The following is a 190,120-nucleotide window of genomic DNA, read 5'->3' as shown; positions in this document are numbered from 1 at the left end:
CGTCACCAGGTTCGGCAGCGAGTCGATCTCGATGATGGCGACGATGCGCAGGTTGCGGTACTTCGAGTCCGACATGATCGAGGCGATCGGGTCGATGTACTCGGTCTTGTACCGGTTCAGGCCGTTCTGCGCGACCTTCAGCTCACCGTTCGACGCGAGCGCCGAACAGTCGCGGTTGGGCAGGTTGTAGATCACGACCTGGATCGTCAACGGCGCGGAGCCGTTGGCCGCGTCCTGCTGGACGGCCAGGTCCAGGTGGTCACGCAGACCCTTGCTGTTGTTGCCGGCCGAACCGCTGGTGATCGCCGCGATCCGGTCCAGCCAGATGGCGGTCGAGGTGTTGGCCACGGCCGCGCCGCCCGGCTCGGAGGCCGCGCTGGCCGACCAGTCGGGGTTCACATAACCGGTCGCGCCCGCATAGGGGTTGTCCACTCGGGGGCCGGGGGGCGACGGCGACGGGCTCGGCGAAGGTGACGGCGAGGGCGACGGGGAGGGAGAAGGCGAGGGCGAGGGCGAGGGGCTGGGTGAAGGCGACGGCGACGGCGACGGCGAGGGGCTGGGCGACGGTGAGGGCGAGGGAGACGGGGTCACGCCGCCGCAGGTCACGCCGTTCACGGTGAAGGACGTCGGCTTGGGGTTGCTGCCGCTCCACGTGCCGTTGAAGCCGAGGCTCAGGGTCGCGCCGCTCGGCACGCTCCCGTTCCACGGCATGCTCGACGCGGTGACGTTCGAGCCGCTCTGCGTCCAGTTGGCCGACCAGCCCTGGCTCACACGCTGGCCCGAGTTCGGGAACGTGAAACCGAGGTTCCAGCTCGAGAGGGCGTCGCCGGTGTTGCGAACCGTCAGGTTCGCGGTGAAGCCGCCCTGGCCGGGGCTCGTGGTCCAGTCGTTGGTGGTGTACGTCACGTCACACGTGACCGCGGCCTGCGCGGACGTGGCCGTGACGACGGCCATGGTGGATCCGAGCGCGGCCACCGCGACCGCGGCGAGGCCGCGGCGCAGTCGGGAGCGCGCGGCTCCGGATCGGGGGGTGGATCTCATTGCGGGGGTCCTCCTGCGATGATTCACTGCGCGCTGGGAGCGCTCCCACGGACCTTAGGTGCGCGGTCCCGTGGCGTACAGGAAGACCGTCGGCCCCCAGCCTCCCGCTTTCGTGCCCCGAAACACCAGCACCACCGGCGACCAGCGCACACGCCGCCCCGTCACCGGCCGAAAACGTGGTTTGTTACCTGAAAGTTTCAGCTGTATCGCCATGTTTGCCCGATTTGCCAGGGCAGCGCCGCCCGGCCCGCGTCCCCATGAATTGCCGCAAACCCGTGGCCTGAGCATAAGTGGGGCTCCACTGGCGAGTAGCATCCGCAGGACACGTACACCGCCCGAAGGGGAATCGTCATGACCGTCAAAGTGACCGTCACCGGCGCGGCCGGCCAGATCGGTTACGCCCTGCTCTTCCGCATCGCCTCGGGGCACCTGCTCGGGCCGGACGTGCCCGTCCAGCTGAGCCTGCTGGAGATCACTCCGGCGCTGAAGGCCGCCGAGGGCACCGCGATGGAGCTCGACGACTGCGCCTTCCCGCTGCTCAAGGGCATCGACATCACCGACGACCCGAACTACGCGTTCAACGGGACCAACGTCGCGCTGCTCGTCGGCGCGCGGCCCCGCACGGCGGGCATGGAGCGCGGCGACCTGCTGTCGGCCAACGGCGGCATCTTCGGCCCGCAGGGCCAGGCGATCAACGACCACGCCGCCGACGACGTGCGCGTCCTGGTCGTGGGCAACCCCGCCAACACCAACGCGCTGATCGCGCAGCGGCACGCGCCCGACGTCCCGGCCGACCGGTTCACCGCCATGACCCGGCTCGACCACAACCGGGCCCTGTCGCAGCTGTCGTCGAAGCTGGGCGTCCCGGTCACCGACATCAAGAAGATGACGATCTGGGGCAACCACTCGGCGACGCAGTATCCCGACCTCTACCACGCCGAGGTCGGCGGCAAGATCGCCGCCGAGCTGGTCGACCAGGACTGGCTGAAGGACACCTTCATCCCCACCGTCGCCAAGCGCGGTGCGGCGATCATCGAGGCCCGGGGCGCGTCCAGCGCCGCGTCGGCCGCCAACGCCGCGATCGACCACGTCCACTCGTGGGTGAACGGCACCCCCGAGGGCGACTGGACCTCCGCCGCGATCGTCTCCGACGGCTCCTACGGCGTGCCCGAGGGCATCATCTCCTCCTTCCCCGTCGTCTCGCGCAACGGCCAGTGGGAGATCGTCCAGGGCCTGGACATCGACGACTTCTCCCGCGGCAAGATCGACGCCTCGGTCAAGGAGCTCCAGGAGGAGCGCGACGCGGTCACGGAGCTCGGCCTGATCTGACGCCATATGGGCAGGTAGCCGGGCATGGATGAATTCGACGTGATCGTGCTCGGCATGGGCCCGGGTGGCGAGGACGCCGCCGGCCGGCTGGTCGAGGCCGGGCTGAGCGTGGCCGGGGTCGAGGCCGACCTGGTCGGCGGCGAATGTCCTTACTGGGGCTGCGTACCGTCGAAGATGATGATCCGGGCCGCCCACGTGCTGGGCGAGGCCCGGCGCGTGCCCGGCCTGGCCGGCGACGCGACCGTCTCCCCCGACTGGACGCCGGTCGCCCGCCGCGTCCGCGCCGAGGCCGCCGACGACTGGAACGACCAGGCCGCCGCCGACCGCTTCGAGAAGAAGGGCGGTCATCTCGTCCGCGGCCACGGCGTCGTCACCGGCCCCCGCGAGGTGACCGTGGGCGACCGCGTGCTGCGCGCCCGGCGCGGCCTGCTGATCTCCACCGGCACCCGCCCGGCGATCCCCGACATCGACGGCCTCGCCGGCACCCCCTACTGGACCAACCACGAGGCCGTCGCGACGGAACACGTGCCCGCCTCGATGATCGTGCTCGGCGGCGGCGCGATCGGCCTGGAGCTGGCCCAGGTCTTCGCCCGCTTCGGCACCGAGATCACCCTCCTGGAGGCCGCCCCCACCCTGCTGCCCGGCGAGGAGCCCGAGGCCGGGAAACTGATCGCGAAGGTCTTCCGCGACGAGGGCATCAGGGTGCTGACCGGGGCGTCCGCGTCGCGGGTGCGCCACGACGGCCGCTTCGCCGTGACGGTCGGCGACGAGGTGATCGAGGCCGACAACCTCCTGGTGGTGGCCGGCCGGTCGACCGACCTGACGGGCCTGTCGGTCGTCGGCGTCGACGAGAACGCCAAGTACATCCCCACCGACCCCCACATGCGGGTCACCGACGGCGTCTGGGCGGCCGGCGACGTGACCGGCCACGGAGGCTTCACCCACGTGGCCAACTACCAGGGCCGCATCGCCGCCCTCGACATCCTGGGCGAGGAGGTGGCGGGGGCCGACTACCGCGCCGTCCCCCGCGTGACCTACACCGACCCGGAGGTCGGCGCGGTCGGCCTGACCGAGAAGCAGGCCCGCGACCAGGGTCTGGCCGTGACGATCGGCATCACGACGGCGGGCGCCCGCGACTGGATCCACGGGACGAAGGACATCCTGATCAAACTGGTCGCCTCGGACGACGTCCTGGTCGGCGCGACGGCGGTCGGCCCGACGGGCGGCGAGGTGATGGGCGCCCTCGCGGTGGCGGTGCACGCCCGGGTGCCGATCATGACCCTGCGCTCGATGATGTACGCCTACCCGACCTTCCACCGGGGCATCGAGGACGCGCTGAAGAACCTGCTGGGACAAGATCGCCCGTAACCTGACGGGGTGGACTTCAGCGGCACCCCCCGTCCGGCCCCGCGATGGCACCACGCCGAGAGCGAGCTCGACGACTTCGTGATCGTGAGCTTCCGGGTGCCCGCCGACCGGCTGGCCGCCCTGCTGCCGCCGGGCTTCGCGCCCGTGCGCTTCCACTGGGCGGCCGGGGGTTCGGGGGCGCTGGTGTCGGCGGTGGGCTTCCGCGACCGCGACTTCCGCTTCCGGTTCTGTCCCCGCGTCGCGATCGCCTGCGGCCAGATCAACTACCGCGCCTACGTCACCCGCGACGGCGAGCCCGGGGTGTGGTTCTTCCGGACCGCTCTCGACCATCCGCTCGTCGCGGTGCCGAGGCGTCTGTGGGGCATGCCGTGGCGGCGTACCCGGATCAGGATCACCGGCGACTGGGGGCCGGAGCCCCGCTGGGAGCTCGACGCCGACGACGCGGAGTGCCGGGCGGCGGGCGTGGCGCCGTACCCGCCGGATGGGCTGGGAGACGACTGGTTGCCGCTGCTCACCCACCCCACCACGGGCTGGTTCCAGGGGCGGCGGGCGGTCGGGACCTACAGCGTGTGGCACCCCGTCATGGAGCCGGTGTTCCTGGCGGCGACGCACGCCAGGTTCCGGGTGTTCGAGGAACTGGGGCTGGTCGAACCGGGGCAGGAGCCGCATTCGGTCCTCGGACAGGCCTCGATCCACTTCGACGTGCACGTGCCACCTAGGGTGTCGGCATGACCGAGACGACCATCCTCCCCTTCGACGACCTCGACGTGCGGTTGCGGGTGCTGGTCGACGGATACGCCGACCAGCACCTTCTCGGCGACCTGACCGACCGGGTCGTCATGTGCTGCCAGACCCGCGGCACGAACCTGTCGGCAGGGGTGCTCACCCCGGCCCTGATCGTGATCGTGCTGGTCCGGCCCGACGGGGAGTCGGTCCGGCTGGGCGCCCGGCTGGCCGGGGCCGACCTGCGCGCGGCGGACGGCGGCGTCTGGGTGCACGCGCAGTGGTTCGGGGCCGACGCCAGTTCCTACCTGCTGCCGCTCCAAGAGGGCAGCGTCTTCCTCGACGCCCTGCGCACCCGGATCATGGCCGCCCGCCACGCCTGACCGCTACGGGGCGGTCTCCGGGTCGGAGAGGCGGAACCAGCGGCAGCTGTAGTCGTCCACCTCCACCAGAGCCCGCCCGTCCGTGATCTCCACCTGGTCGTCGGAGAACAGGTCGGCCAGCACCTTCCCCTCGGCGTCGAGGTCCAGGGTCACCTTCGCCGGCCGCCCGGCGAAGTTGTGCAGGGTCACGATGCCCTCGTTCCTGATCACGAGGACGGCGTCGTCTCCCCCGTCCATGACCTCGTAGGAGCCCCAGGCCAGTTCGGGGGCCTCGCGGTACTGCTCGACCAGACGGCCGATCCACGAGAGCAGCGACTCGGGGTCGCGCCGCTGGGCGCTGGCGCTGATCTCATCGGGGCCGTAGTCGCCGCCGGGCATCGGGATCGCCGGTTCGACCGTGCTGAAGCCGCCGTGGCGGCCGGACGTCCACTGCATCGGGGTGCGGACCGACTGGCGGCCCTCGATGGCGAGGTTCTCGCCCATGCCGATCTCCTCGCCGTAGAAGAGCACGGGGGTGCCGGGCAGGGCGAACAGGAGGCTGTAGACCATCCTGATCCGGCGCTGGTCGCCTTCCAGCATGGTCGGCAGCCGCCGACGGATGCCGCGGTCGTAGATCCGCATGTCCTCCTCTGGCGCGAAGGCGGCGAAGACCTCCTCGCGTTCGGCGTCGGTCAGCTTGTCGAGGGTCAGTTCGTCGTGGTTGCGGACGAATGAGGCCCACTGGCTGTCCTTCGGGGGCGCGGGGCGCTCGCGCAGGGCCTCGGCGAGGGGACGGGCGTCCTCGCGGGCCAGCGACAGGTACATGCGCTGCATGCCGATGAAGTCGAAGCACATGGTGATCTCGTTGCCGAGCGGGGTGTCGCCGAAATAGGCCATCAGGTCCTTGTACGGCAGATTGACCTCCCCCAGCAGCATCGCCGTCCCGTCGCGGCGGTTCATGAACGCGCGCAGGTCGGCGAAGAACTCGTGGGGGTCGGGCAGCGCGTCGTCCTGTTCGAGCACCCGTTCGACCAGGAACGGGACCGCGTCGACGCGGAAGCCCGACAGGCCCAGCTCCATCCAGAATCCCAGGATGCGGGCGATCTCGTCCCGGACCTCGGGATTGGAGGTGTTGAGGTCGGGCTGGAACTTGTAGAAGCGGTGGAAGTAGTACTGCTCGCTCTGGTCGTCCCACTGCCAGAGGCTGTTCTCCTGGTCGGGGAACACCACGCCCTCGGGGTCGTCGGGCTCGGGCTCGTCCGACCAGATGTACCAGTCGCGGTGCTTGGCGTCCCGGGAGGAGCGGGCGTCCTTGAACCAGGGGTGCTGGTCGGAGGTGTGGTTCACGACGAGGTCGGCGATCACCCGGATGCCCCGGTCGCGGGCCACCCGCATGAACTCCACGAAGTCGCCCAGGGTGCCGAGGCGGGGGTCGACGCTGTAGAAGTCGACGATGTCGTAGCCGTCGTCGCGGTCGGGGGTCGGGAAGAACGGCATGAGCCAGATGCAGGTCACGCCGATCCGGTCGAGGTGGTCGAGATGCTGGATCGCGCCCCGGAAGTCGCCGATCCCGTCGCCGTTCCCGTCGGCGAAGGTCTCGATGTCCAGGCAGTAGACGATGGCGTTCTTCCACCACAGTTCAGAGGTCTGGGTCAGCCGCATGGGCAGCGCCCCTACCCATTTCCGGAACGAGAAAGCCGACCGTTGCACGAGGCAATCGGTCGGCTTCTGGTTGGTGCTGGATGGAACTTAGATCGGCGTCACGTTCTCGGCCTGCGGACCCTTCTGGCCCTGCACGGTCTGGAAGCTGACGCGCTGGTTCTCGTCCAGGCTGCGGTAGCCACCGCTGTTGATCGCCGAGTAGTGCACGAACACGTCAGGGGTGCCGTCGTCAGGGGCGATGAAACCGAAGCCCTTTTCGGCGTTGAACCACTTGACGGTGCCTTCAGACAACTGCTTCTCCTTATGCGGAGCCTCACCGTCTCGTCAGGTCAACGAGACGGGCTGCTTAGCGGACCAGCCCTGCATCCGCCTACGTCGGAAAAGCAGTACGCCCGCTACCGGCCGTTTGGCCGGAGGCGTTCTTTACAAAACACCACTGCAACACGTCAAGCCTAGCGCACCCCGAGCGCGGGGGCAGCCATGTACCACCTCGCGTGGCCATCGCCTCTGGTCAGCGAGTCGAGACGGCGTGGAAGTTCTTGCCGGGAGAACGGATCGCCGAGGGCGTTGCGGATGTGGATGCCCACGGCGTACATGTCCCTGATCTCCATCAGGGTCGTGTAGCCGGGCCAATCTCGCAGGTCAGAGCCGTAGGCGTGGGCGAAGGCGTCGACGTCGCCGGCCGAGAGGCCGAATCGGCGCTGCCCGTGGTAGGTGTGCACCAGGTCCCACTCACGGGGGCCCACGGCCACGCCGTCCCAATCGCAAAGAATCGCATTGCCGTCGCGGCAGCGGAGCAGGTTGTCGATCCAGGCGTCGCCGTGGAGCAGGACGGGCGGGCCCGAGTCGAGGGTGGGCCATCGATCGGTCAGTTCTTCGATGCGGTCGCCGAGCCAGCGGCGCTGGTAGGGGGTGAGCACCTCGGCCCGGTGCTCGACCGCGTGCCGGACCTCGGCCAGCGGGTCGGTGAGCCGCCGGAGCGGGATGGACGTCGGCACCGGCTCGCGGTGGAGATCACGCAGCACGTGGCCGAGCTCGGTGGTGGTCGGGGAGCCGTTGGAGCGGACGTACCGCCAGAAGGTGACCGCCCGGCCCCCGTGGACGATGGGCTGGTGCGGGATCTCGTCGACCGGGCGGACCGTCGGGAAGCCCCGGTCGGCCAGCCAGCGGGCCACCGCCAGCACGGCCGGGAGCCGGGTGAGGGCGTCGGGGGCGGTGGCGATCCGGACCACCATGTCGCCCCGGAGCTTGAAGACGGCGTTGCTGCGCAGCCGCATCAGCCGCGCCCCGCCGGCGTCGACGCCGATGCGGTCGCAGACCGCGCGCAGGACGGTGAACGCCTCGTCGGCGAGCGGACGGGCGGGCGTGGTGCGGGCGAGGTGCGTGATCGTCACGTGTGAGGCGCTCATATGGCCAGCCGGAGGGACGACTCCGACAGGACCTGGTTCAGGTTGCGGACGGCGGGGAGCCGCGGATCGGCCTCGTTCAGCAGCGCCTTCGCCCGGGTGATGACGATCGAGGTGCGGTGCTCGGCCGGGACCTGGCTGAGCGCCTGGGCGGCGAGGCGGCAGGCCTCCTCGTAGTCGCCGTGGCGGGCCAGGTGGGTGGCCTGGTCGAGCAGGATCAGCGCCGGGTCGATCGTCTGGAACCCCGAGTCCATCTCCAGGTTCTGGAGCTGGGAGTCGTCGCCGAGCTCGATCAGGGTGCCGGTGCGGTAGAAGCTCATGCGCTTCTCGGTGAAGACGAAGGCGAGGTCGTCCTGGCTCATGCCGCGCATGCGAGCGAAGATCTGCTCGGCCTCGGCGAGCGCGATGCGGGCAGCCTTGCGGTCGCCCATCCGGGCCAGGGCCCGCGCCTCGGCCGCCGCCGCGAGGGCCGCCGGGGAACTGGGGGCCGAACCGGCCAGCATGCGGGCCTCGCGGGCCAGCCGGACGGTCTCGGTCAGGTCGCCGTAGTAGTAGGGGAGCATCGTCTGGTTGGCCCTGACCAGGGCGCGTAAGCGCAGGTCGCCGACGTCGTCGGCGGAGGTGCGGGCGGTGCCGTACCAGGCGTGGGCCTGGCGGGTGTCGCCGAGCTTCATCAGGGCGTCGGCCGACAGCAGGGCCAGCATCGTGGTGGCCGTCAGCAGGCGGCGCTGCACGCCGGCGGGCTGGCGGGCGCCGGTCAGTTTGCGTACGTCGGCGAGTTCGAGCATCACCCGGCACAACATGGGCGTGGGCGGGGTGGTCATGTATTCGCGGCGGTAACGCAGCACCTGCTCGTCGAGCCGGTCGAGCTGGTCTTCGGTGACGGTCGTGGTTGCCAGGGACCGGTCCAAATCGTGCCGGGTGCCTTCGACCTCGGCGAAGAACCTGCCGTTGGGGGTGCCCATCAGCATCGCCTGGTGGAACAGCGCCCGCCGGTCGGTGTCGTCGTCGGCCAGGTCTTCGACGTGGACGGCGTCTTCGGAGGACCCGTTGGCCACGACCACGACCTTCTGGCTCACGCCGGGGTCGTCGCAGTAGTCGGCGGCGAGGCCGAGGCGTACGGCGTTGGCCTTGTAGAGCCTTGCCAGCAGGTCGATCGTCTGGGGGCGGGGTCGCGCCCGGTTGTTCTCCCACGCGTTGAGCAGGTCGATGCTGGCCCTGGGCAGGCCGAGCGACTGCTGTTCACAGAGGTATTCGAGTTCTTCGATCGCCTGGCGCGCGGACCATCCCCGGCCGAGCCGGTGGGCCTTCAGCATGCTGACCCCGCAGCAGCCGTGGATCGCCTGGACCGTCTGCCACATCGACCACTGTCGTGCCTCGGCCTGCTCGCGCCAGCGACGAGCACATGCCGGAGAGTGCTCTCCTCGGGCCATCCCGCCTGCCCTTCCGCTGCTGACATCCCGCTGGTCCCAGTTTGCCCCGGACCCGCCGTGATCGGCTATTACGGATATTTCCCACAGGTTAACCGGCGCGCACCCAACTGCCAGCGTCGTTATGGGTTCGCGACCCGGGACCCGTGGCTGTTCCACTGAATACCAGCGAGTTCCCTGGTTATTGCACGTATTCGGGTAGTACGCCCGATTGCCGGGCAGTCATCCCAGGTTCACCCTTTCCGGAGAAAGGTCGCAACGTCCCCCGGGAGACCACCATGGCGATTAAGGCAGATCGCAGCGAGGCGATGGACCACCTCGAACGGCTCGCCGCCCAACTTGAGGCGCACTCGTTCCAGGTTCGCCTGTCGGCGCCGGCCGGCCTCTACCCCCGGCTGCGCGTGGTGAACCCGATGGCCCCCGCCATGGCCGAGGACGTGCTGGCGTCCAACGCCAACGACGGAGAGTGGTGGTACTGGCTCTCCTGGGCCGGCCGCATCGGCCACGCCTCCGACGTCGTGACCGCCGCCGAGCGCATCGCCTCGGTTCTGCACGTGATCCGCCGATAATTTCGGACACCCCTCAGCCGGTACGGCCCACGCCCCCGGCGGCCGACTGTCAGGCGGCACCCGCGCCCCTTTCTCGTCAAAGAGGGGGGCGCGGCCCACGAGCCGAACCGACCAGCTGTCGCCGGCCGCCCACGCCCACCCACCGGGGCGCGGGCCGTACCCCCACCCGACCGATTTGTCCATAGCCGATCCCTTAGCCATGACGCGTGGTTCATTACTGTGTCAACCCGTTTGACCTGTCTCACAATGCGGCATTCATGATGTGCGCGCCACGTCTGCCCGTTTCTATCGACAGGACGCGGATTACTGGCTTACCCTCGGCTAGGTGGGACTTCGCCTATACGATACTTTCAGCCGGTCGGTCCGCGATTTCTCCCCCCGAATTCCGGGAATCGCGTCGATTTATCTCTGTGGTCCCACCGTCGTCGTCCCGCCCCATGTCGGGCAAATACGCTCGCAAGTGAACTTCGATATTCTGCACCGCTGGTTATCATATTCCGAATATCGCGTTCTCTTCTGCCGCAACGTCACCGACATCGAGGACAAAATCATCAGCCGCTCGCTTTCCGAGGGCGTGCACTGGTGGCGGATCACCGACCCGGTCTACCGGTCCTTCGAGAGCACCTACGAGGCGCTCGGCTGCCTCCCGCCCAGCGTGGAGCCCCGGGCGACCGGCCACATCCCCGAGATGCTGGAGCTCATCGAGCAACTGCTCGACTCCGGGCACGCGTACACCGCCGACGGCGACGTCTATTTCTCGGTCTCCTCGTTTCCGAGCTACGGCGAACTCTCCGGGCAGCGCCCGGGCCAGATGCGCGGCGGCGAGGAACCCGGCCACGGCAAACGCGACCCCCGCGATTTCGCGTTGTGGAAAAGGGGCCGCCCGGGTGAACCCGTCTGGCACGCGCCGTGGGGTGACGGCCGGCCCGGATGGCATCTGGAATGTTCGGCGATGGCGCGCAAATATCTGGGCGCCGAATTCGACATCCACGGCGGCGGGGCCAATCTCATTTTCCCGCACCACGAGAACGAGATAGCCCAGTCACGGGCCGCCGGCGACGGTTTCGCGCGATTCTGGATTCACAACGGCCCGGTCACCCACCGGGGCGAGAAGATTCGCAAGGCGGCGAAGAACCCGCTGGCGGTGCACACGTTGCTGCGGCGCATCAGGCCGGTGGAACTGCGCTTCTATCTGGCCGCCGCCCACTATCGGTCGCCGATGGAATTCTCGGTGGGCGCGGTGGAGGAGAGCGCGGTGGCCTACCGGCGCATCGAACGTTTCGTTCACCGCGTGGCCGTCGAGGCGGCCGGCGAGCTTCCGCCGCAGTTCAGAGAGGCGATGGACCACGACCTGAACCTCCCGCAGGCCGTTTCGCTCATTCACGCGGCCGTCAACGAGGGGAACGCGGCCCTCGATTCCGGCGACGTTCACAAGGCGGCGCGGAAATGCGCCGACGTGCGGGCGATGCTCGACGTACTGGGCCTCGATCCGATGAGCGAACACTGGGCCAACGAAACACGGTTGCGGGAAGTCGCCGGGGCCGTGCTCGGAGTGGTGCGAAATCTCGCCGAGGCCAGCGCGGAACGCGGCGAGTTCGAACGGGCCCGGATCATGCACCGGCAGATCGACACCGCTCTCAAGATTCGCCAGCGGGTTACGCTCTGAGGCGTGCCCGCACCAAAGAAGATCCTCATCGACTGCGACCCCGGGATCGACGACGCACTGGCCATCGCCCTCGCCCACGGCTCCCCCGCGCTCGACCTCGTCGGGATCACCACGGTCGGCGGCAACGTCTCCCTCGACCTGACGACGCTCAACGCGCGCAAGCTGCGCGAGTTCCTGGGCTTCCCCGAGGTCCCCGTGGTCGCCGGCTGCGCCGGGGCGCTGGTCGCCAGCCGGATCGACGCCTCGGAGGTGCACGGCTTCGGCGGCCTGGGCGGCGCGGTGCTGCCCGAACCCCGGCTGCCGGTCGCCGAGGGGCACGCGGTCGACTTCATCGTCGAGACCCTCGCCGCCGCTCCGGGTGAGATCTCCCTGGTCGCCGTCGGCCCCCTCACCAACATCGCCCTGGCGGTACGCCGGGAGCCCCGGATCATGGAGTGGGCACGCGACTTCACGATCTTGGGCGGGTCGTACACGCGCGGCAACCGCACCCCCGCGGCCGAGTTCAACATCGCGGCCGACCCCGAGGCGGCGGCGATCGTCTTCGGGGTGGGCTGGACGGTCAACCAGATCGGCCTCGACGTCAGCCTGACGGCCCTGGCCAAGGGGCCGATCCTCGACCGGATGCGCGGCCTGGGCCGGCTCGGCGGCGAGTTGCTGATCCCCAGCCTGGAGTTCTACGGCATGACGACCGCCCACGACGGCCCGGCGGTCCACGACGCCCTGGCGGTCGCCTTCGTCGCCGACCCGAGCCTGTTCGAGTTCACCCCGGCCGTGGTCGACGTCGAGACGGCGGGCCGGTTCACGTCGGGGATGACGGTGATCGACTTCAACCTGCGCGGCCGGTCGCCGAACGCGAACGTGGCCCGGTCGATCGACGTGGCCCGGTTCTGGGACCTCACGCTGGAGAGCTTCGCCCTGGTCGCCGACCGGCTTCGGTAGCCAGGTACTCCGTCAGGATCAGGTGCGGGAACCGGTACCCCTTGCCGTCACGGCGCAGGAGGCCGATCTCGGCCGCCTGGATCACGAAGCGCCGATAGCGGAGGGGCAGCAGCCCCGAGATCACCAGAAGTGCCCAGCCCCCGACACCGCGGACCGGGAAGATCACAAGCATCGTCAAGCCTGCGCCCGTCAAGATTCCCAGGAACAGCGCCACGAAGGTCAACGGTGATCCGTCGTCACCGGGACCCCACAGAATTCCGAGAGCGATCCCGGGTACCCCCCCGCCATCGCGGTGAGCGGCACCCGTCTGTCGTCCTTGTCGACCTTGTCCGGATCCATCGCCAGAGCGGGCGAGTAGATCATCGCCACCAGGAACGTGACGCAGAACGCGAGCCCCATGCCGACGAAGAAAGGCGTGGTCCTGTTCTCATCGACCTGCCAGACGAGGGTCGCCATCCCCGCGCACACGCCGACGCCGATCAGATCCACCCATGATCTCCGCCGCAGGATCTCGATGAGGGCCACGAGGCAGAACGCCAGGAAGAGCAGACTCGTCGCCCTGACCGGCCACGAGACACCGGCCTGGGTCGCGAGAGTGCCGAGCCGGGCCATGCCGGTGACGACAGCGGCTCCGACGAGCCCAAGAACAGCGCCGCAGAGCCAGCCGCGGAGCCGGAAAGAACCAGCCGAGATCTCGGATTCTCGTGGTGCCAGGAAGAGGCGCACCGAGACCACCGTGCCCAGGGACGTGAGCGCTCCGATCAGGCCGCCGGCGGTCCCATCGCTCACGATCAGGGTCGCCATCAGCGCCACCGACCACATGGCCGTCGCGACGAACGCACCTGTCTCGGCGACGGCCGATCTCTGTCCGGGGGGCAGCGCCCACCACCACAGGAACGGCCGGAGACCCGGCAGAGAACCGGGCAGCGTGCGTGAGTTCAGCGCCAGCGTCACGCGGGCGAGCTGCGAGATCCACCCGAGCATCTGGTCCTTCCCGTAGTGCTGACGACGCGCTCGCTTCAGATGGAACATCTGCTCCACATACGCGGCCAGCAGGTCGTTCCTGCTCCAGCCGCCGACGCCCGGATCGGCGCTGATCACAGCTCCCGCGAGAACGTGCAGCCAGAGCGGCGCGCTGATGAGTTCGAGCATCTCCGGGTCCCGCTCTACCGCCTCATGCGCGGATCGGAGCTCAGGTCCGCCCGAGGCCAGGTACGCCAGCACCCGTTCGCCGGTCAGCGGCCGGATGACCACTGCGCCGTACAACCGGAACCGCGCGGGCAGCGCGTCGTACTCTTCGGCGCGGCTGCCGATGACCATGGAAAGCTGCGGATACCGGTCATAAAGCGCGTTGACCTCCGTCAGGCAGCGGGCGCGAAAGTCCGGTCCGACTTCGTCGAAACCGTCGAGCAGCAGCGTGGCCGTGCCGTCGTCGAGCCACCTATCGGCGATGTTGGCGCCGATGTCGTAGCGCTTCTCGATCTGGCGCAGCAGCCATTCACGCAGATCTTCCGGTGGCCGGGTGCGCAGCAGGGTACGACGCCGCCTGCCCCACTCGCCGAGTTCGACGACCAGTGGCAGCGGCCCGTCCGCCCGGTCGAGAAGAGCTTTCGCGAGTTCGAGGATCATGGTGCTCTTGCCCGCGCCCGGCGCGCCGAGAAGGAGCATCGAACCGTCGAGCCGGTCGTAGACGTCCAAAGGCGTGGCATTCTCGGTCACCCGCAAGGGTGCGCCGGGACCCACACGATCTGCGGGCGGCGGGGGAAGGACCGCGTCGGGGACGATGCCAAGATCGAGCTTCACCCGGACGGCCCGACTCGGCTCCTGGTCGAGACGCTGGTCCAGGTGATGCCGCACGTGTGCGGAGGCGTGGTCGCGGAAACCGGGTCGGACGAGGCGTGCGATCTTGCCTTCCGGGCTCTTCTCCAGTTGCTGGAGAACCGTGAACGTGATCGCGATCACCCCCAGCACCAGGGTGAGCGGCCAGGTCAATCCTCGATGAGGCTCCAGCCAGGACGGCGCGGCGCCGCCGGTCACGATGTTCGTCATGAGCGGCAGGAGCACCGAGCTGACGGCAGCGGCCACGACCACCAGGGCGATCCGCAGGATCTTCAGCACACTCCTCTATCGCTACGCGGATTTAACACGTCACGGTATGCACCGAATCGCCTATCGGATATTTTGTCGACAATCGACGAAGGGCCTCCAGAGTGGATCTGCAGATTGCGGCGTTGAAGGCGGCGTACAAGACCGGGCTCCACCCCCGTGAGGTCGTCGCCGAGGTCTATCGCAGGATCAAGGCCAGGGGCGACGACAGCGTGTGGATCAGTCTCCGGCCGGAGGAGGAGACCCTCGCCGACCTGCCCGACGACCCCGATCTGCCCCTCTACGGCATCCCCTTCTCCGTCAAGGACAACATTGACGTCGCCGGCCTGCCCACGACCGTCGCCTGTCCCGGCTTCGCCTACTCGCCCGGCCGGTCGGCGCCGCTCGTCGACCGGCTCGTCGGCGCGGGTGCGATCCTGATCGGGAAGAACAACCTCGACCAGTTCGCCACGGGGCTTTCCGGCTCCCGGAGCCCCTACGGCTCGGTGGAGTCGCCGCTGGTCGCGGGGCTGATCTCGGGGGGTTCGTCGTCGGGGTCGGCGGTGGCGGTGAGCGCGGGGCTGGTCAGTTTCTCGATCGGGACCGACACGGCGGGCTCGGGGCGGGTTCCGGCCGTCATGACCGGGACCGTGGGGCTCAAGCCGTCGAAGGGGCTGGTCAGCACGCTCGGCGTGGTGCCGGCGTGCGCGTCGCTCGACTGCCCGAGCGTGTTCTCGCTGAACGTCGGCGACGCCCGGACCGTCCTGGAGATCATCCAGGGGTACGAGCCGGACGACCCCTGGTCGCGTGAGCTCACCCCCGCCACGAAGCCGATCAGGAGGATCGGCGTCATTCCGGGCGAGGCCCATTGGGCCGAGGTGCTCACCCGGCTCGGCGACCTCGGCTACGAGCTCGTCGAGATCGACCTCGAACCGTTCCTCGAAGCCGGGCGGCTGCTCTACGAGGGGCCGTGGGTGGCCGAGCGCTGGAGTGTGCTCGGGCCGTTCGTCGAGAGCCACCCCGAGTCTCTCCATCCGGTCACCGCGGCGGTGCTGAAAAGCGGGAGCGACGTCACCGGGGCCGACACGTTCCGGGGCCTCCACCGGCTCAGGGAGCTGACGGCGCGGACCCGCCGGACCTGGGCGGAGGTCGACGCCATCGCGGTGCCGACCGTGCCGCGCACGTTCACGCTCGCCGAGATGGCGGAAGATCCCATCGCCCGCAACTCCGTGCTGGGCACCTACACGACCTTCGCCAACCTCCTCGATCTGGCCGGGATCGCCGTCCCGGCCGGCTTCACGTCCGCGGGCCGACCGCACGGCGTCACCCTGCTCGCCCCCGCAGGCGCCGACGGTCCGCTCGCGGACGCCGCCGAACGTTTCCACACGGGCCGCGCGGGAGCGACCCCGTACCGGATCAGGAAGGACGAGCCGCTGCTGGCGGTGGTGGGGGCGCACCGGACCGGGCACGCGCTGCATCCGGAACTGCTGGCGCTCGGGGCCTGTCCGGCCGGGATCGCCCACACGGCCGCGGCCTACCGGCTCTACGACCTCGGCGACCGGCCGGGGCTGGTCAGGACCGCCGATGGGGCGTCCATCGAGGTGGAACTGCACCACCTCAAAACGGAGAAGCTGGGCGAGTTGCTCACGAAGATCCCGGCGCCGCTCGGGCTCGGGTCGGTCGAGCTCGACGACGGGACCGTCGTCATCGGGTTCCTGTGCGAGTCCCATGCGGCCGAAGGCGCCCGGGACATCACGGGTTACGGCTCGTGGCCGGCGTACGTGAACGCGCGGCCGTAACATCCGGCGGCATCGCGCGAAACATCGGTTTCCTACGCTCCGGACATGGCGGACATATTCGACTCATATGCCCTGGCCGACGCATGGGACGAGATGTTCGAGCGGCCGGGCACGCCCCGGCCGCCGTATCAGGGGCTGTTCGCGGCCCTGCAACCCCTCGGGGCCGACGAGCTCCGGTTCCGGGCCGACCAGCTGGCCCGGGTGTTCACCGACCGGGGGGTGACGTTCGACTACGCGGGCGAGGAGCGCCCCTTCCCCCTCGACCTGATCCCGCGGGTCATCGACGCCGCCGAGTGGGACCTGATCTCCCGCGCGGTCCGGCAGCGGGTGCGCACGCTGGAGGCCTTCCTCGCCGACGTGTACGGCGGCCGCCAGATCTTCCACGACGGGGTCGTCCCGTGGGGGCTGCTGCACAGCTCCCCCCACTTCCACCGGATGGCCGACGGGATCAGGCCCGCCAACGGGGTGCGCGTGCACATCGCGGGGGTCGACATCATCCGCGACGAGGTCGGCGCCTTCCGGGTGCTGGAGGACAACGTCCGCACCCCGAGCGGCGTGAGCTACGTCCTGGAGAACCGGCTGGCGATGATGCGCACGCTCCCGGCGCTGTTCACCGAGCAGCGGGTGCGGGCCGTGGACGAGTACCCGGCCCGGCTCCTGGCCGCCCTCCGGCGGGCCGCCCCGGCGGCGATCAACGACCCGACGGTCGTCGTGCTCACGCCCGGGGTCTACAACGCCGCCTACTTCGAGCACGCCCTGCTCGCCCGGCTGATGGGCGTGGAGCTGGTCGAGGGCCGTGACCTGGTCTGCGAGAACAACCGCGTCTACATGGTCACCACGCACGGCAAGCGGCCGGTGCACGTGATCTACCGGCGGGTCGACGACGACTACCTCGACCCGCTGCACTTCCGGCCCGACTCGACCCTCGGCTGCCCGGGGCTGCTGAACGCCGCCCGCGCCGGCACGGTCGCCATCGCCAACGCGGTCGGCAACGGGGTGGCCGACGACAAGCTGCTCTACACGTACGTGCCGGACCTGATGAAGTACTACCTCGGTGAGACGCCGTTGATCTCCAACGTGGAGACCTACCGGCTGGAGGACGCCGACACCCTCGAATGGGTGCTCGGCAACCTGGGCGACCTGGTGCTCAAGCCCGTCGACGGAGCCGGGGGCAAGGGCATCGTCATCGGCCCCCGGGCCGCCGAGGAGACGCTGGGGACGCTGAAAGAGAACGTACAGAAAGATCCGCGGGGGTGGATCGCCCAGCGGCCGGTGGCCCTGTCGACCTCCCCGGCGCTGATCGGCGACCTGCCCCGGCCCCGGCACATCGACCTGCGGCCGTTCGCGGTCAACGACGGCGACGACGTCTGGCTGCTGCCGGGCGGGCTCACCCGGGTCGCGCTGCCGGAGGGCGAACTCGTCGTCAACTCCAGCCAGGGCGGCGGCTCCAAGGACACCTGGGTGCTCTCGGAGCCGGGCCCGCGCATCCCGCACGTCGTCACCGGCGGCCACCTGCCGCCCGCCCATTGGCAACCGAGCCGCAACGCGGCCTGGGACGGGGAGACCGACCAGTGAGAGAACTCCTGAGCCGCATCGCCGAGACCCTCTACTGGATCGGCCGGTACGTCGAACGCTCCGACGACATCGCCCGCCTGCTCGACGTCTCCCTGCACCGCACCCTCGGCGACGACGAGGACTGGTCGACCGTGCTGGCCATCCTCGGCCACGAGGGCGGCGACAACCCGACGACCGAGACGATGATCCAGCGCCTGGCCTACGACTCGGCCACGCCCAGCTCGATCGCCGGGTGCGTCAGGGCGGCCCGCGAGAACGCGCGCGGGGTGCGGGAGATCATCTCCAGCGAGGTCTGGGAGTGCCTCAACGTCACCTGGAACGAGTTGCCGATCCGCCAGATCGGGGCCGAACGGCTCGGCCCGCACGGCTATCTCCGGTACGTCCGCGAGCGCGCCGCCCTGTTCTCGGGTCTGACCGACGCGACCATGAGCCGCGACGACGGCTGGTTGTTCATCGTGCTCGGCCGCAGCCTGGAGCGGGTCGACATGACCGCCCGCCTGCTGGCGGTGCACGGCGAGGTGCTGCCCAGCGAGTTCGCGCCGCCCTCGGAGTCGATCGGGTGGAAGGCGCTGCTGGAGGCGTGCGGGGCCGACGAGTCGTTCACCCGCACCCACCGGGGGGACGCGAAGCGGGTGCTGGAGTTCCTGCTGCTCGACCGGCTCTTCCCCCGCTCGGTCATGCACGCCCTCACCACGGCCGAGCAGTGCCTGGCCGAACTCAGCCCCAACCAGGGCAGGGCGGGCATGAGCGACCCGGCGCGGGCGGCCGTCGGGCGGGTCAGGATGGCGCTCGAGTACGCCGACACGGCGGGCCTCGAAGAGCAGCTGCCCGAGCTGCTGATCGCCCTCCAGGCGGCCTGCGTGATCGCCTCGGAGGGGTTGACGGAACGGTTCTTCCAGCACGCCTCGACGCTGCGCTGGGAGCTGGGCGTGCAGGCGCTGGGAGGTGCGGTGTGGAAACCGGCTGGCGTGTGAGGATCCGCCACTCGACGTTCGTGGAGTACGAGGGCGAGGCGGCGTCGTCGTACAACGAGGTCCGGATGACCCCGGTCGACGACCACCGGCAGGCGACGCTCGACTGGAGCCTGGTCGTCCGGCCGACCACGCCGGTCTGGACCTACCGCGACTACTGGGGCACCCACGTCAGCGTCTTCGACGTGACGGGCGGCCACCGCACGCTCGCGATCGAGGCGGAGGCGCGGGTCGACACCTCACCGGTCCGGCCGCTGGCCAGGCCGCTGAGCTGGGATCTGCTGCGGAACGTGGCGGGGCCGGTCGCCGAGCTGCTGCGCCCGACCGAGCGGACCACGATCACCTGCGGCGAGGTCGGCCTGGCCCAAGTCCACGGCCGCGACCCGCACGAGGCCGCCGAGGCCATCGCCTGGGCGGTGCACGAACGGGTCGAGTACGTGCCCGGCGCGACCGGGGTGCTCACCAGCGCGCAGGAGGCCTGGGACCAGGGCAAAGGCGTCTGCCAGGACATGGCGCACCTGACGGTGGCGCTGATGCGGGCGGCCGGGCTGCCGGCCCGGTACGTCTCCGGCTACATCCATCCGGCGGCCGACGCGGTCGTCGGCGAGCCGGTCGCGGGGCAGTCGCACGCGTGGGTGGAGTACTGGTCGGGCGAGTGGAACGCGCTCGACCCGACAAATCGCTCAAAAGTAGGCGAAACACATGTAGTGGTAGCGCGCGGGAGAGACTACGCTGACGTACCCCCTTTGAAAGGTATTTACCAAGGACCACCTGCGGGAAGACAAGAAGTAAAGGTCGAAGTGACCCGGTTGGCGTGATCATTACGTATTACTGGGAAGGCTGAGACCAATACGAGAGAGGAGAGCCTCTTGTGAAAAGGGTCCAGATCGTCCAGCGCCCCCGTCCGCCCCGGCAGCCGCTGCCCATCGACCTACGCACTCCGTCGGGGCGGGTCCTCCCTTTTTGACCCGGCCCTTGTCTCACCGCCGGCCCGACGAAGCGTCGGCGGCCCGTTCATAACACCGCTCGAAGCCCTCCAGGACCACCGGCCACGAGCATCTGACCGGCGACGTCGACCGATTGTGCTCGGCGATCGCCCCTCGTAGCGCAGGGTCCCCCGCGAGCCGGGCCACCGCACCGGCCAGCTCGTCGAAGGTGCGCCCCAGCAGGCCCTCCTTGCCCGGGCTCACGAAATCGGCCACACCGCTCTGCGACCGTGCCACCACCGGCACCCCCGCCGCGCGCGCCTCCAGCGCGGCCAGACCGAACGACTCCCGGGGCGCCGGGGCGACGAAGACGTCGGCCTCCGCCAGCAGCCCCCTGATCTGGTCCCGGGTGTACCTTCCCGGCATCTCGACCCAGTCGATCCGCTTTGATTTCAGATGGCGCTCCATCTGGCCCCGTGCGGGCCCGTCGCCCACGATCGTGGCCCGCAGGGTGACTCCCCTGCGCGTTCTGGCCTTGGCGGCCTCCAGGAGCTTCAGGAGGCGTACGGGCTGCTTGCGCGGCGCCAGCCGCCCCACGGCCACCACGTGGACCTCGTCGGTGGGCACCCGGGCCGGCCCCTCGGGCCGCCAGCCCGACAGGTCGAGCCCGTTCGACACGACGTGGACGGGGGTCTGCGGCCCCGCCACCCGCCGGATGTGCCGGGCGGCCGCCTCGGAGACGGCCGTGCCGACGATCCCCCACTCGCTCCAGTTCGCGGCGTTCAGCACGCGGTAGAGGTTGGCGGTCACCGGATCCCACATGCTGTGCACGGTCACGACCGTGGGCAGCCCCACCCGGTGGGCGGCCAGCACCCCCATCCACGCGAACGGCGACACCGCGCCCGTGTGGACGTGGACGACGTCGGGCTCGCGCTGCGTCATGATCCGGATCAGATGGCCGGTGCCGCGCGGGTGGACCGGCAGGTCGAACGGCATGCGCGCGGTGGTCCGGTGGACGCCCGGCAGCGGCTCCCCCGGCGTGGCGGTGACCACCTCGACGTCGTGCCCGGCGTCGCGCTGGCTCCTGATCAGGTCGGCGACCTGCACCTCGATGCCGCCCAGCCGGGGCAGGTAGCAGTCGCTCACGTGAAGGATGCGCACCCGATCAGCCTGACAGAGGTCCGGACCCGGCTCAAACGCGCGATCGGAGGGTGGGATCATGTGTCGGGTGAAGACAGCGGTGTTCTTTCACGCCCATCCCGACGACGAGGCGCTGCTGACGGCCGGGACCATGGCGATGCTCGCGGCCGAGGGCCACCGCGTGGTCCTGGTGGTGGCCACGGCGGGCGAGCACGGCCTGGCCGAACTCCCCCACGGCGACGAACTCGGCGAAACCCGCATGAACGAGCTCTACGACTCGGCCGCCCGGCTCGGCTGCGCCCGCGTGGTGCGCCTGGGCTACGCCGACTCGGGCCTGGAGGCCGGCGGCGGCGCCGAAGACCGTCCGGCCGACGCCTTCATGGACGCCGACATCGAAGAGGCCGCCACCCGCCTGGCCGCGATCCTCGACGAGGAGAAGGCCGAACTCCTGACCATCTACGACCCCTCGGGCGGCTACGGCCACCCCGACCACGTGCAGGTCTACCGGGTCGGCACCCGCGCGGCGAAACTGGCCGCGATCCCGCCGATCCTCCTGGAGGCCACGGTCAACCGCGACCCCCTGCTGAAGGGCGTGCGGCTGGCCGCGAGGTTCTACCCCCAGCTCGACATCCGCTCCTTCGAGACGGCCTACTCGGCCTCGGCCGACATCACCCACCGGGTGAACGTCCGGAAGTGGACGTCGGTGAAACGCCAGTCGATGGCCGCCCACGCCACCCAGGCCAGCGGCGGCGACGGCGACCGCACTCTGGCCGCCCTGCTGAAGATCCCGGCCCCGGTTTACCGCTACGTCTTCGGCACCGAGTGGTACGTCCGCCGCGACCTGCCCCCCGGCACCAAGATGACCCATCCCTTCGACGACTGATCTCGTACCAGAGGATGAGCGAAGCGGTCACAGTGCCCGGCAGACTGGGCGCATGAACAGGTGGGTGCGGGTCGCCATGTCGGTCGCGTCGCTGGCGCTGGCCGCGGGGCTGATCGTCTACCTGCCCTCGATCATCGGGTCGCTCACCGGGGCGACGATGTCGTGGGGCCAGATCGGCGACCTGTTCGCCGCCGTCTCCTGGCAGATGGCCGCGCTGATGACCGTCGTGTGGCTGGCCAGCCTGCTCGCCTACACCTTCGTGCTCACCGGGTCGCTGCCCGGGCTCGGGCACACCCAGGCCCTCACCCTGAACGCCGCCGGGAGCGCGGTCAGCAACCTGCTGCCCTTCGGCGGGGCCGCCGGGGTCGCGCTGACCATGGCGATGACCAAGGGCTGGGGCTTCCCCGTCGGGGCCATCGTCGCCTCGACGCTGGTCAGCGGCGTGTGGAACATGATCTTCCGGTTCCTGCTGCCCGCCGTGGGGATCCTGGCCCTGCTGCTGTCGGGGACCGCCCTGTCCCCCACGGTCACCAAGGCCGGGTGGGCCGCGTCGGCCTCGCTGCTGGCGCTCGTCGTGATCGTCGGGGCGGCGCTGTTCTGGGACCGGGGGGCCCACGTCATCGGGCGCGGCGCCGACCGTCTCGTGGCGCTGTCGCCGAAGAAGATCCGGCCGGCCGAGCGGTGGGCCTCCGGCGCGATCCACAAGCTGCGCGACGACATGGCCGGGGTGGTCAGGTCGGGCTGGCTGAAGATGTCGTTCGGCATGGTGTTCTTCCTCGGCTTCCAGTGGCTGATCCTGGCGCTCTGCATGGCCGGGACCGGCTCGTGGGTCGGCACCGCCCAGTCGATCGCGGTGTTCGCGCTGTCGCGGGTGCTGACGAGCGCGCTGGCCACGCCCAGCGGCGCGGGGTTCATGGAGGCCGGCACCGCGCTCGCGCTGATCGGGTTCGGCGCGGGCGAGGCGCAGGCGACCGCCGCGGCGATTCTGTTCGGTTTCTGGACGTACACGATCGAGATTCCGTGGGGCGGGCTCGCCCTCGGAGGCTGGGCGATTCTTCGCAAACGCGACGGGAGACGGGAATCCGAACCGGTCACCCGCGAGAAAGCATCATGATCTTGCGCGACAATTGACCTCACTCTCCCCGAAGTGAGGATGACCGGTGAACGTCTTGTGTACCGTTTGGCGGCGCGCATAGCGTGGCGGCTGACATGAGCACGGTGGTCTTCCGGGTCCTTGGTCCGGTCGAAGCGTACGACGGCGAGAACGAGCTCGATCTCGGCGGCCTCCGCCAGCGGGCCGTCCTGGCCCGGCTTCTGGTCGCCCGGGGCCAGGTCGTACCCGTCGACACCCTCCTCTTCGACCTGTGGTCCGACGACGCCGCCAAGGGCGCGCAGTCGGGCCTCCAGGTGTACATCTCGCGGCTGCGGCGCGTGCTGGAGCCCAACCGTCCCCGGGGCGGGCCCAACCGGCTGCTGGTCACCGTCGCCTCCGGCTACGCCCTGCGGGCCGCGCCCGAGCAGATCGACGCGCTCCGGTTCGAGGCGACCGTGCGGGCCGCCGGCGAGCGGCTCGACGACAATCCGCAGACGGCCAGGGCGCGGCTCGAATCGGCCCTCGGGTTGTGGCAGGGCACTCCCTACAGCGACTTCCAGGACCAGCCCTGGGCCGAGGCCGAGGTGACCCGCCTGAGCGAGCTGCGGCTCGTGGCGCGCGAGCGTCACGCCGACGCGGGGCTGCGCCTCGGGCTCCACGCCGAGACCGTGCCCGACCTCGAGGCGCTCACCACCGAACACCCGCTGCGCGAAGAGGGCTGGCGGCTGCTGGCGCTCGGCCTCTACCGCTGCGGGCGGCAGGGCGACGCGCTGGCCGCGCTGCGCCGGGCCCGCACCATCCTCGACGACGAACTCGGCATCGACCCCGGCCCGGCCCTGCGCAAGCTGGAGAGCGACATCCTGTCGCAGGCCCCGGGGCTCGACCTGACCCCGCTGCCGCGCCGGGCCGAGACCACCCCGACCTGGCCGCCGCGCCCGCTCGAAGTGAGCCCGCTGCCGCCGCTGGAGCCCGAGCCGTTCGTCGGCCGCGAGCCCGAGCTGACCACCCTGCTGGCCGCCGCGCCCCACGCCAAGTCGGGCCGCCTCGCCATCGCGATGGTCACCGGCGACCCGGGGTCGGGCAAGACCACGCTGCTGCGGCAGCTCTCCGGCCGTCTCGAAGGGCAGGGCTGGGTCATCGCCGGGGGCGGCTGCCCCGACAGCGCGGCCACCCCGCCCGGCTGGGCCTGGGTCGAGGTGCTGCGGGCGCTGATCGCCCGGCGCGGCGCCGGGGAGTACGGCGCGCTGCTCGCTCCCCTGCTCGACGACCACGCGCCGGTCCCCAACGACGACGACGCCTCCGGCGGCTTCCGCCTCCACCGGGCGGTCGGCGGTTTCCTGTCGGGCGTGGCCCGCGAGGCGCCGCTGCTGATCACCCTCGAAGACCTCCACTGGGCCGACGACCAGACCCTCGCGCTGCTGCGCGCGCTGCCGAGCCTGCTGGCCGCCAGCCGGGTGCTGCTCGTGGTGACCTGCCGCGAGGGCGAGCTCAGCGACCCGCAGCAAGACGTGCTGGCCGCGCTGGCCCGCTTGGGCCCGGTCAGGGTCGAGCTCGACGGGCTGGCCCCGGCGCAGGCGGCCGAGCTCGTGCGGGCGACCTTCGTGCGCGGCGAGATCGACCACGACGTGGTCGCCGCGATCGTCGAGCGCACCGGCGGCAACCCGTTCTACGTGAAGGAGACGGTCCGCCTCTTCGAGGCGGAGGCCGACATCTCCCAGGTGCCGTCGGGTGTACGCGACGTGCTCCGCCGCCGCATCGCGCGGCTGCCCGAGAAGGCCCAGCAGATCCTGCTGCAGGCCGCCGTGATCGGCCGCGACGTCGACGTCGACGTCCTGGTCGACATCTCCGGCGAGGAGGACTCGGTCGTCGACGCGGTCGAGGCCGCGCTGCTGGCCGGGCTGGTCACCGAGCCCGGCGCGGGGCGGCTGCGCTTCGACCACGAGATGGTGCGCGACACCCTCTACTCCGACGCCTCCCGGCTGCGCCGCTCCCGCCTCCACGCGGCGGTCGCCTCGGTCATCGAGTCGCGCACCCCGGGCGACGTCGCGGCCCTGGCCCACCACTACGACCTGGCCGGCACCGCCGACACGGCCGCCAAGGCGGTGCGTTACGCGGGCCTGGCCGGCGAGCAGGCCGAACGCCGCTACGCCTACCGCGAGGCCGCCTCGCAGTGGGAACGCGCGATCAACGCCTACGACCGTGCGGGCGGGCGTCCAGGTAAGGACCGGCTCGAACTCCAGGTCCGCACGATCCACGCGCTGGCCCTCGCGGGCGACATGACCGCCGCGCGCGCCCACCGGCGCGACGCGATGGACGTCGCGCTCCCGCTGGGCGACCTCGAACTGACCGCCCGGGTGGCGGCCGCCCTGGCCGTGCCCCACAAGGGCATCGCCCGCGACTTCACCCGCACGGCGTGGGAGATCGTCGACGTCACCGAGAAGGCGCTGCTGGAGCTGCCGCCCAGCGAACACTCGCTGCGCGCCAGCCTGCTGGCCACCCTGGCCCTGGAGCTCGAAGGCTCGGCCACCCCGCGCGGCGAGCAGGCGTCACTGGAGGCCGAGGAGCTGGCCCGGGCCAGCGGCGACCCCAACCTGCTGGCGATGGCGCTCAGCGGCCGCCTGCGGCAGTCCTACACGCTGGCCCAGGTCGACGAGCGCGAAGACATCGGCCGCGAGTTGCTCCGGGTCGGCGCCGAGTCGGGCCAGATCTCCGTGCAGACCCTCGCCCACCTGGTGCTGCTCGAATGCGCGGCGGCCCGCGGCGACTTCGCCGAGGCCGACCGCCAGCTGGCCCGCGCCGACCGGCTCGGCCAGCAGTACGGCCTGGCCGCCCCCGCGGCGGTCGGCGCCTGGTACGCCGGCCAGCGCCTCATGATCGCGGGCGACTACGCGGGCGCCGAGACGGCCTACCGCAACGCGGCCCGCCTGACCGCCCGCGCGGGCATGCTCGAAGGCCGCCAGGACCTGCCGCTGATCGCGACGTTCTGCCTCCACCTGGTGCAGGGCAAGGCCGACGAGATGGCCGACGCCCTGGGCGAGGCCCACACGCGCGGCGCGAAGTGGACCCTCGACGCCTACGCGGTCGCCCTGGCCGAGGCCGGGCACCTGCGCGACGCCCGCGCGGTGGCCGTGACCAGAGAACCGGTCCGCGGCGACTTCCTCTACGAACTCGCGATGACCTGGCGCGCCCTGGCGGGCCTGCGCCTCGACGACGCCGACCGCATGAACGAGGCCTACACCGCCCTGCGCCCCTTCCACGACCGCATCGCGGGCGCGGGCACGGGTGTGGTGGCGTTGTGGCCGGTCGCCCGCACGCTGGGTGACCTGGCCGTGAAACTCGGCCACCCGGACGCCCGCGCCCACTACGAGAAGGCCCTGGCGGTGGCGCGCCGGGTCGGCGTGCAGCGCTGGGTCGACGACGCGGAGATCGCCCTCGACCGCGCATAGTCAGTCGTGTTCGGCCGGCGGCAGGTACGGGAACCCGTCCCTCGGCTTCGGGGTGACCGATTCGCGGCCGATGCCCAGGGTCACCGGGGTGTTGGCCGCGAAGGAGAACATCACGTCCGGGGCGTTGTCGGTCAGGGCGCGGCCGTTCCAGCCGGCGAAGGTGAAGGCGGCCTCGGTGCCGATCCGGTACGGCAGCAGGTTCGGTAGAATGCGCTCCACGACCGTTCGCGCGTAGGCGTCCGGGTCGGCGGCGGTGCCGTAGGCGCGGACGACGCCGGCCACCTTCGAGCGGATCACGTCACCGTGGACACGGACGTCGTCGGCGGGGGCGTTGGTGTTGAGGCGGTCGCCGAGGTCCTCGTCGTACTGGGTGAACAGCGGGTGGATCATCGGCAGGCCGCAGCGGTTGATCGGGCGCCAGCCGCCGCCGTCGGTGGCGAGGTAGGTCTGGGCCCAGACGCCGATGCGGCCGTCGGGGCCGGCGACGGCGCGCAGCTCGTCGTCGGGCAGTTCCAGGACGATCGAGTAGACCGTGTGGCCGGCGAAGAGGTTGCCCGCCTTGTCGGGGTTCCAGCCGGTCAGGTCGACGGTCGTGCCGTGCTGGAAGGCCTGGCCGACGGCGTGCAGGACGTCGGGCTCGATCCAGAACGAGTCGCCGGCCTGGCCGATCCAGACGCGGCCGCCGCAGTCGAGTTCGGTCGTCTCGCCCAGGCGGCCCTCGGCGATGAGCTTGTCCTCGCCGGGGGTCACGTGGTGGAGGCGGAAGGTCTGGCCGCCCTCGGCGTCGCGCTCGCCGAAGGTGAAGCGGAAGGTCACGTCCTCGACGGCGTCGCCATCGCCGTCGATCTTGAGCTCGTAGCGGCCCTCCGGGTGGAGTCCCTTCGGGGCGTCGGGGCCGGCGAAGGAGTGGCTGTGGTCGGCCGCGATGACGGTGCCGCGTTCGCCGCGGAAGACGTAGAGGTCGCAGACGTCCAGGCGCGGGTCCTGGCGGGCGAGGGGCGAGTCGAGGTGGTGGGACATGGGTGTGCTCCCCGGTATCGGAGGGGTGCTGACCTGTCCCACCCTGCCTCTCGCCGGGAAGATCCCGGTCGATGAATCAGCAGTTGACCTGGAACTTCTCGCTGATGAGCTGGTTGTCCGCCACGTCCAGGACCGCCCGGTAGAGGCCCGGGTTGCCGGGGACGCGCACGCGCCAGTCGACGGTGCGGCCGGCGCCGTCGAAGCCGCCCGAGCCCGACAGGTAGTCCTGCCACGCCTCGGCCGAGGGGCTGTAGCGCTGGAGGGTCCACGTGTAGGAGACGGCGCCCGATTCGGCGAGGCCGCGGACGCGGTAGGCGCAGTCGGGGAGTTCGTCCACGGCCAGCACGCCCGGCATCGGGGCGGCGAGCACCTTCTCGGCGGGCACGGACTGGGCCGACGACAGGGCCACGGAGCGGGCCGGCTGGTCGGTGACGGCGGTTCCGGTCAGGTAGGCGGCGGCGACCGCGAGGGTGGCGACGAGGAGCCGCAGCGCGGTTCCGCCGCCGCTCGCGACGACCGGGGCGAGGCTGCGGGATTTCATACCCTTTTTGTAGAACGCCGTGGTTGAGCGGTGGTTGCCGTCCGCTTGCAGGGGCGTGTGGTGCCTGGCGCGGTCCACGATGCGTCGCTTAAGGTAAGGCTGTCCTAATTCCGGGAAGAGGCGGCACACGGTGGAGTTCGGTGACCCCCTGTTCGGGCTGCCCTACTGGCTCGTCGGCGCGATCCTCACGGTCGCGCTCTTCGGGGCCTTCCAGGTCTACTACTGGGTGGGGCACAAGGTCGGCGACGCCGTCTACGAGTCGCGGCTCGGGCGCAAGATCGGGCAAGAACGCATCATCAAGGTCGAGAACGTCGTCCGCAAGTGGGGGGCGCTCGCCGTCTACGGGTGTTTCTTCGTGCCGGGCCTGCGGCACACGCTGCCCTGGGTGGCCGGGGTGCTGCGCGTCAACTACCGCTGGTATCTGGTCGCCAGCGCGCTGGGCTGCCTGACCTGGGCGCCGCTGGTGTGGTTCGGGCTCTACTCGGTCATCTGGGCCTGGCTCGGGCTCGCCGCCGACTCGCCGGTCGTCGCGGGCGTGCTCGCCGTCGTGGTGCTGGTCGCGGTGGTCGTGTACGTCCGGCGGCGCCGCCGCAGCCGCGACACCACGGCGGCGTCTCAACCGGGCTAGAGCTCCGAGTCGTCGAGGACCGCCTCCGGCGCGGTGCGGCGGACCGACTCGATACCGTTCACGCAGGCCGCGCGGCTGGTGAACGCCTCACTGACCGCGATGGTCTGCCCGTTGCCCATGACGAGCCGGAACCGGTAGGCCCCCGCCGCGTCTCTGCTGATGACGAATCTGCTCGCCATGTGTTCCCCCCGAATGCCGTCCGGCCGATGCGGGCCTACCCGTGCGATCATGCGGGCATGCGTGCCGCCGTTCTTCTCAGTGCCGCCCTCACCTGGGCAATCTTCCTGTCGACGCCCGCCCACGCCGACCCTCGGGTGACCGCCAAGGAGGTCTACGTCGTGGATCTCACGTCGGGAACGGTCCCGTACGCCAAACACGAGGGCCGCCGGGTGCCGGTCGCCAGCCTGACGAAGGTGATGACGGCCTACGTCGTGCGCGATCGGGCCGAGCTCGACGACCTGGTGACGATCACCGCCGCCGACGTGAACCACGCCCGGGCCGGCGGCGCCACCCACGCCGGGTTGCGGGCCGGGGAGCGGCTGACCGTCCGACAGCTCCTCTACGCGCTGCTGCTGCCCTCGGCCGCCGACGCCTCGAACGCGCTGGCCCGCGTCTACGGGCCCGGCAAACGGCGGTTCGTCGGCCGGATGAACGCCGCCGCCCGCGACCTCGGCCTGCACGACACCCGGTTCGTGAACGCCGACGGGCTGCCGGCGCCGGGGCAGTACTCGACCGCCCGCGACCAGCTGGAGCTGACCCGGGTGGTGCTGAAGGACCGGGTGCTGGCCCAGATCGCGCGCACCCGGGTCGCCCGGGCCGGCGGGCACACCTGGACCAACACCAACAAACTGCTGGGCACCACGCCCGGCGTCATCGGGCTGAAGACGGGGTTCACCCGGGCGGCGGGCTACTGCCTGGCGTTCGCGGCGCGGCGCGACGGACGCACCTATCTGGGGGTGATCCTGGGCGACACGGGCGACCTGCGGCGGTTCACGACGGCGCGGAACCTGCTGAGCTGGGCCGAACGAGTGAGTGACAGGCGATAGCGGCGGCCGCCACCACGTTGAGGGAGTCGACGCCGTTCTTCAGGGCGGCAGGGCTCATCGGGATGCGGACCCGCTGGGTCGCCTGGCCGAGCCAGCGCGACGACAGGCCGTCGCCCTCGGAGCCGAGCAGCAGCGCCGCCTTCTCGCCCAGCCCGACCTCGTCGATCGGCACGGCCGAGGCGTCGGGGGTGAGGGCGAGGGTGTCGTAGCCGTCGAGGGCGGCCAGGCCGCCGTGCCAGTCGTCCATGCGGGCCCACGGGATGGCGAAGACGGCGCCCATCGAGACCTTGATCGCGCGGCGGTAGAGGGGGTCGGCGCAGCGTGGCGACAGGACCACGGCGTCGACGCCGAGCGCCGCCGCCGACCGGAAGATCGCGCCGACGTTGGCGTGGTCGACAAGGTCTTCGAGGACGATGATCCGGCTCGACCGGCGGGCCAGCGCGGCGACCGTCGGCAGGGGCAGGCGTTCGAAGGAGGCCAGCGCGCCCCGGTGGACCGGGAAGCCGGTCACCTGCTCCATGAGGGCGTCGCTCACGACGTACACGACCTGGTTCTCGAGCACGTCGGCCAGGTGGGTGAGCCATTTCGGGGTGGTCAGGAAGGCCCGCGCGGGGTGGCCGGTCTGCAGGGCGCGGCGGATGACCTTCTCGCCTTCGGCCAGGAACAGGCCATGCTCGGCTTCGAGGCTCTTGCGCAGCTCCACGTCACGCAGGTGGGTGAAGTCGGTCAAGCGCGGGTCAGCCGGGTCGTGGAGCTGGATGACCATCACGCAAGCCTACCCTTGCCACCCCTTGGCAACGGCAAACCGGTGTGACGGTCCGTGGCCGATAAAGTACTCAGCGCTGTATCCGGCGGTGCGAGGGTGAACGGGGGTCAAGGTGCCTGACCAGCGGACGCTCACGCGCCCGGCCGTTTCGGCCGAGAGCTGGCTGAGGGACGCCCGCCGCGCGCGCCTGCTGTCGGTGGCGACCCTCGGCTGGCTCGGCGCCGAAAGCCTGGTCGGCGTTTACGCCGGCTGGACCGCCGACTCGGTCGCGCTGCTCGGCTGGGGCCTCGCGGCCCTGGTCGAGGCGCTGGCCAGTCTCATCGTGTTGTGGCGCTTCACCGGCGCCCGCCTGGTGTCACCGATGGCCGAGTTCCGCGCGACCCGCGCGGTCGCGGTGAGCTTCTGGCTGCTGGCGCCCTATCTCGTGCTGCACGTGCTCCACGACCTGGAGCACGGTCACCGGGCCGCGCCGACCGTGCTCGGCGTCCTGGTCACCACGATCAGCCTGGTCAGCATGCCGGTCCTCGGGTGGGCCAAACGGCGTGTCGGGGCCCGTCTGGCCTCGGCCGCGACGACCGGGGAGGGCACCCAGAACGTGCTCTGCGGGCTGACGGCCGCCGGGGTGCTCGCCGGGTTCGCGGCGGGCTCGATCGGGTGGTGGTGGGCCGATCCGCTGGTGGCGCTCTCGCTCGCGGCGATCGCCGTCTTCGAGGGCGGCAGGGCCTGGCGCGGGCACGTCTGCGACCACTGAAGCGAGAGCACGGCGACGTCCATGCCGGCGTCGCGCAGGGCGTCGATCACCTCTGAGGCGCCGCCCGGGACCGTCCAGACCCGGCCGTGGCGGCCCGCCAGATGGACCGCGCGCAGCCCCGGGAGGGCCCGCATCGCCTCTCTGGCCGAGGGCGGCAGGCCGGGGCGGTTGAACTCCAGCAGGAGGAGATCTCCGTCACGCATCCCAGCCCCCGGGTGCCGATTTCCACTGATTTCACGAACACGATACATCGCGAGATCGTGGAGTCAAGATGTATCGCGATGCCCATCATCGCAGTAAAAGGACCGTTTTGCCGGTCTAATGGTTGCCACTATGGTTCCGTAAGCATTACGGAGAATCTCCCTTTTGCCTGGCGGGGAGAGCAACGACTGACGAAGAGGCCATCGTGGGACGTCACCGCACTGACGAGATCGAGGGCGGCTACCCCGCGTACGAGCAGCCCCCCTCCCGCCGGAAATCGGCAGGGCCGGGCAAGGTGCTCGTCCCGCTGGCGGGGGCCGTGGCCCTCGCGGTACTGCTGGGCGTGGCCGCGTACGTCGTGGTGAACAAGGACTCCGCCGGGTGCTCCGGCGAGAAGGTGTCCTTGTTCGTCGCCGTCGCCAAGGACATCGAACCGGCCGTGAGCGAGATCGCCGGGCGGTTCGTGAAGGCCGAGAAGACCGTCGACGGCAGCTGCGTCGACGTGGCCGTGAAGGGGGCCGACTCCGACGGGGTCGCCGCCGCGCTGGCCGGGACCGGCGGCGCGAGCTCCGCGCCCGACCTGTGGATCCCCGACTCCTCGCTCTGGTTGTCGCAGATGCCGGCCAAGTCGGCGCCCAAGGTGAGCGCCAGCCTGGCCACCTCGCCGATCGTGCTGGCCGCGCCGAAGGCCGCCGCCGCCAAGCTGGCCGAGTCGCTGGAGCCCAGCTGGACCGGCATGATGACGGCCGCCAACGCCGCCAACCCCGACGGCCTCGCGAGCAAGGTGCGCGTGGTCGTGCTCGACCCCGCCAAGAACGCCGCCGGGCTCGGCGCGCTGCTGGCCGGGGCCGGCATCCTGCGGCAGAGCGGCGACGAGGGCTCCGAGGAACTGCTGGTCGGCGTGCTGCGGCAGTTGTCGGAGTCGAAGGTGACCTCGCCCGACAACCTGTTCGCGACCCTGTCGAAGGCCGCCACCCGGGTGCCGATCGGGGTGACCTCCGAGCAGTCGGTGTACGCGTTCAACAAGGAGAACAAGAACGCGGCCGTGGCGCTCTATCCGGCCGAGGGCACCGTCAACCTCGACTACCCGATCATCACCACGGCGAAGGACCCGGAGAGCGCGCAGGCCGCCAAGCTGTTCACCGCCGAGCTGGAGTCGGCCGCCTCCCGCAAGATCATCCAGGGCTACGGCTTCCGCACCCCCGAGGGCCAGGGCAGCGTGCTGACCCCCGAGGCCGGGATGCGGGCCGAGGCCCCGACGGCGCTGCCGATCCCCGACGCCAAGACCGTCGTCACGCTCGCGCAGTCGTGGAAGCGCGTCGGCCTGGGCACCAAGTTGCTGTCGCTCCTGGACGTCTCGGGCACGATGGCGCTGCCCGCCGACTCCTCCGGCATCACCCGCATGCAGGCCATCTCCCAGGTCAGCACCGAGGGCCTGAAGCTCTTCCCGGACAAGACCGAGATCGGGACCTGGATCTTCTCCGACAACCTCAACGGCGACAAGGTCGACTGGAAGGAGACGGTCCCGGTCGGGCCGCTCGCCCAGCAGATCGACGGGGTGACCCGCCGCGAGGTGATCGCCCGGCAGATGACCCAGATCAAGGCGATCCCCACGGGCAACACCGGCCTCAACGACTCGCTCTGGGCGGCGTACCAGAAGATGAGCGACGAGTACGAGGCCGACAAGATCAACACGATCCTGCTGTTCACCGACGGCGTCGGCAACGACGACCCGAGCGGCGGCATCACCAACGCGGGCATCCTGAAGCGCCTCAAGGCCAAGTTCGACGCGACCAAGCCGGTCTCGATCCTGGTCATCTCGTTCAACACCGAGGGTGACGCCAACCGGACCCAGATGGAGAACATCGCCAAGGCCACCGGCGGCCAGGCGTACTTCCCCGAGACGGTGCTGGAGATCCGCAACATCTTCCTGCAGGGCATCGCGCGCCGCCTGTGCGCGCCCAACTGCCCCAGCGCCAAATAATCTTCACCCGAGTCACAGGAGTCGCTGTCTTCCCAGGTCATGCCACTTGAGCATGGCCTGGAAGACAGTAAACGCGGCGCCGGAAAGGGGCGTCCTTCTCGTGTGGGGACCGGAGGGTCCCGTTCTCGGGGAGGAATTCCGTTGCCCGGATGGCCGACCGTCGGCCGAGCCGACGACACCCGTCTGCTCGACGCGTTGAAGCGCGATGACGCGCACGCACCAGCCAGCCTGTACGACGCGTACGCCGACCGGCTGAACGACTACGCCTACAGCCGCCTGCGCGACCTCGACCTGGCCGCGAGCGCCGTCCACGACGCCCTCGTGCTCGCGGTCGCCTCGGTCGGCCGGCTGGCCGAGACGCAGCGGCTGCGCGCCTGGCTCTACGCCCTGGTGCGCTTCCAGTGCGCCTCGCGCACGCCCGGCACGGCGACGACGCCGATCGACCTGGCCGACAGCCCCGACCCCGAGATGACCATGCTGGTCCACGAGGCGCTGGGCGAGCTCAGCGGGCCCGAGCGCGAGGTGCTGGAGCTCTCCCTGCGCCACGACCTCACCCCGGCCGAGGCGGGCGCCGTGCTGGGGCTGACCTCCCGCCAGGCGGCGACGCGGCTGGAGCGGGCCCGCGACCACCTGGAGAACTCGGCCGCCGCGGTGGTGCTGGCGCGGACCGGCCGGGCCCACTGCCCCGACCTGTCGGCGATGGTCGACTCCTGGGACGGCCCGCTGAGCACGCTGCTGCGTCAGCGGCTGAGCCGCCACATCGCGGGCTGCGAGGTCTGCGTCGAGGGCCGCGAGCGGCACGTCTCGGCCCCGAAGCTGCTGGAGATGGTGCCGGTGGCGTTCCCGCCGCTGTCGCTGCGACGCCGGGTCGTGGACACCTGCGCCCACCCGGAACGAGACGAAACGAAGATCCTCATCGTGCGGGACGGGGATCACTTCGACCGGAACGGATTCCCCGTGCCGGTCGGGCGGCGGCCCCGAGTGAAGCGGGGCCGCCGGGCGGGGGGCGCGTCACGGCGGGCGGCGGGGAAGAAGAAGTCCCGGCGCGCGACGCCCGTCGTGGCCGCTCTCGGCGTGGCCCTGGTGGCGGGGGGCGGGGTGTTCTGGCTCAACGGGGCCGGCGCCGGCGCGCCCACCCGCGTCGAGGCCATGCCGCAGCCGCAGCCCACCGACGACGCCGTCCAGGCCCCCCAGTACGAGGTCACCGAGGAGGACACCGCGCCGCCGCCTCCCGTGGAGGAGGAGAGCCCGACGCCGGTGGAGGCCGAGGAGACCTCGTCCACGCAGGCTCCCGGGCCGGTCCCGACGGCGGCGGGGCAGCCGCCGGCGCGGCCGAAGCCGAGCCGCAAGCCGGTGACCACCCCCAGGCCCACCAAGCGCCCGGCGGCTGCCCGGGCCGCCCTGTCGATGACCTGCCCGGGTGACGTCGGCGAGTCGTCCGGCGGGGTGCTCTACCTCACCGCCAGGAACGCTCCAATCGCCTGGAGCGCCCGCGCGGGCGACAACGTCTCAATCGCCCCGGCGCGCGGCGTGCTGAAGAAGGGCGCGAGCGGGCGCATGACGATCTCGATCATCGATCCGAAGTCGGCGGGCAGCACCACGATCGCGATCACCTCGCCCGGCGGCAGCCCGTCGTGCCGGATCAGCTGGCGCGGCGACGGCTACTCCCCGCCCGGCGGCGGGGTGCCCGACCCGACCAGCCCGCCCCGGCCGACCCCGACGCCCCCCAAGACCGACGAGCCGACCTCGGCGCCCAGCGAGACCCCGGCGACCCAGGTGTCGGAGGGGCCCCAGCAACCTCAGGCATAACACGAGCGGTTGCCGAGTCGTTACCGATAGAGTCCTGGTCCTTTGTGAACCGGGCGCTGCGGAAGAGCGTCGCCATTGACGCGCGTGCCCCCGGTTGATCCTATGAAGTGCCTCCACCAGCCGGGAGAGTGACATGGGGACCAGTAAGACCGTCCTGATCGGTGTGGTCGGCGCGTCGTGCGTGGCGGGAGCCGTGCTCGCGCTGGCCGACGTGCAGACGCCCGCCAGGCTGATCTTGACGCCCGCGTTCCTCCTTCTGGCGCCCGGCGTGGCCATCGCCGGGTTGTTGCGTGATCGTGACCCCCTATCGGCACTAACCGTGGGACTGGCCGCCAGTCTGGCTGTCAACGTTCTTCTCGCCGAGGCGATGCTCCTCTTCGACGCATGGTCACCGCGTGCCGGCGTGGCCACCGTCGCGGTCGTGAGCGCGTTTCTGGTGATCCTGCGCCAGCTTCACCGCCCCCGCACTCGCGTCACCCCCGCCCGAAACCCGGGATGACGACCCCACACCACCCTCTGCCCCACGACCGGGACGAGCCCCTGCCCCATCTCGTCCAGTCGCGCCGGTCCGCTGGCAGTCTCCGCTCATGACAGACCGCCCGGAAGGACATTTCCGTCACCATGAGTCCCGAGATCACCGGCCTGCGGCCGCTCCCGCACGTCGACCGATACACCCCCCTCGGCCCCCACCTCGCGGTCTCGCCGACCGTGAGCGTCGTCGTGCCGGCGATGAACGAGGCCGAGAACCTTCCCCACGTGTTCGCCACCCTGCCGACCTGGGTGCACGAGGTCGTCCTGGTCGACGGCCATTCGACCGACGACACCGTCGAGGTGGCCCGGCGGCTGCGGCCGGGCCTGCGGATCGTCCACCAGACCGGCCGGGGCAAGGGCGACGCCCTGGCCGCCGGGTTCGCGGCCTGCACGGGCGACATCATCGTGATGATCGACGCCGATGGCTCGACCGACGGCCGCGAGATCATCCACTTCGTCAGCGCCCTGGTCAGCGGCGCCGACTTCGCCAAGGGCTCGCGGTACGTCCCCGGCGGCGGCAGCGACGACCTGACGGTCACCCGGCGGGCCGGCAACAGCGTGCTGCGCACCATCGTCAACACGCTCTACCGCACCCGCTACACCGATCTGTGTTACGGCTACAACGCCTTCTGGGCCCGCCACCTGCCCGCGCTCGACCTCGACTGCGAGGGCTTCGAGGTCGAGACGCTGATGAACATCCGGGCGGCCAGGGCGGGATTGCGGGTGCACGAGGTGCCCAGCCACGAACGCTGCCGCATCCACGGGGAGTCGAACCTGCGGGCGATCCGCGACGGGTTGCGGGTGCTGCGCACGATCGTGCGGGAGTGGCGGCGCCGCCGGGTGGTCCCCGCGCCGCTGCCGCAGCCGGCCACGGCCGACCAGGGCGCGGCATGAACACCTCCGTCGTGATCTGCGCGTACACCGAGGACCGCTGGGACGACATCGCCGCCGCGGTCGCCTCGGTGCGGGCCCAGACGGTGCCGGCGCGGGAACTGCTGCTGGTCGTCGACCACAACCCCGACCTGCACCTGCGGCTCAAGCGGGCCTACCCTGACGCGACCGTGCTGGAGAACGTGCACGACAAGGGCCTGTCGGGCGGCAAGAACACCGGCGCCGAGGCGGCCACCGGGAGCTACGTCGCGTTCCTCGACGACGACGCGGTGGCCGACCCGGGCTGGATCGAGGGCCTGGAGTCGGCCATGGCGCAGCCCGGAGTCGTCGGCGCGGGCGGGGCCACCCGCCCGCTGTGGGCCACCCGGCGGCCCCGCTGGTTCCCGGTGGAGTTCGACTGGACGGTCGGCTGCACCTACAAGGGCATGCCGGAGACCCGGGCGCCGATCCGCAACGTGATGGGCGGCAACGCGATCTTCCGGCGCGAGGTGATCGGGGCGGTCGGCGGGTTCTCCTCCGGAATCGGCCGTAGCGTCGCAGAGGGAAAGAGCCGGCCGCTGGGCTGCGAGGAGACCGAGTTCTGCATCCGGCTCACCCAGCGGCTGCCCGGCTCGGTGCTGCTGTTCGAGCCGTCGGCGGGCATCGGCCACCGGGTGCCGGCGGCGCGCGAGACCTTCCGCTACTTCCGCTCGCGCTGCTACGCCGAGGGGTTGTCCAAGGCCCTGGTCACCCGGAGCGTGGGCAGCGGCGACGGGCTGGCGAGCGAGCGGTCGTACACCTTCACGACCCTGCCGCTCGGCGCGCTGAGGGGGCTGGTCACCCTCCGCTGGGGGACCAGCGCCGCCATCGTCGTCGGGCTGGCCTGGACGACCTGGGGTTACCTGGTCGGGAAGGCACGACGATGAACCGGGTGCCGATCCTGATGTACCACTCGGTCACCGACCGGCCCAACGCCGAGACCCGGCCGCTCGCGGTGCGGCCGGGCGACTTCGCCGAGCAGCTGGCCTACCTGGCCGCCAACGGGTTCACGCCGATGACGTTCGCGAGCCTGATCGCGGCCGTGAACGGCACCGGCGCGACCCTCCCGGCCCGGCCGGTGGTGCTCACCTTCGACGACGGCTACGCCGACTTCCACACCGAGGCGATGCCGATCCTCGACCGGTTCGGCTTCCCGGCCACCCTGTTCCTGACCACGGGCTGGGTGGCCGACGCGGGCGGCGACGCGGCCGGCCGGCCGCTCGACCACATGGTCAGCTGGTCGCAGGCCCGCGAGGCGGCCGCGCAGGGGCACGAGATCGCCGGGCACAGCCACAGCCACCCGCAGCTCGACCAGTTGCCCGACGCCGAACTCCGGCAGGAGCTGCGGCGCGGCAAGGCGGTCCTGGAAGACAGACTCGGACTCCCGGTGACGACGATGGCCTATCCCTACGGCTACTCCAGCGCGCGGGTCCGGCGTGAGGCGCGGCGGGCCGGGTTCTGGGCGGCGTGCGCGGTCGCCAACGATGTGGCCGAGCTGCCCGCCCCCGACATGCTGGCCGTTCCCCGCCTGACGGTGAGCCGGACCACCGGGCCGGGCCGGTTCGCACGGGCCGTGGAGGGCCGGGCGCTCCCGCTGGTCTATCTCCGGGAGCGCGCGCTGACCCGGGGCTACGCCGTCGTCCGCCGGGGCAGGTACGGAATCGCGCGTTTCGCCCGAAGAGCATAAGGGGAGAAAACAGGGCGACCGAGGACATGAGGGGGCACAGTGGCCCAGGCATGGCTACCCGTCGCCAGTCGCATTCCCGCTCCCCAGGACGCCGGCCCCATGATCGGGGGCGCGCCCAGGGTGGTCTGGTTCATTTGGCCTACGGACCCACAAGGGATCTCGGCCAAATCCGTGGCCCAGCGGCTCGTCCAGCTCAACCGCCCCGCCCACCTGGTGTGGAACCCGGTGACGGGGCAGATCATCCAGCAGTTGCCGCCGACCCGCGCGGCCTGCGGCCTCACCGGAGACCTCAACCGGCAGGGCCGGGTGTGCGTCCAGATCAGGGTCTTGGGGTCGGTGCACGAACCGTTCACCGACAGCAAGCTCGACGGTCTCGACGAGATCCTCGCCTGGCTCGACTCGTGGGAGGTTCCCCGGCGGTGGCCGGCCGGTCCGCCCCTACCCGTGCCCCATTCGCTGGTGCAGGACGGCAACCGCCGTCTCTGGGCCCGTGGGGGGCATTTCGGGCACTCACAGGTTCCGGGTTCCGCCGAGGGGGATCCGGGGGCCATCGACGTCGCCCGCATCATCGGAGACAGCGCGCCTCACTTAGAGGTGCCCCGTCCCCGGGAGGAGCTACGGCTCCTGGAGAGCGTGGTCTAGCAGGGTCCTGACGATCCCGCAGCCCCGGCGGACGTCGTGGAGCGCGGCGGAGCCGTAGCCGACGACCAGGCCGTGGACGCGGGGCGGGCCGTGGTGGTGGCGAATGGTCGTGTCGACCAGGACCCCCCGCTCACGGGCTCCGGCGACCACTTCCGGCACGACGTGTTCCGGAAGTTCCGCCAGGACGTGCAGACCGGCCGTGTCGCCCTTGGTCCACGGGCCGAGGGCGGCCACCACGGCCTCCCGCCTCCGGGCGTACTCCAATCGCATGCGTCTCAGGTGCCGGTCGAGGTCACCGCGGTCGAGCAGCACCGCGACCGCCCGCTGGACCGGCCCCGACGTGCGGTCGGCGAGTTCCTTCCGCGTTCGCGCGACACGGTCGAGCAGCGGCCGTCCGGCGACCAGCCAGCCGACGCCGACGTCGGGGCTGAGCGACTTCGACAACGTGCCGAGCAGCACGACGTGCTCGGGGCCGAGGCCGTAGAGCGCGGGCAGCGGGGCGACGTCGTAGCGGAACTCGGCGTCGTAGTCGTCTTCGACGACGAGCGCGCCGGTGGCGCGGGCCCAGGCGAGCAGGCGTTCGCGCCGCGGGATCGGCAGGCGGCCGCCGGTCGGGAACTGGTGGGCCGGGGTGGTGTAGATCATCCGCAGGCCGGCGGGCAGGTCGTCGACGATCAGGCCGTCGCCGTCGACCGGGCAGGGCACGATCTCGGCGCCCCGCGAGGCGAAGATGCGCCGGGCCGACCGGTAACCCGGCTCCTCGACGCCGACCCGGTCGCCCGGCTTCAGCAGGGTGGCGGCCAGCAGGTCGAGGCCGTTGCCGGTGCCGCGTGTGATCAGCACGTTCCCCGGCCCGGCGGGCACCGCACGCGCCCGGCGCAGGTGGTCGGCCAGCGCCTCGCGCAACATCGGGTCGCCGTAGAGGTCGGGCCAGGCGCTCATCGGCAGGTCTCCGGCGGCCCGCCAGGCCCGCCGCCAGGCGGCGGTGTCGTAGGCGCTCACCCAGGGGCGGCCCGGCCGCAGGTCGATCAGGCCGGGGTCGGGCGCGTGAAACGAGGGCGCGACGCCGGCGTCGGGCGCGGGTTCGGCCGGACGGTCGCCGTGGACGTCGGCCACGTAGGTGCCCGAGCCGTGCCGCCCGTCGAGCCAGCCCTCGGCGTAGAGCTGCTGGTACGCCTCGGTGACCACGGTCCGGCTGACGCCGAGGAGACCGGCGAGGCTCCGGCTGGAGGGCAACCGCTCCCCCGCCCGCAGCGCGCCGTCGCGCATGGCCGCGCGCAGCTGGTCGCCCACCTGGACGACCAGGGGCGTCGCGTCGGACCGGTCGACGGCCACCGGAAGATCGACCTGCTGCTCCCGCAAAGTGGTCTCCCTCAACACCGCGAAAGTGGACGTGTTCCTCCAGGCCACTCGGCTCCTACGGTACCGGTATGACCGAGCTGTCCAGCACCCCTCGTACCGTCCTCGGCCGCTCCAAGGCCCGGGGCCGCACCGACCGCGCCGAGCTGCACGCCGTCCTCGACGCCGGCCTGATCTGCCACCTGGGTGTGATCGCCGACGGCTCCCCCATGGTCATCCCGACCGGGTACGGCCGCATCGGCGACACCCTCTACGTCCACGGCTCGACCGGCGCCCGGTCGCTGCGCACCGCGCCGGGCGAGACGATCTGCGTCACCGTCACCCACCTCGACGGCATCGTGCTGGCCCGGTCGGTCTTCCACCACTCGGTCAACTACCGCTCGGCGATGATCTACGGCGTGCCGCGCCTGGTCACCGACGAGGAGGAGCGCATGGCCGGGCTGGCCGCCATCACCGAGCAGCTCGCCCCCGGCCAGTGGGACTACGCGCGCCTGCCCAACCGCAAGGAGATGGCCGCCACCGCCGTGCTGGCGCTGTCGCTGGAGGAGGCGTCGGTCAAGATGCGCGCGGCCGGCCCGAGCGACGACGACGAGGACTACGACCTGCCCGTCTGGGCGGGCGTGCTGCCCGTCGTGACGACGTGGGGCGTGCCGGAGACCGACCCGAAGATGACCCGGGACGTTCCGGTTCCCGCCCATATCTCCGGAAGATGACCTTTGACAACCCTGTCGCCCGATCGGGCGTCTACTTAACGCAGCACGAGGCGACCGGCGCCCATGTGGCCATCGAGTACCCGCAAGGGACTCGCATGGGCGGCCGGGTCGCCTTTTTTCATGTCTGCAGATGTGATCACGGTCACCTGATCACGACCACGGATGCCCTCCGGGCATGAATCGGCGCTCCGCGCAGTATGGGTTCAGGAATGGCCGATGTCACACTATGCCCTGGTCAACCGGCTGGACGGGGCCCGCGACCGCGACTCGGCGTCCCCGCACTACCCACCTGTACCACTAAAGTCACGTTTGACACTGAGTCACTACAATCTCATGACTTTTCCCATCACGAGGTAGACCCGCCGTTAGGCTCTGTGGTCGTCATGGTGGGGGCCCGGGCACATAAGGAGACCGCATGTACGGCCAGACCGGCGCCTGGCGGGTTCCCGGCTATACGGAGCTACGCGAGCTCGGCACCGGCGCAGCCGGACAGGTCGTGCTGGCCAGGCACGATGCCGATGGAACGCTAGTCGCGATCAAATACCTCTCCCAGGAACTCCGAGCCGACCTCAACTTCATCGCCCGGTTCCGGCACGAGGCCCGTCTCCTCGCGCTGATGGACCGCAACCCGCACGCCGCCCGCTTCTACGAGTACGTCGAGCAGCCCCACGGCGCCGCGATCGTCATGGAGCTCGTCGACGGCGTCTCGCTGCGCGCGATGATCCGCTCCGAAGGCCCGACGGGACCCGAGGCCGCCCTGGCGGTGCTCAAGGGCTCCCTCATCGGCCTGGCCATCGCCCACGACATGGGCGTGGTGCACCGCGACTTCAAGCCCGAGAACGTCATGGTCGACGGCGACGGCCACAGCAAGCTCGTCGACTTCGGCATCGCCGCCCGCGCGGGCGAGGGCATGCCGGCGTCGGGCACGCCGTCGTACATGGCCCCCGAGCAGTGGGCGGGCGCCCCGGCCGGTCCGACGACCGACGTCTACGCCGCCACCGTGGTGTTCTTCGAGTGCCTCACCGGCCAGCGCCCGTTCCAGGCCGGCAACCTGGCCGCGCTGGCCCACCAGCACCAGGCCGCCCCGGTCCCGCTCGACCAGATCCAGCCGCAGCTGCGCGGCCTCATCGAGCGCGGCATGTCCAAGCACCCGCAGGAGCGCCCCGCCTCGGCCCACGCCTTCCTCCAGGACCTGGAGTCGGTGGCGATCGAGACGTACGGCCCGCAGTGGGAGGAGCGCGGACGCCGCCGCCTGGCGGCGCTGGCCGGCCTGCTGGCCGCCTTCTTCCCGCTCGCCGCGGCCGTGCCCCAGGCCAACACCCAGCTCGCCGACACCCAGCTCGCCGCGGGCGGCGAGGACTTCGGCGACGAGGAGCGCAAGGGCGGCTTCTTCAGCAAGGCGTTCGTGAAGATCGGCCTGACCGTGGTCGGCATGGCGGTGATCGCGGGCGGCACGGCCGTGCTGGTCGGCTCGATCAGCGGCGCGACCCTGTCGGCCGGCACCACCAGCCTCACCCCGAGCCCGGTCAACACCTCGACGACCCCCGACCCGCTGGTCGAGGAGGTCGACGACGGCCTGATCGAAGAGGTCCCGGTCACCGAGACCCCCGAGGTCACCGAGTCGCCCGACGCCGGGGCGACCCAGCCCCCGGTCACCCAGCCGACGTCGAACCCGCAGCCCAAGCCGACGCAGCAGCCGAAGCCGAAGCCGACGAAGAAGCCCACCAAGAAGCCGACCCCCAAGCCGACCAAGAAGCCGGGCGGCGGCGGTGGCGGCCTCGAGGAGCCGGGCGACCCGACGGCCACCAGCGAGCCGGGCGACGAGACCCCCACGCCCAGCCCGAGTCCGACGCCTACGACTCCGACGACCAGCAGCTCGCCCAGTGGTGAGCCGTCGGCGACCAGCAGCCCCGACCCGCAGCCGTCTACGTCGACTTCCACCACCTCCTCCACAGGTGGCTCCACAAGCGGTTCCCCCGGCGGTGGCGGTCCCGGCTCGCCCGAGTCTGAAGAGTCGCCCACCCGGAACACCGAGAAGCCGACCGTCGAGCCGACGACCGGGGAGACGGCCGCCGCCGGATTCTTCGCCCTCGGCCTGATGACGACCGGCCTCGTGCCCGCCACACTTGCCGTGAAGCGATCCATGGCGGGAAGGCACCGGCGGAGGCGTAAGTAGTCATGCATGACGGGGGCACTGTCGCGGGCCACCGGCTGACCGGCAGGACGCGGGTCAGCGAGGTCGGCACCTGGCACGACGCGGAAGGCCCCGGCGGCGAGCCGTCGGGGCTGCTCCGGTTCAACGATCACCTGCTGGCCGCCCCGGGCGCGCGTGAGCGCCTGGTGGCGGCCATTTCCGCTGATCGGCGGCTGGCCCAGTCGGGGCAGTACGGCCTGCTGCCGGTCGCCGACCTGGTGGCCGCCCACGGCGAGGTCTGGCTGATCGTCGGCCGCCGCGCCGTGCCGACCGTGGCCGACCTGCTCACCGGCGGGAGCCAGCTCGGCTGGCGGCCCGACGCAGGCAGCGCCGCCACGATCCTGATCGAGACCGCCCAGACCCTGCTGGGCCTGCACGCCGCGGGCCTGGCCCACGGCGCGGTCCACCCCGGCACGGTCGTCATCGGCGAAGACGGCTCGGCCCTGCTGGCCGAACGCGGCCTGCTGGAGGCGCTGCGCACCGAGCCCGCCTCGCCGGAACGTGACATCGCCGCCTGGCAGGGCCTGGCCCGCACCCTGTCGGCCAGCTGGGCCACCGGCCAGCAGGCGCAGCTGCTCGACCACGCCGCCTCGGTGGCCGCCTCCCAAGGGCTGGCCACCGCCCGCGACGTCCTGACGAACGGCCGTGACCTGCTCCCGGCCGGGTTCTCCACCCGTGAGTCGCTGGTGCGCACCCTGCACGCCTGGTCGGCGCTGCCGCCGGTGGCCGCCGCGCTGCCGCCCGCACGGCTGCCGGAGACCGGCGAGCTGCGCACCCTGCTCGACCCGGCCCGCCACGCGGGGGGCCACCCGGGCGGCCCGCCTCCGGCGGAGTCGGGCGGCATGCGGTTCGGCCCGGGGGTGCCCGCCGACACCTCGGCCGCCCAGATCTGGCGGCAGGGCGCCACCCAGCACGCCGACCCCACGGCCCAGAACCGCCGCAGGGCCAAGCCCAAGCGCCGGGGCGCCTGGCTCAGCTCGCTGATCGTCTGCCTGCTGATCGCCGGGTTCATCCTCTACCTGCGCATGTCCCCGCCCGCCGAGATGGCGGTGTCGAAGGTCAGCGTGTCCGCGCCGAAGAAGACCCAGGGGTGCGACGCCAAGACCAAGATCATGGCGGTGGTCACCACGAACGGCGAGAGCGGAACGTTCAAGTACGAGTGGGAGCAGAGCGACGGCCGGGTGACCGCCGGGACCCAGCGGGTCGAGTCGGGTACGACTTCGGTAGATCTTCCGCTGATCTGGCAGGTGAGCGGTCCGGGCCGATTCAAGGGCACCGCAACGCTCCGCGTGCTCGACCACACCCCCGAGGGCAAGCCCATAGCCGCGAAGGCGAGCTTCTCGTACAAATGCTGACTTCACTAGGCTGCACGGCATGACGACGACCCCCGCCGGCTGGTACCCGGACCCCTACGGCTCGCCGCAGCTGCGATGGTGGGACGGTTCGCAGTGGACCGACGCCACCCATCCTCTGGAAGGCCGGAACGCCCCGGAGCCCGCCGGACCGGCGACCCTGGCGACCACCCCCGCCACCCCCGCCGCGCCGGCCGCTGCCACCGCCCAGTTCGCCGCACCGCCGGCCCCGCCGCAGTGGACCCCGCCGTCGCAGGCGTGGGGCGCCACGAGCCAGCTGCCGATGCCCCAGTTCGGCGCGCCGCCGAAGCCGCCCTCGCCGCTGCCGTGGGTGCTCGGCGGCGTCGGCATCGTGCTCGTCATCGCGCTGGTCGTGGCCGGCGCCTTCGTGTTCCTGAACCAGGGCTCCAGCGAGCCCGCGATCGCCCGGCCCCCGGCCACCGAGCCGGCGCCGCCGCCCCAGACCGAGCAGGCGCCGCCGCAGGAGCAGGTGCCGCCCCCCGACCAGCAGCAGCCGCAGCAGCAGCCACCGCAGCCGTCGATCACGTCGTTCCCGCAGCCGGAGGACGGCCGCATCCACGACTCGGTGTCGGGCCTGAGCTACAAGTTCCTCGGCCGCCCCTGGAAGGTCTCCGACCCGAAGACCATGAACGCCCCCAACGACCCCACCTACCCGCTGTTCACCAGCGGCTACGGCGCCGTCTCCCAGCCGGGGTACAACGGCCGGGAGGGCGCCGACTGGATGGGCACGGTCGCGGCGGCCCAGCTGCCCCAGATGCTCCCCTACCGGGGCGTCGAAGACCTCGAAGTGGTCACCACGACGCTGCTGTCGGCGTACGAGCCGGCCTTCTACTCGATCCCGCACGAGCGGGAGATCATCCGCAACGAGGCGATCAAGGTCGGCGACCGCGACGCCTGGATCATCGAGTACAAGATGGACTTCAGCGCCGAGTCGAAGGCCAACGACTACAAGTTCAAGACCGAATCGGGCGCGTTCGTGCTGGTCGACATGGGCGAAGGCGAGCGGCCCTCGTTCTTCTACGTGTCGATCCCCGACAACCTGAAGTCCGAGCAGGTCGGTGATGTCCTGGACTCGCTCCAAACGCACTGAGCCGGAGCACTACGCTAAGGACATGAACGACCTGCTGGTCTGGATCGACTGCGAAATGACCGGGCTCGACCTCGGGCGCGACGCACTGGTGGAGGTCGCCTGCGTCGTCACCGACGGTGAGCTGAACCAGTTGGACCACGGGGTCGATGTCGTCATCAAGCCCCCGCCGGAGGCGCTGGAGCAGATGTCGGAGATCGTGCGCACCATGCACACGGCCTCCGGCCTGCTCGATGCCCTGGCGGGCGGCGTGACCCTCGCCGAGGCCGAGGCCATCGTCCTGGAATACATCCGGGGCCACCTCCCGGAGCCCAAGAAGGCCCCGCTGTGCGGCAACTCGATCGCCACCGACCGCTCGTTCCTGGCCCGGGACATGCCCGTCGTCGACAGCCACCTCCACTACCGGATGATCGACGTCTCCTCGATCAAGGAGCTGGCCCGCCGCTGGTATCCGCGCGTCTACTTCGCCTCACCCGAGAAGCAGGGCGGCCACCGCGCCCTCGCCGACATCACGGAGAGCATCCGGGAACTGCGCTACTACCGGGCGACCGTGTTCGTGCCGCAACCCGGCCCAGACTCGGCGACGGCACGCGACACGGCGGAGGCCGTTAGTAGTTCGTAGTTGTCTCGCGATACCGCTACACTCGTGCTTGTACGCGAGACCGGGTGAGCGGGATCGCGCACATGGTGGGTATAGCTCAGTTGGCAGAGCGCCAGGTTGTGGTCCTGGATGTCGTGGGTTCAAGTCCCATTACTCACCCAGCGTAAGGGCCGGTCCTTCGGGACCGGCCCTTCATCGTTCCAACAGCCTTTCAGTTACGCTCCGCCTCGCCGGCCATCCGACCGACTCGGGCCGATTCCGGCCCGGCCTCCGATCCCGCGAACCGCTGTCACACTTGGCGGATGGCGATCTTCCCCGTGCGGGTGGCCGTTCGTGTCGTCGCACTCGACGGTGACGGGCGGGTGCTGCTGCTCCGCTACGAGGAGAACGGCGGGTTCTGGGCGACCCCGGGCGGCGCGCTCGACGGCGCGGAGGATCACCTCGCCGCGCTGCGCCGGGAGATGCGGGAGGAGCTCGGGGTCGACGGCGCGGGTCTCCATGTCGATGGGCCGGTGGCCGAGCGGGCCAAGGAGTTCGAGTTCGAGGGCGCGATGATCCGGCAGGTCGAGCGTTACTACCTGGCCCGGCTCTCGGCCGGCGACGTCGACACCGCGCGGGCGACCCAGCCTGACACCATTCAGGAGTATCGGTGGTGGACGGTCGGCGAGCTGGCGGCGACGCGGGAGACCGTCTACCCCGCCGACCTCGGTGATCTCCTCGCACAGATCGCCGCCACCGGGGTGCCGGCCCGGCCGGTTGTTCTCCGGTGATGCAGTCCGGGTGCGATTTGCCCACGAAGCAACCCCCACAGGGCTTTCACGCGAGTTAAACTCGCTCACAACCGCTACGCCGGACGCGGGGGCCCTCGGCGACTTAACTCTCTGCCAAATGGATCTCTGCCACGGAGGCCAGATGCGAGTCGACGACCCCACCGGAACGGCCCTCAGCAAGCGCGAGACCGAGGTCATGGATCTGATCGCCAACGGTCACTCCAACAACCAGATCGCCCAGCGGCTGTTCCTCAGCGAGAAGACGGTCAAGAACCACGTCAACCGGATCTACGCCAAGCTCGGCGTCGCCTCCCGGGGGACGGCCATCGACCTGTGGTCAGGACGCGAGCCCTCGCCGTAGCCGGGACAGCCCCACTTCGATCTCCTCCGGGGTGACGTTCAGGGGTGGGCGGAGCCGTACAGTGCCCTCGGAGGCGGGCAGGACCAGCAGTGACTCACGCTCGCGCAACCGGGTGACGACCGCGTCGCGGTCGGGCACGTCGAAGGCGGCGAGCAACCCGCGGCCCCGCGCGTCGCGGAGCAGGCCCTCGGCCTCCAGGTCGCGGAGGGCGCCGAGCAGTTTGTCGCCCAGCACGCCGGCGTGCTCGATCAGGCCGTCGCGTTCGATGATCCGCAGGATGCGGGTCGCGCGCACGATGTCGGTCAGGCCGCCGCCCCAGGTCGAGTTGATGCGGCCGCTGACGCGGAACACGTTGTCGGGCACCTGGTCGACCCTGCGCCCGGCCATCACCCCGCCGACCTGCATCTTCTTCGCGAACGCCACGACGTCGGGCCGCAGCCCCAGGCCCCGGTACGCCCACGCCGAGCCCGTCACGCCCACGCCGGTCTGGACCTCGTCGAGCACGAACAGGGCCTCGTGCCGGTGGCACAGGTCCTGCATGGCGCGCAGGAACTCGGGGCGCAGGTGGTTGTCGCCCGCCTCGCACTGGATGGGTTCGGCGATGAAGCAGGCGATGTCGTGGGGGTACTTGCGGAACGCCTCCTCGGCCTGGCCGAGCGCGTGCTCCTCGGCCGCCTCGACGTCGCCGAGGTGGACGGCGGGGGTGTCGATGCGGGGCCAGCCGAACTTGGGGAACCGGTCGGTCTTGACCGGTTCGGTGTTGGTGAGCGAGAGCGTGTAGCCGCCCCGGCCGTGGAAGGCGCGGCTCAGGTGGAGGACCTGGGTGCCCAGGCCGGGATGGCGGCCGTTGGCCTCGTTCCAGCGGCTCTTCCAGTCGAAGGCGACCTTCAGGGCGTTCTCGACGGCCGCCGAGCCGCCCTCCACGAGGAACAGGTGGGGCAGTTCGGGGTCGCCGAGGACGCGGGTGAAGGTCTCGGTGAACTCGGCCAGTTCCTCGGTGTAGAGGTCGGAGTTGGCCGGTTTGTTGGCGGCCAGCCGCCCGAGGCGGGCGAGGAAGGCCGGGTCGTCGTCGAAGGGGTTGAACCCCAGGGGCGAGGACGCGAACGAGGTGAAGAAGTCGAGGTGTCTCCGGCCGTCGCGGGCGTCGACGAGCCAGGAACCCGAGCTGCGCGCCAGATCGAGGACGACCGGCAGGCCGTCGACGAGCAGGTGCCGGGAGAGCCGCTCGTGAACCGTCATGATGAAGATATTCCCGGCCTATAGCGCTATACGCGGAAAATCTTCACGCAGGCATGTTCCGCACCCGAAACGCCAGGTAGAACAGCGAGAGCCCGAGGATGATCGCCAGCGTCCCGATCAGCCAGGCCAGCGAGAGCGCGCCGGCGGCCGGCCAGATGACCAGGACCACCCCGAAGACCACCGACAGGACTCCGGCCAGCATCAGGCCCCAGTCGCCGTCGATCCGCCTGCGGGCGTTCACCGCGGCGATGATCTCCAGCAGGCCGGTGACCACGAACCAGGCGCCGATGAACCAGAGCAGCACGATCGCGGTGATCGCGGGCCAGGTGGCCACGATGATGCCGACGATCACCCCGACGACGCCGGAGAAGATCATCCAGCCTCGGGAGCCCTTGTTGACCTCACGGAAGGCGCCCGCGATGGTGAACAGGCCGTTGACGATGGCGTAGGCGGCGAAGACGTAGACGAGGGCGAGCAGGGTGATGCCCGGCCACGCCAGGGCGATGACTCCGAAGATCACCGCCAGCAGGCCCCGGACCGCCAGCACCCACCAGGTGTCCCTGCTGACCGGGCGGAGGCCCGCGTTCAGGTCGGCGTTCAGATCATGCATGTGACCTCACCTCCATCAGGAGGTATGTGTCCAGAAATATCCCGCTTTCAGCCCATATGTGGGCCAAGGATCAGAGGGCGTTCAGGAACCGGGCCGCGACCGGGATCGCCACGTCGCGGCCGGTGCCGCCGTTCTTGACGAACACCGCGAACGCCAGGTCGTCGTGGAAGCCGACGAACCAGGCGTGGTCGTCCTGGCCGGCCTCCTCGGCGGTGCCGGTCTTGCCGCTCACCCCGGCGGGCAGGCCGGTGTTCTCGGCGGTGCCCTCCGACACCACCGACGACATCATCGTGCGCAGCCCTTCGGCCACCCCGGGGGCCAGCGGCGCCTCGGCCGGCTGGCCGGGCGCGTCGGCGAGCAGCCTCGGCGCCCGCCAGACCCCGCTCTGCACCGCCGCCGCCACGCTCGCCATGCACAACGGCGTGGCCACCACGGTGCCCTGGCCGAACGACGCCTCGGCCAGCGCGTCGTGGTTGTGCGGCTCGGTCAGCGACCCGCAGGAGCCGCCCGCGCCGGTCGACAGGGTCGTGCCGAACCCGAAGGCCGCCGCCTGGGCGGTCAGCGTCGCGGCCGGCACCCGTTCGACCGCCAGCTGGGCGAAGGTGGTGTTGCACGACTCGGCGAACGCCTGCCGGAACGAGAGCGTGCCGAAGTCGTGGGCCTGGAAGTTGTTGATCACCCGCCCGAACGGGATCTGGTAGGTGGCCGGGCAGCTCACCTGCTGGTCGGGGGTGACCCCGGCGGCCAGCAGCGCCGCCGCGGTGACGATCTTGAAGGTCGAGCCGGGCGGGAAGGCCGAGGAGAAGGCGCCCTTGCCGCCGAGCCGGTCGGCCACCGCGAGCACCTCGCCGGTCGAGGGCCGGATCGCCACGATCGCGGCCGGCTTCTGCACCGGGTCGAGGGCGCGGGCGGCGGCCATCTGGACGTACTTGTCGATCGTGGTGGCGAAGGCCGGGCCCTCGGTGACCGGCTGGTCGTGGCGGTAGACCTCCTCGACCTCGCCGTCGAAGGGCTTGTCGATCACCACGCGCCAGCCGCCGGTCGAGGGGTTGGGCGGGGCGTGCGCGGCCAGGTCGCCGACGTAGGAGTCGGCGTAGCTGCCCGGCGGCAGGGCCTCGCCCTCGCGGGTGGCCAGGCGGTAGGGGGCACCGGGCAGCTCGCGGCGTTCGATGGTGTCGCCGTGTTCGAGGTCGGGGTGGAGGGCGCCGGGCGTCCAGTCGACCTTCCATTCGCGCTTGACGACGATGAGGCGGACCGTCGAGGTCAGCTTCATCGGGGGGCCGTCGGTCATCGTCCACTCCCCCGTGAACGACAGGTCGGCGGTGACGTCGTCGATCTCGTCCACCGAAAGGGGGGTGAAGATCCGGCTCACCGGCCGCAGGGCGGTGTCGGCGGCCTGGTGGAGCGTGGTGAAATCCTCCGGGGGGTCGTGGACGAGCGCCCGCATCGCCGCCAGGTCGCCCTTCTCCCACTCCTTCAGGTAGGCGGTCCCGGCGTCCCAGGGGGTGTTGCGGTTGGGGTTCTCCGGCTCGACGAGCTCGTCGGGCACGCTCTCAGGAGTCGCGGTGGTCACCGGGTCGGGGGGCGGCACGCTCCGGCCGCTCACGATGAGCCCGGCCACCCCGGCGACGAACATGGTGACGACCGCCGCGACGAGAACGAGCAGGGGCCGCCTGCGCATTAGGTTCTCCTGGGAGGTCGGAGTGCACTCCTGGATATACCACGCGAAGACGACAGGCAGAGAGATTGTGATGGCGAAGTCCACGAACCCGGTACCGGGCCGCTACCTCGTCGTGTTCGGGGAGGTCGAGCTGCTGCGCGACCTCGACAACCCGGCCGGGTGGATGCTGCTGATGGACGGGGTCCCCCAGTCGTACGTCGACCTCGCCGACCCGACCCACCTCGACTTCGAATACGTCCAGCTCATGGGCATCGCGGTCGACTGCCTGCCGGAGGGGCCGCTCGACGTGACCCACGTGGGCGGGGGCGGGTTCACGCTGCCCCGCTACGTCGCGGCGACGCGTCCGGGCTCCCGGCAGATCGTCATCGAACCCGACCACGCGCTCGTGCAGCTCGTCAGAGACCAGCTCGCGCTGAAGGCGGTGCCCCGGCTCAAGGTGCGCACGACCGGCGGCAGGGAGGGCGTCACCACCCTCGACGACGCCTCGGCCGACCTCGTCATCCTCGACGCCTTCTCGGGCGCGATCATGCCGATCGAGCTGGCCACCGCCGAGTACATGGGCGACCTGGCCCGCGTGTTGCGGCCGCACGGCACGCTGCTGGTCAACGTGGCCGACGGCAAGGGGCTGCGGTTCGCCCGGCGGCTGCTGTCGACCGTGCGCGGGGTGTTCCGGCACGTGACCCTGCTGGCCGAACCGGGCGTGCTGCGCGGCCGCCGGTTCGGCAACCTGATCGTGGTCGCCTCCAACCGCGACCTGCCGCTCGACCGGCTCGTGCGGGCGGCCGCGGGCGGGCTCACGCAGGCGCGCTGCGTGGCGGGCGAGGATCTGGTGAAGTTCGTGGCGGGCGCCAAGCCCATCCACGACGGAGACCCGGTGGCGGCGCCGGTGCCGCCACCCGCGGTCTTCGGCTGACGATCCCGCTCAGGCCCCGTGGGAGCGGGCGATCTCGTCGATGCGCTCGGCCAGCCGGTAGTCGAGGTCGGTCAGGCCGCCCGCGTCATGGGTGGTGAGCGCGAAATGGAGCTTGCGCCAGCGGATGTCGATGTCGGGATGGTGGTTCATCTTCTCGGCCTCCTCGGCCACCCGGTCGACGATCAGGATCGCGGTCGGGAAGTCGGGGGCCTCGATGGAGCGCCGGAGCGTCTCGCCGTCTTTGGTCCATGCCATGGACTCACCGTCTCACAGACGCGGCCAGCTTCCCCCGGGCGTCGGCGCGGCCTTGGCGCGGGCGCGCCGGGCCATCGACATGATGCCGCGCACCATGTGGGTGGCGTGGGTCTGCTGCCGGGTGGCGATCGACTTGGCCAGGATCGGCTCCAGGTCGGCCATCAGGCGCGGCAGCTGGGTGACGCTCCAGTCGTGCCAGCGGGAGAACTGGGTGCCGCCGCTGTCGCCGTCCTCCTGCCGGTAGGCGACCATGACCGGGCAGTGGTCGTTGGCGTAGGCCAGCCACGACTCGATGGCCGAGTTGAACCGTTCCACCCGCGAGTGGGCGGCGTAGAACCAGCCGTCGTCGCCCAGGTAGTCGTCGTCGCCCGGCTTGGCCGGGTAGGCGCGGGCCAGCGCGCCGTGCAGGAACAGGCCCGAGGCGACCATGAGCTGGCGGCCGTCGGCCCAGTCGATGGTGTCCTGGAGCGGTCCAGGGCAGCTGGACTCGATCGCCGAACGCTGATAGCTCGAGGGTTCGCGCTCGAACCGCACGTGGACCTCGGCCCACATGTAGTACTTCGCCTCTCCCGCCCCGAAGAAGGGGAAGGGAAACTCGTTCATCACACAAACTCCCGGAGGGGGGCGTCGGATGGCGGATTACCACCGTGTCATCCGGTCAATCTCCTAGCATCCGTAGGATTGCGGGGTTTTACTGTCTTTCGTGTTCGTGGGACGTGAAGCGGAGTCAACCGCGCTGGCCAAGGCCCTGGAGACGGGCGGTCTGGCCGAGGTGACCGGGGAGCCCGGCATCGGCAAGACCCATCTGCTGACCGAGTTCGCCCGCGAGGCGGGCGGCCGCGGGGTCAAGGTGCTCCGGGGGGTGGCCACCGAGTTCGAGCGCGACCTCCCCCACCGCGTCTTCGAGGACGCCCTCGGCCCGCTGGGCGGCGGCGACCGGCTGGCGCTGGCCCGGACCGTCCGGGAGCACCTCGCCGAGCTCGGCCGGGTGGCGCTGGTGCTCGACGACCTCCACTGGGCCGACCCGGCCTCCTGCGAGCTGCTGGCCTCCCTGATCCGGCGGCCGGCCGAGGAACTGCTCGTCGTCTGCGCCTACCGCGACCGGCAGGCCGGTCACCGGTTGCCCGGCGCGCTGGCCGAGGCCGGGCCGGCCGCGGTCCCGCACGTCCGGGTCAGGCTCGGGCCGCTGTCGCTGGGCGAGGCGCGCGAGCTGGTCGGCGACCGGCCGGAGCTGCGCGACCTCCACGACGAGAGCGGCGGCAACCCGCTCTACCTGAAGGGCCTGGCGGGCGGGGCCGCCGGGTCGACGCTGACCGGGCTGCTGGCCGGGGAGCTCGCCCGGCTGTCGGACATGGAGTTACGGGCCGCCCAGGCCGGGGCGGTGCTCGGCGACGCCTTCACCCCCGACGACGTGGCGATGCTCGGGCCGGTCCCGGCCGTGCTCGGCGAGCTCGCCGCCCGCGACCTCATCCGCGACACCGGCGACGGCCGGTTCCGGTTCCGCCACCCCCTCCTCCGGCAGCTGGTGTACGAGGGCGCCGACCCCGCCTGGCGCATGCTGGCCCACCGGCTGGCGGCCCGGGAGCTGTCGGCGCTCGGGGCGCCGGTCAGGGAGGTGGCCCACCACGTGGCGCGCACCGCCAGCAGGCACGAGCCCGGCGACCTGCCGACGCTGATGGCCGCGGCCCGCGAGGCCGTCAACATCGCGCCCGCCGCCGCGGTCGAGTGGCTCAAGGCGGCGCAACCGCTGGTCGGCGACCTGACCGACCCCGTCTCCGTCGAGCTGCACGTGCTGCTGGCGCAGGCGCTCATCTACGACGGCCGCCTCGAAGAGGCCCGCGCGGCCCTCCACGAACTGCTCCCCCACCTGCCGGTCGGCCACCGCAGCGAACTCGTCGCCGCCTGCGCCGTGGTCGAACGCCTGCTCGGCCGGTACGCCGAAGCCGCCTCCCTGCTCACCAACGAGGCCGCCAAGGGCGGCAGGGGCGCCTGGTTGCACCGCGAGCTGGCCACCCTGCGGCTGCACCTGGGCGACGTGCCCGCCGCGCTGACCGACATCGCGGCGTCCGTCGAGGCCGCCGAGAACCCCGAGGAGGAGGCGGCCGGCCGTTCGCTGCTGGCCTTCGCCGCCGCCTACGAGGGCGACCCCGGCCCGGCGGCGGCGGCCGTCGACACCGCCGCACACGCCGCCGACGCGCTGAGCGACGCCGCCGCCACCCGCGAGCTGACCGCGCTGACCCGGCTGGTGTGGGCCGAGTCGTTCGTCGAACGGCAGGCCGACGCCGAACGCCACGCCCGCCGCGCGCTGACGCTGGCCCGGTCGTTGTCGCGCAGCGGCCTGCTGGCCGACGTGCTCATGGCGCTCACCCAGCTCTGCGGCCGGACCGGCCGCCTGGAGGAGGCGATCAGGTTCGGCGAGGAGGCCGAGGACGTCGCCTGCCAGTCGGGCAGCCCGATCCTGCTGGCGCTGGTGCGGTCGATCCTGGCCGAGTCGGTGGCCTACACCGACGTGCAGCGGGCGGTCAGCCTGGCGACGTGGGCGGCCGACTCGGTGGCCGGGGTCGACGGCTGGTGGTCGGCCAGCACGGTGTGCCTGTCGGCGCAGGTGCTGCTCTCGGCCGGGGAGCCCGACCGGGCCCGCTGGATGTTGCTCGGCATCGGCGGCGGCGTCGGCATGCCGCAGTGCCAGCCGGGCTACCGGCCGATGTGGCTGGAGACCCTCACCCAGGCGCTGCTCGGCTGCGACGAGGTGGCCTGGGCCAGCGCCGCCGCCAATGCGGCGCTGGCCGCCGCCGGGGCGCTCGCGCTCCCGGCCCAGCACGCGTTCGCCTCGCGCGCGCTGGCGTGTGTGCGGGCCGCCGAGGGCGACCTCGCGGGGGCGGCGGAGTTCGCGGCGCGGTCGGCCGAGCTGTTCGGCGCCGCCGGGTTCCGGCCCCACGTCGCCCGTACGCTGATCATGACCGCCCCCTTCCGCGACGACGGCCACAAGGAGCTGGCGACGGCGAAGGCCATCGCGGCCGAGGTCGGGGCGAGTGTGCTGGCCGAGGAGGCCGAACGCGAGCAGCGCCGCCTGGCCGCACGCGGCCCCCGGAAGGGCGACCTGCTGACCAAGCGGGAGCGGCAGATCGCCGAGCTGGCCAAGACCGGCCTGACCAGCAAGGAGATCGCCGCCCGCCTGATGCTGAGCAGTCGTACGGTCGACGACCACCTCGCGCACGTCTACCGCAAGCTCGGGGTCTCCTCGCGTACGGCGCTGGCGAACGTGCTCGGCTCGTGAGCCTGCTTCCTAGGCAGATTCCATGACGCGAGATGCCGCCGGCCTTCGGCCGGCCGCATCTCGCTACTTGCCCACCCCAGCCGTCAACCCGGTCTGGATCTGACGCTGGAAGATCACGTAGACGATCAGGATCGGGATGATCGCCATCGACAACGCGGCGAACAGGCCGGCCCAGTCGGCCTCGTAGCCGGCGCTGGTCGAGATGTTCGCGATGCCCTGGGTGATCAGCCACTTGTCCTGCTTGTCGCCCGGGAGCAGCGCGATCGGCAGCAGGTACTGGTTCCACTGGCCGATCACGTTGAAGATCGTGATGCTGATCAGGCCGGGTTTGGCCATCGGCAACATGATCTGGAAGAAGGTGCGGGCGTGGCCGCAGCCGTCCATCATCGCGGCCTCGGCGACCGTCGTCGGCAGCGTCTTGAAGAACGCCGTCAGGAAGAACACCGTGAACGGCATCGAGTAGGCGACGTAGACCAGCACGACCCCGGTGTGGGTGCCCAGCAGGCCGACGTTGTCGACGACCTTGTAGAGGGCCGACAGCGCGAGGAAGGGCGGGATCGACAGACCGGCCACGAACAGGGTGTAGATGAGACGGTTGCCGCGGAAGTCGTACCGCGAGAGCACGTAGGCCGCCATCGAGCCGAGCAGCATCGTGAAGAACGTGGAGAAGGCCACCACGATGACGGTGTTGACCAGGTATTCGCCGATGCGCGAGGTCTCCCACGCCCGGCCCCACGCGCCCCAGCCCCACTGCTGCGGCAGTGCCAGCGGGCTGTCGCCGAAGATCTCGGTGTTGGTCTTGAACGAGTTGAGGAACGTGTAGAGGATCGGGGTCACCGTCAGGATCGTCCAGAGCACGAGCATGACGTGGGAGACGCCGCCGAGCAGCCCGGCCGACTGCTTCCCGGCCTTCGGCCGCTCCGCGCGGCGCACCTGCGGGACGGCGGGCGCGGTCTCGGTCTTCATCAGTACTCGATCCTCTCGCGCCGGGTGACCCGCAGGGTGAGGGCCGCGAACGTGAGCACCAGGAAGACCAGCGCGACGCCCATCGCGGACGCGTAGCCGAACCGGTAGTAGGTGAAGGTCTGCCGGAAGATCTCCAGCGGCAGCACGGTCGTGGCGTTGTCGGGCCCGCCTCGGTCGATCGAGAGCACCTGGACGAGCGCGAAGGCGTCGAACGCCGCGATGCCCAGGTAGACCCAGCCGACCTGGACGGTGTTCCACACCAGCGGCAGCGTGACCTTGAAGAACAGCGTGAACCGGTTGGCGCCGTCGAGGGCGGCCGCCTCGAAGATCTCCTTGGGCACCCCGGCCATGCCGGCGCTGAACAGCACGACGTAGAAGCCGACGCCCTGCCAGACCATCACTCCGATGATCGTCCAGAGCGCGAGGTCGGGCTTGATCAGCCAGCCGACGGGGTCGATCCCGAACCAGCCCAGGACGCTGTTGAGGATGCCCGACTTCTGCGGGTTGAGCACCGCCTGGAACAACACGCCGACGATGACGACGGCGAGGACCTGCGGGAAGAAGAAGACGACCTTGTAGAAGGACGACCCCCACACGCCGCTCAGCTGCCCGTTCTTCTGCCCGCCCCCGAGGTTGAGCAGGAACGAGAAGAACAGCGCGATCGCGATCGTGACCAGCGGCATGACCAGCAGGATCAACCCGTGGTGCCGGACCGCGGCCCAGAAGACGTCGTCCTCGAACAGCCGGGTGAAGTTATCGAGCCCGACGTACTGGAAGTCCGGGGAGATTCCGCGCGAGTTCGTCAACGCGAGCTGCAGGGCCTGCAGGTTGGGACTCACGAAGAAGATGATGTAGATCGCCAGCGGCGCGGCCAGGAAGGAGGCGATGAAGCCCCACTTCCTGACCGCGCCCGGCGTCAGCCGGCCACGCCGCATGGGTCACACGTTCCGGGTCTGCTTGATGATCGAGGAGTCGGCCTTGGTCTTGTCGGCCGCCTCCTGCATCTTGGTGGCGAACTCCTCGGCGCTGATGCGGCCGAACATCAGGGCGTTGGTCTGCTTGCGCAGCTCGGTCTCGAGCTCCTTGTACCAGCCCTCGAAGGAGGAGAAGGTGACCACGTTGGTGCCGGCGGCGGTCTGCGCGGCGGCGACCGAGGTCAGGCCGGGCGACAGGGTCAGGCCCTCGGTGGCGCCGATGACGACGGTCAGCGACTTGGTCTTCTCGGTGAAGTCGCGGGCGCCCTGCTTCGAGAGCATCTGGCGCAGGTACTCCAGACCGCCGGCGGCGTTCTTGGCCTTCGAGGGCACGATGAAGCCCTCGGCGGCGGCGGCGCGGATCGCCTCGTAGGGCATCGCGTCGGCGGTGGTGACCGAGGGGGTCGGGACCATGCCGTACTCGAAGCCCTCGGGGGTGTCCTTGGCCTGCTCGGCCTCCAGCCAGGAGCCCGACGGGTAGAACGCGATCTTGCCCTGGTTCTGCTGGGTCTGGACCTCGGTGTGGATGAGGCCCTCGTACGCCGGGTCCATGAACTTGCCGATCTCGGCCCACGCGGCGGCGGCCTGCTTGACGGCGTCGTTGTTCCAGGCGTTGTCGGCCAGGTTGTCGATGTCGAGGAGGATCTTGTTGCCGCCGATCTTCGCGGCCGAGATCAGGATCATCCAGTAGGCGTAGTAGGACGCGTTCTTGCCGGCGTAGCCGAACGGCACGATGTTCTTGGCCTTGGCGGCCTCGGCGAAGGTCTTGAACTCGTCGAAGGTCTTCGGCGGGGTCCAGCCCTCCTTCTCGAAGAGCTTGGCGTCGTACCAGAGGCCGTAGGCGGTGTAGACGTAGTTCAGCGTGTACGGCTTGGCGGGGTCGCCGCCCAGGCCCGACTCGATCGTGCCGGGCACGATGACGTCCTTGACCTTCTTGCTCGGGTCGTCGACGCTCGGGGCCTCGAACAGCGGGGTGAGGTCGAGCAGCTGACCGGCGTTGATCAGGGCGCCGCCGTCGAGGTTGTCGGTGCCGGAGTTGTTGACCACGTCGGGCACGTCGCCGCCGGCGAAGCGCGGGGTGAGGGTCTGACCGATGGTCTGGATGCCCTGGTGCTTGATCGTCGCGCCCGGGAACGCCTTCTTGTAGAGGGGCTCGTGCGACTGGGTGGCGTACTCGTCGCTGTAGCCGCCCTTGAAGATGACGACTTCGAGCGGGGCGTCGGCCTTGACGTTGAAGGGGTTGTTCGCCGAGGCGCTCGCGCCGCCGGCCGAGGGGGCCGGGGCCGAGGGGGCGGCCGCCTCGGAGCCGCCGCCACCGGTGGCACAGGCGCTCAGAAAAGGACCGGCGACGAGGGCGGTCAGTCCGACGCGGGCCAGCAGCTGACGGCGCGTGATGTCACGGGGCGTGATGGTCATCCAACTCTCCTGATACCGGGGGGATCAATTAGGAAAGTTTCCTAAACGTTCGTGAACGTACGAGCGAGGCCCAAGCATCGTCAAGGTGTCGGGGTCGGTCTAGACCAACCTGTGACGTGACCGCGATGGTCTGTGTGCCGATCGCGGCGTTTTGCCTGCTTATGGGGGATATTAAACATAGGACGATCCCCTCTTTACACCCGAGCTTTACCGCATCTTATGCCCTATAAGGGGGCTACTGGTATAGACCGGCTGCAAGATAATGTGATCGCCATGAAGGAGCTCCAAGAGGAGTTGTGCCGGTACGGCCACCGCGCCGCCTCCCTCGGCCTGGTCATCGGCACCTCGGGAAACCTCAGCGTGCGCGCCGACGACCTGGTCACCGTCACCCCGTCGGGCGTCGCCCTCGACGCCCTCACCCCCGACGACTGCCCGGTCCTGACCCTCGACGGCGAGCTCGTCTCGGGATCGCGCGCGCCGTCGTCGGAGACCCCGATGCACCTGTCGCTCTACCGGGCGACCGGCGCGGGCGCGGTGGTCCATACCCATTCCGTGTTCGGGACGGTGGTCGCCACCACCCTGACCGAACTCCCGGCGATCCACTACAACGCCCTGCTGCTCGGCGGCACGGTCCGGGTCGCCGAGTACGCCACCTACGGCACCCCCGAACTCGCCGCCAACGTCGTGCGCGCTTTGGAGGGCAGGCAGGCGGCGCTGATGGCCAACCACGGGAGCGTCTCGATCGGCCGCACGCTGGAGGAGGCGTTCGAGGCGACCCGGCTGCTGGAGTGGTTGTGCGAGGTGTACGTCCGCGCCCTCGGCGTCGGCACGCCGCGCGTCCTCACCGAGGACGAACTGGTCGCGGTGATCGCAAGGGCGGGTAAGGGTTCGGGCAACGCCTGATCGTCGTCCCTTCGGGGCGGGATCCCCATTGGTCGAATGACCTGCGGATCTACTCGCCAAAAGGGGGACACGATGAGGTTGCTCGTCAATGCCGCGATCGTCGCCGGGGTGGCGGTCTCGGCCGCGCAGACGCCGGCCGCCGCCGCGCCGAACCCGATCAACACGATCAGGGTGCCGTGCAGCGTCAGCGCGCTGCACAACGCCGTCATCGCGGCCAACACGAACGCGGCGGTGCTGAGGCTGGCGCCGAGCTGCTCGTACAACCTGACCACGCCGCTCCCGGCGATCAGCGGCCGGATCACGCTGAAGGGCGCGAACACCTCGATCAAGCGCGCCCAGTCGTCGGTCCCGTTCCGCATCCTCGACGTCACCCCCACCGGCGACCTGACCGTCGAGGACGTGTTCGTGCTGAACGGCCTCCTCGGCAGCGGCGACGGCGCCGGCATCAGGAACGCGGGCAAGCTCAACCTGCTGCGGGTCTCGGTGGCGGGCAACTTCGCCCAGATCGGCAACGGCGCCGGCCTGGCCAACACCGGCCGCGCCACGGTCCGCAACTCCGTCTTCGCCGCCAATCTGGCCCTGGGCGGCAACGGCGCCGGCCTCCACAACGCCGGCGCCCTGCACCTCATCGACAGCACCGTGATCGGCAACGCGGTCAACGACCACGGCGCCGGCCTCTACACCGCCGCGGGCCACACCTCCCATGTGCTTCGGAGCTCCGTCAACGGCAATCTGAGCGCCTCCCTGACGGGCGGCGGGATCGCCAGCGCCGGCACCACGACGCTGCGCGACACCTGGGTCCGGCTGAACAAGTCGATCGGCGCGGGCGGCGGCGTCCTCGAACTGCCGGGCGGCACCGTGACGCTGCACCGCTCGGGCGTCCGCGACAACACCCCCGACAACTGCGCCCCGCTGAACGCGGTCCCGGGCTGCGCCGGCTAGCGGCACGCCGAGCGGACCCCGGCCGGCCCGGGGTCAGCCCGGCTTGACCGGCCGGGCGCGGAGCACGGGCCAGATCCAGACCACGTTGATCACGACCGCGGCCAGGGACAGCAGGCCCAACGCCACCAGGCCCACGCTGACCAGGTTGGGTTTCGGCCACCTCGGCAGCCCGTCGGGCGAGGAACGCACGGCCCGGCCCGGCTGCTCCGGGTCGTAGGCCACCGTGACGGCCGAGCCGACCGGAGGCGGGTCGCACGGGGCGGTCGAGCAGTAGACGAGCAACATCCGGCTCACCACTTCGACGCCGTCGACCAGGTAGCTCACCCGGCCGTGGTACTCCATGCTCGGCTGCCCGTCATGGCTGTACTGCACCCCGCCGCGCTGGAGCTCGGTCACCGTGCCGGTGGCGACGACCGACCGGCGCGCGAACGCGGTGTGGTCGGCGTACAACCAGGCGGCGACGCCGAGCAGGGCCAGGCCGCTGAGCGTCCACGGCAGCACGTGCTGCCGGAAGAACGTGCCGATCATTCCTCGATGATGCGACACCACCTGATAAGGGGTAAATGACCGTTCACGCCACGCTGCCCGGCAGCCGGTAGATCGGGGCCGGCTCGATCTCCGGGGCCCTCCTCCGGCCCCGGCGCGGGGGTTCCGGGTCGGCGCAGAGGTAGGCGTACATGCCCGCGAGCAGGCGCTGGACGTCGGCGTGCGGGCGCACGACCAGACGCAGGAAGCGGCTGTTGAAGCCCAGTTTGTTGCCGCACTCGCGGATGTAGACCCCGTGTTCGCGGATCAGGTAGTCGCGCAGCTCGCGGCCGTCGCGGCCCTCGGGGAGCTTGCACAACACGAAGTTGCCCTGCGACGGGAACACGGTCAGACCCGTGAGGGAGGCGAGCTGGCGGATCATCATCTCGCGGTCGTGGGCGACCAGCCGCAGGCTGTGCCGGTACTCGTTCATGTGGGCCTTCAGCATGAAGACCACGACCTCGGCGAAGGAGTTGAGGTTCCACTTGGGCAGCACGCGCCGGACCAGGCCGGCGATCTGCGGGTTGGCCACCAGGTAGCCGAAGCGCACGCCGTGCAGGCCGAAGTTCTTGCCGAGGCTCTTCAGCACCACCACGTTGGGCCGGATGACCGCCTCGTCGGCGACGCTGGCCGACGGCTCGGCGTCCACGAACTCGATGAACGACTCGTCGACCACGATCAGGTCGAGGTCGGTCAGCCGGTCGAGCATCCGGACCACCTCGTGGCGGGGCAGGTAGCCGCCGTCGGGGTTGTTCGGGTTGCAGATCACCGCCACCCGCGACCCACGTTCCCGGATGAACCTGACGTAGCTCTCCACGTCGAGCCGGAAGCGCTGCGACTCCAGCAGCGGGAACATGTCGCAGCGCTTGCCGGTCTCCAGCGGCTGGTCGGTCCAGCGGCCGAAGGTGGGCACCGGCACGGCCAGGCTCTCGCGCACCATCAGGTGGTCGAGCCAGGTGATCAGCTCGGTCGAGCCGTTGCCCATCGCGATCGTGGAAGGGTTCAGGTCGAGGGTGTCGCACAGCTCCTTGGTGATCGTCTCGGCGTCGCTCGGGTAGTACTTGAGCACGTCGACCAGGTTGGCCCGCAGGTCGTCGAACATCGCCGTGGTCGGGAAGTACGGGTTGCACGGGATGCAGAAGTCGACCAGGTCGTCACCCGCGGCCCCGCGCCGCAGGGCGAAGTAGGACGGGCTGTGGGCGTCGCTCCGCAGCAACGCGAGGTCTACGGATGCTGTCACGCCGGAGGGTACGCGCCACGCCGTCGCCGCGTTCAGCCGAGCACGGCTTTGCGGGCCAGCCCGAGGGGCAGGCCGCCGCTCCCGGCGAGGCGGTCGTGGAAGCTCTTCAGGTCGCCGGTGTACTCGTCTCTGATCTTCTCGATCTCGATCGCGCCGGTCAGGTAGCTGGGCGCCTGGGTCGGCCAGGCGCAGTAGCGGTTCACCTCGCCCTTGGCGGTGCCGGGCGACAACGACGCCTTGGTCGACATGTACGTCTCGGCCTCCTCGATCGACATCTCGCCGCAGTGCAGGGCGGTGTCGACGACGATGCGGGCGGCCCGCCAGATGCGGCAGTCGAGGTGGGCCAGCTCGGTCTCCGGGGTGTCGTAGTAGCCCTGCTCCCACATGAGCTTCTCGACGTAGAGGCCCCAGCCCTCGACGAAGTAGGGCGTGCGGAACACCTTGCGGATGCGCCGGGAGCTCTCGCCGATGTGGGCCAGGTGCCAGTGGTGCCCGGGGTAGGCCTCGTGGACCGCGATCGAGGGCATCTGCGGCCGCGAGTTGGTGCGCAGCCGCTGCCTGACCTGCTCCTCGGTGAAGTCGTCGGGGGTGTACGGCACGAAGAACACCCCCTCGCGGGCGGTGCTCAGCGGCGGGGGCGCCAGGTAGTTGGCGACCGCGATGATCGGCCGCTGGAACTCCGGCGACGGGAGCACCTGGCAGTGTTCGCCCGGCGGGAAGGTGACCAGGTCGCGGTCGCGCACGTAACGCCGGGCGCGTTCGGTCTCGGCCTCGTATTCGGCGCGCATGGCTTCGAGGGTGGGCGGGTGGTCGTCCATGAGCGACTCCATGGCGGGCCGCCAGGCGTCGAAGCCGAGCTTGCCGGCCACCTCGTTCATGCGGGCGTTCAGCGCCTCCCATTCGGCCACGCCCTTGGCGTGCAGTTCGGCGGCGCCGTAGCCGAGCATCTCGCGTTCGCGCAGCAGGCCCGAGTAGAGCTCCTCGCCCATCCGCCAGCTGCCGCGCGCGGTGAAGTTCTCCAGGAAGGCGACCACGTCGTCGAAGGCCTGCGCGGCCGGTTCGGCCGCCGCCGCAAGGCGGGCGCGCAGCGCGGGGTCGCCGACCTGCGCGGGCAGCGTCTCGGTCAGGAACCGCCGGCCGGTGCGGGCCTGCCCCAGCCCCCGGGTGACGAGGAGCTCGGCGGCGAGGTCGGGTGACAGGTTGGCCCGGCAGGCGGCCAGCACCGCGGGCACCTCGCCCAGCCGCGCGACGGCCGCCTCGACCAGCTCCGGCTCCGGGGACAACCGCTGCTGGAACGGGGTGAACATGGCCGCGAAGATCGTGTCGAGGTAGGGCGCCGGCGTGCGCCGCCACTCGGGCCAGCGGGCGGTCAGCACCTCGCCGTGCAGATGGGAGAGGGCGAGTTCGTGGTCGATCCGGTCGTCGGGCGAGGGCCCGGGATCGGCGTTGGAGAGGCGGTCGAGCCACAACTCGGCGGCGCGCTCGCGGCGGATGAAGCCCTCTTCGCTGAAGTCGCCCAGTGTGTGGTCGAACCCGGGAGCCCCGAGGAGGGTCGCCCGCACCGGATTGTCCTTCAGATACCAGTCGACGAACTCGTCCAGCAGCGTCATGCGGCGACCTTACCCCCGACCCCGCTCGCCACGAATGACCTGACATCCGCGACACTTAATCGCATAGGTCCCCCCAAAGTAGGAGCAACCAGGTGCCACTTCAGATGACCGGCGCCCCTTCGGATCCCGATCTCATCCGGCTCCCCTGGGACATCCCCCTCGAAGAGTGGCCCGAGCACCGCCTGGTCGCCCTCCCCCGGGGCATCTCCCGGCACGTCGTCCGGTTCACCCGCATCAACGGCACCGTGTACGCCATCAAGGAGATCAGCGAGCGGTACGCCAAACGCGAGTACCGCCTGCTCTGGGACCTCAACCGGCTCGACACCCCGTCGGTCGAACCGGTGGCCGTGGTGACCGGCCGCGAGAGCAAGACCGGCGAACGCCTCGACTCGGCCCTCATCACCAGCCACCTGCAGTACTCCCTGCCGTACCGGGCGGTCCTGTCGGGCGCCCTGCGCCCGGAGACCCTGGAGCGGCTGCTCGACGCCCTGGCGGTGCTGATCGTCCGGCTGCACCTGACCGGCTTCTACTGGGGCGACTGCTCGTTGTCGAACACCCTGTTCCGCCGCGACGCGGGCGCGTTCGCCGCCTACCTGGTGGACGCCGAGACCGGCGAGCTGCACCCGATGATCAGCGAGGGCCAGCGCCACCATGACATCGAGGTCGCCCACATCAACATCTACGGCGAACTGCTCGACCTGGAGGCCGGCGACCTGCTGCACCCCTCGATCGACCCGCTCGTGTTCGCCGAGCAGATCGTCGAGCGCTACCACCGCCTGTGGGACGAGCTGAACTCCGACGAGATCATCGAGGAGGTCGACTGGCACAAGGTCGACCAGCGCATCCGCCGCCTCAACACCCTCGGCTTCGACGTGGCCGAGATGATGGTCCGCCGCAAGGCCGGCACCGGCCGCCTGATCGTGCGCCCGAAGGTCGTCGACGCCGGCCACCACCAGCGCCGCCTCCTGCGCCTGACCGGCCTGGACGTCGAGGAGAACCAGGCCCGCCGCCTGCTCAACGACCTCGACTCCTTCACCGTCACCCACGGCCTGCGCCACGAGGACGAGGCGATAGTGGCCCACCGCTGGCTGGCCGAGGTCTACCAGCCGGTGATAAACGCGATCCCGCCGGAGCTGCACCGCAAGCTCGAACGCGCCCAGCTGTTCCACGAGGTGCTGGAACACCGCTGGTTCCTGTCGGAGGCGGCCGGCAAGGACGTCGGCCTGGCGGCGGCGGTCCGCAGCTACATCGACAACGTGCTGGTGCACCGCCCCGACGAGAAGGCCATCATCGGCGCGGACCTCTGATTTCCGTCACGGCTCCGCCTACTGCGGCCCCGCCCGCCGTCGCGGCCTCCCGCCGCACCCGGCGGCGACCGGCCGCGCGGCCGACCGGTCGACGGCCGAGCACGTGCTCCCGCCCCCAGTCCCCCAGCGGGGAAAGCGCCTTGTCGAGCGAGTCGACGCGGTGGCCGCGGGCGATCTCGTGGTCGTCTGCCTGCTCGACGACGCCTCGGTCGGCGAAGCCCTGGCCGACGTGGATCTGACCGGCAAGGACCTGGTCAACCTCACCACCGGCACGCCCGCCCAGGGCCGGGGCGCCCGCTTCCTGGACGGCGGGATCATGGCGGTGCCGCCGATGATCGGCGTGCCGGACTCGGGCGGCTACGTCCTCTACAGCGGATCCCGCGCCCTCTTCGACGTGGCGCTGCTGAGCGCGATGACCGGGATGTTCGCCGGGTTTCCCACGCCTTCGCGCTGCTCCGCGGGGAGGATCTCGCGCCGAAGGAGTTCGCCCCGCTGCTCGTCGACTGGCTGACCGCCATGGCGCCCGCCGCGTACGAGATCGCCGGCCACGCCGGCGAGGGCGCCGCGGGCGTGGTCGAGCTGCTCACCCGCTGAGATCCGACAGCCGGGCGGCGGCGTCGGCGATGCGGTCTTCGCCGAAGACCTCGACGCCGTTGGCGACCAGGAGGGCGGCCGTCACGCCCTCGCCCGGCAGCACGCGGCCGCGGAAGCTCCCGTCGTAGATGCGCAGGGAGCCGCACGACGGGCTGCCCTCCTTGAGGATGGCGATCCGCACGCCGAACGAGCGGGCGACCGCGAGGCACTGGCGGGCGCCTTCGAGGAAGTGCGCGGTCACGTCGTGGCCGTCGGGGGTGCGGATGCGGGCCGCTCCGGCGAGCACCGCCGCGCCGCCCGCGCCGCCTTCGATCTCCGCCGGGGGGCGGGGCACGGGGAGCCCGCCCTCGACCTCGGGGCAGAACGGGACCAGCCGGCCCTCGGCCTTCCAGCCTGCGAGGACGGCGTCGTCGCTGGTCTTGGCGCCGCCGTCGTAGCGGACGCGGCGGCCCAGCAGGCAGGCGCTGACGAGAATGCGTTCCACCTCATCCATTTTGCAACACGGCTTGCACCGGGTATCAGATTCCTCCTTCCACTGACAAAGTCTCTATGTCAGGAAACAAGACAACACGCGGTGTTTCGCTGAGTGATTCCCTGATTTCTCTAAGGTTTGAACCCACCACTTGGCGGGGGTAACCGGATGAGGAGTTGCGGGTGATCGGCATCGAAGACTGCCTGTCCGAGGCGATGGCCATCCCGGGAGCGCTCGGCGCCATCCTGGTCGACCACACCAGCGGGACGGCGCTCGCGATGGAGGGCCTGCCCGACCCGGAGCGGTCGGCGGTCGGGCTGAGCGAGACCTTCCGCGCCACGCTCGACGGGCTGGCCCTGTCATCCCCCGATGGAACGGTCCGGATCGACGATCTGATCATCACCACCGACCACGGCTACCAGCTCATCAAGCCGATGGAGACGATGTGGGACGGCCCGCTGCTGATCTGCGTGCGGCTCGACCGCGACCGGGCGAACCTGGCCCTGGCGCGGCGGCGCCTCGACAGCATCTCCCACGAACTGATCGCGTCGTGACCGGTGCCGATCGACGACATGCTCTCCGACCTCGCGGAGAGCAGGGCGACCGGCGCCCTGAAAGCGGGCCGGAGCGGCACCGTCTACCTGAGCAAGGGCCGGATCTGTTACGTCGAGTGCGCGCGGACCCCGACCGTCGAGGAGCTGCTGACGGCCTCCGGCCGGCTCTCCCTCAGCGGGATGCGGACGGCCCGCCAGACCGCGGCGGCCACCGCCGACGGCGGCGACCTGCTGGTCCGGCGGGGTGTGCTCAGCCGGGGCGAGCTGCAGCTGTGCGTTCTCGGGGCGACCCTGGACGCCTCCTTCTTCCTGTTCGGCGCGACCGTGCCGAAGCCCAAGTTCCGCGAGGGCGACCGGCACTGGCTGGGGATCCACTGGTTCTTCGACGTGCCGGGCCTCTTCCGGGAATGTCACCGCAGGAGGGCCCGGTTGGACCGCGCCTGGCCATCGGCCGAACTCGACAGCCGCCCGGTGGTGCCGGTGCGCCGCCTCCGCTCGCAGCACGTGGTGCTGACCGCGCTCCAGTGGGAGATCCTGCTCAACGCGGACGCCGAGACCACGCCCGCCGAACTGGCCAAGCGGATCGGACGGCCGGCGTACCCGACGCTGCTGGCGGTCCGCGAGATGGCCGCGGCGGGTCTCCTGGAGTGTCCGGAGCCGCCGCCCCCGGAGAAGCCGCCCGATCTCCCCAAGCGCGTGGCGGGTGCGGCTCCCCGCGGGCTGCCCGGAGACGGGGGTGGCCGGCGGGCGCAGTCGTCCTATCCCGAGATCAGCGGAGACCCGACGGACGTGAATCTGCTCATCAGGCTGCGGAACGCGCTGGAGGCCTTCCAGTGATCACCCGCCCGTGGCTCAAACGGGCCGGAAGGGGCATCCCGATGGACCTGCGCCGCGAGATCCACGAGGAGATGCTGCTCCTCAGGGGCCGGACGAACGAGATCACCGGCGTCCTCACCTGCACCGTCGACGGCATGCTGGTCTCCGCCGACCTGGCGGAGAACGTCGACCAGACCGCGGCGCTCACCTCGGCCGTGCTCTCGATGAGCCGCCGGATGACCGATCTGACCAGGATCGGCGAACTCGAGGAGACCCTGATCTCCGCCACCCGCGGCTTCACCGCCCACTACGCCGCGGGCCCCAAGCTCGTCCTCACCGTGCTGGCCGTCCCGGGGGCCAACCTCGGGCTGCTCCGGATCGAGGGCAGGAAGACGGCGGCGAAGATCGCCGCCATCGTCGAACGCGAATGACAGGAGAAGACCCGACATGGCGAACATGGACATCTCCCTCAAGGAGATGATGGCGATCGACGGCGCTATCGGCGCCGCCGTGGTCGACTACAACAGCGGCATGAGCCTGGGCGTGCTGGGCGGCTCGAAGGACCTCGACCTGCAGATCGCCGGGGCCGGCAACACCGAGGTCGTGAAGGCCAAGCTCCGCACGATGGACAGCCTGGGCCTGAAGGACGCGATCGAGGACATCCTCATCACCCTGTCCGGCCAGTACCACATCATCCGCCCGATCACCGGCCGGGGCGGCAAGGGCCTGTTCCTCTACCTCGCCCTCGACCGCAACCGGGCCAACCTCGCGATGGCCCGGCACCACCTGCGGTCCATCGAGGACAAGATGGAGATCTGATCGTGTACCGGCGTGGGCCGCTCAGGCGGAGCCCAGGAGCGGCTCACGGTTCTCCTTCGGGAACAACTTCTCGCCCGGCATGGGCAGCCCGAGGGTGTCGGTCACCCGGCGGATCAGCTCGGCGTGCGACCTGATCCCGGGAAGACGCAGCAGTTCCTGGCCCTTGCGGGTGAGCATGACGGTCGGGGTCCGGTCGACGCCGACCGAGGCGGCCGCGCCGATCGCGGTCTCGACGTCGACGACCGCGCCGATCAGCTCGTCGTCGTACTCGGCGACGATGCGGTCGATCACGGGAGTGATCCACTCGCTGGCCAGGCAGTCGGTTCCGGTGAAGGTGAGGAGCACCGGAGCCGGCCCCATGACCAGTGACGCGAGGTCGCGTTCCCCGGTGACGATCCGGCGCCGGGGCGCGACCCGCGAGGGCCGGTCGGGGCCGGTCAGCATGCGCGCGTACGCGTCGGCCAGCTTCGGCGGACCCGCCAGGCCGTTGACGGCCAGGCCGTGGAACAGCAGGCGGGCGCAGTCGGACCGGGAGACGTGGTCGAGGTCGATCTCCTTCAGCGGCGGCGCGAACGAGAGCACCGCCTCGCAGTCGACCGGGCCGGCCAGCGACAGGATGGCCAGCGACTCGGTCGAGCCGAGCCGCCACAGGCAGCCCTTCTCCATGTTCTCGGTGCCCAGCCGCAGGTAACGCAGCCCGGTCATGCTGCCGAGGGCGCCGAGGCCGTGGCCGCGTACCTCACCCCCGGAGACGCCGACCACCGCGGCCGAGGTGCGGGCGATGTGACCGAACGCGGCGTCGGTGATCGACGACCCGCCGAGCTTCACCTTGATCAGCGCGCTGTTCTCGGGCAGCGGCACGTCGCCGGTGATCTCGGGCGACCACAACTCGAGGCTTTCGAGGGTGGTGAGCCCCTGGATCGCGCGGACCCCCTCGTCGGTGAACTTTCCGGTCACCGCCAGGTCGCGCAGCGACGAGCGCTTGGCGATCAGCCGCAGGTCGTCGTCGCAGACGCCGCTCAGCCGCAGGCCGGTCATCTCGGGCACCTCGGCCAGCCGCTCGGTCGTCGCGGCGACGTAGGCCAGCTCGACGTCCTCGGGGACGGGGATCTCCCCCGTGGGCCGGAACTCCCCCATGGTCTGCCCGGCCGGTCTATCACCGACCACGACGAAGTGGACCTCGCCCGGCAAGGCCGTCTCAGGGAATCTCAGCACACGCTCCATTCGCGAAGAATCCCCAGGTCAGCGCCCTTACCAAACGCCTTGGAAGGTACGTTGGAAGCAATGACCCTCCGAGCGTGTTTTTATGGGGCATATGGCGAATCCGGCGATCCTGACGGTGGACGACGACCCTGCGGTGTCCCGCGCGGTCTCCCGTGACCTGCGGCGGCGCTACGGCGACCGCTACCGCGTCGTGCGGGCCGACTCCGGCGAGTCGGCCCTTGAGGCGTTGCGGGAGATCAAGCTGCGCGGGGAGCAGGTCGCGGTCCTCGTGGCCGACTACCGGATGCCCCAGATGAACGGCATCCAGTTCCTCGAAGCGGCCATGGATCTCTTTCCGCTGGCCCGGCGCATTCTTTTGACCGCCTATGCCGACACCGAAGCGGCCATCGACGCGATCAACCTGGTCGACGTCGACCACTACCTGCTGAAGCCGTGGAATCCGCCGGAGGAGAAGCTCTACCCGGTCATCGACGCGCTGCTCGACGCCTGGATCGCCACCCCCGACCGGCCGGCGACCGAGATCCGCGTGGTCGGGCACCGGTGGTCGGCCGAGTCGTGGGCGGTGCGCGACTTCCTGGCCCGGAACCTGGTGTCCTACCGGTGGCTGCTGGCCGACGACCCCGAGGGCCGCCGCCTGCTGACCGCCGCCGGGCTGACCGAGAACGACGTGCCGCTGGTGGTGACGCCCGACGGCAAGTCGCTGGTGCAGCCGTCGGAGATGGACCTGGCCCCCCACGTGGGCCTGACGACCACCCCGGCCAGCGACTTCTACGACCTGGTGGTCGTCGGGGCGGGCCCGGCGGGGCTGGGCGCGGCGGTCTACGGGGCGTCCGAGGGGCTGCGTACCGTCCTGATCGAGCAGCGGGCCACCGGCGGGCAGGCCGGGCAGAGCAGCCGCATCGAGAACTACCTGGGCTTCCCCGACGGGGTGAGCGGCGCGCAGCTGACCGAGCGGGCCCGCCGGCAGGCGCTCAAGTTCGGCACCGAACTGCTGAGCGCCCGCGAGGCGGTCGCGCTGGAGGCGGGCGGGTCGACCCGGGTGCTGCGCTTCGACGACGGCACCTCGATCGCCGCCCACACCGTGGTGCTGGCGACCGGCGTCTCCTACCGGATGCTGCAGGCCCCCGGCCTGGAGGGCTTCACCGGCCGGGGCGTCTTTTACGGCTCGGCGTCCACCGAGGCCCCCTCGTGTCTCGACCAGGACGTCTACATCGTCGGCGGCGCCAACTCGGCCGGTCAGGCGGCGGTCTACTTCTCCCGGTACGCCGCCCGCGTGCACATCCTGATCCGCGGCGACAACCTCGAACGGTCGATGTCGAACTACCTGATCAAGCAGATCGCCGCCCACCCGACGATCCAGGTGCACCCGAACACCGAGATCTGCCAGGCCGAGGGCGACGAGCACCTCGAACGGCTGACGCTGCGCGACACCCGCACCGGCCAGATCCGGGTCGCCGACACGACGTGGTGCTTCATCTTCATCGGCGCCGAGCCCCGCACGGCGTGGCTCGACTCCGTCGTCCAGCGTGACCAGCACGGCTTCGTGCTGACCGGCCCCGACCTGCTGAGCGGCGGGCAGCGGCCCGCCGGGTGGGCCCTGCCGCGCGACCCCTATCACCTGGAGAGCAGCATGCCCGGCGTCTTCGCGGCGGGCGACGTGCGCTCCGACTCGGTCAAACGCGTCGCCTCCGCCGTGGGCGAGGGCGCCATGGCCGTCTCCCTCATCCACCGTTATCTGGAGGCGCAATGAGCGACCTTCTGACCCCGGACGACCTCCGCGGCCTGTTCCTCTTCGAGTCGCTCAACGACGACCAGCTCCGGCTGATCGCCGACTGCGGCGTCACGGTCCACTACCCGGCCGGCGCCCTCGTGTACGAGGAGGGCCGCCCCGCGACGTGTTTCGTGGTCCTCCTCGACGGCACGGTCACGCTGAACCGTCGCGTGCGCGGCGACGACGTCGAGTTCCTCCGCAGCGACCAGCGCGGCGCCTACGGCGGGGCGACCCAGGCCTACATGGGCACGCCGGGCGAGCAGACGTACAACAACTCGATGCTCGCCCTCACCGACGTCACCATGTACGAGATCCCCGCCGACTCCTTCGCCCAGTGGACGCGGTCGTGGTTCCCGATGGCGATGCACCTGCTGGAGGGCCTGTTCGTCGGCATGCAGACCACGCAGACCGTGGTCGGGGAGCGGGAGCGGCTGCTCGCCCTCGGCGCGTTGTCGGCCGGGCTGACCCACGAGCTGAACAACCCCGCCGCCGCGGCGGTCCGGGCCACCTCGATCCTGCGGGAACGGGTGGCCGGGATGCGCCACAAGCTGGGCATGATCGCCGACGGGAAGATCGACGGCGGCCGCCTGCACAAGCTGGTCGAGCTGCAGGAGATCGCGGTCAAGCGGGCCGCCTCCGCGCCCGAGCTGACCGCCCTGCAGACCTCCGACGCCGAGAGCGGCCTGGAGGACTGGCTCGACGACCACGACATCGCCGGGTCGTGGGACATCGCGCCCACCCTGGTCGCCGGCGGCATCGACGCCGAGTGGCTGGAGACCGTCGAGGCGTGCGTCGGCGAGGGCAACCTCGAAGGGGCGATCCGGTGGCTGACGTACACCATCGACACCGAGCTCCTGATGGGCGAGATCGACGACGCCGTCTCGCGCATCTCGGGCCTGGTCTCCGCCGCCAAGCAGTACTCCCAGCTCGACCGCGCCCCGCACCAGACGGTCGACGTGCACGACCTGCTCGACGCGACGCTGACCATGCTCCAGGCGAAGATCCCCGAGGGGGTGCGCCTGGTGAAGAACTACGACCGCGCGCTGCCGCCCATCCCGGCCTACGCGGCCGAGCTGAACCAGGTGTGGACCAACCTGATCGACAACGCGATCGGCGCCATGGACGGCTCCGGGACGCTGACGATCTCGACCTGCCGCGACGGCGACAACGTGGCGGTCGACGTCGAGGACACCGGGCACGGCATCCCCCCGGAGGTCCGCCCGCACATCTTCGAACCGTTCTTCACCACCAAGGCGGTCGGCGAGGGGACCGGGCTGGGCCTCGACATCTCCTACCGGATCGTGGTGAAGAAGCACCACGGCGACATCCGGGTCACCTCCGAGCCGGGGCGCACCAACTTCCGGGTGCTGCTGCCGCTGGAAGACGCCTGACGTTCAGCGGATGACGAAGACCTCCTCCGGCTCGCGGCGGGCGGGCCTTCTTCTGAGCAGCAGCACCAGGCCGCCGGCCACCGCGAGCCCGCCCAGCGCGTAGGGCCAGCCAGGCGTCTCCGGTCCAGCTGCGGGAGCCGCCGCCGGCATGGTCGTCGGAATCGGGGTCACGCCCGGGACCGGCCGGAACGGGGTGCCCCAGGGGTGGCCCGGCGGTTTGATCGCGCCCCACGGGTCGGGCATGTCGGCCACCCGCATCGGCTCGTACTCGGGCGTCGAGAGCACCAGGCCGCCCGGCACGGTCAGCGTGCCGATGTCGTCGTGCCCGTAGTAGTCGAGCAGCGCCTCGACCTTCCACTCCCCCGCGGGCAGGATGATCGAGGTGGCGTAGTGGGAGGGCTCGGCGAGCCGGGCGCCCGTGAAGTCGTGGCGCTCCCCGTTGCGGCTGAAGCGGAGGGTGGTCTCGCCGAACGCCTCGTCGGTGACGGGCTCGGTGCCCAGCGCCAGCACCCAGTAGCCGATCGTGTAGGCGACGCCGGGCCGGATCTCGGGGATCGGGTCGAGTTCGGTGGACGCGAACCCTCCGGCGGTCGCCGGGAGCGGGACGTACAGGAGGGACAACGCGCCCAGTAGCACGGCGATTCTTCGGATCATGTCCCTGATACCCGCGTTCCGACCGGAAGGTTCCGGTGTCAACCTGGGGACGGTCTCGCGGCGTGTCCGGGCTGACAACCGGAGAAACGAAGGGAGCGCGGGTGGATGCGGATTTCGCGGACTTCGTCCGCCGTCGGGGCGACCACCACCTGAGGACCGCCGTGCTGCTCACCGGCGACTGGCACGCCGCCGAGGATCTCGTGCAGACCTCGCTCGGGAAGCTCCTGGCGGTGTGGGACCGGCTCGACACCACGGCCGGGCCCGACGCGTACCTGCGCAAGATCATGGTCAACACGCATCGGTCGTGGTGGCGGGCCCGGTGGCGGCGGGAGATCCCCCGGGCCGAGTTGCCCGACACGGCCGGGGCCGACGACCTGTCGGAGGGGCGGGCGGTGGCCGAGGAGGTGCGGGCGGCGTTGCGGCGGTTACCGGCGCGGCAGCGGACCGCGCTGGTGCTGCGGTTCTTCGCCGACCTCCCCGAGGCGGAGGTGGCCGGGCTCATGGGGTGCTCGGTCGGCAGCGTCAAGGCGCACGTGCACAGAGGGCTGAAGGCGATGCGGCGGCTGGTCAACCGGACCGAGGACGAAGGGAGTGTGCTCCGGTGAACGATCGACACGAGGAGGCTCCGATGCCGGAGAACGAACTGCGCACCCTGCTGGCCGAGGCCAGCGCCGACCGGCCGCCGGGGATCCGGCTCACGCCGGTCGCCCCCCGTCCGCGCCGGATGTGGTTGCCGCTCGCCGCGGCGGCGGCCGCCGCGACCGCGGTGGTCCTGGTGCTGCCGGGGACGACGCCGTCGGCCGAGGCCCAGGTGGCGGCGGCGGTCGACACGACGTCGGCCGAGAGCTACCGGATCGACACCGTGTCCGGGGAGAAGACCTTCACCGGGGCCTTCGACCCCGAGCGGCGGGTGGGGGTCATCGTCAGGAACGACGGCGCCGAGACCCGCTTCGTCGGCGACACGGTGTACGGGAAGGACCCCGGCGAGACGACGTGGTTCGCCGGGCCGCGCCCCGACGAGGAGCTGGCGAACGCGCCGGCCGACGTCGGGCTGGTGAAGCTGATGCCGCTCGACCCGCCCGCGGCGCTGCGCAAACTGCGCGCGGCGACCGAGGTGACCGAGCAGGGCCCGGCGACCGGGGACGGGTGGACCGGCACCCGGTTCGCCTTCACCCTGCCCGACAAGATCTCCGGCCTGGTCGACGTCGACGACCAGGACCGGATCAGGCGCCTGGAGGTGACCTTCCTGAGCGAGGGCCACACGAACGTGCTGGAGTTCAGCGACTTCGGCACGACCGTGACGGTCGAGGCCCCGCCCCAGGACCAGATCTCGGCGGAGCCCAGGGACAAGCAGGCCCGCGAGGTGTCCAAGCCCGTCGACACCGCGTCGCCCGTGAAGCCGTGACCTGAGGTGCCGGCGCCGGTCAGTTCCGGGAGACGACGAACGTGTCCTCCTGGTCGCCGGCCGGCGTCGGCACCGGTCCCCGCCGCCGGAACCGCCCGGCCAGGAAGGCCGCCACCGCGCCCACGGCCACGCCGCCGACCGCCCAGCCCCACGGCAGGCCCTCGTCGGCGCGCTCCGCCGGTGCGGGAGCCGCCGCGGCGGCCGGGGCCGGGGTGGGGGCGGGGGCGGCCGAGCGTGAGGGAGCCGGCGCGATCGCGGTGGAGCCCGCCTTCACGACGTGCTCGGCGTCCCACGGGAAGCCCGGCGGTTTCACCGGCCCCCAGTAGTCGGTGGCCGTGCCGCCGGTGTTGGTCGGGAACGGCGGGGGCGCGACCTTCAGGCCGCCCGGCACGGTGAGCAGGCCGAGGTTGTACGGCTCGAAGATGCCCTGCACGCCTTCGAGCTTCCACGTGCCCTCGGGCACCTGGATGGTGGCGGCGTAGTGGGCGGGCTCGGCCAGCCGCGTCCCGGGGAAGTCGAGCACCTTCGGCCCGTCGGTGAGGCGCAGCCCCGTCTCCATCTCGGACGCGGGCCCCTCGAAGGGGTGCGTCCCGTGCTGGAGCACCCAGTAGCCGATCGTGTACGTCGCCCCCGGCTCGATCGTCTGGGGGAACGTGTCGAGTTCCGTCACCGCCCACGCCCCGGCGTTCGCGGGAACGGCCGGGAGGAACACCGCGGCGACGACCGCCAGGGCGGCCAGAATTCGTCGTGTCATACCCCTGCTACCGGCCCGCGCGGGAAAAGGTTCTCAGCGGTGCACGATCAGCCACGTCGCCACGGCGGTGACCTCGGCCGAGCGGTTGCCGATCAGGTGGGGGCGGTCGCACGGGAAGGTGACCGAGTCGCCGGGGCCGAGGGTCACGGTCTCCGACTCGAACTCGACGGTGAGCTCCCCGGCGGTGACGGTGCCGACCTCGTAGCCGTCGTGCTTGAGGAACTGCCCGTGGGCGTTGGAGACCGACAGCGGCGGATAGGTCGACTCGAAGAACTCGACGTCGGGGGTGGGCGAGGGCGACAACCGCCGGAACGTGATGCCGCCGTCGAGCAGGAGGGGCGCGACCTCCCCGGCCCGCCGTACGGCGAAGGCCACCGGTTCGACGTCGGCGGGGTCGAACACCTCCGCGAGCGGGACGCCGATCGCGGTCACGTAGGCGATCAGGCGGGACACCGACGGGCGCATGAGGCCGCGTTCGAGCTGCGAGACGGCCGACGGCGAGATGCCGAGCTCCCTGGCGACGGCGCGCAGCGACAACCCGGACCGCTCGCGCAGCTCACGCAGCCGGGCCCCGAGCTGTTCGGTTCCGAGGGCCTCGGCGTCCATGGCTCCTTACCGAATGTCACGTCGGGTTAACAGCGGCGAAACGGGTCGAGCGTTAAGTGATTACTTAACATCAGGATACCCCCCGAGGAAGCCGCGATGACCGACGTGCAAACAGGCCTCATCAAACCCGGCTACGATCCGCGCCTCGCCAACGAGGACCTCGCTCCGCTGAAGCAGCAGACCTGGTCGTCCTACAACATCTTCGCCTTCTGGATGTCCGACGTGCACAGCGTCGGCGGTTACGTCACCGCCGGCTCGCTGTTCGCGCTCGGCCTCGCGTCGTGGCAGGTGCTGCTCGCCCTGCTCGTCGGCATCGTGATCGTCCAGGTGTTCTGCAACCTGGTCGCCAAGCCCAGCCAGGTCACGGGCGTGCCCTATCCGGTCATCAACCGGGCGATCTTCGGGGTGCTCGGCGCGAACATCCCCGCGATCGTGCGCGGCGCCATCGCCATCGCCTGGTACGGAGTGCAGACCTACCTCGCCTCCCAGTCGCTCCTGATCATCTTCCTCAAGTTCTGGCCGTCGACGGCCTCCCTCAACGAGACGACCTTCCTGGGCCTGTCGCCGCTCGGGTACATCTGCTACGCCATCCTCTGGGTCGCCCAGGCCGCCGTGTTCTGGAAGGGCATGGAGGCGATCCGCCGGTTCATCGACTGGGCCGGTCCCGCCGTGTACGTCGTCATGGTCGTCCTGGCCGTCTACCTGGTCAGCGAGGCCGGGTGGGAGAACATCTCGCTCGACCTGAGCGCGGGCGAGAGCCTCGGGTTCGCCGAGTCGATCCCGGTCATGCTGGGCGCGATCGCGCTGGTGGTGTCGTACTTCTCGGGGCCGATGCTGAACTTCGGCGACTTCTCCCGGTACGGCCGCTCGTTCGACGCCGTCAAGCGGGGCAACCTGCTCGGGCTCCCGGTGAACTTCCTGTTCTTCTCGATCCTGACCGTCATCACCGCCTCGGCGACCGTGCCGGTGTTCGGCGAGCTAATCACCGACCCGATCCACACGGTCGAGCGCATCGACACGCCGTTCGCGATCCTGCTCGGCGGGCTGACCTTCGTCATCGCCACGATCGGCATCAACATCGTGGCCAACTTCATCTCACCGGCGTTCGACTTCTCCAACGTGTCGCCGCAGAAGATCTCCTGGCGGATGGGCGGCATGATCGCCGCGGTCGGGTCGGTGCTGCTCACCCCCTGGAACTGGTACAGCAACCCCGACGCCATCCACTACACGCTCGGCGTGCTGGGCGCGCTGATCGGGCCGCTGTTCGGCATCCTGATCGCCGGCTACTACGTGATCAGCAAGCAGTTCGTGGACGTCGACGCGATGTTCACCATGTCGCCGACCGGCCGCTACTTCTTCAGCGGCGGCTACAACCCGAACGCGATCTACGCGATGCTGGCGAGCGGGCTCCCGGCCATCGCGTCGGTGATCGTGCCGAAGCTGATCGGGTCGGGCCTGTGGATCGCCGACTACTCGTGGTTCATCGGATGCGGGCTCGGCTTCGTGGCCTTCATCGTGTTCGAGCGGCGCAACCCCCGGATCCACGTGTGATCCACGTCAAGGTGATCAACCCCAACACCTCCCGGGACATGACCGAGGTCATCGGCGCGTGCGCCCGGGAGGTGGCGGACCACGTCACCGCGGTCAGCCCCGCCATGGGCCCGGCCTCGATCGAGAGCCACTACGACGAGGCGCTGGCCGTGCCCGGCATCCTGACCGAACTGCACGGCGCCGACGCCTACGTGATCGCCTGCTTCGGCGATCCCGGCCTGGACGCCGCCCGCGAGGTCGCCGACGGCCCGGTGGTCGGCGTGGCCGAGGCCGCCATGCACGTCGCCACCCTGGTCAGCCGCAGCTTCAGCGTGGTCACGACCCTGGGCCGGACCGTACAGCGGGCCGTGGACCTGGCCGGCCGCTACGGCTGCGCGGCGGCGTGCCGGGGCGTGCACGCCTGCGAGATCCCGGTCCTCGACCTCGACGACACGGCGTGCGACCTGGTCGCCGAGGTCGCCGGGGCCGCTCTCCGGCACGACCGCTCGGAGGCGATCGTGCTCGGGTGCGCGGGGATGGGGGCGTACACGGAGAAGATCGCGCGCCGGATCGACGCCCCGGTCATCGACGGGGTCCGGGCGGCGGTGACGCTGGCCGAGTCGCTCGTCCGGCTCGGCCTCACCACCAGCAGAAGGGGCGAGTACGCCGCTCCCCCGCCCAAGCCCTACGCCGGCCTGCTGCGCGATTTCCGATTGCGGGCCGGAGATCCGATCTGAAGACTCGGCCGCATGATCCCCCTGCGCCAGATCCGGGCCCGCCACGACGAGCACACGATCACCGTCTACCAGGCGTACAACCCGGAGATCGGCGAGTACGCCGCCGCCCACGGCCGGTTCGCGCCCACCTACCACCGGAACCGGATGACCTGGGTGAAGCCGTCGTTCCTGTGGATGATGTACCGCTCCGGCTGGGCGACCAAGCCCGGTCAGGAGCGGGTGCTCGCCATCCGGATCACCCGGGAGGGCTTCGAGTGGGCGCTGGCCCATTCGGGGCTCAGCCACTTCGATTCGGCCGTGCACCCCGACCGGGCGGCCTGGACGGCGACCCGGCACCGGCCGGTCAGGATCCAGTGGGACCCGGAGCGCTCGCCCGCCCTGCACGCGCTGCCGCACCGCTCGCTCCAGATGGGCCTGTCGCGCGAGGCGGTCGACCGCTACGTGGACGAGTGGATCGTCGGCATCGACGACGTGACCGCCCTCGCCCACCGGCTCCGGACGCTCGACCCCGGCGCCCGCGCGGCCGAGCTCCCGGCGGAGCGCCCCTACCCGCTTCCGGCCGACCTGGCCGCCACCTGCGGGCTTTCCTCATGATCGAACAGGTGTTTGATAGCCTGATGAGTTATGAGCGTTGTGTTCCAGCCGTCGCTGCTCGACGCGACGGCCGACCACGAAGGGCCGGGGCCGCTCGGCGGCCACGTCCACCGCACCCTTCTGTCTGACGGCGCCTGGATCGACGTCCGCCCCGGCTGGATCTCCGGGGCCGACGCCCTCTTCACCCGCCTCGCCGACACCGTCCCCTGGCGCGCGGAGCGCCGCCGCATGTACGACAACGTCGTCGACGTCCCCCGGTTGCTCGCCTTCTACGAGGAGGGCGAGCCCCTGCCCGACCCGCTGCTCGACCAGGCCAAGGCGATGCTCGACGACCACTATCGCGAGGAGCTCGGCGAGCCGTTCCGCACGGCCGGCCTGTGCCTCTACCGCGACGGCCGCGACAGCGTCGCCTGGCACGGCGACCGCATCGGCAGGAGCTCGACCGAGGACACGATGGTCGCGATCGTCTCGGTCGGCACCCCGAGGGCGCTGCTGCTGCGCCCGATGGGCGGCGGCCCGACCATCCGCCACGACCTGGGCCACGGCGACCTGATCGTGATGGGCGGCAGCTGCCAGCGCACGTGGGAACACGCCATCCCGAAGTCGGCGAAGGCGCTGGGCCCGCGCATCAGCATCCAGTTCCGGGTGAGAGGAGTCCGCTGACATGGACATGAGACTCGAAGTCGTCGTCCTGCCCGTCGCCGACGTCGACCGGGCCAAGAAGTTCTACAGCTCGCTGGGCTGGCGCGAAGACGCCGACCTCGCCACGGGAGACGACTTCCGCGTCGTCCAGTTCACCCCGCCGGGCTCGCCCTGCTCGATCATCTTCGGCACCGGCGTCACCTCGGCGCCGCCCGGCTCGGCACGCGGCCTGCACCTGATCGTCGACGACATCGAGGCCGCCCGGGCCGAACTGGCCGACCGGGGAGCCGACCCGAGCGAAGTCTTCCACGACGAGGGCGGCGTCTTCCACCACGGCGGCGGCCAGGCCCGGGTGTCCGGCCCGGCCCCCGACCGCGCGACCTACGGCTCGTTCCTGTCCTTCGACGACCCCGACGGAAACGGCTGGTACCTCCAGGAGATCACCACCCGCCTGCCCGGCCGCTGACCGGCCGGCCACTTCTGGTTGCCGACCCTGCGAAATGAGCAGGGCGGATCGCGCCTTTCTCCGCGTCCGCATTCGCGGCATTCGTCAAGATATATCCGCGCTACGATCGTCGCTCTGCTGCCGACAAATGGGGAATGACGTGTCGACTCGTATTGCGACGGTTATTGTCGGCATTTATTCCGTCGCCATGGCCGGCGCTCTCGCATGGGCGATACTCACCGGAGAATGGCACGTCTTCTTCCTCGCGACCGTCTCGGACCACTACGACTCCACCGATCTGGCGCCGGTGCTCCTGGCGTTGGTCGCGGCCGGGTTACGCGGCTGGCTGGTCTGGATGATCCTGGTCCGGCCTCCCTACCGGGGGCCGGCGTGGATCCGGCTGCTGCGGTTCCTGCTCTATCTGAGCGCCGTGTTCTTCCTGCTGGGGCCGGTGCTGTCGGCGGCGTCGGACGCGGCCGTGTACGTCGGCTATCTGGTGACCCTGCCGGTGTTCGCGCTGCTGCCCCTGGTGTTCCGGCAGGCGCCACTGGTCCTCCGGGTGATCGTGGCGGTGGTCGGGTTCTCCGCGTGCCTCCTGCCGTTCGTCGTGCCGCTGCCGCAGGGGGTGACGGTCTTCTGGCCGGTCGCGGTGGTGCTGCTCCAGGTGTTCTGCCGGTGGAGCCCGGTCACCCGGTGGCTCGGCCTGCTCGCGCTCGGGTACGTCGGCGCGATGACCCTGCTGCCGGCCCAGTTCACCACGTATTCCGACTGGAGCGCGGTCTGGGTGCTGACCGGCGCCTTCGCGGTGACCCAGGCGTTGTGGCTGGCCCGCACCGCCGCCGACCTGGGCCGCGACCACGCGGCCGGGCCGCCCGCGCCGCTCGTGTTCCGGGTGGCGGCGGTCGTGCTGGCGTCGCTGGCGGCCGGGGCGGCGGCCTGGGTGGTGCTGCGCCCCCCGGTGACGGTCGTCAACGAGATAGTGCAGGGTGACGAGGCCGACGAATGGACGATCGGCTGCGAGCGCTGGACGGTGCTCGGGGAGGAGTACGTCACCACCGCGCCGCACGAGCGGGAGAAGGCGTTCCTGTGCCTGGCCGGCCAGTACGACCAGCGCCCCGACGCCGAACTGCTGGCGGACGGGCGGAACCTCTGCGCCGCCGAAACGCTCTACTCCGGCACCATGGAGAGGCTGGTCTACCTCTGCCCCGAGAGAGTGGCGGAGGTCGCCCCGGGCCTGCTGCTCGGCCGGGCCGTGGTGGACGCGATGCACGCGGCCTGCGCCGACCCCTGGCCGCGCGTCCGGTCAGGCGGGGACTTCCCCACCATGCCCTACCTGCTGGAGAAGCCCGGCGAGGGCTACCGGGTCGCCACCCACCGCCTCCGCGACGACCCGCCCGGCTGGCTCGACGAGGTGCCGGTCACCGTCGGAGCGGGGGTGCAGGGGGTGTGCCTGACGTACAAGACGCTGAAGCAGGCGCCGCCCCTGCGGGCGGACGGGTGGCGCAGCGTCGTCGAGGTCCCGCTGTTCTCCCACGGCTCCGTGGCGCTGCGCGGGCTCGACGGGAACTTCCTGGACGACATGGGCGAGGGCCGCCAGCGCATGCGCGTCTACACCCGCGACCTGACCGTCGAGGGCCTGCGGGCCGAACAGCACCTGATCGTCGCCTTCCCCGGCCGCTCCGCGAAAATGGTCGTGCACAAGTGATCCGAACCGTGATCGTCGCCCTCTACGGCCTGGCAGTGGTCGTCGCGGCCGTCGTCTCGATGGTCGGCGGCGACCTGGCGCCCCTGTCGGTGGTCACCGGCCTGGGACCGTGGTGGGCGCGGAACTTCGCCGGTGACTTCACCGTGCCGCTGCTGCTCGTGGTCGGCGCGCTCAACGCCTGGTTGTTGTGGGAGCTGCTGGCGACACGCCGCACGCGCGACCGCACGGTCAGGTGGTTGCGGCGGCTGCTCTACGCCGAGGTGGTCATGGACCTGGCCGGCTGGGCCCTGCTCGGGGAACTCGGGGAGCTCGCGGACGCCGTGGCCGGGCTCGGCCCGCTGGTCCTGGGGTTGTGCGTCGGCGTGGCGGTGTCCCTGGCCTTCCCGAAGGTGTCCCGGGCCTACCGGGTGACCCTGCTGGTGCTGGCCGTGCTCATGGCGGTGCCGTGGGGCCTGGCCTTCTCGCCGGTGGTGGTGATGCTGGTCCCCGTGGTGTCGTCGCCGGCGTGGTGGGTCATGGTGCTTCTCGCGCAGCGGCGCGACGGACGCTGGAGCGCGCTGACCGTCGGGCTCGGCTGGTGCTCGCTCGTGCTGGGATCGGCGAGCTGGGTGGTCCCCATGGTGGGGATGAGCCTGTTCCCGGCCCTCGGGATCGTCTCGTCGCTCTGGGCGGCGCGGACCGCCCGGGAGGCCGATCGCCAGAGCGGCGATCGGCCTCTTGGGGTCAGGCGACCGGTTCGACCGGAGCGGCCACCGCGGTTCGGGGAGCCGTCAGGACCGGGCGTTCGACCAGCGTGACGTCGACCTTCAGGCCCGGCGCGAGCCGGACCGCCTCGTGGCCCGGGACGTCGGCCAGGACCTCGCCGCCGCCGTCGAGCTGGATGCGCAGCCGGGCGATGGAGCCCCGGAACGACGACGCCAGGATGAACGCGCGCCCGTCGCCGGCGGGGGTGACCCGCACGGCCTCCGGCCGGACCAGCACGTCGACCTCCTCGCCGGGGGCGGCGCCGTCGAGCGGGAGGAACTGGCCGAAGACCTCGACCGTCTCCCCCGACACGCGGCCCGGCAGGTGGTTCATCGTGCCGACGAACTCCGCCACGAACGGGGTCGCCGGGCGGTCGTACACCTCCGCCGGCGGCGCCACCTGCTCCAGGCGGCCCGACTTCAGCACCGCGACCCGGTCGGCGACCGAGAGGGCCTCCTCCTGGTCGTGGGTGACGAAGATGGTGGTGATGCCGAGTTCGAGCTGGAGCCGGCGGATCTCCTCGCGGAGGTTCACCCGCACCTTGGCGTCGAGCGCCGACAGCGGTTCGTCGAGCAGCAGCACCTTCGGCTGGAGGGCCAGAGCGCGGGCCAGGGCCACCCGCTGCTGCTGGCCGCCCGACAGCTGGTGCGGGTAGCGCTCGCCGAAGCCGCCGAGGCCGACGAGTTCCAGCAGCTCGGCGGCTCGGCTGTGGCGTTCGTCAGTGGGCCGCCGCCGCACCCGCAGGCCGAACGCGACGTTGTCGCGCACGTTCAGGTTCGGGAACAACGAGTAGCTCTGGAACACCATCCCGGCGTCGCGCCGGTTGGCGGGCACGCGGGTGACGTCGGCGCCGTCGATGAACACGGCGCCGGTGTCGGGGCGTTCGAAGCCCGCGACGCAGCGCAGCGCGGTCGTCTTCCCGCAGCCCGACGGGCCCAGGAAGGCGATCAGCTCGCCCTGCTCGATGGTGAGGCTGAGGCCGTCGAGGGCGACCGTGCCGCCGAACGAGCGGCGCAGCTCACGGAGTTCAACGGTCATTTCGACTTCCTTCCCGCCCCCGAGAGGGTGAGCAACAGCAGCCAGATCAGGCCGAGGCTGAGCACCGACAGCGCGACCGAGAGCTGGCCGTCGTTGCCGGAGATGGTGACGATCCACACCGGGAAGGTGCGGTAGCCCATCAGGGCCGCGATCGTGTACTCGCCCATGACGAGCGCCAGGCTGAGGAACGAGGCGCTGGCCACGGCCGAGCGCAGGTTCGGCAGGATCACCCGGAACAGCACGTACGGCCACGAGGCGCCCAGGTTCCGGGCCGCCTCCACGAGGGTGCGCACGTCGACGGCCCGCAGGCCGGTGTCCAGCGAACGGTAGGCGAACGGCAGCGCGAGCATGACGTACGCCAGCACGAGGACGACGGGGAAGTTCTCGTCCTGGATGGAGATGAGGGTCTGCCAGAACGGCGTGGCAGCCAGGGCGTCGGTGCCGCCGCGCAGCGCGTTGGCGATGCCGACGACGTAGGTGATCGGGGGCACGATGAGCGGCAGCGTCGTGATGGTCTCCAGCACCGGACGCAGGCCGGGTGCCCCGAGACGTACCGCGAGGAGGGCCGGCAGCGCCAGGAGCAGGACCAGCACGATGACCGCGGCCCCGAGCAGCAGCGACTTCACCAGGCTCTCGGTGAAGCCGGGGGCCGAGACGATGCGGCCGTAGGCGCCGAGGGAGAAGCCCTGCGTCTCGTTGTAGACGGTGAACCAGACCGAGATCGCCAGCGGCACCAGGAAGTAGACTCCCGCGACGCCGAGCGTCACCCGACGCCACGTCACGCCAGCCATCGGGAGCTCCTCTTCTGCATCGGGAGGTAGACGGCCATCACCAGCAGCGCGACCACGATCATGTCGAGGGACAGCGCGAGGGCGATGTTCTCGTACCCGATGAGGACGTTGCCCGTGAGGGCGTCGGCGATCTGCAGCGTGACCAGCGGCACCGACGCGCCGACCATCGCGGCGGCGGTCGCGTAGGCGGCGAACGCGCCGCCGAACAGCAGCACCGCCCCGCCGAGCAGCGACGGGCCGAGCACCGGGATGCCGACCATGCGCCAGAACTGCCAGGTGGAGGCGCCGTTGTTCTGCGCGGCCTCCCGCCACTGCGGCTTGAGGCCGTCGAGCGCGGGGGCGATGACCAGCACCATCAGCGGTACGGAGAAGTACATGTAGACCAGGGCCAGGCCCCAGAAGTTGTAGAGCGCGCCCGAGCCGAGGCCGAGGGCGGCGGTGACCACGCCGGAGTTGCCCAGCGTGGCGATCCAGATGAAGGCCAGCGGCACGCCGCCGAAGTTGGCCAGCACCCCGGAGGCGGTCAGCACCGCCTCACGCAGCAGGCCGGACCGCGAGGTCAGCACCGCCTGGGCGAGGAACGCGCCGAGGACCGTGCCGCCGAGCGCGACGACCGCGGACAGCTTGAGGCTGGACCACAACGCTCCGATGTACGGCTGCTTCATGGTCGCCGACAGGTTGTCGAACCCCAGCCCGCCGCCCTTGACCGAGAAGGCGCCGAAGACCAGCACCACCACGGGGACGCCGAACGCGATCAAGGTGACCAGCAGCAGGGGCGCCGCGGCCAGCCACCCGGCGCCGCCACCGCGGCGCCGGGCTTTCGTCAGGCCGGACATCAGCCGGCGACCGCGGCGCCCCAGCCGGAGGCGATGACTTCGTTCGCCTTCGTGACCTGGTCGGCGGTCGGGAACGTCGGCTCACCGTCGACCGGCGGCAGGGCGGCGGAGGCGGTCTGGTCGACCGAGCCGTCGGCGATCATCGCGGGGAGCAGGACCGGACGGGCGAAGCCCTTCAGGTACAGGTTCTGGCCCTCGGCGCTGTAGAGGAACTCCTGCCACAACCGCGCGGCGGCCGGGTGAGGGGCGTCCTTGTTGATGGCCTGGGCGTACAGCGAGATGTACTTGCCGTCGGTGGGGATGACGGTCTTCCAGTCGAGGCCCTTCGGCGCCATGATCGGCGCGTAGGCGGCGTTGTTGTAGTCCCAGTCGATCGAGATCTGGGTCTCGCCCTTCTCGATCGTCGCCGGGGTCGTCTCGACCGGGTTGAAGTTGCCGGCGTCCTTGAGCTTCTTGAAGAAGTCGATGCCGGGCTGGATGTCGTCGAACGAACCGCCGTTGGCGAGGGCGGCGGCGTACACGCCGGCGAAGGCCGAGCCCGACTTGGTCGGGTTGCCGTTCATCGCGACCTTGCCCTTGTACTCGGGCTTGAGCAGGTCGGCGAAGGTCTGCGGGCAGGTGGCGATCTTCTTGGCGTCACAGGCGATGGAGACGTAGCCGCCGTAGTCGTTCACCCAGAGGCCGTTCGCCTCCTTCTGCGCGGCGGGGATCTTGTCCCAGGTCTCGACCTTGTACGGCGCGAACAGGCCCTCGGCGGCGCCCGAGTAGGCGAACGACTGGCCGATGTCCAGGACGTCGGGGGCGCGGTCCTGGCCCTTGCGGGTCTTCACGGCGTTGATCTCGTCGGCGGAGGAGGCGTCGGGGGTCTCCTCCTCGATCTCGATGCCGGGGTACTTGGCCTTGAACGCGGCCAGGATCGCGCCGTAGTTGGCCCAGTCGGGCGGCAGGGCGATGACGTGCAGCTTGCCCTCGGCCTTGGCGGCCTCGTACAGCTTGTCGACGCCGCCGAAGTCGGCGGCCGAGGTGGCGGTGCGGGCGTCGACCGCGGCGGCGCCACCGGAGGCGGCGGCGGAGGACGTGGAGGTTGCCTCGGTGCCGGGCGCGGACCCACAGGCCGCGACGGCGATCAGCAGACCGGCGGTCAGGCCGGTGAGACGGACTCGGGAAGAGACCACGGTGAACTCCCAATGGAGCGAAGTGCCCAGAACTTGTTCAAACAAGCTAGGGACACCACATCGCCCGCCATCGTCCTGCCGGTGAACAGTCGGAGGCCATTCGTCAAATGGCTAAACACCTACTTTTGCGGACGAATCGCGGACCGTACGGTGAGCCCGGACCTGTACACAACGACTGGGAGCGGCCCGTGCACCCGCGTTACGCGCGCATCGCCGACGAGCTCCGGGCGGCCATCCTCGGCGGTGAGCTCCCGGTCGGCGCGCCCCTGCCCTCGGAGACGGTGCTGGCCGCCCGGCACAAGGTGGCGCGGGGGACGATCCGCCAGGCCGTCGCGGTCTTGACCGCCGAAGGGCTGGTGGGCTCCCGCCAGGGTGCCAGACGGATCGTGCTGGGCCGCGAACGCAGTCAGAACTTCGCGGTGCTGCACAGTTTCGCCGAGTGGGCGCGGGCCGCCGGGCACGAGGTGACCGGCCAGGTGATCGAGCAGAGCCGCCGCACGGCCGGCGCCGCCGAGGCGGCCCGTCTCGGGCTGGCCGTCGGCGATCCGGTGCTGCAGGTGCTCCGGCTGCGCCGCCTCGACGGCGTCGCGGTGCTGCTCGAACGCACCGTGTACGCCGGCTGGCTCGCCCCGGCGGTCGAGCGGTTACCGGCCGACTGCGACTCGGTCACGCGGGCCCTCTTCGAGTCGCGCGGCCTGGTGTTCGCGTACGGGGAGCATCTGATCGACGCCGTCGCGGCCGGGACGGAGGACGCCCGCCTGCTCGGCGTGCGGCGGGGCGGGCCGCTGCTGCGGCAGCGGCGGGTGACGACGACGCGGGAGGGGCGCCCGGCGGAGTGGTCGGACGACCGCTACCGGGCCGGCAGCGTGACGTTCGCGATCCGCAACGCGGCGGGCGCCCTCGCGGTGCACCCGCAGGACTAGCTGTAGAAACCGCTCTCGATGCGCTGCTTGAACACCGACTGGATGCCCTGGTGGGCCATGACGCCCTGCGAGACCGTGTAGTCGATCAGCAGGATGCTGGCCTCGAACGTCAGGTTCTCGGTCACCCGGGTCCCGGCCGCGCCGAGGTCCTCGAAGGTGATCGTCTGGTGGGTGATGACGTTGGGCAGCGTCCACGAGTCGACCTCGTAGAAGTACCCCGCCGCGTTGACGCGCTGCTGGGCGTGGGTATTGATCGGGGTCGCGGGCAGCCCCGGCTGGAGCGGCGTGTTCTCGATCGCCGTCTGGTTGATGGTGCGCACCCCGGCGGCGGTGGTGTCGGAGTGCACGACCACCCGCTGGAGCAGCGGGTTGGCGCCGATGTGGTTCTCGAAGTTCGAGTAGATCCCGAAGACCTCGTCGCGCGGGGCGGCGATGTCGACCGAGATGCTCTGCGAGCGGGCGGCCCGGCCGAGCGCGGGGTGGGGGTGGTTCAGGGCCTCGATCAGGGTGTACGTCGTGCGGGCCAGCTCCCACTGGACGGCGACCAGCGGGTCGGAGTCGGCCCGGGCGGGCGAGCTCATGACGGACAGGACCATCGCGAGGGCGAGCAGTGGAGCGCTTAACAGCCGGAACGGCTTCTTTCTCATGGGCACATCACACCCCAGAAGCCGTTGGAACGCTCCTGGCAACACCTGCCAGTCTTTTCAGGGGATCAGCTTGTAACCCACGCCCCGCACCGTTTCCACGACATTCGGCTCGCCGAGTTTGGCGCGCAGATGCGCGATGTGGACGTCGAGAGTCCGCGCCGCCGAACGGCTCAGGTCCTTCCAGTTCTCCAGCAATAACGTCTGCTTGGTGACGACCTCGCCGGGCGTCTGCACCAGACGCCGGAGCAACGCGAACTCCTTCGGCGTCAGCGGCACGTTCCGGCCGTCGCGCCAGACCAGATAACGCCGCGCGTCGATCTGGATGTCGCCCGCCTGGAGCACGTCGGTCTTGCCGCCCCGGGTGCGCCGCAGCACCGCCTCCAGCCGGGCCTCCAGCTCCTCCATGCAGACGGGTTTGACCAGGTAGTCGTCGGCGCCGGCGCGCAGGCCGCGGACCCGTTCGGCCCGGTCGTCGCTGGCCGACAACACGATGATCGGCACGTCGCTGACCCGCCGGATCTCCCGGCAGGCCGCGGTCCCGTCGTCGCCCTGGACGCCGAGAAAGACGACGTCATATCCGAGAGTCGCCGTCCGGTCGGATCCGACCGTGACCGAATAACCGCTTTTCCCCAAGGCGGCCTCGATCTCGGCCGCCGTCTGACTATCTTCGTCCACGACGAATACCCGCATGTCTCCCCGTGTTTAAAGCTGTGGCCCCCGCCCCGTCCGGGCAATACTGGTGGGTATCCGTTGACCTGTCAATAATTGCCGAAGAACCAATTACGGACTCGTCAAATGAATGGCCGCCTCCGCCGTGAACGGCAGGAAGGTGAACGACTCCTGGAGATAGAGCGTCACCGTGGTGTCGGTATGGCTGAGATATCCGATGGAGACGTCCTGACCGAGATGCAGATCGAAGTCGCCGCCCCGGGTGGTGAGCACGACCGCGCCGCTGATCGCCGGGGCCCAGATGATGTCGCCGCTCACGAAGCGCCGGAGGTGCTCGATCACGGGGTAGCCGTGGTCGGCCGTCTCGGCGACCCCGGTGTAGGCGTCGGCCGACAGCAGCACCGAGTAGGGGCCGTCGACCCCGGCCATGCGCAGGATGCCGAGGGCCTGCGCGATGGCGTCGGGATAGGCCCGCACGTCGGCCGGGAGCACCAGCGGCGCGTGGGCGCTGAGCGGGATGACGCCGGAGATCTGGCCGGGGCCGTACCCCTCGAAGACGGCCCGGTCCTCGGCGATGGCCAGCGCGGCGGCGGCGTCCTTGACGGGCTGCCAGTCGGAGTCGTTGGAGCCGCGCTCGACGTCGTCGACCGCCTCCCGGTCGAGCTCGAACGGCCGCCGCAGCTCGACCAGCCGCGACACCTCCCGCTGCCGGGCCTGCACGCCGGTCGCGGGCGGCTGGATCGGGGTCGTGTGCCCGGTCGACACGGCCGACAGTTCGGTCCCCTCGGGGCCGTGCACGTCGACCACCCGGCGTCCGGCGATGTGCCGTTTGAAGGTGCGGGCGGCCTCCTCCTCGATCTGCGCCCAGGCGGCGTCGGAGATCGGGGCCAGCTCCCGATGGAGGTTGTTCATGTCTGCGGCACTCCCTTGAGGTCTCCGATGATCAACCGGCCGGCCTGCGACTGAGCGGGCTCCGGCGGGTCTTCCAGGAAGGCTCCTGAGGGGACGAAGTAGAGGGAACCGGTCAGCGCGGTGGAGAAGTCGAGGATCCGGTCGTAGTTGCCGGGCGGGTCTCCGATGAACATGTTGGTCAGCATGCGTTCGAGCAGGCCGGAGGTGCGGGCGTACCCGATGAAATAGGTGCCGAACTCGCCCGCCGAGGCGTTGCCGAAGGGCATGTTGTCGCGCAGGATCTTCAGCTCCGTGCCGTCCTCCTCGATGACCGTGAGGGCGTTGTGCGCGTTCGGCGGCTTCACGTCGTCGTCGAGCTCGACGTTGGAGAGCTTGTGGCGGCCGATGACCTTCTCCTGGTCCTCGGTCGCGAGCCGGTTCCAGGTGGCCAGGTCGTGGACGTACTTCTGGACCAGCACGTAGGAGCCGCCCGCGTAGTCGGGGTCCTCGTCGCCGATGAGCACCGACCGGTGGGCCAGGTCGCCGGTGGGGTTCTCGGTGCCGTCGACGAAGCCGAGCAGGTCACGGGCGTCGAAGTAGCGGAAGCCGTGCACCTCGTCGGCGCTCGCGACCGCGTCGCGCAGCCGGTCCATGATCAGCCCGGCCAGCTCGAAGCACAGGTCGTGCCGGTTGGCCCGGATGTGGATCAGCAGGTCCCCCGGGGTCGACGGCGCGTAGTGGGCGCCCCGGATCTCCTCGAACGGGTGCAGCCCCGCGGGCTTCGGCAACCCGGGGAAGAGCCGGTCCCACAACTGCGACCCGAACCCCAGCACGCACGACAACCCGGGGTCGAGCGACCGGAACCCGACCGTCCGCAACAACCCCGCCAGGTCTTCGCCCAGGTCCCTGACCACCTGGTGCCCGGTGGGCTTGATCGTGGCCACGATGAAGATGGCCGCCGGGCTCAACGAGCCCAGGACCGCCTGCACACCGCTGCGATGATCCTCCACCCCGTAAGGCGTCGCCGGTGACATGGTCGATGAACCTCCTGATCCGGTACGGGTTCGTCTATGCCCGGTAGTGGGAGACGACGGCCGGCTGGCCGGTGTAGTTGGGCCCGGCGGTGTCGTCGGCGCCCAGGTATTCGTAGGGGAACTCGACCACGGCCGGGCCGGTCCGGGAGACGCGCTTGTTCCTGGGGTCGTAGGCGAACCCCTGGCTTCTGAGCGCGGCCAGCAACTTTCGGCGCGATCCGGCCTCGATCGACGCGACGTCGAAGTTGGCGGCGAACCGGCCGTGCTCGGTGAGCCAACCGGCGATGTCGGCGAGGACCCTGAGTTTGTCGCCGAGGTAGTGGAGGCCGTGAACGACGGTGATCAGGTCGTACTTCCTTTCCGGACGCCAGCCCGGAATCGACGCGACGACCAGCTCCAGGCCCTTTCCCGGGGGCACGGCGAAATGGCCGGCGAGGTCGACCCCGGTGACGTCGGCGCCGAGCATCACGGCCTCGGCCAGGGCGTGGCCCTCACCGCAGCACAGGTCCAGCCACGATCTGTCTTTCACGGTCTCGGCCAGATTCAGGCCGAGTTCCCGGGAGTAGCCGCGCAGCCGGCGGCCCCGGTTCATGGCGTTGTTGGCGACGACCGAGGAGGCGTCCAGCTCGGCCGGACCGAGCAGCCTCATTCGGCGCGGAACTCGTGCACGACCTCGATGAGGCCGACGATGTGCCGGTTGAACTCGTCGAGTTCCTCGGCGGGCACCCACAGTTCGAGGATCGTCTCGCCGCCCGCCCGCTGAACCGGGTAGCGCTCGGCGAACTCCGCCTCGACCTCGAACCGGGTGACGTAACCGACGCCGGAGGCCGGGACGTTCCAGTCGCGGGCGATCGTGACGGCGTAGTGCTCGTTGAGGACCGGGTAGAAGATCGGTTGCTCGGGCAGCCTGGGGGGCCACGCGGTGAAGCCCGACCGGCGGACCAGCTCCAGTTCCTCGGGGCCGGTGGGACGCCACAGCGTCATCGTGCGCATATGCCCTATTTTGTCGCCAGCTGACGGAACCGGCGGGCATTTCGCACCGCCGCGCCGGTGGGGTCGTTGTTGAAGTAGACGTAGCCGTCGTCGGGCAGTCTTTCGAGCCAGGTCTTCATCGCCTGGTCGCCGTATTCGGGCGGGTTCTTCCTCGACGTTCCCTCGTGGAATCGCAGGTAGGTCCACGTGGTCGTCCGCCAGAGCGGGCTCATGAGCCGTCCGCGCCGGTCGCTCCAGACCAGGGCGGCCGACCGGTTCTCGAGGATTCGGCGGGTGTCGTCGTTCCACCACGACTCGTGGCGCGGCTCGACGGCCAGCTCGACGCCTTTCGGAAAACACCGGAGGCACTCGTCGAGAACGTCCTGTTCATAACGGAGAGTGGGCGGCAGTTGAATGAGGATCGGCCCGAGTTTCTCGCCCAGCCCCTCGGCCACCTCCATCAGCCGGCCGACCGGTTCCTTCGGGTCTTTGAGCCGCCTGACGTGGGTCAGATAACGGCTCGCCTTGACCGCCATGACGAAATCGCCGGGCGTGCGGTCGTGCCATTGCTCGAAGGTCTCGCGCCGGGGCAGCCGGTAGAACGCGCCGTTGTTCTCGACGGTGCCGAATTCGGTGCCGTAGTGCTCCAGCCAGCTTTTCTGCGGCAGGCCCCGCGGATAGAGCACACCGCGCCAATCGGCGTACTGCCAGCCGGACGTCCCCACCACCATTCCCTCAGCCTAGGCTTCACCGGGTGAACACCAGGGAGATCGCCCGCCGCTTCGCCCAGACCTGGCAGACCGGCTGGGCCGCCCACGACGTCGACCTGCTCCTTTCCCTGTACGCCCCCGGCATCGTCCACCGCTCGATGCCCTTCCGCGAGCCGCACCGCGGCCTCGACGCGCTCAGGGACTATCTGACGTGGTCGTTCTCCGAAGAAGACGTGCTCGACGTGCGATTCGGAGAGCCGTTGGCCGACGGCGATTCGGCGGCGATCGAGTTCCGGGTGAGCGCCCGCGAAGGGAACTTGGCGGGCTGCGTTTTCGTGACGTTCGACGCGGCGGGATTGGCCGTCTCGACCCGCGACTATTGGCACATGTCAGATAATCCCGACCATGTCGAGAAATCGGAGTGATCTGCAACGGGATTCCGGTTCAGACCGCTCCTCCTCCGCTCCGACTGCGCCCGCGCGCATCCCGGATACGTCTAGAACAGCATGAAGCGAATCCTGCCGCTCATCCTGCTGGCCGCCTCCTGCCCCGCCCCCGGCGTCATGTACGCCTGCAACGGAGAACCTGTCCCCCCGGCCGCCCTGACCGGTCCACCGGCGACCCGCCTGGGAGCCGACGGGCGGGCGGCGCTCAGGGGAACCGAGGTCCACGCCCCCGCCGACCTGGCAGCCTGGCACATCGTCGAGGAGAGCCCCGACCGGGTGGCCCTGATCGGCGAGATCGAGCAGCCCGACGCCCCCGACTTCGGCGACAGCACCCACCAGTACCTGCTGATCGAACGGTTCGGCCCGAACAACGGCTGGCACCTGCGCACATCCACCCGCTGCTCCCTGCACCGGGTCTTCCCCGGCCTCGACGACGCCGACCTCGCCCTCGGCTCGGCGGCGGGCACCCGCCTGAACCTCCTGGTCACCGAACGGGCGTGCGCGAGCGGCCAGCCGGCCGTCGGCCGGGTCGAGCTGGTCGAACTGGAGGAGACCGACCGGGAGGTGCGGGTCGCCGTGGCGGTCCGGCCGAAAATCGGAGGGGCGACCTGCCAGGGCAACCCGCCCACGCCCTTCACCGTCGAACTCTCCCGGACGTTGGGTGACAGGTCCGTCGTGAACGTCGGGGTTCACCCCGCCCGGCGGCTGTAGCATCGCCCGGTGAATCTCCCCGCGTGGTACGCCGCCCTCCCGGTCGCCATCTCCGCCGCCGGTGTGCTGTTCACCGACGAAGACGGCCGGGTGCTGCTGGTGCGCACGACGTACAAGAACGATTGGGACGTGCCCGGCGGGGTGATCGAGGTCGGCGGCGGCGAGACCCCCGCGGCGGCGGCCCGCCGCGAGCTCCGGGAGGAGCTCGGCCTCGACCGCCCGGTGGGCGACCTGCTCAGCATCGACGTCCGGCCGGCCCGCCCCGACCGCCGCCCCATGCTGGCCTTCCTCTTCGACGGCGGAATCCTGAGCGCCGACGACCTGGCCGAGATCCGCTTCCTCGACGGCGAGATCGCCGAAGTCCGCTTCGTGGCCCTCGACGACATCGGCGGCCTGGCCGAGGCGGCGCTGGCCCGCCGCATCCGCGCCACGCTGCGGCACCCCGGCCCGGGCCTGCTGTTCCTGTCGGACGGCGAGCCGACCGGGGATGATCGTGCCCATGGACCACATGACCGCCCTGATCGACCAGAACGCCCGCTTCGCTGACCTCGTCACCGACGCCGACGAGACGACGGAAGTCCCGACCTGCCCCGGCTGGACCCTGAAGCAGCTCTTCCGCCACGTCGGCCGGGGCGACCGCTGGTCGGCCCAGATCATCAGCGACCGGATCGGCGAATACCTCGACCCGCGCGAGGTCCGCGACGGCAAACCCCCGGCCGACCCCGAAGGCGCCCTGGCCTGGCTCCGCGAAGGCCCCGCCATCCTGCGCGACGCCATCGATTCGATCGGCCCGAACACGTATGTGTGGACGTTCTGGGGCCCCCGCCCGGCCGAGTGGTGGGTCCGCCGCCGCCTGCACGAGGCGACCATGCACCGCGCCGACGCGGCCCTCGCCCTCGGACGCCCCTACGACCTCTCGCCCGACCTAGCCGCCGACGGCATCGAGGAGTGGATCGACACCGTCGCGGCTCCCCGGCCGACCCTGGACCCCGGGGTGACCGTGCACCTGCACACGACCGACACCGAGGGCGAGTGGATGTTGCGCGGCGAGGAGGACCGGGTGGTGTGGGAAGTGGGGCACGGGAAGGGCGACCTGGCGGTCAGGGGGCCCGCGACCGAGCTGTTCCTGGCGCTGCTGAACCGGCGCGAGGGCGCCCTGGAGATCTTCGGCGACGAGACGATCTGGACGTCGTGGCGGGAACGGGCCCGTTTCTGAGCTCACGCTTCGGCGTGAGGGTGGCTCGGCCGCCCGGGTCTCGCGGATTCCGTGGCGAGGCCGTTGACTTCCGCCAGGATGATCAATCGGGCGGCCTGCTCTCGACGCACACCCGTTCTTGTCGGGACTGAGTTCAACAGTCAGGCTGGCGCGAATACAGAAAGCCGTCTATCACTGTTCACCAAAGGCGGTACCCCCATTGATGCATTGATGAAGGGAAAGCCATGGATCGGGAACAGGGTGTGATCGTCTGCCGCGCCGCACGTCAGGTACTGGGAGGCGGCATATTGACCGGTAAGTCATCGTTCGCGCCAAACATCGCGGCCTGGACCCCTGATGCCGCCGACGAGCTGTTCCGGCGTTTTGTGGAAAACGCCGACGAATCGTCCGACCAGTTTCTGGTCAAACTGAAACGGCAGATCTCCGAAGCCGGTGACGAGGCGATCGTGCTGGCCGCCGAACTCCTCTACCTCAACCTCTTACCACTCAGTCCCGCCACGATCGGCGCCGACCGCAAGGCGGTCATCCTCCGCACGGTGCTGTCATGGGCGTCGACCGAGGTGACAGTGCCCGCTGAGCTGGCGAGCGCCACCTCTCCGGGCTATCTGAAGGGAGGCGTGGCCTTCCTCAACTATCGCTGGGCCCAGTTCGCCTTCCTGATCCGGTTGGTGCGACTGCTGACGAGATCTCCGGCCGAGGAGCGCCAGACCGCTCTGAAGGACCCCTGGCGCTTCCGTGAGCTCGCCCAGTCGGTCTTGTCCGACCACGATGGCAACTCGCGGGCCCGCGCCCAGTTCCACGTGCTGCTCTTCCTGATGTTTCCCGACGTCTTCCTCCCGCTCTCGGTCGAGCAGAACAAGCTCTCCATCCGCGACGCCTTCGCCGACCGGCTCGCCGCGAAGAGCGACGACGTCGACCGGGATCTCCTGGCGATTCGCCGTCGGATCGAGGCGGAGACCGGCGACCCATTCGACTTCTACGACGAACCATGGCGATCGCGCTGGGATATACCCCGTGTGGGGAACCAGAAGGGCTGGCTGGTTCGCGGCGCCAACGTCAGCGGCAAGAACATGATTCCGGTCTGGTTGGACCAGGGATTCTGCTCGATCTCCTTCTCCGAGATCGCAACGGACGTTCCCCCCGGGGCCACTCGGCAGCAGATCGCGGACATCGTCGCGGCCGCCATCCCCGACGCCAGGCAACGCACCAAGGATCTCACCACCGGCCAGCTCCATCGATTCCTCACCGAGTTCAAGCCGGGCGATCTCGTCGCCACGCTGGACGGCGACAAGGTCTACGTGGGCCGGATCACCGGTGACGCCTACCGCGACGACGCGGCGGGGCCGGACGCCGCCAGACGCCGTCCGGTTGAGTGGAAGCCCACGTCGCTGAGCCGTGAGAAGCTTCCGGAGGAGGCCAAGGCGAAGCTCAAGGCGGTGATGACCGTCACCGAGCTCACCAAGGTCATCGCGGCTCTGGCCACCGACGCCGGGCTCGACGAGCAGGTCAGCGACGAACTTTTGACAGAGGACGAGACCCGCGACGTCATCGTGCCGCACATCGCGCAGGAGACCGCCGACGCGCTGCTCATGCCGCTCGACTGGCTGCAGGAGACCGCCGACCTGCTCGCGGCCAAAGGCCAGCTGATCCTCTATGGACCGCCCGGAACAGGCAAGACCTATCTGGCCACCAAGCTCGGCGAGGCGCTGGCGGGGCCCGATCGCACCCGCCTCGTCCAGTTCCACCCCTCGTACGGATACGAGGACTTCATCGAGGGCTTCCGCCCTCGTCTCGAGAACGGCGTGCTGGCGTTCGACCTTGTGCCGGGTCCGCTCAAGCAGGCGGCGAAACTCGCCGGGGAAGAACCCGACCGCCCCCTCGTCCTGATCATCGACGAGATCAACCGCGCCAACCTCGCGAAGGTCTTCGGTGAGCTCTATTACCTGCTGGAATACCGCGGGCACTCGATCACTCTGCAGTACTCTCCCGACGACCCCTTCGACTTGCCGAAGAACGTCTTCGTCATCGGCACGATGAACACGGTCGACCGTTCGGTGGCCTTGGTGGACGCCGCGATGCGCCGCAGGTTCGCCTTCCGGGCGCTCGCCCCGAACAAGCCGCCGATCGCCGGATTGCTCGACCGATGGCTGAAGGGGAACGGCCTTCCCCCTCTGGCCGCACGTCTCCTCGACGAGATCAACCGGCGCCTGAATGATCCTGACAGGGCGATCGGTCCCTCGTACCTGATGAGGAAAGAGGTCGGCACCGGCCACGGCCTGAGGCTGATCTGGGCATCCGAGATCCTGCCGCTCCTGGAAGACCAGCTCTACGGCGATGTCGACGACGTCGAAGCCGACTACGGTCTCGAGGTCCTGCTCGCCGCCCTCGGCGAAACCCTGCCATGACCCTCGAACTCCATCTGACCGAGACCACCACCGCTGAGCCGCGGACGCTGACGCCGAGTCAGGTCGCCACCTTGACGACGGTCCCCGAGCTCATCACTCTCACTCCGGCAGGGTCGCGATGGCGGCTCAAGGCCGGCCAACGAGTGGGTACCGTCCGGCTGGGCACGGGCGACGGCGCGGTCGAACTGAGCATCGCGCCGAAGCTGCCGATCCGGCGGCTGTTCGGCTTGCTCGACGACCTCGGCGTGCAGTGGCAGGCCGGTGAGGTCATGGCCGCCGCCGACGATCGGCCGGTGCCTCTGCTGGCCACCGTGTTCGCCCGTGCCGCCGAACGGACGCTGCGCAGCGGCGTCCTCCATGGCTACGTGCACCGCGAGGACGCGCTCACCGTGGTCCGCGGTCGCATCCGCACGGGTGCCCAGGTGAGCCGGCGCATGGGACGGCCCGTCCCGATCGAGGTCGCCTACGACGACTACCTCGCCGACATTCCCGAGAACCGGCTCCTCCTCAGCGCGATCGAGGTCGCACGGCGCCTTCCCGGTGTACCGGAGGTCACGACCACCGTGCTCCGGCACCTTTCCGGTCGGCTGGTCGGGGTGACACCCATCCCCGGGGGAGCACCCCTGCCGCGCTGGACACCGAGCCGGCTCAACACTCGCTACATCACCGCACTCAAGCTGGCCGAGCTGATTCTCTCGGGTGCGTCGTTGCGGCAGCAGGGCCTCAGGGCAGTGCACATGAACGGATTCCTTCTCAACCTGGCACAGGTCTTCGAAGATTTCCTCGTCCGCCGCCTGACCATCGCGCTGCGCCCTTTCGGACTGCGGTGCACCGCGTCTCAGGAGTCACGGCTGACCGAGCGGCACGGCACTCGAATCAGAACCGATCTCCTCGTCCACCGCGCCGGGCGGCCATCCGTGGTCGTCGACGCGAAGTATCGAACCCTCAAGGGGAACCCGCCGCCTGAGCACCTGTATCAGGTGATCGCCTACTGCACCGCCCTCGACGTCGCGGAAGGACATCTCGTATACGCCTCCGGCACACCGGCGGCGGAGCCGTACAGGATCCGAAACTCCACCATCCGCGTTCACGCCCACGTTCTGGACCTGGATCAGGAGCCGAGTGACCTCTTCCGCGATGTCGACAGGCTCGCCGGACGCCTGCACGGCTCCGCCAACCGGGAGAAGACCACGACATGAGACCGACCGGCTTCCTCACCAGCACGGAGGAAGGCTGATCCCGTTATCGTGTGAATCGTACGGTCATGTTGACCTCCTATCCCAGGAGCGCGATGACAGGTCCGTTCCCGGTTGACGAACTCCTGCGGGCCGTACGCCTGGAGATCGACGCCGAACTGCGAAGCGACGGTGACGGGGAGAAGCTCACTCTCTCGGCGGGACGCCGGACCGGGCGGAACGAGTACCTGTTCACCTGCGCCACATGGCGAGACAGGTTCGCCGGCGACCGGATGCTCATCCGGCTCTCCCGCAACCGGGACGCGTGGGCGCGAGCCGAGGTCCAGCGCATGCCCGACGGCAAGGTCAAGGTCCGCACCTCGGCCGACCTCGGCGCCCAGCCGGCCGAGGCGCGGCTACGTGAAGACGAGACGGCCGGCTGGGAGGCCGTCGTCGAGAAACTCGAATCGGCCGCCGGGGGCGGCCTCAACCTGACGGCCGCCGGATGGCTGACCGGCGACGGACGGCCCCGCGTCGGCCGCTGCACCACCCCCGAACGGTATGTCCGCGGCTACCGCGAACGCCTGCTCAACGACCGGCAGCGGCAGGCGATCGAGCAGGCCCTGGGCAGTGATCTGACCTTCGTCTGGGGCCCGCCGGGCACGGGGAAGACCGACGTGGTGAGCTGTATCGCCGAAGGCAGCTACCGCCAGGGCCTGCGCGTGCTGTTCGTCGCTCCAACGAAAGTGGCCGTCGACCAGGCGCTGGAACGGATCTGCACGCTCCTGTCGGACGAGGACGGCTTCGACGCGGGGCTCGTGCAGCGTGCCGGGGAGATCGAGCTGCCCTCGCTGGCGACCGCGTTCGGCGACGACATCGATCCGGCCCGGATCGCCCGGCGGCTGTCGGGTTCGATGGTCGCGCAGATCGCCGACGTCCAGTCGCGGCTGGACGCGGCCCGCCGTGACCTGGCCGTGCACGCAGAGGCAGCGGAGGCGGAGGCCCGGCTGGCCGACCTGCGCGCGGCGTGCGAGGAGACCGATCGGGCACTGTCCTCCCTACAGGAACGGATCCGGTCGCGGCAGATCGCGATCGGCGAGCTCGACCGGGAGATCCACGCCGTCAGCACACGTCCGGGGCTCTTCGCCAAGAAGAAGCAGGCCAAACTGGAGCACCTCGGCCAGATGCGGTGGGAACGGCAACACGAGCTGGCCGTCCTCGACGGGCGACTCCCGGCTGCCCTCGACGCGCGACGGCGGCGCGCGGAGGAGATCAGCCAGGTCGAGGCCGGGGTGCTCGCGGCGCGCGGGCGGCTGCGGGCGCTGCCGCCCGCCGGGCAGTTGCACGAGACCGTCGACCGGTCGCAGCGCCTCCTGACGCGGCTGCAACAGGACCTGCAGCGGGTCGCCGAGGTCGTACGCGGCAACTGCCGGGTGATGGGCACGACCGTGGCGAAAGCGGTGCAGTCGCGCAAGCTCATGGAATCGGTCGACGTCGTCGTCATCGACGAGGCAGGGATGGTGAACACACCCTCGGCCTGGTGTGCGGCGGGGCTCGCCGCCCGCCGCCTGGTGGTCGCCGGGGACTTCCGCCAGTTGCCGGCGGTGACCAAGGCGTCGGGCGATCGCGCAGCCACCTCTGACGACAAGGAGCACGCCCGGTTCTGGATGGACCGCGACCCGTTCAGCCTGGCCGGGCTCGTCGACCCGACCGGCACGGCCCGCCGCGCCGATCCGCGCATGGTGTGCCTCGACACGCAATATCGCATGCGTCCGGCGATCTGCGACATCGTGAACACCGTCGCCTACCCCGACGCGCCACTGCGCACCGGCCGCACCGACCGCAGTGGGTTGCCCGTCTCCGCCCTGCTGGGCGGCCCGGTGATCCTCGTCGACACCGCCTCTCGCCGCATGTCCGACCCTCGGTCCGGGGCCGACGCCCACAAGACCAACACCGTGCACGAGGCCGTCATCCACGAACTCGTCCGCGGTCTGCAGTACGGCGGGATCCTGCCCGCCCGAGGGTCGGCGGCTCCGCCCACCGGGCAGCTGGCGGTGATCACCCCGTACAAGGCACAGGCGCGGGCGCTCCGCGAGAGCCTGACCTACCGGTTCGGCGACCACTACGACGGGCTGGTCGACACCGTCCATCGATTCCAGGGCAGCCAGCGGCCCGTGGTGATCATCGACACCGTGGCCGGCGCCGGATCGCGGCTCGGCTGGTTCTACGAGGGGCTCGGCCTGGCCTCGTCCACGTGCCGGCTGCTCAACGTCGCCCTCAGCCGCGCGCAGGACCATCTCGTCGTGGTGGCCGACACGCGGTTCCTGCGCGCGAGCCTCAACCCCGCAGGGGAGGCCGCGCGTCTGCTCGGCCATCTTGAGCGGCACGCCCACCGGCTGGCGGTCGACGACCTGGTGCCGGTCCGCGGCGCGGCCGACCTGACGGAACTGGCCGAAGAGGAACTGGCCCGGCCCGCGTTCTTCCCCGCCGACGAGGTCGCGCGCGCGGTCGCCTGGGACATCGCCCACGCCCGGCGGTCCGTCGACGTCTTCTGCGCCTTCCTCGATCCCGGGCCCGTCCGCCGCTGGCTCGACGTGCTCGTGCCGAGGATACGGGCGGGCGTCCAGGTGACCGTCCACACCCGTCTGAACCCTCTCGTCGACGACCTCCGCGCCGCGGGGTGCCGGGTGAACCTCCGGGAACGCATGCACGAGAAGGTGCTCATCATCGACGAGACCGTGTTGTGGCACGGCTCGCTCAACCTGCTGGCCAACACGGGCCCGACCGACCTGATGATGCGGATCACCGACCCGGCCTCCTGCCGCCGGGTCAGGCGCATCGTCGACCGCGCCCGAATGGACCGCCCGGCTCGGCCGAGGCCACCGGGCGACGTCGCACCGGGTGTGGTGGCCGACGGCCGCCTGTACCTCGATGTGTCCTTCGACGACAAGGACGAGCTCAAGCGGCTGGTGAGAGGCGCCAGGTGGGACGGCGCCCGTCGGTTGTGGCACGTCGACGCCACGGTCCCTCGCCACGTGGTGGCGCGATGGCTGCCGAAGGCATGAAAAATCCCAGGCCAGAACAGCTCCGGCCTGGGATTTTCGCTGTGCGCCGCCAGGGACTCGAACCCCGGACCCGCTGATTAAGAGTCAGCTGCTCTAACCAACTGAGCTAGCGGCGCTTGAAGCCCTTGTAGATTACCGCGACTCCGAACCCCCACCAAATCGGGCTACAGTAGAACATCATTCGGTACGCCCAAGGGGAAGCCCACGTGACCTGGTTCGCCTCACCGTCGGAAGCCGTCACCCGTCTCCGCCAGACCGGATACCTCTCCGACGACGCCATCGCCACCTCGGTCTTCCTGGCCGGCGTACTGGAGAAGCCCCTGCTGGCAGAGGGCCCGGCCGGCGTCGGGAAGACCCAGCTGGCCAAGGCGATAGCCGAAGCGGCAGACGCCGACCTGGTCAGGCTCCAGTGCTACGAGGGCCTCGACGAGGCCAGGGCCCTCTACGAGTGGAACTACAAGAAGCAGCTGCTCCGCATCCAGGCCGACGACGACGCCTGGGACGACATCTTCGCCGAGGAGTTCCTCCTGGAGCGGCCGCTCCTCAAGGCGATCAGGTCGGAGCGGCCCACCGTCCTGCTGATCGACGAGACCGACAAGGCCGACGTCGAGGTCGAGGGCCTGCTTCTGGAGATCCTCTCGGACTTCCAGATCACCATCCCCGAGCTCGGCACCATCAGCGCCGCGCGGAGACCGTTCGTCGTCCTCACCTCGAACGCGACCCGCGAGCTCAGCGAGGCGCTCAAGCGCCGCTGCCTCTACCTTCACCTCGACTACCCGACCCCCGAACGTGAGCGCGACATCGTGCTGGCGCAGGTGCCGGGCATCGCCGAGGCGCTCGCCGAGCAGCTCGCGCGGACGGCGGCCACGTTGCGCGCCCTGGAGTTGAAGAAGTCGCCGAGCATCGCCGAGACCGTCGACTGGGCGCACACCCTGCTCGCCCTCGGGCGTGAGGTGCTCGACGAGCAGACCGTCGCCGAGACGCTGGGCGTCGTCCTGAAGCACCACTCCGACCAGCAGCGGGCCGCCAAGGAACTGGGCCTGCGGTGATCGACCGGCACATCGGCTTCGTGCACGCCCTGCGGGAGACCGGGCTACCCGTCTCGCTGGCCGAGGGGCTGGACGCCGCCCACGCCCTCCGGCACATCGACCTGGCCGACCGGGAGACCCTGCGCCAGGCCTACGCCGCGACGCTGGTGAAACGGCCCCAGCACCGGGAGGGCTTCGACGTCCTGTTCGACCTCTGGTTCCCGTCCACGACCCAGGGCCCGCCGAAACACCGGGGCGACGACCCCGAAGACCTGCGAACCGAGCTCGCCGAACTCCTGAAAGGGAATCCCGGCGACCCCGGGTTCCGGGCGTTCGCGCAGGCCATGGTCGAGCGGTTCGGCCGGGTTCAGGCCGGGCCCGGACGCCAGTCGTGGTTCTCCTATCCGGTCATGCGCGCGCTTTCGCCGCAGACGCTGATCGCCAGACTCCTGGGTGAACGGGGCGGGCTGCCCGAGAAACTGGCCCGTCAGCGCATCACGACGAACATCGCCGCGTTCGAGGCCGAAGTGGCCACCGACGTCAGGCGCAGAATCGCCGAGGAACAGGGCCGCGAACGCATCACCAGATCGGCGGTGAAGCCGCCGATCGACCACCGCGACTTCCTGCGTGTGACCAAGGCGGAACTCGCCGAGATGCGGAGAGAGATCCACCCCCTGGCCCGGCGACTGGCGACCCGCCTGTCGATGAAACACAAGAAGGGCGACCGGGGCCGCCTCGACTTCCGGCGGACGGTCCGGGCGTCGCTGCAGTCGGGCGGGGTGCCGCTGACCACCCATCTGAAGCCCCGCCGCCCGCACAAACCGGAACTGGTCGTCGTCACCGACGCCAGCGACTCGGTCTCCGGCTTCGCGCAGTTCACCCTGCTGCTCACCTTCGCGTTGCGGGAGCAGTTCACCAAGGTCAGGGCGTTCGCCTTCGTCGACACCGTCGACGAGATCACCGAGTATTTCGCCCCGGGCGCCGACGTCCTCGACGCCATCACCCGCATGACCACCGAAGCCGACATCAGCAGATTCGGCCGCACCAACTACGGCCACGTCCTCAAAACCTTCGAGGAACGGCACGCCGACGCCCTCACCCCGAAAACGAGCCTGCTCATCCTCGGCGACGCCCGGTCCAACTACCAGCCGCCGAACACCGAGACCCTGAAACGCCTCGCCGGAAAGGTCCGGCACGCCTACTGGCTCAACCCGGAACCGCGAGGGCAATGGGACACGGGCGATTCGGTGGCGAGCGGCTACGCCGCCATGATCCCGATGTACGAATGCAGGAACGTCCGCCAACTCGCCGCGTTCATCGAAGAGACCGACGTCGGCGGCTGAGACACGGAGCCGGCATGCCGTTGCGGGATGAACTCAGGCTGGTGATTCCGATCTGGAACAGCACGCTTCTCCTGGCGGACGTCGACGGCCTCCGAGTTTCGGAACCGCTGCGAGAAGCGTTCGTCGGTCCCGGCGAATTCGCGGGCACGACCGACAACGGTGTCACCACACTGAGCAGCAGCGCTGGGATGAGGAGCCGCCCGTCGACCCCACACTCGACGCGGACACCGCCGAACTGTCCGTTCGGCTCGTCTCGGGAAAGGTGGCCCCCCTCCACCTCATCGGCGGTGTGGTCTATCAGCACATCGATCTGGGCGAGCCGAACGGCACCTGGCGGCTGCGCGTCCTGCGGTCACCCACCGGCGTTCCGGACGACTACGACGACGAGGAAGACGACCCGATCGACGAGACGTTCCTCTTCCAGTTCTGGCCGGCCGAATAGAAGCTCCTTCCCCGTTACGGCTCCGCGCCGGTCCCCGCCGTGACGAGCGACTCAGGCCTGAAGGCCCGGCCGCCCGTGGCTACGATGCCGTCCATGCCCTGGAAGACCGGGATGGTCGCCCGCGACCCGTCCGAACCGCACCGTACCGCCACGCCCCTTGAGCTGCTCTTCGACCTGGTCTTCGTCACCGCGGTCGCCCAGGTCGCCGCTCAGCTCGACCATGCCCTCCTCGAAGGGCACACCGCCGAGGGGATCATCAGCTATCTGATGCTCTTCGGCGCGATCTGGTGGGCCTGGATCTCGTTCACGTGGTTCGCCAGCGCCTTCGACACCGACGACGGGCCCTATCGCATCCTGGCCTTCGTGCAGATCGCCGGGTCGCTCGTGCTCGCCGCGGGGGTGCCGGCGGCGTTCAACGATCTCGACTTCCGGTGGACCGTCCTCGGTTACGTGATCATGCGGATCGGTTACGTGGCCCAGTGGTTGCGGGCGGGGCGGGAGCATCCGGCCGTCAGAACGCTGGCGATCAAGCTGGCGGCGGGCACCACGGCCGTGCAGGTCCTGTGGGTGCTGCAACTGCTGCTGCCCGACGACTACCGGATCATGGCGTTCATCGTGTTGTTCCTGGTCGACCTGTCGGTGCCGTGGTTCGCGGGGTGGAACGCCGAGCAGGGCGGTTACCACGCCCACCACATCGCCGAGCGGTTCGGGCTGTTCACCCTGATCGTCATCGGCGAGTCGATCACGGCCGCGACGCTGGCCATCCAGAGGGCCTTCCAGGCGCAGGGGCACGTCGTCGAACTGATCGTGCTGGCCGTGGCGGCGTTGCTGATCTCGTTGTCGATCTGGTGGCTCTACTTCGGCTACATGGACCACAAGGCGCTGACGACCAACCCCAGAACGACCTACATCTGGTCGTACGGCCACTACTTCATCCTGGCCGCCATCGCGGCCGGCGGGGCGGGGGTGGCGGTGGTGGCCGGGTCGGTCGGGGGCCACGGCGTGCACCTGCCCGAGTGGGGGGTCGCGCTGGCGATCACCGCTCCGGTCGCGGTGTTCCTGTTCGCGTACGCCGCCATCGACGCCCTGGCCAACGGCAGACGGGACCTGAAGCCGGTCGTGTTCGCCGGCACCGGGGTGGTGGTGCTGGCGCTGACGCCGCTGGCGACGGTGATCGGGGGGCCGTGGACGACGCTGGTCACGGCCCTGATCGTGGTCGCCCTGCTGGCGAAGGAACTGCTAGCGCATCCGGCGGAGGATGCGCGCAGCCGTGCGGCCGAGTAGCTCGACCTGCTCGGCCGTCAGTTCCGCCGTGGGGTTGCGCCGGATGAAGCCGGGGATGCGCCTGGGGTAGGCCACGGTCAAGCCCTCGCCGCTGACCACGCCTGCCCTGTTGGCGATCGTGCACCCGTGCAACGCGAGCACGGGGCTGATGGTGACCGGGATGCCGGTCTCCTTCGACAACACCTCGGCCAGGTCGGTCGCGGCCCCGATGAGGCCCTTGGCGACGCTGGTGCCGTACTTCTCGTCGAAGAAGAGGCGTTTGCCGTGCTTGGCCACGATCGTGTCGGGTGAGTAGGCCTCGTTGTCGATGATCCACAGGCCGCCGGGCCCGATGATCAGGTGGTCGACCGAGGCCTTGCCCGGCACGGCGCGGCCGTCCATGACGTGGTAGCCGCGGCGGCGGAGCATCGCCCGCAGGAGGCGGCCGGTGCGGACCTCACCCCGGCGTTTCCCCCGCCAGACGGCGGTGCGTTCGTGGGACCGCCAGGCGATGAAGGCGTCGGTGCCACCCGCGAGGCCGGCGAAGAGCACGCCGGTGACGAGGGTGTTCCAGCCGAATCGGGTGGCGAGGAGGCTTCCGGCGATGAGCCCGGCGACCGCGTAGGCGGCCCGGAGCCGGAGGCGGTTCTTCCGGCCCGCGAGCCAGAAGGTCAAGTACAGGTTCTGTGGCGACGAACCCGTGAACTTGTCGTCGCGCGGGACGTAGATGGACCCGTTGGGCACCCTGCACTCCCTGCAAGTTAGGACTGCTTTGCCTAAGGCGTACCCGAACAGGAATCCCAGCTCCCGATGGTGAGGGAACTAACACGGTTACGCCACCACCGGTATAACAACCTCGTCTTGACCGACCAGTCGGTATGCTGGTCGCCTATCAGAGGGGGTCGACATGGCGCGGTTGGGCACGTCCGTCGAAGAACCGGTACGCCAGCGGTTGCTGTCGGCGGCGACGCGCCTGTTCGCCGAGAAGGGCTTCGAGAGCACTTCCGTCCAGGAAATCGTAGCGGCCGCCGGCGTTACAAAAGGGGCGATGTACCACTATTTCGACTCGAAAGATGATCTTCTTCATGAGATCTACGGCCGGGTCCTGCGTATGCAGATGGACCGCCTGCAACGTTTCGCCGACGGTGAGGGCACCGTCGCGGAGCGCCTGCACGCCGCGGCGGCCGATGTGATCAACACCACAGTCGACAACCTCGACGATTCGAAGATCTTTTTCAGGTCGAATCACCAGCTGGCCCCCGACACCCGCAAGGTCGTGCGCGCCGAGCGCCGCCGCTACCACGAACGGTTCCGCGACCTCGTGATCGAAGGCCAGCAGCAGGGCGTCTTCCGGGCCGACGTCCCGGCCGAGATGGTGGTCGACTTCTTCTTCGGCTCCGTCCACCACCTCGGCACCTGGTACCATCCCGACGGCCCGCTCACCGGCGTCGAGGTCGGCCGCTACTTCGCCGACCTCCTCCTCCGCTCGCTGACCCCTTAGAAGCCGATCTTCCGTTACGGCTCCGCCCACCCCGGCCCCGCCCGCCGCCCCCGCCGAGGCCGCGACCGGCGCCACCCGGCCGCGCCCGCCTCGGCGGGCGACGACTACTCCGGGGCCGGCAGGCCGACCAAGGGGGCCAGCGCGGTCCGATGGTCGCCCGGAGTCCCGAAGGCGATCGCGTCGGCCTTGGCCCGCTTCAGGTAGAGGTGAATGGGATGCTCCCAGGTCATCCCGATACCTCCGTGAAGCTGCAGGGCCTCCTCCGCGGCCCGTACCGCGACCTCACCGCAGTGCGCGGCGGCGACCGCCACCGCCACCCGGGCATCCCCGCCCGAGGCGAGCTGATCGGCCGCGTTCCGCGCCGCCGCCCTGGCCCCCGCGACCTCCAGCCACAGATCGGCGAGCCGGTGCTTGAGCGCCTGGAACGACCCCACCGGCCGCGCGAACTGCCGCCGCTCCTTCAGGTAGCCCACCGTTACGGCGAGACACCACTCCGCGATCCCCACCTGCTCGGACGCGAGCAGCCCGGCCGCGAACAGCAGCGCGTCCGGCGCCGACCCCCCGTCGAGCGCCAGGGCGGGAGCCCGCTCGAACGTGACCGTGGCCAGCGGCCGCGTCACGTCGAGCGAGGTCACCGGCTCGACCCGAGCCCGGTCACCCTCGACCACGGCGACCCCGCCCCCGTCGAGCGGCACCACGAAGAGATCCGCGCCGACCGCACCGGCGACCCCGGTGAACCGCCCGCTCACCAGGTCCGCGTCGACCGCCGCGACCGGAATGTCGCGATAGGGCGACGCCGCCAGCGACACGCACAGCGCCGCCGTGAGCTCCCCCGACGCAAGTCGCGAAATGTCGGCATATCCCGCGTCCAGCAGCACCCGGGTCGCCAGCACCGAGGAGGTGAGGAAGGGCACCGACGTCACCGCCCGGCCCAGTTCCTCCAGCACCACCGCCGCCTCGCGGGCCGAAGCTCCGGCGCCGCCCAGTTCCTCGGGCACCAGCAGGCCCGCCACGCCGATGTCGCGGGCCAGGCCGTGCCAGGCGGCGGCGTTCTCGCCCTCGGCGGCGGCGGGGGCCTTGTCGGCGAGGAGGTCGCGGACGGCGGTCCGGAGTTCCTCCTCGACCTCCGTGTAGAGCAGGGTCATCGAGGCAGGTCCTTCCAGGGCGCGGCGACGTCGGTGCGGGGTTCCGCCGGCAGTCCGAGCACCCGCTCGGCCACGATGTTGCGGAGGATCTCGGAGGTGCCGCCCTCGATCGAGTTGCCCTTGGCGCGCAGGTAGCGGTAGCCCGCCCCCCGGCCGAGGAAGTCGACCCCGTCGGGGCGGCGGAAGGTCCAGTCGTCGTAGGTCAGGCCGTCTTCGCGCAGGAACTCGACCTCCAGGGCCGAGACCTCCTGGTGGTGGCGGGCGAACAGCAGCTTCATGCCCGACCCCTCGGGGCCGGGCTCCCCGGCGAGGAGCTGCTCGCGCAGCCGCTGGCCGGTCAGCCGCATCACCTCGCCCTGCACCCACAACTCCAGCGCCCGCTGGTGCAGGTCGTGGGTGCGCAGCTCGGGACGGGCCTGCCAGGCCTCGGTGAAGACGCCCATCATGGTCCGGCGCGGCGAGCCGGACGCCCCGATGGCCACCCGCTCGTTCATCAGCGTCGTCTGGGCCACCCGCCAGCCGTCGCCGACCTCGCCGAGGCGCAGGTCGTCGCCGAGCCGGACGCCGGTCAGGAAGACCTCGTTGAACTCGGCCTCGCCGGTGATCTGGCGCAGCGGCCTGACCTCGACCCCCGGAGCCCGCATGTCACACACGAAGTAGGTGAGGCCCCGGTGTTTGGGCAGGTCGGGGTCGTGCCGGGCGACCAGGATGCCCCAGCGGGCCAGATGCGCGCTGGACGTCCAGACCTTCTGGCCGTCGACCACCCACTCGTCGCCGTCGCGGACCGCCCGGGTGGCCAGCCCGGCCAGGTCTGACCCGGCGCCGGGCTCGGAGAACAGCTGGCACCAGACCTCCTCGCCGGTCCACAACGGGCGCAGGAAACGCCGTTTCTGCTCCTCGGTGCCGTAGGCGAGGATCGTCGGCGCGGCCATGCCGAGGCCGATGCCGATGCGGCCGGGGTTGTTGTCGGGCGTGCCCCGGAAGAGCTGGTCGACGACCCCCTGCAGGTCGCGCGGGGCGCCCAGGCCGCCCAGCCCTTCGGGAAAGTGCACCCACGCCAGCCCGGCGTCGAACCTGGCCCGCAGCCAGTCGAGCGGGCTCAGCCCGGAAGGGTCGTGCCCGGCCAGGAACGCCTCCGCGCGCTGCCTGACCGTCGTCGCGTCCACCACGTGGTTCCCCTGTCTGACGATTTGCCAAAGTCGTACCGCACCGGCTCTCGCATCCGGTATCGGTGGAATCACGTGTGCTTCTTCAGCTCCCGGTACGCGAGGGAGCGCTTGTGAACCTCGTCGGGGCCGTCGGCGAAACGCAGGCTGCGGGCGCCCGCCCAGAGCGCGGCCAGCGGGAAGTCCTGGCTGACGCCGCCCGCGCCGTGGACCTGGATGGCCTTGTCGAGGATCCACTCGACGGCGACCGGGGTGGCGATCTTGATGGCCTGGATCTCGGTGTGGGCGCCCTGGTTGCCCACGGTGTCCATGAGCCAGGCCGTCTTCAGCACGAGCAGCCGCAACTGCTCGACCTTGACCCGCGACTCGGCGATCCAGTCCTGCACGACCCCCTGCTGCGCCACCGGCTTGCCGAAGGCGGTTCGGGCCACGGCCCGCCGGCACATCATCTCGATGGCGCGTTCGGCCATGCCGATGAGGCGCATGCAGTGGTGGATGCGGCCCGGCCCGAGCCGCGCCTGGGCGATGGCGAAGCCGCCGCCCTGCTCGCCGATCAGGTTGGCCGCCGGGACCCGGACGTCCTCGAAGATCACTTCGGCGTGGCCGCCGTGGTCGCCGTCGGTGTAGCCGAAGACCGACATGCCGCGCTTGACGGTCAGGCCGGGGGTGTCGCGCGGGACCAGGATCTGGCTCTGCTGCCGGTGCTTGGCCGCCTCGGGGTCGGTCTTGCCCATCACGATGAAGACCGCGCAGTCCGGGTTCATCGCGCCGGTGATGAACCACTTGCGGCCGTTGATCACGTACTCGTCGCCGTCGCGGACGATCGAGGTGGCGATGTTGGTCGCGTCGGAGGAGGCCACGTCGGGCTCGGTCATCGCGAACGCCGAGCGGATCTCGCCGTTCAGCAGCGGTTCGAGCCAGCGTTTCTTCTGGTCGTCGGTGCCGAACTGGTGCAGCACCTCCATGTTCCCGGTGTCGGGGGCGGCGCAGTTGGTCGCGACCGGGGCGATGGCCGGGGATCGGCCCATGATCTCGGCGAGGGGGGCGTACTGGAGATTGGAGAGGCCCTCGCCCGGCAGGAACAGGTTCCAGAGGCCGCGTCTCCTGGCCTCGGCCTTGAGCTCCCCGACGATCGGCGGGGCGCTCCAGCCGCTCTCGCGCGCCTGCTCCTCGAAGACCGGTTCGGCCGGGTAGACGTGCTCGGCCATGAAGGCCTCGAGCCTCTCGCGGTAGTCGCGTGTGGTCGCGTCGAAGGCGAAATCCATGTCAGACCTCCCGAAGGCCGCGCTCGACCAGCGGCGCGACGATGTCCCCGATGTCCTCGAACCCGGCGCCGACGGTCAGCCCCTGGGTGAAGCGGAAGTAGATGCCCTCGGTGATGACCGCGAGCTTGAAGCAGGCGAGCCCGACGTACCAGCCGAGCCGGGTGGTGTCCCGGCCCGACCGGGCCGTGTAGTGGGCGGCCAGCGCGGCGGTGTCGACCTCGCCGCCGAGCGCGCCGATGTCGAGGTGCGGGAAGTCGGCGTACAGGAGGAAGAGCGCCAGGTCGGTGAGGGGGTCGCCGAGCGTCGACATCTCCCAGTCGAGCACCGCCGCGACCCGCCCGTCGCGGATCAGCGTGTTGCCGAGCTTGAAGTCGCCGTGGACGATCGCCGCCGGGCCCGACGCCGGCACGTCGGCGGCCAGCCGGGCGAACAGTTCGTCGATGCCGGCGAGCTCGCGGCTGCGCGAGGCGTCGAGTTGCCGCTTCCAGCGGTTGACCTGCCGGTCGAGGAAACCCTCGGGCCGCCCGAAGTCGCCCAGGCCCACCTTCGCCGGGTCGATCACGTGCAGCCGCGCCAGTACGTCGGCCAGGTGCTCCCCCACCTCCGGGCTGAGCCGGGTGGGCGTGCCCTCGACGTACTCCATGACGTAGAAGGGGGCGCCGACCACCTCGACGTCGTCGCAGAAGTGGTACATGCGCGGCACCGGCACGTCGGTGTCCTGCAGGGCGCCCATCACGCGGAACTCCCGGCCCATGTCGTGGGCGGTGGCCAGCACGTGGCCGAGCGGCGGGCGGCGCACCACGACCGTGCGGTCGGCGTCGCGGACGACGTAGGTCAGGTTCGACTTGCCGCCCTCGATCAGTTCGGCGGTCAGCGGGCCGCGCGTGACACCGGCCTCGGCGAGGCGGGCGGCGAGACGGTCGAGATCGAGTCCGGGCACTGTCACAGCTCGCGAGCATACCGACCAGCCGGTATGAGTGTCGACGACACCCGGGGGTGACAGCCGCAGCCGAAAGGATTTTTCTGGATATATCAGGACATGATGCTTTGACCGGCCCAGCCCCCGCGACCCTAGGGTGACTCCCCATGGAACCGACGTTCTTCGAAAACCCCGACGAGTTCTACGCCTGGCTGGCCGCCAACCACGCCGCCGAGACGGAGTTGTGGGTCGGCTTCCACAAGCGGTCCACCGGCCGGCCGAGCCTCACCTGGCCCGAGTCGGTCGACCAGGCGCTCTGCTTCGGCTGGATCGACGGCGTGCGCAAGAGCCTCGGCCCCGAGTCCTACGTGATCCGCTTCACCCCCAGGAAGGCGCGCAGCACCTGGAGCTCGGTGAACATCAACCGCATCCGCGAGCTGATCGACCTGGGCGTCGTCCACCAGGCGGGGCTGACCGCCTTCGAGTCGCGCAGCGAGGACCGCTCGGAGATCTACAGCTACGAGCAGCGCCAGGCCGCCGAACTGCCCGAGGAGTACGCCGCCCGGTTCCAGGAGGACAAGGCCGCCTGGGACTGGTTCGAGGGCCAGGCCCCCTGGTACCGCCGGACCGCCATCTACTGGGTGATCAGCGCCAAGAAGGAGGAGACCCGGCTGCGCCGCCTGGCCACCCTGATCGAGGACTCGGGGGCCGGCCGCCGCATCAGGTCGGTGACCCGTCCCTGAAGACCGCCGACAGGTATTCGGCGAAGGCGGCCCGCAGGTCGTCGAGCGTGGGGGTCACCCCGGCGCCGACGACGGCGTCGAACAGCAGCCCTTCGGTGAAGGCGACCAGCTGCCGCCCGTGCCGCACCGGGTCGGCGGTGCCGGCCTCGGTGAACATCGCGACGCCCTGGTCGCGGTAGCGGCGGCCGATGTCGTCGTAGACGGCGCGCAGCTCCGGGCGCCGGGTGGCCTCCAGGGCCAGTTCGTAGCGGGCGATGCTGCGCCGCCGGTCGATCTCGATCATCTTGTGCGTCGAGGCCGACAGCAGCTCGACCATGGCCGCCCGCTGATCGACGGGCAGCGGCCGGGTGAGCAGCTCGGCGAAGTGCTCGTCCTCCAGCTCGGTCAGCCGCGCGAGGGCGAGCTCCAGCAGAGCAGCACGGCTGCGGGCGAGGTTGGACGTGGACCCCGGCGGCAACCCGGCCGCCGCGTCGACCGCCCGGTGGGTCAGCCCCCGCATGCCCAGATCGCAGAGGATCTCGATCGCGGCGTCGCCGACGAGCCGTGCTCGTTCAGTGCTCACTTCCGCAGACTACACATGTAGTGCATACTACAGATGTAGTTTCCGAAGGAGGCATCATGAGACACGCCGTGGTGGTCGGCGCCGGGATCGGCGGCCTGACCTCGGCAGCCGCGCTGAGACAGCAGGGCTGGGCGGTGACCGTGCTGGAGCGGGCAGCCTCGATCGAACCGGTCGGCGCGGGCCTGGCGATGGCGCCCAACGCGCTGCGCGCCCTCGACGTGATCGGGGTGGGCGACCGGGTGCGCAAGTTGTCGGCGTTCCAGGGCTCGGCCGGCATCCGGACCAAGACCGGGAAGTGGTTGTCGCGCACCAGCGCCGAGGCCGCCGAGGCGCGCTACGGCGACCCGACCGTGCTGCTGCACCGGGCGGTGCTGGCCGAACTGCTCGCCGAGCAGGCGCCGGAGATCGAGCTCGGCACCTCGGTCGAGTCGGTCACCCCCGAGGGCGTGGTCACCACCACCAAGGGCGACCTCGAAGCCGACCTGGTGGTGGCCGCCGACGGCATCCGCTCCCGGATCCGGCAGGCCCTGTTCCCGGCCCTGCCCGGCCCGGTCTACGCGGGCGTGACGAGCTGGCGGGTGATCGTCGAGGGCACGGCCCCGCCCGCCGAGTCATGGGGCGACGGGCAGGTCTTCGGCATGGCCCCCCTCGCCGGGAACCGCGTCTACGCCTACGCCACCGCGCCCGCCCCGCCCGGCCAGACCAGCCCCGACGAACTGGGCGAGCTCCGGCGGCTGTTCGCCGGCTGGCACGACCCGATTCCCGACCTGCTCGCCCGCGCCGACCCGGCGGCCGTCATCCGCACCGACATCCACAGCCTGGAGACCCTTCCCCCGGCCTTCCACTCCGGCCGGGTCGCGCTGGTCGGCGACGCCGCCCACGCCATGACCCCGAACCTGGGCCAGGGGGCCTGCCAGGCGATCGAGGACGCGGTGACGCTGGCGTACACGACGGATCTGGAGAGGTATTCGGCCGAGCGGATGGCCCGCACGGCGCCGATCGTGAAGCGGTCGCGGACCATCGCCCGGATGACCGCGTGGCGCAATCCCGTCGCGGCGGCGGCGCGGAACACGATGATCAGCATGGTCGGCCGGCTCGGCACCACGGCGATGTTGCGCCAGATGGACCCGATCCTGGGCTGGCGGCCGCCCGTCAGACCGTGACGGGCTCGGGCTTGGCCTCCGGCACCGGCGAGTGGTCGGGCGCGAGCCGGCTGAGCGTGATGGTGCCCCAGACGAGGATCGCGGTCGCGACGAGCGCGGGCACGACCTGGCCGACCCCGGCCGGCAGGGGTTCGCCGAGCAGCACGGTGCCGGCGGTGATCGAGGTGATCGGGTCGACGATCTGCACGGTCGCGTAGGCGATGCCGAAGTAGCCGACCTCGTAGGACTTCTGCAGCAGCACCACGGCCGCCACCAGCAGGAGGGGGATCGCGAGGGCGGTCCAGTGCAGCAGCTCGCCCCACGCGCCGTCGAAGTTGGCGCCCACGACGCGCACGAACGTCGACACGGTCGCGGTCACCGCCCCTGCGCCGATCGACATCCAGATGGCCTTGCCGGGCCCGGCGAAGAACCGCGCCGACACGAAGCTGGCGGCCGCGATCAGCGCGACCACCAGGATCATCCCGACGCCCTCGCCGGTCGACATCGACGGTTTCACGTTGTGGGCCGGGACCAGCAGCATCAGCCAGAGCAGCCCGACCGCGACGGCCAGCGAGCCGAGGTACTCGGCCCGGTGGGCCTTGCGCCCGTGCAGCCAGGCCGCGAGCGGCACTGCGAAGACGAGCGTGGCGACGCTGATCGGCTGGACGATGATGAGCGGCGCGAGACTGAGCGCCACCGCGTGGAGGCAGGCGCCGCTGAAGCTGATGATCCCGCCGATCCACCAGCGCGGCCGGCGGACCAGCCGTAGGGTGGCTCCCTGGGCGACGGCCTCGAACTGCTGGAGGGCCGCCCCCAGCGCGTATCCGAGCGCGCCCAGCAGGGCGATGGTGAACCCCAGCCAGGTCATGGGCATGCTCCGGAGAATTCGAGGGTGCGGGTCACCCGATTCAGCTTAGGGACAATCTCCTGTTCCCCGGGTCGAGTCTCCCATATCTACCAGAACGGCCATTGCGGCATTCCGCCCATTGAGGGCGATCACACTGCCCCCCGGATGGGTCGCCGCGCCGCACAGATAGACCCCGTCCATCGGGGTTCGGGGGGTCAGCCGCCGGTCCCACATCTGGTCGGGCCGCACCTCGCCCTGGAAGATGTGCCCGCCGGTCAGCCCGACGCGCGCCTCGATGTCGGGCGGCCCGAGCACCTCGTAGTGGGCCAGGCAGTCGGCGAAGTCGGGGGCGTACCGGCTGATGAGGTCGATGAACTGGCGGGCCACCTCGTCGCGCCGGGCCTCCCAGCCGCCCTTCAGGGCGTAGGGGGCGTACTGCCCGAAGACGCTCATCAGGCCGTCCTGTACGTAGATCTCCCCGAACCCCACCGCCGGTTCGCCCGCCTCGCAACGTTCGAAGGCGCGCTGGGCCTCGTCGAGGCCGGTCGTCACGTCGACCACGCCGTCGGCCATGAAGGTCTGGCCGGGGGCGGACGTCCAGGAGGGCAGGCGGCTCAGCGCGGCGTTGAACTTGACGACCGGGCTGCGCACGTCCCATTCGGCGACGCGCAGCCGGTAGTCGTCCGGCGCGTCGACCATGGTCATCAGGCGTTTGGGGTCGGCGTTGGAGACCACCCGGCCGGCCGCGATGAAGGTGCCGTCGTCGAGGCACACCCCCTCGCCCGGGAGCACCCGCGCCACCGGAACCCCGGCCGCCAGCACCGCCCCGGCCTCGCGGGCGGCGTCGGCGATGGCGAAGCTCACCATCCCCATGCCGCCCTTGACGTACCCCCAGACCGCGCCGACGCCGTCGAGCTCGCCGATGAAGTGCATCAGCTTGACGGCGGCGGTGCCGGGGTCGCGGGGGCCGGCGTAGGTGCCGATGATCCCCTGGCCGAACAGGGCGTCCTTCAGGCGCTGGTCGGTGACGAAGTCGTCGATCACGTCGGCGATCGAGGCGTGGAAGAGCACGTCGGACATATAGGTGTCGCCGAGGAGCTCGCCGAGCTCCTCGCGGGAGGGCGAGTCGCCGATCCAGGTGTCCCTGGCGCCCTTGCGGAGCCTGATCCGCATGCGGTCGAACAGGTCCTCGTACGCGAAGTAGCCGTCGATCTCCTTCTGCGGCAGGCCGAGATCCCGCAGCGCCCGGGTGGTGCGGTCGTGGTCGAGCCACTGGGCGAAGGCGGTGCCGTCGTCGTAGGGGATCCAGAGCTGGGGGTCGGCGATCGTGAAATCGAGGCCCCGTCGTTTCAGGTCGAGTTCGCGGATGACCGTCTCGTCGAGCAGCCCGACGACGTAGGCGCAGGGGCTCACGACGTACCGGGGATCCTCGAACGGGCGTTCCAGGGTGCACGCGCCGCCGAGGCGTTCGCGGGCCTCCAGCACCAGCACCCGTTTGCCCGCCCGCGCCAGGTAGGCGGCGCATGTCAGGCCGTTGTGGCCGCCGCCGACCACGACCACGTCCCAGCGGCGACGCGCCAGGTCTTTCACGGGTTCGGGGAGGCCCACCTGGCCGAGCTGGGCGGCGATCTCATTCATCCACCAACACTGACTGGATAACCAGTCAAAGCGCAAGGGCCGCCCTTGGGTCTAGCATCGGTCATTCCGGGGTTTTTCCTACGGGGTGCCCTGGAACGACCTACTCGTGCGGCGCGTTGGAGCGGGCGTGGCCTCGATATCCCAGATGATCCGGCGCTTCCTGGAGAAGCCCGGCAGCGTCGACATCGCGCCCTTCGAGCGCACGGTCGCCGCCGCCGGGGCGCTCGCCGACCGCGCGCGCGACCTCTCCATCGAGGAGTTGCGCGAGATGGCCGCGGGAGGAGTCGGCTCGGCCGAGTTCTGCGCGGCGGTCCGCGAGGTCGCCGACCGCACCCTCGGCGAGCGCCCGTTCGACGTGCAGCTCGTCGGCACGCTCGCCATGTTGTCGGGGAACGTCGTCGAGATGGCCACCGGCGAGGGCAAGACCCTCGCGGGCGCGCTCGCGGCCGCGGGATTCGCGCTGCGGGGCAAGTCGGTGCACGCCATCTCGGTCAACGACTACCTGGCCCGCCGCGACGCCGAGTGGATGGCCCCCTTCTACACCGCGATGAACCTCACGGTCGGCTGGATCGCCGAGGCGTCCACGCCCGAGGAGCGCCGCGCCGCCTACGCCTGCGACATCACCTACGCCAACGTCAGCGAGATCGGCTTCGACCTCCTGCGCGACCGCCTGGCCACCGACCCCGAGGCGACCGTCCAGCCGGTGCCGCAGGTCGCCCTGGTCGACGAGGCCGACTCGGTGCTCGTCGACGAGGCCCGCGTGCCGCTCGTGCTGGCCGGGGCGACCGACGCGGGCGCGGCGGTGCCCGAGATGGCCGCGCTGGTCCGCCGCCTGTCGCGGGGCTACCACTTCGAGCTCGACGACGAGGGCCGCAACGTCTTCCTGACCGCCAAGGGCACCGACACCGTCGAGAGCGCCCTGGGCATCTCGCTCTACGACCACCCGGGCACCGTCACCGAGGTCAACCTCGCCCTCCACGCCCACGCGCTGCTGGTGCGCGACGTCGACTACATCGTGCGCGACGGCCGGGTCCAGCTGGTCAACCCCTCGCGCGGCCGGGTCGCCCAGCTCCAGCGCTGGCCCGACGGCCTGCAGGCGGCGGTGGAGGCCAAGGAGAAGCTGGCCCCCTCCGACACCGGCGAGATCCTCGACTCGATCACCATCCAGGGCCTGCTCACGCGTTACCCCGAGATCTGCGGCATGACCGGCACGGCCGTCGCCGTCGGCGAGAACCTGCGGGAGTTCTACAAGCTCAAGGTCGCGGTGATCGCCCCCAACCGGCCGTGCGTCCGCGAGGACGAGCCCGACCGGATCTACCCGTCGCTGATCGACAAGGAGATCGCGCTGGCCGACGAGATCGTCGCCCAGCACAAGACGGGTCGGCCGATCCTGATCGGCACGCTCGACGTCGCCGAGTCGGAGTCGCTCGACAAGGAACTGCGCTCGCGGGGCCTCGAACCGGTCGTGCTGAACGCCAAGAACGACGCCGAGGAGGCGGCCATCATCGCCCGCGCGGGCGAGCTGGGCGCGCTGACCGTTTCGACCCAGATGGCCGGCCGGGGCACCGACATCCGCCTCGGCTCCCCCGAGGTCGCCGAGCTGGGCGGGCTGCTGGTCATCGGCACCGGCCGCCACCCGTCGAGCCGCCTCGACGACCAGCTGCGCGGCCGGTCGGGCCGCCAGGGCGACCCCGGCCGGTCGGTGTTCTTCGTCAGCGGCGAGGACGACCTGCTCAAGGCGTACCTGCCCGACGAGACCCTGCCCAAGGCCGACAAGGACGGCCGGATCCGCGACAAGCAGGCCGCCTACCTGGTCGGCCACGCCCAGCGCATCGCCGAGGGCGTCAACACCGAGATCCACCGCAACACCTGGCGCTACACCCGCGTCCTGGAGGAGCAGCGCACCCGCCTGCTCGACCACCGCGACCGCATCCTCTACGGCGACGCGGGCGCCGAGGCCCTGCGCGAGGCCCGCCCCGAGCGTTACCGGGAGCTGGTCGAGCAGTCGTCGGAGGAGGCCGTGGCCACCGCGGCCCGCCAGATCGTGCTGTTCCACCTCGACCGCTGCTGGACCGACCACCTCGGCTACTTCGCCGACCTGCGCGAGGGCATCCACCTGCGGGCCCTGGGGCGGCTCAGCCCGATCGACGAGTTCAACCGGGAGGCGCTCCCGGCGTACCGGAAACTGCTCGAAGAGATCGAGAAGCGCTCGACGGCGAGCTTCGACGCCCTCGACCTGTCCGCGCCGCTGGCCGAGCAGGGCATGAAGCGGCCGTCGGCCACGTGGACCTACCTGGTGTCGGAGAACCCGTTCGGCAGCGACTGGGACCGGGTGCTGCGCCGCGTCTCCTCGGCGCTGCGCGGCCGCAAGAAGGGGTAGCTAGGAGCCGGCGGCCGCCCGCGCCGACAGGCCCACGAGCTGGTTGACCAGGCCCTCGCGCAACCCGGCCGCGAACATCTCGGCGGCCGGGGGCACGCCCATCTCGGCCGACACCCGGGCGACGGTCTCCGAGGGGGTCGCGTAGGGCCACAACCCGGCGGTCACGACGAAGACGGCCCCCGCGAAGTGGCCCAGCTGCGGCCGGGTCAGGTGGGGCAGCGCGGCGCCGACCAGCAGCGCGAGGCGGTCGGTGTTGGCGCTCGCGCGGCGTTTGAACGCGCGGGCGTAGTCGAGCGGCATGTTGCGTTCGAGCACCGAGGCCATCGCGGCGACCAGTTCGCACAGGCCCGGGTCGGCGACGACCGCGTCGGCGATCTGGGCGGCGACCCGCTCCTCCCGGACGTAGCCGCCGCCCGGCTCCCCCGGGTCGAGGGCGAGGCGGTCGAGCCAGGCGCGCCAGGTCTCGTCGAGCACCTCCAGGAAGATCACCTCCCGGCTGCCGAAGTAGCGCAGCACGTTGGACTTGGCCAGGCCGACCGTGGCGCTCAGCTCGTTGAGGCTGATCTCGGCCAGCGGTCGCTCGCGCAGCAGGTCGCGGGCGACGCCGAGGATCGCGGCGCGGCGCGCCTCCACCTGTTCCGGCCTGCGTGCCCGCTGGAAGTCCACCTGATCGACTTTATAGCAGACCACCGGTCTCTTGCTAACAGACTAGTGGTCTCTTATGGTGGACGTCATGCACGCAGTCATCACCGGAGCCAACTCCGGCATCGGATACGGCCTGACCAGGCGCTTCGTCCAAAAGGGCGCCGAGGTCGTCATGGCCGTCAGGAACGGCGACAAGGGCCGCGCGGCGGCCGAGCGGATCAGGGCCGAGTTCCCCCGGGCGAAGGTGCGGGTCGAACTGGTCGACCTGGCCGACCTGGGGTCGGTGGCGGCGCTGACCCGGCGGCTGCTGGCCGAGGGGCGGCCGATCGACCGGCTCGTCAACAACGCGGGCATCATGACCCCGCCGGTCCGCGACGAGACCAAGGACGGGTTCGAGCTCCAGTTCGGCGCCAACCACCTGGGCCACTTCGCGCTGACGCTGCCGCTCCTGCCGCTGCTGCGCGGCGGGCGGGTGACGACGATGAGCAGCCTGACCAACCGGTGGGGGCGGCTCGACTTCGCCGACCTGCAGAGCACCCGCTCCTACACGCCGCGCCTCGCCTACGGCACCTCGAAGCTGGCCAACCTGATGTTCGCGCGGGAACTCGACCGCCGCTCACGCCTGCACGGCTGGGCCGTGCTGAGCAACGCCGCCCACCCCGGCGCGACGAAGACGAACCTCCAGGTCACCGGGCCCACCCATGGGGCCTCGGGGCGGCGCGCCCGGCTGGTGGCCCTGTACAACGCGGCGAGCTACCGCATCCCCGGCCTGTGGCAGGACGTCGACGGCGGGATCCTGCCCGCGTGGTTCGCCGCGGCAAGTCCCGACGCGACCGGCGGCGGCTACTACGGGCCCGGCGGGTTCGCCGAACTGACCGGCCCGGCGAAAACGGCCCGGGTGCCGAGACGGGCGTTGGACGAAGGCGACTCAGAACGGCTCTGGCTCGTCTCGGAAAGGCTGACCGGAGTGGTCGCGTGAAAAGGGCCCGGCCGATCACCGGCCGGACCCTTTATCGCTCAGAGGTATTTACCGCCACGCGGTGAAGTGCCACTTGTTGGGGGTCGAGTAGGTGCACGACGACACATTCCACCCGGCCGCCTTCACGGCGGACCGCCAGTAATTGCAGTTACCCGAGTCGGGGTAACCGCCGTAGAACTTGCTTTCCGCGTGGGCGGTTCCTGACATGGAGAAAACCGCTCCGGCGATGGCGAGACCGACGAACGCCCTTTTCAGAACTTTCATGGTGTTGCCTTTCCTGTGGCTGCGCGGGGAATTGCCGCTACTCCGGTCATCCTCAACCGGCGATCACGACCACGCAAGGCCGCCGAGACGGTGGAACGGGCCATTGGCAGAAATAGGCAAATCGCCGGAGCAGATTCGAGACGCTCGAAATTCACCGCGAATTCAGCGCCGGACGCGAGACGATCCGCGCCCCCTGGGAGACGGGGCGCGGATCGCCGTTCGGGGCCCGCTTCTTCCTTATGCCCCGGTCTTCTCGTGCCTGCCCTTCCTGGCCTGGACGATCAGGAAGCGCAGGCCGACCGCGACGAGCGCGCAGGCCACCAGCCCGGAGGCGATGACCGGCACGGGCGTCTCCGGCCGTGGAGTCGTGGTGTCGGCGGCCACGTGGCTCGCCGACGGGATGGCGATGGTCTTCTGCTTGGCCGCCGGTGACGGCGCCGCCGCCGCCTTCTGCTGCGGGACGGCCTTCTCGGGCACGGCCTTCTGGGGGGCCACCCGCTGCGCCGCGACGGGCGCCTCGTCGGGCATGCAGGAGACGTCCTGGACGTCCGACTGCTTGAAGGTGACGGGCGGGGCCTCGCCGGACCCGCCGCGCGAGTTGTACGCGCCGGACGAGAACGGCTCAGGGGCGCCCTTCTTGCCCAGGCCGTCGCCCCACTTGGTGATGACGTAGTCGATGTCGATGTGGCCGGCGCCGCCGTTGCCCTCGACGGTCAGGCTGCCGTCGTTCCAGGTGCCGCCGGTGAGTTCGGCGAAGGTCTTGCCGTCGAGGTCGAGCATGACGCCGTTGCTCGACGGCGAGCCCGGCCCTCGGTCGCCGACGAAGAAGGGGGCCTTCCTGCCGTCGTGCATGACGTAACCTTCGGTGCCCATGGGCCAGCTCGGACTGGCCGCCAGTCCTTTCTGCATGGGCTTGCCCGACGCGGGGGCGCCGGTGTCTCCGTTGCGGCCCGAACCGTCGTCCCAGAAGTAGGAGGCGGTGGTCGAGCCTTCGTACACGGGATGGACGACCAGGTCCGGCACGCCATACCCGGAGAAATCGGACGTGGACCGGGTCACCCGCTGGACCGAGCCGTTGAGGGCCTCGATCGTGGTGACCCTGCCGTCGGCGGTCTTCTCGACCACGCCGACCTGGCCGTGGTCCTTGAGGAAGGCGATCGCGCCGGGCTGGGGCTCCGAGGTCCAGGCGCTCTTGGACTTGAACCACTCGGCGTGGTCGGTGGAGGCGGCGAAGTTGCCGACCTGCTTCAGCACCCCGGCCGAGTGGCCGGCGTACGAGACGAACGTGTCGCACCAGGGGGCGGAGGCGAGGGCGGGGTCTTTGCCTTCGCTATACCAGGCGCCGTACTTGCTCTGCGTGCCCGCCTGCGCGCGGTAGCCCAGTTCCTGCCGGGCCGCGTCGAGCAGCGAGTCTGTGATGGGGGAAATGGGGGAATCTCCTTTGGTCACATGGAAGTAACCGGACATTAGGCCCCATTTACGACAGACCGTAAGAGAATACGACAAAACTTTGCCGTTGGTTTACTGATCGTCCTGGCAGGAAGAGGGGGGTCAGCCTCAACGAAGGGACCTCCCATGACGACCACGGAGACGGTGGGCGGCGCCGCCCGCAGGGCCGTACAGCACCCGCTGCTCGACAAGCTGGCGAAGGTCGGATTCGCCGCCCGCGGCGTCCTCTACGCGCTGATCGGACTGGTCGCGCTGCAGATCGCCTTCGGCGGGTCCAGCGGGGAAGAAGCCGACAAGTCAGGCGCGATCCACATGGTGGCCGAACAGCCCTTCGGCTCCGTGCTGCTCTGGGTGATGGCCGTCGGCCTGGCGGGCCTGGCGATCTGGCAGGTCGGCGAGGCGATCTGGGGCAAGCCGAAGGTGCGCGACCGCGTCGAGTCGGTCGCCCGCGCGGTGGTGTACGCCGCCCTGGTGTTCTCCATCACCAGCCTGCTGCTCAAGGGCAAGGAGGCGACCAGCACCGACTCGCAGTCGCAGGACGCCACCCGCGCCCTGTTCGAACTGCCCGGCGGCCAGTTCCTGGTCGGCCTGTTCGCGCTCGGCATCATCGCCCTCGGCGTCTACTGGATCCACGAGGGCTGGACCGAGAAGTTCATGCGCGACATGCACGTGACCGAGCCGAAGGCCCGCACCACGGTGGTCCGTCTCGGCAAGGCCGGCTACATCGCCCGCGGCATCGTGGCCATCGCGGCCGGCGTCCTGGTCGGCCAGGCCGCCATCACCTACGACCCCGACAAGGCGGCCGGCATCGACGACGCCCTCAAGTCCCTGTCGGAGACCCCGATGGGTCCCTGGCTCCTCGCGGCCGTGGCGGTCGGCCTGATCCTCTTCGCCGTCTACTGCTTCGCCGAGAGCCGCTGGCACCGCACCTGATCCAGGGCGCGGAAGAAAGAAGGGCCTCCCGACCGGCCGGCGGGAGGCCCTTCACCGTGTGTCAGACCTCGACGGGGGTCTCCTTCTCGGGCTCGGGGACCGCCTCGGGGGTGCGTCCGCGCCAGAGCCCGAAGCCCGCCAGGACCACCGCGGCGAAGACGTAACCCAGGGCGATCTGGCCGCCGACGTTCCAGCCGACCTTCTCCGCGTGCACCAGCCCGATGAACGACAACAGCGCGCCGAACAGCGCGTACCCGGCCGCCCAGTAGAAGTTGCGGTCGATGATGAACGCCACGACCGCGCCCAGCACCAGGCCCGCCAGGATGGCGCCGCCGCCCAGCAGCACCGTGCCGTGGTAGACCGTCCCGGCCGCCGCGATCTGGTCGGGCGTCACCGCCACGCCGGACGCGGCGATGACGTTGTTCATCTGGGTGGCGGCCCACGAGGCGATGTTCGGGATGATGGCCATCACCACGGCGACCGCGTGGACGCGCGGCACCTCCTGGAACGCCTGGGCGCCGATCAGCAGGCCGATGTAGAGCAGGATCGGCACGATCGCCGGGGTCGGCAGCAGCGTCGCCAGCACGCTGAACAGGCCGAGGAAGCAGAACAGGGCGATCACGACGCCGCTGGCCATCGAGTAGGCCGTGCGGCCGCCCGCCGCCTTCCAGCCCGGGTGACCGATGTAGACGGCGGGCGGGAACGGCGAGCCCAGGGCCGAGCCGACCACGGCACCGGCGCCGTCGGCGATCAGGACGGCCCGCAGGTTGTACTTGTCGCCCGCGACGGCGGCCGACTCGACGTTGGCCATGCCCTCGGTGAAGTTGTAGATGCCCAGCGGGATGGCCGTCGCCAGCAGCGGCGCGACCTCGCTCAACCCGTTGACCAGCAGGTCGAGTTTGAGCGTGGGCAAGCCGATCGCGATGTCGCTGATCGCCGCGCCGACGGCCGCGGGCTCCATGTAGCCGCCGATCCAGCCGATGGCCGAGCCGACGAGCAGCGCCGCCAGGCCGATCGGGATGTTCCCGGGCAACTTCAGGTCGGTGAAGAAGCCGACCAGGATGATGACCAGCACCGGCAGCGCGATCCAGAGCGCCTCCCACATCTGGGCGGCCGGGCGCATCGAGATGAACGCGATCGAGATGCCGGCCAGCGTGCCGAGCATGGCGGCCTGCGGGGTGTACTTCCTGATCACCGGGCCGATAAAAGCCCCCAGCAGGACGATAAGGCCGATGATGAAGCACCAGGCCAGCCCGGCCTGCCAGGCGGCGATCGGGTCGTTGGTCGCGAGGTACGTCGGCAACATGATCACGAACACGACGATGAACATGTGCGGGACCGACGGACCGTAGGGCATCGCGCAGACGTCGAGGCGGTTCTCCCTCTTCGCCAGCCGTCTGGCCAGGTAGGTGTAGTAGACGTTGCCGATCAGCAGCTGGATGCCGAGGGCCGGGAGGATCACGCCGTACACGTCGCCCTCGGAGATGTGCACCACGCCGACGCACAGCGCCGTCAGGGTCAGCACGTTGACCAGGACGTTGAAGCCCAGGCCGAAGAACGCGTTGGTGTCGCCGGGCACCCACCGGGGCACCTTGACCGTCTCTGTGGTGGACGTCATCTCACATCACCTCGATGAGCTTGTCGGAGGGCGCGACCCAGCCGAAGATGCCGCCCTGGGCGGCGATCATGGCGAGTCCCGCTTCCTGGAACTCGTCGAAGTACGACCCGACGCAGTCGGACACGACGAGGCACTCGAAACCCCGGTCGTTGGCCTCCCGCACGGTCGTGTGCACGCAGACCTCGGTCGTGACGCCGGTCACGATCAGCGAGGTGACGCCCTTGCCGGCGAGCAGTTCGCCGAGGTCGGTGGCGTAGAACGAACCCTTGCCGGGTTTGTCGATCACCGGCTCGTCGCCGAGGGGCTTGAGGTCGTCGACGATGTCGTGACCGTACTCGCCCCTGATGAGGATCCGGCCCTTCGGGCCGGGATCGCCGATGCGCATCGACGGCGCGCCGCGGTTCAGCTTCGCGGGCGGGCAGTCGGACAGGTCGGGCAGGTGACCCTCCCGCGTGTGCACGACCAGCAGCCCGGCCGCGCGGGCCGCGCCCAGCAGCCGGGCCAGCGGCGGGATGACCTTCTGCAACTTGCCGACGTCGTTCCCGAGGGTCTCTCCGAAACCGCCGGGCTCGACGAAGTCGCGCTGCATGTCGATGACGAGCAGCGCGGTTGACTCGGGATCGAACGTGAACGAATAGGGGGACGCGTCGACAGTGGGCACGCCGGCTCCTCGATGCTTTCAGGGCCGGTACGTCCCCCGACGCCGGACCGGCCGGGCGGTCCATTCGTCGATTGTCGACAGAATATGTATCCGCCACCGCCGCCGCGCGTTAACGCCCGGTTACCCGATATAGGTGCGGGCGCCGTGGTTGGCCAGCGCGGTAAGCACGGTCGGCGCGTCCTGGCTCACGACGGCGTCGAGCAGTGTGCGGTGCCGGCGCACCCCGTCGCCCGGGTCGCCGACGTGCTCGACCTCGCGCCGCAGGTTGGCGGCCATGTAGAGCTGGAGCTTGCGGATGACGGGCCGGTAGGCGAGCAGCAGCTGACGCTGCCCGGCCAGGGCGACCATCGCGATGTGGAAGCGGCAGTGGGCGTCGTTCTCCTCGCGGAGGTCGCCCTTGCGGGCGGCGACGTCCATGGCGTGCAGCGCGTCTTCCAGCTCGCCCACGTGGGTGCCCTCGGCGAGGGGGGTGGAGAGCGAGACGGCGTACTGTTCGAGCACGTCGCGCAGGCCGAACAGCTCGTCGACGTCGCGTTCGGACAACCGCGCCACCCGCACCCCGCGCCGGGGCAGGTGCTCCACGAGGCCCTGCTCGTCGAGCAGGCGCAGCGCCTCGCGCAGCGGCGCCCGGCTGATGCCGAAACGCCGCGTGAGCTGCTCCTCGATCAGGCGCTCCCCCGGCTGGAGCGCACCGCTCAGGATGTCCTCGCGGAGCTGGTTCATCGACAGCTCGACGAGGCTGGTCGCTTCGAGCACGCCCACCTCCTCAGACCCCAACTGTGGCACACCTTCCCACTGGAACGAAAAAGCACTTCTGTACCATTAGAAGTGCCTTTGGGGGAGGTAAAGCGTGATAACACGAGTAATTACCATAATGGGGCTTTTGTCGACTCCAGCGTCGACACCGGCGGCCACACCGGTGCCGCCGCCACCCGTGCTCGCGGTACCGGCACCGGCGCCCGTGACCACGCCGGTTCCCGTCCCCGCGCCCGTTCCCGCGCCCGTTCCCGAGCCCGTCGGCGAACAGTTGCGATTCCTGACGTTCAACGTCTGCGGAGGGTTGTGCGAAAACGACTTCTCCCTTTCCGGCTGGACGTCGTTCCTCCGGCGCGAGACCGAGAACGCCGACGCGTTCTTCCTCCAGGAACTGTGCGGCCGGCAGTTCGAGGCCCTCCGCAAGCGGCTGTCCGGCCGATACCACGCCGAATACGTGGTGACCGTCCGCAGGAACAAGGCCTGCGCCCGGAACTGGGGCGACCGCCGTTTCGGCATCGCCGTGTTCGTGAAGGGCCCGCCCCTGGCCAGCGCGGTCTGGACGCTGCCGAACCCGCACGGCGACGAACCCCGCGCCCTCCTCTGCGTCGACGCGGTCCTCGCCCACCGCCCGACCCGGTTGTGCACGACCCACGTCGACTACAAGGGCCGCAACCGGGAGATGCACGTCAACTACATCGACACGATCATCAAGGGCTGGACCGGCCCGCTCGTCATCGGCGGCGACCTCAACCTGAGCCCCGGCACCCTGCCGATCCGCAACCTCTACCGCCGGCTCCACGAGATCGACCCGAGAGCCCGCGTGACCTTTCCCGAACAGGACCTGAAGATCGACTACATCCTGCTGAGCGGCCACTTCTCGCACTTCACGGCGAGCGGCGGGGGCTGGCTGCCCTGGTTGTCGGACCACCGCGTCCTACGCGGCTCGGCGCGCGCCCATGACATGTGAATACTTGCTCAGACGTTTGATCGATGGGCGAACCGTCGATAACTCTCCGTAACCATCATCGTTCAGACGGAGGGGACATCGATGAACGACCACCCGCATCACGACCACGAGGACGCCGACCACGAGCACGAGCTCGACTGCGGCGCCGAGGCCGCCTGTGGTCCCGGCCACTGCCACGACCACTCGGCTCACTAGCAGGAACACGTCCGGGCGGGCCGGCGCTAGGCCCGCCCGGACGCGCGTCTCGTTAGGCCGGGCGGGCGCTCTTGGGGCGCATGTCCGTCCAGACCTCCTCGATGTGGGCCAGGCACTCCTCGCGGGTGCCCTCGAAACCGTCCGGGTGCCAGCCGTCGGGGATCTCGCGGCCCGCGGGCCAGAGGGAGTACTGCTCCTCGTCGTTGCGGACGACCAGGTGGGTCACGACGTGCTCCTTGCGGTGATGAGGGTGTGCGTGGGGGAACGGGTCAGGTCGGTTCGGGTGACGTCGGCGGCGCCCGCCTCGCGGAGCCAGCCCTCCAGTTCGCCGGCCGTGTAGAGGCGGCCTCCCTGGGTGAGCCACAGGTTCAGCGCGAAGCCCTCGGTGAAGGCCTGGTCGGCCACGCCGCCGCGCGGGGTCGTCGTGGTCTCCAGGATGTGGACGTCGGCTCCCGACGCCACCGCCTCGCGCACCAGCCCCCGGGCCCGTTCGCGGGAGAAGCCGTGCACGACGTTGAACAGCAGCACGTGGTCGTAGCCCGCCAGCGTCAGCGGCTCCGCCAGGTCGGCCGCCACCAGCGGGACCACGCTGGGCGTGCCGGGCAGGTCGACGACCACCGCGTCCAGGCCGGGGGTGGCGTCCATGAACGCCTTGGCGAAGACGCCGTGGCCGCCGCCGACGTCGGCCAGCCGCCCGGCGGTCATCGGGACCAGGCCGACGACCTCTTCGGCGAGCCAGGCCGCCAGGCCCGACTGCAGCCGGTGGAAGACGGCCAGCGGCTCGGGCCGCGACGACAACCAGCGGTAGAAGTCGGCGCGCGGGCGGCCCGTGGCCAGGCCGTCGTACAGGTCGCGCCAGAACTCGCCGACGATGGCCGCCCACAGGCGGACGGGGGTGTCCCAGCCGGAGTCGGTCCACATCGGCGACGCCGTGTAGACGTCGTCGGAGCGCACGAGGTAGCCCGTCGTCGTCAGCAGGTCGAGCAGGAGGGCCAGGCCCTCCTCGTCGGCGCCGGTCTCCTTGGCCAGCTCGGCCGGCGCGCCGGGGAGCGCGTCGAAGACGCCCAGCCGGGCCGCCGCGTCGGCGGCGTAGAGGGACATCGCGCCGATCAGGTCGGTCGACGGGCCGGGGTCATGCGGTGGCAACGGCATCGGGCGCCTCCTCGGTCTTCTTCGGCGCGGGTTCGCGCAGGAACAGCACCCGTACCGCGACCAGCAGCAGGATCACGGCGTCGGCCAGGATGACGAGCGCGATGCCCCGGCCCTCGCCGGTGCCGATCAGCGAACCCGCGCTGGACGCGAGCGCCCCGTCGGGCCGCATCAGCGGGCCGGCCACGTGCTCGGCCAGCGGGCCGGCCAGCAGGTAGGCGAACGGGGAGGCGATGCCGCCGATCGAGTGCACCGTGCCGAGCACCCGGCCGAGGCTGTCGGGCTCGATGCCCGACTGGAGAACCGCGTTGCCCGAGCCCTGCACCACCGGCAGCGTGAACAGGAACGCCGCCGCCGCGAACGCGACCACCCACGGGTCGGGCCGCACCGTGTGCAGCACCAGGAAGAGCGAGCCGAGGAGCATGAACACGCCCATGCCGCGCACGCGCTTCTTCGGGCCGCCCCACACGCCCATCACCAGGCCGCCGAGGAACACCCCCGACCCGCCGGCGAACATCAGCGCGCCCAGCACGGCCGGCGACCCGAACGACAGGATCAGCGGCTGCACCAGCACCCCGGCGACGGCGAAGCAGAAGTTGTACGCCGTGAACGTCAGCGTCAGCGACATCAGGTCGCGCCGCCGCCGCAGGTAGTGCCAGCCGTACGACAGATCGGCCAGCGGGGCCCTGGCCGAGCCGGCCCCGGGGGCCTTCACCACCGAGGCGGGCAGCTTGACCACCAGCAGCGTGGTCACCGCCAGCGCGAAGGTGACCAGGTCGAGCACCAGCACGCCGGTCATGCCGATCGCGCCGAGCAGCGCCCCGGCCGCCAGCGGGGCGGCGATCTGGGTGGCCATGGTGATCTGCATCAGGCCGTTGGCGCGGGCGAGGTGGCGTTCGGGGATGAGCAGCGGGGTCATCGCCTGGTAGGTCGTCAGGTGCAGGGTGCCGCAGATCGCGCCCACGAGCGAGCCGAGGCAGATGTGCCACACCTGGAGCGCGTCGTTGTAGAGCAGCAGCGCCTGCACGCCGGTGCTGGCCGCCACGACGCAGTCGCTGATGATCAGGACGCGCCGCCGGTCGAACCGGTCGACGATCACCCCGGCGAACGGGCCGACCAGGATCGCGGGCAGCAGCCCCGACAACATGACCAGCGCGAACAGGGTGGTCGACTGGGTGTTCTGGTAGACCCAGACGCCCAGCACGAAGCCCGTCAGGCTCGATCCGACGCCGGAGACCAGCGACGACAACCAGACGATGCCGAATCTCACGAGGTCAGGCACATCGCCTCCACGTAACGCCGGATGAGCGCCCGGTCGGCGGGCGGGCAGGTGATCCCGGCGGCGGTCAGCACCCTGCGGGTGCGCGAACAGTCGAACCACGGCCGGGGGAAGACCGGCCGCTCCTCGGGGAGTTCGGTGACGAACGCCGCGAGCGGCAGGTCGGGCAGCCCGTCGTGCACGGCCGCCCGCCACTCGTCCCAGGCCACCAGCCGCACCCCGAGGGCTTCGGCGATCTCCGCGTAGCTGATCGTCGCCTCGTTAAAGTAGTGGTGGTCCTCCCCCGCGCCGTGCAGCACGTGGTGGACGATGCCGTCGGCGACGTGGTCGACCGGGGAGACGTCCTCGTCGAAGGGCAGGTCGGGGGCCATGCCGAGCCGGGTCATCGTGGCCAGCAGGCGGCTGAAGTAGTCGCCGTCGTTGCCCCAGCCGGTCCGGCTGTCGCCGCCGATCCGGGCCGGGCGGTGGATCGAGACCGGGACGCCACGCTCCCGCGCCCGCGCGGCGAGCCGGTCGGCGACCCATTTGGTCTGGTTGTAGCCGCCGCCCAGGCCGGTCGGGTCCTCCGGCACGTCGGCCTCGGTGATCCGGCGGCTCTGGTACGCCTTGCCGAGGTGCACCCCGAGCGTCGAGACGTGGTGCACGGGCACGCCCCCGCCGAGCGCCGCCAGCCGCAGCACCTCCAGGGTGCCGCCGACGTTGACGTCCTTCAGCCGGTGGTACGGCTCCGCGAAGTTGATCAGCCCGCCGTTGTGACAGACGACGTCGACCCGGTCGGCGAGCTCCCGGAACGCCTCCTCGGACAGCCCGAACCGCGGCGATCCGAGGTCGCCGGGGATGCCGACGACCCGCGCTTCGGGCAGGCCCTGCGCGGCGAGCGCGGCCCTGACCCGGGCCTCGGCCGCGGCCGGGCTGCCGGCCCGGACCAGGCAGAGCAGTTCCGAGACGGGGGCCAGCCGGGCGGCGAGATGGGCCCCGAGGAAGCCGGTCGCGCCGGTGAGCAGGACCGTTATCCCCGACCGTGTCCTCGGGACGGTCACCCGGACGTCGTCGGGCAGCACCGCCTCCGCGAGCAGGTCGGGTTCGTCCGAGACCGCGTGGGTGCCCTCGATCGTGGCGGCGAGCTCGGCCAGGTCGGCCGTCTCGAACAGGGCGCGCAGCGGGAGGGCGACGCCGAGCCGGTCCTTCAGCGCGGCCAGCACCCGGGCCGCGAGCAGCGAGTGGCCGCCGAGCTCGAAGAAGTTGTCGCGCCGCCCGACCCGCCGGTCGCCCGCGACGACCACCGACCAGACGTCGGCGACCGCCTGTTCGGCCGGGGTCCGGGGGGCCTCGTACGGGGCCGACACCGTGACCTCGGGCAGGGCGGCCGTGTCGACCTTGCCGTGGCTGGTGCGGGGCACCGTCTCCAGCGCCACGAACACGTCGGGCACGAGGTAGTCGGGCAGCCGTTCGCGCAGGTGGGCGCGGAGGTCCGGCTCCCCGGCGACGAACGCGACCAGCCGGTCGCCGACCGCCGTGACATGGGCGTCGCGGACGCCGGGGTGCGCGGTCAGCGCCGCCTCGACCTCGCCCGGTTCGATGCGGTGGCCGCGCACCTTGAGCTGGCGGTCCCTGCGCCCGGCGAACTCGAAGGTGCCGTCGAGCCGCCGCCGGACCAGGTCGCCGGTCCGGTACATGCGCGCGCCCGGCGCCCCTGAGAACGGGTCGGGCACGAACCGGTCGGCGGTCATCGCCGGCTGCCCGAGGTAGCCCCAGGCCAGGCAGTCGCCCGCGAGATGCAGTTCGCCGTAGACGTTGTCGGGGGCGAGCCCGCCGTGCCCGTCGACGACGTGCGCCCGCACGTGCGGCAACTCGGCGCCGATGGGCAGGTGCAGCAGGTCGGTGGACGCCACGGCCGTGTGTGTGGTGGCGCACACTGTCGCCTCGGTCGGGCCGTAGTGGTTGACCAGCGGGGTGCCGGTCGCGGCCAGCCAGGCCGCCAGCGCCGAGGCGGGCACCGACTCGCCGCCGACCATCATCAGCCGGACCGGCCAGTCGACCGTGCGTCCGGCCAGTTCGTCGGCCCAGCGCCGCCAGAGCGAGGCCGCCGTGTCGACGGCGGTGATCCCGTGGCGCTCGACGAAGGCCAGCAGGGCGTCGGCGTCGAGGCGGGCCGGTTCGTCGTGCAGGACCAGCGCGCCGCCGGTGGAGAGCACCGGGAACAGGTCGCCGACCGACGCGTCGAAGGTCAGCGGCGGGATCATCAGCACCCGGTCGGCGGACGTGAACCCGTGAACGTCCGTGAACGCCTTCGTGAACCGCCGCAGGGAGTCGTGCCCGACGGCGACGCCCTTGGGCGCGCCGGTCGAGCCCGAGGTGAAGATGACGTACGCCAGCGAACTCGGTTCCACCGGAGCGTGGTCGCGCGGGTGGAAGCCGTCGTGGTCGACGACGCCCACGGCGTTGGCCGCCGCCAGCAGCTGTTCCGCCCTCTCCGGCGGGTGGGCCGGGTCGAGCGGCAGATAGGCGCAGCCCGCGTGGAGGATGCCCACGATGGCGGCGACGGCGTCGGGCCCGGCGGGCAGGCGCACCCCGACGACGCTGCCGCGGGCCGCTCCGGCCAGCGACGACTCCACCGAAGCGGCCCGGCGCAGCAGCTGGCGGTAGGTCACCGTCTCGGCGTCGGTGATCACGGCGGGCTCGTCGGAGGGCCGGATCTCCCACTCCGGCGCCTCGGAGGAGACCGCGCCCATGGATCGGGTCTGGAGCGGGACGTCCCAGACCCCCTGGTCGGCGTCGTCGACGGTCGCGCGCAGCACGGCGACCATGTGGTGGCCGATCGCGTCGACCGAGGCGGCGTCGAACAGGTCGGTGGCGTAGTCGAGGTGCACGCCGTCGCCCTCGACCACGACCGTCAGGTCGAAGCGGGCCGGCGGCGCGGCCAGCAGGTAGGCCCGGCCGGTCAGCCCCGGCGCGACCTCGATCGCCCCGCCGGGCTCCCCGGTCACCAGCATCACCTGGAAGATCGGGTTGTGGCTGAGGTCGCGCCGCCCGCCGGTCAGCTCGACGACCGAGTCGAACGGCAGCGTGCGGTGGTCGAGCGCGGTCATGGTCGTCTCGCGGGCGAGCCGGACGACCTCCCGCAACGTCGGGTTCCCGGTCAGGCGGGTGCGCAGCGCGACCGTGTTGACGAACATGCCGGCCGTGCGCTCCAGCTCGGGCAGCTCGCGGTCGCTGACCGGGGTGCCGACGACGACGTCGTCGGTGTCGGCCAGCCGGGCCAGCACGACGTTGAGCGCGGCCAGCACGACCATGAACACGGTCGTCCGGTTGGCCTGCGCCCACCCCCGCAGCTCCCCGGCGAAGCCCTCGGGGTAGACGACCGACCGGCGTTCGCCGTCGAAGGTCGGCCGGGCCGGGCGCGGCCGGTCGAGGGGCAGGTCGAGCAGCCCGCTGACGCCGTCGAGCCGCTCCTTCCAGAAGGCCCGGTCGGCCGCGTCGGTGTCGCGGGTCGAAAGCCAGGCCGCGTAGTCGGGGTACTGCACCTGGACGGGCAGCAGGCTCTCCCCCCGGTAGAGGGCGTACAGCTCGTCGAACAGGATGCCGGTGGTCTCGCCGTCGCACACGATGTGGTGCCAGCACATCGCCAGCACGTGCCCGTCGCCGTGCGGGATCAGCAGGGCGCGCATCATGGGGGCGCGGGCGAGGTCGAACCCGTACGAGAGGAACTCCTCGATGGTGCCCTCGGTGGAGAAGGGCACCTCCACCGCGTCGAGGACGTGCTGGTAGGGCACCCCGTCGCGGACCACGATCGCGGTGCGCAGGGACTCGTGCCGGGCCGCCAGCGCGTCGATCGCCCGGCGCATCCGGGGCACGTCGAGGTCGCCGGTCAGCTCGTGGGCCGCCCAGCACAGGTAGCGGTCGCCGTCGAAACCGGCCTGGTCGAGGAACCACAACCGTTCCTGCGACGGGGCCAGCGGCGCGTCGGCGTCCGGGGCGCGGGGCGGGATCCCCGACCGCCGGGCCGCGACCCGCGCCATGCGTTCGGACAGTTTGCTCACGAGGGCACCACGTCCCGCAGATGGGCCGGGATCCGGTCGCCGAAGATGGCGCGGTACGCCGACACGTGCTGGTCGCGCGAGGTCAGGAACGGCAGGTCGGTGCTGACCATGTGCCGCACGACGAGCATCGGGACCGGCGCCTCCAGCGGGCGCAGCAGCGGGTTCCACAGGCCGCCCTTGTCGGGCGGGCCGTCGTGGAACTCGCCGACCATGACCCCGGCGGGCACGTGCCGGTCCTTGAGGATCTCCTGGGCGCCGTCGATCAGGTCGAGCCGCCGGCCCGCGTCGGGGAACAGCACCAGCACGGCCGTGTGCATGGAGTCGGCGATCAAGCGAGACGCGGGCGGCCGAAGGCCGACCGTGGCTCGCGCCGGGGAATCTGCCTCAATTGAACGCGGGGCGAGTTCGCCGAACCACTGGCGGTAGGGCTCGACGGCGGCGACCACCTCCTCGACGGTCTTGGGCCGCCCGGGGCGGATGGCGAGCAGGAACCGGCCCCGGTCGATGGAGCCCTGGGCGTACGGGCAGACGGGCCCGCGGCGGCCCAGTTCCGGGTGGGGGCGGCACAGGTACTCGCGCGCCCAGGCCGTCACGGTGCGGAGCTGGCGGATGTACATGGCGCCCAGCGGGTGGAGGGGGCGCCCGCTCTCGACGTCCTTGACGTCGAAGAGGCGCAGGGTCGGCTCGTCGGGGTGGGTGATCACTTGGGGTGCCTCCTGTCGCGGCGCCAGAGGAGCGCGGCCGCCAGCCCCACGGCCGCCGTCATCCCTCCCGCGCGGACGATCCGGTCCTGCGTTCGCGCACGCCGCAGCGCTTCCCCGTACGGCATGGTGGTGTGGCTGACCATCGTGTAGAGCGGTCGCCACCTGTCGGGCAGCAGCCGGCTGAGCACGGTGTCCACCTGCTTGCGGGCCAGGTGGAGCGGGGAGCGCAGCCGGTCGCGGAGTTCCAGGAAGTTGTCCGCCGACAGGTCGGCGAGCACGTCGGTGTGCGGTTTCCTGCGCCGCTGGTACGCGGCGAACGCCGCGCCGAGATCGCCGGGCCGGGCCTCGACGCACTCGGCGAGGACGACGCAGTCCTCGAACGCCGAGTTCATGCCCTGCCCGTAGAAGGGGTAGACGGCGTGGCAGGCGTCGCCGATCAGCACCGCGCGGCCGTCCTCGTGCCACTTGGAGGTCCGCACGGTGACCAGGTGGCCGACCGGGTTGCGGGCCAGCTGCCCCGCCAGGTCGGGCAGGTCGGCGGCCGGCAGCACGCTCTTCACGAACGCCGCCAGGTCGGGCCGGGCGAGATCGTGGTGGTCCATGAACAACGTGCAGGTCAGCGACCCGTCGACGTTGGGGTGGGCGACCATGAGGCCCTGGTCTCCGGGCCAGACGTGCAGCGCCTCCAGCCGTTCGGTGAACGGCAGGTGCAGCTCCTTGTAGCCCCACGGCAGGAACTCCTGCCGGAAGTCGGCCGGCCGGCCGCGCAGGAGTTCGGCACGCACCGCCGAGAACGCTCCATCGGCGCCGACGATCACATCGGGGGTGATCGTCTCGCCGCCCGCCCGGAACGACGGGGCGTCCCGGTCGATCTCGGTGACCGGGGTGCCGAAGAAGAACCGCACGCCCTGGAGCTTCTCCGCGTGCTCGACCAGGGTCCGGCTGAGGGCGTCGCGCCGGATCGAGTGGAGGATCTCGCCGGGGTCGCGCCCGTACGGGTGGAAGAACGGCCGGCCCTCCCTCGGGTGGACGTAGCGGCCGCGCATCGGGACGGTGTGGGTGCGCACCGCGTCCCACAACCCGGCCTTGCGCAGGGCGCCGATGCCCCGGGCCGACAGGCCCAGGTTGATCGACCGGCCCTCGTCGGGCGGCGCGACCCGGGGGTCGGCCCGGCGTTCGTAGACGTCGACGCGGTGGCCCTGCCCGGCCAGGTACACGGCCAGCAGTGAACCTGCCAGCCCCGCACCGACCACCGCGAAATGGATGTTCAGGTCGTCGCGCATCAGCGCTCGGCCTCCTCCAGGATCTCGTCGACCGCGGCCGCGAACTCGGCGACCGTACGGCTGGCGAACAGGGTGCGCACCGGGACGACCAGGTCGACGGCCCGGCGGATGCGCGCCACCACGCGGGTGGCGAGCAGCGAGTGCCCCCCGAGGGCGAAGAAGTCGTCGGCGGCCCCCACGCGGGGCACCCCGAGCACTTCGCCGAATATCTGTGCGACCAGCTCCTCGGCGTCGGTCCGGGGGGCGACGTACGCCTCTCCGGCCACGCCGGGGGCGGGCAGCGCCGCCCTGTCGAGCTTGCCGTTCCGGGTCAGCGGCAGCTCGGGCAGCGGGACGATGTGGCCCGGCACCAGGTGCTCGGGCAGGGTGCGCCGCAGGTGGGCGCGCAGATCGGCCGGGTCGGGGTCGCCCGTGACGTAGGCGGCCAGCGAGCCGTCGAGCGCGATCACGGCGGCGCTCCGCACCGAGGGGAAGGCGGTCAGCGCGGCCTCGACCTCGCCGGGCTCGACGCGGACGCCCCTGATCTTGACCTGGTCGTCGAGGCGGCCGAGGAACTCCAGCTCGCCGTCGGCCCGGACGCGGGCGCGGTCGCCGGTGAGGTAGCGGCGGCCGTTCGGCGCGGGCACGAACCGTTCGGCGGTCAGGCGCGGCCGGTTCAGGTAGCCCCACGCGACGCCGGCGCCGCCGATGGCGAGTTCGCCGGGCACGCCCGGCGGCACCTCCCGGCCGGCGGAGTCGAGCACGGCGACCGTGGAGCCCGCGATCGGGCGGCCGATCGACGGCTTGCCGTCACCGAGGTCGGCGGCCGTGGCGATCACGGTGGCCTCGGTGGGCCCGTAGGTGTTGACGAGGCGGACCCGATCGCCGAAACGGCTGCGCCAGCGCTTGACCGCCGAGGCCGCGACGGGGTCGCCGCCGAGGATGACGAGCCGAAGATTCGGCGGCCAGGCGATCTCGTCGATCTCCTCGACGAGGGCATGCCAAAAGGAGGTCGGCAAATCGAGCACGGTTACTCGCGCCCCTTCGGAAGTGGTCAGGAAATCCGGCAGGGTGCGCCCGCCATTGGGCAGCATCACGACCGTAGCCCCCGCTTCCAAGGATGGGAAGATCTCTTCCACGTGGGCGTCGAATCCCAGTTCAGAAAACTGCGCCACACGGTCGCCGGGCTGCAGGTCATAGGCCATGCGCATCCAGGAAACGCGTTCCGATACGCTTTGGCGATCGATCATGACACCTTTTGGCAGACCGGTTGACCCCGATGTGTAAAGCACATACGCGGGTAAGGAATGGTCGGAGATTTCTGTCAGAGAGGGCCCGCTCAAATCCCCGGGGCGCACGGCCGCAATTCCCTGCACGAACGCCGCGTCGGCCACCAGAATGCGCGCGTCCCCGTCTCGGAGCAAGGTCGAAATGCGGGCCGCCGGGAATGCCGGATCGACCGGCAGATAGGCGGCCCCGGCCCGCCAGACGGCGAGCAGGACCGGCACGAGGTCGAGGGTCCGCCGCAGGCTCACCCCCACGACGTCACCGGGCCGCACCCCGCGCGCGGCCAGTCCCGACGCCATACGCTCGACGCGTTCACCCAGCTCCCGATAGGTGAGCTCGGCGCCGTCGCAGGCGACGGCCGGGGAATCGGGGTCGATCTCGGGCGGCGGGCCGACCGCCGGTTCCGGCGGGGTCGTCGCGGTGTCCAGGGCGCAGAAGAGGTCGAGGTCGCCGCATCGTTCGCCGGGGCGCTTCGCGATGTCGTCCAAAAGCGCCTGGAACCGCCGCGCGAAACGCTCGGCCGTGGCCCGGTCGAAACGGCCCCTGTCGTAGGTGAGCACCAGCCCGGTCTCGGCCGGGCCCTGGTAGACGTCGAGGGACAGGTCGCACTTGGCCGAGGCGAGGCCCGAGTCGTAGATCTCGACGTCGAGGTCGCCGAGGCGGGGGCGCCGGGTCGTGGTCCGGGTGTACTGGAACATCGCCTGGAACCGCACCCCGCCGGGCACGTCGCCGTGGTCGAACGAGCGCAGCACGGCGCCCCGCGCGCGGCGCAGCGCCTCGGTGAACGGCGGGTCGTCGCCCAGGTCGGCGCGGAGCATCGCCAGGCCGGTGAAGTAGCCGACCAGGGGTTCGGTGTCGACGCGGTCGCGGCCGAGCACCGGCACGGCGACGCAGACGTCGCGCTGGGCGGCGTGCCGGGCCAGGAACACCTGGAAGGCGGCCAGCAGCACCATGAACAGGGTGCCGCGTTCCGCCCTGGCGAGCGCCTCCAGCCCGCCGACCAGCTCCGGCGGCAGGGTGGCGAAAATCTGGCCGCCTTCGCCGGTCGCGCGGGGCCGGTCGCCGGGCAGGTCGAGGACCGGCAGGCAGCGCAGCTCCTCGGCCCAGTAGTCGGGATGGGAGCGCTCGCCGCGCGCGACGTGGTCGGCGAAGGTGATCGGCAGCGGGGGGAGCACGCCGCCCCGGTAGAGCACGTCGAGCTCGCGCAGCAGCACGTCGACCGACCAGCCGTCGGCCGCGATGTGGTGGACGACCAGGCAGAGCACGTGGTCGTCGGGGGCCACCGTGATCAGGGTGAACCGGGCGACCGGCCCGGCGGCCAGGTCGAACGGCCGGTTGGCGCGTTCGGCCACGGCCGCCAGTGGATCGCCGGTCTCGATCCGCTCCAGCGCCGGCCCGTCAGGGGTGACCAGCCGGACCGGGTCGCCGTCGCCGTCCTCGGCGTACCGGCCGCGCAGCACGTCGTGCCGCAGGGTGAGCGCGGTGAGCGCGGCCTCCAGCGCCGCCTCGTCGAGGCGGCCCCGGATCCGCAGGGCCACCGGCATGTTGTACGACGCGTCGGCCGGGTCGAGGCGCTGCAGGAACCAGAGCCGCCGCTGCCCGGCCGACAGCGCACTCACCGTGCACTCACAGTTCGGCCCGGCGATCGGCCACGTCGGCGGCGATCCCGGCCACGGTCGGCACGTCGAAGAACACGTAGAACGGCACGTCGACGCCGAGCCGGTCGTGGATGCGGGCGGCGATCCTGGCGATGGTCAGCGAGTGGCCGCCGAGCTCGAACAGGCTCTCGTCGTCGCCGATGTGGTCGAGCCCGAGGACCTCCTCCCAGATCTCCCGCACGACCTCGGCCGTGTCGTCGGTGGCCGCCCCGATTCCGTCCTCGGCCGACATCTCGGGCGCGGGCAGCGCCGCCCGGTCGAGTTTGCCGTTCGGGGTCAGCGGCATCCGGTCGAGCGCCACGAACACGCTCGGCACCATGTAGGCGGGCAGCACCCGCGCCGCCTCGCGCCGCAGGTCGCCGACGGCGCCGACCGTGTAGGCGACGAGCTCCTCGTCGTGGACGGCCACCGCCGCCTCCTGGGCGTGCCCGAGCAGCACGGCCTCGATCTCGCCGAGCTCGATGCGGTGCCCCCGGACCTTGACCTGGTCGTCGGTGCGCCCGAGGAACTCCAGCCCGCCGTCCCTGACCCGGACCCGGTCGCCGGTCCGGTACATGCGCGCCCCCGCGTCGCCGAACGGGCACGGCAGGAACCGTTCGGCCGTCAGCGCGGGCCGGCCGAGATAGCCGCGGGCCAGCCCGGCCCCGGTGATGTACAACTCGCCGGGCACCCCGGTCGGCGCCGGCCGCAGGTCGTCGTCGAGCACCAGCAGCCCGGTCGCCGCCAGCGGCCCGCCGATCGAGATCCGCGCCGGGTCGGGCGGCACCTCGGCGATGGCCGACCAGATCGTGGTCTCGGTCGGCCCGTAGACGTTGAACAACCGGGCCACCCTCGGCCGCAACCGCGCCGCCAGCGGCAACGGCAGCGCCTCGCCGCCGACCAGGGCGGTGACGGGCGCCTCGAACCCGGCGTCGGCCAGCAGCCGCCAGGTCGAGGGCGTGGCCTGGACGTGCGTGACGCCGTGGGCCGAGACCAGCGCCCGCAACGCGTCGCCGTCGGCGGCCTGCGCCTCGGTCGCGATCACCACCCGGCCGCCGGTGATCAGCGGCAACCACAGTTCGAGCCCGGAGATGTCGAACGACAACGACGTGACGGCCAGCCAGGTGGCCGAGGGGTCGGACCGGGTCTCGTCGCGGATCGACAACAGCAGGTTCGTCAGCGCGGCGTGCCCGATCTCGACGCCCTTGGGCCGTCCGGTCGACCCGGAGGTGTAGATGACGTAGGCCCGGTCGCCGGGTGGTCCGGGGGTGTGACCCTCGGGTCCGTCTCCGTCGAGGGAGACGCGCACCGGGCCGGTCAGACCGGCCGTCGCGTCGGCCAGCAGCGCGCTCGCGCCGCTGTCGGCCAGCACGTAGTCGAGCCGGTCGGCCGGATAGGCCGGGTCGAGCGGCAGGTAGGACGCGCCCGCCCGCCAGATGCCCAGCACACCCGCGACCAGCCGCTCCGACCGCGCCGCCGAGACGGCCACGAGGTCGCCGGGGCGGACCCCCGCCCGCTGGAGCCGGGCCGCGACCGCGTCGGCCTCGGTCAGCAGTTCGCGGTAGGTGAGCCTGCGGTCGCCGATGACGGCCACGGCGTCCGGGGTCCGGGTGGCCTGGGCCGCCACCAGGTCGGGCACCGCCGCCGCGCCGGGGTGGGCGCGCGGGGACCACAGGCCGGGCGGATCCTCGCCGACCGGCAGCGCGGCCAGCGGCGTCGCCGGGTCGTCGGTGACGTGCCGGAGCACGTCGAGCAGGTGGGCGGCGACGCGTTCGGCGTCCGGGCGCGGCATCGACGCGGGCGGGAACTGGAGCATCACGCCGAGCCCGTCGGGGCCGTCGACCAGGTGGAACCGCAGGGCGTTGCGGGCGACGTGGTTGAACGCCACCCAGGTCACCTCGGTCCGCAGGCCGGGGAACTCGGGGGGCGCGATACGCCGCCGGTAGGTGAGGGAGACGGGGGCCAGCGCGACGCCGGGCCTGGTGCCGGGGGCGGCCCGGCCGAGGGGCACCTCGCGCACCCGGTAGAGCTCGCGCAGCCCGGCCCTGACCTGCCGGGCGTGGTCGGTGAAGGGGGTCTCGGGCCGGGGGTCCGACGTGAACGGCAGTTCGTTGACGTGGACGCCGATGCGCTCGCCCGCCTCGGCCTGGCGGGTGCCGAGGTCGAGGGCGGTGACGGGCCGGCTGTTGCCGTACCGGAACAGCAGCGCGTGCACCGAGGCCACGACCAGCTCGAAGCGGGTCACCCCCAGCTGGGCGGCGGCCTTCTCCAGGATCGGCTCGGTCAGGAAGAACTCGACCGACTCCCCCGGCTGGACCGCGTCGTCGGGCCGGTCGAGGCCCGGCAGCACGACGTCGGGGAACTCGGTCGGCCGCCCCGACCAGTAGGCCCGCGCGGCCGGCAGCCCCTCGGCGACCCGGCGGGCCTCGGCGGCGACGTCGAACGACTCCGGCGCCTCGACCGGCACGGCCTGCCCGTAGAGGCGGGCCAGGTCGGCGACGAAGACGTCGGTCGACTGGCCGTCGAAGACCAGGTGGTGGGCCACGACCAGCAGCTCGTGCTCGGCCGGGCCGAGCCGGAACAGCGTGATCCGGGTCAGCGGCCCGGCGGCCAGGTCGAAGGGCCGCAGGATCGCCTCCCGCCGCGCGCCGGCTAATCGGTCGGGATCGGTCTCGATGATCTCGAAGGGCGGCGGCGGCCCCTCGACCTGGTAGGGAGCCCCGGCCTCCTCGCGGACCGCCGCCCGCAGGGCGGGGTGCAGGGTGGCCACGCCCGCGCAGGCGTGGCGCAGCGCGTCCACATCGAGGTCACCGGAGAACCGGATCGCGAAAGGCATGTGGTGGACGGCCCCCGCGCCGCCGAGACGTTCGTTGAACCAGATGCCGCTCTGCGGCACCGAAAGTGGTACTCGTGACATTGCCTGCCCCAACGCTTCGCTTATTTCGTGAGTATGACCAGAAATTGCATTCACTTGCTAGATACTTGTGAGGATTCGTCTGGTCTGATTTACTCCCCTTCCGACCGTCTGCCGGACGCGGAAGAGGTGGGCCCATGACCGCGACCCTCCCCCACTTACTTCGAGCGAGGGCCGTCGAACAACCGGACAGAACCGCCCTGATCAGCACAGACGGGCGAGAGCTGACGTTCGGCGAATGGGACGCGGGAGCCGACTCCGGGGCGTGCGCGCTGCTCGGCAAGGGCTTGCAACGCGGCGATCGGGTCGGCTTGCTCTTCGATAACGATCGATGGGTGGATTTCGCCATCGCCTGCATGGCCGTCTTGCGGGCCGGTGGCGTCGCCGTGCCACTGTCCGCCCGGCAGTCGGCGGCCACGCTCCAGGTGATGACCGACGACTGCGAAGCGCAGTGGGTGCTGAGCGAGGCGCCGTCGGGCTCGGGGGTGCCCGACGTCGACCTCTCCCCCGGCGACCCGGCCCAGATCCTCTACACCTCCGGCACCACCGGGAAACCGAAGGGCGTGCTGGCCACCCACGCCAACCTGGCCTGGGGACACGCGCCGAACCCGCCCTTCCGGGCCTTCGGCCACTCGGCGCACTTCCTGCACGCGTTCCCGATCGGCACCAACGCCGGGCAGATGATGCTGGTCAACACCCTGACGGCGCATCCCATCGCCGTCGCGGCGGCCCGCTTCGACGCGGCGGAGTTCTGCGGCTTGATCGAGAAGTTCCGCGCCGGAACGGTCTTCGTGGTGCCCGCGATGGCGACCGAACTGCTCGACTCGGGGGCCTGGCGCGACCACGACCTGTCGAGCGTGGTACTGCTGAGCTCGTCGGCCGACGCGCTGCCGCCCCGCGTGGCGGCCGGCCTGCCGGAGGCGTTCCCGAGGGCCACGATCGTCAACTACTACACCTCGACCGAGGCGGTCCCGGCCCAGACGACGATGATCGTCGACCCCCGCCGCCCCGACTCGGTCGGCCGCGCGACCGCCCGCGGCGACCTGAAGATCGCCGACGAGGCGGGCACGCCGCTGCCCCCCGGCGAGGTCGGCGAGGTGTGGCTACGGGCCCCCGCCGCCCAGCGGACCTACTACGGCGACGCCGGGACCAGCGCGAAGACCTTCAGGAACGGCTGGACCCGGATGGGCGACCTGGGCCGCCTCGACGCCGACGGCTACCTCTACCTGGTCGGCCGGGAGAGCGACGTGGTGAAGTCGGGCGGCCTCAAGATCTCGTTGCCGCAGGTCGAGACGGCCGTCCGGGAGCACCCGTCGGTCGCCGACGCGGCCGTGGTCGGCCTGCCGCACGCCACGATGGGCCAGATGATCGCCGCCGCCGTGGTGCGGAGACAGGCGGAGCTCACCGCCGACCGGCTGCGAACCTTCCTGCACCAGCGGCTGGCCCGCAACGAGGTGCCCTCGCGTTACGTCTTCGTCGACGCGCTGCCGCGCAACGAGCTCGGGAAGGTCGTCAAGGCCGAGGTCCGGGCGTTGTTCACGGTCGCCGGACCGGCCGGCCGGCCGCTGGAGTCGGCCGAGGAGCGGGCCCTGGCCCGGTTGTGGACGGGTGTGCTCGGGGTGCCCGCCACCAGCGCGGACGACGACTTCTTCGCCCTCGGCGGGGACTCCCTCAGAGCCGCCCAGCTCGCCGCCCGGGTGGCCGAGAGGTTCGGGGTCCCCGTCGAGGGGACGTTCGTGTTCGACCGGCCCGTGCTGGGCCGCCAGGCCGCCCAGATCCGGGACGCCGTCGCCACCGTCTCCGGCGGCGACGACGTGGTTCTGGCGGACGGCGCCCTCTCCGGAGTGCAGGCCCACTGGTGGCGGTGGATGCACGCCTCCGGAGAGCGGCGTCACATGCCGCCCGTGCACGTCGCGGTCCGGGTCCCCGGCGGGCTCGACCTCGGCGTGCTGGCGCGGGCGGTGGCCGAGCTCGTCCGGCGGCACGACAGCCTCCGGACGGTCTTCCGCGACCCGGGCGTGGGGCCGGTGCTCGACTCGCTCGACGTGCCGATCGGCGTCCACCGGCGGGAGACCGAGGCGGAGGCCGCAATGCTGGCGGCCGAGCGGGTGCGGGCGCCGTTCGACGTCGAGGCCGGGCCGCTGCTGCGGGTCGAGGTGATCGAGCTGCCGCGAGGGTGCGTGCTGGTCGTCTCCGTCCACCACCTGGTCTTCGACGGCGGCTCGGCCACGGTGCTGCTGCGGGAGCTCGGCGTGCTCTACTCCGCCTTCCGGCACGGCGCCCCCTCGCCGCTGCCCCCGGCGGTCTCCTACGGCGATGTGGTCGCGTGGGAACGCCTCGAATGGACGCGGCACCGCCCCTGGTGGGAGGCCACGCTGGAGGGCGCTCCGGCGTCTCTGGAGCGCCTCCCCGGACGGGCCCGCGACGTGCGCCGCTACCTGGCCGACGCGTTTCCCTTCGACGTCCCGGACGTGCGCGAGCTGGCCCGCTCGCGGGGCGCCACGGTGTCGATGACGCTGGCGGCGGCCTGGGCGCTGACCCTGGGCTCCTGGGCGCGGGCCCCCGAGCTCGTGGTCGCCACCCCGGTCAGCGGCCGGTCGAAGCCCGGGTTCGAGAACGCGGTCGGCTGCCTGTTCCGCTGGAACCTGATCACGGTGCCGGGGACGGGCGCGCTGCCCGACGTGGTCGACCACGTCAGGCGCGAGTCGCTGGCGGCCGCCGAGCGCCAGTTCCACGACTGGGGCCACCTGCACGCGGCGGTGCCGTTCCCGGCGTACTTCCGGTTCGAGAGCTGGGGACACCCGGCCCACCTGCCGGGGGTGCCGTCGGAGGAGTTCGACGTCCCGGCCGGCCCGATCATGGAGTGGACGCTCCCCGACGACGACCCCGACCTGCACCCGCCGGAGATCCTGATCAGCGAGTCGCACGACGGGACGCTGCGCGGCCAGCTCATCTACAACCGCCACGCCTACGAGGCGTCCGCCATCGCCGCCCTGGCCGCCGACTTCGTCCGGCGGATCACGGGTGTCGTCGACGCCGGCCGGGGAACGGCCACGGAATGAACTCCGACGTCGATCTGACAACCGGCGCGGGCGAGTGCCTGGAGAAGGCACGAAGCTCGGCCCACGGCCGCGACGCCCATCTGGTGCTCCACGATGGCCCGTTGCGTCAAACGCTGATCGCCTTGACCGCCGGCTCCGAACTGGCCGAGCACCAAGCGCCGCCCGCGGCCAGCCTGCAGGTCCTGACCGGATCGGTCGTCCTCGACGGGACCACGCACCACAGCGGCGCGCTGGCCCCCATCCCGCACCGCCGTCACAGCCTGAGAGCGGTGGAGGACTCCGTCGTGCTGCTGACCACGGTCACCGGGATCTGACCCGCGTCACCTGGACATCAGGGTGGCCCAGCGCGACTGGGCCACCGTCAGCATCACGCCGCCGAAAACGAGCAGGTAGGCGGCGTTCAGCAGCAGACCCGGCCCGACCTCGCCCAGCGCCAGGCCCCGGGAGAGCTCGATCGCGTGGTAGAGCGGGAGCGCTTCCACCAGCAGCCGCACCCAGTCGGTGTAGACGGTGACGGGGTAGAAGGTCGTCGCGAACAGGAACATGGGCAACATCACGAGCTGGACGTACTGGAAGCTGTGCCAGCCCCGGGCGTAGCCCGCCGCCGCCAGGCCGAACGCGCCGAAGGCGAACGCGGTCAGCAGGCCCGCCGGCACGGCCATGACCGCCCACGGCGACCTGACCAGCCCGAAGGCCGCGATCACGGCCAGGAAGCCGACGCCGGTGACCAGGGCGCGGGCCGCCGCCCAGAGGAGTTCCCCGGCGACCATGCCGCGCACGGTCATCGGGGTGACCAGCAGCGAGTGGTAGAAGCGGTCGAAGGTGAGCTTGCCGTAGACCGTGTTGGTGGTCTCCTCCAGGGCGCTGTTCATCATGGCCACCGCGAGCAGGGCGGGGGCGACGAAGGCGGCGTACGGGACGTCGACGCCGGGCACCCGCCCGACGAGCGCTCCCACGCCGACGCCGAGGGCCAGCAGGTAGAGGATCGGCTCGTACACGGAGTACAGGGCCATCGTCCACGGGGTGCCGCCCTTGTGCACCCACACGTTGCGCAGCATGACCAGGTGGGCGCCGCCGGCGGCCGGGAGCCTAGACATAGAGCACCTTCCGGAAGGTGACCCGCCCGATCAGGACCCCGGCGACCGCCATGACGCCCAGGTAGGCGACGTGCAGCAGGGTCGTGCCGGGGGTGGCGGTGCCGAGGGCCAGCGATCGGCACAGGTCGGCGCCGTGCCAGAGCGGGAGGGCGTACATGATCGTCTGGAGGGCGGCGGGCAGCTGCTCGACGGAGAAGAACGTGCCGGAGAACAGGTACATCGGCATGACGACGAACCGGAACACCGTGTTCAGGCGCGGGAAGTCGGTCACGGTCACCGCCCAGGCCGCGACGACGGCCGCGGGCGCGATCCCGGTGAGCGTGGCGGCCAGCAGGACCGCGACGGCCGTGCCGGACGAGGAGAAGAGCCCGAACCCCGCCATCACCGCGACGAACGCGAGCGCTCCCACGAACACCCGCAGCCCGACGAACAGCAGGTGCCCGCCCATCACCTCGCCCGGCGACAGCGGCGTCGCGACGGCGGTCTGGTAGACCCGCTCCCGTCCCCGTGCCGACGCCACCCCGAACCCGGCGTCGATGAACGCGTTCTGGAACGCGGCCGCGGCCAGCATGCCGGGCGCGAAGAACTCCAGGTAGGGCACGCCCTCGACGTCGCCCCGCACCAGGGAGCCGAGCCCGGCCCCGATGGCCAGCAGAAACAGCAGCGGGTTGGCGACCGAGACGACGACGGTGCCCTGCCAGGTCCGGCGGTACCGGAACAGCCAGTAGGCCAGCGCGCGGGTCATCAGTCGGTCAGCGATCGGCCGGTGAGGCGGAGGAAGACGTCCTCCAGCGTGGCCCGGCGCACCAGAGCGGTCAGCGGGCGCAGGCCCGCTTCCGTCACGCGGGCCAGGGCCGCGTCGCCGTCGTCGGCGTAGCAGAGCAGGCGGTCGGGCAGCACCTCCACGTCGCCGCCCAGCTTCTCGGCGGCCTGCTCCTGCTCCCCGGGCGGGAACCGCAGTTCCACGACCTCGCGGGTGACGTGGCGGTCGATGAGCTCGCGCGGGGTGCCCTCATCGGCGATCAGGCCCTTGTCCATGATGACCAGGCGGTCGCAGAGCTGCTCGGCCTCGTCCATGTAGTGGGTGGTGAGGATGAGGGTCACGCCGGCGCTCTTCAGGCGGAACAGGCGGTCCCACAGGATGTGCCGGGCCTGCGGGTCGAGGCCGGTGGTCGGCTCGTCGAGCAGCAGGATCTCCGGGTCGTTGACCAGCGAGCGGGCGATCGTGAGGCGGCGCCGCATGCCGCCGGACAGGTGCTCGACCCGCTCCCCCGCCTTGTCGGCGAGCTGGGCGAACTCCAGCAGTTCGGCGCTCTTGGCCCGCATGTGCTTCAGGGAGAGGCCGAAGTACAGGCCGTACACGATCAGGTTCTCGCGGACGGTGAGCTGCAGGTCGAGCGCGTCGTCCTGCGGGACGACGCCGAGCCGGGCCCGTAACGCCCGGCCGTGGACGACCGGATCGTCGCCCAGGATGCGCAGACTGCCGCCGCTCGGTTGCGACACGCACGCCAGCATCCGCATCGTGGACGACTTCCCGGCCCCGTTCGGCCCCAGGAACCCGAAGGCTTCTCCCCGTTCCACCCGGAACCCGATGCCCGCGACCGCCGTGAAGTCGGTCCCGGGATAACGCTTCTCCAGCCCTTCGGCCTCGATCAGTGCCATGTGAAGACCCCCGTCTCTTGGCGCGGGTCCGTGACCGCCTTCCCACGAGCGGTCACGGACCCGAGTCTCTCAGCGCAGCCAGACGGCCGTGTCGGAGGGCAGTTCGTCGCCCTCCAGGGGACCGCTGGCCAGCAGCACCTCGGTGTGCGGGGGCAGCGGCGCGGGCTCGGCGCCCAGGTTCACGACGCAGACCAGGCCCGAGTCGCGCTGGAAGGCGAGCACGTCGTCGCGCGACGCGCACCAGGTCAGGGTGCCGTCGCCGAGCAGTTCCCGGCGCAGCTTCAGCCCGGAGCGGTAGAGGCTCAGCATCGAGCCGAGGTCCTCGTTCTGCGCCTCGACGGTCAGCTTGTTCCAGTCGGCGGGCTGGGGGAGCCACGGCTCGCCGGCGCCGAAGCCGAACGGCTTCTCCTGACCCGACCACGGCAGCGGCACCCGGCAGCCGTCGCGGCCCGGCACGGTGTGCCCCGAGCGCGGCCACATCGGGTCCTGGCGCAGCTCGCCGGGGATGTCGTCGACCTCCGGCAGGCCCAGCTCCTCGCCCTGGTAGATGTACACGCCACCGGGCAGGGCCATGGCCAGCAGCGCCGCCGCCCTGGCCCGGCGGTAGCCGAGCTCCAGGTCAGACGGGTGGCCGTCGCGGCGGGCGCCGTGGTCCCAGGAGGTGATCTCGCGGCCGTAACGCGTCACCACGCGGGTCACGTCGTGGTTCGACAACACCCACGTGGCCGGCGCGCCCAGCGGGGCGTGGGTCTCCAGCGTCGTGGTGATGGAGGCGCGCAGCGCGGCCGGCTCCCAGGGGGCGGCCAGGAAGTCGAAGTTGAAGGCGGTGTGCAGCTCGTCGGGGCGCAGGTAGCGGGCGAACCGCTCCTGGTCGGGGAACCACACCTCGCCGATGAAGATCCGGTCGGTGTACTCGGTGTCGGCCAGCCGCCGCCAGCCCCGGTAGACGTCGTGCACCTCGGGCAGGTCGGTGTAGCCGTCGGGGTCGCCGCCCTCGAAGTTCTTGACCAGCACGGCCGCCGAGTCGATCCGGATGCCGTCGACGCCGCGGTCGAACCAGAACCGCAGCACGTCGTGGAACTCCTCGTGGACCTCCGGGTTGGTCCAGTTGAAGTCGGGCTGCTCGGGCGCGAACAGGTGCAGGTACCACTGGCCGTCGGGCACCTGGCTCCACGCCGGGCCGCCGAAGATCGACTTCCAGTCGCCGGGCTCGTCGCGGAACCAGAAGCGCTCCCGCTCGGGCGATCCGGGACCGGCCGCCAGCGCCGCCTTGAACCACTCGCTCTGGTCGGAGTGGTGGTTCGGGACGACGTCGATGATCACCTTGATGCCCAGCTCGTGGGCCTCCTCGATGAACCTCTCGGCCTCCGCCAGATCGCCGAACGACGGCTCGATGGCCCGGTAGTCGGCCACGTCGTAGCCGCCGTCGGCCATCGGGGACGGATACCAGGGGTTGAGCCACAGGGCGTTGACACCGAGGTCGGCGAGGTAGGCCAGGCGGCTGCGCAGGCCGGCGAGGTCGCCGATGCCGTCGCCGTTTCCATCGGCGAAGCTGCGCAGGTAGACCTGGTAGATCGCGGCCCCCCGCCACCACGTTTCGGGCATGCTGGAACAACTCCTTAGGCTTTATTGGAGAGTGGGCGGCAGGGTCAGCCTTTTAGGCTTCCCGCCGTCAGACCGGCCATGATGCTGCGCTGGAACACCAGGAACACCAGGATCGCCGGGATGCTCGCGATGACGAGAGCCGCGATCAGGACGTTCTGCGGCATCTGGGCCGAAAGTGAGGAGATGCCGACGCTGATCGACATCTTCTCGCTGTCCGGCAGGACCAGCAGCGGCCAGACGAAGTCCTTCCAGACGTTGACCACCGCCAGGATGGAGACCACCCCGAGGATCGGCCGGGACACCGGAAGAACCACCGACCAGAGGATACGCATCGGCGACGCGCCGTCGATCTGGGCGGCTTCCAGCAGCTCACGCGGGATCGAGTCGAAGAACCGCTTGAGCAGGAAGATGAAGAACCCGTTGGCCGCCGCGGGCAACCAGATGGCCCACGGGGTGTTCAGCAGGTTCCATCCGAATATCGGCAGCTCCACCACGCTCAGGTAGGCCGGCAGCAGGATCACCATCGGCGGGATCATCAGCGTCGACAACACCAGCGCCAGGACCACCTTGCCGAACACCGGCCGCAACTTCGACAACGCGTAGGCCGCGGCCACGTCGAAGGTCAGCGTGAAGAACCAGGCGCCGGCCGCGTAGATCAGGGTGTTCTTCAGGAAGGTGCCGAGGTCGAGCAGGTCCCACGCCTCGGCGTACACCGCGAAGTTCAGCTCTTCGGGGAAGAAGCTCGGCGGCACCGCGACGAGTTCGTCCGGCGACTTCATCGCGCCGGTGACCATCCAGTACAGCGGGAACACGAAGGCGAGCGTGAACCCGACGACGACGAACGTCAGGACGGTCCAGTAGACGATCTTGCCCCGCGGGGTGGTCAGGGTGTGGGGCGACACCAGGCCGCGGAACTGCTGGGGCCGTTCCTTCGTCTTGCGGCGCCGCCGCGCGTGCTTGGGCGGGGGCGCGCTGTCCTTCACGGCCCGGGCGGGCCGCTGGACGGTGCTCTGCGACATCGGTGTTCCTCCTCTCTGCCGGTCTCGGCTAGGTACGGTCGCGCGAGACGCGCAGGTAGAAGGCGGAGAAGACGATGAGGACCAGCATCAGCATCAGCCCGAGGGCGCCGCCGCCGCCGAAGTTCCCGAAGCTGAAGGCGTACTGGTACATGAGATAGGCCACCGTCACGGTCGCGTTCTCGGGGCCGCCGCCGGTCAGCAGGAAGGGCTCGATGAAGACCTGCATGGTCGCCACGATCTGGAGCAGCAGCATGACCAGCAGGATCAGCCGCGTCTGCGGGATCGTGATGTGCCACACGCGCTTGAACAGGCCCGCGCCGTCGAGCTCGGCCGCCTCGTAGAGCTCGCTGGGGATGCTCTGGAGGGCCGCGAGGTAGATCAGCGTGCCGGTCCCGAGGTTCATCCAGGTGGAGACGATGACGAGCGAGGGCAGAGCGGTCGTGGTCGAGTCGAGCCAGCTCAGCGGGGGGATGCCGACCACGCCGAGGGCCTGGTTGAACAGGCCGGCGCCCGGGTCGTAGAACCACTTGAACAGCAGCACCGCCACGGCGGGCGGCAGCATCACCGGCAGGTAGACGATCAGCCGGAGGTAGCCCTGGGCGTGCCGGAGTTCGTTCAGGACGACCGCGAACACGAACGGCACGATGTAGCCGAAGACCAGCGCCAGCAGGGTGAAGATCGCGGTGTTGACCCAGGCGGAGATGAACGCCGGGTCGTCCAGGACGGTGCGGAAGTTCTCCAGGCCGACCCACTCCGTGGAGTTCACGAAGTTGGTCTTCTGGAAGGAGAGGATGAACTCCCGGACCATCGGGATCCAGGAGAAGAACGCGAAGCAGATCAGCGCCCCGGAGAGGAAGCCGTAGGCCGTGAGGTTCCGGCTCACCGAGCGTCGCAGGGCTCCGGGGTGTTGCCGCCGGTCCTTCGCGGAGAGAGTCGTCATCGGTTTGCGCTCACAATCTCAAACGTGACTATCGGGGGCCGGCCCTGCGACCGGCCCCCGAACTTCAGGTCAGCCCGCTGCCAGCAGCTTGTTGACCTTCTCCTCCGCGTCCGCCAGCAGCTCGTCGATGTTGGCGTCCTGGCGCGTCAGGACCGCCGACATCGGGGTGTCGAGGATGGCGTAGATCTCCTGGGCCTTCGGCGGCTCCAGCTTGAAGGTCACCGACTTGGTGCCCTCGACGTACGGGGCGAAGTGCTCGGTCGGGACGTTCGCGTTGGTCTCACGGTCCGTCTGGATCTGCGCGCCGGGGGCGGCGGAGCCGTACAGGTCGGTGAGGGGCAGGCCGGTGGGCAGGCCGTCGGCCTTGTTGCGGGCGTAGTCGAACTGGCCCTGGCCCGGGGTGAGGAACTTGAACTCCAGCCACTTCAGACCGGCCTTGATCTGGTCGGGGGTGGCCTTCGCGTTGAACATGTAGCCGTCGCCGCCGGACAGCGACTGGGTCGACTCGGGGAGCGCGGTCACGCCGTAGTCCTCGAACTTGCCCTTGAAGTCGTTGTTCACGGCCTGGACGACGTCGGGGGCGCCGATCATCATGCCGAGCTTGCCGGAGCCCATCATCCGCATGAGGTCTTCCCAGCGGTGCAGCTGCTTGGTGCCCATGCTGTTGTCGTCCCACCGCATCTTGCGGAGGTTCTCCAGCACGGCCTTGCCCTGCTCGCTGTTGAAGGCGGCCATCTTGCCGTCCTCGCTCACGATCGCGCCGCCGCGGGCGTAGATCGACGAGGTGAAGTGCCAGCCGCCGGTGTTGCCGGCGGAGTACTCGCCGAAGCCGACGTAGCCGTTGCCGAGCCCGGCGATCTTCTTGGCGGCGTCCTGGACCTCGGCCCAGGTCTTGGGCGGCATGTCCGGGTTGAGGCCCGCCTGGGTGAACAGCGCGCGGTTGTAGACCAGACCGGTGGCGTAGTTGGTGCGCGGCACGCCGTAGGTCTTGCCGCCCGACTCGAACACGCCCTTCACGTCGGGGCGGATCTCCGCGAAGTGCGGGGCCTCGCTCAGGTAGGGCGTGATGTCGGCGGCCTGGCCGGCCCCGATGATGCGGGCGGCGTCGGTGTAGTAGACGTAGAACAGGTCTTCCATCTGGCCGCCGGCGAGCTTCGCCTGGAAGGTCTCAGGAACGATGCAGGGGAACGCGTCCTTGCTCTCGATCGTGATGTAGGGGAACTTCGCCTGGAACGCGGTGACGTCCGCGTCCCACTGCGCGCGCTCCTTCGGGTTCGTCTTCGGCGGCTGACAGCCGACGCTGATCGTCACGGGGGCGTTCTCGGCGGCGGCCGGGGCCGAACCACCGGCAGAGGGGTTCGCGGCCGGGGCCGGGGTGTCCTCCGTGCCACACGCCGCAGCGGCGAGGGTAAGCCCCGCCACGGCCAGCAACGTCGCGATTTTACGGGATTGCATCAATGATTCCCTCCTGCCGTGGCCAACCACGACACCTTGAGAGCACCTGTCCGTCTGGCAAGTTCCGGAACGAGCCCCCCGAAGGCCCGATCGATGAAGGTGGAGTTACGAGTCCGCTTCGTGTTACCGGTTGCGAGAAACATACAGAGACGAACAAGGGCTAGCAAGAGTCATGTACTCAAGATGCAAAAAAGTGACAGTGCGACGCAGCGCACGCCGGTGAAACACGAACCCGCAGGTCACAGAGATGGCCTGCTGCCAGGGTCGTTTCCACGGCGCTGTCAGGCTTGAGAGCACGTCTGACAGAGGCGTGACCGTTCCAGTCAAACACCGGTGATCGACCGCAAACAAGCTCTCGTCAGCACGCACGGAGTCGACGATCAGATGAACTGGAACGACGTGGCTTTCGGCGCCCGGACATGACAGAAGCCCCGCACTTCCGAGGAAGGCGGGGCTTCGGGTTACCGGGCGGGAGGGGTCAGACCGCGACTCCGACGCCGACCCCGGCGCCGATCCTGGCGGGGCCGGTGGAGCCCCGGACGACCAGCTCCGGTTCGTAGAGCAGTTCCTCCGCCGTGACGGGGGTGCCGTCGATCTGGTTCACCAGCAGGGTGACGGCGGCGCGGCCGATCGCCTCGATCGGCTGGCGCACCGTGGTCAGCGGCGGGTTGGTGCAGTTCATGAAGTTCGAGTCGTCGAAGCCGACCACCGAGACGTCTTCGGGCACCGACATGCCCATGCGGCGGACCGCCCGGATCGCTCCAAGCGCCAGCGGGTCGGAGGCGCAGATGATGCCGGTGACGCCGAGCCGGATCAGCCGGTTGGTGACGGCCTGGCCGCCTTCGAGCGAGAACATGGCGTGCTCGACCGCGACCTCGGCGAGGCCGGCCTTCTCGGCGGCGGCGTTGATCGCGGCCAGCTTGCGCCGCGAGGGGATGTGGTCGTCGGGGCCGAGCACTATCCCGAGCCGCTCGTGGCCGAGCGAGACCAGGTGGCTGAAGGCCTGCTCGACGGCGACCGCGTCGTCGGTGGAGACGCGCGGGAAGTCGAGGTTGTCGCTGGCGGCGTTGACCAGCACGACCGGCAGGCCGATGTCGAGCAGCCGGAGGTAGTGCTCGTGGGGGGCGTCGGCCTCCATGTAGTGGCCGCCCGCGAAGACCACCCCGGAGACCTGCTGCTCCAGGAGCATCTCGACGTAGTCGGCCTCGGAGAGGCCGCCCGCCGTGCGGGTGCACAACACCGGGGTGAAGCCGCGCTGCGCCAGGGCGCCGCCGACGACCTCGGCCAGCGCCGGGAATATGGGGTTGCCCAGTTCGGGCAGGACCAGGCCGACCAGGCGGGCGCGCTCCCCCCGGAGCTGCGTCGGGCGCTCGTAGCCGAGGACATCGAGGGCGGTCAGCACGGCCGCGCGGGTCGCGTCGGAGACGCCCGGCTTGCCGTTCAGCACTCGGCTGACGGTCGCCTCGCTCACTCCGACTTTCTTCGCCACTTCTGCAAGTCGACGTGTCACAGCGCAAATCATACGCCCAAGGAACGCAACCTGCTTGCATTCCCCCGATGCCATCTCGCCATGAGAGCGTTTTCCACCCATCGGGGCACGATCATGGAACGCCCTCGCAACGGCCAACGGTCCAGGTCGTGACCGGAAAACGATCGTTTGCGAGGAGATACGCGCGCTTACGTGTTCCTTACGCCGAGGCCGGGACACATGAACGTTACACACACGACCCCATTGACCGGCCGGGCGAAAGTTTGCGCACGCGGCCCTTCGAACTACTCATAAGACCAGCTCAGCGGGGCTGGGAGAGAGCAAACAGGGGCACGTGGCACGGCCCGCACGCCATGACCGCAGAGGTCAGGTCCTGTCAGACGGCCCCAGACCATACCTTTTGCGAAATCAAGTTGAAATATTGCGGACTTCTGTTGGCCATCCTATGGTGTGCTCATCTCGACACCGCCGATCGCGACGGAAGTGACGAGCACCCCTCAGGCCCGTGTCACCCGCCGACCCCCCGGCGGCGGCCCGGGCCCGCACCTGACAGAAGGGTCCGCCGATGCCTGAATCGGTAATCCGCTCACGTCGCCTGTCCGCCGCCCTCGCGAGCGCCGCCCTGATCGCGGCGGGCGTGGTGGCCCTCCCTGCTCTCACCGGCACCGCCTCCGCCGCCACCGCCGACTCCGTGTGGGGCATCCCCGGTCGCGGCGCGACCGTCCCCTTCACCGAGTTCGAGGCCGAGGACGTCGCCCACACCGGCACCGTCATCGGGCCCAGCCGGATCTACACGACGCTGCCCTCCGAAGCCTCCGGCCGCCGGGCCGTGACGATCGACGCCCCGGGCGAGTACGTCGAGTTCACCCTGACCAAGCCGGCCAACGCGATGACGGTGCGCTACAGCATCCCCGACGCGAACGGCGGCCAGGGCCAGACCATCAACGCCGACATCCGCGTCGGCGGCGCCAAGCTCAAGGACATCTCCCTGACCTCGGTGTACAGCTGGTTCTACGGCGGCTACCCGTTCAACAACAACCCGGGTGACACCAACCCCCACCACTTCTACGACGAGACCCAGACCCTGCTCGGCCAGACCTACCAGGCCGGCACGAAGATCCGCGTCCAGGCCCAGTCGAACACCCCCATCACGGTGGACGTGGCCGACTTCGAGGTCGCCCCCGGGGCGATCGGAAGGCCGGCCGGCTCGCTGTCGGTCGACGAGTTCGGTGCCGCCCGCAACTCGTCGACCGACTCCACCGCCGCCTTCCAGGCCGCGGTCGACGCGGGCAAGGCGCAGGGCAAGGAGGTGTACGTCCCCGAGGGCACGTACACCCTCTGGGACCACGTCGTCGTCGACGGCGTCACGCTGCGCGGCGCCGGCCCCTGGTACACCAAGCTGACCGGCCGCCACCCGACCCAGCGCAACCGCGCGGTCGGCATCTACGGCAAGTACGTCGCCGGCGGCGGCTACCAGGGCGGCGTCCGCGCCCACGAGGCCGGCGGCCCGAGCCGCAACGTGGTCGTCCGCGACCTGCACATCCACGGCGACATCCGCGAGCGGGTGGACGACGACCAGGTGAACGCCATGGGCGGCGCGATGACCGACTCGGTCGTCGACAACGTCTGGATGGAGAACACCAAGGTCGGGGCCTGGATGGACGGCCCCATGAACAACTTCGTCATCCGCAACAGCAGGATCGTCGACCAGATCGCCGACGGCGTGAACTTCCACACCGGCGTGACGAACTCGACGGTGACCAACACCTTCGTCCGCAACAGCGGCGACGACGGCCTGGCCATGTGGCCCGACCGGATGGCGAACGTCAACAACACCTTCAGCTTCAACACGGTGATCGCGCCGATCCTGGCCAACAACATCGTCACCTACGGCGGCCGCGACATAAAGATCACCGACAACGTGGTCTCCGACACGCTGACCAACGGCGGCGGCATCCACATCGCCAACCGCTATCCCGGGGTCAACTCCGGCCAGGGCACCGCGGTCGCGGGCACCCACACGGTCGCCAGGAACACCCTGATCCGGACCGGCAACAACGACTACAACTGGCGCTTCGGCGTCGGCGCGATCTGGTTCTCCGGCCTCAACGAGCCGGTCAACGCCACGATCAACGTGACCGACACCGACATCATCGACAGCTCGTACGCCGCCATCCACTTCATCGAGGGCAGCACCCAGACGGTCAACTTCAAGAACGTCAACATCGCCGGCACGGGCACGTACATGATCCAGGCCCAGTCAGGCGCCCGGACGACGTTCGAGAACGTGCGGGCCAGCTACCTCGGCGCCGGGACGGCGATCCACAACTGCGTGGGCGGCGCGTTCACGCTGACCGACCTGGGCGGCAACTCGGGCTGGTCGCCGGGCAGCACCACCTGCACCGGGACCTGGCCGAACCCGAACTACATCTATCCGGGCGGCGGCGGAGGCAACCCCAGCCCCTCGCCCAGCCCGTCACCGCCCACGAGCCCGTCTCCCAGTCCCTCGCCCAGCCCGTCGCCGTGCACCAGGACGGCCACGGCGACCAGCCAGAACCAGTCGTTCACGCCGCAGAACGCGATCGACGGCAACGCCGACACGTACTGGGAGAGCGCCAACAACGCCTTCCCGCAGACGCTGACCGTCGACCTGTGCGCCCCGGTCAACGTCCAGCGCGTGGAGCTGAGGCTGCCGCCCGCGACGGCCTGGAACACCCGCACCCAGACCATCGCGATCGAGGGCTCGGCCAACAACTCGACGTGGACGACCCTGTCGGCCGGCGCGGGCCGCACCTTCAACCCGGCGACCGGCAACACGGTGTCGATCAACACCACCGCCGCGACGGTGCGTTACCTGCGCCTCGTCGTGACGGGCAACACCGGCTGGCCGGCCGCGCAACTCTCGTCGGTCGAGGTCTTCGGCACCCCGGGCACGAACCCGTCGCCGTCCCCCTCGCCCTCCCCGTCGCCGTCGCCCTCGCCGCAGCCGGTGGGGAACCTGGCCCAGGGCCGACCGGCCACCGCCAGCGGCGTCGCGCAGAACTACGGCCCCGGCAACGCGGTCGACGGCAACGCCAACTCGTACTGGGAGAGCACCAACAACGCCTTCCCCCAGACGATCACCGTCGACCTCGGCCAGAACCGCACGGTCGGCCGCGTCGTCCTGAAGTTGCCCCCCGCGAGCGCCTGGGCGACCCGCACCCAGACGTTGTCGGTCCTCGGCTCGCCGGACAACGCGACGTGGAGCACCCTGTCGGCCTCGGCCGGCCGGGTCTTCAACCCCGCGAGCGGCAACACGGTGACCATCACCTTCACCGCGAGCAGTCAGCGTTACCTGCGCCTGAACGTCACCGGCAACACCGGCTGGCCGGCGGCGCAACTGTCCGAGTTCGAGGTGTACGGCTCCTAGCTCGGACCACGTGACCGGCGCCCGGGAGGAGGGAGGACGCCCCTCCCCCCGGGCGTCAACACGCGTCTAGAGCGAGTCGGCTGGGACCGGGATCGCCGGGAACGGGTTGTCGGGCAGCAGGATCACCCGCCGGGCGTCGCGCCCGTCGCGGGCCGCCGCCAGGTGCAGCAGCGCCGCGCCGACGCCCGCCGCGCCCACCATGTATCCGGTGTCGGCGGTGATCTCGTGGGGCCGCAGCCGCCGGTACGCCTGGTACCAGCGCATGCCCCGCCCGTCGTCGCGGGTGGCCCGCTCGATCAGGTCGTCGCCCAGTTCGGTCGCCACGTCGAGGTACTCGGAGGTGCCGGTGGCCGCCCACAGGCCGACGAAGAACTCGACCAGCCCGGCCGCGCCGCAACACTGGCATGCCACGTTCCAGTAGCCCTCGCTGCGGCGTTCGGGCACGCCGCTGTTGATGACGCCGCGGGCCAGGCGCTCGACCCAGTCGAGGTCGCCGGGGTCGCCGGTCACCCGGTAGAGCTCGTGGAACAGCCGGGCCACCCCGGCCGAGCCGGAGCAGAAGCCCAGGTAGTTGAGCGCCCGCGCGTGGGGCACGTGGTGGGGCACCAGCGCGCACTTGTCGCTGACCGAGCTGACCATCCGGACGAAGTCGGCCGCCCGGCGGGCCGCCGCGAGGAACATGCCGTCACCGGTCACGCCGTAGAGCCGCGCCATCAGGAAACCCGATCCGGCCGTGCCGGACAGGAAGCCGGGGGTCACCGCGTCGACCGGGAGGTCGCCGCCCTCGCCGCCGAACTGGTGGCCGGGCACGACCTGGCCGGCGATGGTGCGGCCGGTCATGATGGCGACCTCTTCGAAGTCGTCGCGGCCGAGCATGCCGGCGATGTGGAGCAGGCCGAGGGCGATGCCGCCGTCGCCGCGCTGCGACACGTCGCCGGTCCAGGTCAGACCCTCTCTGGACGGCCGCTGCGACGCGAGCACCCGCTCGGCGATGCGCTCGGCCGCGACCTGGTGGGTGGCGTCGCCGGTGGCCCAGTAGGACTCGGTGAGCGCGAAGACCAGGCCCATCAGGCCGTGGTAGAAGGTCGGGTCGGTGATCGTGCCCGAGACGGTGACCAGGTGGTCGGCGCCGGCGAGCGCCTCGTCGAGATACGACTGGTCGCCGGTCGCGGCGGCCAGTTCGAGGTGGAACAGGACGATCCCGGCGGCGCCCGAATAGAGGGTTGCGGAGTGTCCGGCATTGGCGGAACGGCCGCCGGGGTCGGGGTTGGCGAGCCAGTGGTGGCCGTGGTCGTCGTCGACGGCGGCCTCGCGGATCCACCGGGCGGCGTGGATCGCCGCGGTGACCGGCGTGTCGGATTCCATCCGCCCCATGTCGCCTCCCGGTATTTCCTACAAGGATAGTCTTATTTAGCGAGCCCGGCGAGCGGCGGCGGCAGCTCACGCTCATGGATCAGCACCAGGCGGCGGGTCGCCCTGGTCATCGCCACGTAGAGGTCGCGACCGGCCAGTTCCTCGGGCCACAACACGATGACGCCGTCGAATTCGAGCCCTTTTGAGGTCGTCACGGTCATGAGCGCCACCGGGGAGTCCAGCGGATCGAGCGTAACGGCTTCCGGGACCAACGACGCGACTTCCGCATAGCGTTCACCGGACGTGATGACGGCCAGCCGCCCCTCCCCGTCGGCGAGCAGGTCGCCGGCCGCGGCGGCGATCTCCGCCCTGAGCACGTCGTTCAGCTCCGCCCCGGCGGCCCGGACCACGCGGGGCGGCTCCTCGGCGGGCCGTACCGAAATCGGGGGTTCCTGGTCGGGGGCCACCTCCTTCAGGACCTCGGCGGCGGCGTCCATGACGTCCTTGGGGGTGCGGTAGTTGACCGTGAGGCGCTCCTCGCGCCAGGTGACGTACTGGTCGAGCATCTCGCCCCAGCTCGTCGCCCCGGCCGGGGAGCCGGTCTGGCCGATGTCGCCGACGATGGTCATCGAGCGGGTGGGGATGCGCCGCATGATCATGCGCCAGGCCATCGCCGAGAGCTCCTGCGCCTCGTCGACGATCACGTGGCCGTAGATCCACTTGCGGTCGCGCCCGGCCCGCTGGGCGGTGGTGACCTCCTCGCCGGGGGTGGCGTTCCAGTCGGCCAGCAGCGCCGCCTCGACCTCCTCGACGCCGGTGACGGTGAGCACCTCGCGGGCGAACAGCTCCTGCTCGGCCCGGTCGTCGTCGCGCCGCGCCGGGGCGGGCTCCTCGCCGAGCAGCTCGGCGGCCTCGTCCAGGAGGGGGACGTCGCCGGTCGTCCACGGGTCGCCGGGCGCCTTGCCGAGCATCCCGCGCACCAGCTCCTGCGGGGTGACGACCGGCCACAGGGCGTCGATCGCCGCCCTGACCGGGGGTTCGTGCCACAACACCTTCCTGATGTACGCCAGCTCGTCGGCGTCGGCGGGCCGGTCGAGCTTGGCCGTCTCGTCGATCGCGAGCGCGCGCAGCAGGTCGAGGACCAGCAGCTTGCGGGCCACGTTGTGAGGGCGGCCCGACCGGCGGGCCCGGTCGCGGGCCGCGACGCAGAGGTGGTGCGGGACCGCCAGGTCCAGGCCGTCGACGTGGATCTCCAGGTCGCCCTCGGGCACCCGCTGCCGGTCGGCGACCGCCCGCGCGACCGCGTCGACCATGCCGAGGTCGCCCTTGATGACGGCCTGGAACGGCTCGTCGTCGGCCGTGGCGGTGACGCCCGGGAACAGGTCGCCGACGCCCGCCAGCACGACGTCGGTCTCGCCCAGCGAGGGCAGCACCTGGCTGATGTAGCGCAGGAAGGTGGTGTTGGGGCCGACGACCAGGACGCCGCGGCGTTCGAGGGTCTCGCGGTAGGCGTACAGGAGATAGGCGGCGCGGTGGAGGGCGGCGACGGTCTTGCCGGTGCCCGGCCCGCCCTGGACGACGAGCGCGCCGTGCAGGCCCGAGCGGATCACCCGGTCCTGCTCGGTCTGGATGGTGGCCACGACGTCGCCCATCCGGCCGGTGCGCCGGCGGCGCAGGGCGGCCAGCAGGGCGGCCTCGCCGACGAAGCCGCCGTCGACGTCCTCGCGGTCGAGGTCGAAGACCTCGTCGTCGACGCCGACCACGGTGCGGCCCTTGGTCCGCAGGTGGCGGCGGCGCACCAGGGTGCCCGGGTAGGAGGGGGTGGCGGCGTAGAAGGGCCGGGCGGCGGGGGCCCGCCAGTCGACCAGGATCGTCTCGTGGTCGTCGTTGCGCAGCCCGACGCGGCCGATGTAGAGGGTCTCCTCCAGGACGTCGTCGATGCGCCCGAAGCACAGGCCGCGCTCGACCCCGTTGAGCTGCGCGAGCCGCCGGGCGTGCTCCTTGGCCGACACCTCGCGCTCGACCCGCGCCTGGTGGGTGCCGCCCGAGGCGCCCTTGGCGTATTCGGCCTTCAGGGCCTCGGCCGTCCGGCGCCGGACGGCGTCGAGCCGGTCGTAGAGCTGGGTGATCCGGCTCTGCTCCAATTCGAGCACTTGACGATTGGCCACGCGAGTGCTATCCTCTCCAACGGAGCTATGTGATTTGCGCAGCACAAGGGGCCGCAACTCACCAGGATAGCTCCTTTTTCTTTGCCCGCATCCGGCGTGACCCGACCGGTGATTTCGCCGATGCGCCACCCCCGGTTCGCTCCTGACTATGACGCAGTCAGCAATTCCGACAGGGCCGTCGTGCGGAGCCGGAAACGCGCCCGCAACACCAGCGGCTCTTCCGAGAACCGGGAGACACCCCCCTTGCGACCCCACTTCTGGTCCCGTCTGTCCCGCATCGCCACCGCCGCCCTCGCGTTCACCCTGGCGACCGGGACCGCCGTCACCCTCGCCCCCTCGGCGCAGGCCGCCGGGTTCGAGCGCGGCCCGAACCCCACCAGCGCGATCCTCGAAGCCTCGCGCGGCCCGTTCTCCGTCGCCACCGCGAGCGTCTCGTCGCTCGTCTCGGGCTTCGGCGGCGGCACCATCTACTACCCGACCGACACCAGCCAGGGCACCTTCGGCGCGATCGCCATCTCCCCCGGCTACACCGCCCGGTGGTCGAGCCTCGAGTGGTTAGGCCCGCGCATCGCCTCGCACGGCTTCGTCGTCATCGGCATCGAGACCAACTCGACCCTCGACCAGCCCGCCAGCCGCGGCAACCAGCTCCTGGCCGCCCTCGACTACCTGGTCAACAGCAGCTCCACCACGGTACGCAGCCGCATCGACCGCAACCGCCTCGCGGTCGCCGGCCACTCGATGGGCGGCGGCGGCACCCTCCACGCCGCCGAGGACCGCCCCTCCCTCAAGGCCGCCGTGCCGATCGCGCCGTGGAACACCGACAAGACGTGGGGCTCGGTCCGCGTCCCGACCCTGATCGTGGCCGGCGAGAGCGACAGCATCGCCTCCCCGACGACGCACGCCAGCCCGTTCTACAACAGCATCAGCCAGACGGAGAAGGCGTACCTGGAACTGAACAGCGCCAGCCACTTCTTCCCGCAGTCGACCAACACCCCGTTCGCCAAGCAGTTCGTCGCCTGGCTCAAGCGCTGGGTCGACGAGGACACCCGCTACAGCCAGTTCATCTGCCCCGGCCCGAGCGGCCTGGCGATCGAGGAGTACCGCAGCACCTGCCCGGTCTGACCGAGCCGGAGAAGCCCCATGACGGCGGTCATGGGGCTTTTCCCTTCGCGCCGGAATGCGGCGATCGGGCTGCGGAGGACCGTCCCGGGTTGTACGCCTGTGAGGTGACCCGATTCCGCGCCCTCGGCTCCGCGGCCACCGTGCTCGTGCTCGCCGCCTGCGGGCCGCCGACGTCGTCGGGGAACTGCCCGCGCACGGCGTGGACGCCAACCTGAGGGCGACCTACCAGGAGGAGGGCCTCAGCGGCGCTTCCTTCCAGGCCGACGCGATCGCCATCACGGGCGGCGGCTCGGCCGACTTCGCGACCGGCGGCCTGATCCAGGTCTTCTCGGACGAGAACGCGGCGGCCGGACACGCCAGGGAGGTCGCGGCGACGCAGCCCCCGGAACACGCCTACCAGGTGGGCAACGTCCTGCTCCGGATCTCCAAGGGCCTGCCGGAGGCCGACGCGCGGCGTTACCGGACCGCCCTGGAGGAGATCGTGCGGCAGGGTTGAGCGCCCTACCCGGTGAAGGCGTCGTCGACCGAGTCGTAGACCTTCAGGCGGGTGCGCAGGCCCAGCAGGTCGAACAGGCGGGCCACCCGGGGTGTCAGGCCGCAGTAGGCCGCCGGGCCCCGGCGGTGGGCGTCGAGGAGGACCTGGAGGCCCGCGCTGTCGATGAACGTCAGGTCCGCGAGGTCGAAGACCACGCGGGCGCCGGAACGCTCCCGGACGTAGTCGTGGAACGCCGGTTCGGCCAGGGCGTCGATCTCGCCCCGGACCACGATGATCACGTCGCCACCTCGGCGGTGGGCGGTCACCTGGAAGGTGCGGCCCGCCAGACCGGGCTCGCCGTCGTCTTCCGCCGTCAATTCGCGCTCTCTCTCCAGAACGGCCCGCGCGGCTTCGCGGAGGTCCGCCCCGCCCCGCCACTCCGCCAGATGCGCCAGATGATAGGCGGCGGCGTAGCGGCGTTCGGCCGGGTGAGCGGCGCGCTGCCGCTGGTCCTGGCGGACACGCTCGGCGGCACGACGATGATCCTCCACAATCCCCACTCTTTCACTCATCCCCGGCGCCCGCCACTTCGGCGCCGGACCCGGGGGTGGTGCCAGCACCACCTTTTTCCCGGGTACCTCGTGGATGGTGGCAGCCCCCGCCCGGTCTCTACGGTTGTCCCCATGGCCCTCACCCAGACGCTCACCCCCTGGGACCGGCTGCGGTCCCACTGGGCCGCCCCGGCCTGGTTGCGCACCGTCCACGTGGTGACCGGGGCGCCGGTCGCGCTGCTGGCGCTGGCCGTGATCGGCGGCCTGGCCGCCGTCTCGATCATCTTCATCTGGACGATCGTGGTCCCGCTCGTCGCACTGCCGCTGCTGTTCTGGCTGCTGCCGCGGCTGACCGGGCTGCAGCGCGGGCGCTTCGCGGCGTTCCTGTCGATCGAGATCCCGGCGGCCCGCCCCCGGCCGGGCACCCGCAACCCCATCCGGTTCCTCTACTCCGAGATCCGTGACCCCCGCACCTGGCGGCAGCTGGCCTACCACCTGCTCGCCCCCCTCATCACCGGCGTCGGGCTGTTCGCCATGATCGTGGCCTGGTCGGGGGCGCTGGCGGCCCTCACGGTGGCGATCAACTACTGGACCGACCGGACCGCCGCCGAGGTCGAGGGCTGGCTGATGCTGACGCTCGCCGGGGCGCTGGCCGTGGCCGGGCCCTGGGCGGCGCGGCTGATCTGCTCGGTCGACGAGGTGGCCGCCGTGTCGCTGCTCGGGCCGAGCGCGGCCGACGTGCTGACCGAGCGCGTCGAGAGCCTGCGCGAGAGCCGCGCCGAGGTGATCGACGCGGCCGACGCCGAGCGCCGCCGCATGGAACGCGACCTCCACGACGGCGCCCAGCGCCGGCTGGTGTGGCTGGCGATGAACCTCGGCATGGCCCGCACCACCCTCACCGACCTGCCCGAACCGGCCCGGCAGGTGATCGCGCAGGCCCACGACGAGGCGAAGCTGGCGCTGAAGGAGCTGCGCGACCTGGTGCGCGGGCTCCACCCGGCGGTGCTCGACGAGCAGGGCCTCGACGCCGCGCTGTCGGGGGTGGCGGCGCGCTCGCCGGTGCCGGTGCGGCTGACGGTCGACGTCGTCCGGCGGCCGTCGCCGACGATCGAGGCGGTGGCGTTCTTCGTGGTGTCCGAGGCGCTGACCAACGTCGCCAAGCACGCCGAGGCCCACGAGGCGTTCGTGACCGTGCGGCGCGAGGGCGACCGGCTCATCGTCGAGGTGCTCGACGACGGCCGGGGCGGCGCCGACCCCGCAGAGGGCTCGGGCCTGCGCGGCCTGATCCAGCGGGCCGGTTCGGTCGACGGCGTGATCACCATCCTGAGCCCCGAGGGCGGGCCGACGACGATCCGGGCCGATCTGCCGTGCGGGTAGTGCTCGCCGAAGACTCCGTGCTGCTCCGCGAGGGCCTCGTCTGGGTGCTGCGGTCGGCCGGCATGGAGGTCGTGGCGGCCGTCGAAGACGCCGAAGGGCTGCTGCGCGCCGCCGAGGAGCACCGGCCCGACCTGGTCGTGACCGACGTGCGCATGCCGCCGTCCCACACCGACGAGGGCCTGCGCGCCGCCCTGGTGCTCCGGCGGCAGTGGCCCGGCCTGTCGATCGTGGTGCTCTCGCAGTACGTCGAGGAGCGCTACGCCGCCACCCTGCTGTCCACGACCACCACCGGGGTCGGCTACCTGCTCAAAGACCGGGTGGCCGACGTGCCCGAGTTCCTCGACGCGCTGCGCCGGGTCGCCACGGGCGGCACCGCCCTCGACCCCGAGGTCGTCGCCCAGCTCCTGGTCCGCCGCCACAGCGACCCGCTCGACCGTCTGACCCGCCGAGAGAAGGAGGTGCTGGCCTTGATCGCCGAAGGCCGCTCCAACACCGGCATCGCCGAGGCCCTGTCGGTCTCGGAGAGCGCCGTGGGCAAGCACATCAACAACATCTTCGCCAAGCTCGACCTGTCCGGCGACGACAAGGACCACCGGCGCGTGCTGGCCGTGCTCCGCTTCCTGAGGGTCTCGTGAACGCGGCGGCGCGCCTGCGCTGGCGCATCGCCGGCGCGGTCTTCACAGCTGGGGTCCTGGTGCTCGGCACGGCGGGCTTCGCCACGGCCGTGCTCGACGAACCGGGGGTCCCGACGGCCCTGACGGACACCCGCACGACCGAGACCGTCCGCGACGAATACCTGCTCTTCACGTCGCGGTTCGTGCTGGTCGACCACGCCGGCCCGGCCGTGCCGGTCCACATCGAACACGGCCCGGGCGACCGGGTGATCATCGAGCGCGAGACCACGTGGGGCCGCGACCGGCCCGACCAGTCGCAGTCGTGGGACGGCCAGACCCTGACCATCGACACCGGCGGCTGCCTCGGCTGCTCGGTGCGCTATCACATCACCCTGCCGGAGCGCACCGAGGTGATCCGGCGCTGATAAACCAGGTGAAACACCCCAGCGGGTTGGGTAGCGTCACCGGGTGATTCCGCTGGTAGAACGAGAGATCCGTGCCTCGTTCGTGAACTGTTCCAAAGGTGAGGCCTCGCGCCTCAACCTCCCGCGCGACCTGCGTGAGCTCGACTGGGAGTCGCTCGACTTCCTGGGCTGGCGCGACCCGCAGTCCCCCGAGCGGGGCTATCTGGTCGCCGACCACGGCGGACGGCCGACGGGGATCGTCATGCGGTTCCCGCAGGGCGTCAAGCGCAGCGTCGTCAAGACGACCGTCTGCTCGGTCTGCGTGACCTCCCACGGGGGCACCGGCGTGGCGCTGTTCGTGGCGCCCCGCGTCGGCGCGGCCGGGCGGCAGGGCAACACGGTCGGCGCCTACCTGTGCTCCGACCTGGCCTGCTCCCTCTACGTCCGGGGCAAGAAGGCCACCGACCGGCTGGCGGGCGGCGAGACCCTGACGCTCGACGACCGGATCGCCCGGCTGGTCGTGAACCTCGACGACTTCGTCGCGAAGGTGCTCGCGTAGGGAGGAGGCCCCGATGACCAGGCGGACGCCCCGCTTCCAACCCCGGCCCCGGGCAGGCACGACGCCTCCCGGGGCCTTCTTCGTGCCTCACATTTCTTAGGAAACTTTCCTAACCATATTGACCCCGGCAGTCAGGACTGTGTTTGATGAGCGCTCAAGAGCGCTCGTCCCACCCGTCTCTTTTCTGTACGGAGTCTGCCGATGGCACGCTCGTTATGCGCACTTCTGGTGCTCTTGTCCGCCCTCGTCGCCACGCCCGCCCAGGCCGCCCCGGCGGTGTTCGCCCATCCGGGCGTCATGGTCAGCCGGGCCCAGCTCGACTTCGTCAAAGGCCGGGTCGCGGCGAACGCCCAGCCGTGGAAGGCCGCGTTCGACCAGATGGCGGCCTCGCCGTTCGCGTCGCTGACGCGCAACCCGACGCCCCGCGCGGTCGTCGAGTGCGGCTCCTACTCCAACCCGAACATCGGGTGCACCGACGAGCGGCAGGACGCGCTGGCGGCGTACACGCTGGCTCTGCGCTGGTACATCACCGGTGACGCGCGCTACGCGACCAAGGCCATCTCGATCATGGACGCCTGGTCGGCCGTGCTGCGCGACCACACCAACAGCAACGCGCCGCTCCAGTCGGCCTGGGCCGCCTCCACGTGGCCGAGGGCCGCGGAGATCATCCGGTACACCTACACCGGCGGCTGGCCCAACATGCAGCGCTTCGCCACCATGCTGCGCACCGTCTACCTGCCCGAGGTGGTCAACGGGTCGTCCAGCAACGGCAACTGGGAGTTGTCGATGATGGAGGCGGCCATCGGCATCGCGGTCTTCCTGGAGGACAAGGCCGTCTACGACCGCGCCGTCGCCCGCTTCCGGGCCCGCGCCGCCGCCTTCCTGTACGTCGCCGCCGACGGCCCCCAGCCGAAGTATCCGCCGGTGGGGAGCGTCGACACCTACGGCGAGCTGGTGAGCTTCTGGCACGGCCAGACCACCTTCGTCGACGGCCTGAGCCAGGAGACCTGCCGCGACTTCACCCACACCGGCTACGGCCTCAGCGCGATCTCGCACGTCGCCGAGACCAGCCGCATCCAGGGCCAGGACCTCTACCCCGAGCTCGCCGACCGGCTCCGGCACGCCCTCGGCTTCCACGCGAAGTACCAGCTCGGCACCGCCGCGCCGTCGTGGCTCTGCGGCGGCTCGCTCAAGCTGGGCCTCGGCCCGGTGACCGAGGTCGGCTTCAACGCGCTGAACACCCGCATGGGCATCGCGATGACCAACACCCAGACCCTCACCGAACGCCAGCGCCCGGCCGGCACCAACTACCTGTTCGTCGCCTGGGAGACGCTCACCCACGCGAAGAACCCGAACTAACGCATCAGGGCCAGGCGTCTGGTCAGCTTCGAGACCGGCGCCTTCGGGCCGAACACGACCAGGCCGACGTAGTCGATCTCGGCCGCCGGGGTCTCCGCCAGGGTCCGCAGGTACTCCCCGTACTCGCGGGCCCGGCGGGCGACCTCGGTGAAGCCGACCACCCTGACGTCGTCGGGCGCGGCGTCGTTGAGCTCGCGCAGTTCGCCGCCCGACGCGGTCAGGATCGGCACGGGGTGGGTGTTCAGGCCGGGGTGGAGGTTGCCGTCGGCGTCCTTGCCGTCGGCGCCCAGCCAGCCGGCCAGCTCGTCGCCGAGGCTGAGGGCCAGCACGGCGGCGGCGTTCACGGCCAGGCCGGTGGGCAGGTCGTCGCGGAGCACCATGACGAGTTTGGTCTGCATCGGACTCCGATCAATCGAGTGGTTCCGATGGCCGACTTTAGGCAATCGCTCCACTCGAAACCGGTCTCACCGAACGTTTGATCGGCGATAGCGTCGAATCCATGGATTTGGACGACATAGATTCGGCGATCATCGCCCAATTGCAGCTCGACGCACGGCAGTCGAACCGCGAACTGGCCCGCAGGGTCGGCATCGCCGCCTCGACCTGCCTGGAGCGGGTCCGCGGCCTGCACGAGCGCGGCGTCATCACCGGCTACCACGCCCGGCTCGACCTGTCGAAGATCGGCCGCGGTGTCCAGGCGCTCGTGGCGGCGCAGGTCAGGCCGTCGAGCCGGACCGTCATCGACAGCTTCCGCGACTGGGCCCAGTCCCGGACCGAGGTGCTGGAGGTGCTGGTCGTGGCGGGCGGCGACGACTTCCTGATCCGGGTGGCCGTCCAGGACAACGAGCGCCTGCACGGGTTCCTCATCGACCACCTGGCCAAGCGCAAGGAGGCGGTCAGCTTCCGGACCCTGGTCGTCTTCCAGCACTCCGCCACGACCGCGATCACGCCGCTGTTGACCATGACGTAGCGGCAACGTTTCTAATCGGAGGCATGCGGATCGGGGAACTCGCCGAGATCGCCGGGGTGTCCACCCGGGCCATCCGGCACTACCACCACATGGGCCTGCTGGCCGAGCCCACCCGGCGGGCCAACGGCTACCGCGACTACCGGCTGCGCGACGCCGTCGTGCTGGCGCGCATCCGGCGGCTGGCCGAGCTCGGCCTGTCGCTCGACGAGATCCGCGACGTGCTGGCCGACGACGAGGGCCGGGAGCTGCGCGAGGTGCTGCTGGAGCTCGACGCCGACCTGGCCCGCGAACAGCAGGCCCTCGCGGCGAAACGAGCGCGCCTGTCCGTGTTGCTGGCGATCGAGGGTGATCTGAGCGCCGACGCGGTGGTCTCTCCGGAAATGGCCGACGTGCTGCGCGCCCTGCCCGGCGAGGGCTTCGCCCGGTTCGACCGCGAGATGATGTCGCTGCTCCCGCCCGACGTGCTGGCCGAGCTGGGCCCCATGGTCGAGGGCGCGGCCGACCTCTACGCCCGCCTCGACGCCCTCCACGACGCCGCGCCAGACGACCCCCGGGTGGCCGCGCTGGCCGCCGACCTCCTCGGCGTGCTGCCCGCCTCGATGGTCGGCGGGCTCGGCGAGGAGGCCGGGGAACGCTGGCTCGGCGAGCTCGGCGTCGAGGTCTCCCCCGCCCAGGCGGCGGTCTTCCACCAGGTCATGGCGATGGCGAGGGAGCAGAACCGATGATCGTGCGGCTGTTGCGGTTCGAGGTCGACGGGCTGGTGTCGGTCGGCCGGTGGTTGCTGCGGCGGCCCGACGTGCCGGCCGGGGCGGTGGCGGTGCCCTACGCGAAGGGGCAGAACCCGCTCCTCACGGTATTCCTGGTGATCCAGGTGGTCGAGACGATCGGCGTGGAGCTGCTGCTGCGGGGGCTCGGCGTGCCCGAGGCGGTGCGCCTCCCGCTGCTGGCGCTGGGCGTCTACGGAACCGTCATGGTCAGCGGCATGATCGCCTCGGGCGTGGTCAGGCCCCATCTCGTCGGCGACGGGGAGCTGCGCGTCCGGCTCGGCCACTACCTCGACGTGCGCGTGCCGGCCGGCCTGATCGAGAGCACCGGCACGGTCCGCGGTTACGAGTCGTCGCTGAAGGTCGACGGCGAGCGGCTGATCGTGCCGGTCGGGTCGCAGACCAACACCCGCGTCACCCTCCGCGAGCCGATCACGGTCACCCGGCCGCTCGGAAAGCGGGCCGTGGTGCGAGTGATCGACTTCTATGCGGAGTCACCACCGGCAGCAGTGGGGAGACCGTCGTCAGCTCACGGGCGGTGAGCACCATCCAGAGCGCGTCGGCCACCAGCGTGGCGTCGAGCAGGACCCCGTAGGCCGCCCAGTCGGGGTCGCCGTCGACGAGGATCCCGGGCGGCATCGGCACGACCTGCCTCAGCAGCGTGGTCGCGGCGGCGAGCAGCCCGGCCGCCAGGGTGGCGGCGCTCCACCGCCCGTCGTAGAACTGGAGCGTAAGGATCAGCCCCCACCAGATGACGAGGACGGTCGTGAACGGCGGGCTCAGCAACCAGCCGATCAGTCCCAGGATCACCAGCACGATCCGCGCCTGCCAGGGCAGCTCCCCGAACACCCCGGGCAGCAGGACCACCACGGCGACGATCAAGATGGTCGGGATCAGCGCGACCAGGAGGCCGGGCAGCTCCGCCAGCACCGCCCACAGCAGGGTGAGGCACAGTGCCAGCGCGATGAGGGCCTGGCGCACCCCCCGGTGCACGGTGAGCGGCGGCATGCGCAGCAGGGCCCAGAGCAGGCAGCCGTGCAGCGCGCCGATCAGCACGAGGCCGGGGATCAGCGCCCACCCGCCGGCGTCCTCGTCCCACCAGCCGTTCATGGTCGCCGCGGCGTGCAGCGCCCGGACCTCGCCGGTGATCGCGAAGAACACCAGCACCGCACCGTAAATGCCGACAATTGCCGCAACTAACAATTTTGACATGTCATTCATCCGTTTTCCGGTCGCAAAGCGACGATCTTAGCGCGGATTATTCGGATGAATGTGGGTGAAGCGACAAGCGCCTGACCAGGAGCAAAGCGGACTGCGATCCTGTCTCGGTCATGGTGGACCAGACTGCCTCCCTCGAACGGGTCACCGCCATCGCCGCCGAGCACCGCACGGCACTCGATCAGGCGACCCGCCTGGTGCACGCCATCGCCTGGACCGGCGGTGGCGCCTCGGCGTTCGCCGACCTGCTCACCGAGCAGCGCACCACTCTCCACGCGGCCCTCTCCGAATCGATTTCCCTTTTTTCCGGTACGCCCGAACCCGCCGCCGGAATACCCGAACTCCCCCGGCCGAAGGGCACGTTCGCGGGTTTCTCCCGGAACGTGCTGCCGACCCTCGCCGGTGAATTGTGCGCCGCCTCCCGCAACCTTGAAGAAATCGCCGTATTCCTGTCACAGGAGTTGAAAGCGGCCGGGGTGTCCGACCGCCCGGCGCGGGTCATCGCCGACCTCGCGTTCTGGTCCGGCGAGCAGGCCAGGGACATCCGCGCCCGGCTGCTCGAACTGCCCCCGGGCACGACCCTGCCCGCCGCCCTGGCCGCCTACGGCGTGTTCGGCGCCCACGCCGGCGACGCCGCCGGGGCCGACGCCCTGCTCAGCAGGGTCACCGAGGGCGACCCGGCGGCGGTCGACGCCCTGCTGGGTCTCCAGCACCGCGGCGCCGACCCCGGCCTCGGGGGCCGGGTGCACGCCTGGTGGACGGTGCAGCACGCGGCGGTCCGCGCCACCTCGCTGGGCCTGCCCGCGTTCGGCGGCCTGCACGGCCTTCCGGCGGTCGTGCGCGACTCCGCCAACAAGGAGTTCCTCCGGGTCGAGCACGGCCTGCTCACCCATGACCTCCACCGGCTCGGCGCGTCGGTGATGTGGCAGTCCGACCGCGACCTGCCGCGCAGCTGGGACCGGGTGAACGTCCAGCTGAAACGCCTGGAGAAGATCAGGTCGGTGACGGCGCCGGTGCCCGGCTACCCCGATCCGATGCTGCTCGGCTTCGACGTCACCGGCCAGGGGCGGCTGACCGTCTCGTGGGGCGACCCCGACACCGCGCAGACCACGGTGATCTTCGTCCACGGCCTGAACACCGGCCTCGCCGACGCGACGACCAGCGTCACCCGCGCCCAGTTGTTGTGGCGGCAGGCCTCGACCATGGCCGGCGCCCCGGTGGCCTGCGTCACCTGGGACGGCTACGACAGCCCGCTGGTCGACTTCGGCGCCTTCACCCCCGACCGCAACGCCGCGCTCGGCGGCCAGGCGCTGACCGCGTTCTGCCTGGGCCTGCGGGCCGCGCACACGCCGTCGGCGACGGCCAGGAACGTGCTGATCGGGCACGGCGACGGGGCGCTGACCGTCCACCGCGCCCTGGCGGGCCGGGGCTGGCTGGCCGACGACGTGATCCTCCTCGGACAGGGCGACGGTGACTGGCGGCCGGAGTCGGCCGCCCTGCGCGACGTGGCCACCATCGTCAACGGATCGGGGCCCCGATGAAGACCGCGCTCGCGTTCTGCTTCCTTCTCACGCTCACGGGGTGTGGCATGTCCGACGACGAAGAACTGCGCGAGCTGCGGGCGACCGACCGGGTGGAGAAACTGGTCCGCGACACGGCCGAGGCGCTGACGCCCCAGCCGCAGCTCGAACTGATCCCGGTGTCGGTGACCCCGACGGCCTGCCTCGACAAGAGCGAGTCGCTGCAGAAGATCGTGGTCAGCCGCGCCTACTGGTTGCGCGGCGTCGGCCGCAACCAGCACATGGTGGTCTCCCGCCAGGTCGCCGACTTCTGGAAGGACCAGGGTTTCCAGGTCACCGCCAAGAACGCGCAGCCCGACAACCCCGACCTGAGCGGGGTCACCGAGCCAGACAAGTTCATCCTCGCGCTGACCTGGGGGTCCGGCGACTACATCTATCTGGCCGCGACCTCACCCTGCGTCTGGCCGGAGTCGTACCGGTAGCCGGTCGAGGGCGCGCAGCAGCGGCAGGGGCCGCCAGCTCAGCTCGTCGGCGGGCGCGGCCAGGCTCATCTCGGGGAAGCGCTCGAACAGCCGTGCCAGTGCGATCCGCGCCTCCAGCCGGGCCAGCGGCGCCCCCAGGCAGTAGTGGATGCCGTGCCCGAAGGCCAGGTGGGGGGCGTCGTCGCGGGTGAGGTCGAGCCGGTCGGGCTCGGGGAACTCCGCCGGGTCGCGGTCGGCCGCCGAGAGGGCCACCGCGACCAGCTCGCCCGCCGGGATGGTCACCCCGCCGATCGTGACGTCCTCACCGGTCACCCGCTGGGGCGCGAAGTTCAGCGGGCCGTCGTACCGGAGGAACTCCTCCACCGCGTCGTCGATCACGCCGGGGTCGCCGAGCAGCTGGGCGTGCTGGTCGGGGTGGGTGAGCAGAGCCAGCACGGCGTTGCCGATCAGGTTGACCGTGGTCTCGTGGCCGGCCAGGAACAGCAGGAAGCAGGTCGAGATCAGCTCGACGTCGTCGAGCTTGTCCTCCTGGTCGCGGGCCTGCACCAGCCCGGTCAGGATGTCGTCGCCGGGCGTGGCCCGCTTCTCCTCGATGAGCGCCGAGAACCGCTCGACCAGGCCGCCGATGCGGCGATCGCGTTCGGCGGGGTCGTCGCCGGCGCGGAAGGGCCGTTCCAGCAGCCCGCGCAGGTGCGCCCGCAGGTCGTCGCGGTCACGTTCGGGCACCCCGAGGAGCTCGCAGATGACGGTCATCGGCAGCGGGTAGGCGAAGGCGTCGATCAGGTCGACCTCTCCGTCCATCCGGTCGAGCAGCCCGGCGGCGATCTCCTCGATCCGGGGCCGGAGCCGCTCGACGGCCCGGGGCGTGAACGCCTTGCTGACCAGCCGCCGCAGCCGGGTGTGGTCGGGCGGGTCGCTGTTGAGCATGTGCGAGGCCAGCTCGGCGGGCTGGACGCGGGCGTCCGGCATGGTGACGGCCCGCTGGAAGGCCGCGCGGAGGGCGGCGGCGTCCTTGCGGAGGCGCGGATCGGCCAGGGCCTCGCGGGCGTCGGCGTAGCGGGTGACGAGCCACACGCGGATCCCGTTGGGCATCACGACCTGGACGACCGGCCCCTCGGCGCGGAGCGCCCGGTAGGCGCCGTGCGGATCCCGCAGGTAGTCGTCACCGAGCTCGGGCAGACCATGCGACACGCGAGGCTCCTTTCCCCACCCGTAGTCATGGCCCGCCGGCCCGGCCGCGACGCCGACCGGGCCGAGCCTTTACGGGAACCGGTGCGGACCCGGACCTTTCCGGCCCAGGACGTCGCCGGGGTTCGAGTAGGGGCACGACACCAGTGACAGGCAGCCGCAGCCGATGCAGTTGGAGAAGTTGTCGCGCAGCGCGGTCAGCTCCTCGATGCGCCGGGTCAGGTCGTCGTGCCATTCGCGGCTGATCCTGGCCCAGTCGCGTTTGCCCGGCACGCCCTCGGCCGGGAGGCGGTCGAGGGCCTCCTTGATGCGCTCCAGCGAGACGCCGACCCGCTGGGCCACCCGGATGAAGGCGATCACCCGCAGCACGTCGCGGCGGTATTCGCGCCGGTTGCCGGCGGTGCGGCGGCTCTCGATGAGGCCGAGGCTCTCGTAGTAGTGGAGGGCCGAGACGGCCACCCCGGCGCGTTCGGCGACCTGGCCGGGCCGGAGCCAGACCGCGTCGGGATCGATCACCCTCGTCTCCCCCGTTGACGTCAAGTGCGCTTGATGAAGTGGACTCTACCCATGGCAATCATGCGGGCGGCCGGAGTGGCCGAGTTCGGGCCGGCGGACCAGGTCCGGATCGTGGAGGTGCCCCGGCCGGTGCCGGGGCCGGGTGAGGTGCTGGTCCGGGTGCGGGCGGCCGGGGTGCAGCCGGCCGACGTGGCGGTGCGGTCGGGCTGGCTGCCGCCGGGCGCCCCGCCGGCGGAGTTCCCGGTCGTCCCCGGCAACGAGTTCGCCGGGGTGGTCGAGGGCACCGGCGAGGAGGTGGTCGGGTTCCGGGTGATGCGGTGCCACGCCGAATACGTGGTGGCGCCGCAGACGCAGGTCGTGCCGAAACCCGAAGGGGTCGACTGGGCGGCGGCGGGGGCGCTGTCGGCGTCGGGGCAGACGGCGCACACCGCTCTGGAACAGCTGGACCTCCGGAAGGGCGAGACCCTGCTCGTGCACGGCGCGGCCGGCGGGGTCGGCACGATGCTCACCCAGCTGGCCGTGCGGCGGGGCGTCCGGGTCGTCGGCACGTCGAGCGCCGCCAACCACGACCATCTGCGGAGCCTCGGGGCCATTCCGGTCGTGTACGGCCAGGGGGAGCTCGACCGGCTCAGGGAGGCCGGGCCCTTCGACGCCGTGCTCGACGCGGCCGGGCACGGGAACCTGCGCACCGCGGTGGAGCTGGTCTCCGACCGCTCGCGGATCGGCTCGATCGCCGACTGGGAGCTGGCGCGGGAGCTCGGCTGCCGGTGGATCGGCAGCGACCGGAACCGGGCCAGGCTGGCCGAACTGCTCGATCTGGTCGCCTCGGGCGAGCTGCGGGTGACCGTCAGGGCGGCGTACCCGCTGGAGGAGGCCGCGAAGGCGCACGCCGACGTGGAATCGGGGCACGGTCGGGGGAAGGTCGTGCTGATTGCCGGGTAGGGGAAGCCGATGGACGAAAACGGACTCACCGTGAACCTCATCGGCTATCACGTCGAGGCCGTCGACGGCCGGATCGGCACCGTCGACGCCGTCAGCGACGAGATCGGCGAGGGCTACCTCGTCATCGACACCGGACCGTGGATCTTCGGGCACCGGGTCATGCTGCCCGCCAGCGTGATCACGCAGGTCGACGCCTCACATCGGAAGATCTACGTCGACCGCACCCAGCAGGAGATCAGCGACGCGCCCGACTTCATCACGGCCGGCGACCCGCCCCGGCGGCCCTACGCCGACCGGTTCCCGTACGGGATCCCGTAAAGGAGAAAGGCCCCGTCCCTCCATGGGGGCGGGGCCTGTCTCCGGGTTCTAGGGCCAGCGCTCGACCGGCACCGGGGTCGGCTTGCCGATCACGTCGAGGCGCTCCAGCAGCACCAGGAACGTCGAGGCGTAGGGCGAGGACTCCACGACGCCCGCCACGCGGTCCCAGTCGACCTGCTCGCGCATCGCCCGGACGGTCGGCAGCAGCCCCGAGTAGTCGCAACTGTGCTCCGACAGCGGCAGGATCCACGAGATCACCAGGTCGGTGGCCTCCAGCACCGGCAGGCTCAGCGCCGCGGTGTTGATCATCGTGGCGCGGCCGATCATCTCGGGGGTGACGGGCCGGTCGGCCAGCTGGAAGATCAGGTCGACCAGCACGCCCTCTTCGTCGAACGCCTTGACCAGCCAGTCCTCCGGCGGCCGTTCGGTCCGGAAGCCCATGTTCTCCAGCGTCTTCAGCGCCAGGGGGACGTCCTCTTCGACCAGCGCGAAGTCGACGTCGTGCAGGGAAGGGGCCGCTCCCCTGGCGTATCCGCCGCAGCCGCCGGCCAGGGCGAAGCGCACGCCCACCTCTTTGAGGCCGGACCCCGCGCGCTTGAGCGTGTCCAGGATGGCGTCGGTTACCTCGTGACTGTGACTACCCACGCCGCACCGTTTGCCCCGGAACGTTCGACCCAAACAATCCGGGGTAATACGTCGCGCCATGACCGAGACCCTCAGAGAGATCAACGACGCGTACTCCAAGGAGCGCCCTTTGGCTTCTTACGCCAGGGTCCTCGGTGTGTACGGCACCGCCGTCGCCGCCCTCCTGGCCGCCGGAAAGCTGACCGGGCGCGAGGCACCCGACCGGGTGACCCCCATGGACCTCGCCCTGATGTCGATGGCCACCCACCGCCTCTCCCGGACGATCGCGAAGGACACCGTCACCAGCCCGCTCAGGGCGCCCTTCACGCGGTACGTCGGCGTCTCCGGGCCCTCCGAACTGAAGGAGGAGGTCCGGGGCGAGGGCCATCGCCACGCCGTGGGCGAGCTGCTGAGCTGCCCGTTCTGCCTGGCGCAGTGGATCGCGACCGGCTACGCGGCCGGGATGGTCTTCGCGCCCCGGGTGACCCGCATGGTGGGCGCGACGATGACGGCGGTGGCGGTGTCCGACTGGTTACAGCTGGCGTACTCGAAAATGATCAAGGTGGCGAAATGACCGAGCAAGAGCACCGCATCCTGCTGACCAACCCCGAGGAGAACCCCAAGGAACGGGTCGACCGTGAGCTGGGTGAACTCCTCCAAGGCCTGCGCGTCCAGTCGACCGGGGTGCAGGTGCTGTTCGCGTTCCTGCTGACGCTCCCCTTCTCCGCCGGGTTCAGCCGGGTCGACGAGTTCGGCAAGTGGCTCTTCTACGCCGCCCTGGTGTCGGCGGCGGTGGCGTCGATCTGCCTGCTGGCCCCCGCCGTGCAGAACCGGATCCTGTTCCGTTCGGGGCTGAAGGAGATCATGCTCCACCGGGCCAACGAACTGGCGGTGGTCGGGGGGATCGCCCTGGCGATCTCGATGACGTGCTCGACCGGGCTGGTCGTCGAGGTCTACCTGGGCGCCACCCCGGCCATCCTGATCGCGGCCGGAGTGGTCTTACTGAGCACCTGGTTGTGGTTCGTGCAGCCGCTGATCACGCTTCAGCGGAACCGCGACAGGATCGCCGACTCGTAGAACTCGAAGAAGCCCTCCTGGTCGGGGCCGATCTGGGAGATGTAGATCTCGTCGTATCCGGCGTCGACGAACTGCTGGATCGCGGCGACGTGCACCTCGGGATCGGGACCGACCGGGAGGGTCAGGTCGTCGGGCCGGACCAGCGTGGCCAGCTGCTCGAAGTGGCGCGGCAGCGGGAGCAGCTGGTTGGCCTCGCCGTCGATGCCCTCGGTCGGCCACAGGCGGTGGGCCAGCCGGCGGGCGTCGTCCTCGTCGGTGCCCCAGCAGACCTTCAGGCCGGCCTGCGCCGGCTTGCCCGCTCCCCCGGCCTTCCGGTACGCCTCCAGCAGGTCGGCGTCCGGCATCACCGACACGAAGCCGTCGCCGATCCGGCCCGCGAGCTCGGCCGAGCCGGGGCCGAAGGCCGACACGTAGATCGGCGGGGGTTCGTCGGGCAGCGTGTAGAGCCGCGCGTTCTCGACGTCGTAGAACTCGCCGTGGTGGGTGACCAGGCCGCCCTCCCACAGTTCGCGGATGATCCCCACGGCCTCCTCCAGCATGCGCTGCCGGTCGCCGGCCGGGGGCCACGGGTCGCCGAAGATGTGCTCGTTGAGGGCTTCGCCCGTACCGACACCCAGATGGAAGCGGCCGTCGAGCAGGACCTGCGCGGTCGCCGCGGCCTGCGCCACGATCGCCGGATGGATGCGCACCAGCGGACAGGTCACCGCCGTCGTCACCGGGAGCGAGACCACCTGGGACAGCGCGCCGATCACCGACCAGACGAACGGGCTCTCCCCCTGCTCGTCGATCCAGGGGTGGAAGTGGTCGGAGATCCACAGACCCTCGAAACCCGCCTGCTCGGCGAGCACGGCCTGCCTGACCAGCTCTTTCGGGCTGTGCTCCTCGGAGCTGAGGAAGTAACCAAAACGTGTCATGAAATCTCCCCTGCCCACGTTCCCTGGCGTTAATGACCGCTTCGGGAGGGCAGTCGAGCTTCATGGCTACTTTGCTCTGGATCATCGCGGTTGTACTCGTCATCGCCGGGATCTACGTGATCCTCGCTCGTAGGGACATCCTTTGGGGGATCGTCCTCATCGTCCTCGGGTTCCTCGTGGGGCCCGGCGGCGTCAGTATCTTCAACGTATAGCGATCATGAAAACACGACAATGGCGGCCGGAAAGCCCGGCCGCCATTACGTGTTGCTAGCACTCCTCCGAGCCGAGGCAGTAGGTGGCGTAGGCCCGGCGCAGCACCGGCAGCGCCACGTTCCTGACCCGGATCCCGCCCGGGGTCATGCCCTTCTCGGTGCCCGCGTGGGCGTGGCCGTGGACGATCAGGTCGGCGCCCTCGGCGTCGACCGCCTCGGCGAGCAGATAGCTGCCGAGGAACGGGTAGATCTCCGGCGGCTCCCCGGCCAGCGTCTCCTTGACCGGCGAATAGTGGCTGAGCACCACCCGGTATTCGGTGTCGAGGCTCTTCAGCGCGACCCGCCACCGGTCGGCGATCTCCCGCGTGTGCCGGACGAACGCCTTGGTCTCGGGCTCCCCGAACTCACTGGCCGACTTGCCGGCGAAGCCGCCGCCGAAGCCCTTGCCCCCGGCGAGGCCGAGCCGCCCGTCGAGGAGCGTCTCGGCGGTGTCGTCGAGCACGATCCCGCCGGCCTCCCGCAGGACCGCGATGATCTCCGCTTCCACGTCGGAGTGGTAGTCGTGGTTGCCCAGCACGAAGACGACGGGGATCGGCAGGCCGCGGAACTCCTCCGCGACGATCTTGCCTTCGTCGAGGGTGCCGTGGCGGGTCAGGTCGCCACCGACCAGCAGGACGTCGGCGCGCTCCTCGATGCCCTCGAGCCGGGGACGGTAGCTGCCCCGCTGGGCCTCTCCCAGGTGGATGTCGGCGACGGCCGCGACACGGATGCTCACAGCTGCTCCTCCTCGCCGGGGTCGCGGACCTCCACACACGTCACCTCGTTGTGGACGGTCAGACCGGGGGCGGCCTCCCGGGCCACCTCGGTCAGCAGGTGACGCTGGTCGTCGCCGGTCACCTGGCCGCGCAGGAAGACCTGGTCCCCGCGCACGTCGACCCGGATGCCGAGTTCGTTGGTCCGGCCGTCCTCCGCGATGGCTTGCTGCACGCGGGCGGCCACATAGTGCGGTGTGTCCATAGGGAAAACGCCTGCCCGCCCCTTTTCCGGCGAAACAGGATGTTTGCTGGACGGCTTTATAGGTTAAAGTGGAGGCAATATTGTGCCTAGGAAGCAGGCACCTCCCTCGCTGACGCATGCCGTCCCGGAGGTCCCTTGCTCACCGCACATTCCCCCCTTTTCGCCGCGTCTAACCGGCGTGCTCTCCTCCCGGCTCCCGTGACCCCGGACTCGGGCTTCCCGTTCGCTCGCGATCCCGCCCGCGAGCGGGACCAGCCGTTCCCGGAGGTAACCCCATGAAGATCGCCATGATCTCGGAGCACGCCAGTCCGCTCGCCTGCGTCGGCACCACCGACGCCGGCGGCCAGAACGTCCACGTCGACGCGCTGGCCAGGGCGGTCGCGGCACTCGGGCACGAGGTCGTCGTCTACACGCGCCGCGACGACGAGCAGGTGCCCGAGAGGGTGCGGATCGCGCCGCGCGTCACCGTCGTGCACGTGCCCGCCGGGCCGGCGCGCAAGATCCCGAAGGACGACATCCTCCCGTGGGTGCCGCACTTCGCGAAGTGGTTGCGGGAACAGTGGTTGTTCGACCGGCCGGACGTGGTGCACAGCCACTTCTGGATGAGCGGCCTGGCCGCCCTCGGCGCGGCCCGCGACCTGGGCGTCCCGGTCGTGCACACCTACCACGCGCTCGGCTCGGTCAAGCGCCGCCACCAGGGCTCGGAGGACACCAGCCCGGCCGATCGGATCGAGGCCGAGACCCGGATCGGCCGCGAGGCCGACGCCATCGTCGCGACCTGCACCGACGAGGTCGACGAGCTGCGCCGGATGGGCGTCAGCCGCCGGCAGGCCCGGGTGGTGCCCTGCGGGGTCGACCTGGCCCGCTTCAACCCGCACGTCGCGGCGCCGCCCACGGCCCGGCCCCGGCTGGTGTCGATCGGCCGACTCGTCCCGCGCAAGGGCGTGGCGACGATCATCGAGGCGCTGCGCGGCGTCAAGGGCGTCGAGCTGGTGGTGGCCGGCGGGCCCCCCGCGCACGCGCTGCACCACGACCCCGAGGTGACCCGGCTGCGCTGGCTGGCCCAGCGGAACGGGGTGGCCGACCGGGTGACCTTCACCGGCCAGGTGGCCCGCGAGGACGTGCCCGGGCTGATGCGCTCGGCCGCCGCCGTCGTCGCGGTGCCCTGGTACGAGCCCTTCGGCATGGTCGCGCTGGAGGCGATGGCCTGCGGGGTGCCGGTGGTCGCCTCGTGCGTGGGCGGCCAGAAGGAGACCGTGGTCAACGGGATCACCGGCGTGCTGGTGCCGCCGCAGCGGCCGAACGCGCTGGCCAGGGCGGTGCAGCGGCTGCTGGCCGACCCTGTGCGGATGACCGCGGTCGGCATCGCCGGGGCCGACCGGGCCAGGGCGCGTTACGGCTGGAACAGGATCGCGATGGAGACGGTCGCCGCCTATCGAGAGGTCGGCGTCCGGTTGGAGGCGACCGCATGACGACCGCACTCGTGTTGCGCGCGCAGGGCATCGGCCATCTTCTGACGGCCGTGCCCGCCCTGCGCGCCCTGCGCCGCAGTGGCATCAGGATCGCCCTGGCCTGCCCGCCGGAGCTGAGCGAGCTGGCCGCCCTCACGGGGGTGGTCGACCGGCTCATCCCGGCGTACGGCCTGGAGCCGATCATGTGGCCGGGGCTCACCGACCGCAACTCCGACCTGCCGTTCTTCCCCGAGATCGCGGTGAACCTGCACGGCCGGGGGCCGCGCTCCACGGAGCTGCTGGCCGACCTGCGGCCCCGGAGGTTGTGGGCGTACGCGGAGGAGGCCTATCCCCCCGGGCCGAAGTGGGACGACGACGAGCACGAGACGCGGCGGTGGTGCCGTCTGGTCGAGTGGTACGGGCTGAAGGCCGACCCCCGCGACCTGCTGCTGCCCCCGCCGATGACGCCGAGCCCGGCGGCCGGCGCAGTGGTCATCCACCCGGGCGGCACCGGCCTGTCGCGGCGCTGGCCGCCGGAACGGTTCGCCGAGGTGGCACGGGCGATGGCGGGAGAGGACCTGCCGGTCGTGGTGACCGGTTCGCGCAAGGAGCGCCCGCTGGCGCTGCTGGTGGCCACGCAGGCGGTGCTGCCGCCGCAGATCGTGCTGGCCGGACGCACGTCGCTCCGGGAGTTGTGCGCGGTCGTGGCCGGAGCCCGGCTGGTGATCAGCTCGGACACGGGGGTGTCCCAGCTGGCGACGGCGTACGGCACCCCGTCGGTGACGATCTTCGGCCCGGAGCGCCCGGAACGGTGGGGCCCGCCGAGGGAGCGGCCCCGACACCAGGCCCTCCGCCGTGACGCCGACCCGGCGAGCGTGACCACCGCCGACGTGCTGAAGGCCGCGGCGGCCGTGCTGAACGACGGCCTGGTCAGGCGCTGAGCAGTTCGTCGGCCTGGGTGGCCACGGCCTCGGCGCCCACGTCGGTCAGCCACGACACCGGGTGGTCGCAGCCGCCCGGTTCGCGCAGGCCCGCGCCTCCGCAGGTCGGGCAGTGCGTCGTCCACGAGATGAGGGGACGGTGGTGGCTGCGGGTCAGCGGCCCGGCGTTGATCAGGTCGCCGCACCAGTAGACCCCGACGGTCGGGGTGCCGGTCGCGGCGGCCAGCCTCCGGGGGCCGCTGTCGTTGGCGATCACCACGTCGCAGGCGGTGTAGAGGGCGGCCAGGCCGCCCGCCGAGAGCGCCCCGACGACGGGGATCGCCCTCGGGATCAGCGCGGCCACCTTCTCCACCAGGTCGCGTTCGTGCTCTCCGCCGGTCACCGCGACCGGTCGCCCCAGACGGGCGGCGGCCTCGGCGAAACAGGCGGCCGGCCAGCGGCGGCGGGCGTCGCGGCCCCCCGGGTGCACCGCGATCAGTCCGCGCGGCAGTTCGCCCAGGACCGAGCGCAACTCGGCGTAGTCGTCGCGGGTCACCTGCATGCGGGGTTCGACGTTCTCGGAGCTCGCGCCGACCAGCCCCGCCACTTCGAGGAAACGCAACGTCTCGTGCTGGTAGGGGACGTAGGGCACCCAGCGGTCGAGCGGCTGGGCGTCGTCGCCGCGCAGGCCGGCGGTCACGCGGGCGCCCAGGCGGTTGACGAAGGCGTTGGCGTAGTGGCCGTCGCCGTGCATCTGGAGCGCCAGGTCGAAGCGGCCCACGAGGTGGGGCGGCGCGTCCGGCGACTGTTCGATGGGCGGCACGGGCACGACGTCGTCGACCGGGCCGGGACGGCCGCGCAGGAACGGCACCTGCCACTCCCGGCCGAGCAGAGTGATTCTGGCGGCCGGATAGGCACGGCGCAGCGCTTCCACGGCGGGCAGGATCAGCAGCAGGTCACCCAGGGCCGTGGCCCGCAGCACGGCGATCCGCTCGACGCTCTCGACGATGAGGTTCATCGCAGGACCTTCGATCGGTTCGGTTTCGGTACCCCGGCCCGGTTACCCGAGGGGTCCATGAGCAAACACGCTGCGGTTTTCCCGGCACGCCCCCGGGCAGCAGGGATGCCCATGACGGAAGAGACAGTGCGCCGCTTCCCCGGCCTCACGGCCGTGGTCGTCGGGGACGTGATGCTCGACTCGTGGCTCCAGGGCCAGGCCAGCAGGATGGCGCAGGAGGCGCCGGTCCCGGTGGTCAGCGTCGAGCAGATCGAGGACGCCCCCGGCGGCGCCGCCAACACCGCCGCCAATCTCGCCGCGCTGGGTGCCCGGGTGCACCTGCTCGGCGTCGCCGGCGCCGACCCCGCGGGGACGGCGCTTATCGGAGCCCTCCTCCGCCACGAGGTGGACGGGCCCATCGTCACCCGCAGCCGCCGGACCGCCGTGAAACGGCGGGTCATGTCGGGCGGGCAGATCGTGGCACGGTACGACGAGGAGGACCGGTCCCCCATCCCCGCGCCCGTCGAACGCGAGCTGGTGGACCAGATCCGCGAGCTGGCCGACGTGGCCCACGTGGTCATCGTCTGCGACTCCGGTGCGGGCGTCTGCACCGAGGAGGTCCGCCAGGCCCTCTCGGGCCTGCCGATGCTGGTCGTGGACGCCTACGACCCCGAACTCTGGCGAGCCGCCGAACCGGCCGCCGTGCTGGCCAGATACGACGCCTGCGACCTGCTGCCGGACGACGTCGCCCCGATAGTCGTCACCGACGAGGGCGACGGCGCGGTCGTGCACCGGGAGGGCCGCCCGGCCTACCGGACCCGGCCCAACTCCGGCGACCTCGTGGGCGCCGGCGCCGGCGACACCTTCACCGCGGTCTTCGCGCTGGCCCTGGCCGCCGGGGCCGACCCGGCGACCGCCGCCGACCTGGCCCAGGCGGGCGCCGACGTGGTCTCCCGCCGCCCCGGCACGGCGGTCTGCGACGCGACCGACCTGCTGGCCGAGCTGGGCCCGCGCCCGGCGATGCCGGCCAAGGTGCTGGCCGAACGGGTCGCCGCCGAACGGGATCAGGGCCGCCGCATCGTCTTCACCGACGGCTGCTTCGACGTCCTGCAGCCCGCCCACGTGACCTGCCTGGAGCAGGCCCGCCGGTTCGGCGACGTGCTGGTCGTGGGGGTGCGCGACGACCGGAGCGCGGCCCGCAGGAAGGCCCCGGACCGGGTGGTCAACACCGCCGAGGACCGGGCGGCCGTGCTGGCCGGGCTGGGCTCGGTCGACTACATCACGCTGATCGAGGACGACACCCCGGCGTCCCTGCTGAAGCTCATCCGCCCCGACGTCTACGTCAAGGGCGGCGGCCATCCCGACCTGCTGCCGGAGGCCCGCCTGGTGCGGGAGCTCGGCGGCGAGGTCCGGGTCGTCGAACGGCGATAGCGCACAAAATCGGAGGGTAGGGGATAAATCATGACAGAGCCGAGAAAGACGGAAGAGCAGGTCGACCCCCGGGGCAAGCCCATGGTGCCGGCGACGCCGCGCGACGTCGTCCACGTCAGGCTCGGGTCGTTCGGACTGGTGATCGCGATCGCCGTGGCGGTGATCGCCGGCCTCAGCGGCGTGTGGTGGCTGATGATCATCGGCATCGTGGCCGCCGCGGCGATCGGCGTCGACATGTACGTCGCGACCCGCCGCCAGAAGTCGCTGGGAGGCGGGCCCCGCTCCGAGGCGGGCTAGCCGGACCGGGCCGGGACGTGGTGTCCCGGCCCTCGTTTCATCAGTCGCCTTTCATCAGTCGCCGACCGAGAACCGGTCGACGGTGATCGAGCTGCGGGTGAAGCCGCCGGTCAGGCAGGCCGCGGCCGCCGCGATGACGTTGCCGGCAGCCTGCCCGTCGGCGCGCACCACCCCGCCCTTGAAGACCCCCGCCGCGACGTCGCCCTCGACGTGCAGCGTCTTGCCCTCGCGGTTGAACGCCGACTCCGTGACCGTGGACCGGGTGCCGTCGTTCCAGGCGATCGTGACCTTGGCCGAGGCGGGGTCGATCGGCCCCGGGCACTTGCCCGTGACGGTGGCCCTGACCCGGACGACGCCCCTGGTGATCCCCGGACGCCGCGACGACTGGCAGGAGCTCAGGTCGCCGGTGCCGCGCACCCGGATGGTCTTCTCCGTGAACGTCAACCCGGGGGTGTACCGCAGGTGCAGGCTGCCGGACAGGCAGCTGACCCCGCCGATGTCATCGTCGGCGACGGCCGGCTGGACCGGCGTGATGGCGAGGCCGGCGGCCAGGACGACGGCGGACCACAGGAGTGAACGCATGGGTCCCATGGTCATCCCGTCGGCCTCGCCGGCCGTCGGCCACACGCGGGCTTTGACGAGGCGGAGCCGCAACGTTTGACCGAGGGTGCTTGATCCACGACGGAGAGTGAGGAATGGTGATCACGCTTTGACCGACCCTCTCCGAAGGAAACCCTCATGACGTTCATTCAGCGCACGCTGTCGGCCGCCGTCCTCGCCACCACCATCGGCGCGGGCCTGGCCCTGCCCGTCTCGGCCTCCGCCCAGGCCGCGAGCCCGGTCTGCGTCGACGCCACCAACAGCAGGGCCAACAACACCGAGGTCCGCCTGTGGGCCTGCCTCGACCACCCCAACCAGGTGTTCGTGATCGACGCCGGCCAGATCAAGGTCAAGGACACCATCGGCACCGCCCGCGAGGTGTGCCTCGACACGACCAACAGCCGGGCGAACAACACCAAGGTGCGCCTGTGGACCTGCCTCGACCACGTGAACCAGAAGTTCGTGATCGACGCGGGCCAGATCAAGGTCAAGGACACCATCGGCACCAAGCGGGAAGTGTGCCTCGACACCACCAACAGCCGCGCCAACAACACCAAGGTCCGCCTGTGGACCTGCCTCGACCACGTCAACCAGAAGTTCGTGATCGACGCCGGCCAGATCAAGGTCAAGGACACCCTGGCCTGATCCCGGCAGACAGTGACAGTGACCGAGGGCCGGACCACAGGGCGTGGTCACGGCCCTCGGGCCCGTCCGGCCCCGGGCGGACGAAGGAGCCGGGCCGGAGGCTCGACGTGCGTGGGGTTCGGCCTCGGTGCCCGGCTCCTGGTGCCGTGGGTGGTTCAGATGGGGTCGTTGTAGTGGCGCTCCTCGTAGACGCGACGCTGGGTGGTGTGCACCTCGTCCACGGGGGCCACCGGGGTGACGGTGGTGGAGGCGCGGCGGACGGCGCTCAGCCGGTAGAGGCCGAACAGCAGCCCCGCCAGGCCGCCGACCATGAGGATGACCCCGATGACCTGGATGTCGAGCCCCGCGAGGGTGAATTCGACCGCCCAGGTGAGAATGGCGCCCAACATGATCAGGATGATGCTTCCGGCGATGGTCATGGCGTTCCCTCCTTCGACGGGTGCACTATCCCGTGAGCGAATCTCAAACGCGGGGGGACCAAAACCGCACCACACGGGCAGAATGCCCGTCATGAACGAGACCCCCGTCGTGATCATGGGATTGATGGGCGCCGGCAAGAGCACGGTCGCGCGCCTGGTCGCCGAGGCGCTCGGGCGCGAGATGCGCGACAGCGACGGCGACCTGGAGGCCCGCTACGGCCAGACGGCCGCCCGCATGAACGAGACCCTCGGCGCCGACGTGCTGCACGACCGCGAGACCGAGGTCCTGCTCGACGCCGTCGCCGCACGGCCCGCCGTGGTGGTGGCCGCGGCCGCCAGCACCGTCGAGGATCCGGCCGCCCGTGACGCGCTGACCTCGTCGTTCGTGGTCTTCCTGGACGGACCGGTGGAGGTGCTGGCCGAACGTATGTTGTCGGGCAGCCACCGGCCGCACTTCGAGCCCGACCTGGTGCACATGCTGACGACGCAGCGGGACAAACGGCGGCCGAAGTTCCTGGAGGTCGCCGACCACGTGGCCGACGCGACGAAGACGCCCCACGAGATCACGACGGCGGTCCTGGCGGCGTTCCGGCGGTAGGGCGGCGGTGCTCGGCGCCGGATGCGGCGCTTGGCCCTCGGCGGCGGTCGGGGCCGGGGTGGGCGGAGCCGTAACTAGGAATCTCCCAGCACGAACCAGACGATCTTGCCGCCGCGCACGCCCGGCGCGTGGCCCCACGACGCGGCCAGGGTGCCCACGATCAGCAGGCCCCGGCCGTCGGTGGCGTCGTCGCGCGGTTCGCGCGGGCGGGGCAGGGCGGCGCCGGTGTCGAAGACCTCGCCGTAGACCCATTCGCGGGTGCCGCGCAGCCGGAGCGCGAAGGCCGTGCCCGCGTGGCGGACGGCGTTGGTGACGAGCTCGCTGACGATCAGCTGGCAGTCGTCGACGAAGGAGGCGCAACCCCGGGCGGTCAGTTCACGCCGGACCAGGCGTCGCGCCTCGGCGACACTGGCGCCGACGGCGGGGAGCAGGCATTCGGCCGACCAGGTCTCGAAGTCGTCGAGCCCGTCGAGCGCCGTGACGGCGAAAGGGACACTCATGCCCGCGTCCTCCTTCACCGTCCGATTTGGGAGCGCTCCCACATTCTACCACGGTACGACACCACACCTCCCCTGTGAACCAGGGGCGTCGAACTTGTTACATGCCGCGACGATCTACCAGTGGACAGGCGAATTGGACGGTGTCCAATCAGATCCGGTTCCCTGAAAATAATGTGATCTGGGTCACAGTTATAACGACCAGGGGGTTCTATCCGAATCGTCACATGTAACGTCCTTGCCAATCCATTTACTGACGGATGGGGCGCGAGTGACGTCCCACGGCAGAGCAAGGGAGACCCCCGCAGTGCAGCGCACCCTCCTCATCGGCAGCACCTTCGCCGGATCCATCGGACTGCTGGCCGCAGCGCTGGTCGCGAGCCCCGCCGCAGCCGCCCCCCAGTACATCGAGAAGGAGGTGCTGGCCGGTTCCAGCGAGGCGCAGGCCATCGCCTACTTCTGGGACAAGGCGCAGCTCCAGGACGCGACCCCCTACAACGTCGAGACGACGGTCGCGGCCAAGCACATCTCCACGGGCGGCCCCACCGCCGACACCAAGGCGGGCACCGTGCCCGCGATCGGCGACGAGAAGAAGTCGACCTCCACCTCGAAGAACGTGAACCTGCCGCGCACGAGCGGCAAGGTCTTCTTCATGGGCGCCGACGGCAAGCCCCACTGGTGCTCGGGCACCTCGCTCCAGTCGAAGTACCGCAACCTGGTGGCCACGGCCGGCCAGTGCGTCTACGACACCGAGAGCAACAAGCCGGTCCTGAACAACTGGGTCTTCGTGCCCGGCTACTACCAGGGCAAGACCCCCTGGGGCATCTACGTCGGCAAGACCGCCTACACCCACTACGACTACGACGTCTACGAGGACGGCGACCGCAACTACGCGTTCGTCACCGTCTACAACGGTGTCAAGCTCACGGGTGACAAGGAGGTGGACAAAAAGGCCTATGACAAGTGGAAAGGCCAGAAGAAGATCCTCTCCGAGGTCGTCACCAAGGAGGAGTTCGAGGCCAAGTACACCGAGGGCGGCCCCTACTGGAAGAAGACCCTCGCGCCCGTGACCGCCCCGGTCGACCCGCCGAAGGCGTCGTTCACCCAGGCCGAGGCCGAGAAGTACTACACCGACGGCGTCGACGGCGTGAAGCTGACCACCGAGTCGGTCAGCCAGGCCGCCTACAACGCCGCCCCCACCGGCACCAACGCCATGAAGAACGGCGAGAAGTGCCCGACCTGGTGCGGCCCGGATTCCGGCAAGGAATACCCGATCGACGAGGCCGCCTACAACAAGCTGAAGGCCGACCCCGCCTTCAAGGGTGTGCTGCGCAAGACCGAGCAGAACCAGTTCTTCAAGAAGGAATGGTTCGTGAAGAAGTGGGTCAAGACCTCGGTGGCCGAGGCCTACTTCAAGGACCACTACATCGTCCGCGGCGTCGAGGACGTCGGCCGTCTCGGCGACAACGTCGGCGGCCAGGGCCTGGCCTACAACCAGAAGCTCGGCAAGGCCCACTACGTCTTCGGCTACCCGAGCGGCGCCCACCCCGACGGCAACCGCGTCTTCTCCGGCAACACCCTCAAGTGGTCGTACGGCAAGACCTTCGCCGCCTCCGCTTCGGCGATCAAGGCCCAGGAGCTCGTCGGCATCAAGTCGTCGTTCACCGGCCAGGGCGCCATCGGCTCCTCCTGGCTGGCGGGCTACAAGAACACCCGCCGCCTCGGCTACCTGAACGGCGTGACCATCGCGGTCTCCGACCGTGACGGCAACAAGCGCATCGACACCTCGGTGTCGGCCTACTTCGACGGCGAGACCTACGGCGTCTACAAGCAGGCCGCCAACGTCTGGTCCGGCTCGATTCTCTAAGCGAGATGCGGACGGCCGAAGGCCGGCCGTGGCTCGCGCTGTGAACCTGCCCAAAGAACACGCGTTTTAGGGAGCGCCCGTATCCGGGGGGATGCGGGCGCCTCTCGTTTTTGTGACTTCGCATCTCAGGCGGGATCGTGAAGTATGGTCGCAAGCGCATACCAGACGGGATTAGAGGGGATTCGCCGGATGCCGTTGCGCCTCACCGGAGCGTTCCGTCCGGGCAAGGGGCGGCGCCGGGCGGCCGGGGCCCGCACGGCGCTCGCTCTGGCGGTGCTGCCGTTCCTGATGATGCTGCTCGTGTCGGTGCTCGACCTGAGCACGGGCCCGGAGATCGGCTTCCTGCCCCTGCTCGCGGTGGGGCCGGCCTTCGCCTCGCTGACCGGCGGGATCCGGCGGACCATGCTCGTCGGGGTGACCGCGCTGGTGCTGGCGATGGGGCTGGCGGCGTACAACCATCTGGAGTTGCGCAGGGCGTACATCACCATGGGCTCGATCGCCGGCGTGACGGCGGCGAGCGCCCTGGCGACGGTCGGCCGCCGGCGCAGGGAACGGGAACTGGCCCAGGTCAGGTCGGTGGCCGAGGTCGCGCAGCGGGTGCTGCTGCGGCCGGTGCCCCGGCGCGCCGGGCACATGCGCGTGGCCGTCTCCTACACCTCGGCCATGGCCGAGGCGCACATCGGGGGTGACCTGTACGAGGTCGTCACCGCCCCCACCGGCGTCAGGGTCATCGTGGGCGACGTGCAGGGCAAGGGCCTGGAGGCGGTCGAGACGGCCGCGCTGGTCCTGGGGGCCTTCCGCGAGGCGGCCCACGACGAGAAGGACCTGGAAGGGGTGAGCGCCCGGCTGGAGAAGGCGCTCAACCGGCGCCTGTCGGGCGAGGAGTTCGTCACCGCCGTGCTGGCGGAGTTCTCCATCGAGGAGACGACCATGACGCTCCTCAACTACGGCCACCCGGCGCCGCTGGTGGTCAGGGCGGGCGGGGAGATCGAGTTCGCCGACCCCGACGACCATGTGCCCCCGCTGGGGCTGGCGGTCCTGGGGCCCGAGGGGCCGGCGCCTTACTCGATCACCTTCGAACCGGGCGACCAGATCCTCTTCTACACCGACGGTGTCATCGAGGCCCGCGACGCCCTGGGCCGCTTCTATCCGCTGGCCGACCGGGTTCCGCTGCTCAAGGACGACGACCCGGAGGCGGCGCTGGAGTCCCTGCGCCGCGACCTGATCGCGCACATCGACGGCCCTCCGACCGACGACGCGGCCATGTTGCTGATGCGCTGCCGGGAACCCGGCGTCGATCCGGGCCTCGACCTGGTGTAGGGCCGTGGTCCCGCCGAGGAGGACCCCCAACCTCGGCGGGACCACGACGTTCGGGGCTAGCTGATGGG

The 190,120-nt window shown here is 70.9% G+C and carries 183 protein-coding genes, 2 tRNA genes and 1 pseudogene; 100 read left to right on the top strand and 86 right to left on the bottom strand.

Going from position 1 to position 190,120, the window contains the following annotated elements; genetic code table 11:
• On the bottom strand, positions 1–1,041 hold a 1,041-nt coding region (locus AW271_RS39065), incomplete at its 3' end, for a cellulose binding domain-containing protein (RefSeq protein WP_174553129.1).
• Between the two features lie 351 nt (positions 1,042–1,392).
• Here AW271_RS39065 and AW271_RS32230 point away from each other — a divergent pair.
• The 4 genes from AW271_RS32230 to AW271_RS32215 are packed head-to-tail and all read left to right on the top strand — an operon-like array spanning position 1,393 to position 4,844.
• The gene (locus tag AW271_RS32230; protein ID WP_062341377.1) at positions 1,393–2,370 is read left to right on the top strand and encodes a malate dehydrogenase; all 978 of its coding nucleotides are present in this window, start codon (positions 1,393–1,395) and stop codon (positions 2,368–2,370) included.
• Between the two features lie 24 nt (positions 2,371–2,394).
• On the top strand, positions 2,395–3,738 hold the full coding sequence (locus AW271_RS32225) for a dihydrolipoyl dehydrogenase family protein (RefSeq protein ID WP_062341376.1): 1,344 nt from the start codon (positions 2,395–2,397) through the stop codon (positions 3,736–3,738).
• A gap of 9 nt (positions 3,739–3,747) precedes the next feature.
• A complete protein-coding gene (locus tag AW271_RS32220; RefSeq protein ID WP_062341375.1) occupies positions 3,748–4,470 on the top strand; it encodes a DUF2071 domain-containing protein in 723 nt (240 codons plus the stop codon).
• On the top strand, positions 4,467–4,844 hold the full coding sequence (locus AW271_RS32215) for a hypothetical protein (protein WP_062341374.1): 378 nt from the start codon (positions 4,467–4,469) through the stop codon (positions 4,842–4,844). The genes AW271_RS32220 and AW271_RS32215 overlap by 4 nt, the downstream gene beginning before the upstream one ends.
• Before the next feature lie 3 nt (positions 4,845–4,847).
• On the opposite strand, the gene AW271_RS32210 is transcribed toward AW271_RS32215, so the two are convergent.
• The 4 genes from AW271_RS32210 to AW271_RS32195 all read right to left on the bottom strand — a co-directional run bounded on the left by AW271_RS32210 (position 4,848) and on the right by AW271_RS32195 (position 9,252).
• Positions 4,848–6,485: an alpha-amylase family protein gene (locus AW271_RS32210; protein ID WP_062341373.1), complete on the bottom strand. Its 1,638-nt coding sequence runs from the start codon at positions 6,483–6,485 to the stop codon at positions 4,848–4,850.
• 87 nt (positions 6,486–6,572) lie between these two features.
• A complete protein-coding gene (locus tag AW271_RS32205; protein ID WP_030455889.1) occupies positions 6,573–6,776 on the bottom strand; it encodes a cold-shock protein in 204 nt (67 codons plus the stop codon).
• A 161-nt stretch (positions 6,777–6,937) separates the two neighbouring features.
• Entirely contained in the window at positions 6,938–7,879 is a 942-nt protein-coding gene (locus AW271_RS32200; protein WP_245653311.1) for an aminoglycoside phosphotransferase family protein, read from the bottom strand.
• A gap of 11 nt (positions 7,880–7,890) precedes the next feature.
• A complete protein-coding gene (locus AW271_RS32195; RefSeq protein WP_245653310.1) occupies positions 7,891–9,252 on the bottom strand; it encodes an NsdA family TPR-like regulatory protein in 1,362 nt (453 codons plus the stop codon).
• 347 nt (positions 9,253–9,599) lie between these two features.
• Between AW271_RS32195 and AW271_RS32190 the strand changes: the two genes are divergently transcribed.
• The 3 genes from AW271_RS32190 (at position 9,600) to AW271_RS40290 (ending at position 12,495) form a co-directional block, all read left to right on the top strand.
• On the top strand, positions 9,600–9,890 hold the full coding sequence (locus tag AW271_RS32190; RefSeq protein ID WP_245653309.1) for a hypothetical protein: 291 nt from the start codon (positions 9,600–9,602) through the stop codon (positions 9,888–9,890).
• Between the two features lie 325 nt (positions 9,891–10,215).
• Positions 10,216–11,556: a cysteine--tRNA ligase gene (gene cysS / locus AW271_RS32185; RefSeq protein ID WP_062341370.1), complete on the top strand. Its 1,341-nt coding sequence runs from the start codon at positions 10,216–10,218 to the stop codon at positions 11,554–11,556.
• A gap of 3 nt (positions 11,557–11,559) precedes the next feature.
• Entirely contained in the window at positions 11,560–12,495 is a 936-nt protein-coding gene (locus tag AW271_RS40290) for a nucleoside hydrolase (protein ID WP_062341369.1), read from the top strand.
• On the opposite strand, the gene AW271_RS40285 is transcribed toward AW271_RS40290, so the two are convergent.
• Together AW271_RS40285 and AW271_RS32170 are read right to left on the bottom strand one after the other, a co-directional pair.
• The gene (locus AW271_RS40285) at positions 12,452–12,709 is read right to left on the bottom strand and encodes a hypothetical protein (RefSeq protein WP_157554847.1); all 258 of its coding nucleotides are present in this window, start codon (positions 12,707–12,709) and stop codon (positions 12,452–12,454) included. The genes AW271_RS40290 and AW271_RS40285 overlap by 44 nt on opposite strands.
• A gap of 5 nt (positions 12,710–12,714) precedes the next feature.
• Complete coding sequence (locus AW271_RS32170) at positions 12,715–14,613, bottom strand: NACHT domain-containing protein (RefSeq protein WP_062341367.1); 1,899 nt, start codon at positions 14,611–14,613, stop codon at positions 12,715–12,717.
• Between the two features lie 92 nt (positions 14,614–14,705).
• Here AW271_RS32170 and atzF point away from each other — a divergent pair, with 92 nt between their 5' ends.
• From atzF to AW271_RS32150, 4 genes are read left to right on the top strand one after another with little or no spacing between them, the layout of a single operon-like run.
• Positions 14,706–16,379 carry an allophanate hydrolase gene (atzF, locus tag AW271_RS32165; protein WP_063818184.1) on the top strand — a complete coding sequence of 558 codons (1,674 nt, stop codon included), beginning with the start codon at positions 14,706–14,708 and terminating at the stop codon, positions 16,377–16,379.
• A 45-nt stretch (positions 16,380–16,424) separates the two neighbouring features.
• On the top strand, positions 16,425–17,954 hold the full coding sequence (locus AW271_RS32160; protein WP_083977545.1) for a circularly permuted type 2 ATP-grasp protein: 1,530 nt from the start codon (positions 16,425–16,427) through the stop codon (positions 17,952–17,954).
• On the top strand, positions 17,951–18,928 hold the full coding sequence (locus AW271_RS32155; RefSeq protein WP_062341366.1) for an alpha-E domain-containing protein: 978 nt from the start codon (positions 17,951–17,953) through the stop codon (positions 18,926–18,928). The genes AW271_RS32160 and AW271_RS32155 overlap by 4 nt, the downstream gene beginning before the upstream one ends.
• Entirely contained in the window at positions 18,925–19,743 is an 819-nt protein-coding gene (locus tag AW271_RS32150; RefSeq protein ID WP_245653308.1) for a transglutaminase family protein, read from the top strand. Before AW271_RS32155 ends, AW271_RS32150 begins: the two co-directional genes overlap by 4 nt.
• Before the next feature lie 162 nt (positions 19,744–19,905).
• On the opposite strand, the gene AW271_RS32145 is transcribed toward AW271_RS32150, so the two are convergent.
• Positions 19,906–21,012, bottom strand: coding sequence for a glycosyltransferase family 4 protein (locus AW271_RS32145; RefSeq protein WP_062341364.1), 1,107 nt, complete (start codon positions 21,010–21,012; stop codon positions 19,906–19,908).
• Between the two features lie 58 nt (positions 21,013–21,070).
• On the opposite strand from AW271_RS32145, the gene AW271_RS32140 reads away from it, so the two are divergent.
• From AW271_RS32140 to AW271_RS32130, 3 genes are all read left to right on the top strand, one after another.
• On the top strand, positions 21,071–21,874 hold the full coding sequence (locus AW271_RS32140) for a PIG-L family deacetylase (protein ID WP_062341363.1): 804 nt from the start codon (positions 21,071–21,073) through the stop codon (positions 21,872–21,874).
• A gap of 52 nt (positions 21,875–21,926) precedes the next feature.
• Positions 21,927–22,988 carry a lysylphosphatidylglycerol synthase domain-containing protein gene (locus AW271_RS32135; protein WP_062341362.1) on the top strand — a complete coding sequence of 354 codons (1,062 nt, stop codon included), beginning with the start codon at positions 21,927–21,929 and terminating at the stop codon, positions 22,986–22,988.
• A 95-nt stretch (positions 22,989–23,083) separates the two neighbouring features.
• On the top strand, positions 23,084–26,413 hold the full coding sequence (locus AW271_RS32130) for an ATP-binding protein (RefSeq protein WP_062341391.1): 3,330 nt from the start codon (positions 23,084–23,086) through the stop codon (positions 26,411–26,413).
• Here the strand turns inward: AW271_RS32130 and AW271_RS32125 are convergent, their stop codons facing one another.
• Both AW271_RS32125 and AW271_RS32120 read right to left on the bottom strand, forming a co-directional pair.
• Positions 26,414–27,433: a DUF4331 family protein gene (locus AW271_RS32125; protein ID WP_062341361.1), complete on the bottom strand. Its 1,020-nt coding sequence runs from the start codon at positions 27,431–27,433 to the stop codon at positions 26,414–26,416. It lies immediately after the preceding gene.
• Between the two features lie 76 nt (positions 27,434–27,509).
• Entirely contained in the window at positions 27,510–27,974 is a 465-nt protein-coding gene (locus tag AW271_RS32120; RefSeq protein ID WP_062341360.1) for a hypothetical protein, read from the bottom strand.
• A gap of 130 nt (positions 27,975–28,104) precedes the next feature.
• Between AW271_RS32120 and AW271_RS32115 the strand changes: the two genes are divergently transcribed.
• The gene (locus tag AW271_RS32115; protein ID WP_062341359.1) at positions 28,105–28,602 is read left to right on the top strand and encodes a DedA family protein; all 498 of its coding nucleotides are present in this window, start codon (positions 28,105–28,107) and stop codon (positions 28,600–28,602) included.
• Here AW271_RS32115 and AW271_RS32110 read toward each other — a convergent pair.
• Entirely contained in the window at positions 28,599–28,781 is a 183-nt protein-coding gene (locus AW271_RS32110; RefSeq protein WP_062341358.1) for a YegP family protein, read from the bottom strand. The two genes, AW271_RS32115 and AW271_RS32110, sit on opposite strands and share 4 nt — an antisense overlap.
• A 57-nt stretch (positions 28,782–28,838) precedes the next feature.
• On the opposite strand from AW271_RS32110, the gene AW271_RS32105 reads away from it, so the two are divergent.
• Entirely contained in the window at positions 28,839–29,648 is an 810-nt protein-coding gene (locus tag AW271_RS32105) for a D-alanyl-D-alanine carboxypeptidase family protein (RefSeq protein WP_169806427.1), read from the top strand.
• On the opposite strand, the gene AW271_RS32100 is transcribed toward AW271_RS32105, so the two are convergent.
• Entirely contained in the window at positions 29,593–30,414 is an 822-nt protein-coding gene (locus AW271_RS32100) for a TrmH family RNA methyltransferase (protein ID WP_062341357.1), read from the bottom strand. The two genes, AW271_RS32105 and AW271_RS32100, sit on opposite strands and share 56 nt — an antisense overlap.
• A gap of 112 nt (positions 30,415–30,526) precedes the next feature.
• Between AW271_RS32100 and AW271_RS32095 the strand changes: the two genes are divergently transcribed.
• The 8 genes from AW271_RS32095 (at position 30,527) to AW271_RS32060 (ending at position 38,928) form a co-directional block, all read left to right on the top strand.
• Positions 30,527–31,165: a cation efflux transmembrane domain-containing protein gene (locus tag AW271_RS32095; RefSeq protein ID WP_062341356.1), complete on the top strand. Its 639-nt coding sequence runs from the start codon at positions 30,527–30,529 to the stop codon at positions 31,163–31,165.
• 406 nt (positions 31,166–31,571) lie between these two features.
• The gene (locus AW271_RS32090; RefSeq protein ID WP_245653307.1) at positions 31,572–33,350 is read left to right on the top strand and encodes a substrate-binding domain-containing protein; all 1,779 of its coding nucleotides are present in this window, start codon (positions 31,572–31,574) and stop codon (positions 33,348–33,350) included.
• 141 nt (positions 33,351–33,491) lie between these two features.
• A complete protein-coding gene (locus AW271_RS32085; protein WP_062341355.1) occupies positions 33,492–35,159 on the top strand; it encodes a sigma factor-like helix-turn-helix DNA-binding protein in 1,668 nt (555 codons plus the stop codon).
• A gap of 133 nt (positions 35,160–35,292) precedes the next feature.
• On the top strand, positions 35,293–35,658 hold the full coding sequence (locus AW271_RS32080) for a hypothetical protein (protein ID WP_062341354.1): 366 nt from the start codon (positions 35,293–35,295) through the stop codon (positions 35,656–35,658).
• A 122-nt stretch (positions 35,659–35,780) separates the two neighbouring features.
• Positions 35,781–36,584: a glycosyltransferase family 2 protein gene (locus AW271_RS32075; protein ID WP_062341353.1), complete on the top strand. Its 804-nt coding sequence runs from the start codon at positions 35,781–35,783 to the stop codon at positions 36,582–36,584.
• Positions 36,581–37,486 (top strand): glycosyltransferase family 2 protein, encoded by a 906-nt coding sequence (locus AW271_RS32070; protein ID WP_062341352.1) that lies wholly within the window; start codon positions 36,581–36,583, stop codon positions 37,484–37,486. The genes AW271_RS32075 and AW271_RS32070 overlap by 4 nt, the downstream gene beginning before the upstream one ends.
• Positions 37,483–38,286: a polysaccharide deacetylase family protein gene (locus AW271_RS32065; protein ID WP_062341351.1), complete on the top strand. Its 804-nt coding sequence runs from the start codon at positions 37,483–37,485 to the stop codon at positions 38,284–38,286. The genes AW271_RS32070 and AW271_RS32065 overlap by 4 nt, the downstream gene beginning before the upstream one ends.
• A 171-nt stretch (positions 38,287–38,457) precedes the next feature.
• Positions 38,458–38,928 carry a hypothetical protein gene (locus AW271_RS32060; protein ID WP_198169341.1) on the top strand — a complete coding sequence of 157 codons (471 nt, stop codon included), beginning with the start codon at positions 38,458–38,460 and terminating at the stop codon, positions 38,926–38,928.
• On the opposite strand, the gene pdxR is transcribed toward AW271_RS32060, so the two are convergent.
• Positions 38,902–40,305 carry a MocR-like pyridoxine biosynthesis transcription factor PdxR gene (gene pdxR, locus AW271_RS32055; RefSeq protein WP_245653306.1) on the bottom strand — a complete coding sequence of 468 codons (1,404 nt, stop codon included), beginning with the start codon at positions 40,303–40,305 and terminating at the stop codon, positions 38,902–38,904. The genes AW271_RS32060 and pdxR overlap by 27 nt on opposite strands.
• Positions 40,306–40,358: 53 nt before the next feature.
• On the opposite strand from pdxR, the gene AW271_RS32050 reads away from it, so the two are divergent.
• The 8 genes from AW271_RS32050 (at position 40,359) to AW271_RS32015 (ending at position 47,386) form a co-directional block, all read left to right on the top strand.
• Positions 40,359–41,000, top strand: coding sequence for a pyridoxamine 5'-phosphate oxidase family protein (locus AW271_RS32050; RefSeq protein WP_062341349.1), 642 nt, complete (start codon positions 40,359–40,361; stop codon positions 40,998–41,000).
• A 415-nt stretch (positions 41,001–41,415) separates the two neighbouring features.
• Entirely contained in the window at positions 41,416–43,176 is a 1,761-nt protein-coding gene (locus AW271_RS32045) for a serine/threonine-protein kinase (RefSeq protein WP_062341348.1), read from the top strand.
• Positions 43,177–43,178: 2 nt separating this feature from the next.
• A complete protein-coding gene (locus AW271_RS32040; RefSeq protein WP_062341347.1) occupies positions 43,179–44,549 on the top strand; it encodes a protein kinase family protein in 1,371 nt (456 codons plus the stop codon).
• 19 nt (positions 44,550–44,568) lie between these two features.
• Positions 44,569–45,657 (top strand): DUF2510 domain-containing protein, encoded by a 1,089-nt coding sequence (locus AW271_RS41720; RefSeq protein ID WP_062341346.1) that lies wholly within the window; start codon positions 44,569–44,571, stop codon positions 45,655–45,657.
• Between the two features lie 22 nt (positions 45,658–45,679).
• Complete coding sequence (gene orn, locus AW271_RS32030) at positions 45,680–46,276, top strand: oligoribonuclease (protein WP_062341345.1); 597 nt, start codon at positions 45,680–45,682, stop codon at positions 46,274–46,276.
• A 65-nt stretch (positions 46,277–46,341) separates the two neighbouring features.
• A tRNA-His gene (locus AW271_RS32025) sits at positions 46,342–46,414 on the top strand.
• Between the two features lie 143 nt (positions 46,415–46,557).
• Complete coding sequence (locus AW271_RS32020) at positions 46,558–47,025, top strand: NUDIX hydrolase (RefSeq protein ID WP_062341344.1); 468 nt, start codon at positions 46,558–46,560, stop codon at positions 47,023–47,025.
• 142 nt (positions 47,026–47,167) lie between these two features.
• A complete protein-coding gene (locus AW271_RS32015) occupies positions 47,168–47,386 on the top strand; it encodes a response regulator transcription factor (protein ID WP_030455926.1) in 219 nt (72 codons plus the stop codon).
• Here AW271_RS32015 and lat read toward each other — a convergent pair.
• The 3 genes from lat to AW271_RS32000 all read right to left on the bottom strand — a co-directional run bounded on the left by lat (position 47,363) and on the right by AW271_RS32000 (position 50,916).
• Positions 47,363–48,625 (bottom strand): L-lysine 6-transaminase, encoded by a 1,263-nt coding sequence (lat, locus tag AW271_RS32010; protein ID WP_062341343.1) that lies wholly within the window; start codon positions 48,623–48,625, stop codon positions 47,363–47,365. The two genes, AW271_RS32015 and lat, sit on opposite strands and share 24 nt — an antisense overlap.
• Positions 48,626–48,668: 43 nt before the next feature.
• On the bottom strand, positions 48,669–49,235 hold the full coding sequence (locus AW271_RS32005; protein WP_062341342.1) for an HdeD family acid-resistance protein: 567 nt from the start codon (positions 49,233–49,235) through the stop codon (positions 48,669–48,671).
• A 70-nt stretch (positions 49,236–49,305) separates the two neighbouring features.
• Complete coding sequence (locus AW271_RS32000) at positions 49,306–50,916, bottom strand: penicillin-binding transpeptidase domain-containing protein (RefSeq protein WP_062341341.1); 1,611 nt, start codon at positions 50,914–50,916, stop codon at positions 49,306–49,308.
• A gap of 70 nt (positions 50,917–50,986) precedes the next feature.
• On the opposite strand from AW271_RS32000, the gene AW271_RS31995 reads away from it, so the two are divergent.
• Positions 50,987–51,829 (top strand): spermidine synthase, encoded by an 843-nt coding sequence (locus AW271_RS31995; RefSeq protein ID WP_062341340.1) that lies wholly within the window; start codon positions 50,987–50,989, stop codon positions 51,827–51,829.
• 9 nt (positions 51,830–51,838) lie between these two features.
• On the opposite strand, the gene AW271_RS31990 is transcribed toward AW271_RS31995, so the two are convergent.
• Positions 51,839–52,084: a 4a-hydroxytetrahydrobiopterin dehydratase gene (locus AW271_RS31990; RefSeq protein WP_062341339.1), complete on the bottom strand. Its 246-nt coding sequence runs from the start codon at positions 52,082–52,084 to the stop codon at positions 51,839–51,841.
• Positions 52,085–52,096: 12 nt separating this feature from the next.
• Positions 52,097–52,687 (bottom strand): hypothetical protein, encoded by a 591-nt coding sequence (locus AW271_RS31985; protein ID WP_062341338.1) that lies wholly within the window; start codon positions 52,685–52,687, stop codon positions 52,097–52,099.
• Positions 52,688–52,787: 100 nt separating this feature from the next.
• Here AW271_RS31985 and AW271_RS31980 point away from each other — a divergent pair, with 100 nt between their 5' ends.
• Positions 52,788–55,361, top strand: coding sequence for an ATP-binding protein (locus AW271_RS31980; RefSeq protein ID WP_062341337.1), 2,574 nt, complete (start codon positions 52,788–52,790; stop codon positions 55,359–55,361).
• A 63-nt stretch (positions 55,362–55,424) separates the two neighbouring features.
• On the opposite strand, the gene AW271_RS31975 is transcribed toward AW271_RS31980, so the two are convergent.
• Genes AW271_RS31975 through ngcE form a run of 3 tightly spaced genes read right to left on the bottom strand, consistent with a single transcriptional unit; the run spans position 55,425 to position 58,717 of the window.
• Positions 55,425–56,327 (bottom strand): carbohydrate ABC transporter permease, encoded by a 903-nt coding sequence (locus tag AW271_RS31975; protein WP_062341336.1) that lies wholly within the window; start codon positions 56,325–56,327, stop codon positions 55,425–55,427.
• Complete coding sequence (locus AW271_RS31970) at positions 56,327–57,262, bottom strand: carbohydrate ABC transporter permease (protein ID WP_062341335.1); 936 nt, start codon at positions 57,260–57,262, stop codon at positions 56,327–56,329. Before AW271_RS31970 ends, AW271_RS31975 begins: the two co-directional genes overlap by 1 nt.
• 3 nt (positions 57,263–57,265) lie before the next feature.
• Positions 57,266–58,717: an N-acetylglucosamine/diacetylchitobiose ABC transporter substrate-binding protein gene (ngcE, locus tag AW271_RS31965; RefSeq protein WP_062341334.1), complete on the bottom strand. Its 1,452-nt coding sequence runs from the start codon at positions 58,715–58,717 to the stop codon at positions 57,266–57,268.
• Positions 58,718–58,990: 273 nt separating this feature from the next.
• On the opposite strand from ngcE, the gene AW271_RS31960 reads away from it, so the two are divergent.
• Both AW271_RS31960 and AW271_RS31955 read left to right on the top strand, forming a co-directional pair.
• Positions 58,991–59,620, top strand: coding sequence for a class II aldolase/adducin family protein (locus AW271_RS31960; RefSeq protein WP_157554841.1), 630 nt, complete (start codon positions 58,991–58,993; stop codon positions 59,618–59,620).
• Between the two features lie 72 nt (positions 59,621–59,692).
• The gene (locus AW271_RS31955) at positions 59,693–60,562 is read left to right on the top strand and encodes a hypothetical protein (RefSeq protein WP_062341333.1); all 870 of its coding nucleotides are present in this window, start codon (positions 59,693–59,695) and stop codon (positions 60,560–60,562) included.
• Between the two features lie 33 nt (positions 60,563–60,595).
• Here AW271_RS31955 and AW271_RS31950 read toward each other — a convergent pair whose 3' ends face one another.
• Genes AW271_RS31950 through AW271_RS31940 form a run of 3 tightly spaced genes read right to left on the bottom strand, consistent with a single transcriptional unit; the run spans position 60,596 to position 63,937 of the window.
• Positions 60,596–61,090: a DUF3592 domain-containing protein gene (locus AW271_RS31950; RefSeq protein ID WP_062341332.1), complete on the bottom strand. Its 495-nt coding sequence runs from the start codon at positions 61,088–61,090 to the stop codon at positions 60,596–60,598.
• Between the two features lie 43 nt (positions 61,091–61,133).
• A complete protein-coding gene (locus AW271_RS31945) occupies positions 61,134–62,327 on the bottom strand; it encodes a pyridoxal phosphate-dependent aminotransferase (RefSeq protein WP_083977541.1) in 1,194 nt (397 codons plus the stop codon).
• A 32-nt stretch (positions 62,328–62,359) separates the two neighbouring features.
• On the bottom strand, positions 62,360–63,937 hold the full coding sequence (locus tag AW271_RS31940) for a DUF885 domain-containing protein (RefSeq protein WP_062341331.1): 1,578 nt from the start codon (positions 63,935–63,937) through the stop codon (positions 62,360–62,362).
• A gap of 92 nt (positions 63,938–64,029) precedes the next feature.
• Here AW271_RS31940 and AW271_RS31935 point away from each other — a divergent pair, with 92 nt between their 5' ends.
• Positions 64,030–65,244 (top strand): DUF4032 domain-containing protein, encoded by a 1,215-nt coding sequence (locus AW271_RS31935; RefSeq protein WP_218008234.1) that lies wholly within the window; start codon positions 64,030–64,032, stop codon positions 65,242–65,244.
• A gap of 154 nt (positions 65,245–65,398) precedes the next feature.
• Positions 65,399–65,829: pseudogene (locus AW271_RS31930) on the top strand (imine reductase family protein); the annotation flags it as partial.
• Here AW271_RS31930 and AW271_RS31925 read toward each other — a convergent pair.
• Positions 65,828–66,322 carry a 2-thiouracil desulfurase family protein gene (locus AW271_RS31925; RefSeq protein ID WP_062341386.1) on the bottom strand — a complete coding sequence of 165 codons (495 nt, stop codon included), beginning with the start codon at positions 66,320–66,322 and terminating at the stop codon, positions 65,828–65,830. The pseudogene AW271_RS31930 and the gene AW271_RS31925 sit on opposite strands and share 2 nt — an antisense overlap.
• 170 nt (positions 66,323–66,492) lie before the next feature.
• On the opposite strand from AW271_RS31925, the gene AW271_RS31920 reads away from it, so the two are divergent.
• The 4 genes from AW271_RS31920 to AW271_RS31905 are packed head-to-tail and all read left to right on the top strand — an operon-like array spanning position 66,493 to position 68,499.
• Positions 66,493–66,864 carry a hypothetical protein gene (locus AW271_RS31920; RefSeq protein ID WP_062341328.1) on the top strand — a complete coding sequence of 124 codons (372 nt, stop codon included), beginning with the start codon at positions 66,493–66,495 and terminating at the stop codon, positions 66,862–66,864.
• Between the two features lie 3 nt (positions 66,865–66,867).
• Complete coding sequence (locus AW271_RS31915) at positions 66,868–67,701, top strand: hypothetical protein (RefSeq protein ID WP_062341327.1); 834 nt, start codon at positions 66,868–66,870, stop codon at positions 67,699–67,701.
• The gene (locus tag AW271_RS31910) at positions 67,698–68,111 is read left to right on the top strand and encodes a roadblock/LC7 domain-containing protein (RefSeq protein WP_232320214.1); all 414 of its coding nucleotides are present in this window, start codon (positions 67,698–67,700) and stop codon (positions 68,109–68,111) included. The genes AW271_RS31915 and AW271_RS31910 overlap by 4 nt, the downstream gene beginning before the upstream one ends.
• Before the next feature lie 16 nt (positions 68,112–68,127).
• The gene (locus AW271_RS31905; RefSeq protein ID WP_062341326.1) at positions 68,128–68,499 is read left to right on the top strand and encodes a hypothetical protein; all 372 of its coding nucleotides are present in this window, start codon (positions 68,128–68,130) and stop codon (positions 68,497–68,499) included.
• 21 nt (positions 68,500–68,520) lie between these two features.
• Here AW271_RS31905 and AW271_RS31900 read toward each other — a convergent pair whose 3' ends face one another.
• Positions 68,521–69,714: a thioredoxin family protein gene (locus AW271_RS31900; protein ID WP_157554839.1), complete on the bottom strand. Its 1,194-nt coding sequence runs from the start codon at positions 69,712–69,714 to the stop codon at positions 68,521–68,523.
• A gap of 100 nt (positions 69,715–69,814) precedes the next feature.
• Here AW271_RS31900 and AW271_RS31895 point away from each other — a divergent pair, with 100 nt between their 5' ends.
• Both AW271_RS31895 and AW271_RS31890 read left to right on the top strand, forming a co-directional pair.
• A complete protein-coding gene (locus AW271_RS31895; RefSeq protein ID WP_062341324.1) occupies positions 69,815–71,473 on the top strand; it encodes an NAD(P)/FAD-dependent oxidoreductase in 1,659 nt (552 codons plus the stop codon).
• Complete coding sequence (locus AW271_RS31890) at positions 71,470–72,885, top strand: ATP-binding protein (protein ID WP_062341323.1); 1,416 nt, start codon at positions 71,470–71,472, stop codon at positions 72,883–72,885. Before AW271_RS31895 ends, AW271_RS31890 begins: the two co-directional genes overlap by 4 nt.
• A gap of 3 nt (positions 72,886–72,888) precedes the next feature.
• Here the strand turns inward: AW271_RS31890 and AW271_RS31885 are convergent, their stop codons facing one another.
• A complete protein-coding gene (locus tag AW271_RS31885) occupies positions 72,889–73,539 on the bottom strand; it encodes a hypothetical protein (RefSeq protein WP_157554837.1) in 651 nt (216 codons plus the stop codon).
• A 101-nt stretch (positions 73,540–73,640) separates the two neighbouring features.
• Between AW271_RS31885 and AW271_RS31880 the strand changes: the two genes are divergently transcribed.
• Complete coding sequence (locus tag AW271_RS31880) at positions 73,641–74,144, top strand: SigE family RNA polymerase sigma factor (protein WP_062341321.1); 504 nt, start codon at positions 73,641–73,643, stop codon at positions 74,142–74,144.
• A 23-nt stretch (positions 74,145–74,167) separates the two neighbouring features.
• Entirely contained in the window at positions 74,168–74,944 is a 777-nt protein-coding gene (locus tag AW271_RS31875; protein WP_062341320.1) for a LolA-like protein, read from the top strand.
• A gap of 19 nt (positions 74,945–74,963) precedes the next feature.
• On the opposite strand, the gene AW271_RS41275 is transcribed toward AW271_RS31875, so the two are convergent.
• Together AW271_RS41275 and AW271_RS31865 are read right to left on the bottom strand one after the other, a co-directional pair.
• The gene (locus AW271_RS41275) at positions 74,964–75,698 is read right to left on the bottom strand and encodes a hypothetical protein (protein ID WP_062341319.1); all 735 of its coding nucleotides are present in this window, start codon (positions 75,696–75,698) and stop codon (positions 74,964–74,966) included.
• 33 nt (positions 75,699–75,731) lie between these two features.
• Positions 75,732–76,304: a helix-turn-helix domain-containing protein gene (locus AW271_RS31865; protein WP_062341318.1), complete on the bottom strand. Its 573-nt coding sequence runs from the start codon at positions 76,302–76,304 to the stop codon at positions 75,732–75,734.
• Positions 76,305–76,400: 96 nt separating this feature from the next.
• Between AW271_RS31865 and AW271_RS31860 the strand changes: the two genes are divergently transcribed.
• The 7 genes from AW271_RS31860 (at position 76,401) to AW271_RS31830 (ending at position 82,754) form a co-directional block, all read left to right on the top strand.
• On the top strand, positions 76,401–77,855 hold the full coding sequence (locus AW271_RS31860; protein ID WP_083977539.1) for an NCS1 family nucleobase:cation symporter-1: 1,455 nt from the start codon (positions 76,401–76,403) through the stop codon (positions 77,853–77,855).
• Positions 77,852–78,571 carry an aspartate/glutamate racemase family protein gene (locus AW271_RS31855; RefSeq protein ID WP_245653305.1) on the top strand — a complete coding sequence of 240 codons (720 nt, stop codon included), beginning with the start codon at positions 77,852–77,854 and terminating at the stop codon, positions 78,569–78,571. Before AW271_RS31860 ends, AW271_RS31855 begins: the two co-directional genes overlap by 4 nt.
• 12 nt (positions 78,572–78,583) lie before the next feature.
• Positions 78,584–79,165, top strand: a complete 582-nt coding sequence (locus AW271_RS31850) for a DUF4291 domain-containing protein (RefSeq protein WP_062341316.1) — start codon at positions 78,584–78,586, stop codon at positions 79,163–79,165.
• Positions 79,166–79,195: 30 nt separating this feature from the next.
• Positions 79,196–79,828 (top strand): alpha-ketoglutarate-dependent dioxygenase AlkB, encoded by a 633-nt coding sequence (locus AW271_RS31845; protein WP_083977537.1) that lies wholly within the window; start codon positions 79,196–79,198, stop codon positions 79,826–79,828.
• A 1-nt stretch (position 79,829) separates the two neighbouring features.
• Positions 79,830–80,273, top strand: a complete 444-nt coding sequence (locus AW271_RS31840; protein WP_062341315.1) for a VOC family protein — start codon at positions 79,830–79,832, stop codon at positions 80,271–80,273.
• Between the two features lie 187 nt (positions 80,274–80,460).
• Complete coding sequence (locus AW271_RS31835; RefSeq protein ID WP_062341314.1) at positions 80,461–81,957, top strand: hypothetical protein; 1,497 nt, start codon at positions 80,461–80,463, stop codon at positions 81,955–81,957.
• Positions 81,954–82,754, top strand: coding sequence for a hypothetical protein (locus tag AW271_RS31830; protein ID WP_062341313.1), 801 nt, complete (start codon positions 81,954–81,956; stop codon positions 82,752–82,754). The genes AW271_RS31835 and AW271_RS31830 overlap by 4 nt, the downstream gene beginning before the upstream one ends.
• Here the strand turns inward: AW271_RS31830 and AW271_RS31825 are convergent.
• Genes AW271_RS31825 through AW271_RS31810 form a run of 4 tightly spaced genes read right to left on the bottom strand, consistent with a single transcriptional unit; the run spans position 82,681 to position 86,541 of the window.
• Positions 82,681–83,739, bottom strand: coding sequence for an ABC transporter ATP-binding protein (locus tag AW271_RS31825; protein ID WP_062341312.1), 1,059 nt, complete (start codon positions 83,737–83,739; stop codon positions 82,681–82,683). The two genes, AW271_RS31830 and AW271_RS31825, sit on opposite strands and share 74 nt — an antisense overlap.
• Positions 83,736–84,530 (bottom strand): ABC transporter permease, encoded by a 795-nt coding sequence (locus AW271_RS31820; RefSeq protein ID WP_062341311.1) that lies wholly within the window; start codon positions 84,528–84,530, stop codon positions 83,736–83,738. The genes AW271_RS31825 and AW271_RS31820 overlap by 4 nt, the downstream gene beginning before the upstream one ends.
• On the bottom strand, positions 84,518–85,366 hold the full coding sequence (locus AW271_RS31815; RefSeq protein WP_062341310.1) for an ABC transporter permease: 849 nt from the start codon (positions 85,364–85,366) through the stop codon (positions 84,518–84,520). Before AW271_RS31815 ends, AW271_RS31820 begins: the two co-directional genes overlap by 13 nt.
• A complete protein-coding gene (locus tag AW271_RS31810) occupies positions 85,366–86,541 on the bottom strand; it encodes an ABC transporter substrate-binding protein (RefSeq protein WP_062341309.1) in 1,176 nt (391 codons plus the stop codon). The genes AW271_RS31815 and AW271_RS31810 overlap by 1 nt, the downstream gene beginning before the upstream one ends.
• Positions 86,542–86,729: 188 nt before the next feature.
• Between AW271_RS31810 and AW271_RS31805 the strand changes: the two genes are divergently transcribed.
• A complete protein-coding gene (locus AW271_RS31805) occupies positions 86,730–87,464 on the top strand; it encodes a GntR family transcriptional regulator (protein ID WP_062341308.1) in 735 nt (244 codons plus the stop codon).
• Here AW271_RS31805 and AW271_RS31800 read toward each other — a convergent pair.
• The 7 genes from AW271_RS31800 to AW271_RS31770 form a co-directional block, all read right to left on the bottom strand.
• Positions 87,461–88,111 carry an SRPBCC family protein gene (locus AW271_RS31800; protein WP_062341307.1) on the bottom strand — a complete coding sequence of 217 codons (651 nt, stop codon included), beginning with the start codon at positions 88,109–88,111 and terminating at the stop codon, positions 87,461–87,463. The two genes, AW271_RS31805 and AW271_RS31800, sit on opposite strands and share 4 nt — an antisense overlap.
• 57 nt (positions 88,112–88,168) lie before the next feature.
• Positions 88,169–88,801, bottom strand: coding sequence for a response regulator transcription factor (locus AW271_RS31795; protein WP_062341306.1), 633 nt, complete (start codon positions 88,799–88,801; stop codon positions 88,169–88,171).
• A gap of 90 nt (positions 88,802–88,891) precedes the next feature.
• Complete coding sequence (locus tag AW271_RS31790) at positions 88,892–89,692, bottom strand: family 1 encapsulin nanocompartment shell protein (RefSeq protein ID WP_062341305.1); 801 nt, start codon at positions 89,690–89,692, stop codon at positions 88,892–88,894.
• Positions 89,689–90,660, bottom strand: coding sequence for a Dyp-type peroxidase (locus AW271_RS31785; RefSeq protein ID WP_245653304.1), 972 nt, complete (start codon positions 90,658–90,660; stop codon positions 89,689–89,691). The genes AW271_RS31790 and AW271_RS31785 overlap by 4 nt, the downstream gene beginning before the upstream one ends.
• Positions 90,661–90,739: 79 nt before the next feature.
• Positions 90,740–91,354, bottom strand: coding sequence for a class I SAM-dependent methyltransferase (locus AW271_RS31780; RefSeq protein ID WP_062341303.1), 615 nt, complete (start codon positions 91,352–91,354; stop codon positions 90,740–90,742).
• Positions 91,351–91,698, bottom strand: coding sequence for a hypothetical protein (locus AW271_RS31775; protein ID WP_062341302.1), 348 nt, complete (start codon positions 91,696–91,698; stop codon positions 91,351–91,353). The genes AW271_RS31780 and AW271_RS31775 overlap by 4 nt, the downstream gene beginning before the upstream one ends.
• A gap of 5 nt (positions 91,699–91,703) precedes the next feature.
• The gene (locus AW271_RS31770) at positions 91,704–92,408 is read right to left on the bottom strand and encodes a DUF72 domain-containing protein (protein ID WP_062341301.1); all 705 of its coding nucleotides are present in this window, start codon (positions 92,406–92,408) and stop codon (positions 91,704–91,706) included.
• Positions 92,409–92,431: 23 nt separating this feature from the next.
• On the opposite strand from AW271_RS31770, the gene AW271_RS31765 reads away from it, so the two are divergent.
• From AW271_RS31765 to AW271_RS39060, 7 genes are all read left to right on the top strand, one after another.
• The gene (locus tag AW271_RS31765; RefSeq protein WP_062341300.1) at positions 92,432–92,812 is read left to right on the top strand and encodes a nuclear transport factor 2 family protein; all 381 of its coding nucleotides are present in this window, start codon (positions 92,432–92,434) and stop codon (positions 92,810–92,812) included.
• An 81-nt stretch (positions 92,813–92,893) separates the two neighbouring features.
• Entirely contained in the window at positions 92,894–93,544 is a 651-nt protein-coding gene (locus AW271_RS31760; RefSeq protein ID WP_062341299.1) for a hypothetical protein, read from the top strand.
• Between the two features lie 9 nt (positions 93,545–93,553).
• On the top strand, positions 93,554–94,090 hold the full coding sequence (locus AW271_RS31755; RefSeq protein ID WP_063818183.1) for an NUDIX domain-containing protein: 537 nt from the start codon (positions 93,554–93,556) through the stop codon (positions 94,088–94,090).
• Complete coding sequence (locus AW271_RS31750) at positions 94,044–94,760, top strand: maleylpyruvate isomerase family mycothiol-dependent enzyme (protein WP_062341298.1); 717 nt, start codon at positions 94,044–94,046, stop codon at positions 94,758–94,760. Before AW271_RS31755 ends, AW271_RS31750 begins: the two co-directional genes overlap by 47 nt.
• A gap of 224 nt (positions 94,761–94,984) precedes the next feature.
• Positions 94,985–97,165, top strand: coding sequence for an McrB family protein (locus AW271_RS31745; RefSeq protein ID WP_062341297.1), 2,181 nt, complete (start codon positions 94,985–94,987; stop codon positions 97,163–97,165).
• Positions 97,162–98,364 (top strand): McrC family protein, encoded by a 1,203-nt coding sequence (locus AW271_RS31740; RefSeq protein ID WP_062341296.1) that lies wholly within the window; start codon positions 97,162–97,164, stop codon positions 98,362–98,364. The genes AW271_RS31745 and AW271_RS31740 overlap by 4 nt, the downstream gene beginning before the upstream one ends.
• 92 nt (positions 98,365–98,456) lie before the next feature.
• Positions 98,457–101,405 carry an AAA domain-containing protein gene (locus tag AW271_RS39060; RefSeq protein ID WP_083977555.1) on the top strand — a complete coding sequence of 983 codons (2,949 nt, stop codon included), beginning with the start codon at positions 98,457–98,459 and terminating at the stop codon, positions 101,403–101,405.
• Between the two features lie 42 nt (positions 101,406–101,447).
• Here the strand turns inward: AW271_RS39060 and AW271_RS31730 are convergent.
• Positions 101,448–101,521: transfer RNA gene (locus AW271_RS31730), tRNA-Lys, on the bottom strand.
• A 90-nt stretch (positions 101,522–101,611) separates the two neighbouring features.
• Between AW271_RS31730 and AW271_RS31725 the strand changes: the two genes are divergently transcribed.
• The 4 genes from AW271_RS31725 to AW271_RS31710 all read left to right on the top strand — a co-directional run bounded on the left by AW271_RS31725 (position 101,612) and on the right by AW271_RS31710 (position 105,502).
• Positions 101,612–102,454 (top strand): AAA family ATPase, encoded by an 843-nt coding sequence (locus tag AW271_RS31725; protein WP_062341295.1) that lies wholly within the window; start codon positions 101,612–101,614, stop codon positions 102,452–102,454.
• A complete protein-coding gene (locus tag AW271_RS31720; protein WP_062341294.1) occupies positions 102,451–103,776 on the top strand; it encodes a vWA domain-containing protein in 1,326 nt (441 codons plus the stop codon). The genes AW271_RS31725 and AW271_RS31720 overlap by 4 nt, the downstream gene beginning before the upstream one ends.
• A gap of 262 nt (positions 103,777–104,038) precedes the next feature.
• Positions 104,039–104,218 (top strand): hypothetical protein, encoded by a 180-nt coding sequence (locus AW271_RS31715; RefSeq protein ID WP_062341293.1) that lies wholly within the window; start codon positions 104,039–104,041, stop codon positions 104,216–104,218.
• 93 nt (positions 104,219–104,311) lie between these two features.
• Entirely contained in the window at positions 104,312–105,502 is a 1,191-nt protein-coding gene (locus AW271_RS31710; RefSeq protein WP_062341292.1) for a low temperature requirement protein A, read from the top strand.
• Here the strand turns inward: AW271_RS31710 and AW271_RS31705 are convergent.
• On the bottom strand, positions 105,458–106,225 hold the full coding sequence (locus AW271_RS31705) for a nuclease-related domain-containing protein (protein WP_062341291.1): 768 nt from the start codon (positions 106,223–106,225) through the stop codon (positions 105,458–105,460). The two genes, AW271_RS31710 and AW271_RS31705, sit on opposite strands and share 45 nt — an antisense overlap.
• A gap of 163 nt (positions 106,226–106,388) precedes the next feature.
• On the opposite strand from AW271_RS31705, the gene AW271_RS31700 reads away from it, so the two are divergent.
• A complete protein-coding gene (locus AW271_RS31700) occupies positions 106,389–106,982 on the top strand; it encodes a TetR/AcrR family transcriptional regulator (RefSeq protein ID WP_062341290.1) in 594 nt (197 codons plus the stop codon).
• Positions 106,983–107,086: 104 nt separating this feature from the next.
• Here the strand turns inward: AW271_RS31700 and AW271_RS31695 are convergent, their stop codons facing one another.
• The 4 genes from AW271_RS31695 to AW271_RS31680 all read right to left on the bottom strand — a co-directional run bounded on the left by AW271_RS31695 (position 107,087) and on the right by AW271_RS31680 (position 111,504).
• Entirely contained in the window at positions 107,087–108,127 is a 1,041-nt protein-coding gene (locus tag AW271_RS31695; protein ID WP_062341289.1) for an acyl-CoA dehydrogenase family protein, read from the bottom strand.
• Positions 108,124–109,293 carry an acyl-CoA dehydrogenase family protein gene (locus AW271_RS31690; protein ID WP_218008236.1) on the bottom strand — a complete coding sequence of 390 codons (1,170 nt, stop codon included), beginning with the start codon at positions 109,291–109,293 and terminating at the stop codon, positions 108,124–108,126. The genes AW271_RS31695 and AW271_RS31690 overlap by 4 nt, the downstream gene beginning before the upstream one ends.
• Positions 109,294–109,364: 71 nt before the next feature.
• A complete protein-coding gene (locus AW271_RS31685; RefSeq protein ID WP_062341287.1) occupies positions 109,365–110,558 on the bottom strand; it encodes an acyl-CoA dehydrogenase family protein in 1,194 nt (397 codons plus the stop codon).
• A gap of 1 nt (position 110,559) precedes the next feature.
• The gene (locus AW271_RS31680; RefSeq protein ID WP_062341286.1) at positions 110,560–111,504 is read right to left on the bottom strand and encodes a phosphotransferase family protein; all 945 of its coding nucleotides are present in this window, start codon (positions 111,502–111,504) and stop codon (positions 110,560–110,562) included.
• Between the two features lie 140 nt (positions 111,505–111,644).
• Here AW271_RS31680 and AW271_RS31675 point away from each other — a divergent pair, with 140 nt between their 5' ends.
• Positions 111,645–112,220, top strand: coding sequence for a YdeI/OmpD-associated family protein (locus tag AW271_RS31675; protein WP_062341285.1), 576 nt, complete (start codon positions 111,645–111,647; stop codon positions 112,218–112,220).
• Here AW271_RS31675 and AW271_RS31670 read toward each other — a convergent pair.
• Positions 112,198–112,782: a TetR/AcrR family transcriptional regulator gene (locus AW271_RS31670; protein ID WP_062341284.1), complete on the bottom strand. Its 585-nt coding sequence runs from the start codon at positions 112,780–112,782 to the stop codon at positions 112,198–112,200. The genes AW271_RS31675 and AW271_RS31670 overlap by 23 nt on opposite strands.
• A gap of 56 nt (positions 112,783–112,838) precedes the next feature.
• On the opposite strand from AW271_RS31670, the gene AW271_RS31665 reads away from it, so the two are divergent.
• Complete coding sequence (locus AW271_RS31665) at positions 112,839–113,945, top strand: FAD-dependent monooxygenase (RefSeq protein ID WP_062341283.1); 1,107 nt, start codon at positions 112,839–112,841, stop codon at positions 113,943–113,945.
• Here AW271_RS31665 and AW271_RS31660 read toward each other — a convergent pair.
• Both AW271_RS31660 and AW271_RS31655 read right to left on the bottom strand, forming a co-directional pair.
• The gene (locus tag AW271_RS31660; RefSeq protein ID WP_245653303.1) at positions 113,935–114,798 is read right to left on the bottom strand and encodes a DMT family transporter; all 864 of its coding nucleotides are present in this window, start codon (positions 114,796–114,798) and stop codon (positions 113,935–113,937) included. The two genes, AW271_RS31665 and AW271_RS31660, sit on opposite strands and share 11 nt — an antisense overlap.
• 39 nt (positions 114,799–114,837) lie before the next feature.
• Positions 114,838–116,409: a phytoene desaturase family protein gene (locus tag AW271_RS31655; protein ID WP_062341281.1), complete on the bottom strand. Its 1,572-nt coding sequence runs from the start codon at positions 116,407–116,409 to the stop codon at positions 114,838–114,840.
• Between the two features lie 136 nt (positions 116,410–116,545).
• Between AW271_RS31655 and secA2 the strand changes: the two genes are divergently transcribed.
• A complete protein-coding gene (gene secA2 / locus AW271_RS31650) occupies positions 116,546–118,789 on the top strand; it encodes an accessory Sec system translocase SecA2 (protein WP_500784392.1) in 2,244 nt (747 codons plus the stop codon).
• Here the strand turns inward: secA2 and AW271_RS31645 are convergent, their stop codons facing one another.
• On the bottom strand, positions 118,790–119,455 hold the full coding sequence (locus AW271_RS31645; protein WP_062341280.1) for a TetR/AcrR family transcriptional regulator: 666 nt from the start codon (positions 119,453–119,455) through the stop codon (positions 118,790–118,792). It lies immediately after the preceding gene.
• A gap of 67 nt (positions 119,456–119,522) precedes the next feature.
• Here AW271_RS31645 and AW271_RS31640 point away from each other — a divergent pair, with 67 nt between their 5' ends.
• Complete coding sequence (locus AW271_RS31640) at positions 119,523–120,413, top strand: SDR family oxidoreductase (protein ID WP_245653302.1); 891 nt, start codon at positions 119,523–119,525, stop codon at positions 120,411–120,413.
• A gap of 48 nt (positions 120,414–120,461) precedes the next feature.
• On the opposite strand, the gene AW271_RS40270 is transcribed toward AW271_RS31640, so the two are convergent.
• Positions 120,462–120,677 carry a hypothetical protein gene (locus AW271_RS40270; RefSeq protein WP_062435419.1) on the bottom strand — a complete coding sequence of 72 codons (216 nt, stop codon included), beginning with the start codon at positions 120,675–120,677 and terminating at the stop codon, positions 120,462–120,464.
• A 237-nt stretch (positions 120,678–120,914) separates the two neighbouring features.
• Positions 120,915–122,126 (bottom strand): CHAP domain-containing protein, encoded by a 1,212-nt coding sequence (locus AW271_RS43295; protein WP_169806426.1) that lies wholly within the window; start codon positions 122,124–122,126, stop codon positions 120,915–120,917.
• 126 nt (positions 122,127–122,252) lie between these two features.
• Between AW271_RS43295 and AW271_RS31630 the strand changes: the two genes are divergently transcribed.
• Positions 122,253–123,059, top strand: coding sequence for a DUF1206 domain-containing protein (locus AW271_RS31630; protein WP_062341278.1), 807 nt, complete (start codon positions 122,253–122,255; stop codon positions 123,057–123,059).
• A gap of 61 nt (positions 123,060–123,120) precedes the next feature.
• On the opposite strand, the gene AW271_RS31625 is transcribed toward AW271_RS31630, so the two are convergent.
• The 3 genes from AW271_RS31625 to AW271_RS31615 form a co-directional block, all read right to left on the bottom strand.
• The gene (locus tag AW271_RS31625) at positions 123,121–124,677 is read right to left on the bottom strand and encodes a hypothetical protein (protein WP_062341277.1); all 1,557 of its coding nucleotides are present in this window, start codon (positions 124,675–124,677) and stop codon (positions 123,121–123,123) included.
• A 1-nt stretch (position 124,678) separates the two neighbouring features.
• Positions 124,679–125,338 (bottom strand): cysteine hydrolase family protein, encoded by a 660-nt coding sequence (locus AW271_RS31620; protein WP_062341276.1) that lies wholly within the window; start codon positions 125,336–125,338, stop codon positions 124,679–124,681.
• A 120-nt stretch (positions 125,339–125,458) separates the two neighbouring features.
• A complete protein-coding gene (locus AW271_RS31615) occupies positions 125,459–126,094 on the bottom strand; it encodes a GntR family transcriptional regulator (protein WP_218008233.1) in 636 nt (211 codons plus the stop codon).
• A 205-nt stretch (positions 126,095–126,299) separates the two neighbouring features.
• Between AW271_RS31615 and AW271_RS31610 the strand changes: the two genes are divergently transcribed.
• Positions 126,300–127,061, top strand: a complete 762-nt coding sequence (locus AW271_RS31610) for an endonuclease/exonuclease/phosphatase family protein (protein WP_169806425.1) — start codon at positions 126,300–126,302, stop codon at positions 127,059–127,061.
• 247 nt (positions 127,062–127,308) lie between these two features.
• Here the strand turns inward: AW271_RS31610 and AW271_RS31605 are convergent, their stop codons facing one another.
• The 8 genes from AW271_RS31605 to AW271_RS31570 are packed head-to-tail and all read right to left on the bottom strand — an operon-like array spanning position 127,309 to position 141,531.
• Entirely contained in the window at positions 127,309–127,482 is a 174-nt protein-coding gene (locus AW271_RS31605; protein WP_062341273.1) for an MbtH family protein, read from the bottom strand.
• Positions 127,479–128,408, bottom strand: a complete 930-nt coding sequence (locus AW271_RS31600; protein ID WP_062341272.1) for a methyltransferase — start codon at positions 128,406–128,408, stop codon at positions 127,479–127,481. The genes AW271_RS31605 and AW271_RS31600 overlap by 4 nt, the downstream gene beginning before the upstream one ends.
• Complete coding sequence (locus AW271_RS31595; protein WP_062341271.1) at positions 128,389–129,687, bottom strand: MFS transporter; 1,299 nt, start codon at positions 129,685–129,687, stop codon at positions 128,389–128,391. Before AW271_RS31595 ends, AW271_RS31600 begins: the two co-directional genes overlap by 20 nt.
• Entirely contained in the window at positions 129,672–133,724 is a 4,053-nt protein-coding gene (locus AW271_RS31590; RefSeq protein WP_062341270.1) for a non-ribosomal peptide synthetase, read from the bottom strand. The genes AW271_RS31595 and AW271_RS31590 overlap by 16 nt, the downstream gene beginning before the upstream one ends.
• Positions 133,721–134,428: a DUF6875 domain-containing protein gene (locus tag AW271_RS31585; RefSeq protein WP_062341269.1), complete on the bottom strand. Its 708-nt coding sequence runs from the start codon at positions 134,426–134,428 to the stop codon at positions 133,721–133,723. Before AW271_RS31585 ends, AW271_RS31590 begins: the two co-directional genes overlap by 4 nt.
• The gene (locus tag AW271_RS31580) at positions 134,425–135,711 is read right to left on the bottom strand and encodes an FAD-dependent oxidoreductase (RefSeq protein WP_062341268.1); all 1,287 of its coding nucleotides are present in this window, start codon (positions 135,709–135,711) and stop codon (positions 134,425–134,427) included. Before AW271_RS31580 ends, AW271_RS31585 begins: the two co-directional genes overlap by 4 nt.
• Complete coding sequence (locus tag AW271_RS31575) at positions 135,711–138,596, bottom strand: non-ribosomal peptide synthetase (protein WP_062341267.1); 2,886 nt, start codon at positions 138,594–138,596, stop codon at positions 135,711–135,713. Before AW271_RS31575 ends, AW271_RS31580 begins: the two co-directional genes overlap by 1 nt.
• Positions 138,597–138,603: 7 nt before the next feature.
• Positions 138,604–141,531 carry a non-ribosomal peptide synthetase gene (locus AW271_RS31570; RefSeq protein WP_062341266.1) on the bottom strand — a complete coding sequence of 976 codons (2,928 nt, stop codon included), beginning with the start codon at positions 141,529–141,531 and terminating at the stop codon, positions 138,604–138,606.
• Between the two features lie 134 nt (positions 141,532–141,665).
• Between AW271_RS31570 and AW271_RS38055 the strand changes: the two genes are divergently transcribed.
• Both AW271_RS38055 and AW271_RS31560 read left to right on the top strand, forming a co-directional pair.
• A complete protein-coding gene (locus AW271_RS38055) occupies positions 141,666–144,590 on the top strand; it encodes an AMP-binding protein (protein WP_063818181.1) in 2,925 nt (974 codons plus the stop codon).
• Positions 144,587–144,904 (top strand): cupin domain-containing protein, encoded by a 318-nt coding sequence (locus AW271_RS31560; protein WP_062341265.1) that lies wholly within the window; start codon positions 144,587–144,589, stop codon positions 144,902–144,904. Before AW271_RS38055 ends, AW271_RS31560 begins: the two co-directional genes overlap by 4 nt.
• A gap of 6 nt (positions 144,905–144,910) precedes the next feature.
• Here the strand turns inward: AW271_RS31560 and AW271_RS31555 are convergent, their stop codons facing one another.
• The 8 genes from AW271_RS31555 to AW271_RS31520 all read right to left on the bottom strand — a co-directional run bounded on the left by AW271_RS31555 (position 144,911) and on the right by AW271_RS31520 (position 153,857).
• Positions 144,911–145,687: an ABC transporter permease gene (locus AW271_RS31555; protein WP_062341264.1), complete on the bottom strand. Its 777-nt coding sequence runs from the start codon at positions 145,685–145,687 to the stop codon at positions 144,911–144,913.
• Positions 145,680–146,432, bottom strand: a complete 753-nt coding sequence (locus AW271_RS31550) for an ABC transporter permease (RefSeq protein WP_062341263.1) — start codon at positions 146,430–146,432, stop codon at positions 145,680–145,682. Before AW271_RS31550 ends, AW271_RS31555 begins: the two co-directional genes overlap by 8 nt.
• Positions 146,432–147,349, bottom strand: coding sequence for an ABC transporter ATP-binding protein (locus tag AW271_RS31545; protein WP_062341262.1), 918 nt, complete (start codon positions 147,347–147,349; stop codon positions 146,432–146,434). The genes AW271_RS31550 and AW271_RS31545 overlap by 1 nt, the downstream gene beginning before the upstream one ends.
• Positions 147,350–147,418: 69 nt before the next feature.
• Positions 147,419–148,954 carry a glycoside hydrolase family 13 protein gene (locus tag AW271_RS31540; protein WP_062341261.1) on the bottom strand — a complete coding sequence of 512 codons (1,536 nt, stop codon included), beginning with the start codon at positions 148,952–148,954 and terminating at the stop codon, positions 147,419–147,421.
• 44 nt (positions 148,955–148,998) lie between these two features.
• A complete protein-coding gene (locus AW271_RS31535; protein WP_083977531.1) occupies positions 148,999–149,973 on the bottom strand; it encodes a carbohydrate ABC transporter permease in 975 nt (324 codons plus the stop codon).
• 28 nt (positions 149,974–150,001) lie between these two features.
• Positions 150,002–150,913, bottom strand: coding sequence for a carbohydrate ABC transporter permease (locus AW271_RS31530; RefSeq protein WP_062341260.1), 912 nt, complete (start codon positions 150,911–150,913; stop codon positions 150,002–150,004).
• Between the two features lie 69 nt (positions 150,914–150,982).
• Complete coding sequence (locus AW271_RS31525; protein WP_062341259.1) at positions 150,983–152,368, bottom strand: ABC transporter substrate-binding protein; 1,386 nt, start codon at positions 152,366–152,368, stop codon at positions 150,983–150,985.
• A gap of 478 nt (positions 152,369–152,846) precedes the next feature.
• A complete protein-coding gene (locus AW271_RS31520; protein ID WP_062341258.1) occupies positions 152,847–153,857 on the bottom strand; it encodes a LacI family DNA-binding transcriptional regulator in 1,011 nt (336 codons plus the stop codon).
• A gap of 565 nt (positions 153,858–154,422) precedes the next feature.
• Here AW271_RS31520 and AW271_RS31515 point away from each other — a divergent pair.
• Entirely contained in the window at positions 154,423–157,266 is a 2,844-nt protein-coding gene (locus AW271_RS31515; RefSeq protein WP_062341257.1) for a discoidin domain-containing protein, read from the top strand.
• 66 nt (positions 157,267–157,332) lie between these two features.
• On the opposite strand, the gene AW271_RS31510 is transcribed toward AW271_RS31515, so the two are convergent.
• The gene (locus AW271_RS31510; RefSeq protein ID WP_157554829.1) at positions 157,333–158,640 is read right to left on the bottom strand and encodes a lanthionine synthetase LanC family protein; all 1,308 of its coding nucleotides are present in this window, start codon (positions 158,638–158,640) and stop codon (positions 157,333–157,335) included.
• A 32-nt stretch (positions 158,641–158,672) separates the two neighbouring features.
• Entirely contained in the window at positions 158,673–160,787 is a 2,115-nt protein-coding gene (locus AW271_RS31505; protein WP_245653301.1) for a HelD family protein, read from the bottom strand.
• Between the two features lie 243 nt (positions 160,788–161,030).
• Here AW271_RS31505 and AW271_RS31500 point away from each other — a divergent pair, with 243 nt between their 5' ends.
• Both AW271_RS31500 and AW271_RS31495 read left to right on the top strand, forming a co-directional pair.
• Positions 161,031–161,909 (top strand): alpha/beta hydrolase family protein, encoded by an 879-nt coding sequence (locus AW271_RS31500; protein ID WP_062341254.1) that lies wholly within the window; start codon positions 161,031–161,033, stop codon positions 161,907–161,909.
• Between the two features lie 199 nt (positions 161,910–162,108).
• On the top strand, positions 162,109–162,405 hold the full coding sequence (locus AW271_RS31495; RefSeq protein WP_062341253.1) for a hypothetical protein: 297 nt from the start codon (positions 162,109–162,111) through the stop codon (positions 162,403–162,405).
• A gap of 5 nt (positions 162,406–162,410) precedes the next feature.
• Here the strand turns inward: AW271_RS31495 and AW271_RS31490 are convergent, their stop codons facing one another.
• Complete coding sequence (locus AW271_RS31490; protein ID WP_062341252.1) at positions 162,411–162,935, bottom strand: STAS domain-containing protein; 525 nt, start codon at positions 162,933–162,935, stop codon at positions 162,411–162,413.
• A gap of 132 nt (positions 162,936–163,067) precedes the next feature.
• Between AW271_RS31490 and AW271_RS31485 the strand changes: the two genes are divergently transcribed.
• The 5 genes from AW271_RS31485 (at position 163,068) to AW271_RS31465 (ending at position 167,248) form a co-directional block, all read left to right on the top strand.
• A complete protein-coding gene (locus tag AW271_RS31485) occupies positions 163,068–164,312 on the top strand; it encodes a sensor histidine kinase (RefSeq protein ID WP_062341251.1) in 1,245 nt (414 codons plus the stop codon).
• Entirely contained in the window at positions 164,303–164,947 is a 645-nt protein-coding gene (locus tag AW271_RS31480; RefSeq protein WP_062341250.1) for a response regulator, read from the top strand. The genes AW271_RS31485 and AW271_RS31480 overlap by 10 nt, the downstream gene beginning before the upstream one ends.
• On the top strand, positions 164,944–165,351 hold the full coding sequence (locus AW271_RS31475; RefSeq protein WP_062341249.1) for a hypothetical protein: 408 nt from the start codon (positions 164,944–164,946) through the stop codon (positions 165,349–165,351). The genes AW271_RS31480 and AW271_RS31475 overlap by 4 nt, the downstream gene beginning before the upstream one ends.
• A gap of 43 nt (positions 165,352–165,394) precedes the next feature.
• Positions 165,395–165,889 (top strand): FBP domain-containing protein, encoded by a 495-nt coding sequence (locus tag AW271_RS31470; protein ID WP_062341248.1) that lies wholly within the window; start codon positions 165,395–165,397, stop codon positions 165,887–165,889.
• 201 nt (positions 165,890–166,090) lie between these two features.
• Complete coding sequence (locus AW271_RS31465) at positions 166,091–167,248, top strand: alginate lyase family protein (protein WP_062341247.1); 1,158 nt, start codon at positions 166,091–166,093, stop codon at positions 167,246–167,248.
• Here the strand turns inward: AW271_RS31465 and AW271_RS31460 are convergent.
• Positions 167,245–167,646: a DUF2000 domain-containing protein gene (locus tag AW271_RS31460; protein WP_062341246.1), complete on the bottom strand. Its 402-nt coding sequence runs from the start codon at positions 167,644–167,646 to the stop codon at positions 167,245–167,247. The genes AW271_RS31465 and AW271_RS31460 overlap by 4 nt on opposite strands.
• Positions 167,647–167,747: 101 nt before the next feature.
• Here AW271_RS31460 and AW271_RS31455 point away from each other — a divergent pair, with 101 nt between their 5' ends.
• Genes AW271_RS31455 through AW271_RS31445 form a run of 3 tightly spaced genes read left to right on the top strand, consistent with a single transcriptional unit; the run spans position 167,748 to position 169,524 of the window.
• Positions 167,748–168,218: an Lrp/AsnC family transcriptional regulator gene (locus tag AW271_RS31455; protein WP_218008232.1), complete on the top strand. Its 471-nt coding sequence runs from the start codon at positions 167,748–167,750 to the stop codon at positions 168,216–168,218.
• 23 nt (positions 168,219–168,241) lie between these two features.
• Positions 168,242–168,943, top strand: coding sequence for a MerR family transcriptional regulator (locus tag AW271_RS31450; RefSeq protein WP_062341244.1), 702 nt, complete (start codon positions 168,242–168,244; stop codon positions 168,941–168,943).
• Positions 168,940–169,524 carry a hypothetical protein gene (locus tag AW271_RS31445; protein ID WP_062341243.1) on the top strand — a complete coding sequence of 195 codons (585 nt, stop codon included), beginning with the start codon at positions 168,940–168,942 and terminating at the stop codon, positions 169,522–169,524. The genes AW271_RS31450 and AW271_RS31445 overlap by 4 nt, the downstream gene beginning before the upstream one ends.
• Here AW271_RS31445 and AW271_RS31440 read toward each other — a convergent pair.
• Positions 169,421–170,149, bottom strand: a complete 729-nt coding sequence (locus AW271_RS31440) for a hypothetical protein (RefSeq protein ID WP_062341242.1) — start codon at positions 170,147–170,149, stop codon at positions 169,421–169,423. The genes AW271_RS31445 and AW271_RS31440 overlap by 104 nt on opposite strands.
• A gap of 164 nt (positions 170,150–170,313) precedes the next feature.
• Between AW271_RS31440 and AW271_RS31435 the strand changes: the two genes are divergently transcribed.
• On the top strand, positions 170,314–171,741 hold the full coding sequence (locus tag AW271_RS31435) for an alpha/beta hydrolase (protein ID WP_062341241.1): 1,428 nt from the start codon (positions 170,314–170,316) through the stop codon (positions 171,739–171,741).
• Positions 171,742–171,788: 47 nt separating this feature from the next.
• Positions 171,789–172,202 carry a hypothetical protein gene (locus AW271_RS31430; protein ID WP_157554823.1) on the top strand — a complete coding sequence of 138 codons (414 nt, stop codon included), beginning with the start codon at positions 171,789–171,791 and terminating at the stop codon, positions 172,200–172,202.
• Here the strand turns inward: AW271_RS31430 and AW271_RS31425 are convergent.
• Entirely contained in the window at positions 172,170–173,393 is a 1,224-nt protein-coding gene (locus AW271_RS31425; RefSeq protein WP_062341239.1) for a cytochrome P450 family protein, read from the bottom strand. The two genes, AW271_RS31430 and AW271_RS31425, sit on opposite strands and share 33 nt — an antisense overlap.
• A gap of 69 nt (positions 173,394–173,462) precedes the next feature.
• A complete protein-coding gene (gene soxR, locus AW271_RS31420) occupies positions 173,463–173,903 on the bottom strand; it encodes a redox-sensitive transcriptional activator SoxR (RefSeq protein WP_062341380.1) in 441 nt (146 codons plus the stop codon).
• A 54-nt stretch (positions 173,904–173,957) separates the two neighbouring features.
• Here soxR and AW271_RS31415 point away from each other — a divergent pair, with 54 nt between their 5' ends.
• Both AW271_RS31415 and AW271_RS31410 read left to right on the top strand, forming a co-directional pair.
• The gene (locus AW271_RS31415) at positions 173,958–174,848 is read left to right on the top strand and encodes an NADP-dependent oxidoreductase (protein ID WP_369408500.1); all 891 of its coding nucleotides are present in this window, start codon (positions 173,958–173,960) and stop codon (positions 174,846–174,848) included.
• Positions 174,849–174,857: 9 nt separating this feature from the next.
• Positions 174,858–175,166: a hypothetical protein gene (locus tag AW271_RS31410; protein ID WP_062341237.1), complete on the top strand. Its 309-nt coding sequence runs from the start codon at positions 174,858–174,860 to the stop codon at positions 175,164–175,166.
• A gap of 48 nt (positions 175,167–175,214) precedes the next feature.
• On the opposite strand, the gene AW271_RS31405 is transcribed toward AW271_RS31410, so the two are convergent.
• On the bottom strand, positions 175,215–175,811 hold the full coding sequence (locus tag AW271_RS31405; protein WP_062341236.1) for a nucleotidyltransferase family protein: 597 nt from the start codon (positions 175,809–175,811) through the stop codon (positions 175,215–175,217).
• A gap of 58 nt (positions 175,812–175,869) precedes the next feature.
• On the opposite strand from AW271_RS31405, the gene AW271_RS31400 reads away from it, so the two are divergent.
• On the top strand, positions 175,870–176,364 hold the full coding sequence (locus tag AW271_RS31400; protein ID WP_062341235.1) for a DUF1360 domain-containing protein: 495 nt from the start codon (positions 175,870–175,872) through the stop codon (positions 176,362–176,364).
• A complete protein-coding gene (locus tag AW271_RS31395; protein WP_062341234.1) occupies positions 176,361–176,867 on the top strand; it encodes a DUF6328 family protein in 507 nt (168 codons plus the stop codon). Before AW271_RS31400 ends, AW271_RS31395 begins: the two co-directional genes overlap by 4 nt.
• Here AW271_RS31395 and AW271_RS31390 read toward each other — a convergent pair.
• Complete coding sequence (locus tag AW271_RS31390; protein ID WP_062341233.1) at positions 176,834–177,781, bottom strand: TIGR03557 family F420-dependent LLM class oxidoreductase; 948 nt, start codon at positions 177,779–177,781, stop codon at positions 176,834–176,836. The genes AW271_RS31395 and AW271_RS31390 overlap by 34 nt on opposite strands.
• A gap of 32 nt (positions 177,782–177,813) precedes the next feature.
• Between AW271_RS31390 and AW271_RS42625 the strand changes: the two genes are divergently transcribed.
• Positions 177,814–177,993 (top strand): GPGG-motif small membrane protein, encoded by a 180-nt coding sequence (locus AW271_RS42625; protein ID WP_034385912.1) that lies wholly within the window; start codon positions 177,814–177,816, stop codon positions 177,991–177,993.
• Between the two features lie 55 nt (positions 177,994–178,048).
• On the opposite strand, the gene AW271_RS31380 is transcribed toward AW271_RS42625, so the two are convergent.
• Together AW271_RS31380 and AW271_RS41715 are read right to left on the bottom strand one after the other, a co-directional pair.
• Positions 178,049–178,768 (bottom strand): metallophosphoesterase family protein, encoded by a 720-nt coding sequence (locus AW271_RS31380; protein WP_218008231.1) that lies wholly within the window; start codon positions 178,766–178,768, stop codon positions 178,049–178,051.
• On the bottom strand, positions 178,765–179,010 hold the full coding sequence (locus tag AW271_RS41715) for a BON domain-containing protein (RefSeq protein WP_062341232.1): 246 nt from the start codon (positions 179,008–179,010) through the stop codon (positions 178,765–178,767). Before AW271_RS41715 ends, AW271_RS31380 begins: the two co-directional genes overlap by 4 nt.
• A gap of 275 nt (positions 179,011–179,285) precedes the next feature.
• Here AW271_RS41715 and AW271_RS31370 point away from each other — a divergent pair, with 275 nt between their 5' ends.
• Together AW271_RS31370 and AW271_RS31365 are read left to right on the top strand one after the other, a co-directional pair.
• Positions 179,286–180,482, top strand: coding sequence for a glycosyltransferase (locus AW271_RS31370; protein WP_062341231.1), 1,197 nt, complete (start codon positions 179,286–179,288; stop codon positions 180,480–180,482).
• Positions 180,479–181,402 carry a glycosyltransferase family 9 protein gene (locus AW271_RS31365; RefSeq protein ID WP_062341230.1) on the top strand — a complete coding sequence of 308 codons (924 nt, stop codon included), beginning with the start codon at positions 180,479–180,481 and terminating at the stop codon, positions 181,400–181,402. The genes AW271_RS31370 and AW271_RS31365 overlap by 4 nt, the downstream gene beginning before the upstream one ends.
• On the opposite strand, the gene AW271_RS31360 is transcribed toward AW271_RS31365, so the two are convergent.
• A complete protein-coding gene (locus tag AW271_RS31360) occupies positions 181,392–182,399 on the bottom strand; it encodes a glycosyltransferase family 9 protein (RefSeq protein ID WP_062341229.1) in 1,008 nt (335 codons plus the stop codon). The two genes, AW271_RS31365 and AW271_RS31360, sit on opposite strands and share 11 nt — an antisense overlap.
• Before the next feature lie 111 nt (positions 182,400–182,510).
• Between AW271_RS31360 and AW271_RS31355 the strand changes: the two genes are divergently transcribed.
• Both AW271_RS31355 and AW271_RS31350 read left to right on the top strand, forming a co-directional pair.
• On the top strand, positions 182,511–183,809 hold the full coding sequence (locus tag AW271_RS31355) for a PfkB family carbohydrate kinase (RefSeq protein ID WP_169806424.1): 1,299 nt from the start codon (positions 182,511–182,513) through the stop codon (positions 183,807–183,809).
• A 30-nt stretch (positions 183,810–183,839) separates the two neighbouring features.
• Complete coding sequence (locus AW271_RS31350) at positions 183,840–184,106, top strand: hypothetical protein (protein WP_062341227.1); 267 nt, start codon at positions 183,840–183,842, stop codon at positions 184,104–184,106.
• Between the two features lie 54 nt (positions 184,107–184,160).
• Here the strand turns inward: AW271_RS31350 and AW271_RS31345 are convergent, their stop codons facing one another.
• The gene (locus tag AW271_RS31345; RefSeq protein ID WP_157554819.1) at positions 184,161–184,688 is read right to left on the bottom strand and encodes a hypothetical protein; all 528 of its coding nucleotides are present in this window, start codon (positions 184,686–184,688) and stop codon (positions 184,161–184,163) included.
• 156 nt (positions 184,689–184,844) lie between these two features.
• Here AW271_RS31345 and AW271_RS31340 point away from each other — a divergent pair, with 156 nt between their 5' ends.
• Entirely contained in the window at positions 184,845–185,351 is a 507-nt protein-coding gene (locus AW271_RS31340; protein ID WP_062341225.1) for an RICIN domain-containing protein, read from the top strand.
• A 155-nt stretch (positions 185,352–185,506) separates the two neighbouring features.
• Here the strand turns inward: AW271_RS31340 and AW271_RS31335 are convergent, their stop codons facing one another.
• Positions 185,507–185,770 carry a DUF6458 family protein gene (locus tag AW271_RS31335; RefSeq protein WP_062341224.1) on the bottom strand — a complete coding sequence of 88 codons (264 nt, stop codon included), beginning with the start codon at positions 185,768–185,770 and terminating at the stop codon, positions 185,507–185,509.
• 91 nt (positions 185,771–185,861) lie between these two features.
• Between AW271_RS31335 and AW271_RS31330 the strand changes: the two genes are divergently transcribed.
• Positions 185,862–186,368, top strand: coding sequence for a shikimate kinase (locus AW271_RS31330; protein WP_169806423.1), 507 nt, complete (start codon positions 185,862–185,864; stop codon positions 186,366–186,368).
• Between the two features lie 74 nt (positions 186,369–186,442).
• On the opposite strand, the gene AW271_RS31325 is transcribed toward AW271_RS31330, so the two are convergent.
• On the bottom strand, positions 186,443–186,868 hold the full coding sequence (locus AW271_RS31325; protein ID WP_062341222.1) for an ATP-binding protein: 426 nt from the start codon (positions 186,866–186,868) through the stop codon (positions 186,443–186,445).
• A 304-nt stretch (positions 186,869–187,172) separates the two neighbouring features.
• Between AW271_RS31325 and AW271_RS41180 the strand changes: the two genes are divergently transcribed.
• Both AW271_RS41180 and AW271_RS31315 read left to right on the top strand, forming a co-directional pair.
• Entirely contained in the window at positions 187,173–188,732 is a 1,560-nt protein-coding gene (locus tag AW271_RS41180; RefSeq protein WP_063818180.1) for a trypsin-like serine peptidase, read from the top strand.
• Positions 188,733–188,921: 189 nt separating this feature from the next.
• Complete coding sequence (locus AW271_RS31315) at positions 188,922–190,052, top strand: PP2C family protein-serine/threonine phosphatase (RefSeq protein ID WP_062341221.1); 1,131 nt, start codon at positions 188,922–188,924, stop codon at positions 190,050–190,052.
• The last annotated feature ends 68 nt before the right edge of the window (positions 190,053–190,120 follow it).

The sequence above is a fragment of the Herbidospora sakaeratensis genome (assembly GCF_001570525.1).
GTDB lineage: Bacteria > Actinomycetota > Actinomycetes > Streptosporangiales > Streptosporangiaceae > Herbidospora > Herbidospora sakaeratensis.
The sequence above is the reverse complement of the archived record's forward strand: the minus strand, read 5'-3'. Positions and strand labels throughout refer to the sequence as shown.

What these genes read in the sequence shown, in the direction of transcription:
- AW271_RS32230 (WP_062341377.1), top strand. Translation starts at nt 1,393, where the DNA reads ATGACCGTCAAAGTGACCGTCACCGGCGCGGCCGGCCAGATCGGTTAC.
- AW271_RS32225 (WP_062341376.1), top strand. Translation starts at nt 2,395, where the DNA reads ATGGATGAATTCGACGTGATCGTGCTCGGCATGGGCCCGGGTGGCGAG.
- AW271_RS32215 (WP_062341374.1), top strand. Translation starts at nt 4,467, where the DNA reads ATGACCGAGACGACCATCCTCCCCTTCGACGACCTCGACGTGCGGTTG.
- AW271_RS32210 (WP_062341373.1), bottom strand. Translation starts at nt 6,485, where the DNA reads ATGCGGCTGACCCAGACCTCTGAACTGTGGTGGAAGAACGCCATCGTC.
- AW271_RS32195 (WP_245653310.1), bottom strand. Translation starts at nt 9,252, where the DNA reads ATGTGGCAGACGGTCCAGGCGATCCACGGCTGCTGCGGGGTCAGCATG.
- AW271_RS32190 (WP_245653309.1), top strand. Translation starts at nt 9,600, where the DNA reads ATGGCGATTAAGGCAGATCGCAGCGAGGCGATGGACCACCTCGAACGG.
- AW271_RS32160 (WP_083977545.1), top strand. Translation starts at nt 16,425, where the DNA reads ATGGCGGACATATTCGACTCATATGCCCTGGCCGACGCATGGGACGAG.
- AW271_RS32140 (WP_062341363.1), top strand. Translation starts at nt 21,071, where the DNA reads ATGTGTCGGGTGAAGACAGCGGTGTTCTTTCACGCCCATCCCGACGAC.
- AW271_RS32135 (WP_062341362.1), top strand. Translation starts at nt 21,927, where the DNA reads ATGAACAGGTGGGTGCGGGTCGCCATGTCGGTCGCGTCGCTGGCGCTG.
- AW271_RS32130 (WP_062341391.1), top strand. Translation starts at nt 23,084, where the DNA reads ATGAGCACGGTGGTCTTCCGGGTCCTTGGTCCGGTCGAAGCGTACGAC.
- AW271_RS32125 (WP_062341361.1), bottom strand. Translation starts at nt 27,433, where the DNA reads ATGTCCCACCACCTCGACTCGCCCCTCGCCCGCCAGGACCCGCGCCTG.
- AW271_RS32120 (WP_062341360.1), bottom strand. Translation starts at nt 27,974, where the DNA reads ATGAAATCCCGCAGCCTCGCCCCGGTCGTCGCGAGCGGCGGCGGAACC.
- AW271_RS32110 (WP_062341358.1), bottom strand. Translation starts at nt 28,781, where the DNA reads ATGGCGAGCAGATTCGTCATCAGCAGAGACGCGGCGGGGGCCTACCGG.
- AW271_RS32105 (WP_169806427.1), top strand. Translation starts at nt 28,839, where the DNA reads ATGCGTGCCGCCGTTCTTCTCAGTGCCGCCCTCACCTGGGCAATCTTC.
- AW271_RS32100 (WP_062341357.1), bottom strand. Translation starts at nt 30,414, where the DNA reads ATGGTCATCCAGCTCCACGACCCGGCTGACCCGCGCTTGACCGACTTC.
- AW271_RS32080 (WP_062341354.1), top strand. Translation starts at nt 35,293, where the DNA reads ATGGGGACCAGTAAGACCGTCCTGATCGGTGTGGTCGGCGCGTCGTGC.
- AW271_RS32075 (WP_062341353.1), top strand. Translation starts at nt 35,781, where the DNA reads ATGAGTCCCGAGATCACCGGCCTGCGGCCGCTCCCGCACGTCGACCGA.
- AW271_RS32070 (WP_062341352.1), top strand. Translation starts at nt 36,581, where the DNA reads ATGAACACCTCCGTCGTGATCTGCGCGTACACCGAGGACCGCTGGGAC.
- AW271_RS32065 (WP_062341351.1), top strand. Translation starts at nt 37,483, where the DNA reads ATGAACCGGGTGCCGATCCTGATGTACCACTCGGTCACCGACCGGCCC.
- AW271_RS32050 (WP_062341349.1), top strand. Translation starts at nt 40,359, where the DNA reads ATGACCGAGCTGTCCAGCACCCCTCGTACCGTCCTCGGCCGCTCCAAG.
- AW271_RS32045 (WP_062341348.1), top strand. Translation starts at nt 41,416, where the DNA reads ATGTACGGCCAGACCGGCGCCTGGCGGGTTCCCGGCTATACGGAGCTA.
- AW271_RS32040 (WP_062341347.1), top strand. Translation starts at nt 43,179, where the DNA reads ATGCATGACGGGGGCACTGTCGCGGGCCACCGGCTGACCGGCAGGACG.
- AW271_RS41720 (WP_062341346.1), top strand. Translation starts at nt 44,569, where the DNA reads ATGACGACGACCCCCGCCGGCTGGTACCCGGACCCCTACGGCTCGCCG.
- orn (WP_062341345.1), top strand. Translation starts at nt 45,680, where the DNA reads ATGAACGACCTGCTGGTCTGGATCGACTGCGAAATGACCGGGCTCGAC.
- AW271_RS32020 (WP_062341344.1), top strand. Translation starts at nt 46,558, where the DNA reads ATGGCGATCTTCCCCGTGCGGGTGGCCGTTCGTGTCGTCGCACTCGAC.
- AW271_RS32015 (WP_030455926.1), top strand. Translation starts at nt 47,168, where the DNA reads ATGCGAGTCGACGACCCCACCGGAACGGCCCTCAGCAAGCGCGAGACC.
- lat (WP_062341343.1), bottom strand. Translation starts at nt 48,625, where the DNA reads ATGACGGTTCACGAGCGGCTCTCCCGGCACCTGCTCGTCGACGGCCTG.
- AW271_RS32005 (WP_062341342.1), bottom strand. Translation starts at nt 49,235, where the DNA reads ATGCATGATCTGAACGCCGACCTGAACGCGGGCCTCCGCCCGGTCAGC.
- AW271_RS32000 (WP_062341341.1), bottom strand. Translation starts at nt 50,916, where the DNA reads ATGCGCAGGCGGCCCCTGCTCGTTCTCGTCGCGGCGGTCGTCACCATG.
- AW271_RS31995 (WP_062341340.1), top strand. Translation starts at nt 50,987, where the DNA reads ATGGCGAAGTCCACGAACCCGGTACCGGGCCGCTACCTCGTCGTGTTC.
- AW271_RS31990 (WP_062341339.1), bottom strand. Translation starts at nt 52,084, where the DNA reads ATGGCATGGACCAAAGACGGCGAGACGCTCCGGCGCTCCATCGAGGCC.
- AW271_RS31985 (WP_062341338.1), bottom strand. Translation starts at nt 52,687, where the DNA reads ATGAACGAGTTTCCCTTCCCCTTCTTCGGGGCGGGAGAGGCGAAGTAC.
- AW271_RS31975 (WP_062341336.1), bottom strand. Translation starts at nt 56,327, where the DNA reads ATGAAGACCGAGACCGCGCCCGCCGTCCCGCAGGTGCGCCGCGCGGAG.
- AW271_RS31970 (WP_062341335.1), bottom strand. Translation starts at nt 57,262, where the DNA reads ATGCGGCGTGGCCGGCTGACGCCGGGCGCGGTCAGGAAGTGGGGCTTC.
- ngcE (WP_062341334.1), bottom strand. Translation starts at nt 58,717, where the DNA reads ATGACCATCACGCCCCGTGACATCACGCGCCGTCAGCTGCTGGCCCGC.
- AW271_RS31960 (WP_157554841.1), top strand. Translation starts at nt 58,991, where the DNA reads ATGAAGGAGCTCCAAGAGGAGTTGTGCCGGTACGGCCACCGCGCCGCC.
- AW271_RS31955 (WP_062341333.1), top strand. Translation starts at nt 59,693, where the DNA reads ATGAGGTTGCTCGTCAATGCCGCGATCGTCGCCGGGGTGGCGGTCTCG.
- AW271_RS31950 (WP_062341332.1), bottom strand. Translation starts at nt 61,090, where the DNA reads ATGATCGGCACGTTCTTCCGGCAGCACGTGCTGCCGTGGACGCTCAGC.
- AW271_RS31940 (WP_062341331.1), bottom strand. Translation starts at nt 63,937, where the DNA reads ATGACGCTGCTGGACGAGTTCGTCGACTGGTATCTGAAGGACAATCCG.
- AW271_RS31905 (WP_062341326.1), top strand. Translation starts at nt 68,128, where the DNA reads ATGGCGAACATGGACATCTCCCTCAAGGAGATGATGGCGATCGACGGC.
- AW271_RS31895 (WP_062341324.1), top strand. Translation starts at nt 69,815, where the DNA reads ATGGCGAATCCGGCGATCCTGACGGTGGACGACGACCCTGCGGTGTCC.
- AW271_RS31890 (WP_062341323.1), top strand. Translation starts at nt 71,470, where the DNA reads ATGAGCGACCTTCTGACCCCGGACGACCTCCGCGGCCTGTTCCTCTTC.
- AW271_RS31885 (WP_157554837.1), bottom strand. Translation starts at nt 73,539, where the DNA reads ATGATCCGAAGAATCGCCGTGCTACTGGGCGCGTTGTCCCTCCTGTAC.
- AW271_RS31875 (WP_062341320.1), top strand. Translation starts at nt 74,168, where the DNA reads ATGCCGGAGAACGAACTGCGCACCCTGCTGGCCGAGGCCAGCGCCGAC.
- AW271_RS41275 (WP_062341319.1), bottom strand. Translation starts at nt 75,698, where the DNA reads ATGACACGACGAATTCTGGCCGCCCTGGCGGTCGTCGCCGCGGTGTTC.
- AW271_RS31865 (WP_062341318.1), bottom strand. Translation starts at nt 76,304, where the DNA reads ATGGACGCCGAGGCCCTCGGAACCGAACAGCTCGGGGCCCGGCTGCGT.
- AW271_RS31860 (WP_083977539.1), top strand. Translation starts at nt 76,401, where the DNA reads ATGACCGACGTGCAAACAGGCCTCATCAAACCCGGCTACGATCCGCGC.
- AW271_RS31850 (WP_062341316.1), top strand. Translation starts at nt 78,584, where the DNA reads ATGATCCCCCTGCGCCAGATCCGGGCCCGCCACGACGAGCACACGATC.
- AW271_RS31845 (WP_083977537.1), top strand. Translation starts at nt 79,196, where the DNA reads ATGAGCGTTGTGTTCCAGCCGTCGCTGCTCGACGCGACGGCCGACCAC.
- AW271_RS31840 (WP_062341315.1), top strand. Translation starts at nt 79,830, where the DNA reads ATGGACATGAGACTCGAAGTCGTCGTCCTGCCCGTCGCCGACGTCGAC.
- AW271_RS31835 (WP_062341314.1), top strand. Translation starts at nt 80,461, where the DNA reads ATGGCCGGCGCTCTCGCATGGGCGATACTCACCGGAGAATGGCACGTC.
- AW271_RS31825 (WP_062341312.1), bottom strand. Translation starts at nt 83,739, where the DNA reads ATGACCGTTGAACTCCGTGAGCTGCGCCGCTCGTTCGGCGGCACGGTC.
- AW271_RS31820 (WP_062341311.1), bottom strand. Translation starts at nt 84,530, where the DNA reads ATGGCTGGCGTGACGTGGCGTCGGGTGACGCTCGGCGTCGCGGGAGTC.
- AW271_RS31815 (WP_062341310.1), bottom strand. Translation starts at nt 85,366, where the DNA reads ATGTCCGGCCTGACGAAAGCCCGGCGCCGCGGTGGCGGCGCCGGGTGG.
- AW271_RS31800 (WP_062341307.1), bottom strand. Translation starts at nt 88,111, where the DNA reads ATGAGAAAGAAGCCGTTCCGGCTGTTAAGCGCTCCACTGCTCGCCCTC.
- AW271_RS31795 (WP_062341306.1), bottom strand. Translation starts at nt 88,801, where the DNA reads ATGCGGGTATTCGTCGTGGACGAAGATAGTCAGACGGCGGCCGAGATC.
- AW271_RS31790 (WP_062341305.1), bottom strand. Translation starts at nt 89,692, where the DNA reads ATGAACAACCTCCATCGGGAGCTGGCCCCGATCTCCGACGCCGCCTGG.
- AW271_RS31780 (WP_062341303.1), bottom strand. Translation starts at nt 91,354, where the DNA reads ATGAGGCTGCTCGGTCCGGCCGAGCTGGACGCCTCCTCGGTCGTCGCC.
- AW271_RS31775 (WP_062341302.1), bottom strand. Translation starts at nt 91,698, where the DNA reads ATGCGCACGATGACGCTGTGGCGTCCCACCGGCCCCGAGGAACTGGAG.
- AW271_RS31770 (WP_062341301.1), bottom strand. Translation starts at nt 92,408, where the DNA reads ATGGTGGTGGGGACGTCCGGCTGGCAGTACGCCGATTGGCGCGGTGTG.
- AW271_RS31760 (WP_062341299.1), top strand. Translation starts at nt 92,894, where the DNA reads ATGAAGCGAATCCTGCCGCTCATCCTGCTGGCCGCCTCCTGCCCCGCC.
- AW271_RS31750 (WP_062341298.1), top strand. Translation starts at nt 94,044, where the DNA reads ATGGACCACATGACCGCCCTGATCGACCAGAACGCCCGCTTCGCTGAC.
- AW271_RS31745 (WP_062341297.1), top strand. Translation starts at nt 94,985, where the DNA reads ATGGATCGGGAACAGGGTGTGATCGTCTGCCGCGCCGCACGTCAGGTA.
- AW271_RS31740 (WP_062341296.1), top strand. Translation starts at nt 97,162, where the DNA reads ATGACCCTCGAACTCCATCTGACCGAGACCACCACCGCTGAGCCGCGG.
- AW271_RS39060 (WP_083977555.1), top strand. Translation starts at nt 98,457, where the DNA reads ATGACAGGTCCGTTCCCGGTTGACGAACTCCTGCGGGCCGTACGCCTG.
- AW271_RS31710 (WP_062341292.1), top strand. Translation starts at nt 104,312, where the DNA reads ATGCCCTGGAAGACCGGGATGGTCGCCCGCGACCCGTCCGAACCGCAC.
- AW271_RS31700 (WP_062341290.1), top strand. Translation starts at nt 106,389, where the DNA reads ATGGCGCGGTTGGGCACGTCCGTCGAAGAACCGGTACGCCAGCGGTTG.
- AW271_RS31695 (WP_062341289.1), bottom strand. Translation starts at nt 108,127, where the DNA reads ATGACCCTGCTCTACACGGAGGTCGAGGAGGAACTCCGGACCGCCGTC.
- AW271_RS31685 (WP_062341287.1), bottom strand. Translation starts at nt 110,558, where the DNA reads ATGGATTTCGCCTTCGACGCGACCACACGCGACTACCGCGAGAGGCTC.
- AW271_RS31675 (WP_062341285.1), top strand. Translation starts at nt 111,645, where the DNA reads ATGGAACCGACGTTCTTCGAAAACCCCGACGAGTTCTACGCCTGGCTG.
- AW271_RS31665 (WP_062341283.1), top strand. Translation starts at nt 112,839, where the DNA reads ATGAGACACGCCGTGGTGGTCGGCGCCGGGATCGGCGGCCTGACCTCG.
- AW271_RS31660 (WP_245653303.1), bottom strand. Translation starts at nt 114,798, where the DNA reads ATGCCCATGACCTGGCTGGGGTTCACCATCGCCCTGCTGGGCGCGCTC.
- AW271_RS31655 (WP_062341281.1), bottom strand. Translation starts at nt 116,409, where the DNA reads ATGAATGAGATCGCCGCCCAGCTCGGCCAGGTGGGCCTCCCCGAACCC.
- AW271_RS31640 (WP_245653302.1), top strand. Translation starts at nt 119,523, where the DNA reads ATGCACGCAGTCATCACCGGAGCCAACTCCGGCATCGGATACGGCCTG.
- AW271_RS40270 (WP_062435419.1), bottom strand. Translation starts at nt 120,677, where the DNA reads ATGAAAGTTCTGAAAAGGGCGTTCGTCGGTCTCGCCATCGCCGGAGCG.
- AW271_RS31630 (WP_062341278.1), top strand. Translation starts at nt 122,253, where the DNA reads ATGACGACCACGGAGACGGTGGGCGGCGCCGCCCGCAGGGCCGTACAG.
- AW271_RS31625 (WP_062341277.1), bottom strand. Translation starts at nt 124,677, where the DNA reads ATGACGTCCACCACAGAGACGGTCAAGGTGCCCCGGTGGGTGCCCGGC.
- AW271_RS31600 (WP_062341272.1), bottom strand. Translation starts at nt 128,408, where the DNA reads ATGCCGTTGCCACCGCATGACCCCGGCCCGTCGACCGACCTGATCGGC.
- AW271_RS31580 (WP_062341268.1), bottom strand. Translation starts at nt 135,711, where the DNA reads ATGCGCGACGACCTGAACATCCATTTCGCGGTGGTCGGTGCGGGGCTG.
- AW271_RS31570 (WP_062341266.1), bottom strand. Translation starts at nt 141,531, where the DNA reads ATGTCACGAGTACCACTTTCGGTGCCGCAGAGCGGCATCTGGTTCAAC.
- AW271_RS38055 (WP_063818181.1), top strand. Translation starts at nt 141,666, where the DNA reads ATGACCGCGACCCTCCCCCACTTACTTCGAGCGAGGGCCGTCGAACAA.
- AW271_RS31560 (WP_062341265.1), top strand. Translation starts at nt 144,587, where the DNA reads ATGAACTCCGACGTCGATCTGACAACCGGCGCGGGCGAGTGCCTGGAG.
- AW271_RS31555 (WP_062341264.1), bottom strand. Translation starts at nt 145,687, where the DNA reads ATGTCTAGGCTCCCGGCCGCCGGCGGCGCCCACCTGGTCATGCTGCGC.
- AW271_RS31550 (WP_062341263.1), bottom strand. Translation starts at nt 146,432, where the DNA reads ATGACCCGCGCGCTGGCCTACTGGCTGTTCCGGTACCGCCGGACCTGG.
- AW271_RS31545 (WP_062341262.1), bottom strand. Translation starts at nt 147,349, where the DNA reads ATGGCACTGATCGAGGCCGAAGGGCTGGAGAAGCGTTATCCCGGGACC.
- AW271_RS31540 (WP_062341261.1), bottom strand. Translation starts at nt 148,954, where the DNA reads ATGCCCGAAACGTGGTGGCGGGGGGCCGCGATCTACCAGGTCTACCTG.
- AW271_RS31535 (WP_083977531.1), bottom strand. Translation starts at nt 149,973, where the DNA reads ATGTCGCAGAGCACCGTCCAGCGGCCCGCCCGGGCCGTGAAGGACAGC.
- AW271_RS31530 (WP_062341260.1), bottom strand. Translation starts at nt 150,913, where the DNA reads ATGACGACTCTCTCCGCGAAGGACCGGCGGCAACACCCCGGAGCCCTG.
- AW271_RS31525 (WP_062341259.1), bottom strand. Translation starts at nt 152,368, where the DNA reads ATGCAATCCCGTAAAATCGCGACGTTGCTGGCCGTGGCGGGGCTTACC.
- AW271_RS31515 (WP_062341257.1), top strand. Translation starts at nt 154,423, where the DNA reads ATGCCTGAATCGGTAATCCGCTCACGTCGCCTGTCCGCCGCCCTCGCG.
- AW271_RS31510 (WP_157554829.1), bottom strand. Translation starts at nt 158,640, where the DNA reads ATGGGGCGGATGGAATCCGACACGCCGGTCACCGCGGCGATCCACGCC.
- AW271_RS31485 (WP_062341251.1), top strand. Translation starts at nt 163,068, where the DNA reads ATGGCCCTCACCCAGACGCTCACCCCCTGGGACCGGCTGCGGTCCCAC.
- AW271_RS31465 (WP_062341247.1), top strand. Translation starts at nt 166,091, where the DNA reads ATGGCACGCTCGTTATGCGCACTTCTGGTGCTCTTGTCCGCCCTCGTC.
- AW271_RS31460 (WP_062341246.1), bottom strand. Translation starts at nt 167,646, where the DNA reads ATGCAGACCAAACTCGTCATGGTGCTCCGCGACGACCTGCCCACCGGC.
- AW271_RS31455 (WP_218008232.1), top strand. Translation starts at nt 167,748, where the DNA reads ATGGATTTGGACGACATAGATTCGGCGATCATCGCCCAATTGCAGCTC.
- AW271_RS31450 (WP_062341244.1), top strand. Translation starts at nt 168,242, where the DNA reads ATGCGGATCGGGGAACTCGCCGAGATCGCCGGGGTGTCCACCCGGGCC.
- AW271_RS31445 (WP_062341243.1), top strand. Translation starts at nt 168,940, where the DNA reads ATGATCGTGCGGCTGTTGCGGTTCGAGGTCGACGGGCTGGTGTCGGTC.
- AW271_RS31435 (WP_062341241.1), top strand. Translation starts at nt 170,314, where the DNA reads ATGGTGGACCAGACTGCCTCCCTCGAACGGGTCACCGCCATCGCCGCC.
- AW271_RS31430 (WP_157554823.1), top strand. Translation starts at nt 171,789, where the DNA reads ATGTCCGACGACGAAGAACTGCGCGAGCTGCGGGCGACCGACCGGGTG.
- AW271_RS31415 (WP_369408500.1), top strand. Translation starts at nt 173,958, where the DNA reads ATGGCAATCATGCGGGCGGCCGGAGTGGCCGAGTTCGGGCCGGCGGAC.
- AW271_RS31410 (WP_062341237.1), top strand. Translation starts at nt 174,858, where the DNA reads ATGGACGAAAACGGACTCACCGTGAACCTCATCGGCTATCACGTCGAG.
- AW271_RS31400 (WP_062341235.1), top strand. Translation starts at nt 175,870, where the DNA reads ATGACCGAGACCCTCAGAGAGATCAACGACGCGTACTCCAAGGAGCGC.
- AW271_RS31395 (WP_062341234.1), top strand. Translation starts at nt 176,361, where the DNA reads ATGACCGAGCAAGAGCACCGCATCCTGCTGACCAACCCCGAGGAGAAC.
- AW271_RS31390 (WP_062341233.1), bottom strand. Translation starts at nt 177,781, where the DNA reads ATGACACGTTTTGGTTACTTCCTCAGCTCCGAGGAGCACAGCCCGAAA.
- AW271_RS42625 (WP_034385912.1), top strand. Translation starts at nt 177,814, where the DNA reads ATGACCGCTTCGGGAGGGCAGTCGAGCTTCATGGCTACTTTGCTCTGG.
- AW271_RS41715 (WP_062341232.1), bottom strand. Translation starts at nt 179,010, where the DNA reads ATGGACACACCGCACTATGTGGCCGCCCGCGTGCAGCAAGCCATCGCG.
- AW271_RS31370 (WP_062341231.1), top strand. Translation starts at nt 179,286, where the DNA reads ATGAAGATCGCCATGATCTCGGAGCACGCCAGTCCGCTCGCCTGCGTC.
- AW271_RS31365 (WP_062341230.1), top strand. Translation starts at nt 180,479, where the DNA reads ATGACGACCGCACTCGTGTTGCGCGCGCAGGGCATCGGCCATCTTCTG.
- AW271_RS31360 (WP_062341229.1), bottom strand. Translation starts at nt 182,399, where the DNA reads ATGAACCTCATCGTCGAGAGCGTCGAGCGGATCGCCGTGCTGCGGGCC.
- AW271_RS31355 (WP_169806424.1), top strand. Translation starts at nt 182,511, where the DNA reads ATGACGGAAGAGACAGTGCGCCGCTTCCCCGGCCTCACGGCCGTGGTC.
- AW271_RS31350 (WP_062341227.1), top strand. Translation starts at nt 183,840, where the DNA reads ATGACAGAGCCGAGAAAGACGGAAGAGCAGGTCGACCCCCGGGGCAAG.
- AW271_RS31345 (WP_157554819.1), bottom strand. Translation starts at nt 184,688, where the DNA reads ATGCGTTCACTCCTGTGGTCCGCCGTCGTCCTGGCCGCCGGCCTCGCC.
- AW271_RS31340 (WP_062341225.1), top strand. Translation starts at nt 184,845, where the DNA reads ATGACGTTCATTCAGCGCACGCTGTCGGCCGCCGTCCTCGCCACCACC.
- AW271_RS31335 (WP_062341224.1), bottom strand. Translation starts at nt 185,770, where the DNA reads ATGACCATCGCCGGAAGCATCATCCTGATCATGTTGGGCGCCATTCTC.
- AW271_RS31330 (WP_169806423.1), top strand. Translation starts at nt 185,862, where the DNA reads ATGAACGAGACCCCCGTCGTGATCATGGGATTGATGGGCGCCGGCAAG.
- AW271_RS31325 (WP_062341222.1), bottom strand. Translation starts at nt 186,868, where the DNA reads ATGAGTGTCCCTTTCGCCGTCACGGCGCTCGACGGGCTCGACGACTTC.
- AW271_RS31315 (WP_062341221.1), top strand. Translation starts at nt 188,922, where the DNA reads ATGCCGTTGCGCCTCACCGGAGCGTTCCGTCCGGGCAAGGGGCGGCGC.